The organism is Allohoeflea poritis (assembly GCF_027889715.1).
In the GTDB taxonomy this organism is placed as follows: domain Bacteria; phylum Pseudomonadota; class Alphaproteobacteria; order Rhizobiales; family Rhizobiaceae; genus Hoeflea_A; species Hoeflea_A poritis.
This window is the reverse complement of sequence record NZ_JAPJZH010000005.1, coordinates 170,533-335,476: the sequence shown is the minus strand read 5'-3', so window position 1 is coordinate 335,476 and position 164,944 is coordinate 170,533. Positions and strand designations below refer to the sequence as shown.

Annotated in this window: 153 protein-coding genes and 2 tRNA genes (1 of these 155 cut by a window edge); 61 read left to right on the top strand and 94 right to left on the bottom strand. The window is 60.7% G+C overall.

The annotated features are described in order from the left end of the window. The coding region (locus OOZ53_RS10875) for a hypothetical protein (RefSeq protein ID WP_271089537.1) at positions 1 to 217 on the top strand (217 nt) is incomplete at its 5' end. A 218-nt stretch (positions 218 to 435) separates the two neighbouring features. Then, the gene (locus OOZ53_RS10870; protein ID WP_271089536.1) at positions 436 to 2,376 is read left to right on the top strand and encodes a M23 family metallopeptidase; all 1,941 of its coding nucleotides are present in this window, start codon (positions 436 to 438) and stop codon (positions 2,374 to 2,376) included. A 34-nt stretch (positions 2,377 to 2,410) separates the two neighbouring features. Here OOZ53_RS10870 and clpB read toward each other — a convergent pair whose 3' ends face one another. The 6 genes from clpB to OOZ53_RS10840 all read right to left on the bottom strand — a co-directional run bounded on the left by clpB (position 2,411) and on the right by OOZ53_RS10840 (position 11,908). Next, positions 2,411 to 5,026, bottom strand: a complete 2,616-nt coding sequence (gene clpB / locus OOZ53_RS10865) for an ATP-dependent chaperone ClpB (RefSeq protein ID WP_271089535.1) — start codon at positions 5,024 to 5,026, stop codon at positions 2,411 to 2,413. A gap of 237 nt (positions 5,027 to 5,263) precedes the next feature. Beyond that, positions 5,264 to 5,929, bottom strand: coding sequence for a DUF4167 domain-containing protein (locus OOZ53_RS10860; RefSeq protein WP_271089534.1), 666 nt, complete (start codon positions 5,927 to 5,929; stop codon positions 5,264 to 5,266). Between the two features lie 405 nt (positions 5,930 to 6,334). Next, positions 6,335 to 7,228: a peptide chain release factor N(5)-glutamine methyltransferase gene (gene prmC / locus OOZ53_RS10855; protein ID WP_271089533.1), complete on the bottom strand. Its 894-nt coding sequence runs from the start codon at positions 7,226 to 7,228 to the stop codon at positions 6,335 to 6,337. Continuing rightward, positions 7,221 to 8,306, bottom strand: a complete 1,086-nt coding sequence (prfA, locus tag OOZ53_RS10850; protein WP_271089532.1) for a peptide chain release factor 1 — start codon at positions 8,304 to 8,306, stop codon at positions 7,221 to 7,223. The genes prmC and prfA overlap by 8 nt, the downstream gene beginning before the upstream one ends. Positions 8,307 to 8,324: 18 nt before the next feature. Next, positions 8,325 to 10,592 (bottom strand): phosphoenolpyruvate--protein phosphotransferase, encoded by a 2,268-nt coding sequence (gene ptsP / locus OOZ53_RS10845; protein ID WP_271089531.1) that lies wholly within the window; start codon positions 10,590 to 10,592, stop codon positions 8,325 to 8,327. 62 nt (positions 10,593 to 10,654) lie between these two features. After that, complete coding sequence (locus OOZ53_RS10840) at positions 10,655 to 11,908, bottom strand: aspartate kinase (RefSeq protein ID WP_271089530.1); 1,254 nt, start codon at positions 11,906 to 11,908, stop codon at positions 10,655 to 10,657. Positions 11,909 to 12,115: 207 nt separating this feature from the next. Here OOZ53_RS10840 and ubiG point away from each other — a divergent pair, with 207 nt between their 5' ends. Beyond that, positions 12,116 to 12,868 (top strand): bifunctional 2-polyprenyl-6-hydroxyphenol methylase/3-demethylubiquinol 3-O-methyltransferase UbiG, encoded by a 753-nt coding sequence (gene ubiG / locus OOZ53_RS10835; protein ID WP_271089529.1) that lies wholly within the window; start codon positions 12,116 to 12,118, stop codon positions 12,866 to 12,868. A 9-nt stretch (positions 12,869 to 12,877) separates the two neighbouring features. Here the strand turns inward: ubiG and OOZ53_RS10830 are convergent, their stop codons facing one another. The 4 genes from OOZ53_RS10830 to OOZ53_RS10815 are packed head-to-tail and all read right to left on the bottom strand — an operon-like array spanning position 12,878 to position 15,270. Beyond that, positions 12,878 to 13,306 (bottom strand): DUF1178 family protein, encoded by a 429-nt coding sequence (locus OOZ53_RS10830; protein WP_271089528.1) that lies wholly within the window; start codon positions 13,304 to 13,306, stop codon positions 12,878 to 12,880. Next, on the bottom strand, positions 13,303 to 14,169 hold the full coding sequence (locus tag OOZ53_RS10825; RefSeq protein ID WP_271089527.1) for a carbon-nitrogen hydrolase family protein: 867 nt from the start codon (positions 14,167 to 14,169) through the stop codon (positions 13,303 to 13,305). Before OOZ53_RS10825 ends, OOZ53_RS10830 begins: the two co-directional genes overlap by 4 nt. Positions 14,170 to 14,180: 11 nt before the next feature. Further along, positions 14,181 to 14,444 (bottom strand): glutaredoxin 3, encoded by a 264-nt coding sequence (gene grxC / locus OOZ53_RS10820; RefSeq protein ID WP_271089526.1) that lies wholly within the window; start codon positions 14,442 to 14,444, stop codon positions 14,181 to 14,183. Positions 14,445 to 14,493: 49 nt separating this feature from the next. Next, a complete protein-coding gene (locus OOZ53_RS10815) occupies positions 14,494 to 15,270 on the bottom strand; it encodes a ComF family protein (RefSeq protein ID WP_425499129.1) in 777 nt (258 codons plus the stop codon). Positions 15,271 to 15,304: 34 nt separating this feature from the next. Here OOZ53_RS10815 and OOZ53_RS10810 point away from each other — a divergent pair, with 34 nt between their 5' ends. After that, positions 15,305 to 16,192, top strand: coding sequence for a methyltransferase domain-containing protein (locus tag OOZ53_RS10810; protein WP_271089524.1), 888 nt, complete (start codon positions 15,305 to 15,307; stop codon positions 16,190 to 16,192). 9 nt (positions 16,193 to 16,201) lie between these two features. Here the strand turns inward: OOZ53_RS10810 and OOZ53_RS10805 are convergent, their stop codons facing one another. The 6 genes from OOZ53_RS10805 to OOZ53_RS10780 all read right to left on the bottom strand — a co-directional run bounded on the left by OOZ53_RS10805 (position 16,202) and on the right by OOZ53_RS10780 (position 20,335). Next, on the bottom strand, positions 16,202 to 16,369 hold the full coding sequence (locus OOZ53_RS10805; RefSeq protein WP_271089523.1) for a Flp family type IVb pilin: 168 nt from the start codon (positions 16,367 to 16,369) through the stop codon (positions 16,202 to 16,204). 193 nt (positions 16,370 to 16,562) lie between these two features. Next, on the bottom strand, positions 16,563 to 16,877 hold the full coding sequence (locus OOZ53_RS10800; protein WP_271089522.1) for a hypothetical protein: 315 nt from the start codon (positions 16,875 to 16,877) through the stop codon (positions 16,563 to 16,565). Positions 16,878 to 17,001: 124 nt separating this feature from the next. Next, complete coding sequence (locus OOZ53_RS10795) at positions 17,002 to 17,409, bottom strand: (deoxy)nucleoside triphosphate pyrophosphohydrolase (RefSeq protein ID WP_271089521.1); 408 nt, start codon at positions 17,407 to 17,409, stop codon at positions 17,002 to 17,004. Beyond that, a complete protein-coding gene (locus tag OOZ53_RS10790; protein ID WP_271089520.1) occupies positions 17,402 to 18,172 on the bottom strand; it encodes a GNAT family N-acetyltransferase in 771 nt (256 codons plus the stop codon). Before OOZ53_RS10790 ends, OOZ53_RS10795 begins: the two co-directional genes overlap by 8 nt. A 41-nt stretch (positions 18,173 to 18,213) precedes the next feature. After that, positions 18,214 to 19,455, bottom strand: coding sequence for a bifunctional glutamate N-acetyltransferase/amino-acid acetyltransferase ArgJ (gene argJ / locus OOZ53_RS10785; protein ID WP_271089519.1), 1,242 nt, complete (start codon positions 19,453 to 19,455; stop codon positions 18,214 to 18,216). 22 nt (positions 19,456 to 19,477) lie between these two features. After that, positions 19,478 to 20,335 (bottom strand): peptidylprolyl isomerase, encoded by an 858-nt coding sequence (locus OOZ53_RS10780; protein WP_271089518.1) that lies wholly within the window; start codon positions 20,333 to 20,335, stop codon positions 19,478 to 19,480. Between the two features lie 283 nt (positions 20,336 to 20,618). Between OOZ53_RS10780 and secA the strand changes: the two genes are divergently transcribed. From secA to OOZ53_RS10765, 3 genes are all read left to right on the top strand, one after another. Further along, positions 20,619 to 23,363: a preprotein translocase subunit SecA gene (gene secA, locus OOZ53_RS10775; RefSeq protein ID WP_271089517.1), complete on the top strand. Its 2,745-nt coding sequence runs from the start codon at positions 20,619 to 20,621 to the stop codon at positions 23,361 to 23,363. A gap of 211 nt (positions 23,364 to 23,574) precedes the next feature. After that, positions 23,575 to 25,023 (top strand): lipopolysaccharide biosynthesis protein, encoded by a 1,449-nt coding sequence (locus OOZ53_RS10770; protein WP_271089516.1) that lies wholly within the window; start codon positions 23,575 to 23,577, stop codon positions 25,021 to 25,023. Next, positions 25,013 to 26,290, top strand: coding sequence for a GNAT family N-acetyltransferase (locus OOZ53_RS10765; protein WP_271089515.1), 1,278 nt, complete (start codon positions 25,013 to 25,015; stop codon positions 26,288 to 26,290). The genes OOZ53_RS10770 and OOZ53_RS10765 overlap by 11 nt, the downstream gene beginning before the upstream one ends. Before the next feature lie 3 nt (positions 26,291 to 26,293). Here OOZ53_RS10765 and OOZ53_RS10760 read toward each other — a convergent pair whose 3' ends face one another. From OOZ53_RS10760 to OOZ53_RS10750, 3 genes are all read right to left on the bottom strand, one after another. Further along, positions 26,294 to 27,931: an AMP-binding protein gene (locus OOZ53_RS10760; protein WP_271089514.1), complete on the bottom strand. Its 1,638-nt coding sequence runs from the start codon at positions 27,929 to 27,931 to the stop codon at positions 26,294 to 26,296. Positions 27,932 to 28,748: 817 nt separating this feature from the next. Further along, complete coding sequence (locus tag OOZ53_RS10755) at positions 28,749 to 29,072, bottom strand: hypothetical protein (protein WP_271089513.1); 324 nt, start codon at positions 29,070 to 29,072, stop codon at positions 28,749 to 28,751. A 14-nt stretch (positions 29,073 to 29,086) separates the two neighbouring features. After that, positions 29,087 to 29,644, bottom strand: coding sequence for a hypothetical protein (locus OOZ53_RS10750; RefSeq protein ID WP_271089512.1), 558 nt, complete (start codon positions 29,642 to 29,644; stop codon positions 29,087 to 29,089). 347 nt (positions 29,645 to 29,991) lie between these two features. Here OOZ53_RS10750 and OOZ53_RS10745 point away from each other — a divergent pair, with 347 nt between their 5' ends. Beyond that, complete coding sequence (locus OOZ53_RS10745) at positions 29,992 to 30,438, top strand: DUF5675 family protein (RefSeq protein ID WP_271089511.1); 447 nt, start codon at positions 29,992 to 29,994, stop codon at positions 30,436 to 30,438. Positions 30,439 to 30,456: 18 nt separating this feature from the next. On the opposite strand, the gene OOZ53_RS10740 is transcribed toward OOZ53_RS10745, so the two are convergent. Further along, positions 30,457 to 30,543: transfer RNA gene (locus tag OOZ53_RS10740), tRNA-Leu, on the bottom strand. Between the two features lie 221 nt (positions 30,544 to 30,764). Between OOZ53_RS10740 and OOZ53_RS10735 the strand changes: the two genes are divergently transcribed. Then, entirely contained in the window at positions 30,765 to 31,346 is a 582-nt protein-coding gene (locus tag OOZ53_RS10735) for a YqaA family protein (RefSeq protein ID WP_271089510.1), read from the top strand. A 10-nt stretch (positions 31,347 to 31,356) separates the two neighbouring features. Next, complete coding sequence (locus OOZ53_RS10730; RefSeq protein WP_271089509.1) at positions 31,357 to 31,875, top strand: disulfide bond formation protein B; 519 nt, start codon at positions 31,357 to 31,359, stop codon at positions 31,873 to 31,875. Between the two features lie 10 nt (positions 31,876 to 31,885). Here the strand turns inward: OOZ53_RS10730 and OOZ53_RS10725 are convergent, their stop codons facing one another. After that, entirely contained in the window at positions 31,886 to 32,443 is a 558-nt protein-coding gene (locus OOZ53_RS10725) for an HNH endonuclease (RefSeq protein WP_271089508.1), read from the bottom strand. Positions 32,444 to 32,569: 126 nt separating this feature from the next. Next, positions 32,570 to 33,226, bottom strand: a complete 657-nt coding sequence (locus OOZ53_RS10720; RefSeq protein ID WP_271089507.1) for a DNA-3-methyladenine glycosylase family protein — start codon at positions 33,224 to 33,226, stop codon at positions 32,570 to 32,572. Positions 33,227 to 33,362: 136 nt separating this feature from the next. Here OOZ53_RS10720 and gluQRS point away from each other — a divergent pair, with 136 nt between their 5' ends. After that, positions 33,363 to 34,256, top strand: coding sequence for a tRNA glutamyl-Q(34) synthetase GluQRS (gluQRS, locus tag OOZ53_RS10715; protein WP_271089506.1), 894 nt, complete (start codon positions 33,363 to 33,365; stop codon positions 34,254 to 34,256). A 36-nt stretch (positions 34,257 to 34,292) separates the two neighbouring features. On the opposite strand, the gene OOZ53_RS10710 is transcribed toward gluQRS, so the two are convergent. Continuing rightward, the gene (locus OOZ53_RS10710) at positions 34,293 to 34,580 is read right to left on the bottom strand and encodes a hypothetical protein (protein WP_271089505.1); all 288 of its coding nucleotides are present in this window, start codon (positions 34,578 to 34,580) and stop codon (positions 34,293 to 34,295) included. A gap of 212 nt (positions 34,581 to 34,792) precedes the next feature. Then, the gene (locus tag OOZ53_RS10705) at positions 34,793 to 35,650 is read right to left on the bottom strand and encodes a YihY/virulence factor BrkB family protein (RefSeq protein WP_271089504.1); all 858 of its coding nucleotides are present in this window, start codon (positions 35,648 to 35,650) and stop codon (positions 34,793 to 34,795) included. A 173-nt stretch (positions 35,651 to 35,823) separates the two neighbouring features. Between OOZ53_RS10705 and OOZ53_RS10700 the strand changes: the two genes are divergently transcribed. The 8 genes from OOZ53_RS10700 (at position 35,824) to OOZ53_RS10665 (ending at position 42,010) form a co-directional block, all read left to right on the top strand. After that, complete coding sequence (locus OOZ53_RS10700) at positions 35,824 to 36,654, top strand: SDR family oxidoreductase (protein ID WP_271089503.1); 831 nt, start codon at positions 35,824 to 35,826, stop codon at positions 36,652 to 36,654. Between the two features lie 82 nt (positions 36,655 to 36,736). After that, the gene (locus tag OOZ53_RS10695; RefSeq protein WP_271089502.1) at positions 36,737 to 36,934 is read left to right on the top strand and encodes a twin transmembrane helix small protein; all 198 of its coding nucleotides are present in this window, start codon (positions 36,737 to 36,739) and stop codon (positions 36,932 to 36,934) included. 13 nt (positions 36,935 to 36,947) lie between these two features. After that, positions 36,948 to 37,523 carry a cob(I)yrinic acid a,c-diamide adenosyltransferase gene (locus OOZ53_RS10690; RefSeq protein WP_271089501.1) on the top strand — a complete coding sequence of 192 codons (576 nt, stop codon included), beginning with the start codon at positions 36,948 to 36,950 and terminating at the stop codon, positions 37,521 to 37,523. A 39-nt stretch (positions 37,524 to 37,562) separates the two neighbouring features. Then, positions 37,563 to 38,321, top strand: coding sequence for a rhomboid family intramembrane serine protease (locus OOZ53_RS10685; RefSeq protein ID WP_271089500.1), 759 nt, complete (start codon positions 37,563 to 37,565; stop codon positions 38,319 to 38,321). 224 nt (positions 38,322 to 38,545) lie between these two features. Continuing rightward, positions 38,546 to 39,295 carry an electron transfer flavoprotein subunit beta/FixA family protein gene (locus tag OOZ53_RS10680; RefSeq protein WP_271089499.1) on the top strand — a complete coding sequence of 250 codons (750 nt, stop codon included), beginning with the start codon at positions 38,546 to 38,548 and terminating at the stop codon, positions 39,293 to 39,295. Between the two features lie 17 nt (positions 39,296 to 39,312). Next, positions 39,313 to 40,242, top strand: a complete 930-nt coding sequence (locus OOZ53_RS10675; RefSeq protein WP_271089498.1) for an electron transfer flavoprotein subunit alpha/FixB family protein — start codon at positions 39,313 to 39,315, stop codon at positions 40,240 to 40,242. 170 nt (positions 40,243 to 40,412) lie between these two features. After that, on the top strand, positions 40,413 to 41,294 hold the full coding sequence (locus tag OOZ53_RS10670) for a 3-hydroxybutyryl-CoA dehydrogenase (protein ID WP_271089497.1): 882 nt from the start codon (positions 40,413 to 40,415) through the stop codon (positions 41,292 to 41,294). Positions 41,295 to 41,305: 11 nt separating this feature from the next. Continuing rightward, positions 41,306 to 42,010 carry an SDR family oxidoreductase gene (locus OOZ53_RS10665; RefSeq protein WP_271089496.1) on the top strand — a complete coding sequence of 235 codons (705 nt, stop codon included), beginning with the start codon at positions 41,306 to 41,308 and terminating at the stop codon, positions 42,008 to 42,010. Between the two features lie 19 nt (positions 42,011 to 42,029). Here OOZ53_RS10665 and OOZ53_RS10660 read toward each other — a convergent pair whose 3' ends face one another. Then, positions 42,030 to 42,383 carry a cupin domain-containing protein gene (locus OOZ53_RS10660; RefSeq protein WP_271089495.1) on the bottom strand — a complete coding sequence of 118 codons (354 nt, stop codon included), beginning with the start codon at positions 42,381 to 42,383 and terminating at the stop codon, positions 42,030 to 42,032. 47 nt (positions 42,384 to 42,430) lie between these two features. After that, positions 42,431 to 43,126 carry a thiol:disulfide interchange protein TlpA gene (gene tlpA / locus OOZ53_RS10655; RefSeq protein ID WP_271089494.1) on the bottom strand — a complete coding sequence of 232 codons (696 nt, stop codon included), beginning with the start codon at positions 43,124 to 43,126 and terminating at the stop codon, positions 42,431 to 42,433. A gap of 28 nt (positions 43,127 to 43,154) precedes the next feature. On the opposite strand from tlpA, the gene argH reads away from it, so the two are divergent. The 4 genes from argH (at position 43,155) to OOZ53_RS10635 (ending at position 48,798) form a co-directional block, all read left to right on the top strand. Further along, the gene (gene argH / locus OOZ53_RS10650; protein ID WP_271089493.1) at positions 43,155 to 44,543 is read left to right on the top strand and encodes an argininosuccinate lyase; all 1,389 of its coding nucleotides are present in this window, start codon (positions 43,155 to 43,157) and stop codon (positions 44,541 to 44,543) included. 95 nt (positions 44,544 to 44,638) lie between these two features. Continuing rightward, entirely contained in the window at positions 44,639 to 44,824 is a 186-nt protein-coding gene (locus tag OOZ53_RS10645; protein WP_271089492.1) for a hypothetical protein, read from the top strand. 10 nt (positions 44,825 to 44,834) lie between these two features. Continuing rightward, a complete protein-coding gene (gene lysA / locus OOZ53_RS10640; RefSeq protein ID WP_271089491.1) occupies positions 44,835 to 46,103 on the top strand; it encodes a diaminopimelate decarboxylase in 1,269 nt (422 codons plus the stop codon). Positions 46,104 to 46,224: 121 nt separating this feature from the next. Continuing rightward, on the top strand, positions 46,225 to 48,798 hold the full coding sequence (locus tag OOZ53_RS10635; protein WP_271089490.1) for a TIGR02302 family protein: 2,574 nt from the start codon (positions 46,225 to 46,227) through the stop codon (positions 48,796 to 48,798). A 21-nt stretch (positions 48,799 to 48,819) separates the two neighbouring features. On the opposite strand, the gene OOZ53_RS10630 is transcribed toward OOZ53_RS10635, so the two are convergent. From OOZ53_RS10630 to OOZ53_RS10620, 3 genes are all read right to left on the bottom strand, one after another. After that, a complete protein-coding gene (locus OOZ53_RS10630) occupies positions 48,820 to 49,182 on the bottom strand; it encodes a response regulator (protein ID WP_271089489.1) in 363 nt (120 codons plus the stop codon). Between the two features lie 223 nt (positions 49,183 to 49,405). After that, positions 49,406 to 49,951 carry a hypoxanthine phosphoribosyltransferase gene (hpt, locus tag OOZ53_RS10625; RefSeq protein ID WP_271089488.1) on the bottom strand — a complete coding sequence of 182 codons (546 nt, stop codon included), beginning with the start codon at positions 49,949 to 49,951 and terminating at the stop codon, positions 49,406 to 49,408. 129 nt (positions 49,952 to 50,080) lie between these two features. Beyond that, positions 50,081 to 50,662 carry a hypothetical protein gene (locus OOZ53_RS10620; RefSeq protein ID WP_271089487.1) on the bottom strand — a complete coding sequence of 194 codons (582 nt, stop codon included), beginning with the start codon at positions 50,660 to 50,662 and terminating at the stop codon, positions 50,081 to 50,083. A gap of 299 nt (positions 50,663 to 50,961) precedes the next feature. Here OOZ53_RS10620 and ftsE point away from each other — a divergent pair, with 299 nt between their 5' ends. The 4 genes from ftsE to OOZ53_RS10600 all read left to right on the top strand — a co-directional run bounded on the left by ftsE (position 50,962) and on the right by OOZ53_RS10600 (position 54,286). After that, positions 50,962 to 51,621 carry a cell division ATP-binding protein FtsE gene (gene ftsE / locus OOZ53_RS10615; protein WP_136658396.1) on the top strand — a complete coding sequence of 220 codons (660 nt, stop codon included), beginning with the start codon at positions 50,962 to 50,964 and terminating at the stop codon, positions 51,619 to 51,621. Continuing rightward, positions 51,614 to 52,600, top strand: coding sequence for a cell division protein FtsX (locus OOZ53_RS10610; RefSeq protein WP_271089546.1), 987 nt, complete (start codon positions 51,614 to 51,616; stop codon positions 52,598 to 52,600). The genes ftsE and OOZ53_RS10610 overlap by 8 nt, the downstream gene beginning before the upstream one ends. Positions 52,601 to 52,676: 76 nt before the next feature. Beyond that, complete coding sequence (locus tag OOZ53_RS10605) at positions 52,677 to 53,417, top strand: YdcF family protein (RefSeq protein WP_271089486.1); 741 nt, start codon at positions 52,677 to 52,679, stop codon at positions 53,415 to 53,417. Between the two features lie 59 nt (positions 53,418 to 53,476). Then, entirely contained in the window at positions 53,477 to 54,286 is an 810-nt protein-coding gene (locus OOZ53_RS10600; protein ID WP_271089485.1) for a lysophospholipid acyltransferase family protein, read from the top strand. On the opposite strand, the gene OOZ53_RS10595 is transcribed toward OOZ53_RS10600, so the two are convergent. Continuing rightward, a complete protein-coding gene (locus tag OOZ53_RS10595; RefSeq protein ID WP_271089484.1) occupies positions 54,264 to 54,791 on the bottom strand; it encodes a gamma-glutamylcyclotransferase in 528 nt (175 codons plus the stop codon). The two genes, OOZ53_RS10600 and OOZ53_RS10595, sit on opposite strands and share 23 nt — an antisense overlap. 75 nt (positions 54,792 to 54,866) lie before the next feature. Here OOZ53_RS10595 and OOZ53_RS10590 point away from each other — a divergent pair, with 75 nt between their 5' ends. Beyond that, positions 54,867 to 55,883 (top strand): DUF2125 domain-containing protein, encoded by a 1,017-nt coding sequence (locus OOZ53_RS10590; RefSeq protein WP_271089483.1) that lies wholly within the window; start codon positions 54,867 to 54,869, stop codon positions 55,881 to 55,883. Positions 55,884 to 55,899: 16 nt separating this feature from the next. Here OOZ53_RS10590 and OOZ53_RS10585 read toward each other — a convergent pair whose 3' ends face one another. Together OOZ53_RS10585 and hisC are read right to left on the bottom strand one after the other, a co-directional pair. Continuing rightward, complete coding sequence (locus OOZ53_RS10585; RefSeq protein WP_271089482.1) at positions 55,900 to 56,841, bottom strand: prephenate/arogenate dehydrogenase family protein; 942 nt, start codon at positions 56,839 to 56,841, stop codon at positions 55,900 to 55,902. Beyond that, positions 56,838 to 57,941 (bottom strand): histidinol-phosphate transaminase, encoded by a 1,104-nt coding sequence (gene hisC / locus OOZ53_RS10580; protein ID WP_271089481.1) that lies wholly within the window; start codon positions 57,939 to 57,941, stop codon positions 56,838 to 56,840. The genes OOZ53_RS10585 and hisC overlap by 4 nt, the downstream gene beginning before the upstream one ends. 224 nt (positions 57,942 to 58,165) lie before the next feature. Between hisC and OOZ53_RS10575 the strand changes: the two genes are divergently transcribed. Further along, complete coding sequence (locus OOZ53_RS10575) at positions 58,166 to 59,461, top strand: amidohydrolase family protein (protein WP_271089480.1); 1,296 nt, start codon at positions 58,166 to 58,168, stop codon at positions 59,459 to 59,461. A gap of 13 nt (positions 59,462 to 59,474) precedes the next feature. Here the strand turns inward: OOZ53_RS10575 and OOZ53_RS10570 are convergent, their stop codons facing one another. Then, the gene (locus tag OOZ53_RS10570) at positions 59,475 to 60,335 is read right to left on the bottom strand and encodes a bile acid:sodium symporter family protein (protein ID WP_271089479.1); all 861 of its coding nucleotides are present in this window, start codon (positions 60,333 to 60,335) and stop codon (positions 59,475 to 59,477) included. 292 nt (positions 60,336 to 60,627) lie between these two features. On the opposite strand from OOZ53_RS10570, the gene OOZ53_RS10565 reads away from it, so the two are divergent. The 5 genes from OOZ53_RS10565 to OOZ53_RS10545 all read left to right on the top strand — a co-directional run bounded on the left by OOZ53_RS10565 (position 60,628) and on the right by OOZ53_RS10545 (position 66,008). Beyond that, on the top strand, positions 60,628 to 61,407 hold the full coding sequence (locus OOZ53_RS10565; protein ID WP_271089478.1) for a P-loop NTPase family protein: 780 nt from the start codon (positions 60,628 to 60,630) through the stop codon (positions 61,405 to 61,407). Positions 61,408 to 61,564: 157 nt separating this feature from the next. After that, positions 61,565 to 62,185, top strand: coding sequence for a hypothetical protein (locus OOZ53_RS10560; protein WP_271089477.1), 621 nt, complete (start codon positions 61,565 to 61,567; stop codon positions 62,183 to 62,185). A gap of 591 nt (positions 62,186 to 62,776) precedes the next feature. Further along, complete coding sequence (locus OOZ53_RS10555; RefSeq protein WP_271089476.1) at positions 62,777 to 64,414, top strand: hypothetical protein; 1,638 nt, start codon at positions 62,777 to 62,779, stop codon at positions 64,412 to 64,414. 279 nt (positions 64,415 to 64,693) lie between these two features. Then, positions 64,694 to 65,620 (top strand): glycosyltransferase family 2 protein, encoded by a 927-nt coding sequence (locus OOZ53_RS10550; RefSeq protein ID WP_271089475.1) that lies wholly within the window; start codon positions 64,694 to 64,696, stop codon positions 65,618 to 65,620. Positions 65,621 to 65,630: 10 nt separating this feature from the next. Next, positions 65,631 to 66,008 carry a GtrA family protein gene (locus tag OOZ53_RS10545; RefSeq protein WP_271089474.1) on the top strand — a complete coding sequence of 126 codons (378 nt, stop codon included), beginning with the start codon at positions 65,631 to 65,633 and terminating at the stop codon, positions 66,006 to 66,008. A gap of 261 nt (positions 66,009 to 66,269) precedes the next feature. Here the strand turns inward: OOZ53_RS10545 and OOZ53_RS10540 are convergent, their stop codons facing one another. Then, entirely contained in the window at positions 66,270 to 67,373 is a 1,104-nt protein-coding gene (locus tag OOZ53_RS10540) for a glycine cleavage T C-terminal barrel domain-containing protein (protein WP_271089473.1), read from the bottom strand. Positions 67,374 to 67,573: 200 nt separating this feature from the next. Here OOZ53_RS10540 and OOZ53_RS10535 point away from each other — a divergent pair. Together OOZ53_RS10535 and OOZ53_RS10530 are read left to right on the top strand one after the other, a co-directional pair. Beyond that, positions 67,574 to 67,650: transfer RNA gene (locus OOZ53_RS10535), tRNA-Arg, on the top strand. Positions 67,651 to 67,725: 75 nt separating this feature from the next. Next, positions 67,726 to 68,127 carry an MliC family protein gene (locus tag OOZ53_RS10530; protein WP_271089472.1) on the top strand — a complete coding sequence of 134 codons (402 nt, stop codon included), beginning with the start codon at positions 67,726 to 67,728 and terminating at the stop codon, positions 68,125 to 68,127. A 236-nt stretch (positions 68,128 to 68,363) separates the two neighbouring features. Here the strand turns inward: OOZ53_RS10530 and OOZ53_RS10525 are convergent, their stop codons facing one another. The 26 genes from OOZ53_RS10525 to kynU all read right to left on the bottom strand — a co-directional run bounded on the left by OOZ53_RS10525 (position 68,364) and on the right by kynU (position 97,305). Beyond that, positions 68,364 to 69,914, bottom strand: coding sequence for an FMN-binding glutamate synthase family protein (locus OOZ53_RS10525; RefSeq protein WP_271089471.1), 1,551 nt, complete (start codon positions 69,912 to 69,914; stop codon positions 68,364 to 68,366). 163 nt (positions 69,915 to 70,077) lie between these two features. Further along, positions 70,078 to 71,526, bottom strand: a complete 1,449-nt coding sequence (locus OOZ53_RS10520) for an MmgE/PrpD family protein (RefSeq protein WP_271089470.1) — start codon at positions 71,524 to 71,526, stop codon at positions 70,078 to 70,080. 59 nt (positions 71,527 to 71,585) lie between these two features. Further along, complete coding sequence (locus OOZ53_RS10515) at positions 71,586 to 73,097, bottom strand: tripartite tricarboxylate transporter permease (RefSeq protein WP_271089469.1); 1,512 nt, start codon at positions 73,095 to 73,097, stop codon at positions 71,586 to 71,588. A 12-nt stretch (positions 73,098 to 73,109) separates the two neighbouring features. Then, positions 73,110 to 73,568: a tripartite tricarboxylate transporter TctB family protein gene (locus tag OOZ53_RS10510; RefSeq protein WP_271089467.1), complete on the bottom strand. Its 459-nt coding sequence runs from the start codon at positions 73,566 to 73,568 to the stop codon at positions 73,110 to 73,112. A gap of 60 nt (positions 73,569 to 73,628) precedes the next feature. Then, a complete protein-coding gene (locus tag OOZ53_RS10505) occupies positions 73,629 to 74,585 on the bottom strand; it encodes a Bug family tripartite tricarboxylate transporter substrate binding protein (RefSeq protein ID WP_271089466.1) in 957 nt (318 codons plus the stop codon). Between the two features lie 153 nt (positions 74,586 to 74,738). Then, positions 74,739 to 75,422 (bottom strand): FCD domain-containing protein, encoded by a 684-nt coding sequence (locus OOZ53_RS10500; RefSeq protein WP_271089465.1) that lies wholly within the window; start codon positions 75,420 to 75,422, stop codon positions 74,739 to 74,741. Positions 75,423 to 75,517: 95 nt separating this feature from the next. After that, positions 75,518 to 76,621 (bottom strand): nucleoside hydrolase, encoded by a 1,104-nt coding sequence (locus OOZ53_RS10495; protein WP_271089464.1) that lies wholly within the window; start codon positions 76,619 to 76,621, stop codon positions 75,518 to 75,520. Between the two features lie 46 nt (positions 76,622 to 76,667). After that, complete coding sequence (locus OOZ53_RS10490; RefSeq protein ID WP_271089463.1) at positions 76,668 to 77,525, bottom strand: ABC transporter permease; 858 nt, start codon at positions 77,523 to 77,525, stop codon at positions 76,668 to 76,670. Between the two features lies 1 nt (position 77,526). Then, positions 77,527 to 78,456 carry an ABC transporter permease gene (locus OOZ53_RS10485; protein ID WP_271089462.1) on the bottom strand — a complete coding sequence of 310 codons (930 nt, stop codon included), beginning with the start codon at positions 78,454 to 78,456 and terminating at the stop codon, positions 77,527 to 77,529. Positions 78,457 to 78,548: 92 nt separating this feature from the next. Next, entirely contained in the window at positions 78,549 to 79,916 is a 1,368-nt protein-coding gene (locus tag OOZ53_RS10480; protein WP_271089461.1) for an ABC transporter substrate-binding protein, read from the bottom strand. 43 nt (positions 79,917 to 79,959) lie between these two features. Further along, a complete protein-coding gene (locus OOZ53_RS10475) occupies positions 79,960 to 81,066 on the bottom strand; it encodes an ABC transporter ATP-binding protein (protein WP_271089460.1) in 1,107 nt (368 codons plus the stop codon). 217 nt (positions 81,067 to 81,283) lie between these two features. Beyond that, positions 81,284 to 82,711 (bottom strand): L-fucose/L-arabinose isomerase family protein, encoded by a 1,428-nt coding sequence (locus tag OOZ53_RS10470; protein WP_271089459.1) that lies wholly within the window; start codon positions 82,709 to 82,711, stop codon positions 81,284 to 81,286. Between the two features lie 13 nt (positions 82,712 to 82,724). Beyond that, complete coding sequence (locus tag OOZ53_RS10465) at positions 82,725 to 83,462, bottom strand: GntR family transcriptional regulator (protein WP_271089458.1); 738 nt, start codon at positions 83,460 to 83,462, stop codon at positions 82,725 to 82,727. A gap of 55 nt (positions 83,463 to 83,517) precedes the next feature. Further along, positions 83,518 to 84,990: an aldehyde dehydrogenase family protein gene (locus OOZ53_RS10460; protein WP_271089457.1), complete on the bottom strand. Its 1,473-nt coding sequence runs from the start codon at positions 84,988 to 84,990 to the stop codon at positions 83,518 to 83,520. Beyond that, positions 84,987 to 85,904 (bottom strand): tagatose 1,6-diphosphate aldolase, encoded by a 918-nt coding sequence (locus OOZ53_RS10455; RefSeq protein WP_271089456.1) that lies wholly within the window; start codon positions 85,902 to 85,904, stop codon positions 84,987 to 84,989. Before OOZ53_RS10455 ends, OOZ53_RS10460 begins: the two co-directional genes overlap by 4 nt. A gap of 13 nt (positions 85,905 to 85,917) precedes the next feature. Next, positions 85,918 to 86,928, bottom strand: coding sequence for a dihydroxyacetone kinase subunit DhaK (locus tag OOZ53_RS10450; RefSeq protein WP_271089455.1), 1,011 nt, complete (start codon positions 86,926 to 86,928; stop codon positions 85,918 to 85,920). Beyond that, positions 86,925 to 87,476, bottom strand: coding sequence for a DAK2 domain-containing protein (locus OOZ53_RS10445; RefSeq protein ID WP_271089454.1), 552 nt, complete (start codon positions 87,474 to 87,476; stop codon positions 86,925 to 86,927). The genes OOZ53_RS10450 and OOZ53_RS10445 overlap by 4 nt, the downstream gene beginning before the upstream one ends. Further along, the gene (locus OOZ53_RS10440; RefSeq protein ID WP_271089453.1) at positions 87,473 to 88,309 is read right to left on the bottom strand and encodes a sugar phosphate isomerase/epimerase family protein; all 837 of its coding nucleotides are present in this window, start codon (positions 88,307 to 88,309) and stop codon (positions 87,473 to 87,475) included. The genes OOZ53_RS10445 and OOZ53_RS10440 overlap by 4 nt, the downstream gene beginning before the upstream one ends. A 49-nt stretch (positions 88,310 to 88,358) precedes the next feature. Next, a complete protein-coding gene (locus OOZ53_RS10435; RefSeq protein WP_271089452.1) occupies positions 88,359 to 90,020 on the bottom strand; it encodes an acetate--CoA ligase in 1,662 nt (553 codons plus the stop codon). Further along, positions 90,004 to 90,402 carry a PhlB family protein gene (locus OOZ53_RS10430; protein WP_271089451.1) on the bottom strand — a complete coding sequence of 133 codons (399 nt, stop codon included), beginning with the start codon at positions 90,400 to 90,402 and terminating at the stop codon, positions 90,004 to 90,006. Before OOZ53_RS10430 ends, OOZ53_RS10435 begins: the two co-directional genes overlap by 17 nt. Further along, entirely contained in the window at positions 90,399 to 91,568 is a 1,170-nt protein-coding gene (locus OOZ53_RS10425) for a thiolase family protein (RefSeq protein WP_271089450.1), read from the bottom strand. Before OOZ53_RS10425 ends, OOZ53_RS10430 begins: the two co-directional genes overlap by 4 nt. Before the next feature lie 98 nt (positions 91,569 to 91,666). Continuing rightward, complete coding sequence (pobA, locus tag OOZ53_RS10420) at positions 91,667 to 92,839, bottom strand: 4-hydroxybenzoate 3-monooxygenase (RefSeq protein WP_271089449.1); 1,173 nt, start codon at positions 92,837 to 92,839, stop codon at positions 91,667 to 91,669. A gap of 2 nt (positions 92,840 to 92,841) precedes the next feature. Next, complete coding sequence (locus OOZ53_RS10415; protein WP_271089448.1) at positions 92,842 to 94,029, bottom strand: multidrug effflux MFS transporter; 1,188 nt, start codon at positions 94,027 to 94,029, stop codon at positions 92,842 to 92,844. Beyond that, positions 94,026 to 95,105, bottom strand: coding sequence for a 3-carboxy-cis,cis-muconate cycloisomerase (locus OOZ53_RS10410; protein ID WP_271089447.1), 1,080 nt, complete (start codon positions 95,103 to 95,105; stop codon positions 94,026 to 94,028). Before OOZ53_RS10410 ends, OOZ53_RS10415 begins: the two co-directional genes overlap by 4 nt. Before the next feature lie 37 nt (positions 95,106 to 95,142). Next, positions 95,143 to 95,955 carry a 3-oxoadipate enol-lactonase gene (pcaD, locus tag OOZ53_RS10405; protein ID WP_271089446.1) on the bottom strand — a complete coding sequence of 271 codons (813 nt, stop codon included), beginning with the start codon at positions 95,953 to 95,955 and terminating at the stop codon, positions 95,143 to 95,145. Positions 95,956 to 96,066: 111 nt separating this feature from the next. After that, entirely contained in the window at positions 96,067 to 97,305 is a 1,239-nt protein-coding gene (kynU, locus tag OOZ53_RS10400) for a kynureninase (RefSeq protein WP_271089445.1), read from the bottom strand. Between the two features lie 165 nt (positions 97,306 to 97,470). Here kynU and dxr point away from each other — a divergent pair, with 165 nt between their 5' ends. After that, complete coding sequence (dxr, locus tag OOZ53_RS10395; RefSeq protein ID WP_271089444.1) at positions 97,471 to 98,676, top strand: 1-deoxy-D-xylulose-5-phosphate reductoisomerase; 1,206 nt, start codon at positions 97,471 to 97,473, stop codon at positions 98,674 to 98,676. An 87-nt stretch (positions 98,677 to 98,763) separates the two neighbouring features. Here dxr and OOZ53_RS10390 read toward each other — a convergent pair whose 3' ends face one another. Beyond that, on the bottom strand, positions 98,764 to 101,793 hold the full coding sequence (locus OOZ53_RS10390) for an SEL1-like repeat protein (protein WP_271089443.1): 3,030 nt from the start codon (positions 101,791 to 101,793) through the stop codon (positions 98,764 to 98,766). A 331-nt stretch (positions 101,794 to 102,124) separates the two neighbouring features. Between OOZ53_RS10390 and OOZ53_RS10385 the strand changes: the two genes are divergently transcribed. Further along, entirely contained in the window at positions 102,125 to 103,510 is a 1,386-nt protein-coding gene (locus OOZ53_RS10385; protein ID WP_271089442.1) for a DUF3179 domain-containing (seleno)protein, read from the top strand. Here OOZ53_RS10385 and OOZ53_RS10380 read toward each other — a convergent pair. Continuing rightward, the gene (locus OOZ53_RS10380; protein WP_271089441.1) at positions 103,410 to 104,456 is read right to left on the bottom strand and encodes a hypothetical protein; all 1,047 of its coding nucleotides are present in this window, start codon (positions 104,454 to 104,456) and stop codon (positions 103,410 to 103,412) included. The two genes, OOZ53_RS10385 and OOZ53_RS10380, sit on opposite strands and share 101 nt — an antisense overlap. Positions 104,457 to 104,593: 137 nt before the next feature. On the opposite strand from OOZ53_RS10380, the gene OOZ53_RS10375 reads away from it, so the two are divergent. After that, complete coding sequence (locus OOZ53_RS10375) at positions 104,594 to 105,514, top strand: LysR substrate-binding domain-containing protein (protein ID WP_333780593.1); 921 nt, start codon at positions 104,594 to 104,596, stop codon at positions 105,512 to 105,514. A 73-nt stretch (positions 105,515 to 105,587) separates the two neighbouring features. Here OOZ53_RS10375 and OOZ53_RS10370 read toward each other — a convergent pair whose 3' ends face one another. Next, complete coding sequence (locus OOZ53_RS10370) at positions 105,588 to 106,118, bottom strand: winged helix-turn-helix transcriptional regulator (protein ID WP_271089440.1); 531 nt, start codon at positions 106,116 to 106,118, stop codon at positions 105,588 to 105,590. A gap of 39 nt (positions 106,119 to 106,157) precedes the next feature. On the opposite strand from OOZ53_RS10370, the gene OOZ53_RS10365 reads away from it, so the two are divergent. Further along, positions 106,158 to 106,529: a VOC family protein gene (locus OOZ53_RS10365; protein WP_271089439.1), complete on the top strand. Its 372-nt coding sequence runs from the start codon at positions 106,158 to 106,160 to the stop codon at positions 106,527 to 106,529. Positions 106,530 to 106,555: 26 nt separating this feature from the next. Here the strand turns inward: OOZ53_RS10365 and OOZ53_RS10360 are convergent, their stop codons facing one another. Then, on the bottom strand, positions 106,556 to 107,323 hold the full coding sequence (locus tag OOZ53_RS10360) for a Stf0 family sulfotransferase (RefSeq protein WP_271089438.1): 768 nt from the start codon (positions 107,321 to 107,323) through the stop codon (positions 106,556 to 106,558). Positions 107,324 to 107,644: 321 nt separating this feature from the next. Here OOZ53_RS10360 and OOZ53_RS10355 point away from each other — a divergent pair, with 321 nt between their 5' ends. Further along, entirely contained in the window at positions 107,645 to 107,908 is a 264-nt protein-coding gene (locus tag OOZ53_RS10355) for a YMGG-like glycine zipper-containing protein (protein ID WP_271089437.1), read from the top strand. A 58-nt stretch (positions 107,909 to 107,966) separates the two neighbouring features. On the opposite strand, the gene OOZ53_RS10350 is transcribed toward OOZ53_RS10355, so the two are convergent. After that, positions 107,967 to 108,425 carry a MarR family winged helix-turn-helix transcriptional regulator gene (locus tag OOZ53_RS10350; RefSeq protein ID WP_271089436.1) on the bottom strand — a complete coding sequence of 153 codons (459 nt, stop codon included), beginning with the start codon at positions 108,423 to 108,425 and terminating at the stop codon, positions 107,967 to 107,969. A 77-nt stretch (positions 108,426 to 108,502) separates the two neighbouring features. Between OOZ53_RS10350 and hmgA the strand changes: the two genes are divergently transcribed. The 7 genes from hmgA (at position 108,503) to maiA (ending at position 114,969) form a co-directional block, all read left to right on the top strand. Beyond that, the gene (gene hmgA, locus OOZ53_RS10345) at positions 108,503 to 109,816 is read left to right on the top strand and encodes a homogentisate 1,2-dioxygenase (RefSeq protein ID WP_271089435.1); all 1,314 of its coding nucleotides are present in this window, start codon (positions 108,503 to 108,505) and stop codon (positions 109,814 to 109,816) included. Between the two features lies 1 nt (position 109,817). Continuing rightward, entirely contained in the window at positions 109,818 to 110,840 is a 1,023-nt protein-coding gene (locus OOZ53_RS10340; protein ID WP_271089434.1) for a fumarylacetoacetate hydrolase family protein, read from the top strand. Between the two features lie 2 nt (positions 110,841 to 110,842). Next, positions 110,843 to 111,793 carry an MBL fold metallo-hydrolase gene (locus OOZ53_RS10335; RefSeq protein ID WP_271089433.1) on the top strand — a complete coding sequence of 317 codons (951 nt, stop codon included), beginning with the start codon at positions 110,843 to 110,845 and terminating at the stop codon, positions 111,791 to 111,793. A 29-nt stretch (positions 111,794 to 111,822) separates the two neighbouring features. Continuing rightward, on the top strand, positions 111,823 to 113,433 hold the full coding sequence (locus OOZ53_RS10330) for an FAD-dependent oxidoreductase (protein WP_271089432.1): 1,611 nt from the start codon (positions 111,823 to 111,825) through the stop codon (positions 113,431 to 113,433). Positions 113,434 to 113,443: 10 nt separating this feature from the next. Further along, entirely contained in the window at positions 113,444 to 113,650 is a 207-nt protein-coding gene (locus OOZ53_RS10325) for a DUF2783 domain-containing protein (protein ID WP_271089431.1), read from the top strand. An 86-nt stretch (positions 113,651 to 113,736) separates the two neighbouring features. Then, positions 113,737 to 114,276, top strand: a complete 540-nt coding sequence (locus tag OOZ53_RS10320; RefSeq protein WP_271089430.1) for a VOC family protein — start codon at positions 113,737 to 113,739, stop codon at positions 114,274 to 114,276. 54 nt (positions 114,277 to 114,330) lie between these two features. Next, the gene (gene maiA, locus OOZ53_RS10315) at positions 114,331 to 114,969 is read left to right on the top strand and encodes a maleylacetoacetate isomerase (protein ID WP_271089429.1); all 639 of its coding nucleotides are present in this window, start codon (positions 114,331 to 114,333) and stop codon (positions 114,967 to 114,969) included. Between the two features lie 32 nt (positions 114,970 to 115,001). Here the strand turns inward: maiA and OOZ53_RS10310 are convergent, their stop codons facing one another. Both OOZ53_RS10310 and OOZ53_RS10305 read right to left on the bottom strand, forming a co-directional pair. After that, positions 115,002 to 115,637: a DUF1826 domain-containing protein gene (locus OOZ53_RS10310; RefSeq protein WP_271089428.1), complete on the bottom strand. Its 636-nt coding sequence runs from the start codon at positions 115,635 to 115,637 to the stop codon at positions 115,002 to 115,004. Further along, positions 115,634 to 116,842, bottom strand: coding sequence for a GTP-binding protein (locus OOZ53_RS10305; RefSeq protein ID WP_271089427.1), 1,209 nt, complete (start codon positions 116,840 to 116,842; stop codon positions 115,634 to 115,636). The genes OOZ53_RS10310 and OOZ53_RS10305 overlap by 4 nt, the downstream gene beginning before the upstream one ends. A 1,032-nt stretch (positions 116,843 to 117,874) precedes the next feature. Between OOZ53_RS10305 and OOZ53_RS10300 the strand changes: the two genes are divergently transcribed. Continuing rightward, on the top strand, positions 117,875 to 121,720 hold the full coding sequence (locus OOZ53_RS10300; protein ID WP_271089425.1) for a hypothetical protein: 3,846 nt from the start codon (positions 117,875 to 117,877) through the stop codon (positions 121,718 to 121,720). A gap of 218 nt (positions 121,721 to 121,938) precedes the next feature. On the opposite strand, the gene OOZ53_RS10295 is transcribed toward OOZ53_RS10300, so the two are convergent. Both OOZ53_RS10295 and OOZ53_RS10290 read right to left on the bottom strand, forming a co-directional pair. Then, positions 121,939 to 122,937 carry an aldo/keto reductase gene (locus tag OOZ53_RS10295; protein ID WP_271089424.1) on the bottom strand — a complete coding sequence of 333 codons (999 nt, stop codon included), beginning with the start codon at positions 122,935 to 122,937 and terminating at the stop codon, positions 121,939 to 121,941. A gap of 99 nt (positions 122,938 to 123,036) precedes the next feature. Further along, positions 123,037 to 124,290, bottom strand: a complete 1,254-nt coding sequence (locus OOZ53_RS10290) for an MFS transporter (RefSeq protein WP_271089423.1) — start codon at positions 124,288 to 124,290, stop codon at positions 123,037 to 123,039. Positions 124,291 to 124,572: 282 nt separating this feature from the next. Between OOZ53_RS10290 and OOZ53_RS10285 the strand changes: the two genes are divergently transcribed. Next, positions 124,573 to 126,951, top strand: coding sequence for a mechanosensitive ion channel family protein (locus OOZ53_RS10285; protein ID WP_271089422.1), 2,379 nt, complete (start codon positions 124,573 to 124,575; stop codon positions 126,949 to 126,951). A gap of 156 nt (positions 126,952 to 127,107) precedes the next feature. Here OOZ53_RS10285 and OOZ53_RS10280 read toward each other — a convergent pair whose 3' ends face one another. Continuing rightward, positions 127,108 to 128,850 (bottom strand): DNA/RNA non-specific endonuclease, encoded by a 1,743-nt coding sequence (locus OOZ53_RS10280; RefSeq protein ID WP_271089421.1) that lies wholly within the window; start codon positions 128,848 to 128,850, stop codon positions 127,108 to 127,110. A 349-nt stretch (positions 128,851 to 129,199) separates the two neighbouring features. Next, the gene (gene hppD / locus OOZ53_RS10275) at positions 129,200 to 130,312 is read right to left on the bottom strand and encodes a 4-hydroxyphenylpyruvate dioxygenase (RefSeq protein ID WP_271089420.1); all 1,113 of its coding nucleotides are present in this window, start codon (positions 130,310 to 130,312) and stop codon (positions 129,200 to 129,202) included. A gap of 141 nt (positions 130,313 to 130,453) precedes the next feature. Here hppD and OOZ53_RS10270 point away from each other — a divergent pair, with 141 nt between their 5' ends. Continuing rightward, positions 130,454 to 130,912: an Lrp/AsnC family transcriptional regulator gene (locus OOZ53_RS10270; protein ID WP_271089419.1), complete on the top strand. Its 459-nt coding sequence runs from the start codon at positions 130,454 to 130,456 to the stop codon at positions 130,910 to 130,912. Positions 130,913 to 131,156: 244 nt separating this feature from the next. Here OOZ53_RS10270 and OOZ53_RS10265 read toward each other — a convergent pair whose 3' ends face one another. Next, entirely contained in the window at positions 131,157 to 131,291 is a 135-nt protein-coding gene (locus tag OOZ53_RS10265) for a hypothetical protein (RefSeq protein WP_271089418.1), read from the bottom strand. Positions 131,292 to 131,383: 92 nt separating this feature from the next. Here OOZ53_RS10265 and OOZ53_RS10260 point away from each other — a divergent pair, with 92 nt between their 5' ends. The 3 genes from OOZ53_RS10260 to OOZ53_RS10250 all read left to right on the top strand — a co-directional run bounded on the left by OOZ53_RS10260 (position 131,384) and on the right by OOZ53_RS10250 (position 134,481). Then, positions 131,384 to 132,433 carry a TRAP transporter substrate-binding protein gene (locus OOZ53_RS10260; protein WP_271089417.1) on the top strand — a complete coding sequence of 350 codons (1,050 nt, stop codon included), beginning with the start codon at positions 131,384 to 131,386 and terminating at the stop codon, positions 132,431 to 132,433. Positions 132,434 to 132,631: 198 nt separating this feature from the next. Next, a complete protein-coding gene (locus OOZ53_RS10255) occupies positions 132,632 to 133,162 on the top strand; it encodes a TRAP transporter small permease (RefSeq protein ID WP_271089416.1) in 531 nt (176 codons plus the stop codon). Continuing rightward, positions 133,159 to 134,481 carry a TRAP transporter large permease gene (locus OOZ53_RS10250; protein WP_271089415.1) on the top strand — a complete coding sequence of 441 codons (1,323 nt, stop codon included), beginning with the start codon at positions 133,159 to 133,161 and terminating at the stop codon, positions 134,479 to 134,481. Before OOZ53_RS10255 ends, OOZ53_RS10250 begins: the two co-directional genes overlap by 4 nt. Here the strand turns inward: OOZ53_RS10250 and OOZ53_RS10245 are convergent, their stop codons facing one another. Then, the gene (locus tag OOZ53_RS10245; protein WP_271089414.1) at positions 134,482 to 135,672 is read right to left on the bottom strand and encodes a winged helix-turn-helix domain-containing protein; all 1,191 of its coding nucleotides are present in this window, start codon (positions 135,670 to 135,672) and stop codon (positions 134,482 to 134,484) included. A gap of 185 nt (positions 135,673 to 135,857) precedes the next feature. Between OOZ53_RS10245 and OOZ53_RS10240 the strand changes: the two genes are divergently transcribed. Beyond that, positions 135,858 to 137,126, top strand: a complete 1,269-nt coding sequence (locus OOZ53_RS10240; protein WP_271089413.1) for an MFS transporter — start codon at positions 135,858 to 135,860, stop codon at positions 137,124 to 137,126. 116 nt (positions 137,127 to 137,242) lie between these two features. Further along, positions 137,243 to 137,632: a nuclear transport factor 2 family protein gene (locus OOZ53_RS10235; protein ID WP_271089412.1), complete on the top strand. Its 390-nt coding sequence runs from the start codon at positions 137,243 to 137,245 to the stop codon at positions 137,630 to 137,632. Between the two features lie 10 nt (positions 137,633 to 137,642). On the opposite strand, the gene OOZ53_RS10230 is transcribed toward OOZ53_RS10235, so the two are convergent. The 6 genes from OOZ53_RS10230 to OOZ53_RS10205 form a co-directional block, all read right to left on the bottom strand. Next, positions 137,643 to 139,469, bottom strand: a complete 1,827-nt coding sequence (locus OOZ53_RS10230; RefSeq protein ID WP_271089411.1) for a hypothetical protein — start codon at positions 139,467 to 139,469, stop codon at positions 137,643 to 137,645. 187 nt (positions 139,470 to 139,656) lie between these two features. Beyond that, positions 139,657 to 140,460 (bottom strand): hypothetical protein, encoded by an 804-nt coding sequence (locus OOZ53_RS10225; protein WP_271089410.1) that lies wholly within the window; start codon positions 140,458 to 140,460, stop codon positions 139,657 to 139,659. A 79-nt stretch (positions 140,461 to 140,539) separates the two neighbouring features. After that, the gene (locus OOZ53_RS10220) at positions 140,540 to 141,595 is read right to left on the bottom strand and encodes an adenylate/guanylate cyclase domain-containing protein (protein ID WP_271089409.1); all 1,056 of its coding nucleotides are present in this window, start codon (positions 141,593 to 141,595) and stop codon (positions 140,540 to 140,542) included. Positions 141,596 to 141,602: 7 nt separating this feature from the next. Next, on the bottom strand, positions 141,603 to 141,962 hold the full coding sequence (locus OOZ53_RS10215) for a group I truncated hemoglobin (RefSeq protein ID WP_271089408.1): 360 nt from the start codon (positions 141,960 to 141,962) through the stop codon (positions 141,603 to 141,605). Positions 141,963 to 142,101: 139 nt separating this feature from the next. Next, positions 142,102 to 142,932: a class I SAM-dependent methyltransferase gene (locus OOZ53_RS10210; RefSeq protein ID WP_271089407.1), complete on the bottom strand. Its 831-nt coding sequence runs from the start codon at positions 142,930 to 142,932 to the stop codon at positions 142,102 to 142,104. 27 nt (positions 142,933 to 142,959) lie between these two features. Beyond that, positions 142,960 to 143,799, bottom strand: a complete 840-nt coding sequence (locus tag OOZ53_RS10205) for an alpha/beta fold hydrolase (protein WP_271089406.1) — start codon at positions 143,797 to 143,799, stop codon at positions 142,960 to 142,962. A 249-nt stretch (positions 143,800 to 144,048) separates the two neighbouring features. Between OOZ53_RS10205 and OOZ53_RS10200 the strand changes: the two genes are divergently transcribed. Together OOZ53_RS10200 and OOZ53_RS10195 are read left to right on the top strand one after the other, a co-directional pair. Then, entirely contained in the window at positions 144,049 to 146,982 is a 2,934-nt protein-coding gene (locus OOZ53_RS10200; protein ID WP_271089405.1) for a hybrid sensor histidine kinase/response regulator, read from the top strand. Beyond that, positions 146,979 to 147,692, top strand: a complete 714-nt coding sequence (locus OOZ53_RS10195) for a response regulator (protein WP_333780592.1) — start codon at positions 146,979 to 146,981, stop codon at positions 147,690 to 147,692. Before OOZ53_RS10200 ends, OOZ53_RS10195 begins: the two co-directional genes overlap by 4 nt. Positions 147,693 to 147,704: 12 nt before the next feature. On the opposite strand, the gene OOZ53_RS10190 is transcribed toward OOZ53_RS10195, so the two are convergent. The 5 genes from OOZ53_RS10190 to OOZ53_RS10170 form a co-directional block, all read right to left on the bottom strand. Continuing rightward, entirely contained in the window at positions 147,705 to 148,625 is a 921-nt protein-coding gene (locus OOZ53_RS10190) for a PHP domain-containing protein (RefSeq protein ID WP_271089404.1), read from the bottom strand. A gap of 110 nt (positions 148,626 to 148,735) precedes the next feature. Further along, positions 148,736 to 149,743, bottom strand: coding sequence for an Ldh family oxidoreductase (locus OOZ53_RS10185; protein WP_271089403.1), 1,008 nt, complete (start codon positions 149,741 to 149,743; stop codon positions 148,736 to 148,738). Continuing rightward, a complete protein-coding gene (locus OOZ53_RS10180) occupies positions 149,740 to 150,678 on the bottom strand; it encodes a hydroxyacid dehydrogenase (RefSeq protein ID WP_271089402.1) in 939 nt (312 codons plus the stop codon). The genes OOZ53_RS10185 and OOZ53_RS10180 overlap by 4 nt, the downstream gene beginning before the upstream one ends. A 53-nt stretch (positions 150,679 to 150,731) precedes the next feature. After that, the gene (locus OOZ53_RS10175) at positions 150,732 to 151,898 is read right to left on the bottom strand and encodes a UxaA family hydrolase (RefSeq protein ID WP_271089401.1); all 1,167 of its coding nucleotides are present in this window, start codon (positions 151,896 to 151,898) and stop codon (positions 150,732 to 150,734) included. 10 nt (positions 151,899 to 151,908) lie between these two features. Beyond that, on the bottom strand, positions 151,909 to 152,196 hold the full coding sequence (locus OOZ53_RS10170) for a UxaA family hydrolase (RefSeq protein WP_271089400.1): 288 nt from the start codon (positions 152,194 to 152,196) through the stop codon (positions 151,909 to 151,911). Positions 152,197 to 152,324: 128 nt separating this feature from the next. Here OOZ53_RS10170 and OOZ53_RS10165 point away from each other — a divergent pair, with 128 nt between their 5' ends. Continuing rightward, positions 152,325 to 153,059, top strand: coding sequence for a GntR family transcriptional regulator (locus tag OOZ53_RS10165; protein WP_271089399.1), 735 nt, complete (start codon positions 152,325 to 152,327; stop codon positions 153,057 to 153,059). Positions 153,060 to 153,066: 7 nt separating this feature from the next. On the opposite strand, the gene OOZ53_RS10160 is transcribed toward OOZ53_RS10165, so the two are convergent. Further along, positions 153,067 to 154,152: a Gfo/Idh/MocA family protein gene (locus OOZ53_RS10160; protein ID WP_271089398.1), complete on the bottom strand. Its 1,086-nt coding sequence runs from the start codon at positions 154,150 to 154,152 to the stop codon at positions 153,067 to 153,069. Between the two features lie 13 nt (positions 154,153 to 154,165). After that, positions 154,166 to 155,563 (bottom strand): L-fucose/L-arabinose isomerase family protein, encoded by a 1,398-nt coding sequence (locus OOZ53_RS10155; protein WP_271089397.1) that lies wholly within the window; start codon positions 155,561 to 155,563, stop codon positions 154,166 to 154,168. Between the two features lie 44 nt (positions 155,564 to 155,607). Between OOZ53_RS10155 and OOZ53_RS10150 the strand changes: the two genes are divergently transcribed. Next, complete coding sequence (locus tag OOZ53_RS10150) at positions 155,608 to 156,198, top strand: histidine phosphatase family protein (RefSeq protein WP_271089396.1); 591 nt, start codon at positions 155,608 to 155,610, stop codon at positions 156,196 to 156,198. A gap of 26 nt (positions 156,199 to 156,224) precedes the next feature. On the opposite strand, the gene OOZ53_RS10145 is transcribed toward OOZ53_RS10150, so the two are convergent. The 3 genes from OOZ53_RS10145 to OOZ53_RS10135 all read right to left on the bottom strand — a co-directional run bounded on the left by OOZ53_RS10145 (position 156,225) and on the right by OOZ53_RS10135 (position 159,641). Then, positions 156,225 to 157,268: a tagatose 1,6-diphosphate aldolase gene (locus tag OOZ53_RS10145; protein ID WP_271089395.1), complete on the bottom strand. Its 1,044-nt coding sequence runs from the start codon at positions 157,266 to 157,268 to the stop codon at positions 156,225 to 156,227. After that, entirely contained in the window at positions 157,268 to 158,164 is an 897-nt protein-coding gene (locus OOZ53_RS10140; RefSeq protein WP_271089394.1) for a PfkB family carbohydrate kinase, read from the bottom strand. The genes OOZ53_RS10145 and OOZ53_RS10140 overlap by 1 nt, the downstream gene beginning before the upstream one ends. A gap of 109 nt (positions 158,165 to 158,273) precedes the next feature. Next, a complete protein-coding gene (locus OOZ53_RS10135) occupies positions 158,274 to 159,641 on the bottom strand; it encodes a cytochrome-c peroxidase (protein ID WP_271089393.1) in 1,368 nt (455 codons plus the stop codon). Between the two features lie 41 nt (positions 159,642 to 159,682). Here OOZ53_RS10135 and OOZ53_RS10130 point away from each other — a divergent pair, with 41 nt between their 5' ends. Next, a complete protein-coding gene (locus tag OOZ53_RS10130; RefSeq protein ID WP_271089391.1) occupies positions 159,683 to 160,174 on the top strand; it encodes a tetratricopeptide repeat protein in 492 nt (163 codons plus the stop codon). A 97-nt stretch (positions 160,175 to 160,271) separates the two neighbouring features. Here the strand turns inward: OOZ53_RS10130 and dctP are convergent, their stop codons facing one another. From dctP to OOZ53_RS10105, 5 genes are all read right to left on the bottom strand, one after another. After that, complete coding sequence (gene dctP, locus OOZ53_RS10125) at positions 160,272 to 161,312, bottom strand: TRAP transporter substrate-binding protein DctP (RefSeq protein ID WP_425499133.1); 1,041 nt, start codon at positions 161,310 to 161,312, stop codon at positions 160,272 to 160,274. A gap of 185 nt (positions 161,313 to 161,497) precedes the next feature. Continuing rightward, a complete protein-coding gene (locus tag OOZ53_RS10120; protein WP_271089390.1) occupies positions 161,498 to 162,787 on the bottom strand; it encodes a TRAP transporter large permease in 1,290 nt (429 codons plus the stop codon). A gap of 5 nt (positions 162,788 to 162,792) precedes the next feature. Continuing rightward, entirely contained in the window at positions 162,793 to 163,380 is a 588-nt protein-coding gene (locus OOZ53_RS10115; RefSeq protein ID WP_271089389.1) for a TRAP transporter small permease, read from the bottom strand. A gap of 201 nt (positions 163,381 to 163,581) precedes the next feature. After that, entirely contained in the window at positions 163,582 to 164,598 is a 1,017-nt protein-coding gene (locus OOZ53_RS10110) for an aldose epimerase family protein (RefSeq protein ID WP_271089388.1), read from the bottom strand. After that, positions 164,595 to 164,944: the 3' portion of a vWA domain-containing protein gene (locus OOZ53_RS10105; RefSeq protein ID WP_271089386.1), read on the bottom strand. It continues 835 nt past the right edge of the window; the window shows 350 of its 1,185 coding nt (coding positions 836-1,185); its start codon lies off the right edge, out of view; the stop codon is at positions 164,595 to 164,597. Before OOZ53_RS10105 ends, OOZ53_RS10110 begins: the two co-directional genes overlap by 4 nt.

Sequence of the window (164,944 nt, the reverse complement as noted above, 5' to 3'; positions counted from 1 at the left end):
AAACAAACCCGCCGCCAGCGGACAACCGCCCTCGTCACACGCAGCTTATAAGGCCAATAAACAAAAACAGTCAACAGACAAATTTCAAAATATGTCATTTTTTTTACAGTCCCGCACCGACCCCGAGCGCGGCCGTGCAACGCAGCCGTTTTCGTCATTCGTCAAGAGATCCGCCGGCGCTTGTTCACCGGGCGTAAAAATGACGAAATATTTCTGAAATTACGGCACTTTGCCCTATTTCCGGCACAGTTGGGATGTCAACAATGAAGACCATGTCGTGCAAGGGGACAGCGGCATACTGCCTGACAGTAACGATATTGCGCGAAATGGGCCCGATTCCGGTACGGTTCGATTGACTCGGACTGCGGGGCAAGGCAGATGAATAGCCGGGAAACTGGCATGACGGAAAACAACGGTGGGGCAATAAGATAATCAATGCCGTCGCATACTGATCTCAGCAGGCAGATGGGTGAGGAAGAACCCCTTTTGGCCGATGGTCGGAAGGCGCCCGACCGCCGCGAGGTCTCCATTCGATGGCTGTCCGGTACGTTCCTCACCGGCATAACCTCCAGCGCCCTCATGGGCATCGCTCTCTTCGCTGCACTCGACGGGCGCGAGCAGCTCGCCATTCCCGGCGAAGCCTACGCCGCCACCGATATCGAAACGCAACCGCTGGAAGGCGCCGAAAAGGGCAGCCGTCTTGTCAGCACAACAATTGCGGCAAAGCCTTCCGACAAGACGATCGTCGAGATTTCCACGATGACCAATGAAGGCGAGCGCAGCGTCATCCGCAGCCGCCCCTTCGCGCATGTCAAGATGGCGCTCGCGGCCAACCATGCCGCCAAGGGCGAATATCCGAAATTCGATCCGCTGAAGATCTTTTCGTCCGGGAAAGCTGAAACCGAATCCACCACCGGGATCATCTATGGCGCGGAAGTCGAATCGGAAATCCGGCTGAAGACAGTCGATTTCCCCGTCAACCGCGCACCCTATGACTATGCCGCGGCGATGGATGCGGAAGAGGCCGAAGAGGATGTCAGGACCAACGGCTCGATCCTGACGGACGAGACCTTCCAGGTCGCGATGTTGCACTATGTCAATCCGCAACGTTTCTCCGGTGCCGACTCCCCGTTCGATTTCAGCACCAACCTCAACGCCCGTGTCGTCGCCGAGAATGTTTCGGTCGCCACCACGCTGACACCCGAGGATGGCGCCGTCGAATTCATCGACGATGTCATCGCCATCCGCGAAGACAAGTCGATGGTCGATGCGCTCACCGAAGCGGGCTACGCCAAGGGCGAAGCGAAATATGTCGCCGAGGTCCTTGCAAGCGAGGCCGGCTCGCCCGATCTCACGGAAGGCGATGTGTTCCGCATCGGCCTCGAGCAGCGCGGCCGCGATACCCGTATCGTGCGCGCCAGCGTCTATGACGGCGCCAATCATGTTGCTTCCGTTGCCGTCAATGACTTCGAGATTCTTGTCGCGGCGAACGAGCCGCCGCAGTCGCCGGCGGTGCGTTCGGCCTTTGACGAAACCCCTGTCACCGTCCTTGCCGGCCGCGATCTGCCGCGCGTCTATGACGGCATTTACAAGGCAGCGCTGTCCTATGGGATGAGCGGCGAGATGACCGAGAAGGTCATTCGGCTGCTGGCAAGCAATGTCGATTACCAGGCACGCCTGAAACCCACCGACACGATGGAAGCGGTTTTTTCCGTCAACGAGGAAACCAACGAAGCCTCGGACGAATCCGAACTGCTTTATCTGGCGGCCAGCTTCGGCAACAACGCGGTATCGCTTTACCGTTTCCGCAATCCGGAAGACGGGTCCATCGACTACTATGATTCCGAAGGTCGCAGCGCACGGCAGTTCCTGATCCGCAACCCGCTGCCCAATGGCCGATTCCGCTCCGGTTTCGGCATGCGCCGTCATCCGATCCTCGGCTACAAGCGCATGCACTGGGGCGTCGACTGGAGCGCGCCACGCGGAACACCGATCATCGCGGCCGGAAACGGCGTCGTCGAAAAGGCCGGCTGGAACAAGGGCGGCTATGGCAAGCAGACCCTGATCCGCCATCCGAACGGTTATGTCAGTTCTTATTCCCACCAGACCAAGATCGCCAAGGGCATTGTTCCGGGCGCCCGCGTCAAGCAGGGGCAAGTCATCGGCTATGTCGGCTCGACGGGACTGTCCACCGGTCCGCACCTGCACTACGAACTGATCGTCAACGGCCGCAAGGTCGATCCGATGCGCGTACGCCTGCCGGACGGCAAATCTTTGAACGGCGAAACACTGACCGCGTTTCAGATCGAGCGCGAGCGGATCGACCGGCTGGTCAACCGCGACGCGGACCCCAAACGTCTTGCTGCCTTGAACTGATGTAAAAAAGCCCGGCTGAGCCGGGCTTTATTCGTTATGCGGCCTCTGCCTTCTTACCACCCTTGCTCTTGTCGGACCCGGTTATCAGCAACCGGTCGGACGCAGCCGAAATCGCGACGTGCTGCCCGTCCGTGATATCGCCGGCCAGGATTTTTTCCGCCAACGGATCCTGGACGTATTTCTGGATCACGCGTTTGAGCGGCCGCGCGCCATAGGCTGGATCGTAGCCCTTGTCGGCCAGCCAGTCGCGGGCATCGTCACCAAGATCGATGGTGATCTTGCGCTCCGAGACCAGCTTGGAAAGCCGGACCATCTGGATATCGACGATCGCGCCCATATCCTCGCGCCGCAGCCTGTGGAACAGGATCGTCTCGTCGACACGGTTGAGGAATTCGGGCCTGAACGAGGCCTTGACCACATCCATCACCTGATCACGGACCGAATCGACATCCTCGCCATCGGCCAGGTTGGTCAGATATTCGGCGCCCAGGTTAGACGTCATGATCACCAGCGTGTTGCGGAAGTCGACCGTGCGGCCCTGCCCATCGGTCAACCGGCCATCGTCAAGCACCTGAAGGAGCACGTTGAAGACGTCCGGATGGGCCTTCTCGATCTCGTCGAAAAGAATGACCTGGTAGGGACGCCGGCGCACGGCTTCCGTCAGCGCTCCGCCCTCGTCATAGCCGACATAGCCGGGAGGCGCACCGATCAGTCGGGCGACCGAATGCTTCTCCATGAACTCCGACATGTCCATGCGGACCATGGCCGTCTCGTCGTCGAAGAGGAAGTTCGCCAGCGCCTTGGTCAGCTCCGTCTTGCCGACACCCGTTGGCCCAAGGAAGATGAACGAGCCGATCGGGCGGTTCGGATCCTGCAGCCCGGCGCGTGCCCGGCGCACTGCCTTCGAGACAGCCTGCACCGCTTCGCCCTGCCCGACAACACGTTTGGAGAGTTCATCTTCCATGCGCAGCAGCTTCTCGCGCTCGCCTTCCAGCATCTTGTCGACAGGAATACCCGTCCAGCGCGACACGACATGGGCGATATGGTCCGGCGTGACCGTTTCCTCGACCATGGCTGACCCTTCGCCGCTGCTGCTTTCGGCTTCCTCCAGCTTGCGCTCAAGATCCGGAATCTCGCCATAGGCAAGCTCACCGGCCTTCTGGAACTCGCCGTTACGCTGCGCGATCGCAAGGGCGTTGCGCGCATCGTCGAGCTGTTTCTTCAGTTCGGCGGCAAGGCCGAGCTTCTGCTTTTCGGACTGCCACATCGCCGTCAGGGAATCGGCCTTCTCCTCAAGCGCCGTAAGATCGACCTCGAGCTTTTCCAGCCGGTCCTTGGAAGCCGTGTCGGTTTCCTTCAGCAGCGCCTCGCGCTCGATCTTCATCTGGATGATCCGCCGGTCGAGCTCATCGAGTTCCTCCGGCTTGGAATCCACCTGCATGCGCAGCCGCGATGCCGACTCGTCAACAAGATCGATTGCCTTGTCGGGCAGGAAGCGGTCGGTGATGTAGCGGTTCGACAGGGTCGATGCCGAGACAAGCGCCGAATCGGAAATGCGGACCTTGTGATGCTGCTCGTATTTTTCCTTGATGCCGCGCAGGATCGAGATCGTATCCTCGACCGTCGGCTCTTCGACGAACACCGGCTGGAACCGGCGTGCCAGCGCCGCGTCCTTCTCGACGTGCTTTCGGTATTCGTCAAGCGTGGTTGCTCCGACACAGTGCAGTTCGCCGCGCGCCAGCGCAGGCTTCAAAAGGTTGGATGCGTCCATAGCACCGTCGGCCTTGCCGGCGCCCACAAGGGTGTGCATCTCGTCGATGAACAGGATGATATTGCCGGCTGCCGCCTGCACTTCGGAAAGCACCGACTTCAAGCGCTCCTCGAACTCGCCGCGATATTTCGCACCGGCAATCAGCGCGCCCATGTCGAGGGCAAGCAACTGCTTGTCTTTCAGGGATTCCGGGACATCGCCATTGACGATGCGCAGCGCAAGGCCTTCCGCGATGGCAGTCTTGCCGACGCCCGGTTCGCCGATCAGCACCGGATTGTTCTTGGTGCGTCGGGACAGCACCTGGATGGTGCGGCGGATTTCGTCGTCACGGCCAATGACCGGATCGAGCTTGCCCTCGCGCGCCTCTTCGGTCAGATCGCGCGCATATTTCTTCAGCGCATCGTAGCCCTCCTCGGCACTCGCCGAGTCGGCCGTCCGACCCTTGCGGATTTCGTTGATTGCCTGGTTGAGGCCCTGCGCGGTCACGCCGGCCTTTTCAAGGATCTTGGAGGATTCCGTAGATTTCTCGATGGTCAGCGCCAGAAGCAGCCGCTCAACGGTGACGAAGCTGTCGCCTGCCTTCTTGGCCGCCTCTTCCGCGGTCGAAAACACCTTGGCAAGCGGCTGGGCGAGATAGATCTGTCCATTGCCGCCGCTGACTTTCGGCAGCTTTGCCAGCGCCGCGTCAACGCCCATGCGCGCATCATCCGGCCGTCCGCCGGCCCGTTCGATCAGCGACGCGGCCATGCCTTCGGGATCGTCCAGAAGCACCTTCAGTACATGTTCGGGTGTGAATTGCTGATGCCCTTCGCTCAGAGCATAGGTCTGCGCCGACTGAAGAAAGCCGCGCACCCTCTCGCTGTATTTTTCCATATTCATATGGCGTATCTCCTTGTCATGCTCCGCCCGCATTCGGCACGAAACAATGGATCCGGATTGACCCCCGAATTCGGCAGGTCCTGGTTGATACTAATATGGGAATTGCATCGGGGGTCGTTCAACCCCGGATTTCATATTTGATTCAGGCAAAAAGCCGCCATCTTGTCGCAGTCAGGACCTTCAAGACAAACGCCCGGCAAGGCCGGGCGTCAAGAATCTGGAGGTTGATCGGTACGATCAGGCGTCGCGGGCCACTACGGCCACTTCCGGCTGACTGTCCTGCGCCTCGGACGGCCCCGGCGCCGGCTCCGAAGCCTGCGGCGCCTCGTTTTCAGCGCCACCGCCATTGAGCGCTGTTTCCTCGCCGCTTCGCGGCGCCTCGTCATTGGCACTGCGGCTGCGGCGCGGCCGCGAAGGCGCGCGCCGGCGCAATGGTGAACGCCGTGCCGGCTGCTGCTGCTGCGCGTCTTCGCCAATGGCAACCTCGGCGGGCGTTCCGGAAATGACCGGCTGGGGACCCGTGCCGTCAATAGCCACCTCGACCGTTTCCTTCTCGGCCGTATCGGAAGTGGCCTCCGGGCTTTCGCCCTGCGGCTGCTCGCGTTCGGCGCCACTGTCGCGTTCGTCACGCTGGTAGCGCTCCTGCATCTGCGCCTGCGCGGCGGCAATGATGCGGCTGTAATGCTCCGCATGCTGCAGGTAGTTTTCGGCCATCACGGTATCGCCGGCACCAAGCGCATCGCGCGCCATGGCCGCATACTTGTCCGCAATGTGCTGTGCGGTACCGCGAATTTTCACGTCAGGACCGGTGCTGTCATAGGTACGCGAGAGCGGGTTGCCGTTTTTTCTTCCGTTGTTGTTATTGCGACCGCGACCGCGTTTGTTCTGCTGTCCTGACCTCATACGTCACTCACCTGAAATTTTCCCATTATGGATTGCTCGTTCTGAACCGGCTTTTGAAATCACTATTCGGCTGTCATGCTGCAGGCCGCATAAAGATGTGCGCTTGCGCTCTTTCCGCTTCACATTCATACAAGGGCAGATTCAGTTGCCGATGGTCAATCGATGATCACAGAAGCGAAACATGAAACGATCCTGAGTGATCGAATCTTTGGTGATGACCATATGTTCAGCAATGACCGGAAATTAGCGTGCTTTGCTTTCAATTCCAAGCCTTTTCTTTATCTAACGCAATTTGGTCGTTCCGCAAGAGCGCTCGACCCATGGCGTAATCCTGTTTGATGACAATTCGACGACGAAAACAGGGATCGCAGCCGGCCATGAGAACCGGAATCACGCCTTCGCCAATCATTGTCCGCTGGCCGATTTCGAGAAGACAAGAACCCTGTCATTGCCCCCGAAATCCCTGACTCGCTCAAGCAGCAAAAATGACGCCTCTTCGAAAAGGGCCGCGACCGCACAGTGCTGGTCGAAGCCGGTCTCCACCGCGATGCGCCCCCCGGGCGCAAGGTGTGCATTGGCCCGTGCGGCAATCGCCCTGTAGGCATCAAGCCCATCCGGACCGCCGTCGAGTGCGGCAACAGGGTCGAAATCGCGCACCTCCGGTTCAAGGCCCGCAATCTCGCCTGTCGGAATGTAAGGGGGATTGGAGACGATCAGGTCGAAAACACCTTCGATATTGGTGAACCAGGCGCTTTTGACCGTTTCGAACCGGTTCCTGACACCCGCCCGCCGGGCATTGTCACGCGCCGTCCGCAATGCATCTTCCGAAATATCCGAGCCAACGCCCCGCGCCGTTGCGACTTCCGACAGGACGGCAAGACAGATGGCGCCGCTTCCCGTGCCGAGATCCAGCAGCCGGCAGCCCCCGTTTTGCGCTGCATGATTTTTTGCAAAAGGCAGGACAGCCCGGACCAGTGTCTCGGTATCAGGTCGCGGTTCCAGCGTTTCGGCGCTCAGCGCAAGATCGAGCCCGAAGAACGGCCGATGCCCCAGAATCCGGTGAACCGGTTCGCGCCCGCACCGACGCGCGGCGGCGGCCCGCACTTGCTCCAGTTCATTAGCGCTTACGGGAGCCTCGCGATCGAGCACGAGTTCGGTAAGGCCGATATCCAGGAGCCCGCATACCAGAGCGCGCGCATCGGAATCCGGTTCCGGCAATCCTTCCGTTTCGAACCGCCGCTTCAGCTCGGCGACGAGAGCATCTCTCGTACTTCCTGCCGGCAGCCCTTCATCAGGCATCCGGCGTCTCACCCAGTGCTGCCAGGAGATCGGCCTGATGATCGGCGATCAACGCATCCACCACCTCGTCGATTTCTCCCATCATCATGCGGTCGAGCTTGTAGAGCGTCAGGTTGATACGATGGTCCGTCACCCGCCCCTGCGGGAAATTGTAGGTACGGATGCGTTCCGACCGATCGCCGGAGCCGACCTGGCTCTTGCGCTCGGCCGACCGTTCGCTCTCGGCCTTCTGCCGCTCGAGGTCGAACAGCCGCGCGCGCAGGATCTGCATGGCGCGGGCGCGGTTCTGGTGCTGCGACTTCTCCGCCTGCGTGACCACGATACCGGAAGGGATATGGGTGATGCGCACGGCCGAATCCGTGGTGTTCACATGCTGGCCGCCGGCACCGGAAGCACGCATCGTATCGATGCGGATATCCTCGTTGCGGATTTCGATATCGATGTCCTCGGCTTCGGGAAGCACGGCGACCGTCGCCGCCGATGTGTGGATCCGCCCGCCGGATTCCGTTTCCGGCACCCGTTGGACCCGGTGCACGCCCGATTCGAATTTCAGCCGCGCGAACACACCGCGGCCGGTGATCGCCGCAACGATCTCCTTGTAGCCGCCAACCTCGCCCTCGCTGGCGCTCATCACGTCCACTTTCCAGCCTCGGCCCGCAGCATAGCGCTCATACATCCTGAAAAGGTCGCCCGCGAACAAGGCGGCCTCCGATCCGCCGGTGCCCGCCCGAATCTCCAGGATCGCGCTCTTGTCGTCGGCAGCGTCCTTCGGCAGGAGCATGACCTGCATGTCCTGTTCGAGTTTTTCGAGCCGCTCCTCGAGCTCGGGAAGCTCAAGCTCGGCCAGCGCGCGCATCTCGGCATCGGTCTCCTCGTCGTCGAGAAGTGAGTTCAGGTCGGCAATCTCGCTGACGGTCTTTCCGTGGTTGCGGATTGTCGCCACAACGGGCTCCAGCTCGGCATATTCCGATGCCAGTTTCACATAGACATCGGCCTCCGGGCCCTGTGCCATGCGGGCCTCGATCTCGCCGAACCGGTTCTCCAGTTCGCGCATCTTTTCAAGCGGTAGTTTTGCCATGAACAGTCCTCGGCCCAATCAAAGCGGAACGCCGTTGGCATCGGCGAAATCCGACAACAGTTCCCGCACCGTGTATTTCGGGTCGACCTCGTCAAGGGCAGGCAGCAGGACTTGCTCCAGCTTGCCGACATCCAGCGGCAGCAGCATGGATTTGACCGGACCGATCGCCGCCGGCGCCATCGATATGGACCGGAAACCGAGGCCGATCAAAGCCATCGCCGGCAATGTACGCCCGGCCATCTCGCCGCACAGTGTCAGCGGCGTGCCGCGCGCATCGGCGGCAATAACGATCTGCCGCAACATGCGCAGGAAGGTGCGCCCCAGCGGATCGAACCGGTTGCTGACGCGTCCGTTGCCGCGATCCGAGGCCATGGTGAACTGGAAGAGATCGTTCGAGCCGACCGAAACGAAGTCGGCCTCGCGCATCAGCTCGTCGAGCTGCCACATCAGGCTGGGCACCTCAAGCATGGCTCCGAGCTCGACTTTTCGCGGAAGGTCGTATCCGAAGCGGGACAGATGGCCAACTTCCTTGTTCACCAGTTCCCTTGCTGCACGGAACTCCGCGATTTCCGTCACCATCGGGAACATCAGCTTGAGTTCGCGACCGCCCGTCGCCCGCAAAAGCGCCCGAAGCTGTGTCCGCAGAATACCTGGGCGGTCCAGCGCCAGGCGCATGGCCCGCCAACCCAACGCCGGATTCTCCTCCGGCGCGGCGCGGAAATAGGGAATGACCTTGTCACCGCCGATATCAAGCGCCCGAAATGTGATCGGCCTGCCTTCGGCCTGCTTCAGGGCGTTGCGGTAAAATTGTTCCTGTTCATCGACCCTCGGCATGGTCGAAGCGATCATGAACTGCAGCTCCGTGCGGAACAGGCCGACGCCGCTGGCGCCGGATTCTTCGAGTTGCGGAAGATCCACAAGCAGACCGGCATTCATCTGCAGCGTCACGGCGGTGCCGTCGCTGGTGACCGGCTCGACCGCGCGCAATGCCCGGAACTGCTCCTGTCGGCGGGCGCTGAAGCGGACCTTTTCGGCATAGGCGCTTTCCAGGTCCGTCACGGGACGAAGATGCACGTTGCCGTCATCGCCGTCGATGATGATCGGATCGCCGTTCTCCGTCATCGAGACGATGCCGGATGCCTGCCCGACGACGGGAATGCCCATGGCCTTGGCGACAATCACCACGTGGCTGGTGACCGAGCCCTCCTCAAGCACAAGTCCCCTGACCTTGGACTGCGTGTAGTCGAGCAGTTCGGCGGCGCCCATGGCGCGGGCGACGATGATGGCTGAATCCGGAAATTCGGCCTGGTGGGCCTTGACGTTGAAGCCGGTCAGCTGGCGCAGCAGCCTGTTGGCGAGATCATCGAAATCGTGCAGCCGCTCCCTCAGGTAAGGATCGGTCATGTGGATCATGCGGGCCCGCATGTCGCTTTGCACCTTCTCGACCGCCGCCTCGGCCGTCAGGCCGTTGCGGATCGCCTCCTCCAGCTTGCGGACCCAGCCGCGGTCATGGGCGAACATGCGGTAGGCTTCCAGCACGGCGCGGTGCTCGCCTTCCATCGACACATCCCGGCGCGACAGCATGTCGTCGATGGAGATGCGCAGCGATCCAAGCGCCTCCTCCAGCCGCGAAAGCTCACTGTCGATGTCCTCGTTGAGCAGCTCGGTAACGACGATGCGCGGTTCGTGCAGCACGGCGTGCCCGAGGCCGATGCCATCCGAATAGGCGTCCCCGTCGATGGTCACCGGGCGGCTCAGATCAAGCTCCAGACCCGGACGGGTGACTTTTTTCAGATCGCCCGTCGCGATCATTTCGGCGAGCACCATCGCGGTGGTTTCAAGCGCTTCCAGCTCGTCCTCGCTGTAGTTGCGCATCGCCTTGTTCTGGATGACGAGGACACCAAGCGTACGCCCGGCGCGCAGGATCGGCGCGCCCAGGAACGAGTGATAGATTTCCTCGCCGGTCTCGGGCAGATAGGTAAAGGCCGGATGGGACTGGGCGTCGGAGAGGTTCAGCGGACGGGCGCCCGCGGCGATGGTGCCGACAAGGCCCTGCCCCATCTTCAGCTGCGCAAGGTGCACGGCACCGGGATTGAGGCCTTCCGTGGCATAAAGCTCGAGAACGCCGTCGGCACGCAGCACATAGAACGAGCAGACTTCGGCAACCATGTTCTGCGCGATCTGGCGCACGATCCGGTCGAGCCGGTCCTGCGGCTCCAGCGGTTCCGCCATCAGTTCGCGCAAACGCTTCAGCATGACGCGTGGACCTGCCGAAGGGTCTCTCATCAAGCTTCGCTCCCAGTTGTCTGCGCTCCGGACCATGCCGCCGAAGCCGCGGATCGTAGAATTTACGTTTTATCGAGGCCGTAGACCGAATGCAAAGTCCGCACGGCCAGTTCCCCGTAGGGTCCGTCAATCAGGATTGAAATCTTGATTTCCGATGTCGTTATCGCTCTGATGTTTATGCCTTTTTCAGCAAGAGCCTGGAAAGCTGTGGCGGCCACGCCGGCATGGCTGCGCATGCCGATCCCGATGACCGAGACCTTCACCAGCCCGGGCTCGCTCTGCACCGCGTCGAAACCGATGGTTTCGCGCGATTTTTCCAGCACCGTCAGGGATTTTTCCATGTCTCCGGATGGAATCGTGAACGTCATATCGGTCGAACTTCCGTCTTCCGAAATATTCTGAACGATCATGTCGACATTGATATGGGCTTCGGCCAGCGGACCGAAAATTGCCGCTGAAACACCGGGTCGGTCGGCGACGCGGCGGAGCGAAATCTGAGCCTCGTCCTTGGTATAGGCGATGCCGGTTACGACTTCCTGTTCCACGATTTCTTCCTCATCACAAATCAACGTACCCGGCGGATTGTCAAAATCGCCCATACCCGGCGCATCCGGCTCGCTGAAACTCGATCGCACGAATGTGCGCACCTTGTGGACCATGGCGAGTTCGACGGAACGCACCTGCAGCACCTTCGCCCCCAAGGAGGCCATTTCCAGCATTTCCTCAAAGGCGATCTTTTTCAAGCGGCGCGCCGCCGGCTCGATCCTCGGATCGGTCGTGTAGACGCCGTCAACATCGGTATAGATGTCGCAACGATCGGCGCTCACCGCCGCCGCGATCGCCACCGCGCTCGTGTCCGAGCCGCCGCGGCCGAGCGTCGCGATCCGGTTGTCCGGCCCGATACCCTGGAAACCCGACACGACCGCCACCTGTCCTTCGCCGAAACGGCGCACGAGATCGCTTCCGTCAATATCCAGTATGCGCGCCGCTCCGTGGGCATTGTTGGTTCGGATCGGTATCTGCCAGCCCTGCCAGGAGCGGGCATTCACCCCCATCGACTGAAGCGTGATCGCCAGCAATCCCGACGTCACCTGCTCGCCGGAAGCGACGACGGCATCATATTCGCGCGCGTCGTGCAGCGCCGAAGCTTCCCGCGTCCATTCGACGAGCTCATTGGTCTTGCCGGCCATCGCCGAAACCACGACCGCGACCTCGTGACCGGCATCGACTTCGCGTTTGACATGGCGCGCGACATTGCGGATGCGGTCAAGGTCGGCCACCGATGTGCCGCCGAATTTCATGACAATGCGGGCCATCGGTCGGACCGGAACTCCCTCGAAATCAAGTAGTGCGAGATGCGCATAAATCAAACCGCCCGGCGAAGCGAGCGGCAGCGACGCTCTCATACCCAAAAAGCCATGCCGCCGCAAGAAGCCCGCATTCCGCTGCCCGGGCGGCAACCGCCCTTGACTTTCCGACCCGATCGTCCGACTTGATGCGGTATCAATTCCGGAGACCACGTGATGAGTGATGCCGCCCAATCGACGATAGACCAGGCAGAAGTCGACCGTTTTTCGGCCATGGCCTCCGAGTGGTGGGATCCGACCGGCAAGTTCCGCCCGCTGCACAAATTCAATCCCGTTCGCCTGACCTATATTCGGGACCGGGTCTGCGCCCACCATGGCCGCGATCCCAAATCCGCCACCCCTCTTGAGGGACTGCGGGTACTCGATATCGGTTGCGGCGGCGGCCTGCTTTCTGAACCGCTCACCCGTATGGGTGCGACGGTCGTCGGCGCCGATGCATCTCAGACCAACATCGAAATCGCTCGCATCCACGCGGCGCAAAGCGGCCTCGAAATCGACTATCGTGCCGTGACGGCCGAAGATCTTGCCGCCGACGGCGAGACATTCGACGTCATCCTCAACATGGAGGTCGTCGAGCATGTGGCCGATGTCGATTTCTTCCTGTCGTCCTGTGCCGGGATGGTCAGACCCGGCGGACTGATGTTCGTTGCCACCATCAACCGGACAATGAAGGCGCTGGCGCTGGCGATTGTCGGCGCCGAATATGTGCTTCGCTGGCTGCCGCGCGGAACGCATCAATATGAAAAGCTCGTGCGGCCGCAAGAAATCGAGACGCCCCTGGCCGCGTCCGGCATGCGGGTCATCGACCGGACAGGCGTTTTCTACAGCCCCCTGTCGGACAGCTGGAACCTGTCGCGCGACATGGATGTCAATTACATGATGCTGGCGGCACGGCCGTCTTCGGACTGACGTCTGGAATCAGTTCTTGTCCTCTGGAAGATCCGGCAGCGGCGCGACGTTTACACCCTCGTCGACAAGTGACTTGACCTCATCGGGGCTGGCCTGTCCTATAATGCCGCGTTCCTCGCTTTCGCCATAGTGGATTTTCCGCGCTTCCTCCGGAAACCGCTCGCCGACATCCTCGGAATTGTCCCGAATGGCTTTGACCGCCTTTCGCAACTGATCCATGGCCGTTTTCTGATTGCTGTTCATGGCGAGCTGCATCGCAGCTTCCTTTTTCCGGGCCGTGGAGACCGACGGCGCCATCAGCGCCTTTTCGACGGCATTCGAGCCGCAATGCGGGCAGGCGACCAGTCCACGTTCCTTCTGCGCGTCATAATCCGCATTGCTCGCGAACCACGCTTCGAATGCGTGCTGCTTGTCGCATATGAGGTCGAACTTGATCATGCACGCGCTCGAGCGGACTCCGGGACTTCAACTGCCTCAAGATCGAATGCCCTGTCGTTCTTGAGATTGGGTATCTTCGCCCGCGCCGCTGCACTGGCGGCCGGGTCGATATCGGCGACGATGACGGCCGGTTCATTGTGGTCCGCCTCGGCAATGATGCGCCCCCACGGGTCAACAATCAGTGAATGGCCGTAGGTTTCCCGCCCGTCCTCATGTTTGCCGCCTTGTGCGGCGGAGACGACAAAAGCGCCGTTTTCGATGGCGCGCGCGCGCTGCAGCACATGCCAGTGCGCTTCGCCGGTCTGGCGCGTGAACGCCGCCGGCGCCGTCAGCATCTGCGCGCCTGCGCGGGCCTGCTTCTGGAACAGGTCCGGAAATCGCACATCGTAGCAAATGCCCAGACCCATGCGCACGAAGGGAAACGCGACAATGGCCGCATGCCTTCCGGGCTCATAGGTGGCGCTTTCGCGCCAGCTCTCGCCATTGTCGAGATCCACATCGAACATGTGGATCTTGTCATACCGGGCAACGATTTCTCCCCGGGCGTCAAAAACGAATGCCCGGTTGGCGATCTTGCCCCCGCCAGCCGCGACCGCGATGGAGCCGATATGCAGACAAATACCGTGCTTGCGGGCAAGTTCCGATGCCGCCTGGACCACCGGATCGTCATTCTCGCCGCGCAGTATTTCCATCAGCGATGCGCGGTCGCCGATCAGCGCGCCGGTCATTTCCGGTGTCTGGATATACTCCGCGCCCAGCGAAACCGCTTCAGCAACGCGCTCGGTAAGATCGGCTATGTTGCTCTGCGGATCGACGCCCGATCGCATCTGTATCGCCGCCGCCCGGAATGTCTGCGTCGCCATCGCCTTTGTCCTCAGGCCGCCGATTGCAGCAGAGCGTCAAGCTTTCCGCCCCGTTCCATGGCATGCAGTTCATCGCATCCGCCGACATGGACGGAACCGATGAAGATCTGCGGAAAGGTCGCCCTGCCGCCGGCGCGCTGGACCATCTCGGCTCTCAGTGCATTGGAGAACGTCGCATCATGTTCCTTGTAGGCAACGCCCTTTTTGTCGAGAAGCCGTTTGGCTGCGGTACAAAAGCCGCAAAACTGCCGCGTATAGATAGTCACATCGGCCATTGAGGTCTCCGGATGTTCATTCTTGCTGTCTGGTGCCACCATATAGGGTTTACGAAGCCCCCGGGGCAACCCTGGCAAAGGTCAGCACATAAACGTGATCCGCACCGGCTTTCAGCAGCGCGCGCGATGCCGACTTGACCGTCGCGCCGGTCGTATACACATCATCCACCAGCAGAACCGATCTTCCCGTAATCTGCGAGCGCCCATGCGCTGATACGCTGAAAGCACCACGCACATTGTCGGCGCGTGCCTGTGTTCCCAGGCCCACCTGTTGCCGGGTGGCGCGCGTGCGATAGAGGGCCGCCGGAAGATAGGTGAGCCCGGCAAGCGGCGCCAGCGCCCGCGCAAGCTCCGCTGCCTGGTTGTAACGTCGGGTCAAAAGACGCCGGCGATGGAGCGGCACCGGCACGATGGCGTCGCAGGCGCCGATCACGTCGCCGCCGGCCCGCATCATCCACCGCGCCATGACCTTGGCGAGATCGGTGCGGTCCTTGTATTTGAGCCGGTGAACCATGGCTCGCGCCATATCGTCATAGACAACCGCCGATCGGGCTTTCGCGAAGGGCGGCGGATTGGCGATTGCATCGGCTGAAAGCACACCCTTGCCGGCATCATAGGCAAGGGGCGTTCCCAGAACATCACAGACAGGCGCCTCGATGGCCCTTAGCCTGCTCCAGCAGGACCCGCAAAGCCCGCCATGCGAGCCGGCCAGCTCGCCGCATCCCAGACAAACGGGCGGGAAGACGATATCGCCAATGCGCCCGATCGCCCGTCGCAACTGCGTGCCGATTGACATCCGGTTGGATTTCAAGGAACTGGTGGCCATATGAGGCACAATACAGTGAATACGGACATGCACAATGGACGCTCAAGGGCTGTTTGATACCGCGCTGGTCCGGCGAAACCGCCTCCGGGCCCTTGTCCATGCGCCGGAAGGTTCCGATTTCCTGTTGAAACTGGTCAATGCCGAGCTGTCGGAGCGCCTCGCCGCGGTCGAACGCCGCTTCGAGACGGCAATCGCCCTGCATGCGCTTGATGACCAGCTGGCCGTTTTGCTTGCCGCCAGCGGCAAGGTCGAGCGGCTCATCCGCGTTGAGCAGGATCAGCGCATGCTTGACGGCCAATCCGAAACGGCGCTCGCCACGGATCTGGAACTGTTTCCGATCGCCGCCGAAGCCGCGGGGCTTGTTGTCTCTCCCCTGTCGCTGCATCTGGTGAACGACCTACCCGGTCTGCTCGTGCAGATCCGCCAGGCGCTTCGCCCGGACGGCCTGCTGCTGGCTGCCATGCCGGGCAGCGGAACATTGTCGGAGCTGCGCGATGCGCTGATCACGGCAGAGACGGAGCTTTCGGGTGGTGTCAGCCCGCGTGTCATTCCGTTCACCGATGTACGCGACTGCGGCGCGCTTCTGCAAAGGGCCGGCTTCGCGCTGCCGGTGGTTGACGCCGAAACCTACACGGTCCGCTATGACACGATGTTCGCGCTGATGCGCGACCTGCGGCACATGGGAATGGCCAACCCGCTTTGCGCCCGCAGCCGGAAGCCGGCGACGCGCGCGCTGTTTGTTCGCGCCGCACAAATCTATGCGGACCGCTACAGCGACCCGGACGGGCGTATCAGGGCAAGTTTTTGTGTGCTTTATCTATCGGGCTGGAAGCCGCATGAAAGTCAGCAGAAGCCGCTTTCACCGGGGTCCGCCAAAGCCAGTCTCGCTGCCGCGCTCGGAACGCGCGAACACAAGTTCTGAAACCGTCGCCTACTGGTCAAAGCCGTCGGCAAGGTTGTTGAACGAGTTTCCGACACCGTTCCCGATCTCGGTCGCACCGAAGATAATCGAAAGCGATATCAGCACGATGATAAAGGCGTATTCAATGGCAGTGGCACCGCTTTCGCAGCGCAGAAACCGCCTTGCAAGCTCAACCATATCGTGGCTCCCACAGAACTCGAATTTCTTTCCGAAATACTAATCGGGCATCCCTTGCAATTAACCTAACAAACGCGGTTAGCGCCCGCTGAACGGGTTACATGGCATTTTATCCGGTTCGGTTAAGATGGCGGTATCTGCCGCTCCGCGCGGTTGAAACCGTTAACGATATCCGGAATTAGTGTCGCCGTTTTCAGCAATCACCGGACCTGCGGCCATTGGCATCGATGATGCATACGGCGCCCGGCTGGGACTGCAGAACACTGCGATGGATCGTGTATTCGCGCTTCCTGCGAATCGTCGCGGTCGTCGTGTAATCAATGCCTTGGCTGCCGCTGATCAGCCGCCAGTCATCCGTGGAGCCGCCTATCATGGGCGGAACGATCAGAGCCAGGGCCATGGCGGCCGAGCCGAACAGCAATGCAAGGCGCAGGACGCTGAAACGTCCTGAACGTTTTGTCTCCGCTGCCCCTGAATAGACGGAAGACCAGAATTCGTCACTGCTCATCATAGAGCCCCCGCACACACGCACTGTCCCTGCAAGTGTCTGGTATTATGTTGAATAATTGATTAACGGGCATGCCGATCCGTCTCGTTTTCGGGCGGCAGGCGCCACTTGCGGCAATTCCGGGTCAGATCAGATCGATCAAAAACGGCACCAGGGGCTCATCCGCGGCCGGCATCGGATAATCGCGCAGCTTGTTGGGGCGGACCCATTTGAGGGCCTGGCCTTCCTGCCCCTGCGGAATGCCCCAGTAGCGGCGGCAGATGAACAGCGGCATCAGCAGATGGAAGTCGTCATAGCTGTGGCTGGCGAAGGTCAGCGGCGCCAGGCAGGCACGCTTGGTGGTGATGCCGAGCTCCTCGTGCAGCTCCCTGATCACGGTCTCCTCCGGCGTTTCTCCGTCCTCGACCTTGCCGCCCGGGAATTCCCACAAGCCCGCCATGGATTTTCCTTCCGGCCGCTGCGCGATCAGCACCCGGCCATCGGCGTCGACAAGCGCGCAGGCCGCCACCAGAACGGTGCCGCCGCTACCCATGCGCCGAAAGCTCCGGTGCCTGCCGGTAGTCGTAGCGATAGATGTCGCTGAAGCCGAAGCCCTCATAAAGGCCCACTGCGGCGAGGTTGCCGGCCTCGACCTGCAGCCAGGCTTTCTCCGCGCCGCGCATGCGTGCCCAGCGCAGCGCCGTCGCCACGACCTCCCGTGCATGGCCCATGCGTTGCCGATCGGCGCGCGTCGCCAGTTCGAATATTCCGGCCATGTCGTTGTCGTGAACGCAAAGCGCCGTCGCGACAGGTCCGGTGTCGGCTTCCTCGAGAACGAAGAAACCGGCTTCCGGCCGGATTGAGCTGAGCACCTCGGTCAGGCCTGGCTTCAAAGCCGGGTCCCGTCCGTGGACCTGGATGGACGCATCGACATATCGGCCGATTTCGCGGATCGGCAGATGATCAAGCACATCCTCAAGATCCAGCTGGTCGATCTCGGCCATCATCACCCGCGTTTCATCGAAGCGGCGCCAGCCATGGGCATCGAAATAGGCATCGAGCTGCGGCGGCGCCAGCGGCGATTGCCGGAACACCAGCGGCCGCCCATAGGCGCGAAACCGCTGCGCGGCCCGCTCCACGCGCTTCTCGACATCCCGGTGATCGGACGGGTCGAGCGGATTGACGGAATTCAGCCGCTTCGATGGATGGCCCGCCGTCAGCCTTATCTGCCAGCTGCCGTCATACTGGATCGACGCGGCCGGCCAGGCCCGGAAACCGACGGCTTCCAATCGTCGAACACTGGCAAGATGCTGCATAACGGGGTTCGCTCTCTTCTTCCTGTCCGGCATCGCGCCCGTCAGCTGCGGTAATCGCCGTTGATCGCGACATAGTCCTTGGTCAGATCGCAGGTCCACACCGTCGCCTCGCCGTCGCCCACGCCAACATCGACGCAGATATCAATCTTGTCGCGCTTCATGACCGCCGCCGCCGCGTCCTCGCTGTAGTCGGGATCGCGCTCACCGTCGACGGCAACCCGGATATCGCCGAACCAGATCTGGAGCCGGTCGCGATGGGCCTCCTGCCCCGCCTTGCCGACAGCCATGACCACACGCCCCCAATTGGCGTCTTCGCCGGCGACCGCTGTCTTGACCAGCGGCGAGTTTGCGATCGAAAAGGCAATTGTCTTCGCTGCTCCGGCACTGGCAGCGCCCCTGACGGTGATCTCGACCATTTTGCGGGCGCCTTCGCCGTCGCGCACGATCTGATGGGCAAGGTCCTTTAAAAGATCGAACAGCGCCGATCTGAAATCCGCAAGAGCCGGATCAGTCGCATCCGTCACGCGCGGTGCGCCGTTTGCCGCCGCCGCGCCTGTCGCAAAGAGCATCACCGTATCGGAGGTCGATGTATCGCTGTCGACGGTAATGGCGTTGAACGTGCCTTCAACACCCTCGGAGAGGAGAGCCTGCAGCGCCGCGCTGCCGATATCCGCGTCTGTGACGACGAAGGACAGCATCGTCGCCATGTCGGGCGCGATCATTCCGGCACCCTTGGCGATACCGTTGATCCGCACCTGTGCGCCGCCGATTGTCGCCATGCGTGTCGCGACCTTCGGATAAGTATCGGTCGTCATGATGGCACGCGCTGCGTCCGTCCAGCGGTCGGCATCGGCCTGATCGGCAAGAGCGGCAAGTTTGTCCGAGAAGGCCGCGGCATCCATCGGCTCACCGATGACGCCGGTCGATGCAAGGAACACCTGACCGGCCTCGCAGCCGACCGCCCTTGATGCCGTTTCGGCCGTTATCCGGGCAGCCTCGCTGCCCTTCTTGCCTGTGAAGGCATTGGCATTTCCCGAATTGACCACGAGAGCCCGCGCCACGCCACCCGGAAGGTTCGAGCGGCAAAAATCCACCGGTGCGGACGCGCACAGTGACCGGGTAAACACGCCGGCCACGGCTGTCGGCGCCTCGAACACCATAAGCATCAGATCCGTTCGATCCGCATATTTGATACCGGCGGCGGCCGTCGCGATCCGGACACCGTCAACAGGCGGCAACTCCGCGATGTGGTCCGGAGCCAGTGGAGATACCTTTTCGCTCATCTCGTGTCGGGTCCGGCCGGGCTCAGTTGTTTCCCTGCGGATTGACCGCTTCGAGAAGACCCTGCAGTTCCTCGTCAGTAACCTCTACCTCGACAGCGTCGCGGGCTTCCTGCAGCAGTGCCAGGTACTCTTCCTGCAGAAGGACGCGCCGGATCTGGTCAGCGACCTGATCGAAGCTCGGCGGCGGCGTGTCGCGCTTGTCCTCGACCTTGATGATGTGCCAGCCGAACTGGGTCTTGACCGGTTCTTTCGTATAGGTTCCGGTTTCGAGTGCGAAAGCCGCCTCTTCGAATTCCGGCACCATACGGCCGCGGGTGAAATATCCGAGGTCGCCGCCCTGCGGCCCGCTCGGACCGGTTGATTTTTCCTTGGCAAGCTCGATGAAATCCTTGCCCGCATCCAGCTCCGTCACGACCGCCTTGGCCTGTTCCTCGCTGTCAACGAGAATATGGCGGGCCCGCACTTCCTGCTCCGGCGGCGTCGCCGCGACTTCCTTGTCGTAACGTTCCCTGACAGCCTCTTCCGTCAGGCTGTCCACGACCCTGGTTTTGAAGAACTCGTTGTGCAGAGCCCGGTCCCTGAGGAATTCGACGCGCCTTTGAAACGCCTCATCCTTGCCGAGCCCCGAGTTTTCGGCCTGTTGCGCCATCAGCTTGATGTCGAGCAGCGCCGATAGCGCCGCGGCAGTCCGCTGTTCGGCGGGAAGGCGGGAGAATTGCGGATCGAGATCGGTTTCGGCAAAGGTGAGTTCGGACTGATACACGGGCTTGCCGCCGACCGTCGCGATCACCTTGTCTTCACTGTCCTGGGCCGCCGCGCCGAAGCTCAGGCTGACGGCAAGCGCCACCAGCCCGGCACACAATGGCTTTGTTCTGTGCATGATCAACTGACCTTTTCTGGTTATGCGGCCGACGACCACAATGTTCCTTCAATAGCCGATTTCCGAGATGTCACAAGCGGGAATCGGGTCGCCCACCATAATCTGCCAAATCCGGTGCCCCTACAGCGGCGTTGACATCGATCACACCCCCTCTTATCTGTCACGCAATCTCGCGTCCAGATCAGTTTCGGGCGGATCAGCTTCAAAACCGCGTCATCGCGCCGCTCCTTGCCGGTTCATGACGATTTGATATCCGCCCAACCAGCAAGAAAGGACCATGTAAATGGTCAACTTCGGCGGCATCGCCAAAAAATTGTTCGGTTCATCGAATGATCGCCTAATCCGCTCTTACCGGCCGCGCGTCGAGGCGATCAACGCTCTGGAAGAAGAGATGCAGGCACTCAGCGACGAGGACCTGGCCGCACGCACGGAGCACTTCCGCGAAGAGCTTGCAAATGGCAAGACCGTCGACGACATTCTCGTTCCCGCTTTCGCGACCGTCCGGGAGGCTGCCCGCCGGGTAATCGGCCTGCGCCCGTTCGATGTCCAGCTCATCGGCGGCATGATCCTTCACGAGAACTCCATCGCGGAAATGAAGACCGGCGAGGGCAAGACGCTGGTCGCCACGCTGCCGGTCTATCTGAATGCCCTGACCGGCAAGGGCGTCCATGTCGTCACGGTCAATGATTACCTGGCCACGCGCGACGCCGAATGGATGGGCAAGGTCTACAGTTTCCTGGGCATGACGACGGCAACCATCATCCACGGCATGGATGATGAGCAGCGCCGCGCCGCCTATACCTGCGACGTCACCTACGCGACCAACAACGAACTGGGCTTCGATTACCTGCGCGACAACATGAAATATGAGCGCGGCCAGATGGTCCAGCGCGGCCACAACTATGCCATCGTCGACGAGGTCGATTCCATTCTGATCGACGAGGCCCGCACGCCGCTGATCATCTCCGGGCCGCTCGACGATCGCTCCGAGCTCTACAACACCATGGACGCCTTCATTCCGCTGCTCGAGGAACGCGACTTCGAGATCGATGAAAAGCAGCGCTCCGCGACCTTCACGGAAGAAGGCACGGAAAAGCTTGAAGGCATGCTCAAGGAAGCGGACCTGCTCAAGGGCGAGTCCCTTTACGACGTGGAGAACGTGGCCATCGTCCACCACGTCAACAATGCGCTCAAGGCACACAAGCTCTTTACCCGCGACAAGGACTATATCGTGCGCAACGGCGAAATCGTCATCATCGACGAGTTCACCGGCCGCATGATGCCGGGAAGACGTTACTCGGAAGGCCAGCACCAGGCGCTGGAAGCCAAGGAAAAGGTCGCCATTCAGCCGGAAAACCAGACGCTGGCGTCGATCACGTTCCAGAACTATTTCCGCATGTACGACAAGCTCGCCGGCATGACCGGCACGGCGTCGACGGAAGCCGAGGAATTCGGCAATATCTACGGCCTCAAAGTGGTCGAGGTGCCGACAAACCTGCCGATCAAGCGCGCCGACGAGGACGACGAGGTCTACCGCACGGCCGAGGAGAAATTCACGGCGATCGTCGCCGAGATCCGGGAGGCGAGCGAGCGCGGCCAGCCGGTTCTTGTCGGCACGACGTCGATCGAAAAGTCCGAGTTTCTTGCCGACCTTTTGCGCAAGGCCGACATCAAGGACTTCCAGGTTCTCAATGCGCGCTATCATGAGCAGGAAGCCTTGATCATCGCACAGGCCGGCGTGCCCGGCGCCATCACCATTGCCACCAACATGGCCGGGCGCGGAACCGACATCCAGCTCGGTGGCAATATCGACATGCGGATCTCCCACGAACTGGCCGAAATCGAGGATGAGGCGCAGCGCGGTCAGAAAGAGGAAAAGATCCGCCAGGAAGTCCAGGCGCTGAAGGAAAAGGCGCTGGCCGCGGGCGGGCTTTATGTCCTTGCCACCGAACGGCACGAAAGCCGCCGCATCGACAACCAGTTGCGCGGCCGTTCCGGTCGTCAGGGCGATCCCGGCCGCTCGAAATTCTACCTGTCCCTGCAGGACGACCTGATGCGCATATTCGGCTCCGACCGCATGGACGGCATGCTGAAGAAACTGGGGCTCCAGGAAGGTGAGGCGATTGTTCACCCGTGGATCAACAAGGCCCTGGAACGGGCTCAGAAGAAGGTTGAGGCGCGCAACTTCGACATCCGCAAGAACCTGCTGAAATTCGACGATGTCATGAATGATCAGCGCAAGGTCATCTTCGAACAGCGCCTTGAGCTGATGGATGCCGAGGACATCGGCGAGACAACCGCGGACATGCGCCAGGAAGTGGTCGAAAGCCTGGTCGCGCGCAACATTCCGGAAAGAGCCTATGCGGAACAGTGGAATCTGCAGGGCCTGAAGGAAGAGACCGAGAAATTCCTCAACCTGGAGGTTCCGATCGACGAATGGGCCGCCGAGGAGGGCATTGCCGAGGATGATATCCGCGAGCGCCTGACCACCGAGGTCGAAAAGGCCGCGGCCGACCGGGCCGAGCGTTTCGGACCCGAAGTCATGACCTATGTCGAGAAGTCCGTCGTGCTCCAGACGCTGGATCATCTGTGGCGTGAGCATCTGGTCAATCTGGACCATCTGCGCTCGGTCATCGGCTTCCGCGGCCTTGCCCAGCGCGATCCGTTGCAGGAATACAAGGCCGAGGCATTCGAACTGTTCCAGAGCCTGCTGGGCAATCTGCGCGAAACGGTGACGGCGCAGCTGATGCGGGTCGAACTGGTACGTGAAGCGGCCGATGCGCCCGAGCCGGAGCCGCCGCAGGAGATGGAAGGCCATCACATCGACCCGACCACCGGCCATGACGAATTCGACGAAATGGAAGGTGAACCGGGGGGCCTGGCCCTGGCGCCGGCCCAGAACCGCACGGTGCCGGCCGAGCAGCGCGATCCCAACGATCCGTCGACCTGGGGCAAGGTGGGACGCAACGAGCTGTGTCCCTGCGGATCGGGCAAGAAATACAAACACTGCCACGGGGCCTTCAAGTAAACGCTGAACGCCCGATTGTGGCATTGCGAAAACCCGCAATTTCCGCCTGAAAACTGTTCTCGCAAGCCCGATTTGGCGGGCTTGGGCCAGCTGTGCCGCAGTATGACCGGACGGCTATAAGTGCTGCACAGGTAAAAATCTGACTTTTTCGCCGATTCCAACCGTTTCTTAACGGCCCGTGGGCATAGTGGGAACGAGTTTTGGGTTTGAAATGGTCAATACCGTGCGTATTACGGTTGAAAATGCGGCTGAAAAGCCGCTTGCGCCGGAATCGGGTGTGCCCCACAAGGCCACAGGATTTCTGGACCGGTTTTTCGGTCTGATGAAAGGGCAGGACGAACACGGTGAAACCCGCCGTATGTCGCTGATCGCCTTCTTCATCCGCATTGTCAGTGCCGGAATAGCCTTTCTGGCGCAGATTTTTCTTGCGCGCCTGATGGGTCAGTTCGAATACGGAATCTTCGTGTTCGTCTGGGTAATGGCGATCATCGTCGGCAACCTTGCCTGTTTCGGGTTCCACACGGCACTCATACGGTTCGTGCCGCAATACCGTGCACAAGGCGAAATTGCCAAGATCCGCGGGATTACCGTGACGGCACGGCTGTTCTCCCTCGCAAGCGCCACCATCGTGGCAGCGCTCGGAGTGGCCTTTGTCTACGGTTTTGCCGATGCGATGCCGTCCTACTATCTCGTCCCGCTGGTGATCGGCGCGTTCATCCTTCCGATGATCGCGTTGGGCGACATCATGGATGGCACCGCCCGCGCCAACAGCTGGATCGTCCAAGCGCTCACACCGACCTACCTCGCCCGCCCGTTTCTGATACCGGTCGTTATGTTCGTCGCGGTTTATCTCGGCTACGCGGCCGACGCCCGTACGGCACTGATTGCCGCGCTCATCGCCACCTACCTCACGACCCTTACCCAGTTGACCATTCTTGGATGGCGCCTGCGCAGGCGTTTCGAGGCCGGGCCGAAGGAAATCGAACTCGGTTACTGGATCCGCATTGCCCTGCCGATATTCCTGATCGAAGGTTTCTACTATCTCCTTACCAACGCCGATGTGGTGATGGTGGGGATGTTCCTGCCGCCCGATCAGGTCGCAACCTACTACGCGGCCGCGAAGATAATGGCCCTGGTCCACTTCGTCTTCTTCGCGGTGAAGGCAGGTATGGCCCCGCGCTTTTCAGCACTGGTTGCCGACGACAACACCGGCGAGCTGGCACGGATTGCAGCAACCGCGGCCTACTGGACATTCTGGCCGACAATCGCTATCGGCGGCATCGTCCTGGTGCTTGGACCGTTCCTGCTTTCCCTGTTCGGACCGGACTTCCAGGCCGGATATCCTGTCATGTTCATCCTGTTCGCGGGTGTTGCGGCCAAGGCGCTGATCGGCCCCGGCGAGACGCTGTTGACGATGGCGGGGCAGCAGAAGGTTTGCGCGCTCATCTATCTCGCGGTTCTCGTCGTCAACCTTGCCGGCAATATCCTGTTGATCCCGATTTTCGGCATTAACGGCGCGGCAACCGCGACGATGATGGCCATGTTCGCCGAGGCGGCGCTTTTATACGCCATCATACGCACACGCCTCGACATCAATATGTCCGTGTTGAGCAGGCCCGGCGCCGCGACCGGCAGGAAGGCGGGCCCGAATGTCCTCTAATCCGTTCTTGCAGGACGAACCCGGCGGCGCGGGCGGGACGGCAGTCACCAGGATCGCCGGCATCGACATCGAGCGCCCGGCTGCCGAAACCGCGGTGGAAACCGGCCGCCCATCGCGGCACCTGTGCGTCTATCCCGCGCGCGCCGGCTATGATCTTCGCCGCGAGCTGGATTATCTGACCCACCGTGCCATCGAACCGAACGTCTTCTTTTCGGCGCGCTTCATGGCGCCCGCCATGCCGCGGCTGGAGGACCGGCAGATCCGGCTGATGATCATGCGCGACGAGGACGAGCGCCGCAGCCGCCTGCGTTTCCTCATGCCGTTTTCCGTTGAACGGCCCGGTTTTTCCATCGGCGCCCCGATCATCCGGTCCTGGGCCAATGACTACGGCCCGCTGGGAACGCCCCTGCTGGATCAGGAGGGCGCAGCGGAAACGCTCGACGACCTGCTTGAGACCCTGGCCGGTGGCGCACTTGGCCTGCCCTCGGTTCTGGTGATCCCCAGCGCGCGGCTGGACGGCCCCTTCGTTCAGTTGCTGAGGGCCGTCGCCGTCAGCCGAGGCCTGCCGATCGCCGAAACGGATGTTTCCGAGCGGCCCATGCTGCACAGCGATCTTGACGGCCCCGCCTATCTCAACCGGTCGCTCTCGGCCAAGCATCTGCGCGAACGGCGCCGCCAGCGGCGGCTACTGAGCGAACGCGGTGCGCTCGCTTACGATGTCGCGCGCCAGCCGCGCGACGTACGCGAAAGAATGGAGGAGTTCCTCGCGCTCGAGGCCGACGGATGGAAGGGACGCCGCAAGACGGCGATGGTGGTCGACCGCTACCGGGCCGCCTTTGCGCGCGAAGCCATCACCGATCTTGCCGAAACGGACAATGTGCGCATCCACACGCTCAATCTCGACGGAGAGGCGATCGCCTCAATGGTCGTCTTCGTGATGAGCGGTACCGCCTATACGTGGAAGACCGCCTATAATGAGGGATTCAGCGCCTTTTCGCCCGGTCAGTTGCTGATGGACAATCTGACGGCGATTCACCTGGAAGATCCCAATATTGCGATCACCGACTCCTGCGCAGCACCGGACCATCCGGTTATGAGCCGGTTGTGGCGCGAACGCTGCAGGATGGGCACCCTCATTGTCGGCACCGATCCGACGCGCGACCGGGACGTGCGCCAGGTGGAGACGCAGTTGCATCTCTACAATGAGACCAGGAACATGGCCCGCAAGGTCCGTAACCGCCTGCGCGGTCTGACCAGGGGGCGATAGCAATCAGCCGTAGCCGCGCGCTTCGCGCACCGCCCGATCGCGCAACTCCCGGCGGATAACCTTGCCTGTCGTCGTCAACGGCATGGTATCGACGAATTCGACTTCCCGCGGATATTCATGCGCCGACAGCCGCACCTTGACCCAGTCCTGTATTTCACCGGCCAGGGCGTGGCTTGACCGGTAGTGCTTCTTCAGGACGATGTAGGCCTTGACGATCTCCGTCCGCAAAGGGTCGGGCTTGCCGACGGCCGCGGCCAGCGCGACAGCCGGATGGGCGGTCAGGCAGTCCTCGATTTCACCCGGCCCGATGCGGTAGCCGGCCGAGGTGATGACGTCGTCATCGCGCCCAAAAAACTCGATATAGCCGTCCGGATGGCGGATGCCCTGATCGCCGGTCACCATCCACTCGCCGATGAATTTCGCCCGCGTCGCGGCATCGTTGTTCCAGTACCGCAGGAACATCACGGGATCGGGACTGCGCACCGCGATCTGCCCCGGCGTGCCGGGCGCGACTTCCCGGCCTTCGGCATCGATGACGGCCACCGTGTGGCCGGGCACGGCAAGTCCGATGGCACCCGCCCTTGTGACACCGATTTGACCGCACGATGAGAGCACCAGATTGCATTCCGTCTGCCCGTAAAACTCGTTGATGGTGATCCCCAGCTCCCGCTTCGCCCACGCATAGGTCTCCTTGCCGAGCGACTCGCCGCCGGAGCCGATGGTGCGCAGCTTGAGCGAATAGCGTTCCGACGGCCGATCGACCGTGCGCAGCATCTTCAACGCCGTCGGCGGGATGAAGGCATTGCGCACCCCGGTCTTTTCCATGATGCGGAAGGCGGTGTCCGGATCGAACTTCTGCGCCGCCGAAGACACCACGGGCACGCCGAAATAAAGGGCCGGCAGCAGGACGTTGAGCAAGCCGCCGGCCCAGGCCCAGTCCGCCGGCGTCCAGAACAGGTCGCCCTGCTGCGGCAGGAACTCATGCGGAAACTGGATGCCCGGCAGGTGTCCGAGCAAGACCCGGTGCGCATGCAACGCGCCCTTGGGCGGGCCGGTCGTACCCGAGGTGAAGATCATCAGCGCCGGATCGTCAGCGCCGGTATCGACGGTTTCGAACCGGCCGGCATGATCGTCGACAAGCTGGTTGAAAGCGATGCTTCCCGGCACCTCGTCCACACTGATCACATGGGACAATTGCTCAAGCTCTCCCGCGATCTGCGCGATCTTGGCGACGCCGGAGGCATTACTGATGACACATTTCGCGCCCGAAGCGCTCAGGCGGTAAGCAAGCGCATCGACACCGAAGAGCAACGCCTGCGGCACGGCGATGGCGCCGAGCTTGTAGATGGCGACATGGGCGATCGCCGCCTCGAAACCCTGCGGCAGCAAGAGCGCGACCCGGTCACCGCGGGCGACACCGAGCGATCGCAGACCGTTGGCAAGCGCATCCGCCTTCTCGCGCAGGGCGCCATAGGTCAGTTCATCGGGATCGCGATCGGGTTGATAGTGCAACAGGCAGACACGGCCCGGTTCGCGCTCCGCCCAATCGTCGCAGACCGCCTTCGCGATATTGAAGCGATCCGGAATCTCCCAGGCGAAATCCCTGACCAGTTCCTCGTAGGTGTCACGCAAGGGAAGCATGCCCGTCTCCTCAAAGCGGCCCGCATGCGCCTGGCGCCTTGTGAACCGGATCGTGTTCGCCGTGGGTTATAGGCGTTCGCGGAATCGATGAAAAGACCGGGTGGCGCTGAGGTCGGGACGAGGGCGGGCGCTTGATTTTGGTTGCTCCGCCCGAAAGTCATCCGATACGCGGTGCTTTGATGTTCCGGGCAGGATACGTCAATTCATCCGAAGATGCTCATGGCCGAAAAGCCGGTCCTCTAACCTGCCGAGTGGCGGAGCAACGATGAAATTATAGGCCGCATGCGGCCGCGAATCAATCGTTGCAATTGTGCCACAGAAGCCCTCATTCCGATCGATATAAACGGTTTCGCAATTCCGGCATCGATGCTGAGACTGTTCTCGCGCCTTGAAGATGAACGGACCGATTTTTCAGTTTCACTTGTCGCAACACTTCGGCACAACTTGGTGAAATCTCCGATTCTCAAAGTAGAGAAAACAGCCGCCGCAAAGCCCCGGAACATACGGGCAATTTGTGAGTTGACAGCCATCCCCCGCGTCGGATGTATAATAAACGCAAATAAATCATATGCGGATAATCGTCAGAACATGAGTATTTTTCATATAGCCACTTGCCCGCATGTGACTGCGCTCCGGAGCCGGTCACCGATTTAGAGACCACGAGGAGGTCCTCCCCGGGACACGGGCCAATCTCCGCGTCCTGATCCGCCCCGGGCGCTTCGGTGTCCGGGGCGTTTTGCATTTGGTTTCGAATGGCGTGCGACAGCCGACGCTTGGACCCATTTCAATCAATCGTCATGAATCGCGAGAAGCCGCTTCAAACCAATTTGAAGCCAATCGCGGCATTTACCGCATCCGCGATCACCTTCAATGCAGCGTTGACGATCTTGGCCGCCGCCGCTTCAACGAGAGCGGTCAGCATGGCTAAAATAGCAATGACATGATATCGGGCCGCCTTGAAATGACGCCTGGCACCCGCCTTGGAAATCTCACCCTGCGCGTAGAGCCGAGCGATCATCACGATTCTTTGGGACAAACCACGAAATTCGGTTACCGCCGTACTTTTAATCGCGTTCCAACTGTTGATCGCAACCTGCGATGCTTCAGAAATCATTTGGCTGGCAAGTTGGTTGGGATTCATTTTGCACACTCCCGCTATTTGTTTGCGCGCACCGTTGTAAGCGCGACTCTCACCGACTGATCGATGCTTAATCCGTTCAGTTGAGCCACGCCCGCACTCAATCGACCGTATTCTCGATGATCTGCCTCGAGATTCTTGTGTGTTTCCTGAAGAGACCAGATCGCGACGGTGGAGCAGTTCATTCCCGCAAAAGTACCTTCATTGTTGGAGGAACTGATCCCCAAACCCGCTTCCGCCCTGTCCAGCCGTTCGACGGATGGTGTGAGAGCGGGCGTCGCGATTTTTGCCACCCTCTGCGAAGGGCATTCCCTGTCCGACAGCAGGCTGGCCCTCAACATCATGTTGGAGAGAGAAGCCGACGATGACGCGTAGTATTTCTTCGACTCGTCGGATCCGTAGCTGGACTTAGCATTGCCGGAATTCTGCTGCATCGACTTGAGAAATTCCGCAGTACTTTTCTGGAAGGAATTTAATTCGTCGTCGATGACCTTGTCATATGGCTCTCCGAATTGAACGGTCAGACAACCGGACAATGTCGCGACGACCAGAAAAACGGTCAAACTGCGCAGCATGTCTCCCCTCCCTGTTTACTGCAAATTTGAATCTCGCTAGCAATTTACACTTTAAACGCGAAAAACAGTTCTTATAAATAAGTTATGATATAAATAATCCGTAATAAAAAATAATTAAACATAAATATAATAATATTTATTATTTCTAGCAAAAATAGTAATGTATGTGGCAAAAGCCACCGAAATTATATTAAGCGTTTCCTATAAGGCTCTCTACCAATGCTAGGGGGAGTCCAATGGTTATTCCAACAACTGGATTTGTAATTCATATAATTCGAGAGCGAAATGAACGGCGGGCTAACAACAGCGGCTTTCGTTACCGCACGGTTGGCAGATACGAATGCTATTTGGATGGCACACTGGTCAATGCGCCCGACATGCGCGGTGCGACCGTCGAGCCGAGGGGGCCCGGAAACAACGGAAAGACGGGTGTGAATCGCGGCCTGCGCATTGAGGAAGGTATGTACCCGCTCGGAACGCACGGCTTCCCCGGTTCGAAGTACCACACCTTCAATTACTTCAAGAACAAGAGGCCTCGACCAGGTGTTTACGTCCACGAGACCAACAAGCGTACGGCAATCCTGATCCACCAAGGATCCGGGTTCAAGGCAAGCGTCGGCTGTATAAACCTGACCGGTTCTATTGTTGGGCCACACGATAATATCGGGCCGAACACCAGCCATCAGCGCATGCGCGCATTTATCGATTTTATGGAAGGGTCGCTGAAAGATTTTCCCGGTGGTCCGGGCGAGCGGATCAAGGATGCCTGGCTGGTCATCGACGGAGAGCCGTAGCCAAAAGGAAAAATTCTTTGGTACGGGTGGTCGGGCTCGAACCGACACATCGATTAAGATACGGGATTTTGAATCCCGCGCGTCTACCAATTCCGCCACACCCGCACGAAGCCTTGCGCCCTAGCGCAAGATCGCAGCCGGAATATACGGTGCGACGGCACCGGGTCAACCGGGATTTTCCAACCTTTCTTGCCAGCGGCGCCCAAGACGCGCCGGTAACCCATGATCAACCCGCTTTTGCTAGCTTTCACGCGCAATTGTCGGAATTCCGGTTTACGCCGTTTCCGATTCTTCCTAAAAGCGACCGCGCCAACGGGGACCATTCCATGCTCAGACGCCTTTACGACTGGACCATGTCGCTTGCCGCGACGCGCCACGCCAGGGCTGGTCTCGCCGGTGTCTCCTTCGTCGAGAGTTCCTTCTTTCCGATACCGCCCGATGTGCTGCTGATTCCGATGGTCATTGCGGACCGGCGGAACTGGTGGATGACCGCCCTGATCTGCACCGTCGCTTCCGTCGCCGGCGCCCTGCTCGGATATGCGATCGGCGCCTTCCTGTTCGAGGCCGTGGGCCAGCCGATTCTCGCCTTCTACGGCAAGGAGGACTCGTTCGAGCGCATCAGTGAATGGTACAACACCTATGGCGGCTGGGGCGTTCTCTTCGCCGCGATCACGCCGTTTCCCTACAAGGTGCTGACGATCTTCTCCGGCGCCACCGGCCTCAACCTGGTCACCTTCATCGTTGTCAGCATAATCGGCAGAAGCTTCCGGTTCTTCCTCGTCGCCTACCTGCTCTATCTCTTCGGCGAGCCGATCCGGGTCTTCATCGAAAAATATCTCGGCATACTTTTCGCCATATTCATGGTGCTACTGATCGGCGGATTTTATGCGCTGAGATTTGTTTTCTGATGGGATCGCGATGACGGAACAGACAGCACACCAGGGTGCCGGCATGGCGCTGCAGGCATTTGTCCTGGCATTGGCGATGGCCGCCGTCGTCGGCACAGCATTGGGCTTCGAGCACATCGGCGGCTATATCCCCTGCGCCCTGTGCCTGGAGCAGCGCACGCCTTACTATGTCGGCATTCCGGTGATGTTGGCCGCCGCCATCTCGGCAATGTTGAAGGCACCGCCCTTGATCACCCGCACGCTGCTGGTCGCCGGCGGCGGCCTGATGCTCTATGGCGCAGGGCTTGGCGTCTACCACGCCGGCGTCGAATGGAGCTGGTGGGAGGGTCCCGCCGACTGCGCCGGCGCCGCCGGCCTGACGACGGACGCCGGCAATCTGCTGGCCGATCTCAACGCCATCAAACCGCCGGCCTGCAACGAGGCCGCGCTTCGCGTGCTCGGCCTGTCCTTCGCCGGCTGGAACGTGATTGCCAGCGTGACCCTGGCCGCCGGCTGCCTGCGCGTCGCGTTTGCCGGCCGGGCACGGTAATCAAACGGCCTTACGGCTCCAGTTCGACATCCCAGTAAAGATAGTCCATCCAGCTTTCGTGCAGATAGTTGGGCGGAAACATGCGGCCATTATTGTGCAGATCGTGCACCGTCGGATGATAGGGCTTCTGGGCCGGGTACATGCGCGCTTCCTTCGGCATCTTGCCGCCCTTTTTCAGGTTGCATGACGAGCAGGCCGCGACGATGTTTTCCCAGGTTGTCTCTCCGCCATAGCGGCGCGGAATGACATGATCGAACGTCAGATCCCTGTCGGTTCCGCAATACTGGCACTTGAACCGGTCACGCAGGAACACGTTGAACCGCGTGAAGGCCGGATACCGGCTTGGCTTGACGTAGCTCTTGAGGCACACGACGCTCGGCAGCGCCATGGACATGCTGGGTGACGATACCCGGTGTTCATATTCCGCCAGGATGTTCACACGGTCGAGGAAGACCGCCTTTATCGCATCCTGCCAGGACCAGAGCGACAAAGGATAGTAGCTCAGCGGCCGGTAATCGGCATTCAGCACCAGCGCCGGAAGCGCGTCGGGTGAAACAGCTATCGTCAACTCACTCTCCTGAGTGATTCGCCAGATACAATCGATATATTAGGCCGGTTGTTACAGGATTGTGAAGTAATCTCAGGAAATTGACAGGATCCCGGATCAGGCCGGTGGCCGATGCGCAACACCCGGTCAGCCGGTCGGCACGGCGTCCCCGCGCCGCATCTCCGTTGCGTAGTAAGCCCAAAGAAGGCGCGCCGCCACACCGCGCCACGGCTGCCATTGAAGGGCGATTTGCCGCAACGTTTTCGGGTCCGGCCGCACCTCGAAACCAAGCGCGTGACCGGCCGCGGCCTGCAACGCCACATCGCCGACGGGAAAGATATCGCCGTGTCCCGCGCAAAACAGGAGATAGACCTCCGCCGTCCACGGGCCGATACCCTTCAGTGCCGTCATGGCGGCGATCGATTCGTCCGCTGGCATGACGCAAAGGGCCTTCGGGTCGAGCCGTCCGCCGGAAACCGCATCAGCAGCCCCCTTCAGCGTCTGTTCCTTTGCCCGAGACAGACCGATACCGCGGCACTGTGCATCGCTGAGCGCGGCAACCGCACGGGGTGTGCATTCGCCGGCCTCTTCAAGCAGGCGGCGCCAGATGGCCTCGGCGGAAGCTTTGGAAACCATCTGCCCGACAATGATCTGAGCGAGCCCCTGGAAACCCGGCGCCTGGCGGCGCAGTGGCACAGCGCCGGCCTTTTGCACGACCGGCCCGAGCCGCCCGTCAAGCCGGACCAGGGCCTCGAGGCCCTCGGCAATATCGTCCAGCGTATCGATCGTCCTGACGTGCATCATCGTTCGTTTCCAGGGCCTGACCCAATTGACGCTGCGGGCTACTTTTATTCGCACCCGGATCGATCTATTACCACCCTGTGTGCGGTTTCGGGAGGCACGAAGCCGGAATTTTCCGGAACAGGGCCGGGCGCGGATCATGACAGAAAAACAGAGGACCTTGCGCTTTGCTCCAAGCCCGAACGGATATTTGCACCTTGGCCATGTTTATTCCGCGCTGCGCAACAGGGAACTGGCGGAAAGGCTCGGCGGCAGGCTTTTGCTGCGCATGGAAGACATCGACACCGCGCGCTGCACCCCGCGATTCGAAGAGCAGATCCTGAAGGATCTGAACTGGCTGGGCATATCCTGGCAGGGCGCCGTCCGGCGCCAGAGCGCGCATTTTTCCGGATATCGAAAGGCGCTTGACCGGCTGCGGGACATGGGGCTCGTCTATCCGGCGTTCGTGACCCGCGCGCAGATCCGCAGCCATGTCGCCGAATATGAGCGCCAGGGCACAAGCTGGCCGCGTGATCCCGATGGCAGCCCACTCTATCCGGGCAACGAGCGATCATTGCCCGATGGGGACCTTGCGGCGTCGCTTGAAGCAGGCCAGCCTTTTGCCTGGCGTCTCGACATGGAAAAGGCCTGCTCGCTGGCCGCGCAGGACATCACCTGGAGCGAGGAGGGTCGCGGACCGTCCGGCGAGACCGGCGCAATCACCGCCAATCCGCGCGCCTGGGGTGACGTGATCCTGGCGCGCAAGGACACGCCGACCAGCTATCATCTGTCCGTGGTTGTCGATGACGCCCTACAGGACATAACCGACATCGTCCGCGGCCATGACCTGTTTCACGCAACATCAGTTCACCGGCTGCTGCAGGTGCTCCTTGAATTGCCGGAACCCCGCTACCGCCACCATGCCCTGCTGGTGGATGGAAGCGGGCGCAAACTCTCCAAAAGCGATGGCGATACCGCAGTTTCCGCCCTGCGGCGCAACGGCCTTTCGGCCGATGAAGTCATCCGGATATGCGAAACCGGCGCCAGGATCTGACGCCGGTTTCACCTGCATTCACGTAAGTGGCCCGCTTCAGGTTCTCAAGAACAGGTGCTTGAGCAATGCGAGGACCAACAATGACCCGAACGCCCCGACCATTGTAGAACCGACGATGATTTCCATCCGGTTCAGCGGCATGCCAACCAGTTCGGCAGTGAACAATCCGAGAGCCATGCCGGTTCCCAGAATGATCATGTTTCCAAACACGCCGAATCCGACAGGACCCATAACGCCGTCCATGGCATGGCCGACGAAGAAACAGATCACCAGGCAGGTGATCAGCAGGCCGTATGTCATTTCCGGCGACAGGTATACAAACATGTCCTTGCTCCGTCATTTGCAGACGCAGAGTCCCCGAGCCGCCCTTCTCTGAAGGTTATGCTCCGCGTGACAACTCATTTGTCGGCTCAGATGGTACCCCAAAATCCATTGGTTTTGGCCGAATCCGACAATTGCAGTTAATGCCCGATGGAACATCTATAGTGCATTTTAACCAAATTTCTGGTTAACGCGCCCGTTGCTGCAGAAACCGGTCATTCGCGCTCGGCAAGGATGGACGCGTTCAGCTCGGCCCCCAGGATGAAGATCGCTGCGACAATATACAGGAAAATCAATGCGATCATGATCGAGGCGAGCCCCGCATAGGTCGCCACATAGGTGGAAAATCTCTGCAGATAGGCGGAAAACAACAGCGCCCCGGCCATCCAGAATATCATGGTAACCATAACGCCAGGTACGATGGAACGGAACGTGCGGTAACCGGCCGGCAGCCACCGATGGCAGACAATCAGCCCGACAAACAGCACGATAACCGCCACGATCACGCGCCAGTTGTCGAGATGCGCGATCAGCTCGTCCGACCAGGGAAGCCACTTTCTCGTGAAGTCGGTCAGCAGGGGCGCAAGCACCAGAAGAAAGCTGATCGCCAGCAGGATAAGGGCCGCGATGATCACGAAACCCAGGCTCTGCGCCCGGTTGTACAGGATCGATCGCCTTTCGCTGACACGATAGGCGCGGTTCAGCGAAACCCGCAACGCCTCCACGCCATTCGAAGCAAAGAATGCCGCGGCGATAACCGAAACCGTGAGCACCCCGCCCCGATTGACCGTCAGCACTTCCAGAACCTGTTGCGAGATCGGCTCCGCGATGGGTTTGGGCCAGGTGTCGAATATGATGTGGACGGCGGTATCGGCAAAGGCATCGGCGCCAACATAACTTGCCAGCGCCGTGGCGAAGATCAGGAACGGAAACACGGCAAGCAGCGTCGACAGCGCGACATGGCTCGCCATCGCCCAGCCATCATCATCGTTGAAGTGAACGATGGCGCCCCAGATCACTTTCCAAAGCTGCCGTCCCGTCATCATCTGCCTCCGCTCATGACCACCGCTCATCGCTGGTGATCCGCACACTCCGCACCAATATCAAACGCCATCGCCATTAAGAACCGGTTTTCGGCGCCATGACCTTATCCATGCTTGTCAAACCTGTCCGGATGACGATAGAGCGTTACCGCGCAACAGCAGCCTTCCGGTCCCGGAAAGGGCGACCGGTGCCGGAGTCGTTCATGAACCAGCAAAAGACGATCATCGTAACCGGTTGTTCCTCGGGCATCGGCGCCCATTGCGCACGCGCACTCCGGAAAGACGGATGGCGCGTCTTCGCCACCGCGCGCCGGCCCGCCGACCTTGAAGCGCTCGAAAAAGATGGTCTGGAAGCCTTTTATCTGGACTACCAGGAACCGCAGAGCATCGCGGCTCTTACCGCCGCGGTCCTGGAGCGGACCGGCGGGACGCTCGATGCGCTGTTCAACAATGGCGCCTACAGTCAGGCCGGAGCCGTTGAGGACTTGTCGACCGAGGCACTTCGCGCCCAGTTCGAAGCCAATTTTTTCGGCTGGCACGAACTGACGCGAAGCATCATTCCGGTCATGCGCGCGAAGGGCCGGGGGCGCATCGTCCAGTGTTCCTCGATCCTCGGCCTAGTCCCGATGCGCTGGCGCGGCGCCTACAACGCCTCGAAATTCGCGCTTGAGGGATTGTCCGTCACCATGCGGATGGAGCTGGCCGGCAGCGGCATTCATGTCAGCCTGATCGAGCCAGGCCCGATCGAATCGAAAATCGCCGTCAACGCGCTGCATTACATTGAAAAGAACGTCGATATCGAAGGCTCGGTGCATCGCCGTGATTACGAACGGGAATTGCAGCGCATGCGCCAGGGCGGCGTGAAGTCGAAGCACAAGCTCGGCCCTGAAGCGGTTTATGAGGCGCTGACGCATGCGCTGGAAAATCCGAAGCCCAGGCCGCACTACGTTCTCACGCGTCCTGCAAAGATCGGCACGACGCTCAAGCGGCTGCTTCCGGCCGGCCTTCTTTACCGGATACTGGAAAAACGATAGGCCACTATGTCACGGGCCGGACGCTGGCAGCGACGGCGAAATCGATCTATGCGCCACACATGTCAATCGGCAGGGAACCCTCATGGCCACATTCCTCTACTATCTGATCCTGGTGGTCATGGCGGCCGTCGTCTTTGTCCTGATACGCGGCCTGTTCAACATGATGCGCGGCGGCTCGGGCAATCTGTCCAACAAGCTCATGCAATTGCGCGTCGCCCTGCAGTTCATTGCGGTCGTGCTGATTGTGGTTGTATTGTGGATCACCGGTGGCGGACGCTGATGCGAGGCAGGCTTTGGTCAGACTGAACAAAATCTACACACGAACGGGTGACGACGGGACAACGGCACTGGGCAGCGGCGAGCGCCGCGCCAAGCACGACCTGCGGATCGAGGCTTACGGCACCGTTGACGAGGCCAATGCGGCGATCGGCATGGCCCGGCTGCATACAGCCGAACTCGGTGCTCTCGATTCGATCCTTGCCCGCATCCAGAACGACTTCTTCGATCTTGGCGCCGATCTCGCAACGCCGGAGACCGACGAACCACCGGAATATACGCCACTGCGCGTGACGGAAAGCCAGGTTCAGCGGATCGAAGGCGAGATCGACGGCCTGAATTCCGGTCTTGAGCCGCTGCGTTCCTTTGTGTTGCCGGGTGGTTCGGCTGCTGCGGCGAACCTGCATCTGGCGCGGACCATCGCCAGGCGGGCCGAACGATACATGGTTGCGCTCGCCGATACCGGTGAAAAGGTCAACCCGACGGCCCTGCATTATATCAACCGTGTGTCCGATTTGCTGTTCGTGGCCGCCCGCTGCGCCAACGAAAACGGCCGCAAGGACATTCTCTGGAAGCCCGGCGAACACCGTTAGAGTGCGTCCGGATCAGATTGGGACGGCGGAGGCCAAACCATGTTCATTCCGCTGCACGACCGCAACGATCTCGATCATATTGACCGCCAATATGTCACGCTCGCCCTGATCGCCATCAATGTCCTTGTCTGGCTGGCTACGGCGCTGAGCGGCGCGAGCGGCGCCTTGACGGAAGCAGCGGTGTTGGGCCTCGGCTTCATTCCCGCCGTCGCCTATGGCGGCGCCGAGCTGGCTCCGGACCTTGCGCTCGTGCCCGAGCCGCTGACCTATGTCACCTACGCTTTTTTGCACGCCAATTTCATGCACCTGGCCACCAATATGCTTTTCCTCTGGGTTTTCGGCGACAATGTCGAGGATGCGCTCGGCCATCTGCGGTTTCTGGTGTTTTATCTTGTCTGCGCGGCGGCCGGCGCCCTGCTCCATGGCCTGCTCGATCCGGGCTCCCAGGCTCCGCTCATCGGCGCATCCGGCGCGGTGGCCGGCGTGGTGGCCGCCTATCTTGTCCTGCATCCGCGCGTTCGGGTCTGGGTGCTGGCGCTTGGCCGTATACCGCTGCCGCTGCCGGCCTGGATTCCGCTGGCGCTCTGGGTGATCTATCAGTTTGTCATGATCGTCATCGACCGCGGCGGCGGCATTTCCTGGGCCGCCCATGTCGGCGGCATCATCGCCGGCGCGATCCTCGTTGTGCTGATGAAACGGCGCGAGGTCCCGCTCTTTGATCGGCGCATCGTCTCGCCGCGCGCGGTCGCGCGCAAGGGAGCCTCCGTTCCAAACGTACCGCGCCGCTGGGGGCGCTAAGCGCCGCGCGCCACGGACACCGGTGCGTCGAATCGGCGCAATGCGATCACATACGCGATTGACGTAGGCAGTGCCTTGCAGATATGTGACTGCCCCGAGGCTCGAAATATCAAATGGTCCGGACGACTGTTGGCCAGAATTGAACATGCAGATGTCGCCTTCCAGCTATCATTCAGCATTCCGGATATGCACATTCGTGCGCACGATTTGAGAAAGGTAAGCGAATGAAAATCCTGGTCCCCGTAAAAAGGGTCGTCGATTACAACGTCAAGATACGCGTCCGGCCGGACGGTTCGGGTGTCGAACTGGCGAATGTCAAGATGTCCATGAATCCGTTTGACGAGATCTCGGTGGAAGAGGCCATCCGCCTGAAAGAAGCCGGCAAGGCCGAGGAAATCGTCGCCGTGTCCATCGGACCGGCAAAGGCCGAGGAAACCATCCGCACGGCTCTTGCCATGGGCGCCGACCGCGGCATCCTGGTACAGACGGACGACCTGGTCGAGCCGCTCGCCGTCGCCAAGATCCTGAAAGCGATCGTCGAGGAAGAAAACCCCGGCCTCGTTATCGTCGGAAAGCAGGCGATCGACGACGACGCCAACCAGACCGGCCAGATGCTCTCGGCGCTGCTCGGCTGGTCGCAGGGCACCTTCGCTTCCGACGTCGAGATCGGCGATGGCGCCGCCACCGTGACCCGCGAGGTCGATGGCGGCCTGCAGACGATCGAGATCAAGCTGCCGGCTGTCGTGACCACGGACCTGCGCCTCAACGAGCCGCGCTACGCTTCACTGCCCAACATCATGAAGGCCAAGAAGAAGCCGCTCGACAAGAAAACCACCGCCGATTACGGCGTCGACACCAGCCCGCGTCTCAAGGTCCTGACGACCGAGGAGCCGGAAGGCCGCAAGGCGGGCGTCAAGGTCGAAAGCGTCGCGGAGCTTGTCGACAAGCTCAAGAACGAAGCCGGCGTGCTTTAAGGAAAGGAGACACGATCATGAGCATTCTTCTTCTCGCTGAACATGACAACGCGTCCCTTTCGGACCAGACAGCCAAGGCGCTTTCAGCCGCTTCGCAGATCGGCGGCGACGTGCATGTGCTTGTCGCAGGCAAAGACGCCCAGGCCGCTGCCGATGCGGCATCCGGGCTCGACGGCGTCTCCAAGGTGCTGCTGGCCGAATCCGACGAGCTGGCCGAAAACCTCGCCGAGCCGACCGCCGCGCTGATCGTTTCGCTGGCCGAAGGCTATGACACGATCATCGCAGCGGCGACAACCAACGGCAAGAACATCATGCCGCGCGTTGCCGCACTGCTCGATGTCATGCAGGTTTCCGACATCACCGACGTCGTCAGCGCCGATACCTTCAAGCGCCCGATCTATGCCGGCAACGCCATCCAGACGGTGCAGGCAACCGACGCCAAGAAGGTCATCACCGTGCGTACCGCGGGCTTCGGCGCTGCCGGCGAAGGCGGCTCTGCATCCGTCGAGACGGTCTCGGCCGCCGGTGATCCCGGCCTTTCCAGCTTCGTCGAAAACAAGCTTTCGGAAAGCGACCGTCCCGAACTCACCTCCGCCAAGATCATCATCTCGGGCGGCCGCGCGCTCGGCTCGGAGGAAAAGTTCAACGAGGTCATCCTTCCGGTCGCCGACAAGCTCGGCGCTGCCGTCGGCGCGTCGCGCGCGGCCGTCGATGCCGGCTACGCACCGAATGACTGGCAGGTCGGCCAGACCGGCAAGGTCGTCGCCCCGGAACTCTACATCGCCTGCGGCATTTCCGGTGCCATCCAGCACCTCGCCGGCATGAAGGACTCCAAGGTTATCGTCGCCATCAACAAGGACGACGAAGCGCCGATCTTCCAGGTTGCCGATTACGGCCTCGTCGCAGACCTTTTCGACGTTCTTCCGGAACTGGAAAAGGCGCTTTAGGCGGTCAATCGACCGATACGGCATAGCGCCCCTGCGGCGCGATGTCTCATCGCCGGAAAATTCGTGGCGCTAATTTTATGGCCGGGCTGGACGTTGTCAGCCCGGCCATTTAGTTTGTGCGCGAAACGCCCGCTAAAGCGTGGCTCTACCCCGAAAAGAACGGAATAATCATGGCCAGCGCGATCAAGTCAGTTGGGATCATCGGAGCAGGACAGATGGGAAACGGCATTGCGCATGTATGCGCCGTCGCCGGCTATGATGTACGCCTGCACGACGTTTCCGAGGAGCGCATCAAGGAAGCCCTGGCGACCATCAACGGAAACATGGCAAGGCAGGTTTCCGCCGGATCGCTCGGTGACGACGACAAGAACAACGCCATATCGCGCATTTCGGCAGCCCCGAAGATCGAGGACCTGGCCTCGCTGGACCTGGTGATCGAGGCGGCGACGGAGGACGAGACCGTCAAGCGCAAGATCTACGCAAATCTGTGCCCGGTCCTGAATCCCGAGGCGATCCTCGCCACCAACACCTCGTCGCTGTCGATCACGCGCCTGGCTTCGGCCACAGACCGGCCGGAGCGCTTCATCGGCATCCATTTCATGAACCCGGTGCCGGTCATGGGCCTTGTTGAACTGGTGCGCGGCATCGCCACCGAGGACCTGACCTTCGAGGCTTCAAAAGCTTTCGTCGCCTCGCTGGACAAAACGGTAACCGTCGCGGAAGACTTCCCCGCTTTCATCGTCAACCGCATCCTCCTGCCGATGATCAATGAGGCGATCTACACGCTTTACGAAGGCGTCGGCACCGTCGAGGCAATCGACACCTCCATGCGGCTCGGCGCCAACCATCCGATCGGCCCGCTGCAGCTCGCCGACTTCATCGGCCTCGACACCTGTCTGGCGATCATGCAGGTGCTCTATGACGGCCTCGCCGATTCGAAATACCGCCCCTGCCCGCTGCTGGTGAAATATGTCGAGGCCGGCTGGCTGGGCCAGAAGACGGGGCGCGGTTTTTATGATTATCGCGGCGACGAGCCCGTTCCGACGCGATAGGGAGGACGTCAATGTCTGATCAGCCTGTTGCGATCATTGTCGGCGGCGGTAGCGGCATGGGCGCCGGCGCCGCGCGCAAGCTGAGCGCGGAGGGATTTGACGTCGCCATCCTGTCCTCGTCCGGAAAGGGCGTCGAACTCGCTGAGGAACTCGGCGGCCTCGGCCGTTCCGGCTCCAACCGCAACAGCGACGACCTTCAGGCCATCGTCGATGCGGCGATGGAGCGCTGGGGAAGGATCGACGCGGTCGTCAACAGCGCCGGTCATGGTCCGAAGGGTCCGATCCTGGAACTGACCGACGAGGACTGGCAGGACGGCATGGAGTTCTACCTGCTCAATGCCGTGCGCATGGCCCGTATCGTCACGCCGATCATGCAGGCGCAGAAATCCGGATCGATCGTCAACATCTCCACCTATGCGGCCTTCGAGCCGGAGGAGCTGTTTCCGACATCCGGTGTCTTCCGCTCCGGTCTTGCCGCCTTCACCAAGCTGTTCACCGACAAATACGCCGCCGACAATGTGCGCATGAACAACGTGCTGCCCGGCTTCATCGACAGCCTGCCCGAGAAGGAAGACCGCCGGACCCGCATTCCCATGGGCCGTTACGGAACGGTGGAGGAAGTATCCGAACTGATTGCCTTCCTGGCTTCACCGAAATCCAGCTACATAACCGGCCAGAACATCCGCATCGACGGCGGCATCACGCGATCGGTGTGAGCAGGCCGCGGGGTCAAGATCAAACGCACTGACGCTTGGCCGCGGTTTCGGGGTCGCCGGTATTGGGCGTGCCCGTTGGCTCGATCAGAAGTAAATGCGCTTCCTGCCTTGCGACGGGCCTGTGCTCTGCGCCCTTTGGCACGATGAACATTTCGCCGGGATTCAGGGTGACGGTTCGGTCGCGAAGCTCGATATCGATCTGACCTTCCAGAACGAGGAAGAAATCGTCGGTATCGGCATGGGAGTGCCAGTTGAATTCGCCTTTCACCTTGACCACCATAACGTCGTGACCGTTGAACTCGGCCACGGTTCGCGGCGACCAGTGCTCATCGAATAGGGCAAGTTTCTCGGCAAGGTTAACGGAGTCATGCATCGTGACGTTTCCCGGTCGTTGTCTGAAGCTATCGGGGCATTGGCAAATCAGCCGCTTGGTGTCTCCGAAACACCCTCCAACGCCTTGCCGATATAGGTCTTCGCATCGTCGCTCGACCAGTGAGCCGGCCCGTTCATATTGGCGAGAAGACACCCTTCCTCATCGACAAGCAGCGTCACGGGCAGGCCGAAGGCAAGGCCCTGCTTCTTCAGATCGTTGAACACGCCCATCGTATTGTCGCGGTAGAAGCCGAGATGCTCCACGCCGATCTCGTTCAGGAAATTCTTCGGTTTCGTATCGTCGCCGGTGTCGATATTGATCGCGACGACCTCGAAATCCTCACTGCCCATCGCCGCCTGCAATTCGTCGAGCGCCGGCATTTCCTCGCGGCAGGGCGCACACCAGGTGGCCCACAGATTGATCAGCACGGTCTTTCCGGAAAGAGCGGCGAGTGACATTTTCTCGCCGTCCGGATTGTTGAAGGCCAGCGATGTCAGGGCCTTCGGCTCGCTTGCCGAGGCCATTGCCGCGACCTGTCCGCTCGCAAAGGGCTGGATCGCCTCGGCAAGCGCGACGGTCGCCGAGCAGGCCGGACCGGAATCGGCACCTGCCACGGCATCGGACGTGTTGCCAGAACCCGCCCCGTTCACGTATACCGCAGCAACGACGCCAACCACGACCAGCACGATTGCGGCGCCCGCAATTTTGACCGTTCCGCGGTTCGATTTATTTTGTTCTGACATTCACGTCATCTCCGGAGTTGACTGAGACATGACCGGCAAATCCTCCAACAAGATGTGGGGCGGACGCTTCGCCTCCGGCCCCGATGCGATCATGGAAGAAATCAACGCCTCGATCGATTTCGACCGCAAACTCTATGCCCAGGACATCGCCGGTTCGCTTGCCCATGCCGACATGCTCGCCGATACCGGCATAATTAGCGCGGACGACCGTGACAAGATAGTGGACGGGCTGAACACGATTTTGTCAGAAATCGAAGCCGGCACCTTCGAATTCTCGCGGCGCCTTGAAGACATACACATGAATATCGAGGCGCGGCTCGCCGAGCTGATCGGCGCGGCCGCCGGCCGGCTCCACACCGCGCGCTCGCGCAACGACCAGGTGGCGCTCGACTTCCGCCTGTGGGTGTCGGCCCAGTTGGAAAACACCGAGACGGCGCTGACCAGGCTGATCGGCGTCCTGCTCGAACGCGCCGAGGAACACGCCGACACGGTCATGCCGGGTTTCACCCACCTGCAGACCGCCCAGCCGGTCACCTTCGGACACCACTGCATGGCCTATGTGGAAATGTTCGGCCGTGACCGCTCGCGGGTGCGCGATGCCTTGACCCGCCTCGACGAATGCCCGCTGGGCGCCGCAGCCCTTGCAGGGACCGGCTTTGCGATCAACCGCCAGCAGACGGCGGAAGCGCTGGGCTTCTCGGCACCCACGCGCAACTCCATCGACACGGTTTCCGACCGCGATTTCGCGCTGGAGTTCCTCGGTCTCGCAGCCATCTGCGGAACCCATCTGTCGCGCCTCGCCGAGGAAATCGTCATCTGGTCGACGCCGCAATTCGGCTTTGTGCGCCTGTCGGATGCCTTTTCGACCGGCTCTTCCATCATGCCGCAAAAGAAGAATCCGGACGCCGCCGAGCTCGTCCGGGCCAAGACCGGGCGCATCAACGGCGCGCTGATCGCCTTGCTGACGGTCATGAAGGGCCTGCCGCTCGCCTATTCCAAGGACATGCAGGAAGACAAGGAGCAAGTCTTCGATGCCGCCGAAACGCTCGAACTGGCGCTCGCCGCGATGACCGGCATGGTCGGAGACATGCAGATATCGGCACAGGCCATGAAAGCGGCCGCCGGCGCCGGCTATTCGACCGCCACGGATCTGGCCGACTGGCTGGTGCGAGAGGCCGGACTGCCCTTCCGGGACGCCCATCATGTGACGGGAAAGGCGGTGGCCCTGGCCGAGGAAAAAGGCTGCGGGCTTGCCGACCTGCCGCTTGAGGATATTCAGAAGATCAACGGCGCCATTACCGAGAGCGTCTTTGACGTCCTGAGCGTCGACGCGTCGGTCGCCAGCCGCACAAGCTTCGGCGGCACCGCGCCCGCCAATGTCCGCGAACAGATCAACTGGTGGCGCGGTCGGCTTTGATTTGTGAGGCGATAAACAGACAAACAGGGTGCACATTTCATCGGAAGTCCGTTAAAAGGTCTGCACCTGCAATTCCGGATGAATGCGAGCCAGCCATGACTGTTTCGAATGCCGCAAAACTCGCTGCCCTCTTGAGCCTGACCGCGCTGGTTGCCGCCGGCTGCGGCAAGAAGAGCGATCTGGACATTCCGCGCTCCGAGCCCGTCATCGAGAATACGGATGGCAATGAGGAGCCGGAGCGCAAGGACCGGCGCTTCATTCTCGATCCGCTGATCCAGTAGAGGCGCTGCCGTGAATCATTTCGAATACAGGGACGGCGTCCTCTTCGCCGAGGACGTCAGCATTGCCGATATCGCGCAATCGGTCGGCACGCCCTTCTATTGCTATTCGACCGCCACGCTGACGCGCCACTACAAGGTTTTTGCCGACGCTTTTTCCAGTGTCGATTCGCTGGTCTGCTACGCCATGAAGGCAAATTCGAACCAGGCCGTGCTGGCGACACTGGCGCGGCTGGGGGCTGGCGCCGATGTGGTGTCCGAGGGCGAGTTGAGACGCGCGCTCGCTGCCGGCATTCCACCCCGGAAGATCGTATTTTCCGGCGTCGGAAAAACAGTGCGCGAAATCGACTTCGCGCTCGACGCAGGGATTTTGTGCTTCAACATCGAATCGGAGCCGGAGCTTGAACGTGTCAACGCGCGGGCCGAACACAAGGGCAAGAAGGCGCCGGTCTCATTCCGCATCAATCCGGATGTCGATGCCAGGACCCACGCGAAGATTTCGACCGGCAAGAAGGAAGACAAGTTCGGCATAAGCTGGCGCCGCGCGGAAGACGTGTACGCACGGGCCGCCGAACTAAGCGGTATAGAGGTCACCGGTATCGATATGCATATCGGCAGCCAGATCACCGATTTGCAGCCCTATGACGATGCCTTCAAGCTGCTGCACACGCTCGTTGCCCGGCTGCGCGATGCCGGACACAATATCGACCATGTCGATGTCGGCGGCGGCCTCGGGATCCCCTATCGGGACGACAACGATCCGCCGCCGGACCCCGAAGCCTATGCGGATGTCGTGCTGGAGCATGTCAAATCACTGAACTGCAAGGTGATTTTCGAACCCGGCCGGATGATCGCGGGCAATGCCGGTATCCTCGTCACCGAAGTCATCCATGTGAAGGACACCGGGTCGAAATCCTTCGTCATCGTCGATGCCGCCATGAACGACCTGATCCGTCCGACACTCTACGAGGCCTGGCATGATATCAGGCCTGTCGTGGCACCGGATGCCGATGCGCCGCGTATCCGGGCGGACGTGGTCGGGCCGGTCTGCGAAAGCGGCGATTTCCTTGCACAGGACCGGGACATGCCGGCGTTGCGGGCGGGCGATCTGCTTGCCGTCAGCACGGCCGGGGCCTATGGCGCCGTCCAGTCCTCCACCTATAATTCGCGGCTTCTGGTGCCCGAGGTCATGGTGCATGACGACCGTTTCCACGTCGTGCGGCCCAGGGGCACCTATGAGGAATTGATCGCGCTCGATTCGGTGCCTGACTGGCTCGAATAAGCGAAAGGCCGCCAAAACCGGGTTCTCGAGGGCATATCGCCCGCTCACTTTTTGGTGCAACGTCTCGCCTTTGCCGCAAAGAATGCTATCCTTCTGATGGAAACAGAGGGAATCGTCGTCCATGGCGAATGCGAGGCAGCGGACCGGACCCGGCCTGAACACGCTCCTTCGTCGGATCAATATCCGCATAAGGGCAACGCAGCTCATCTTATTTGCAGAGCGCCTGTGGCCGCGGCTGCTGCCGCTGTTCTGCGTCGCCGCCCTGTTTGCCGCGTTTTCCTGGTTCGGCTATTTCCGCCTCGTACCCGAATGGCTGCGCCTCGCAACGGGCGGGCTTTTCGGCCTGGGCGCACTTGCCGCCCTGTTCCCGCTTACGCGCCCGCGCTGGCCAAGCCGCCAATCGGCTCTTGACCGTCTTGAAAGAGACAACCGCATCGTCCACCAGGCGATCGCGGTGCAGTCGGACCGGCTTGTATCGGAAGACGACGTCTTTGCGCATTCGCTCTGGCAGGCGCACAAAAAGCGCATGGCCGAGCAGATCGATGCGGTCCACCTGGCGGCGCCCCGGCCCGATACGCCGAAGGTCGACCCGTACGGGCTGCGCGCCGTCGTCGCGCTGCTCTTCGTTGTCGGGTTCGCCTATTCCTACTCCAGTCAGTCGGGCCTGCTCAGCGACGTGTTCCACAGCCACAAACAGGCCCAGGCCGTTGCCGGCATCAGGGTCGATGCCTGGGTCACGCCGCCGGATTACACCGGCAAGGCGCCGATCTTCCTGACCGGCAATACAAAGGGACTGCCCGAAACCATCGCGGTGCCGCAGGGCAGCGAGATGCTGGTCCGCATCGTCGGCGGCAACGGCTCCGAGGAAGTCGTCTACGAAAGCGGCGGGCAGACGGCGAGCGTTCCTGTTGAAGAAGATGCGGCATCCGAGGCAAGCAGCCTTACGGGCAACGCGACAACCGCCCGCAACTACAGGTTCGAAGCACCGGGCGACGGCACGCTCCTGATCCGGCGCGGGACGCAGCTCGCGGAAAGCTGGCGTTTCGAGCTCATCGCCGACACGCCGCCCGTCATAGCCTTCGACGGTAATCCCGGCCGCGCCACGAACGGGGCGCTTGAAATCGGCTTTACGCTCAATGACGATTACGGCGTTCAGCGCGCCTATGCCGAGATCGTACCGGCCGAACCGCAGGCGGCGGACGCGCGGCCCCTTTATGATCCGCCGGAATACCCCCTGACCCTGCCGCGCAAGACGGCGCGCGAACGCAAGGGTCGCGAGAGCCGCAACCTGACCGAACATCCCATGGCCGGCACGCCGGTAAGGATCACGCTCGTCGCCGAGGACTTCATCGGTCAGACGGGACGCAGCGAGGCGCATGAAATGATCCTGCCGGGGCGGTTCTTTCACAACCTGCTCGCCGGTTCGGTCGCCGAGCAACGCCAGGTGCTTGCGCTCGACACCAACAAGGTGGACCGCGTCTTCGACCTCAACGACGCCATTACCATGGCGCCGGAAGAGACCATCGACAACACCACCCATTATCTGCTGATCAAGTCGGCGCGCGCCCGCCTCAAGCAGGCCTGGGACGACGACATGCTGCGCGATACCGCCGACTATATGTGGGACATCGCCCTCGGCATCGAGGACGGCAACCTCTCTTTTGCCGAGCGCCGGTTGCGCGATGCTCAAAGAGCGCTTTCAGAAGCGCTTGAGAACGGCGCGTCCGACGAGGAGATCCAGGCTTTGATGGATGAGTTGCGCGAGGCCATGCAGGAGTTCCTGCAGGCTCTGGCGCAGCAGATGCAGCAGAACCAGAGCGCCATGCAGCAGATTCCGCCCGAGGCGTTGCAGAACATGTTGCGCCAGCAGGACCTCGATCGCATGCTGGACCAGATCGAGAATCTGGCCCAGTCGGGCGCCAGGGACCAGGCACAGCAATTGTTGTCCGAATTGCAGCGGATGATGAACAATCTCCAGATGGGCCAGCACCAGCAGGTTCAGGGCGACAACCCGATGCGCCAGCAGATGGACCAGCTCGGCGAACTCATGCAGCGCCAGCAACAGCTGATGGAACAGACCTTCGACCTGGAACAGGCGCTCAGGGACCGCCAGCAGCGGGAGTTCTTCCAGGACAATCAGCGCCAGCAGCAGGACGGCCAGCAGAGCCCGCAGAACGGCATGCAGGAGATGACCGAAGAAGAATTGCAGCAGGCGCTGCGTGACCTGCAGGAAATGCAGGAGCAGCTTCAGCAGCAGCTCGGCGAATTGCAGGAGAAGCTCGAACAGTTCGGCCTTGGCGAGAATGAAGGTTTCGACGAGGCCGGCGAGGCCATGGGCGAAGCCGGCGAAGCGCTCGGCGAGGCCGAGGGCGGAACGGCCGTGGACGAACAGGGGCGTGCCCTTCAGGCCCTGCGGCAGGGCGCCCAGCAGATGATGAACCAGATGCGTCAGTCGATGGGACAGAACCCCGGCAACCAGCCCGGAACGGCCCAGCGCGATCCGCTCGGAACCGATCCGCTCGGCAGGCCGCGCGCCAATAGCGGCCCGGATTTCGGCGAAGATGTCAAAGTGCCTGAAGAAGCCGACATTCAGCGTGCGCGCCGTATTCTCGAAGCCATCAGGGAAAGGCTTGGCGACGCATTCCGCCCGGAGATGGAGCGCTTTTATCTCGAACGGCTGCTGGACAGCCGTTAGAAAATCCGAAAGCGGAGCGTTCTAGATCGTCAGCGCCTCGGCAACGGCGCCGCGAATATCAGGCAGCGTAAATGGTTTGGCGACAACGTCGACGATCACGCTCGACAATGATTCAGCGCGCTCGCGCTGTTCGGCGTAGCCCGTCATTAACAGGATCTTCAGCTCGGGAAACTCGGCTGCCGCCGTATGCGCCAGTTCAATGCCATCCATCACCGGCATGCGGATATCGGACAACAGAAGGTCGTACGACATGTCCTGGCGAAGCTGGTCCAGTCCGGCGGCGCCGTCAGGAGCCTCGTCTACATCGTGCCCATCCATCTGAAGCGCGCGGCTGACAAAACGACGAAGCGAATCCTCGTCCTCGGCAATCAGTATTTTTGCCATCTATTCCCGTCCGAAATTGTCTGAACCCGGATGGCATGCAGGCCGTCCGAAGCTCTCCCTGTACTTCTGCGCGGAACGGATTCCGCGCCCCTTTGACAGCAAAACACGCAATCCTTTTCGGCGGGTAAACGGCCATGTCTCCGCGCGACAAATCGGGCCGCCGGCCCGCCTTTCGGCAAATCATGCTTAACAGAGTGTTGGCCTGGCGCGCGCAAACGCGGGACTACTCGGCATCTCCCGTGACGACGCCGACAAAGGGCAGCTCCCGGAACGCATAGGCCACATCCATGCCGTAGCCGACAACGAAATAGTCGGGACATTCGAAGCCGACGAAATCGGCGTTGAGCGTTCCTTCACGACGGCTGCGTTTGTCGAGCAGAACAGCGATCGACACATCATTGGCGCCGCGCTCGAACATGAGGTCTCGCGCAAAACGCAGCGTATTTCCCGATTCGAGGATGTCGTCGATCAGCAGGATATCGCGCCCGGTGACGTCGCTGTCGATGTCCTTGATGATCTTGACGCCCTGGCTCTTGGTACCCTTGCCATAGCTCGACAGCGTGATGAACTCGACCTCCGGGGCAAGACCCACCGCGTGCAGCGCGCGCAACAGGTCGGCGGCGAAGATGAAGGATCCCTTCAGGATCGAAATGACCAGCAGATCGTTCTTGGGCTTCTCCGCAATCTTGGCGGCAAGATCGAGGTTGCGCTCGGCAATCTGTTCCGGCGAAAACAGGATGTCGATGTTTTTTCCGCGGACTACGGGCATGGCGGTTCTTTCAGGTTCTGGGCTTTGGTGACCATTTAACTTATGCGCCGGTGTAGTCCATGGGCGCGCAAAGGAAAAGAACAACCGTCATGTATTCACGGATTCTGCCGGCCTGGCGCCGGATTCAGGTCAACGGGCGGTTCCGGCGCCGGCCAGCGAGATGGTTAACTGATCGTAATCGCGAACCGTTGACGGCACGCGCACCCTGAAGCGCGTGCTTTCGCCCGCCGCCAGCTTTTCCTTGCCCGTGCGGGCATAAAGCGGCATCTGGCCTTCCTGTCCCTCACCCGATTCGATCGCAAGCAGGGGAACCGCCCGCGCATCCGCAGATTCGTTGCTGATCACCCCGTGCAGAACGAAATAGGATTCATCCTGAACGCGAAGCGGATCGACCGAGATTGCCGACAGTGTCAGCCCGCCTTTGCCGGCGGAGCCGGTGAAAAGCGCATGGCCGCCTGACAGCCAGAAGCCGATAGCGCTCGCTACGATCACAACGGCCGCGAAGGCGGGGGCAGACCGCTGCCGCACCGGTTTCCTGCGCGTCTTGGCATTGGAGAAGAGATTCATGTGTGGAGATGCGCCGGGCGACGGACGGCCGAAATCTTCAGCGGGAATGTTCTTTTTCGGCGCTGGCCGTTGTTGCGGCCTTGTCCGCAGGGCCGGACCGTCTACATGCTCGAATTCGGCATCGATGATATCGGCATCGGCCATTCGGCCGCGCACGGGCGCACGACTTTGAAATGTTTTTTCGGTTCGGCTATGCGAAGACTGTTTCGAAAATTGATTTCGCGTACTATAGCCGAATCTGTGCTTGCCGCTGCCACTTTGCATAAGCTGTCGAAGGTGCCCCTGGTCCGGCCATTGCGGGAATTCTTTAACAGACGTAAACGCATTGGGTTAACAAACAGGAAACCGGGTCGGTCGGGCGTGCTGCACAGGGGCGAAATTATCAACTCGTTAACCGTGTCGGCGGCCGGCTCCGGTTTTCGATATGCACGAACGAGGCGCGCGTGATCGACTTTGACAACGTTGGACTGCGTTACGGCATGGGGCCGGAAGTGCTGCGCGATTTGACGTTCGAGGTTCCCAGGCGTTCCTTCCAGTTCCTCACCGGTCCATCCGGGGCCGGCAAGACCACCCTGCTGCGCCTGATGTTCATGTCGCTGCAGCCGACCCGCGGCTTCGTGCGCGTTTTCGGCCAGGACATCACCACGATCCCGCAGCAGGAACTGCCCAAGCTGCGCCGCCGCATCGGCATCGTCTTCCAGGATTTCCGGCTGCTCGATCACCTGACGACCTACGAGAACGTCGCCTTGCCCTTGCGGGTGCGCGGCAAGGAAGAGACGAGCTACCGCACGGACGTGATGGAGCTTCTCAAATGGGTCGGCCTAGGAGATCGCATGAATGTATTGCCGCCGATCCTTTCCGGCGGTGAAAAGCAGCGCGCGGCCATTGCCCGGGCCCTGATCGACCAGCCGGAGATATTGCTGGCGGACGAGCCGACGGGTAATGTCGATGCGCCGCTGGCGCGGCGTCTGCTGCGGCTTTTTCTCGAATTGAACAAGCTCGGAACGGCCGTCATCATCGCAACTCATGATCTGTCGCTGATGGATCAGATCGATGCACGGCGCATGATATTATCGGGCGGGCGGCTTGAAATTTATGAATGACATGACCGACGGCGAAAAAGGCTTGGGGGAAAATCCGCGCGAGATCGTTCTGCGGCCGATGGCGCCGATCGTGCCGGCCACCAACATTGCCGGCAATTCCCTCATGTTCGTTATCTCCATCATGTCGTTTCTGGCGTGCCTGACGCTCGGCGCCGTGATCATGGTCCAGGACACGGCCAATAGCTGGCAGAGCCAGATCTCGCGGGAAATAACCATACAGATCAAACCCGAATCCGGCATGGATGTTGACGCCGAGCTCGCCAAGGCGCGCGATATCGCTCTGTCCTTTTCCGGAACGACCGGCGCGACCATAGTCGACACGGCGGCCACGGCACGTCTTCTCGAGCCCTGGCTCGGCGAGGGTCTCGACATGGAGGAACTGCCGGTTCCACGGCTGGTCATCATTACCATCGACGAGACATCCCCGCCCGATTTTGCCGGCATGCGCGCCGCGCTCGACGATTCCGTCAAGAACGCGTTTCTCGACGATCACCGCACCTGGGTCGACCGGCTGGTGGCCATGGCCAACACGACGGTCATCATCGGCCTGTGCGTTCTGGCGCTGGTGTTCATCGCCACCGTCCTGACCGTCATATTCGCAACCCGCGGTGCGCTTTCCGGCAATCATCACATTGTCGAGGTGCTGCATTTCGTGGGCGCGGAGGCAAGTTTCGTCGCATCCAAATTCCAGAAGCACTTTTTCATGATCGCGCTGAAGGGCGCCCTTGCCGGCGGCCTGGGCGCAACGATCGCCTTCGCCGTCGCCGGCCTTTGGGCCAATGCGCGCATCGCAACGCCGGAGAGTGATCAGGCCATGGCTCTGTTTGGCGGATTCTCCATGAGCGCGGGCGGTTATATCGGAGCATTGTCGATCGTCGTCATCACGGCCGTGCTGACGGCGCTGACGACGCGCATAACCGTTATCCGCACAATCATGGAGATCGATCTGATCCGTTCCGATCCGACGCGCTCGATATGAAACCCGGCATTGCGAACCCCACAGCCTAAATCCCACCTGCTCTGGCGCTTGCCACAAAGGCGCTGTATGGAGGGGTATGAACACCGATCCGACCGGCGATTCGGACACCACCGAAACGCCGAAAAAGCACAGCGGGGGCGCGCGCTGGCTTGGGCGGCTGGCAGGGCTGTTCCTGCTCGTCCTTGCATTGGCGGTGGGACTGTTTGCTGGAAGTTTCCTGCGCTTCACGCGCAACATCATGGCACTTGAGCCGCCACGAAAGATCGCGGAGGCCGATGGCATCGTCGTCTTGACCGGCGGCCGACAGCGCATCGAACGCGCATTGGATCTGCTCGACGAGGGCACCGCAGGGCGGCTGCTGATTTCCGGTGTGAATCCGGCAACCACCAGCCGGCAGATACAGACGCTGACGCACTCCGAGCCGGCACTGTTCGAATGCTGCGTCGACATCGGCCACGACGCGATCGATACAATCGGAAATGCCAACGAAGCAGCGCTTTGGGTGAAAGAACACGGCTATCGCGACGTCATTGTCGTGACCAGCAACTACCACATGCCGCGCAGCCTTCTGGAACTGCGGCGCGTCGATGCGGAAACGAATTTCATTCCCTATCCCGTCGTCGCCACGGATCTGCGCAACCTGCAATGGCTGCAACACCCGGCGGCGCTGCGCATGGTCGCTGCCGAATATCTCAAATATCTCGCGGCCCGCTACCGGTTGGCTCCCGGCTCCAGCGCCCGCAACGGTCTGCGCTCAAGTGAGACAAAGCAGATGGCGGACAACCCGGTTGCCGCGGAAGCCGGTCGCAGCAATTGACAGCGGGCCGGGGATGCTCAGACTAGGTCCCGACCTGCAAACCCGGCCCGGTTCATTTGATGATCTACCTGCGTTCCGCCCTCTTCAACCTTGCTTTCTATCTCAGCCTGATCATTCAGATGATCATCTTCTCGATCCCCTATTTCCTCATGCCGCGGAAAGCGGCCTGGATCATCCCGAAATTCTGGGTGCGTACCAATCACTGGCTGCTCGCCGCGATCGTCGGAACCACGCACACGGTGGAAGGCCTGGAGAACATCCCCGAGGGCGGCTATATCATCGCACCGAAGCATCAGTCCTTCTGGGATGCCTACGGTCTTCTGCCCTATCTGGACGATCCGTTCTATATCCTCAAGCGCGAGCTCACCTGGATCCCGCTCTTCGGCTGGTATGTCAGCAAGATGCGCATGGTGCCGATCAACCGTGGCAGCCGGGAAAAGGTGATGCCGGCTGTGCTTGAGCAGACCAAGCGGCAGATGGACGACGGCCGCCAGCTCATCATCTATCCCGAGGGCACACGCCGCCCCGTGGGTGCCGAGCCTGCCTATCGATACGGTATCGCGCGCCTCTATGCGGATCTCAATGTTCCGGTCATGCCTGTCGCGGTCATTGCCGGCCTGTTCTGGCCGCGCCGCAAGTTCCTGCGCTATCCCGGCAACATCAGGGTCCGGTTCCTTGAGCCCATCGAGCCCGGGCTGCCGCCGGAGGAATTCATGGAACGACTGATTTCCGCCACCGAGACAGCCGTGGACGAACTGCTTATCGACGCGGTGCGGCAAAATCCCGGCCTGCCACTGCCGGAGCAGGCACGCAGGCGCTACGAGGGTCTGACTGCGAAGAAAGCCGTCACCGCCGAGGCCGGTCCATGAGCCGGGCGACATCCTCCAGCCAGTGATCGCGGATCTTCATCTCTTTCAGATGCTCGACGGTGCTCGCCACATAATCGGCATTGTGCCCCGAGCGGCCTTCGGAGACCGATACGCGTCTCGCCGCGTCATCGGCGCTCAGATGGCCGGCGAACTGTTCATGATACTGATCGGCAACATAGCAGACGGCGGTGATGCGCCGCCCGTCGGGCAGGTGCACGGGCGCGGTGCGTTCGAGATAGACATTGGTGACAAGCTCACGCTCGCGCAGATAGGCCAGAACCACATCGCGATTCGCCCCGTCGACCCGGAACACCATGCCCGTGCAGGAGCCGCCACGGTCGAGACCGAGCACGAGACCCGGCTTGTCCTGTGTTCCGCGATGCACCCATGAATAGATGCACAGCGCCCTGCGATAGCCGAAAAGGCGGCCTTTCGTCGCTTCAACGAAGTCGAATCCCGGACGCCACATCAGCGACCCATAGCCAAACACCCAAAAATCATCCATATCGTTGATCAGTATCCCGAATTCGAAGCGTGGCGGCCCGGGCGCCGCCGGCAAGCTGCACAATTGGAGAACCGAATGGCCAGGTCAAGTGGCAAGAAGCCGGCAAAATCGTCCCGCAGGTTCCTGTGGCTGGCGATCGGCATCGTCGTGGCGATCGGCGCCTATACGGGCGTGTGGTTTTACCTTGCCGACCAGTTGGAAAGCCGCAGCCAGTTCCTTCTCAGCGACCTGCGCGATCAGAACGTTACCGCCGATTGCCGCGATATGGATGTGCGCGGCTATCCGTTCCGCCTCGGCCTGTACTGCACATCCGTGCTCGCCAAGGACAATGTTGCCGATACCACCGTGACGGCCGGAAGCTTCCGATCGGCGGCGCAGGTCTACAAGCCCAACCACATCGTCTCTGAACTGGACGGCCCGGTATCCGTCGAGGCCGCTATCGGGCTTCTCGCCGATCTCGACTGGGAGGTCCTGCGTTCAAGCACGGTGTTCAATCTGAGCGGCCTCGATCGCGCATCGCTGGAAACACGCAACCTGCAGGCGGCGATCACGCTGCCCGGCGAAACGGATCCGGTCGAGGTCGCCGCGGCGTCCTCCGAGCTGCATGCGCGCCAGAACAGCGCCGATCTCGACGCGGTGCTTCGACTGAACACGGCAAGCCTCGTTTTCGGTGGCGTGCTGGATACATCGACGACCTTCGACATGCAGGCCGATTTGACGCTCGGCGACCGTGCCTGGCTTTTGTCGGGTGGTGGCCGAACGGAACAGCAGCCCTGGCGCAATCTCAGCGCGTCCCTCAACAGCCTCAATGCCGACCTGAACAATGGCGCCGGGCTCAGTATTGAAGGCCCGTTTTCGATCGACGCTGAGGGTTACCTCACCGGCAAGTTCAACCTGGAGATCCGCGACATGAAAGCCTGGCAGGAGTTCATCGGCACGGTATTTCCGGACATGTCCGACGATATCGCCAACGCCGCCGGCATCGCAGTCAGCATCAATGGCGGCGGGTCCAACCTGTCACTGCCGATCAATGTCGACAAAGGAACCGTTCGCATCGGCTTCATTCAGCTCGGCAAGATACCGCCACTTTAACCGTGGCCCGCCGGAATCAGTTTTCCGGCTGGTTCTCCGTCACCGCGACATGGCGGCCGAAGTCCGGGACATCCACATCCTGGCCGGCCTCGATGATCGATTTGCGGATATGCCGCGTCCGGCTGAAAAGGTCGAAGAGCTTGTCGCCGTCGCCCCAGCGGATGGCGCGCTGCAGCGACGCGAGATCCTCGGAGAACCGCGCCAGCATTTCGAGAATGGCATCGCGGTTGTTCAGGCACACGTCGCGCCACATGGTCGGATCGGATGCCGCCAGGCGCGTGAAATCGCGGAAACCCGATGCCGAATATTTGATGACCTGGGATTTCGTCACCGTCTCGAGATCGTCGGCGGTTCCGACAATATTGTAGGCGATGAGCTGCGGCAGGTGCGAAACGATCGCCAGCACCAGATCGTGATGATCCGGATCCATCCGGTCGACCATCGATCCGCAGGCCTGCCAGAAATCAGACAACGCTTCTATGGCCGCTTCGTCCGTGCCGGGCGGCGGTGTCAGAATGCACCATCGGCCCTGGAACAATTGCGCGAAACCCGCGTCAGGTCCGGAATGCTCGGTGCCGGCAATCGGGTGCCCGGGGATGAAATGGACATTGTCCGGCAGGGCCGGCGCCATCTGTTCGATGACCGATTTCTTGGTCGATCCGACATCGGTGACGATGACGCCCGGTTTCAGTTCGGCCGCCATATCGCGCGCCACCCTTCCCGACGCGCCGACCGGAACGCAGACAATCACGAGATCGGCGTCGCGCACCGCCTCGGCCGGCGACGTCGTGTAGCTGTCGCCAAGCTCCAGCGCATGCGCGCGCTCCAGCGTCTCGGACGTTCGGGTAGACACCGAAATGGTCTCGGCCAACTGCCTTTCGCGGATGACCCGCGCCAGCGAGGAACCGATGAGGCCGATACCTATGAGGGCGATCTTCTTGAATTGAACGTTGCTCATGCTTGACCCAAAAACTCCTTCAGCGCGGCGAGCACGCCCTCATTGGCTTCCTCGGTTCCCACCGACATGCGCAGCGCATTGTCGAAGCCATAGGCCTTGACCCGGCGCAGCACAAAGCCACGGCCTGTCAGGAAATCGTCGGCTTCCGCCGCCGTTTTCGCGGCGCCGTCGAAGTGGATCAGCAGGAAATTGCCCACCGGCGGCGTCACCCTCAGGCCGAGCGCCTCAAAACCTTCGACGAGGCGCGAAAGCCATAGCTGGTTATGGGCGATGGCCCGTTCCACATGGTCCCGGTCGCGTATCGCTGCGGCGCCGGCAATGATGGCGGCCGCATTGACGTTGAACGGACCGCGGATGCGATTGAGCGCATCGACGACCGCCGCTGGACCGTAAAGCCATCCGATGCGCAACGCGGCAAGCCCGTATATTTTCGAGAACGTGCGCGTCATGACGACATTCTCGTTTGCCGAGACCAATTCGATGCCCGATTCATAATCGTTGCGCCGGACATACTCGGCATAGGCCGCATCGAGCACCAAAAGCACATTACCGGGAAGGCCGGCATGCAGGCGGCGCACCTCCTCGACGGGAAGATATGTTCCGGTCGGATTGTTGGGATTGGCGATGAACACGATCTTCGTGCGCTCCGTGACGGCGGCAAGCATCGCGTCCACGTCGACGGTGCAATCGGCCTCCGGCACGGTGACCGGTGTCGCGCCGGCGCCGGTAATCTGGATCTTGTAGACCAGGAAACCGTGTTCCGAGACAATGCCTTCGTCGCCGGGCGACAGATAGGCCTGGCAAAGCAGCGCGAGCAGGTCGTCGGACCCGTTGCCGCCCAGGATATTGGCGGGATTGAGCCCGTGCACCTCGGCGACGGCGTCCCTGAGCACATGCGCCGCGCCGTCCGGGTAGATCTCGAGATGATCGGTGATGCCTGCGAGTGCCTCGACAGCCTTCGGGCTCGGCCCCAGCGGAGACTCGTTCGCGGACAGCTTGTAGACCCGCTCGACGCCGGGCGCGGTTTCCCGTCCCGGCACATAGGCGGCGATATCCATGACGCCGGCTTTCGGCGACGGTTTCACTCTGGCACTGCTCATCGGTCCGTTTTCCTGCTCATGCCGTCGGCGCATGGCGACCGGCGGCAGGTCATGACCTGCGGGGCATAGCGGTCCGGAGCGCGAATGTCGAGTGTTTAGGCGATGATGGGTCCGGCCGGATCGTCTCATCGGTATACGACCTCTTGCCCGACCCACCGGCGTCGTGCTGCTATACATCGCCAGCACCAAAAGGCGACCACAAGCAAAATAATCTGGAGTGATCCATGCTCGACCTACTGATCCGCAACGCCAATCTTCCCGATGGCCGCAGCGGCGTCGATATCGCCGTTTCCGATGGCCGGTTCGACGCCATTGAACCGGGTCTGGACGCACAGGCGAGAAAGACGATCGATGCGGACGGACGCCTGGTGACGCCGCCCTTCATCGACCCGCATTTCCACATGGACGCCACTTTGTCGCTCGGCCAGCCACGGCTCAACCGCTCCGGCACGCTGCTCGAGGGCATTGCGCTGTGGGGCGAATTGAAGCCGCTTTTGACCCATGAGGCCGTCGTGGAACGGGCGCTGCGCTATTGCGACCTCGCCGTCGCACGCGGCCTTTTGTCCATCCGCAGCCATGTCGATGTCTGCGACGACCGCCTGTTGGCCGTTGATGCCCTGCTGGAGGTCCGTGAAAAGGTCAAACCTTATATCGACCTGCAGCTTGTGGCTTTCCCCCAGGACGGCCTGTTCCGCTCGCCGGGCGCGGAGCGCAACCTGCTGCGGGCGCTCGACAAGGGTGTCGATATCGTCGGCGGCATTCCGCATTTCGAGCGCACCATGCAGGACGGCGCGGCATCCGTTCAAAGGCTCTGCGAGATCGCTGCGGAGCGCGGTCTTCGGGTGGACATGCATTGCGACGAGACCGACGATCCGGCCTCGCGCCATGTCGAGACGCTCGCGGCGGAGACGGTTCGGCTGGGTCTTGAGGGACGGGTCGCCGGCTCGCACCTGACCTCGATGCACTCCATGGACAATTATTACGTCTCAAAACTGATCCCGCTGATAGCAGAGGCGCGGATCCATGCGATCCCCAACCCGCTGATCAACATTACCCTGCAGGGCCGCCACGACACCTACCCGAAGCGGCGCGGCATGACGCGTGTGCCCGAACTTCTGTCGGCCGGAATCAACGTGGCGCTCGGCCAGGACTGCTGCATGGACCCCTGGTATTCGCTCGGCAGCGCCGACATGCTGGACGTCGCCCATATGGCGGTCCATGTCGCGCAGATGACCTCGATCGACGCCATGAAACAGGCTTTCGATGCCGTCACGGTGAACTCGGCGCTTGCGATGGGGCTCGACGATTACGGAATCGAAAAAGGCCGGCCGGCGAACTGTGTCCTTCTCGATGCGCGCGATCCCGTTGAAGCCATCCGTCTGAGGGCGACGCGCCTTGCCGTGATGCGAAACGGCGAAATTCTGGCGCAGACGGAGCCATGCGCGACCCGTATTAACCTGGACGGACGGCCTAGTACGCTCAACCCGGCGGATTATGCGCCCGTTGAGGCCTCAGGCTGATACGGGAACTCGATCAGGCGCGCCGCCGCATCAGATAGATAAACGGCACGGCGACGAAATACATGGTGATGCCGTAGACGCCCGAAGGCAGGCTGAAGGGCGGCAGGCCGCTGGCGGCCTCGACGATCAGGCTGCCCACCGTGATCCCCAGCGTGCTGTTCTGGACGCCGGTCTCGATGGCGATCGCAACACCGTCCGCATGGTCGAGACCCATGACCCGGGCGATGCCAAGCCCCAGCATCAGCAACACGATATTGAGCACGACAAGCAGCGGCCCGAGCAGCACGAGATTGGCGACGAACAGGCTCCAATTGGCGGCAAGCGCGCCGATCACGATCACGACGAACAGGACCAGCGCGATGCGCGACACCGGCATCTCGATCCGGTCGGCGAGCGATGCCGCGAAATGGCGCAGCGCGACCCCGATCGCCACCGGTACGGCGGTGATCGCGAACATGGCGAGCGCCAGCGCCGTCACATTGATATCGGGCGCGGCCTGGCCCATGAAATGATCGGCCGCCCAGGCAACGAGCAACGGAACGGTGATCACCGATACGAGGCTGACGACACCGGTCAGGGTCACCGAAAGCGCCACGGCCCCGCCCGCGAGCTTGGTGATAATGTTGGAGGTCACACCGCCCGGACAGAATGACAGGATCATCACGCCGACCGCCAGTTCGGGCGGCAGGCGGAACAATTGCAAAAGCAGGAACGCCACGACCGGCAGGACCACGATCTGCGAAGCGGCGCCGGCGAAAAACGCCTTCGGCCGCGCCACCACCCGGGCAAAATCCGCGACGGTCAGGCCAAGGCCCAGCGAGAACATGATGAAGGCCAGCGACAGCGGCAGGAAGACGCTCAATAAAATGCCCAAGATACCCCTCCGGTTTTTGCCGGATTATAGACCGGCATCGGCGTTTGAATAGACCTTTGAATGGTTTGGGACCGTGGCGCCCGACACGGGCAATTCGGCAACCGGTTGCGCCCCTCGGGCCGAGGCGGAAAGAGATTTGACCGGATCGCCGAACCGCCACGTTTTCGCCGGAAAGTTTGTCGACATCGGACGTGCGGCGGCTTCAGCGTAGCGTTCGAAATAATTGTTGAGTTCAAAAAGTCATTGAGTGCGGGAACAAAAGTTGAGCCTCGCAAAATCAGGGAAGAATCTTATGAAACCAACCGTAATCATGGTCGGCGCGGACAAGGGCGGCGTCGGAAAAACCACGACCTCTCGCGCATTGCTGGACCATCTGGCCCGAAAGAACATGCCGGCCCGCGCCTTCGATACCGAGAACCCGCGCGGCACGCTCAAGCGGTTCTATCCCGACATCACCGAGATCATCGACCTGAACTCGGTCGCCGACCAGATGAAGATACTCGATACGCTGGATTCGGCGGCGGTCAAGGTCACCATTGTCGATCTGAAGGCCGGAAACCTGTCATCCTCGTTGGACACGTTCGACCGGATCGGCGTTCTGGAAGCCGCCCGTCACGGCCAGTTCGACCTCGGCCTGATCCACGTGGTGGGTCCGTCCGTGGCATCGCTCGACGAGATCAACGAGATCTCCGAATACATCAAAGGCATCAACTACGTCATTGCCCGCAATTTCATCAACGAAACGAACTTCTTTGAATGGGACGAGAAGACCTTCAAGAAGTATTTCGCCGATCTGCCCGACGCACAGGAAATCGATATTCCGAAGCTCAATGAAATGGCCTATGAGCAGGTCGACCTCGCCGGCGTGACATTCTCCGATTTTGTCGACAACAAGGACGCACGCGGCGCCGACGCCACTTTCTCCTTCGTTCTGCGCGGCTATGTCCGCAAATGGGTTTCGGACCTCGATGCCGAGTTCAACCATCTCAGCCTGCTGCAGAATCTCGGCCGCGCCGGCAGCGAGACGGCGGCCAAGCCCAAGGCCGAGCCACAGCGGGCGGCAAAGAAGTAGACAAGCTGTTAGGATACGGGGTTAGAGTGACCTCGTATCCCGGACGCGAGGGACCGGGGCGAGCAGGAGTCCTGCCATCGGCGCCAATATTCACATCATCTGTTCCGACGAGGCCCGCAACGGAAAGACCATTTTCGCGCGGCTCTATGCCGAGCTTTTGCGCCTCGGGACCGACGACCTGCCGCGCATCGTCGACACCGATTATCCCCACGGCACGATCAAGCGCTATTTCGGCCACGAATGCACCACCATCGATCTGTCCCGTACGGACGGCCAGGTGCGGCTGTTCGACAGCATTCTGGAAAACCCGCAATTCGATTACGTGATCGACCTGGAAGCCCACCACCTCGAACGCTTCTTTTCGATTTTTGACGATATCGGCTATGAGAAGGCTGCTGCGGCAGCGGGTATGGGCGTGGCAGTGTTCTTTTTTCTCGACCGCACGCTGGCCTCGATCCAGGCGGCCGTTGCCCTGCGCCGGCAGCTCGGTTCAAGCCAGTTCGTTCTGGTCCGGAACGACGCGATCGGCGCCTTTCGCGCCCCGGTCTATGGCGAACACGATCTGATGAAGATCGGCATGGACCGGCAGATCCGCCTTCCCGCCCTCTCCGCCGACGCGCTCGACTTCGTCGAGGATCCGTCCTTCAATTTCACCGATTTCATCATGCAGCGGCGCCAGGGCCTGCCCGACTGGCTGAGCGATGAATTGTGGCGCTTTCTGGAGACGATCTACCAGCAGCAGCCAACCGGCACGGCCGAAAGCCTGTTCACCGCTTGAGCAAGCATGTGCTGAAAACAGCATTCATAAACAAATATCAATGCGCAATAAAGAAATCGTATATTTCAATATATTAGAGAAAATACACCGAACAAAGCACTCTGTTTTCGGATAAATAATTAAAAGAAAGAGTCCAATACGTATTTTTACATATGTATTGCCTGTTTTTGGCTAGGCAGGCGATCGACAAGCAAAAGTTCCGTGATCCAATGGCAGACGGCAAAACGCACCACAACCGAACAATGCGCTCGGCGACAAAGCTCTTGAAAACGGTTCGCAATACGGTCGACGTGCACAAAAAAAATTGTTACCAGATAAGCATTCACCACCAACAGCGGAATGCCGCAAATTCTACACACAACACACCAGGAACGTTCATAAGCGTTTAAATCTTCCGCGCGACTGAAGCAGGTGGAAAGATAAAAGTCCCCGCGTCTGTAATTCCAGAAATATCAGAAATAAAGTATATCGAAATTGAGAGAAATATCGAACAAATACGTCCCCGTTTTCATTATCGCGGTATCTGTATTTATACTGGCACATTCATCTTTTAACATGATAACATATAGAAATTTCGCGCCGTATTGGGATATGGTGAAAGTTCTGGATGTTATTCAAAATAATGTACCTTTTGTAGACTTCAATCCGATATACTTCCTGGACAATGAGCACAGGCCGGCTATTCCGCTGCTTGTATGGTATTTTGATCTTGTGGCATTTGGATCGTCGGGCTTGTTCCCGCTCCTTTTACTATACGCTACCATTCCATTTATCGCTTATATTGCAAGCGGATGGGCATACGGAAAAAACACGCAAATTCTGTATTCGTATGGAGTGACTGCGTCCGGCTTGGCGCTGCTTCTGTCGTTTCAGAACTATGAAAATCTGGTTTGGGAAAAACAAGTCCATGTATATTTTTCCATTCTCTTTTCATTGCTGGCATTTTTGAGCATATCCAAATGCCTGGAGAGCCGGGCAAATCACAATTTTTACGCTATAGCCTCTGGATTGTTCGCATTGGCAGCGTCTTTCAGCTTTGGATACGGGCTTGCATGTTGGCCGCCTATCTTATTGTTTTCGATGCTCTCTCGAAGTAAAACATCATCTTTTACGCCATTTTTCATCGTACTCGGCTTTTTTGTATTTACTTTTTTAATTTATATTTCGGGATTCACTTTCGAGAAACACCATACGGATCCTGAACAATCTCTGGTGAATATTGCTGGGCAGTTGCGTTATCTCGTCAGTTTCTTTGCGATGCCAATGAGTTCGGCGCATTTTGGCCCCGCTGCATTTATTATTTCAGCGGCTTTGATTATTGCTTGTACTTTGCGGTCCCTTTGGTTGTTGTTCACACCAAATGGCCGGAATCGGCTAACCGGCGATCCGCGTATCGCCACCAGCTTGATGATCTATGCATTTTCATTTGGAGCAGCCTATCTTACGGCGCTCGTCAGGCTTGATGTCAATGACGGGCAGGATTCAAGATATGCGGTCATTTCCATAATTTTTCTGATTTGCGCAGGAGGCCTGTTTCGTAACGCAGACCCGATGTCAGAAAAAATCTGGCCACACAACAACGCATCTGGTCTGATTGCAGCGTCATTCCTGACGCTAACGCTTGTTAGCAACTATTTTAACTCCGATATCATTCGGCATCGCCATCATGAGATAAAGCTTGCCGCGATAGCCGCTGATTTCGATGTGCCCATCGCGGAAGTCGGTCATCAGCAGCTCTACCCAACTCAAGATGCCTTGCGGCGAGTTTGGACATTCCAAAGAGAGGCTAACTCCAATATTGTGGACTGGACGCCGTTTCGCTGGCGCGGACAGCTCCTGGATGAAGCATTTTCGAACGCTGATAATTTCGCCTGCATTGGTTTTCTGGACCACACAAAAAGAGTGCCGTCATCTGAGGGTGCTGCACTGATCTTCGGCTGGGTACGTGGCGGGGAAAATCTGGAAACGCCCATAGACTGGGTCGTGGCTGTCAATGATGCCGATCAGATTGTCGGTCTTGCCGGCGGAGGTTTTCGCCGACAAGACGTTTTCGACCATCTAGAAAAAGAAGGTTACATGACTGGCAATTCTGACGCGCTACACTCCGGGTTCTCGGGAATTGTAAGAATGGCAGAGGATGGTCGGATCCGACTGTTTGCGGTTGGAAGCGATGGATCGCTCTGTCAGTTTGCGACAGCGCGTTCGCCGGAAATCATAACAGTTGACTAGGGCGTGTCTCGTGACTTCGCCCTTGAGCGCGAAGATGCAGGCTGGCGTGTGGGCTGGTTGCGGCAAATCTGCAGGGCCGCAAAGTTGGAGCAAATCAATAAGGATGCACAAGGAAGCCATATCCGTTCCCATCAAACGCTCCCCATCGGGGCAGAACCGCATAATACGAAAACAACCTCAGCGGTTGCTCAACCCAAAATCCATGGCTGTATTTGTTGCAGGACCTGATGAAGCAGCTGTTCGAATCTGGTCATCACTGACTCAAAAGGCGCCGTTAATATGAGCTATGTGGTTCTGACACCCATTTATGAAGATAAAAATGCTTGCGCTCGGCTATTCCGTGAACTCGCCTCGTTCATGGGCCGCGACATATACGTCATTGCTGTTGACGATGGATCGGTCCGGCAACCGATCAACCCTGATTTGATAGCTGAAGCGGGTTTGGAAGGGGTGGTGCTGCGGCTCAAACGGAATGTTGGCCATCAACGTGCCATCGCGACTGGCCTGTCATACATTGCTGAAAAACATCCCGATGCCACAACCATCGTGATGGATTCTGACGGTGAGGATGCACCAGATACAGTACATAAGCTGCTTTCCGCGCTTGAGTCGCCGACCGTTGACGCCGCTGTGGCTCGCCGCACCAGCCGCTTTGAGACACTCAAGTTCAAGGCGTTTTATCAGGTCTACCGGGCAATCTTCCGCCTGCTGACCGGCAGAGAGATCGGATTCGGAAATTTCATGGCCTTACGCCCATCGGCGGTCCGGCGATTGGCGGCCATGCACGAGACCTGGATCCACGTACCGGCCAGCGTATTGGCCTCCAAGCTAAGGGTTGAACCATGTCCGATTGCACGCGGCCCACGCTATTCAGGGCAAAGCAAGATGAATTTTCAATCTCTTGTGCTCCATGGTTTTCGTGCACTCATGGTTTTTGCTGAAGATGTATTGGTTCGAGTAGGCCTTATCTGCATCCTGGTCATGATGGTATCGGTGGCCGCGATGCTCGTTGCAGCGGTACTCAAGATCTTTGGCTTGGCAACTCCAGGCTGGTTCTCGACCGTTCTTGGCCTCCTAATTCTCATTCTCATTCAGACCGGCACATTAACACTGTCCTTTTTGATGCTCGCAGGCATCGCGCGCGGTGGGCCGGCAGTTCCTGTCCAATACGAAGCTCTGATTGATGAAGTCATTTCCACCAGCTAGGCTGCCTTGGGTGGAATTCGCTCTCTTTGTGTTGAACGGGCTATTTGCAACTGGCGTCCACTTTGCATCCCTATCATTTCTTGTAGAAATCGCTGATCTGCGTCCGGTCGGCATTGCCAACTTTTTCGCTGCATGCATTGGCATTGGTTGTTCATTCACAGGTAATCGCTACCTGGTCTTTCGGGACCGGCAAAAGGAATCGTTTCTTGAAGAATTGGGACGCTTTTTGGCACTCTATTTCGCTATTGCCGTTGTCAGTGCGACCGTACTGTTCGTTTGGACGGATCTCGGCAACCGCAGCTATCATCACGGTTTTCTGATCGCCTCCGCCATACAGTTTTTGCTCAGTTATCTGGGCAATCGCTATCTGGTCTTCAACAAAAGATAGCTTATGCAGCGATCCGAAATAAATTTGAATTTTCAATCATTTGAGGAGGGCTTGGTCAAGTTTGGTTTGCATGCCGCACGTTCAATAACCACCACATGCAGTGGAGTGCTTCAACTGCATCGATTTCATCATGCGGCATCGCCAGGGCCGGCCGGCTTGCTGAGCGATGAACTGCGGCGCTTCCTAGAGACAATCCAGGCAGCAGCCAACCGGCACGGCCGAAAGCCTGTTCACCGCTTGAGCGGTCGCTGGAAATCGCCGTCAGATAAACGGCAATTCGCGGAGCATTGCCTGGACCGCGCGCCCTTCCTTGTGGATCGTGACCTCGGTTCCGGGTTTGATTTGCGTCGAAACGAGCGCGAAGCCGATATTTTGTTTCAGCCGGTATGACCACACGCAGTTGGTCAGATCGCCGATCTTTTCGCCATCCGCGGCAATATCGAACCAGCGGAAAGGCAGGGCCGTCGGTTTTTCATCGTCAAGCACGGCACCGAGCTGGTGCCGACGCGGCCCCTCAGCCTTGATTGCCCTGAGCGCCTTGATTCCAACGACATCGTCGGGAACGTCGAGGTCCACAAACGCGCCGAGGCGCACCTCGTAGGGATTCGTCGCATCGTCCGTATCGCCGCCCCAGGACAAGAGCCCGCTTTCGATGCGCTCGCAGGCATTGGGATTGCCGGGGCCGATATCGAATGGCGCACCGGCCTCCTTGACGCGGTTCCACAGACCGGCGCCCTTCGTTCCGTCCATCAGGTAGATCTCGAAGCCGCCCTGTTTCGACCAGCCCGAGCGGGCGACGGCGACCGGGATGCCGTCGATCTCGGTCTCGGCGAACCAGAAATATTTGAGTGTCCGCACCCAGTCGCCGAAAAGCGAGGCGACCACGTCCTCTGCCTTCGGCCCTTGCACGGCGAGCGGCGAAACATCGGCCTCGGTAACCGCGACATCGAGCCCGCGCTCGGCGGCGATCGCCCGGGCCCAGAACAGGATGTTGGAATCGGCGATGGATAGCCAGTAGCGGTCCTCCGCAAGCTTCAGCAGGATCGGATCGTTGATCAGCGTGCCAGCGTGATTGCACAAGGCCACATATTTGCCCTGGCCCTCGACGCATTTCGTCAGGTCGCGCGGCGACAGGACCTGCGCAAGCCGGCCGGCATCGGGACCGCGCAGCTCGATCTGCCGTTCAACGGCGACATCCCACATGGATACGCCGTTGATCAACCGCCAGTATTCGCCCTCCGGATCGCCATATCCGGTCGGCATCAGCATGTTGTTGTAGGTTGTGAAGCTCGTTACCCCTTCGGCCACGGTTGCGTCGAAAAAGGGCGACGGGCGCAGCCGCGCCGAGGGCGTTATTCCATACATCGGGCGTTTCCAGTTCGTTGTTTTCTTTAAAGGCGATTAGACGCGCCATTGCACCGTCGGTCAAACAAACGATTTTCCGGCAAAGACAAAATTACGTCACCCTTGGCCTTTGTCGGCGATCCCCATTGACCTTGATGTTCCGTCTGTTTGTAGTATGGATATCGGCGATCCGCCCGCTTCACCGACGGGCCGGATCAAGCGGTCCCGTAGCTCAGCAGGATAGAGCATCAGATTCCTAATCTGAGGGTCACAGGTTCGAATCCTGTCGGGATCGCCAGTTTCCTCGAGCCCCACCACCTTTCAGCCGAATTCCGTACATAGATTCGTCAAAGCGATTCGTTTGGGGTGGAACATGAAATCGGTAGCATTGGATGTCCTGCGCCCGCTCGCGCTTCTCGGGGGCATTGCCGTATGCCAGTCGGCTTACGGCGCCGGTGCGGTTCCCCAGATGCCGGTGGCGACAGACAGTTATCGCTGCGATGGCGGCAAGACGCTCACCGCGGCTTTTTTCGACGGCGAGTCGAAACCGCCGGCCAGGCAGGGAATGCCACCAACGCCGGGCGGATCGGTCGAACTCACGCTCGGCGACGGGCGTACCCTGAATTTGCCGCAGACGCTGTCGGGAAGCGGGGTGCGCTATGCCAACCGGGACGAATCCACCGTCTTCTGGAGCGTCGGCAAGGGCGCGCTGCTCGTCGAATCGGGCACCGCGACCTATGATCATTGCATGGTTGAGAAAGAATTATCCGAGTGATCGCGGCGCGCCCCGCGACGCCGAATTCATTTACCCAAAAAAAGGCCCCTGCAGCGAGGGGCCATCAAAACGCGCCTGGTAAAAGGTTAGGGGTAAGGCGCACAACCAAAATCCACCATGTCAATGCAGTAAAGGTACATCAAGGAGGTCTTTACCGACCCCATTGGACCCTAACGCGGGATATAATGGGAATAGAATTGTTGTAGCGCTGCCATGCCGGTTTTTTATCGCTGGCTTCAAGCATCAGCCACTTCAGCCGCCTTCACCTCGGACGCCGTGCGGTACTCGGCCAAAATCTCCGGGCAAGGGTAAAGCTCATCCATTGAAACGGAACGGCCATTGTCCTGAACGATGCGCACATGCATGCGGCGCAGGTGGCGCGGCCGGCGCACGCCGCAGGAATGAGCAATCACCTCGACCTCGTGGATCATGTTGGTACAGTAGCCGGCGACGCGCACCGCCTTGCTCTCAGGATTGAGGCCACGCTGCAGCCGCTTGTTGTGGGTCGTGATGCCCGTCGGGCAGGTGTTCCGGTTGCATTTGAGCGCCTGTATGCAGCCGAGCGAGAACATGAAGCCGCGCGCCGAGGTCACGAAATCCGCGCCGGCGGCAAGCGCCCAGGCGACCTCCGAAGGCGTGATCAGCTTGCCCGAGGCAATGACGCGGATGCGCTCGCGCAGCCCATATTTCTGCAGGATGTCGACGACGAGCGGCAGCGATTCCTTGACCGGCAGGCCGACATTGTCCATCAGCGGCATCGGCGCTGCGCCGGTTCCGCCATCGCCGCTGTCGATGGTGATGAAATCCGGGGCGCTTTCGATGCCTCGCGCATGGATCTCCTTGCACATGGTCTCCAGCCAGCCGAAAGCACCGACAACCGCCTTGAAGCCAACGGGCTTGCCGGTGACGTCGCGGATGCGGCCGATCACATCCAGCATCTCGGCGGCATTGTCGATTTCCGGATGGCGGTTCGGCGAAATCGAATCCTTGCCCGCGGGAATGCCGCGGATCGCGGCGATCTCCTCGGTCACCTTGATCCCCGGCAGGATGCCGCCCTTGCCCGGCTTGGCGCCCTGGCTCATCTTGAGTTCGAACATCCTGACCTGCGGATGCGCCGCCACCTCCTTCAGTTTTTCGTCGCTCATTTCGCCATTCTCATCGCGCACGCCGTATTTCGCTGTGCCGATCTGGAAGACGATATCGCAGCCGCCCTCAAGGTGATGCGGCGACAAACCGCCCTCGCCGGTGTTCAACCAGCATCCGGCCATGCGCGCGCCGTTCGACAGGGCCCGCACCGCCGGTGTCGACAGGGCCCCGTAGCTCATGCCCGAGATGTTGAACAGCGACGGCGCCTGGAAAGGCTCGCGGCAAAAGGGGCCGATGTCCAGCGGCTGCAATTCGGCGGCATCCTCCGAGAGCGTCGGAAACGGACAATTGACGAAAATCGCCGTGCCCGGCGGCGTCAGGCTCTTGCTGGAGCCGAAGGCAACCGTGTTGTCCTTGTTCTTGGCGGCCCGGTCCACCCATTCGCGCTCGGCGCGGTTGAAAGGCATCTCCTCGCGGTCCATGGCGAAGAAATACTGGCGGAAGAACTCGCCCAGCATGGAAAACAGATATCGGAAGCGGCCAAGCACCGGATAGTTGCGGCGCACCGCATCGCCCGTCTGGCTGACGTCGAGAATGAACAGGACAGCAACGACAAGGACGACCAGTCCAATCGCGAATACAAAAAGGGTCGACAGGAAACTGAGCGTTCCCATGACGAACTGGCTCGACAGGCTGTCCATGGCGCGGCCCCTCTGGCTCGGATATCAATACATGCGCCGAAGCGGAAAGACACAGTGTCCCGCTCCGGCACAAGATTCTATCTAAATGCGCCGGCGGGCCAATCAATGGCAAAACATAATCCGGTGAAAAAGCCGTGATCGATTGCGCCCTTAAAGGTGGGGGCTACCCGGCCACCATTGCAGGCTGCTGCAAAAGCGTCGCCAGGACAGCGGCATCGGCAAGGCCTTCAACGTCCCTGGCCGCTTCGATGAGGCGGTCCTGACCTGCGCGGTCGAGCACGCCCGCGCAGCACGAGCGGACCTTGGCCTCGAGATCGGCGTCGGACAACGGATTGTCCGGGCCGCCGCGATAGCGCTCGTCCGCCCAGCCCGCAACCTCGCTGCCATCCGTCAGGCGGATGGTGATGCGCGAACGCATGACGTCGAAGCCCTGCGCCTCGATCTCCTGGTCGAGCTCTGTGCGGATGCGGCGCTGCATGGTCTGCATAACATCGCTGCGGACGAATTCGTCGGAGAATTCCCGTTTCCCGGCGCTGCGCGCCAGGGCGATCATGGACAGCGCGGCCGGCAGCGAGAACTTGGCCTGCAGATGATTGGCAGCGACGGGATAGCGGATGGGCTTCAGAATGTTGGTGCCGGCATGCACGGTAACGCTTTCAATCGCCTGCGGCGCGATATCCGCATCACTCACCAGCCGCAGCATCAAGTCGATGGTCGGATGGGTAAGCACGCCGCAGGGATAGGGTTTGATCGAGACGCCCGGCTCCAGGATCGACCAGGGCGAACCGAAGCCCTGCTGGCTGACCTTTTCATGACTGACGCCGCCGCCGTGAACGGCGAAAAAACCCCACGGGCCATCCAGCGCCGCAGGATCGGCGCCATAACCGCGGGCGGCAAGCAATGCCGCCGTGATCCCGTTTTCGCAAGCCCGCCCCACATGCAACGGCTTTGTCATGGTCCCGAAATTGCAGCGTATGCCCGCCGCAAGACTTGCCGCGATGCCAAAGCCGGCACGCAGTTTTTCGCCGCTCAGACCCAGCAGCTTGGCCGCCGCGACATAGGCCCCGAACGTTCCGACCGTGCCGCTCGAATGCATGCCGCGCATATAATGCTGCGGCAGCATCCATTCCGAAATCTTGCACTCCACCTCGAACCCGGTGAGGAAGGCGAGCATGAAGCGACTGCCGTCGACGCCGCCGAGTTTCTGCGCCATGACGATGGATGCCGTCAGCGGCGGAATGGTCGGATGGGTCAAAAGGCCGTAGATGTGGTCCGGATCGCTGCTGACCTGGGTATCGTCCCAGTCATGCGCATGGCCGGACGTGCCGAGGACGCGGGCCGCCATCGGCGCCGGAACCCTGTCTGACCGTCCCGGCAGAAGCGCATCCTCGCGCCCGCCTGTTTCACGGGCTTCCTCGATGAGGATTTCGACCATCTCGTGATCAGAGCCGGCAACATAGAGCCCCAGCCCATCGAGCACACAGCGCTTTGCGATCCGGGTGGCCTCTTCCGGCAGATCGGCATAGCCGGTGCGTTCGATGAAGTCGGCCGCGGCATCGGTAATGGCGGTCTGTTCGGGCATGTCGGCAAAGATATTCCTGGCGACGGACATCGGGTGTGATCCTTCTCGGTAGCCCACAGGGCAGGTTTCGTTTCGTGGATGATCGTTATTCATTCATTGCCATGGGCCAGCCTGTCCGCCTCCTCGCGGCGGCGCGTCCTGATGAACGTGCCGAGCGGCGTGGAAACAATGCTCAGCGCAGCAAGGATAAAGAAGAACACCGCGATGGGCCGCGTCAGGAAGCGCCAGGCATCCTGATCGAACAGGATCATCGACTGGGCGAGCGAGTTTTCCACCATGTGGCCAAGCACCAGGCCCATGATGATCGGTGCGGGCGAAAATCCGGCGCGGTTCAGGAAGTAGCCGACAAAGCCGGCGATCAGCATGATGTAGACATCGTTCAGCGATTGTCCGACACCGTAGGCGCCGACAACACAAAGGCAGAAGACGGCAGGCCAGAGGAACTGGCGCGGGATCAGCGAGATGCGCGAGAAATAGCGCGCGCCGACAAGACCCAGACCGAGGAATACGAGATTGGCCAGCAGCATGGCGAAGAAGATCGCATAAAGCAGGTTCGGCTGGTTCTCGAACAGATAAGGCCCGGGCCGCAGACCGTGGATCTGAAGTCCGCCCAGAATAACGGCGGCGGTTGCCGAACCCGGGATGCCCAGCGCCAGCGTCGGAACCATCGCACCGCCTGTGGCGGCATTGTTGGCCGCCTCGGGACCGGCCACGCCCTCGATTTCGCCCTTGCCGAAATTGTCCTTGTTCTTCGACCAGCGCTTTGCCTCGTTGTAACCGATCATGGCGGCCACGGTGCTGCCCTCGGCGGGCAGGATGCCGACAAACGTGCCGATGCCGGACGAACGCAGGATGGTCTTCCAGACTCGGCGAAAATCATCAAGGGTCGGCAGTTTGAGGGCCGACATGGAGAAACGCTCCAGCGGACGGTCCTTCTGGCCGGCCTGATCGAGAAGCTCGGCCATGGCGAACAGGCCGATCAGCACCGGAATGAAGCTGATGCCCTCATAGAGTTCCGGCACTCCGAACGTGAAGCGTTCCACGCCGGTCGTCAGGTCGACGCCGACGGTGGCCAGGAGCACGCCGAAAGCCCCGCCGATCAGGTTCTTGACGGCCGACTTGCCGCTGATCGATGCGAGCATGGACAGGCCGAAAATGGTCAAAGCGAAATATTCCGGCGGGCCGAAGCGGTAGGCGACGGTGGCCAGGAAGGGCGCGGCCAGGATCAGCACGAAAAGGCTGAAAATGCCGCCCACGACACTGGCCGCCGCCGCCATGCCAAGCGCGCGCCCCGCCTGACCGTTTTTCGCCAGGGGATAGCCGTCGAAAGCCGTGGCCGCGGCCGGCGGTGCGCCGGGCGCGTTGATCAGTATGGCCGTAATCGATCCGCCGAACGTACCGGCGCAGTAAAGCGCCGCCAGCATGGCAATGGCCGGGATCGGCTCAAGATAGATGGTAAATGGAAGCAAAAGCGCCACGGCCATCGAACTCGAAAGGCCGGGCAAAGCGCCGACCAGCACGCCGACAACGGTGCCGACACAGATCAACAGCAAAGTTTGCGGTTGCAGGATTTCGAGCAGTCCGCCCAGGACGATTTCCATGGTCGCCTCCCTCTAGAACAGCGATGCCAGCGGTCCGAGCGGCAGGCGCAGACCGAGCAGTATCTGGAACACGACATAAATGGCGACGGGTACCGCAACGGCGAAGGCGGCGACATGCCCCAAGTCGCGCGCGCCCCAAAGTACGGGCAGCGCAATGCAGACGAGGAAGATGGCAAGCGGCACGCCGATGACCGGGAACAGAACAGCCGTAAGCGCGAGCATTGCGGCTGTTGCCCACATTTTCCAGGGTGGCGTATCGCCTTCCCCGCTTCTGCGGGAACGTAGACCTTGCGCCATCATGACGAGGGTCAGAAAGGCAATCACGCCGAGTACAAGGCGCGGCATATGGGTTGCCGGCATTCCCTGGGCGGCCCCGAGAGGATCGCTGTCGAACGTTGTAGTCACATAGAAAAGCGCGGCGCACAGAACCAGGATTATTGTCCCGGGCAGCAGGTCCTTCGGCAATGTCATGACGTCACCTCCCAGCCACGGGGACGCGCGCAGGACGCGCATCCCGTCAGTTGTTTTCGACTATTTGCGCAGGCCCAGCTCTTCGAGCGTGTCGTAGATATTGGCGTACATGGAACGGATCTGGGCGTCCCATTCCTGCGCATCGCCGACCGACGAAGCGTCCAGGCCGATGCCGGACAGATATGCCTGATAGGTGCCGTGGCTCATCGCCTTCAGCAGTTTCTCCTCAAGCACGGCAACCCTTTCGTCAGGTGTATCGGCCATTACGATGATGCCGCGAACGGTGGAGAAATTGACACCGTCGATACCGAGCTCGGCGAGCGTCGGTGTGTCGGGAAGGGCAGCCAGACGCTTGTCGGCCATCACCGCGAGCGGCACGAAATCGCCAGATTCGATGCCGTCGACGGCCTCGCCGTAATTCAGCCCAGCAGCCTGAATATTGCCACCCATCAGGTTGGTGATCATCGCGCCACCGCCGTCGAAAGGCACATAGGCAAGCTTGATGCCGGACTTCTTGGAGAAGGTGATCGCGGCGATATGATCGATGCCGCCGGCCTGCGTGCCGCCCCATTTGATCGGAGCCTTCTCGCTTATCGACTTCAGATCGTCGAGAGAACCGATGCCCGACTTCTTGTTGACCACCACAATGATGGGATCGTCGGTCGAACGCACCACGCCCTTGATATCGTCGATGCTGATCGGCGCACGGCCGCGAGCCATGGTGATCAGATGGGTCGGCGTGATCGCCATCAGCGTATGCCCGTCGGCGGGCTTACCGGCTGCGTAGGACATCGCCACGGTTCCGCCGCCGCCCTTCTTGATCTGGACGAAGGCATCGACCTTCAATTCACGGCGTGCCCGGATCAACAAGGTGCGGGCCGTCGTGTCCGTGCCGCCACCGGCCGATGCGTGCGTGACAACCTCGATCGGCTGCGAGGGGTAGTCATTGGCGACAGCCAGGCCGGCCGTCAATACGAGTGTGGATGCGGCCAGCGCCGCCATGCGCAAGATAGTCATTCGATCCTCCCGGAAATCTCGGCCCGACGCTGGGCGCCGAGACCGTCCATGGGATCAGACGTTAATTCACAAACTGTAAACTGTCAACAGTTTTTAGTTTTCAATCATCGCGCCTGCATTCCGGCAACCGGAATCCGCATCGGTCGGTGTTGGTCAGGATGGTGCGGACATGCGCGCCCAGCCGCCGGCGACATGCGCCCGCATGGCGGTCTCGGCGGCTTCGAGGTCGCGGGCGAGCAGCGCCTTGATAATTGCCCGGTGCTCCTTGTTGGAGACGGCGAGATTGCCTTTCTGGACAAGCCCGCGACGGCGGAACAGGTGCAGCTGGTTGACGATCCGTCGGTAGCTCTGTTCAAGGGCCGGGTTCTGCGCCGCATCGACAAGGGAATCATGGAATTCAAGATTGAGCGAATAGTAGCTCGAAACGTTCTCCTCACGCGCCGCGACATCCATGTCATCTACCAGTTTCTGGAGCTTTTGCAGTACTGCATCGCTGGCCCGCTCGACAATGAGCCGTCCGGTGAGGCCGGCAAGGGCGCCACGGACTTCGTAAAGGTCGCGCGCCTCGTCGAGCGTCATTTCCCGCACATACATGCCGTGATTGGTGGCGCTGACGAGCAGACCCGCCTGTTCGAGGCTTCGGCAGGCTTCCCGGATCGGCCCGCGACTGACGCCGAGGCGGCCGGCAAGCGAGCTTTCATTGATGCGATCGCCGGCCTCCAGCTCTCCAGAGATGATCATCGCCTCGATCGCCTCGCAAACGATCGTGCTCAGCGTCTTCGACCGGCGCTGGCTGATCTGCTCCAGCGCGGCATTTGATGGTGTTTCCTTGGGCATGACCTAAAAATATGCGCTGTCTGATAACTGTCAACAGTCCAGATGCGGGATGACAACAGATTGTCTTGCCGCGTGTTCGGATTGGTTCGGCCGGTTCAGTCCGGCGCCGCCTCAAGTTTCCGGTAAAGGTCCATCATGATCGCATCGCGATTGACGTCATAAGCCTCCCGCATCAGGTGGCGGCCCTCCGGATGCTGCCAGTAGAGATCGTCGTCCAGCACGGGCGAGCGCACGAGCATGGTCGGCACCCATTCGGGATCGAACAGCCAGGCGATGTCGATCAGGTCCCACAACACCCAGCTGCGCTCTTCCGGATCGGTGATCGCGAACATCTCATGCAGCGGATTGTGTGTGTAGAGATGGTGCAGATAGGAGGCGATCGCACTCTTGCCGTGGACGAAACGCTCCATCTCAGGCAGCGACATCTTGAGCTGTGCCCCGACGAAATAGCCGGGCAGGTAGATATGCGGCACGCCGCAATCGAAGATCAGGCTCGAGGCCAGCGTGTCCTGCACCAGGTTGAGCGATGGCGCGTTGCAGTGCGGCGAGTGGCTTGGATAGGCCGATGTCCAGATCACCACGACATTGCGGATGATGTCCGGCGCCATCAGGAACGCCGAGGCAATATTCGTCACCGCGCCCATGGCGCAGATGTAGAGCAGCTCGCCCGGATTGGCCCGGGCCCGTTCGATGATGAAATCCGCGGACGGCGAAGCGATCGGCTCTTCCAGCGATGTCAGGTAACCGGGCGATCCGCGAAACACCTTGCCGTCCGGCGAGATCCGGCATTCTTCATAGACCCGCAAGATTTCCTCGTAGGAAAGCTCGGCGCCCTCGTCGGGAGCGACGAATTTGATGTCTTCGGCCTTGCGGCCGGCGGCGATTACCCGTTCCGCCCAGCCGCGCAGGCTGCCGACCTTGTCGTCGTCTGCCGAGCGCCCTTCCCGCAAATGGTTCACGCTCTCGATGATCGCATCGCGGTGGTGCTGGAATGAAAACGGCACCGCAGTCACGCCTTCCAGATGCAGCCGCTCGGGCGACAGCAGCGCCCAGGCAATGGCGAACTGATCGTCGATTTCGTTCGCGGCGTCGGTGTCGATTATGACACGGGCCGGCTTGCCGGGGTGTTCCAGCCGCGCTTTCATTTCGGCATCGCTGAGCTTGGGAAAACGCTCAAGAATATGATCGGGTGTTTTCATGGGTCCCGGCCTTTCTGCCGTCTGGTTCGCCGCATGGCGGATGGTGTTAGTTTCCGAAGCCCTTGCCGAACGCCTCTTCCTTGATGAACCGCTCCGAGATGATCAGCAGAATGATGCCCGGCAACGAGACGATCAGCGTGATGCCGGCCGCAGAGGCGTCCAGCGTTCCGCCGGAAATCTTGGAGAACAGCAAGGTCGGCAAGGTGATGATCTTGCCCTGGCCGAGAAAGAAGGTGAGCAGGAAGATGTTGCTCGAGACCAGGAAGGTGAACAGCGCGCCGGCCACCACGCCGGGCATCAGCATGGGCAGCGTCACCATGCGCAGGATCTGCCATCGGCTGGCGCCGAGGATCATCGCCTGTTCCTCGAATTCGCGCCCCAGCCCCTGATAGACCGCCGTCAGCATGCGCACCATGTAGGGGATGGTCGGGATCAAATGGGCGATGATGATACCGACATAGCTGCCGGCAAGGCCGAGATTGATGAAGATCATCAACAGCGCGATACCGATCGCCGCCTCCGGCACGATCAGCGGCAGCGACAGGAAGAACTCGAAGCTGTTCTTGCCCCTGAAACTCTCGCGCGCCAGGACCCGCGCCGCAGGCAGGCAAATCGCCAGGCAGATGACCGTCACCGCGATGCCGATCACCATCGTGTTGAACGTCGCCTCATAGACCCGCGAATACGGCGAAAGCACATAGTCCCAGGCAAGTGGTATGGGCGAACGCTCGCGCTGTTCCATCCACCAGACCGTCGGCAGGAGATTGGGCCAGGCCCAGCGGAAAGCGAGACTCTGGATAATCAGCGGCAGGAACGGCCCGACAATCAGCGCCGCGACCGCGACCAGATAAAAACGCTGGAAGGGCGACAGATGCGTGAAGGTGTTTGTTGCCTTGCGCGCCATCTCACGCCCTCCCGCGCATGCGCTCATAGCGCCGGTAGACGGCGAGATACGCAAACAGGATGACGCCCGCGACAATGCCGATGGAAACCACCGTCGCCATGCCCTGGAGCTGGAAGGCGTAGTTGGCGTCGTTGAAATAGCGCCAGGCGACCACGGGAAGCGTGTCCGGATAACCGCCGCCGAGAATGAACGGCGCCTCGAATGCGCCGACATTGAAGGCAAAACAGATCAGGGTTGATGAGACGATACCCGGCAGGATCTGCGGCAGCGTGACGGAGAAGAAGATCTGCCGACGGGTGGCGCCGAGGATCGCCGCCGCCTCTTCCGTCTCGCGGCCGATGCCCAGCAGCACCGCATAGATGGCCAGCGTCATGAACGGCACCTGCTTCCAGACATAGACCGCAATGATACCCCAGCCGTAGTGGGTCTTGAGGATTTGCGGGAAATCGCCGGGGTTGTCGATCATGCCGACCAGCGCCATCAGGCGCGACAGGATGCCGCCATTGCCAAGCATCAGAACGGCCAGCGCGATACCGACCGTATAGGGAATCATCAATGGCAGCTTGTAGAGATATTTGTAGAGCGTCTTGCCGCGGAACGGCTTGATCAGCGCGAGGCTGAGCACGATCGCCATGATCAGCGCAATGATTGTCGAAACCAGGCCGTAATAGAGCGTCAGGCCGAGCGAGACCCAGAAGGCGGACGATCCCCACAGCGCCCCGAAATAGGAGAAGTCGGGAAATGTATTGATGCCGAACCACGGCGCGAAGCCAAGGCTCTGCAGCAGCGCCAGGACCAGCGCGCCGCCGAACAGCACGAAGAGCACGATGACGATCGGCGCGAGCTCAGCGATACGCAGAAAAAGGGCGTTGCGCTGCGCGGTCGACCGCCGGCCCGAACGGGTATCGAGGGCTGTGTCCTGGGTTGCCATGGGTCCGTGCAAAAAACGAGTAAAACGGGCCGCCAATCCCGGCGGACGCGGAAATCAGGGCGCCGCCGGCGAACCGGCGGCGCTGTTGGCTGCTACTGCGCCATCTGCTTGACCATCGTATCGACGATCTCTTCGATCGACGAGGACGATCCGCGCTCGATATATTCAAGCCATGTGCCTTCGATCACGTCGACGAGGCTGGCATTGGTGTCAGGCGCGACATTGGCGTCGAGATCGGCCTGGGTCACGCCATAGAGCGGCGGCGCGGCCTTCTGGACCATGGAGGCATCGTCCGCCGACAGTTTCCAGACATCGATGCCGACCGGCATGCCGGCATTTTCGAGCTTGGAGGCCTGCGAATCGACGGAAGCCATGTAGTTCGCCAGAAGCAGCGCGCTTGCCGGATTGGGGCTGTTGGCCGGAATGGCGAGATAGTTCTTGTTGGCGATCATCAGGCCCTTCGGGAAGATGAAGGCCTCCGCCTTTTCCGGATAGGCACCGGTCTGCAGACCGGTATGCACCGCATAAAGGCCGAACTTGCAGTTGAAGTAGACCTCGCCATTGAGGAACAGGCCGTCAAGGGCCGCGATGTCCTCCGGATAACGCGCCTTGCCGCCATCGGCGCCGAGCAGCATCGGCTCGATGGACTTCAGATACTCCATGCCCGGCTTGATCAGTCGGGCAAGTTCGGCAGCGCCCAGATCGTCAATCGACTGCTGGAACGGGACGCCGCCATTGCCGTCCGGGTTGAACGCATACATGACCGACTGCACGAATGTGTTGCCGATATAGTGCGGCGGCTTCACATAGGTGAACTTGCCGGGGTTCTTTTCCAGATATGCCTTCATGTCCTCGAAGGTCGAGGGTGTGTCGGCGGCGTCGACATATTGCCGGTTGACGGCGCAGACATATTGCTGGCCGGACCACGGGATTTCCTTGCTGTCGGTGACGACGCCGAAATCGCGCAGGTTAAGCAGCGAGCGCGGATCGTCCGGATTCCAGTCGAAATTGGCGGCATTCGGAACCTTCTGTGCGAAAGAGCCGAACAGCGCGTCCTGCTGCTTCATCGTGTAGAAGTTCTCGCCATTGACCCAGATGGCGTCGACACTGCCCGCGCCGACGCCCTTGCCGGCGTTCTTCTCCGCCAGCACCAGGTCGATCGCGTCCTTGGTGTTGGTGATGCGGACCGGGTTGAGCGTAACGCCCAGTTCCTTCATGGCCGGAGCCGCAACGCTGTCGATCCACACATTGATGGTGTCGCTGCCGCCCCAGTAGTAGAAATTGACCTTGCCTTCATCGGCGGCCCGCTTGGAGACGTCTTCCCAGCTCAGCTTGCCGTCGAGAAAATCGGCGCGGAACTGTTCCGCCGCCTCATCGCCATGCGCCAGCGCCGTCGTCAACACCAGCGCGCCTGCCGTCATGAGACCCTTGCGCAACGCGGCCTTCGTTAATCCAGTCATGCCATTCCTCCCAGTTTTGGCGGCGTTCGCGCCACCGGTTCACTTAGTTGGCCCGTTTCGGAAACAGCCAGATCCGGTCGCCCGGAAGCTGCAGGAATACCCTGCTGCCCGTCTCCAGCTTTTCCGTCGAATGCTCGTCGACATTCAATTCATGCTCGCCCACCTGCACCGTGTAGGAAACAGTGGCGCCAAAAAAATCTGCCGTGCGGATTTCGCCTTCGACCTGGTTTGCCGCGCCATCCTGCGGCTCTTTGAGCAACCGGATCGCCTCGCTGCGGACCATGGCATCCGCTCGCTCGCCCTGGGCGAAAGCCTGTGTCCCTATCGCCGCGAGATCCGCGAAGCCGGCTTTGATCATCCCGTCGGCGACGGTACATTCGAAAATATTGGACGCGCCCATGAATTTCGCGACGCTGATCTTGTCCGGCCGGTGGTAGATCGCATCGGGCGTGTCGAACTGCTCCAGCCGTCCGTCGAACAGTACGGCCACCCGGTCGGACAGCTCCATCGCCTCCACCTGATCGTGGGTGACGAAAATGGTCGTTATATTGAAGCGCTGCTGCAGATCGCGAATAAAGCGCCGCATCTCGCCGCGCAGATTGGTATCCAGATTGGCCAGCGGCTCATCCATCATCAGCACAGAGGGCTTGGTGATCAGCGTGCGGGCTATGGCGACGCGCTGCATCTGCCCGCCGGAGAGCTGCGCCGGAAACCGGTGACGGAATTGCGTAAGCTGGACGATGTCGAGGATCTCTTCAAGACGTTCCGAGACCTCTTCCGGGGACACGTTGCGCACGCGCAGGCCGAATGTGATGTTCTTTTCCACATTCATATGCGGAAAAAGCGCGTAACGCTGGAAGACCATGCCGACATTGCGGTCGCGCACCGGCACTTCCGACACGTCCTTGCCGTCGAACAGGATCTCGCCATTGGTCGGATTGTCGAGGCCGGAAATCATGCGCAGGGTCGTCGTCTTGCCGCAGCCCGACGGGCCGAGCAGCGCAACTAGTTCGCCCGATGCGATATTCAGATCGATATGTTCGAGCGCGACGAAGGAACCAAACTCCTTCCTGACGGCCCGAAGCTGAACCTGTGTCACCGCTTCACCGCCGTCTCTGGCGGCGAAGATCGATGCGCCGTTTCGGCTCAAACTCTGACTGCACCAGGTCCTCCCAACCAAAATTTGATATAACAAAATGAGTAATATCAATTTGCATTGATGTCAACAAATTCGTTCCATCCAAACCGGCTGCCGGGACGCCCCGGACAGCCATTCTCCCGATCATCGCGGCGATGCCAATTCCGCCGCGAATCCAACCATTTGCCGCATTCAGTATCCGTCTCCCGAAGACCGCTCCGTCGGCCGTTCAGGACCCCGTAATCAAGTGCCGCCGCGCCGCGATCCGCTCAAGCGGCCGCAGGCCTGCCCAGCCGGCGAACTCCATCAGCACTTCGTGATGATGTCCGGGCACGAGGACAAAATGATGTTCGATCCCGTGTCCCATCACCGTGGTCACCACATCCTCGAGCGACGCCGCCTGACCGCCGACCGAAAAGTCCCGCAACCAGCCCCGGCAGCCGGTAAAGCCGCTCGGCTGACGCCCGGCCACGCGCGCTTCCATTTCGAACAGCGTCGTCACGTCGTCGGCCACTCGCATGGCGGTCACCGGACCGTCCTGGAAAACCAGGTCGCTGATCGTTCCGTAGCAGGCCCCGGCTTCCGTGCCGCGCCCGATCATCGGATGATTGATCCAGGCAGCGCCATTGTCGTCCGCCAGATAGAGCGGCCCGCCGCCGCCGTGCCACATCAGCAAATCGCCCTTTTCAAGATCCGGCTCGGTCATGTCGAGAAGATATCCCACCTTCCCGGTCATGGATTTCGCCGCAAGCTGCGTGACGGCGCCGAGGAGGTCCCCTTCGGAGGCAACCGGCACGCCATCGATCTCCTCCAGCCAGGAAAAGGCAGCGCCCGGATGGATGCCCGGATCGACCTGAAGCGCCGGCCAGTCGGAGACCGCAAGCGCCGTATAACCGCCATCGTCGCAGATGTCGCGCAGGGCAAGCGCCGCCTTTGCGTTCAGCGTCAGCTGCTCATCGCTGACATCCCGGACGGTCGCCGCCGCCGCCATTTTCTCGACTTCGGCCGCGGCCTGCGATGCATCGATTGCCGCCATGCGCCCGGTCAGCTCGGCAATCTCATGGGCGTCGACATCGATGCCGAACCGCCTTTTGAGCGTGCCCGCGCTGACCTCCATATTGTAGAAGGTCGGCGCCAGCCCGCCGATCAGCGCCAACCGCGTATGCGTAACGCCCTTGAGCATGGCAAGCGCCCGCAGCGTGGTTCGCAGACGTTGCTGCAATTCGGCGCTTTCCGGTGCGCCGAAATACCACTGAATGGGATTCTGCCTGAGATCGCGCACGCCCTTGGCAATCGACATCGTCATATTGAGCGAGACGAAATTGTTGAGCTGGATATCGCCCTCAAGGGTCGGCTCCGGCGTCGCCCAGGCGCCCATCGGCACCGGAATGGTGGCCAGCGTGTGCGCGACATCGCCCATGGTAAAGCCGCCATGGATGAGCAGTAGGAAATCGGCGCCCTCGGCCAGGCAGAATTCGGCGGCCCGGCGTGCTTCCGATCCGTTCATCGGCCGCTCCGGCGCCGTCACGACGCGCGCGCCTTCGCCGGCGCACAGCTCTTCGAGGACCCGCCCGCAATCTTCGAAGACACGGTGCCGGTCCGGGAAATAGCTCGGCAGCGAAGCATGAATGACGCCGACCGTTACCGCTTCCTGCATCGCCACACTCCTGCTAACGCACCTCTCGCGAGGCTCCCGTGAGATTGAAACTGACCTTGCCGATCCGGTAGACCTGTTCATAGAACACGACGCTGCCGTCCTCGTCGAAGGCGGTGCAGGCCTGCACCAGCAGCGGGCGGCCCGGTTCGATCTGCAGATATTGCGCCACATCCGCCGGCGCGCCGGCCGGGCTGATATCTTCGCAGGCGGCGTTCCATTCGAGGCCGAAGCGCTGCCGCAATATGCGCAGGATCGACTGCTCATGACCCGTACCGGGAAAATCATCGGCTGACGCGTTTGCCAGCAGCCGTGCCGGCACCCAGGTCCGCACCAGCATCTGCGGCTCGTTATCGACAAGGCGCAGGCGCTCGATGCAGGTCAGCCGCTCATCCCGCAGTTCGTCGATCAGTTCCTCGCCATGGGCACCGGCTTCCAGCGTCGAGATACGGATGAGCCGTGAAGACGGCTCGCGCCCGGCGCGCAGCATGGCGTCGGTAAAGGACGAAAGACACATGGACGAGGGCGGCGACAGGGAAATGACCGTGTAGCCGCTGCCCTGCCTGCGCTCCAGGAAACCCTCATTGACCAGCATGTCGAGCGAGCGGCGGATGGTGACCCGGCTGATGTCGAAGGTCCGGGCCAGTTCGTCCTCTGTCGGCAGCCGCCCGCCGATCGGGTAGCGCCCCGACACCAGGCGGCTGAGCAATGCGCCATAGGCGACTTTGTATTTCGGTTCCGCACGCGCTTCCACGGATCAGGCCTCCCTCATTCGTTGCATACCAATTTGTATGACCGAATGCGGCATGTCAAACCACCCAAACGCTTTTGGTCTGCGAGTAGAGGGCGATGGCGTCGGCTCCCATTTCGCGGCCGTAGCCGCTCTGTTTCATTCCGCCGAAGGGCGAGGCGGCGTCCGTCTCGCCCCAGCAATTGATCCAGATCGTCCCGGCCTTGAGCCGTTCGGCCAAGACACGGGCGCGGGTGACATCCTGCGTCCAAAGCCCTGCCGCCAGCCCATAATCCGTATCGTTGGCGCGGGCGATCACTTCGGCTTCGTCATCGAAGGGCAGGACGCACAGAACCGGCCCGAAAATCTCCTCGCGGGCAGCGCGCATCGTGTCGGTCACGCCGATCAGGATCGTCGGCGCGACGAAATAGCCTGCCGCACCCACCCGGCCACCGCCTGCAATGCACTCCGCGCCCTCGGAGAGACCGCTGTCGATATAACCCGTGACCGTCTGCATCTGCCGTTCGCTGATCACCGGCCCGAGATCATGGGCCGCCTCGGCCATGCCCGGTCCGACCGATACGCCGGCCGCCAGTTCGGCCAGCCCTTCAACCACCTTGTCGTAGACAGGCCGCTGCACATAAAGCCGCGCCCCGGCCGTGCAGGATTGCCCGTTATTGCCGAACAGCGCCCAGAAGGCACCCGCAACCGCCTTTTCGAGATCGGCATCAGCAAAGACGATGTTCGCCGCCTTGCCGCCGAGTTCCAGCGAAACCTTCTTCAGATTGCCCATCGAGGCTTCGACGATGCGCCGGCCTGTCGCCGTGCTTCCGGTAAAACCGATCTTGCCGACGCCGGGATGACCGGCAAGGGCTGCGCCGGCTTCCGTGCCGATCCCCGGTATGACGTTGAGAACCCCCTCTGGCAGCCCCGCCTCGAGCGCGAGGTCGGCGAGGTAAAGCGCACTAAGCGGCGTCTGTTCCGCCGGTTTCATGACGATCGCATTGCCGGCGGCGAGCGCCGGGGCGATCTTCCAGACCGCCATCAGCAACGGATAATTCCAGGGCGCGATCAGGCCGCACACGCCGACCGGCTCGATCCGCGTATAGTTGAACCTGTCCGGCACCGAAACCGGGATTGTCGCGCCCTCGATCTTGCTCGGCCAGCCGGCGAAGTACCGCAAATGCCGCGCCGAATAAGCGGCGTCCACGTCGCGTGCCACGGCAAAGGGCTTGCCATTGTCCAGCGCGTCGAGCTGGCCAAAGATTTCGGCCCGTTGATCGACCAGTTCGGCAAGGCGCCAGATGCGCTGCGAGCGCTCATCCGGCGTCATGGACGACCATGGCCCCTCATAGGCCTCGGCGGCAGCCGCCACGGCAAGATCGACTTCTGCCGCGCCAGCCTTCGCGACCGTACACAGGGGCGTTCCGAAAGACGGATCTGTGACTTCGATACTGCCCGCCGTATCGATTTTCCCGCCGCCGATCCGCAGCGACAGCGGGCCTTCCAGAAAGGCTTCGACATCCGGCAACAGGGGAATCAGGTCTGTCATAGCGCCGCCTTCAGCCGTTCAAGTCGCCGACGGCCTTCACCCGTCAGCCATTCGGTGAGCCGCGCATGGCCGCCATGGCCGAACTCGGCCACCGCATCCGACCAGATCGCCCGCCCGCACATGAAACCGGCCGCGTTGACACCGGCCTCGCGCGCCAGTCTCAAGGATTGCTCGAACCAGTCGAACGAAACGCCTGCGCTCAGATAGACGAGGGGTATGGGACCTGCCGCGGCCGCGGCTTGCCGGAAACAATCGAGCGCCCAGCCGCGATCGAATTCGCCGCTGCCGAAGCCTTCCACGAAGGCCAGATTGACAGGGATTTCCACTTTCAGAACGTCCACCGCGAAGTCTGGATCGGCGTAGATCGCGGTCGCTTCGCGCACCAGATCCGGCTTCAGCCGCGCAAATTCCAGCGATGTGGAATCCGTCACCGTCTCGTCATAGACGATCGGCTCGAAAAGGAACTCGATACCGTGATCGGCGCATTGCCGGCCGATATCGCGCACAAGACCGTGCTTCTTTTCATTGGTTTCCGCCGAGCCGCGCGGCGCGTAATAGAGAAAGAATTTCAGCCGGCGCACACCCAGCCCCGCATAATCGGCAACGCTCAGATTGTCGGGAAGCACGGTGATGCGCTCGCTGGTCGCGATACGGTAGACATCGGCCTCGTAGGCCAGCAGCTTTTCGCAGGCCGGATTGAAATGCGGCAGAAGCTCGCGGCCATACTCGGCATCGACCAGCAGAACTGAGGCATCGCGGCTCAGGCACTCCACCACGGCCTTCTTGAAGTCGAACAGGTCGGTTTCGCGCGCTTCGGAGCCGCGCGCCTCTGCAATCGCCGCGCCCAGACCGCTGCCCTGATCGACGGCAACGCCGTACATGGGCATTTGCGGTTCTGGTTTTTTCTGACCCATATCGCGACTCCGCTCAGTCCAGTTTGATTGCCGGAAAATGCGGCGTGTCGGACGGCGCGCACCACAAGCGCAACATTTCGTCGGTCGGCGTCAGCAGCGAGATCGAGAAACCGCCCATTTCCTGCGTCGTCACATAAGTGCCGACCATCGGCGCCACCGTCGAGATACCGCGCGATGCAAGCGCCCTTCCGGTTTCCCGATAGACGGTCAGCAGCTCCATCAGCGTGGTGCCGCCCATGCCGTTGACGATAACGGCGACCCGCTCGCCCTCCGGGACGGGTCTGTCCTCCAGCAATGCGGCGACCATGGTTTCGACCAGCCGCGACACCGGGCCGTATTTGGCCTTGCCGATGCCCGGCTCTCCATGAACGCCCATGCCCAGATAAATCTCGTCTTCGGGCAGCGAGAACATCGCCTGTCCGGTGAGCGGCGAAATCCCGGGGCTGACCGCCGCCGCCAGCGTCCGGGTGCCGTCGCGCACCGCCTCGCCCAGTTCCAGGAGCGGCCCCAGCGCCATGCCCTCCTCCGCTGCCGCCCCGAGGATCTTGTAGATGAACATGGTGCCGGGCGCGCCACGCCGCTCCGCTTCCTCGCCCTTGGGGGCCGAGGAAATATCGTCATACATGAATAGTGGCTTGACCGTGTGGCCGGCCTCTTCGGCCAGCATTGCGGCCGCGCCGCCATTGATCACATCGCCGGAATGCTGGGAGATCAGCAGGATGGATCCGGCCGCTCCGCAGACTTCCGTTATTCCGTCAAGGATCAGATCCGCCGAGGGCGCCGCAAAGACATCGCCGACCACATTGGCGTCAAGCAGCCCCTCGCCGACGAAGCCCATGGCGATCGGCTCGTGTCCGGAACCGTTGCCGATCAGCAGTGTCACCTTGCTGTCCTTGTTCTTCGGTTTCCGGCGCACGACAACGCGCTTGTCGTTCTTGCCGCGCGCAACCTGCGGATGGGCGGCGACAAAACCGTCGATCATGTCATCGACCATGGTTTCCTGGCTGTTGAAGAGTTTCTTCACCGCGCCTCCTCCTCGCCGGCCAGCACGCCGAGGATCAGGCACACCGACGCGGCGCCGGGATCCACATGTCCCTTGCCGGCATTCTCGACATAGCGGGCGCGGCCCCGGCGCGCTGCCATGTCGCGGGTTGAATCGCGCCCGCCTTCAGCGGCAGAAACCGCGTCGCTTGTGCCCCCGCCGGCATCGAGCGCCGCCACGGCCGGCTCCAGGGCGTCAACCATGCTCTTGTCTCCGGCAGCAACCTTGCCCAGTTCCTTGATGCGCTGCAGACTGCGCCCGAGGTGAGCGGCCAGGGACCTCTCGCTGCCCGAAAGATGCAGTTCGATCTCATGCAGGATCAGGCCGAACAGCGTTCCCGAGGCGCCGCCGGATGCCCGCATGAACGCCTTGGCCTGCGACCCGTCGCCGGCCTTCACGGCAGCCGACAGCCCGCGCAGCATGGTGCTGCCGTGATCGCCGTCGCCAATCGCCGCGTCGAGCTCGTTGAGGCGCGCCTGCTCATCGCCGTACAGCGCTTCCAGTTTCTCGAAGAACCGCCGCGCCTTCATTGGAACGTCGCCTTCATGAATGCGAGCGCCTGTCGGGCGGCTTCCGTCGGATCGGGCTCCAGCGCCCGCCAGATATTAAGGTCGGCGCTGGTCGGATGGCCGGGCACGACGAACATCTCGGCTGTTACCCAGCCGTCGTAACCGATGTCGCTCAGTGTCGTGGCGGTGCTGGCGAAATCGAAATGTCCGTTGCCGGGCGTTCCCCGGTCATTGTCGGACACGTGAAAATGCGCCAGCCGGTTGCCGGTCGCGCGGATCGACGCCGGCGGGTCCTTGTCCTCGATGTTGAGATGGAAGGTGTCCAGGAGCAGGCCGATATGCGGCGAGCCGACTGCATCGCAATAGGCGATGCCTTCCTGCGCGGTATTGATAAGGTCGGTCTCGAAACGGTTGATCACCTCGACGCCGAGCACGACGCCTTCCTGCGACAACAAGGGGTCGAGCCCGCCCAGCAGCGCCGCCGAACGCTCCGCACGGCCGGCCTTGTCACCCGGATCGAACACGCCCCACGGCGCGGCGATCACGCCGGCGAGCTGCCGTGCGCCGAGCGCCGCGGTGATGCGTATGGCGTTTTCCATGGCCGCCTGGGCGGCGCTGCGCATTTCGGGATCGGCGGATGTCGGATCTTCGTGGGCACCGAGGCCGGTCGAGCAAGTGATTTCAAGGCCGCGATCGCGCGCCGCGGCGTTCAGCGAAGCGGCCCGTTCGAGTGTGATGCCGAGCAGTGAAATCTCGATTCCGTCGAAGCCGAGATCCGCGACCACCGACATGATCGGATCGATCTCGTCGGTCCAGCGCGTCATCCAGAGCCCGGAATGAATGCCGAATTTCATGTGCTCCACCCAATTTGTAAATACAGATTAGTACAATCAAATATGGCCGTCAACCGCCTTCCGCTGCCCGCAGCGCCTTGCGGTTGATCTTTCCCGAAGAGGTCATTTCGAAGCTTTCGACAAAGGCGATCGCGCGCGGCGCCTTGTAAGGCGCGAGCCGGTCGCGCACGTGATCGGTCAGTTCCTTCTCGAGCTCGGGCGAGGCGCGGCCGGCATAGTCGGCAGCAAGCCGGATAAAGGCCTTGACGATCGCTCCGCGCTCCTTGTCGGGCTTGCCGACAACCGCCGCCTCGGCGACGGCCGGATGGGCGATCAGGCACTCCTCGATTTCGGCCGGGCCGATGCGGAATCCGGACGACTTGATCAGATCGTCGGAGCGGCCCTTGTACCAGAAATAGCCGTCATCATCGCGCACCGCGAGATCGTGGGTGCGCATATAGGGGCCGAGGCGCAGTTCCGCCTCCTTGTCGGGATTGTTGAGGTAACCGAGATAACGCGTCGGCGCATCATCCGTGGTGACGATTTCGCCAATCTCGCCCGGAGCAACCGCCGCGCCCTCCTGATCGACGAGCAGCACTTTGTGCCCGGGATAGGCGAGCCCCATCGATCCGGCCCGGCGCGGATAGATCCGGGCGCAATTGCCGATCAGGTGGTTGACTTCGGTCAGCCCGTAGAACTCGTTGCACACGACGCCGAGATTGTTTTCCGCCCATTCCAGGATCTCCGCCGCCAGCGCCTCGCCGCCGGTACAGATGACCCGCATGGAAAGGTCGTGATCCTTGTGCGGATCGGCGGTCTGCGCCAGGCGGCGGATCGCGCTCGGCGCCAGAAATGTGTGCGTCACCTTGTGACGCGCCATGAAGGCGAACGCCCAGTCGGCCTTGAAACGGGCCTCCGACGTGACCACCGGACGGCCGGCGAGCCAGGCGGGAAACAACATGTCGAGAAGGCCGCCGACCCAGGCCCAGTCCGACGGCGACCAGAAGACCGCATCCTCGTCGCCGAGCGAAAGATTGAAGAACAGATTGATCGATGGGCGGTAGGCGGCAAGCACCCGGTGGCCGTGCAAGATGCCCTTGGGCATGCCGGTCGAGCCGGAGGTGTACATCAGCAGCGCCGGGTCGTCGGCGCCGGTCAGTTCCGGCTCGAAATCCGCGGGCGGGGCCGAGCGCAGGATGGCAGCAAGGTCTTCCTCCGGTCCCGCGCTCGACGAGACCAGAACATGCTTGAGATGCGGAAACAGACGCGCCGCCTGATCACGCAGCGGCGCCCAGCCCGCCTCCGTCGTCAACAGGATTCCGGCCCGGCAATCGTTCAGCGCATGGGCGAGCGTATCCGGCCCGTAGAGCTGCGACAGCGTGACCGCGACGGCGCCGATCTTGCAGATCGCCATATGGGCGATCGCCGTTTCCGGGCGCATGCCGCAATGCAGACCGATATAGTCGCCGCGCCCATAGCCGAGGGCGCACAGCCGCGCGGCAAGCGCCGTGGCGGCGTCGTCCACCTCGGCGAAACTGTAGTGAATCATCGCGCCGTCCGGCTCTTCGATACTGATCGCCCGCCTGTCCCGGTCACCTGAACCGAGATACCGCCCGACGGTCATGGAGTAGATATTGCTGTCGGGCGCGATCGCGATCCGCAGCGCGCCATCCTGTTTCTCCAGTCCGATCTCCGCAAGTGCGTCGGCGGACCATTCATTCAACGGTTTCAAAAGGTTCTCCAGAAATTTCTACGGTAATGGCGGGCCGGTATTCACCCGTGGCAAGCAGGGTCGCGTAGGCGCCCTCTTCATCCGGATTGTCGATACGGCAAACCGCCAGATTGTCCGCCCCGTCGAACCTGGCCAGCGCATATCCGCCGCCGAGCCCGTCCGTGCGGTGAACGATCGTGGCAGTGCCGGCAAGGGTTTTCCAGCCGAATGAAGCGGGCAGATTGTCCTGCGACTGGCAGGTGCAATTGCGTTCCGGCGGAAAGGTAACCCGGTCGCAGCGCCTGCATTGCCGGGCAAGGGCAATGCCTTCGGAAAGACCCTCCAGATAGGGACCGAGCGCGCCCTCGCCGAGATGATAGTCGAGCACAAGCTGGTACTTCATTCGGCCTCCCCCGAAAAAACAGTGACCGCGCACACCGTCGCCACGCCGCCATGGGTATCGGCGATCGCGACGCGCGGCGGATCGCGCAGCTGCAGCCCGGAATGATAAGTCCCGTCGATCTGCCGCACGCAGCTCACCGCCTGCGCGACGCCCGTTGCGCCGACGGGCGCGCCCTGCCCCATGAGCCCTCCGGAAAGATTGACCGGCAGGCGGCCGGATTGGGCAAAGCAGCCGGAACGGAACTCCGCCAGGAAATCCTCGGACAGGCCAAGCGCCTCGATAGCCTGGAGCTGGGCGCCGGAATAGGCGTCATAGACTTCCGCCAGGCCGATCTGGCGATGCGGATGCTCGATCCCGGCCATCGCATAGGCGCGCCTGGCGGCAATCTCCTTGCCGGCGAAATAACCCGGATCGCTGCGGTCTCCGAGCCGCACCCGATCACTCCCGGCGCCGATCCCGGTAATGCGGGGGCACGCCCGGCGGCTCTCCGGCGCGGCATCCGGATGGGTCAGGATGAGCGCCGCCGCGCCATCGCTCAGCGGCGAGCAGTCGAGGCGCCGGTAGGGATCGGAGATCATGGTCGAATCGCGCACATCCTCCGCTGTGATCTCCAGCGGCAGATGCGCCAGAGGATTGTCGCAGGCATAGGTCCGGTTCTGCACGGCAATCGCCGCGAAATCGTCATGGGTCGCGCCGCAGCGCGCCATGAAAGCCTTCGCCGAAAGGGCGTAAAGCGCCGTCGACGATACGCCGGACATTCCATCCGTCCATGCATCGAAGGAATAGCCGTAAAGCTCGGAAACGGCGGCGCCGCTCAAATAAGACGCGGACGGCTCGAAGCCGACCACCGCGACCCTGCGGGCAAGACCCGAAAGAATGAGCGTGGCGCCTGCGTGCACCGCGACCTGCCCCGAAGCACCGCCGCCCTCGGCCCGCTGGCAGGATACGCCGCTCAGGCCGAAATCGTCGGACAGCACGGACGCCGGGTTGAGTTGCATGGAAAAGTAATCGCTCTCGCTGGCAACCACCAGCGCATCGATATCGCTACGGCCGATCTGCGCGGCAACCAGCGCTTCCTCGAATGCATCCGAGGCCCAGTCGCGGAATCCGCTGCCGTCCTTGCGGCGGTTGAATGCGGTCATGCCGGTTCCGGCGACCAAGACCATCGCTCACTCCCTGTCGGAACGAGCAAACGCGAGATCGGCTAATTTGTCAATACAAATTACTTAAGATGACCTGCAATTTCTGGCCGACCCGCCTGCGATCAATAGGGCAGGCCCACATAGTTCTCCGCCAGCGCCGTCGAAGCGGCCTTCGAATGGACAAGCTGGTAGAACTCCGCCTGCTGAATACGCCGGTCGAATGTGCTCATATCCGGGAACCGGTGCATGACGCTGGTCATCCACCAGGAGAACCGCTCGGCGTTCCAGATGCGGTGCAGCGCTTTCTGCGAATAGACATCAAGCCCCGCATCCGACCGGTCGAGATAGTGCTCGCGCAGGCCCTCGAAGAGATAATGCACGTCGCTTGCGGCAAGGTTCAGGCCCTTGGCGCCGGTCGGCGGAACGATGTGCGCCGCGTCGCCGGCGAGGAAGAGACGACCGAAACGCATCGGCTCCGACACGACGGAGCGCAGCGGCGCGATGGACATCTCGAGCGCCGGCCCGGTGATCACCTTCTGCGCGGTTTCGTCCGGCAGCCGCCGTCGCAACTCGTCCCAGAACATGTCGGCGGACCAGTCCTCGACATTCTCGCTGACGGCGCACTGCACATAATAGCGGCTTCGGGTTTCCGAGCGCTGCGAACACAGGGCAAAACCGCGGGCATGATTGACGTAGATCAGCTCATGATGAACGGGCGGAACATCCGCCAGGAGCCCGAGCCAGCCGAACGGGTAGACCTTCTCGAAGGTTTGCATGCCTCCGTCCGACAGCACCTTGCGGCAAACACCGTGAAACCCATCGCATCCGGCGATGAAGTCACAGTCGATCCGCTGGCTGACTCCGTCCTTCTCGTAAGTCACATAGGGTTTCTCGCCGTCAAAATCGTGCGGCTGCACATTCTGCGCCTCATGGATGGTCGTCAGGCCCTCCGCCTCCCGCGCATCCATAAGGTCGTGGGTCAGCTCCGTCTGGCCATAGACATGAACCCGCTTGCCGCCCGACAGGTTGAACAGGTCGATCCGGTGCACCTCGTCGTCGAAGACCATGTCGAACCCGTCATGCAGCAGGTTCTCGCGCTTCATCCGCGCGCCGACGCCCGCCTCTTCCATCATCTGCGCCATGCCTTCTTCGAGCACGCCGGCGCGGATGCGCCCCAGTATGTGCTCCTTGCTGACCCGGTCGAGGATTATGTTGTCGATGCCGGCCCTGTGCAGAAGCTGCCCGAGCAGAAGGCCCGACGGCCCCGATCCGATGATTGCCACCTGTGTGCGCATGGTCAAACCTCCCTGACCGGTTGTTTTCTCGTGTGCCAGCCCAGAAGCGTGACCAGTATGAGAACCGCGAGCGAAAACATCATCGACGACATGCCGAACGCGTTGTCGTTGCTGAAATAGACCAGCACCGAAGCGATCGCGGCGCCGCCCATCTGTGTCGTGAAACCGAATATGGATACCGCGAAGCCCGCCTTGTCGTGATGAGGATCGAGCACGAGGCTTGTCGCATTCGAGTAGAAGACCAGAAATCCGCCATTTGCCAGCGCCAGCAGGATCGGCAGGACAAAAACGGTCAGCAGGTCGCCTACGGTCAGGGCGAGAAAAATCCCGGTCATGACCGCCATGACCGAACTTGCAACGATGACGGACGGTACAACCCCGATTGAATGAATGAGACGACGGTTGAGGATCTGTCCACCGATGATTCCGAGGCCGTGGACGGCAAAAAGCAAGGCAAACTGAATGCCGGTGATGCCGAATTCCGTCTCATAGACCGGTGCGGCACCGGTCAGGAGCAAAATCAGGAAAGCCATCGCCAGCATCGATGTCAGCAGAAAAAAGCGCGACTGCGCATTGGAGAACAGGGCAATCAGATTGCTTTGGATGCGCGACGGCCTCAGCGCGTGAACGTCACGCTCATTCGACGTCTCCTTCATGAAGGACAGCATGAGGATCAAAAACGCCGTCAGGCAGGTCATTGCAAAAAAGATCATTCTCCAGCCGGAATACTGCGCGATAACCGCACCAATCAGGGGCGCCAGCATCGGTCCGATCGCAAACACCGCCGATGCCATGGCCATGTTGCGCGCAAGTTCCTTGCCGGAGAACAGGTCCCGCAATATCGCACGGTTGCCGACAATGGCCGCGGCGGCGGCAAGACCCTGCACCACCCGCGCCAGGAGCAGAAGTTCGATCGTCGGCGCAAAGACGGCCAGCAACTGGCCCGCCAGAAATATGCTCAGACCGATAAAAAGCGTCGGCTTGCGTCCGAACCGGTCGGAAACCGAACCCCAGATCAGCTGTCCGGCACCCGCCGAGAAGATATATACGGTCACCGTCCACTGCACGTAGGAGTAGGGTGTTTCAAATTCCCGCACCATGTCGGGAAATGCGGGCAAGGTAATGTCGGTCGAAAAGGCCGAAAGCGACATCAGCAGACCGCAGAAGACAACCACCCAGCGCTGGTTCATGGCCCGTCGCCGCCTTGTGTATCGGTGCCGATGTTGTCGATGCTGTCGATGAGCCGTTTCGCTGTGGCGAGCGCCGCACCGGCCGTGACAGCCATTTGCGGCAGCAGCATCCATTCGAGCGTCCAGGCGCTGCCCGAGCGTTCGTTCTCGTGAACAAGAGTCGAATGCATGCCCGGGATGAGCGTCGCATTGAACCCGGCCAGCGTCACCAATATCTCGGCGGCAACCGGATTGTTCTTGTGCGCCATCGCCGACGATCCGCCACCGCCCGAAAGCGCGATCGCGCCGACCTCGTTTTGCGCCATCAGCGTCACATCCTTGCCGATCTTGCCAAGCGCTCCGGTCAGTAGCGAAAACCAGCCGGCCAGTTCGACCAGCGCCTGCCTGTCCGTGTGCCAGCAACCATCGAAGGCCAGGCCGAGATCCGCCGCCATGCGGTCGCCGACGGCCTGCGCCTTGTCGCCCATCCCTTCAAGCGTACCAACCGGGCCACCCAATTGCAGGCGCAAGACACGATCGCCCAACGGTCCGGCCGTTTGAGCCAGCCCCGCAATCGGCCGGCGCCATGCCGTTATCTTGTCCGCCACGCGGATCGGCAGCGCCTGCTGCATGCGCGTATGCGCCATCAGCCGGTTCCCGCCGAAACGATCGCCGAGACCCTCAAGCCGCCTTTCCAGTTCGCCGAGACGGCCAGTCAGGATTTCGAGGACAGTCTTCAGCCGCAGCACCAGCGCCGTGTCGATCACGTCCTGACTGGTCGCCCCGAAATGGACATGGGCAGCGTGGCCCGGCGCCACGGCCATGCGTAGCTGCCGGATCAGTTCCGGCACGCACAGACCATCCCTCAGTGTCGCTTGTCCGAGTGCGTCGAAGTCGGGCTCAAGCGCCTCGCAGACCTTGCCGATAGCATCGCCAGCGGCTTTCGGGATCAGGCCTTCCGCCGCTTGCGCCGCCGCGAGGGCGGCCTCGAAGCGCAGCATGGCGCGGATCTCCGCCGACGCATCGAACTGCGCCGCGATCGCGTCTTCGCCCAGCAGCTGCGAAAGAAAGGGATGCTCAAAGACCGAGACGCTCATTGTTGCTCCCCTTCTTTCCGGCGAATGGGCGCATCATTCAGTGTGCCGTCGCATTGTCTTCGGAAAGCGTGTCGATGAACGCACGGATCACGTCGGTCAGCACGACCGGCTGCTCGATGCATGGCAGATGGCCGGCATTGGGAACGACCTGGTAGCGCGCGCCGGGGATGAGTTTTGCCATCTCCTCGACCAGCGCGGGCGGTGTCGCGCCGTCCTGATCGCCGACGATACCGATGCTGGGTACGGCGATGCGTTTCGCCCCTTCGGTAAAGTCGGTGTCGCGGATCGCACAGGCGGTTCCGGTATAGCCGGCAACCGGTGTGCGGCACAGCATGTTGCGGTAGCCGGCAAAGGCCTCCGTTTCCTCGTCGCGGTATTTCTGCGTGAACCAGCGCTCCAGTATGGCGTCGGATATCGCGGCAATGCCGTTCTCCTCGATCGCGGAAATCCGGCTGTTCCACAAGTCGTCCGTTCCGATCTTGTGGCCGGTATCGCACAGGATCAGCGCGCGCACGAGATCCGGGCGACTGGCGTAGAGACCCTGGGCGATCAGCCCGCCGACGGAAAGACCGCAGATGATCGCATCCTTGACATTGAGCAGATCGAGCAATCCCGCGAGATCGGCCACGTGATCATCCATGCGGTAAGGCGAAGAACCGATGTCGGAGAGGCCGTGACCGCGTTTGTCATAGGTTACGATCGCGAAATCACCGGCCAACCGAACGATTACGTCGCGCCAGATCCTGAAATCCGTTCCAAGTGAATTGGAAAAGACAATCACCGGCTTGCCCTCAGGCGCTCCGATCAGCTGATAGTGAAGCGTGATGCCATTGATGTTAGCAAATTGCACCGGCGGTTCCTCCGTAAAATCCATGAAAGCAGATTGAATTGGATAGGTAAAATCAAAAAACCCGGCCATTTCATACCGGGTTTGTTATGTTTTCAAGGTCGATTTTGTGGTTCAGGTCACCGCACCTTTGACCATGAAACGCTCCTGCCGCCATTCCTGCGTGTCGAGTATATCGCGCAAATGCTCGACCGCGTCATAGACATCGGCAAAGCGCACATAGAGCGGCGCAAACCCGAAGCGCAGGATGTCAGGCGCCCGGAAGTCACCGACCACACCGCGGGCAATCAGCGCCTGCATGATCGGAAATGCGTCGGCATGCGCAAAACAAACCTGGCTGCCGCGCCTTGCCGTATCGCGCGGGCTGGCAAGGCTCAGACCGTGGCCGCCGCAACGCGTCTCGACAAGCTCGATAAACAGCTCGCAAAGCTTCACGGATTTCTCGCGTATCTCCTCCATGGACACCCGGTCCCAGATATCGAGCGCGGCATCGAGCGCCACCAGCGACAGCACCGGCGGCGTGCCGGTGAGGAAACGATGGATGGTCGTCGCCGCCTCGAAGGACGGCTTCATCTCGAAGGGCGCCCTGTGACCGAACCAGCCGGATAGCGGTTGCGAGACGTCCGCCTGCAATCGCGGCGCGACATAGACGAAGGCCGGCGCGCCCGGGCCGCCATTGAGATATTTGTAGCCGCAGCCGATGGCGAAATCGGCATCGGCCCCGGCAAGATCCACCGGCAGCGCTCCGGCCGAGTGGGCCAAGTCCCACACCATGACCGCACCGGCTTCGTGCGCCCTGCGGGTCACATCCGGCATGTCATGCACTTCGCCCGTTCGATAGTTCACGTGAGTCAGCATCACCGCCGCGACATCCGCATCGATCGCGCCGGCCAGTTCGTCCGTCGAATCGATCAGGCGCAGTTCGTGCCCCTTGCCGGCAAATTCGGCAAGTCCCTCTGCAATATAGAGATCGGTCGGGAAGTTGCTGCGCTCCGAAACGATGACCCGACGGTCCGGACACATCGAGATGGCCGCCGCCAGCACCTTGAAGAGATTGACTGAGGTGGAATCGGTCACCGCCACGTCATCCGCGCCCGCGCCGACCAGCGAAGCGATCTTCGCGCCGACGGTCTGCGGCAGCCGGTACCATCCGGCCGTGTTCCAGGAGGCGATGAGATCCTGCGCCCATTCCTTTTCAAGACACTGCTGCACCCGCTGCGCCACGCAGGCCTGCATCGGCCCGAGCGAATTGCCGTCGAGATAGATAAGCCCCTCGCGCAGCCTGAATTCGTCGCGCAAGGGCGCGAGCTTGTCTTCGCGGTCGAGATTCAAGGCATCGTTGCGGTCCGTCACGGCAGGTCTCCCGCTTGAGTTGAACAATATATTTTAAGTTTAAAATAAATTGGGCGCCCTTGGCAATCGTCAATTTTGCCGACACGCATTAATTCCTTCCGTAAACATTGACGACGCACCGTGCATCTGGTTTCTCGGTGGGGAACAAAGGTCGAAATGCGCCCTATGACGGAACGATCACAGTCAGACCCGCGACGCATAAGCATATTCGGATCGACGGGATCGATCGGTTGCAATACGCTTGACGTGGTCGCACATCTCGGCGGCTCCGATTCCTTCAGCATATGCGCCCTGACCGGCAAGGGAAACACCGACCTTCTCGCGCGCCAGGCCATCGCCTGCGGGGCCGAAATCGCGGTGACGGCCGACGAAAACCGATACACGGCCCTCAAGGCGGCGCTATCCGGGAGTGGCGTAGAGGCCGCTGCCGGACCCGCGGCGCTGATCGAGGCCGCCGAGCGCGACACCGACTGGTGCATGGCCGGCATTATCGGCATGGCCGGATTGGCGCCGACCATCGCCGCGGCCCGCCGAGGTTCCGACATCGCGCTGGCAAACAAGGAATGCCTGGTTTCGGCCGGCGAACTCTTCCACCGTGAGATCGAAGGCGGCGGCGGCAGGCTGCTGCCCGTCGACAGCGAGCACAATGCCATTCACCAGGTGTTCGAGCGCGACCAGCGCCACAGCATCGAGCGTATCATCCTGACCGCATCGGGCGGGCCGTTCCGCACGCTGGACGCGGTACAGATGGCTTCGGTGACCCCGGATATGGCGGCAGCGCACCCGAACTGGTCAATGGGCACAAAGATCTCCATCGACAGCGCATCGATGTTCAACAAAGCGCTGGAGATGATCGAGGCGATGCATCTGTTCCATATGCGCCCCGACCAGATCGAGGTCGTCGTCCACCCGCAATCGGTGATCCACTCCATGGTCGGCTATAGCGACGGCTCGGTGCTCGCCCAGCTTGGCGCGCCCGATATGCGCACGGCCATCGGATACAGCCTCACCTATCCGCAACGGCCGGCCCTGCCCGTCGAGCGGCTGGATTTCGCAAGCCTTTCCCGTCTCGATTTCGAGGCGCCGGACGAGGAACGCTTCCCGTCCCTGCGCCTTGCCCGCCGGGCCATGGAATCCGGCGGTCTGTCGGGCGCGGTTCTCAACGGCGCCAAGGAAGTCGCACTCGAAGCCTTCATCGACGGTTCGGTCGGCTTCCTGGAAATGGCCGATATCGTCGAGACGGTCATGGAACGGCTCGGCAATGGCGGCAGCGCCACCTCGATCGAGGCCGTCTACGAGGCCGACCACGCAGCCCGCAACATGGCGCAGGAGCTTGCGGCAGGCCGGCTCTCCAAGTCCATGGTCAGTTGAAATCCGATTCTGTCGCTGCTTTTTCGGATCACCGGTCAAGGTCTGCCTCGAGAGCCCTCGGCGGATCAGCATTTTGCACTGAAAAATTCAGCGTTCAGATCCCATTGTGAAAGCGCTGTTGTTTCGGAACAGGTCCAATCGATGCAAGGAGCCTTCAATGACTCTTCCCTCTGAGGCCGCCAGATCGATCGACTTTTGCTGCGCTTCCACCGCCTTATCGAACTGACCGGTCTCGGCATAAGCTGCCGCAAGTGTACCCCAATGCTCTGCGATTTCCGGCTGGAATGAGATAGCCAGCAAGGCAAACCCCAACGCTTCATACCCGTTCCGCAATCGTTCTTCTGGCGCAGTCGCCCTGATCCAGGCGAGGTTGTTGAGCGCGCCGGCGTCCTTGAAGTCCAGGATCACGGCCGTCGTGTAATCATCAGCAGCGCCGCCGAAGTCTCCATTTATGAAGTACAAATGGCCACGTTGGTTATAGATCCACGAATAATCGGCACCGGTGTCAATCGCTCTGGTAAGGTCGGCTATGGCAGCTTCATGATCCCCCAAATCTATGTGAACCAGGCCGCGATGGCCGTAGGCCCAAGCATATGTCGGGTTGATTTCAATCGCTCTGTTCAAATCAGCGATGGCCAAATCGTGGTCTTTCAACCCGCTGTAACTTCTTCCCCGATGGGCGTACAACCAGTCGTTATCGGGATCGAGGTCGATCGCCCTGGTGAAATCTGCAACCGCTGAACTGAAGTTCTCTATTTTTTCGTGTGCGTGAGCACGTTGTCCGTGGGCCCATGCATAGTCAGGATCGATTCCAATGGCTGTTGTAAAGTCGGCAATTGCCTCATCGTAACGTTCAGCCTGTTTGTATGTTCTGCCGCGTATTACATAGGCCCGCTTTCGGTCCGGATCGAGTTCAATTGCTTGGGAAAGGTCCTCGAGCGCGAGGTCATGCATTCGGAGTTTTCTGTATGTGTCTCCACGGTTGGTGTAGGCCCAGGCATGGTCCGGTTTGAGCTCCAGCAATCTGGAGTAATCGGAAATTGCCAGGTCGAATTCGCCCTGCGCGTAATACGCTCTGCCGCGTTCAGCGATCGCCAGACTGTATTCAGGATCGATTGTGACAGCCTGGCTAAGGTCGCCGATTGCCAGGTCGTATTTTTTCTGTCTCCTGTACATTCGGCCGCGTTGCGCATAAGCCCACTTCAAATCCGGCGCCATGGCGATCGCACTATTGAAGTCCGCTAGGGCGAAATCGTATTTCTGGAGTTCGCTATGGTGTTCACCGCGGGCGACTTTGGCCCAGTAGACGCCATCATCGGGCATCCCGTCGATAATTGCCTTTGCATGTGACTCTTCTGCAGCGGCTTTCCGAAACCATTTGAACGCTTCGTCAAAGTCAAGCTTGACGACAATCCCTTGCTGGTAATACCGCCCGATATTGTATTGCGCGGTCGCATAGTCCTGTTCGGCGGCCATTCGATACCATTTCAGCGCGACATGGTAGGACTGGGGAACACCCCAGCCATTTTCGTACATAAAGCCCAGATTGTTCTGAGCGACCGGATGTTCCTGATCGGCGGCGGACCGATACCGCTTGATGGCAAGGTCGTAATTCTTGGCGACACCTTCACCGAAAAGGTACATATCGCCCAAACTTGCGTGGGCATCAGCATACCCTTGCTCGGCCGCTTTTCCGTACCATATGCGTGCCTTGTCGAGATCCTGGCTGCCTGCGGTTCCATATCGGTAAAGCTGGGCAATATTGTATTGCGCGGTTGAAAGCCCCTGATCGGCCGATTTCCGATACCATTTCAACGCTTCATCATAGGATTGCGAAACGCCGCGTCCGTTTTCATACATGAAGCCGAAATTGTTCTGGCCCCTAGCGTTCCCCAGTTCGGCGGCTTTTTGATACCATTTCACGGCCTCGGCATCGTCTTTGGCCGTTCCCTCGCCATCAAAATACATGTCCCCGAGGTTCACCTGAGCATGGGCATTCTCTTGTTCGGCGGCTTTGCGGTACCATTTGATCGCCAATTCCGGATCTTGCTCGATTGCAGTTCCGTTCCGGTAAAACTGGGCAATATTGAACTGTGCGATTGCATAGCCCTGCTCGGCCGATTTCCGATACCATTTCAGCGCTTCATCATAGGATTGCGCAACGCCAAGCCCGTATTCATACATGACTCCCAGATTGTTTTGACCTCTCGGAAACTCCTGCTCGGCGGCCTTCCGGTACCATTCAACGGCTTTGGCATCGTCTTCGACGACGCCCTCACCTGAATCATACATGTCACCAAGGACCGTTTGGGCTTCGGCATATCCTTGTTCAGCGGCTTTCAGATACCATTCAACCGCCACCGCATCGTTCTGCGCGATACCTTCGCCGTAGTGATACATCCACGCGAGATTGTACTGCGCTATCGCGTTTCCCTGCTCGGCCGCCTTCCGGTACCAACTCACGGCCGCCGCATTGTCTTCGCTGACGCCGAGACCTTCGTCATACATCAAGCCAAGGCTGTTTTGTGCCTTCGCAAGTCCCTGCCACGCTGCCCTTCGGTACCATTTAAAGGCCTTTTGATGGTCCTCATCCGCGCCTTCGCCATAGTGATAGGCCCATCCCAGATTGTACTGTGCGTTCGCGTGTCCTCGATCCGCAGATCTCCTGTACCACTTGACGGCCTCTTGCTTGTCTTGTGTTGTTCCCTCACCGTCGTCGTACATCAGGGCGAGATTGTGCTGCGCGAATTCATCGCCCTGCTCGGCCGCCTTGCGGTACCATTTGATTGCTTCAATATTGTTTTCGGCGACACCCTCGCCCATGTCGTACATCCAGCCGAGGGAGAATTGCGCGTCGACATGGCCTTGTTCCGCCGCTTTGCGAACCCATGTGAATGCTGTGGCTTTGTCCGCAAACACGCCCTCCCCGCTCCGGTAGATCAGGCCAAGGTTGAATTGCGCCTCCGCGCTTCCACGCGCTGCCTCCGCGCGCAAGGTGAGGATATTATCCGGTACACTTTTTCGATGTTGCGATCGCCAACCTTCTTCGCGGGGCGCGTCTTTGGCGGCGGCAACCAAAAGGAACGATGCGGCGGCGACGATGAAGCTGCGTTTCATGGCGGAACGAATACCACCATACCGGGTGGATAAAAAGATCGGTCGACAGCCAAATCGACATCCGATTTGCTCAGGCCCGATTGCCGGTTTGCAAGGCATCTCAATTTGACGATCTGTCCCTGATGACCGTTTCTTATCGCGGTGCCAGTGCTTGCCGCCGCCTGCACCGACACACGCATGCCCAGGCGCTGCTCAACGGCAGACAGCCCGCTTTCAGACGTGGCCGGGTTGCCCGACCGGCATTCATCACCGAATGCTGATGCAATCGTGATTGGCGGCGCGGCGGTTTCCCGGCACATAATCGGGTAACTGGCACATGAAAGGCCCCTCCATGACATCGGCAATCGGCGTTCAATCCCGCATCGTACTGCTCGTCGCGCTGGCGATGCTCTGTCTGTTCTGGTCCCATTCCATTCGCGCCCAGGAAGCCGCGCCGTTGCCCGATTACATGATCGAGCAATTCGGCGAACCGCCCGCCGTTCCGGACGGCCCGCTTTCCGAGGAACTGAAGTCGGCGATCCAGGTGGCCTTTGTCGACAGTATGGTTCAGTCGACCTGGGGCGGAGACCAGATGTTGGCGCTGATCGAGATCGCTCAGGCGAACGATCCGCGTGTTGTCTGGATCATCAGCGATCTGATGCGCTTCGTCTCAAACAACGAATTGCAGGCGGCTCTCGCCATCACCGCCTACAAACTGCTGGGCAAGGAGCCCAAGGATCAGAACCACTGGGGCGTCGTAACGGACCATCTCATGGCATGGGATATTCCAGCGCCTCCGGATTACCTGCGCGTGAAGCGGGCCATATTCACCTCGCTTGTGCCCGGCTGGGACAGGATCTTCGTCGAGGGCGATATTGACTGGCGCCATGTTTCATGGGGCGGCGTGCTGATCGACGACCGCGAATACGACACGACCGACGAGGTCTGCAATTGCATTCCCGCGGCCGACAATCCGCCGGTCACCAGCGCGCAGGACGCAACGTGGCTGAAAGATGAAGACGTTGTATTCGGCATCGAGGTCAACGGCGAATACCGCGCCTATCCGCGCCGCATCATGGAAGTGCGCGAAATGGTCAACGACACGCTGGGCGGACGGCATCTCGGCATTCCCTACTGCACACTGTGCGGCGCGGCGCAGGCCTATTTCACCGACGGGTTGCCGGAGGGGGTCGAGCGGCCGGTCCTGCGCACATCGGGACTGCTCATCCGTTCCAACAAGGTGATGTACGACATCAACACCTTCTCCGTCTTCGACACCTTCAAGGGCAACGCCGTGACCGGGCCGCTTGCGGAAAAGAATGTACAACTGAAGCAGGCAAGCGTGGTCACGACCGACTGGGGCACCTGGAAGAAGGCGCACCCGGAAACGACGGTTCTGGTCGAACGGCTGGCGCTCGGACGCGATCCGGATTTCCGCAACACGCGCGATGCCAACGGTCCGATTTTCCCGGTCGGTGATGTCGATCCGCGCCTGCCGGTTCATGAGGACATCATCGGCGTCATCACGGCATCGGGAAAGCCGGTGGCGTTTCAGCGCAGCAAGGCATTCGTCGCCCTTAAAAACGGCGAAGAGATCGCCTTTGAGAATGTGCGCCTGAAACTGGATGCCGGCGGCGTCAGGGCCGTCGATGCGGATGGTTCCGATCTCGGCAGCCATCAGGCGTTCTGGTTCGCCTGGTCGCAGTTCCATCCCGGTACCGAGCTCTGGCCTGGCTGAGGCGGCCGTGTCGCGTTGAACGCAAAGTCGCCGTTGCAATCGCTCCATAGACTGTAAGCAAGGCGCCGATCATGTAGATCACCAGGCCGGCAAGCGTGGAGGTGGAATAGTCAATCCGCCCGTCGAAGAGTTGCATGAAGAAGACCATGGCCGGACCGAGCGCGGTGACCGCCGCAATGGTGGGTGCCGGAATGAGCGGCACCGCTTTCTGGACGAGATAAAGCGGAAACGCAATCACCGCAAAGCCGATCAAAACGGTGACGGCCAGTTTTGACGGATCGGTTTGGACACCCTTGTCATCAAGGCCCGCAAGAAACGCGGCAAGCGCCAGAAATGTATAGGCGATAAACCGAAGCCCGAACTGTGCCAACGGTCCAACACCCTTCCGGTTCAACCGGACCGAGTAAAGGATCACGAATGCGGTACATGCACCCGACAGGGCGGACAGGCCAACCCCGGCAATCGCGACCGTCTCGCCGCCCCGAACGAAGCCGGAAAGCCCGAAGATCGTGATCGCGCCCAGATACAGAATGGCGGCGAGGATCAGTGTGTTGCCGAAATGAGCGAGACGCCGCTTCGACCCGCCGGCTTCCGGCAATCCAAGCCAGGAGCCGATAACCGTTCCAAGCGGAACCATTCCGGAAAAGATCGTGAAGACCACGGCGGGTTCGATAAGTTGAACGGCAAGGAAGTAAGCGCTCCATGCCAGGGCCGCGAACAGGTTGAGGACCAAAAGGACCTTCCATGCGCGCATGGCCGCCGCCAGTTCCTGCGGCCTCATCACGGCGGTCGCCAATGTGCATCCGACGACGGAGATGCCGAACACCAGACCGCCAACGGCGAACGAATCCACCTCCTGGAACACCGCACCAAGGTAGACGGCCTGGAAGGCTTCCAGGGTGACGAATGACAGGCAGAAGACAAGTCCGAGATGACTGCGCGACATCAAGCGCTGCTCCGATACGGGGATGTCCAGGCGCCGCCGCAAGGCGTCACGGCCACGCCATTCGAATTGATCGAGTGGTATGGATATTCATGTATCGGGCTTAAAAAAAGCGACTTTTTGGTATATTTGAGTAACCCATGGTTATGCAAAACAAGCCGCAGTCATTGCCGCCACTGTCACGCCTCAGACCATTTGAGGCCGCAGCCCGCCGCGAGAGCTTTTCACGCGCGGCCGATGAGCTCGGCATGACCCAGACGGCAGTCAGCAAGCAGGTCGCCCGGTTGGAGCAGGAACTGGGGACCAGGCTCTTTGAACGGCGCAACCGGGCGGTCTTCCTGACCGATGAGGGACGCCGGTTTGGAAGGGTTGTCAGCGCTGCACTGTCGGATATCGCAGAAGAGGTGGCTTCACTTCGTGGCGCCAGGCGAGCGTCGGAACTGGTTCTGCATTGCCAGCTGTGCGAGGCGTTTTATTGGCTGATGCCGAGACTCAACGGGTTTCATGAGCTTCATCCAGGCGTCGAGCTCCGGGTCCTCAGTTCCTTGAGGCCGATCACCGAGGCAACCGAGCATTTCGATGTCGCAATGCAGACTTCGGGACGTCCGTTCGGCTCCGCAAGATTGGCGTTGACAGCCTCGGACGATATTTTCCCCGTCTGCGCGCCCGGGCTTGTGTCACTGAAAGACAGACCTCTGCGGCCGGAGGATCTGGTGCGGTATCCGCTGCTGTCACACAATGCCGTCCCGCAAGACTGGATGGAGTGGCCGGACTGGTTTGAGGCTGTCGCTGCCAAGGCGACAAAGCCCGGCCGCGTCATGCATTTCGACAGCTACCCTCTCGCGCTTCAGGCCGCCGTCTCCGGCCAGGGCATTGCGCTTGGATGGAAGCGGACCACGCAAGACATGATCGAGGATGGAAAGCTGATCAGGCCGTGCAGGGAATATGTGTCGCGTCCCGCCGAGATTTCGGTTTTCCGCGGGCCGGCGCGCGAAACGCACCGCGATACCGAAAAGTTGGTCGCCTGGCTTTCCGATCAGCTCTCAGAGGGCCGGAACTGAAAACGATCGCTCCTGATCGCAACACCCCGGCGCTCCTTGGTGCACGTTCGTAACGCGCTTTTCCGCACGGTTTCTATGCACCAATCGTCCGACTGATCTCGGCGCCGGCATTCGTCGCTACATAAAGAGGCCGCAGGGGTCTGCCGGATGTTTCCATCTCCCGCTGAAGCCAGCTGTGTGTCTCCAGCAGCTTCAAAGACTGGGAGAGCGCCCTGTCGGTGATCGGCAGCAATCTGGCCTTGATTTCACAGAAATAGATCGGCTCCCGGCTGGCGCTCAGGATCGGCAGGCTCCAGGCGCGCCGCAGGAGATTACGCTCGGACGACCCTTTCGCCAGCGCTTCCACCCGGTGTGCGACGCGCGCGATCTCGGCGCCTTGATCTGTCAGGCGAAACTCCGGACGCAGCGGATGGCCGTGGCCCGGATTACGCTCCAGGAGACCCAGATCAATCAAGTGATCGAGACTTTGCCTGAACGATGTCCGCCCGGCGCCGGTCGCCGCAATGAGCGCGGCCTGCCGCCCGGGCACGCCGCGATCCATATGCGCCAGGATACTCAGGGACCAGGCTCTCGAGGTCAGCTTGACAAGCGTCTCAATGTCCATAAAGTATAGTATATATATTTTGTGTCAGGAGAAAAGTCAGTGCCAATCGTTTCACTGGAAAACACCATCACGATCGCGATTTCCGTGCGCGATCGCCATCTCAGCGCACAGTGGTATGCCGAAAAGCTCGGTTTCGAGCTTCTGTACCACGCCGACGATGCGGGCTGGAGCGAGGTCAGGACCATGACCGAGGGCGTCACCATCGGGCTGGGCGAGCAGGCTGAACCGACCCCTGGCAATTCGGTCCCGGTGTTCGGCGTGGCGGATATTGCGTCCGCGCGAAAGGCACTGGAAGCGGCCGATGTCCGGTTTGACGGTGAAACCGAAACCATTGAGGGGATGGTCAGCACGGCAACGTTCTACGATCCGGACGGCAACGCGCTGATGCTGGCACAGGATCTGACGGGCTAGGCCGTTTCACCGCTGTTCAACGGTTTTCAGGTCGGCCCGTTTTCAGCCTCGAACCGCTCGCGCCATTGGCGGCTTTCAGCATCGGCAAGCTTGGCCGTCGGCGTTTCAATTGTCCGGGCGATCAGCGGGTCAAGGCCGAGAGAGGACAGGATTTCGGCAAGCACCTTTTGAGGATCCTCCGACAAGGCATCGTAGCTGATACGCAAGGGCTGCAGCTTCTCCCGTTCGAACCACCGTTCCCAGGCCTCATCAAGTGAGGAAAGCGCGCTCATGTGGCGGGCAATCGCCTCGGCGTCATAGCACGCCTCGCGCGGCGGCGCGGTCCGCTCGAGCTCTGTCCCGTCGGCCCAGCGGTGCCACAAGCCTGTCTGCTCTGCCCGAAGGCGCGAGATCGCCTGATCCAGACGGTCGGGACGGGAAAGGTGAACAAAAAGCGTCGGGCCGAATTCGGCCTTTAACCGATCAACGTCACCCACGCGGCCCGGCCGCAGCACGTCCAGTTGCTGCATGAAATGATCGAAACTTCCGCGTTGCATGCGCAACCCGAAGAGATCGGTTTCGCCCATGCCGCGCGCCCGCGCAGCATCGAAAATCGCGCGAAGCAAATCCCGCCGCGATGGGAAGTCGGCTTCAACAAGATCATAGTCGGCCAGCCAACCGTCCAGCGACGGGACATGGAAATGCGATCCCGGCACACCGGCGACCTTTGTCGCGGCGAGCAGTTTGCACAGCAGTGTGCTGCCGCTGCGCGGCGCGGTGCAGATCATGTAGGATCGATAGCCCTGGCCAGACATAAGTGGATACTCCCAATTGTCCCGTAGTACTTGCTGAAATTCCGGCCAACAACCGGTTCTGACAAAGCTTTTGCCGGTTTGCCCCATGATCGTCGGCTTGCGCGCGGGGCAGCCGTTCCCACGGTCCCCCGCGATCGTTCATTTTGCATTCATCGCCGGTCCCCTATGCATGACCGTCCGGCTGCGGGCCGCCTGCGGAACCCATTTGCAACAGCGGATTCCATTTCGCCGGAAAATTGCCGCAAGATGATGCAAGCGGTGGCAAATTATGTAATGTGCAATCGACTTTCCTGCGGTGGGGAAGCAATCGGAGGCTTTAGGATGAAGAAAATAATCGCGCTTTCAATCGTCAGTCTGGGCATCGCCGCCTGCACGCCGACCCAGCAGGGAGCGACCATCGGCGCCGGCGCCGGCGCGGCAATCGGTGCCGTGGCGACAGGAACCGCCGAAGGCGCGCTTGTGGGCGCTGCGATCGGCGGCGTTGCCGGCGCTCTGATCGGCCGGGTCGCGCAGAATTCGGACGATTGTTACTATCGCGACCGTTACGGCCGGCGCTACACCGCCAAGTGCCCTGACGGCTATTGATCAAAAAAGGGCGCGCCGGCTGCGGCGCGCCCTTTTTGCGGCAATTCAGGCCGGCCGACTAGAACACATCCGTGCCAAGCTGCTTTTCGACAGCATCAAGACCGCGGCTGAGTTCCGCAAAACTTTTCTCCCCCAGCGTATCTTTCAACCCGGCCTCGAAGGCGCGGGCCAGTTCCGCCAGCTTGCGGTAATTGCGCTCGCCCTCGCGCGTCAGCTCCAGATGCTCGATCCGGCGGTCGTTTTCATCCGTTCTGCGCTTCAGCCACTTGCGCTCTTCCAGCGACTGGACAGCGCGGCTGACCTTCGTCTTGTGCATTGAGGAATGGGCGCCGATCAGGGTCGCCGTCAGGGTTCCATATTGCCCCAGCGTTGCCAGCGTGCGCCATTCCGGGCGCGTCAGCCCGGCATGATCCTTGTAGATCGTCGCGAAGCGGCGGCTGACCAGCTCGGCAGCGCGGCTGAGCGTATAGGGAAGGAACGCCTCCAGCGCCAGGGGCGTCTTTTCGGTCTGATCCACGAACGACTCCGTTTGATAGTTACAAATTCGATTGTTACATATGAAACCAAATTAGAAAAGTTGTAATGAGGGATATCATGTCTGAAGCCTATATGCCGGGCTTCGGCAATGATTTCGAGACGGAATCGCTGCCGAACGCACTGCCACAGGGGCAGAACAGCCCCCAGAAATGCAATTACGGATTATACGCCGAGCAGCTTTCGGGTTCGCCCTTCACCGCCCCGCGCGGCACCAATGAGCGCTCCTGGCTTTACCGCATCCGGCCGAGCGTGCGCCATACCGCCCGCTTCTCCGTCCATGAGCGTGAACAGTGGAAGACGGCACCGCATATCTGCGACGACATCATGCCCATCGGCCAGTTGCGCTGGGATCCGATCCCCATGCCGGCCGGCAGCATCAATTTCATCGACGGCGTGCGCACCATGTCCACCGCCGGCGACGTGCACACGCAGGTCGGCATGGCAAGCCACGCCTATATCTGCAACGCACCCATGGTCGATGACTATTTCTTCAACTCCGATGCCGAACTTCTGGTGGTCCCACAGGTCGGGACGCTGGAGATCTTCACCGAAATGGGAAAGATCACCGTGGCGCCGACCGAGATCTGCATCATCCCGCGCGGCATGATCTTCCAGGCAAGCCCCGTGGACGGCGAAGCCCGCGGCTATATCTGCGAGAATTACGGCGCCAAGTTCACCCTGCCGGACCGTGGCCCCATCGGCGCCAATTGCCTTGCCAATCCGCGCGATTTCAAGACCCCGGTCGCCGCCTGGGAGGACAAGGAGACGGATTGCCGCGTACACGTCAAATGGTGCGGCCGCTTTTACGTCACCGAGATCGGCCACTCGCCGCTCGACGTCGTCGCCTGGCACGGCAATTACGCGCCCTACAAATACGATCTGAAGACCTTTTCGCCCGTCGGCGCGATCCTGTTCGACCATCCCGATCCGTCGATCTTCACCGTGCTGACGGCGCCCAGCGGCGAGGAAGGCACCGCCAATATCGATTTCGTCATCTTTCCGCCCCGCTGGATGGTCGCCGAGCACACGTTCCGCCCGCCCTGGTACCACCGCAACATCATGTCGGAATTCATGGGACTCGTTCACGGCCAGTACGACGCCAAGGAAGAGGGCTTCGTGCCCGGCGGCATGAGCCTGCACAACATGATGCTGCCGCACGGCCCCGACACGATGGGCTTTGAAAAGGCATCCGAGGTCGATCTCGCGCCGGTCAAGCTCGACGAGACGCTGGCCTTCATGTTCGAGACGCGTTTTCCGCAGCATGTGACCCAATACGCCATGCAGCTCGAAACACTGCAGGACGACTATATCGATTGCTGGAAGGGCCTGAAGAAGCGCTTCGACGGCACCATTGAGGGAAACTGGGACTGATATGAAACTCGCAACACTGAAAGACGGCACGCGCGACGGAAAGCTTGCGGTCGTATCCAAGGACCTGGCGCAGTGCACGGTCGTCAACCACATCGCACCGACCCTGCAGGCGGCGCTCGATGACTGGGCCAATATCGCGCCGCGCCTCGAACGGGCGGCCGAGGCGCTGGAAACCGGTTCGCAGCCGGTGGAACGGTTCCACGAGCACGACGCCCATTCGCCCCTGCCGCGCGCCTATCAGTGGGCGGACGGCTCGGCCTATGTCAATCACGTCGAACTCGTTCGCAAGGCGCGCAACGCCGAAATGCCGCCGAGCTTCTGGACCGATCCGTTGATGTATCAGGGCGGCTCCGACACATTCCTCGCGCCACGCGATCCGATCCGCATGGCCGACGAGGCCTGGGGCATCGACATGGAGGGCGAAGTCGCCGTCATCGTTGACGACGTGCCGATGGGCGCGAGCATCGATGAAGCGCGTGACGCCATAAGGCTGGTCATGCTGGTCAATGACGTGTCGCTGCGCGGCCTCATTCCCGCCGAGCTCGGCAAGGGTTTCGGCTTCTTCCAGTCGAAACCCTCATCGGCCTTTTCGCCGGTGGCCGTCACGCCCGACGAACTGGGCGATGCCTGGGACGGCGGCAAGGTCCACCTGCCGCTCAATGTCGACTATAACGGCGCGCCCTTCGGCCGCGCCAATGCCGGCATCGACATGACCTTCGATTTTCCGCAGCTCGTTGCCCATGCGGCGAAGAGCCGGCCGCTCGGGGCCGGCGCCATCATCGGCTCGGGCACGGTTTCCAACAAGATGGAGGACGGAAGCCCCGGCAAGCCCGTCTCCGAGGGCGGCGTCGGCTATTCCTGCATCGCCGAGATCCGCATGATCGAGACCATCAATGACGGCAAGCCGGCAACCGAATTCATGAAATTCGGCGACACGGTGCGCATCGAAATGAAGGACGCCGAGGGGCGCTCCATCTTCGGTGCGATCGAACAGACCGTCGAACAATACAAGAAGGGCGCCTGACAATGGCCAAGGAATTCGCGTCCCGCGGGGACATGACCGAAAAAACCATCACCTTTTCCGAGATCGGCCGTGACCTTTGGGCTTTCACCGCCGAAGGCGATCCGAACACCGGCGTCATCATCGGCGACGACAGCGTCATGATCATCGACGCGCAGGCAACGCCGCGCCTTGCCAACAAGGTGGTTGAGAAAATCCGCAGCGTCACCGACAAGCCGATCAAATATGTGGTGCTGTCGCATTATCACGCCGTGCGCGTGCTCGGCGCCTCCGCCTATAATGCCGAGCAGATCATCGCCTCCGAGAAATGCCGTGCGATGGTCGCGGAGCGCGGCCAGGAGGACTGGGATTCGGAATTCGAGCGCTTCCCGCGCCTGTTCCAGGGCCATGAGAGCATTCCGGGCCTGACCTGGCCGACCATGACCTTCACGCAGAAGATGACGGTCTATCTTGGCAAGCGCCGCGTCGACCTCATGCATCTCGGCCGCGCCCACACCGCCGGCGACATCGTTGCCTGGGTGCCGGATGAGGGCGTCATGTTCACCGGCGACATCGTCGAATACCATTCCGCCTGCTATTGCGGCGACGGCCATTTCGGCGACTGGGGCGGAACGCTCGACGCCATCCGCGCATACGAGCCGCGCGCCATCGCGCCGGGCCGCGGCGACGCGCTGGTTGGCGACGAGATGGTCAATGCCGCGATCGAGAACACACGCGACTTCGTTGCCAGCACCTACCGGCCGGCCGCGGCTGTCGCCGCACGCGGCGGCTCGCTCAAGGAAGCCTGGGACGCGGTGCGCGCTGAGTGCGATCCGAAATTCTCGGACTACGCGATCTACGAGCACTGCCTGCCGTTCAACGTGGCGCGCGCCTATGACGAGGCGCTCGGCATGGACACGCCGCGCATCTGGACCGCCGAGCGGGACAAGGAAATGTGGGCGGGCCTGCAGGGCTGAAGGACGGGTACCGGTATCGGGAGGTCAATATGAGCAAGATATTCGAAACGCCGCTCTACCCCTATCACAGGTCGGCCGATCAGGATGCGGCGGCGCCGGTGCGCCATCCGGTGATCGTCATCGGCGCAGGACCCATCGGGCTCGCCGCCGGCATCGATCTGGCGCAGCACGACGTGCCTGTCGTCATCATCGACGAAAACGACAAGGTAAGCTGGGGATCGCGCGCCATCTGCTACGCCAAGCGGCCGTTGGAGATCCTCGACCGTCTGGGCTGCGGCGACGAGTTCGTCGACAAGAGCGTCGAATGGCAGCTCGGCAAGGTGTTTTTCGACGAGCGCAAGATCTACGAATTCGACCTGCTGCCTGAGGAGGGCCACAAGCGGCCCGCATTCATCAACCTGCAGCAATATCATTTCGAGGAATATCTGGTTCACCGCGTCCAGGCGCTTCAGGCCGAAGGCAAGCAGATCGAGATCCGCGGCAACAGCCGGGTCGCCAGTATCGATCCGCGCGACGATCATGTGCTTGTCACCGTCGATACGCCCGAAGGCTCCTACAAGCTCGAAGGCGACTGGCTGATCGCCTGTGACGGCGCCACCTCGCCGGCCCGCAAGATGCTCGGCCTCGATTTCATCGGCCGGGTGTTCGAGGACAACTTCCTCATCGCCGACGTCATCATGGAAGCCGATTTCCCGACCGAACGCTGGTTCTGGTTCGACCCGCCCTTCAACCGCGACCAGTCGGCGCTCTTGCACAAGCAGCCGGACAATGTCTGGCGTATCGACCTGCAGCTCGGCTGGAACATCGACAAGGACGAAGAGAAGAAGCCGGAGAACGTCATCCCGCGCCTCAAGGCAATGCTTGGCGAAGATGCCAAATTCGAGCTGGAATGGGTGTCGATCTATACGTTCCAGTGCCGGCGCATGGAAAAATTCCGCCATGGCCGTGTGCTGTTTGCCGGCGATTCGGCGCATCAGGTCTCGCCCTTCGGCGCGCGCGGCGCCAATTCCGGCCTGCAGGATACGGACAATCTCATCTGGAAGCTGAAGCTCGTCCTCGACGGCGTCGCGCCGGAAAGCCTGCTCGACAGCTACGACTATGAGCGCATTCTGGGCGCCGACGAAAACATCATGAACTCCTCCCGCTCGACCGATTTCATTACCCCGAAATCCGAGATCAGCCGCATCTTCCGCGATGCCGTGCTCGACCTGGCCGAAAGCCATGAATTCGCGCGGCCGCTGGTCAATTCCGGCCGCCTCTCCGTGCCCAGCGTCTATGACGGTTCACCCCTCAACGGCAATGACGATCCGGACCTGCCGCCACGCACGCGGCCAGGCGCGCCGGTCGTCGATGCACCGGTGGGCGACAACTGGCTGACCGATCTCATCGGCAACCGCTTTCAGCTTGTCGGCATCAACACCGAGGTGCCGGCCAGTCTCGACGTCGACGGCGTCAGGGTCGAGGGCATGCGCATCAGCTCGGCTGAGGATACGGACGGCCACCTGCAGAAGCGCTATCTCGGCGCCGAAGACCAGGCCGTTTATCTCTTCCGGCCCGACCAGCATGTCGCGGCGCGCTGGTTCGACTACAGCGAAAACGCGGTGCGCACCGCCGTCAACACGGCAACCGGCCGGGCATGAGGAGCAGATAATGACCAAGCTCAACACGACGACGAATATCAGCAGCCCGGACGATTTTTACGCCGACCTCATTGCCGCCCATGAAGGGCTGAGCAAGGCCGAGAGCGACGCCTACAACGCCCGGCTGATACTGCTTCTCGCCAACCATATCGGCGAGCGCAAGATCCTCACCGAAGCGCTTGAGGCAGCCAAGGCCCGGCCCTCCGGCACGGACTAGCCGCTCCACGCGAAACGCACTGTCAGGGCTAGATAGTTACAAACGCAACTATTATGGTTCTCGCAACGACCATTGGAGACGAAACCATGAAGATCGAACAGATTCACCACGTCGCCTATCGCTGCAAGGACGCCAAAGAGACCGTCGACTGGTACACCAGGATGCTGAATATGGACTTTGTCCTGGCGATCGCCGAGGACAAGGTCCCGTCGACCCATGAGCCGGACCCCTACATGCACCTGTTCCTGGATGCCGGCAACGGCAATATCCTCGCCTTCTTCGAACTGCCGACCAAGCCGGAGATGGGCCGCGACGAGAACACGCCGCCCTGGGTGCAGCACATCGCCTTCAAGGTGAAAGACCGCGACACGCTGCTGGAATACAAGAGGCATCTGGAAGAAAACGGTGTCGAGGTGCTGGGCGTGACCGACCACTCCATCTTCCATTCGATCTATTTCTTCGACCCCAGCGGCCACCGCGTCGAACTCGCATGCCCGGACCCGCAAGAGGATGCGATGCTGGAACGGCTGGATGCCGTCAAGTGGGACATGCTGGAAGAATGGTCGAGGACCAAGAAGGCGCCCAAACATGCGGACTGGCTGCACGCCAGGGAACTCGGTAAATAGGTCCGGATGATTTTCCGGCGCCGGTCGGCGGCGCCATCTATCCGGGAGGCAAGGATGAAGCCGGTCCTTTTCGACTACTGGCGCTCTTCGGCGAGCTATCGCGTGCGCATAGCGCTCAATTTGCTCGGCGTCGACTACGAGACCGCGACGGTCGATTTGCTCAAGAGGGAGCATCTGGACGAGGCGCACCTTTCCCGCAACCCGCAGGGCCTCGTTCCGGCGCTGGAGATCGACGGGCAGATGCTGACCCAGTCCCTTGCGATCATAGAGTATCTGAACGAAACGCGCTCAGGCACCCTGATGCCCGGCACAGCGCTTGAGCGCGCCCGCGTGCATTCGCTCTCCTACATCATCGCCATGGAAATCCACCCGGTCTGCAACCTGTCGATCGTTGCCGACGTGATGGAACGCACCGGCGGCGACGATGCGGTGCACAGCGGCTGGATGCAGAAATACATCCGCAAGGGCCTCGTCGCTTTTGAGGCGCGGCTCGACGACGGGATGAGCGGACAATTCTGCCACGGCGATGCGCCGTCCCTCGCCGATATCTGTCTGGTGCCGCAGCTTTACAATGCAACCCGCTGGGGCGCGGAGATCGCCGACCTTTCCCGCATCAACGCAATCGCCGAAAACTGCGCCGCGCTCGAACCCTTCGCCGCCGCCCATCCGGACAGGATCGGCGCACCGGGATAAGCCGGACACGCTCTAATCCGGTCGATGCGCGCTCACGCCTCGCCCTGCGGATCGCTGACGGGATCCAGGACAAGAAGCAGGCGGGTGCCGCCGGTGCCTTCAATCGGCGGGGAGCGATGCACCAGCCGGGATGCGTCATTGCCCGGCCAGCGGGTTCCGCGCAGGAGGATCGGCGAACAGGCCGGAACGCTGCAGATTTCGGCAGGCTCCTGACGGTCTTCCGACACGCCATATTGCGTGCCGGGGCCACGATAGGTGCATACGAGCCGGGCGGTCACGGCATCGATATGGAACTTCCGGCAGGCATTGTTCGACACGACATCGAGCCGCAGCCGCAGGTAATGCGCATCCATCGCATTGCCGAAGATTTCGGCAAGCGCGGCCACATCATCGATGAGCCGCGCGCGCTCCTGGCAATCCGGCGTCCCGGCGCTGTTGCAAGCCTGGGTTACCGCCTGGCGGGCCTTCTCGGGACGCAGGACAATCCGCGCCGCCGGCAGCTGCGCCGGATCGAGGGCATCGATCCAGTCCTGAAAACTCGGCAAGGGCTGACGCAGCCATATCACCGCATTGATACCGGGTTCGCGGATGGCACAGAGCGCCGCCGCGTCTTCCGCAAAACCGATGCCGAAATCGGTATCGCGCAGGACATTCATATGCGCGGTCATGCGGCTGCCTCGTTCCGCTCCCATTTCTGGAACGGATCCGGCAGGTCGCGCATCGCCTCAAGCGAAACCGTCTCGGGAACAAGCGCGGCATCCAGGCGCTGTTTCAGAGCCGGCCAATCGATGCCGGCGCCGATAAAGACGATCTCCTGCCGCCTGTCGCCCCACGGCTCGACCCACCGTTCGGCAAGGGACGCGCGCGCCCTTTCATCGTCAGGCCAGTGCTCCTGCGGCACCGCAGCCCACCAGGCGCCGAGCGGACTTACGCTCGACAAGGCACCGGCAAGTGAAAACTCGGCCACCCATCCCGGCCGGGTCGCTATCCAGAAATGGCCCTTTGCGCGGATCACACCGGGCAGCGGGCCGTTCAAAAGCGCGTAGATCGCCTCGGGCTGGAACGGCTGGCGGGCCCGGTAGACATAGGAGGTAACGCCGTATTCTTCCGTCTCCGGCACATGATCGGCAAAGCCGTAAAGCTCCTTGACCCACATCGGATGCAGGTGGGCCTTCTCGAAATCGAACAGCCCCGTATCGAGCACATCCGAGGCAGGCACATCGCAGTGATTGGTCTCAATGATGCGGGCATCGGCATTCAGACTGCGAATGACCTTGCGGGCGGCATCGACTTCATGCGGCCGGGCGTCCGCGACCTTGTTGAGGATCACCACATCCGCGAATTCGATTTGATCGGTCAAAAGGTGCACCAGCGTGCGATCGTCTTCCTCGCCCAGCGTTTCGCCGCGGTCGCTGAGAAAATCATGGCTGGAATAGTCCTTGAGCAGATTGACCGCGTCGACCACCGTGACCATCGTATCCAGCTTGGCAACGTCGGACAGGCTCACGCCCTCCTCGTCACGGAACTCGAAGGTCGCGGCGACCGGCAGCGGCTCGGAAATTCCGGTGGATTCGATGAGGAGATAATCGAACCGACCGTCACTGGCGAGCCGGCGGACTTCCGCAAGCAGGTCGTCGCGCAGCGTGCAGCAGATGCAGCCATTGGACATTTCGACCAGCGTCTCTTCCGTCCGCGACAATTCGGTATCGGCGCGCACCAGATCAGCGTCGATATTCACCTCCGACATGTCGTTGACGATGACGGCGACGCGGCGCCCTTCGCGGTTGTTCAACACCCGGTTCAGGAGCGTCGTCTTGCCCGCCCCGAGAAAACCGGAAAGGACGGTCACGGGGAGCTTGTTCGCATCGTTCATGGCTGTGCTTCTCCTTTGTCGCGGACTTGCCGCAGGATTGTTGGCTGATTTGTTGGACGGCCACGGCGGACCGGTAATTCCGGCTGTTCGTTCACCCGATCATGGCGAGGTCAATTCCGCGTCGCCGCGATGGCCTCCAGCGGTCATTTCATCTTGAGCGCTTCGGATCTCGTCCGGCGTGCACGCCTCGCAAACCGGCAACACCGGCGCCGGTTCTTCCGAGGCACACCCGCAGGCAAGCAATTCGCCGAGGGACTCATGCCGGTGCCCGTGCCCGCCGATCCGCAATGAACCGGCGGCCGGCATTCCGGCGATCGCGGTTCCTTGATGTCGGGAAACGGGACGATCGCTGCTCGCGCGCGAGTCTTCCGGCCGCTTCCGCCGATCCGAAACGTCAGGCGTGCTTTTCATCCCTGTTTTCCAATGTACCTCGAGAAAGCGTCCGAATTTGTTATGTTATAACATCGGACAGGTCAAGCGAGGATTGTTCCCGCTTGTGGACGGGGATTCGCAATTTCCAGAGCGATATTCGGCAAGCGTTATGGAGTGCAGCGACGGCGGAGAAAGCAGGTCTCACCAACACAGCGGCACGCCGGCGTTGACAGACATCAGCCTCGCGCCGCTGCGCCACAAAACCAATCCCCGAAACCCTTCGTCGACGCCCATCCGGACAGGGTCCGTGCACCGGCCCAGGTGAAGCACACGCTCGGCCGGCAGCTTTCGTGGGCAAATGTGTAAAGGGCAGCTTCGCGGGACCTTTGAGACGTTCGCCCTTGGTGCTCGAATTGGAAGGTGGGGTGGAGAGCGGACATTCGCTGTATACGCAAGTTAATCCGTAGTACGGACAGGAAGCCGACATTCGAGGATCGGTGACACAGAAAGCCCATATCAGGACATCGTGTGGGCTGTTGAGTTGTCAGAGTTTGTTGGCGTGATTTACTTAAACGCTGCTCCAGGCAGTCTTGTTCATAAAATGTTCGATTAGTATTCTGAGCAAAGTCCAAGTGACTTGTGAGCAGAGTTGGATTCGCATTGCCGATTTTTGAACCAAGAAAAGATGAATTGGCGCAGCTAGACGACGGTCAGCTTGAGGAACTGGTAGCGAGATTATGCGAAGCCGAACTATCCGCGCGAGGCGGCTACTTGCGTGATGTGAAATGGTCAGGATCGTTGACCGCTCCCGATGGTGGGGTCGATGTCAGGGTTACGGTAACCCGAGAGGGTTTCGAAGGCGATTTTGTGCCGAGAGCCGACAACGTTTTTCAGGCCAAAGCCAAACGAATGACTCGCGCCGAAATTCTTGATGAAATGCTCACGGAGGGGAGTCCCAAACCCGTCATTCGAGAACTCGTTGAAAAGGCCGGCTCATACATCATTGCATCGACAGAGGACTGTTCTCCACTAACGTACCAGCGTCGAATTGATGCGTTGAACGAGGCGCTGGAGAATCTTGAAAATTGCGATGTGCTCCATGTGGACTACTATGACTGTTCGCGCCTCCACCTTTGGCTGCGCCAACACCCTGGCGTCCAGATTTGGGTTCGGGAGGTTATTGGCAGGCCACTGTCTGGCTGGCGTCCGTTTGGGAGGTGGAGTGCCACTCCGGCTGACGCGAACGACGACCTAATATTAGATGATGGCGTTAGAGTGGTTGTTCCCTCAACCTCTCGAAAGCCTTTGCGGCTTGGCGAGGCGATAGACAGTGTCCGGAGGCTAATAGATACTTCTCAAAAATCAGTGCGGATCACCGGCCTTTCAGGCGTTGGGAAGTCTCGCTTCGTGCAGGCACTTTTCGAGGATGTTGTTGGCGACGCACCTTTGGATCGTACCTCGGTGATCTACGCAGATATCGGCGACGAGCCGGAACCATCCGCTCGTGTCATGATTGACAGAATGATCGCGCAAGGCGTTTCCGCTACCGTTGTTTTAGATAATTGTGCCTCCGACTTACACAATTCACTGGCATCGAGGCTTGCCAACCAAACGAATTCCTTAAGGCTGATTACCGTTGAGTATGATATCCGTGAAGATAAGCCACAGACTACAGAAGTGGTGCAATTGGACGCCTACGGGCCCCAGATCGCAGAGAAACTACTACTCCGAAGGTACCCGACGCTTGGACGAGTGAACGCTGCAAAGATTGCGGATTTTTCCGAAGGAAATGCACGGTTAGCACTCGCAATTGCCGATGCTGCGCCTTTAGACGACACGATTGGGCGACTGTCGGATGAAGAACTCTTCAATCGTCTCTTCCATCAAAGACATGACTTAGACGCTGGCCTTAAAGAACAGGCCGAGGTTCTTTCTTTGGTCTACTCGTTCTCAATCGAAAGCGACGAGGAGGGAGTAGATGAGTTAGCGCTTCTCGGCGAGTTGTGCGAGCAAACTAGGCTGCGTATGCATCGGGCGGCGCAGACACTCGTTGATCGGCAGGTTGCACAGAAGAGATCTCGCTGGCGAGCGGTTTTGCCTCATGCCGTGGCTAACAGGCTGGCATCTGAGGCTCTTAGCAATATTCCATTCGACCAACTCATACACACCTTTGAGCAGAAAGCTGGTGCGCGGCTTTTGAAGTCATTTGGTCGCCGCCTAGGGTTCCTACATGAGCACCCAGTGGCGGTTGCATTTGTTGACCGATGGGTGTCAAGCGGAGGCCTTCTCTCCGACTTGTCAGTTTTGAACGAACACGGTCGGCAACTCTTAATGCACATTGCTCCTGTTTCACCGAACCGCGCTCTTGAGTTGGTTGAGGCATCATTTGCAAGCCCTCAGGTATTGTCTGCTTTGGGGCCGAGAGATTCATTTAGGTCGATCGCGCTAAATATACTGGTGGGACTTGCGTATTACCCCGAATTCTTTGACCGCGCCGTCGCAGCATTATTGTTGGTGGCGGAGCAAGAAGATCCAGACAACAACTACGATAGCGTAAGAAACAAGCTCAAAGATCTGTTCCAGCTGTATCTATCTGGAACTCATGCCACGACTGCACAAAGAGCTGGAATCGTTCGAGATTTGCTGAACTCAGATGATGAGACGCGAGTGCAAATTGGCGCTGGTCTCTTGGACTCAGCTCTCGAGGCTTGCCGTTGGTCCAGCGCCAACTCGTTCGAGTTTGGGGCTCGACCGAGGGATTACGGCTACAGCCCAAATTTCGACGAGCGGCTTGAATGGTTTAGAACTTTCATTGGCGTCGCTTTTGAGGCCTCCCAGTCCAATTCTGAAACAGCTTTGAAATTGGGTAGAAGCGTCCTTGCTGGGAACCTTCGTGGCCTATGGCGCTACCCTGACCTTCGGGCTGAGATCATCGACATTTCGAATGCAATGAACGACAAGGTGCCTTGGGTGGAAGGTTGGCACGCGGTGCGATCTACATTGTACTTTGACTATCGACGGGTTGCAGAAGAGAATCGAGATGAAGAAGGGGCGGCGCTCCTTGCATCTCTAGAAGAGAAGCTCGCTCCGCAAGACTTGCTTTCAGAAATCGAAGCGCTCGTTGTCAACCCGGGTGCCGATATGTGGTCGCTTGACGAAGACTTCGACTCTGACGAGCCTTCAAAATTTGAAGCCTCGCTCACGCGTTTGAGCGAAAAAGCGCGGGTCCTTGGTTGCCGCTGTCGCCAATCTGCTGGGATGCTTGAGGAGCAGGCCCATCGCTTATTCAATCCGGGGTATGCTCCATATCTTTTGCCATTCGGCGAAGGCCTGATGCAGTGCTCTTCGGACTTTCGATCAACATGGGAAACACTTGTCGAGGGTCTCAAGTCGCTTGATACGAAGTCATTCAACTACAGCGTTCTATGCGGTGCTTTAAATGAGATTTCGAAAACAGATGAAGCCTTGACCGCTAAACTGTTAGACGAAGCAGCCTCTGATGAATTGCTCCGTCCAATCATCGTGCTGCTCCATCCGCAAAAGAGCTTCTCCGATCAAGATTTCGAAAGATGCCTAGCAGCGCTTCGCGATACGGACAATCCACGTGGGTTTGAAGTATTGCTTTGGCGGGACGAGTATCAAGACGCAGGATCGGCGAGAGCGGAGCAACTCGCAAGCGTGATGGTTTCCAAGGAAGGTGGCAAGCGTTCCCTTCTGGAAGGGCTGTCAATGAGACTTCACGACAAGGAAGACGCAGAAGAGCTGTTTGGCAAAAGTTTGCGTAGCCTCGCGCTTCGAGCCGCCGCTAAACATATGCTCGAACACGACAACGATCCGGGCGGAAATAGTGATTATAGATTGACCAAAGTCCTTGGGCACTGCCTCAAGTACGATTGTGAAGACACGGCACTTGGAGAGTTGCTTGACAGTTTGTTTGATCCCGAAGATGGGGCTGCAATGCACTACTACAGGTTCGACTCTGCCGTTTCTACTATTATTAAGTACTTGTACGGCCCGTACCTAGCACGTGCTCTTCTTCAAGGCGAGATCAAGGATTACAAGCGCTTTCGCGCTTTTGAAGGAAGCTCACACTTCGAGAACCCGCTTTCGGGAGTTGAGCCAGCCAATCTTGTTGATTGGTGTCACAACGCAGGCGATGCGTCGGCTTGGGGCTTGGTGGCCCAGGCAATCTCGCCATTTGGAAGTAGTCGCAATGGTGAAATTGATAGCTTAACGGAACAAGGCTTGGCACTGATCAGCGCTTCGCCAAACCCGGTCGAGGTGCTCTCGATATTTGTCGACCAAATCGCTCCCATGAGTTGGTCTGGCAGTCGCGCAAACATCATTAGCCAACGGATAACAGCTCTTGAAGCAATCTCGGAGTTGGGAATCTCGGGGACGGCTGAGTACTTGGCAGAGGTAGTGCCAAATCTGAGGAAGATGGAACACGAAGAGCGAAATCGCGAAGCACAAAGAGACAGAGATGATGAGCAAAGGTTCGAGTGATCTCTACAAGCCTAGGTTTCCCGGATGTCGCGAATGGCAGCAAGGTGGGTTGCAAGCGCAACATCTTGATTGCCAGGCCAACGGCAGCAAAGGGCCGTGAGTACCAATCAAGTCTGGCGATTCGAGGTCTCAAGCGGACTCCAAGCAAACGTCAGGCTGCTTTTCCGGACGCCCGCCCGGTCACCCGCGATCCATCCGCAAAAGCAGCGGTGATGAACTCAGCAATACCGCTCCGGCCCGATCCATTGGGCGTCCGAATAACGGTCGCCATGCGCCCAGCCGACGGGAAGGACGGCCTCGATCCGTTCCAGGTCCGATTCTGTCAGCGTCAGCTCTGCACCCGAAACGCACTCGCGCAAATGATCGACCGAGCGTGTCCCGGGGATCGGGATGACATGGTCCCCCCGGGTCAAAAGCCAGGCATTGGCCAGCCCGGCGGCTGAAATTCCCATCTCCGCGGCAAGGCGCCGGTACCCCTCGGTGATCCGCAGGTTCTCCGTCAGGTTCGGTTCCATGAAACGCGGGTTCTGGCCAAGGAAAGGCACATCGGCAATCCGCTGCGGGGTGATCGGATTGTCCGTCAAAAGCGAACGGCCGACGGGCGAGAAGGCGACAAGCGCGACACCGAGCTCGCCGCAAGCCTGCACGAGCCCGAGATCGGGAAAGCGGGTCGATAGCGAATATTCCGATTGAACGGCGGCGATCGGGTGAACCGCCATCGCGCGCCGCAGGGTCGACGGCGCAACCTCCGAAAGCCCGATCGCCCGGGTCTTGCCCTTCTCCACAAGCCGGCCGAGATTGGCCGCTATTTCTTCGGGCGTGAAGCGCGGATCGCGGCGGTGGGCATAAAACAGATCGACACAATCAACACCCAGCCGCCGCAGCGACGCATCCAGCTCCGCCTCAAGATGTTCCGCGGAATTGTCGAATGCGCGGTTGCCGTCGGCATCGCGGGTTATCGTTGCCTTGGTGGCGATCACGAATTCGTCGCGCGCACCGGGGTCGGCTTTCAAATAGGTCCCGATCGCATTTTCCGACTTGCCCATGCCATAGACATTCGCCGTGTCCAGATGGGTGACGCCGAGGTCACGACAGGCGTCCAGGATGGCATGGCTCTCGGCTTCATTCGTCGGTCCGTACATGTCGGAAAAGGACATCGCGCCGTAGCCGATCGCCGCGATATCCGGTCCGTTGACACCCAATTTACGCTTTTTCATTCTCGCTCCGAGTTCAGTTGCCGTGCTTGGCTGCGGTCTCCGCAGTCATCGGTCCCGTCAAACGCCTATCGCTTTCGCCACGGCCGGTCAAAGATCTGCTCAGGTTCCGTCCCGTCCGTTCTCGTCGTCGAACTCCTTGCTCATCACATCCGCCTGGATCATGCCCGGCTGGGCCATGCCGATGACACCGGAGGGCACGACCTCGCCGGTTTCCTCCGGCGCCTCGCTGGTGATGCGCCGCGCCAGGGCGATCGAGGCGACGACGATGCCAAGCGCCGCCAGCGAGAGCTGCAGCCCGCGACCGTCGGCAAGGAAGATCATGTTCGGAACCACAAGGGTGCCGAAGAACTGCCCCAGTTGCAGCAGGAATGCCATGGTGCCGCTGGCGGGAACAACCTGTCCCGGCTTGAGATGATCATTCGCATGGGCCGCGAGGATGGAATAGACCGGCAGGGTTGCCGCGCCGATCACGGCGAAGCCGATGACGATGCGCGAGGGCGCGGTATCGATGGCCATCCAGATCGCCGCGGCCGTGCACACGACGGCAAGCCCGATGACGACGTAACGCCGGTCGATCCGGTCCGAGATCCAGCCGACCGGATATTGCACCAGCGCCGCGGCAACCATGGCGACGACCAGGGCGCCCGAGGCCTGGGCATCGTTGAAACCGAGGCTGATGGCGTAGAGCGGCAAGGCGATGAACCAGCCGGCAACGCCGGCCCCCATGCACAAAATGCCGAGCACGGCCAGTGGCGAGACGCGGTAGAGCTTGCGCACCGGCATGTTTTCCGGCGCGCTGTATTCCGGCGCCCGGTTGACCGACAGCAGCAGCGGCACGATGGCCGCCGACATCAGGATCGACGTCAGCCCGAAAAGCACGCTGCCCGAGGGATCGGGCACCGCCACCATGGCCGTGCCGAGCGCCGGGCCCGCCGTCTGGATAATGAAGTAGATCGACAGGACCTGCGCGCGGATATGGTTGCCGGTCTTGGCGTTGAGCCAGCTTTCGGTAATGACATAGAGCCCCGGAAAACATGCGCCCGCCAGAAACCGCATTGCCGCCCAGCTGACCGGATCGCTGGTCAGCAGGTGCACGATTGCCGCCACCGAGACCATCGAGGCCAGCGCCGAGAATACCCTGATATGGCCGACCCGCTCGATCAGCATCGGCGTCGCGATCGTGCCCAACAGGGCCCCCAGCGGATAGCATGCCTGCATGACCGAGATCGTGAAATCGGAAAAACCGATGGTCGCGCCGCGGATCGTCAGCAGCGTGACCAGCAGCCCGTTCGCCACCATCAGCATGAACATGCCCAGAAACAGGGCCCAGTTCTCTTTCAAGGCGCGCCACATGCGGCGTTCTCTCCAACGATCGGGTGCGGGTGCCGGATCGGCCGCAATTGCCGCCAGACACATTGAATCGCCATTATCACAAGGCGAACCGCATGGCGATGGGAGAATTCGGCCACTGCACTTTTTGGCGCGGTCGAAATGGGCGGCATCTGCCGCGCCCGTTGTTTACCGCCGAAGATCCCGCCTTGGCGCGCGGTATCCCGTGCGCAATCGTGCCGGTATCTTCACAAGCAGCCCATCGTGGCCTACCAATGTTGAATATCCGTCGTTTGGGGGCGCTTTATGCTTCGGAAATTCAGGCTTTTACTTCACTTTACCCTGTTGATCGTCCTTTGCGGGACCCTTGTTTCGCTGGCGTTACCTTCAGCGCAGGCACAACTTCTTCCGGGTTCCGGCGCCTCGAAATCCGAAGACGCAGCGCCCGACGGCATGGGGTCGCTGCTCGAGGAGGCGCGCAAGGACGGCTCGACGGTGATCATTGTCAGGCCGGGGGACGATCCGGCGCAGACGGATGCCGATCAGGCGGCGAGCCGGGCCGAGCTCTTCTACCAGGCCCGCACGCGCATTGAGGAAGTCGTCGCCAGCGTTCCGACGCTGTGGCCGAATATTCAGGAAACACTGAGGCTGGCCAGCCCGGACGGGTCCTATTTCTGGATCATCCGGGCCGTGGGAACCGCATTTCTCGGGCTGTTCTTCGGGCAACTCGCCATCCGGCCGATCCTGCGATGGGGCCGCGATCATTTTCGCTTCATGTACGACCCCGATCCGCAGACCACCGCCGACAAGGCCAAATATCTGATCTTCCGCGTCGTACTGGCGCTGGTCTATATCGCCATTTTCTTCGTCATGGCGATGGCCGTCGCCTTCATACTCGACACCGGACACGAACCGTCGCGGCGCATCATTTTCGAGATCGTGCTGGCCTATCTGTTCTATCGGACCATGATCCGCGCGGTCTCCTGGAACCTGTTCGCCTATGACGCACCGAACCACCGGATCGTCAACCTGACCGATGAGGAAGCGGTTCGCATCCATCGCGACTGGGGCGTGGCGGTCGCAGTCGTGGTGGTCTTCGCCGCCGTCGCGCGATCGCTCAGCTTCATCGGCACGGAACAGAATTATGCCGGACTGACGGTCGAGAACATCCTGTTCATCCAGATCTGCACCGCCTGTTTCGCCACACTGGTGCTGCTGGTTCTCGACATCAAGGACTGGAAGATCTGGCAGCATATCTTCGCGCCCCGCGCCCAGAGCGCCTGGCTCTACCGGTTCCGCACCAGCTTCGCGCGCCTGGTGCCCGTCATCTTCCTGGTCTACATGCTGGTCGCCCTCGGGGTTTTCGTCTACCGGCTCGCGCTGGGACTTTCCAACCCCGGCACGGTCATCGCCGCGCCTTTCGTCGTCTTCTGGGCGGCGCTGATTTCCTACGGCATCGTGATCATTGTCATCCAGGCCCTCTATGACAGGCGCATCCGGCTGTTCGAGGAACGGGCCGCTGCCGAGCAGGAACGCCTGGCCAAGGAAGCCGGAAATGTGGACACCGTTGCCGGCGAGGAGATGGTTGTCGGCCCGTCGAGCGCCAATTTCGAGTACCAGCCGATCTTCAAACCCTTCTTCGAGATGGCCGCGATGGCCATCATCGCCACCATCGCCGTTGCCGAGCTCGTCCGCAGCTGGGGCGTGGACCTGAACAGCGAGGGCAATTTCTGGGCTTCGCTGCTCGACATCGTCCTCGCAACCGTCCTTTGCTGGCTCGCCTATCGCGCCGTTTCCGTCTTCATCGACAAGCGGCTGGAAGAGGAAGGCGGGCCGCCCGAAACCGACGCCGAGGAGATCGGCGGCGAAGGCGGCGGCGCCGGCGCGACGCGCGTCGCGACCCTTTTGCCGATCATGCGCTACATGATGATCATCGTCCTGTTTTCCATCGCAGTGATGATCGTGCTGTCGCGCCTCGGCTTCGACATCGGCCCCATCTTCGCCGGCGCCGGCGTCGTCGGCATCGCCGTCGGCTTCGGCGCGCAGACCCTGATCCGGGACATCTTCTCCGGCGCGTTCTTCCTGCTCGACGATGCGTTCCGCAACGGCGAATATGTCGAGATCGACGGCATCAAGGGCACGGTGGAGAGGATCTCGATCCGCTCCTTCCAGCTTCGCCACCATCTGGGCGCGCTGCACACGATCCCCTTCGGCGAAATCAAGCGGCTGACCAACTTCTCTCGCGACTGGGTGCTGATGAAGCTGCCGCTGCGCGTCACCTATGACACCGACGTGGAGAAAGTCCGCAAGCTGGTGAAAAAGCTCGGCCAGGAGCTGATGAACCATCCGCAGATCGGCCACACCTTCATGCAGCCGCTGAAGTCTCAAGGCGTCTACAAGATGGAAGACTCCGCGATGATCATCCGCGTCAAGTTCATGACCAAGCCCGGCGAGCAGTTCGTCACCCGCAAGGTCGTCTATGAATCCATCCAGGACCTCTTCGCCCGCGAGGGCATCCACTTCGCCCACAAACAGGTGACGGTCCGCCTCGAGGATGGCAAGAGGGCCGATGACCTGACCGAGGACGAAAAGAAGGCGGTTTCGGCAGCGGCACGAACGATCATCGACGAGGAACAGGCCGCGGCGCTGGCGTCAAAGGGTGGAGCGGGCGCTGGCGATCGGTGATGGAATCGTTGGTATTCTGAAAACGAAATTACACTTCGAACTTGTCGAAACGATCAAGCAAAGGCAGAGAACCCTAAATCGACTATCGGACCAATGACACTTTAATCTTGCTGCATAAGACGGCTGACGTCTATGGCTTTGGGTTGCCTCAGCACTCTATTCGTCGACTTGAAGCGCATGCGGTATGTTCTCGAATAGCTCAGTCTCCTCAAAATGTTCAAGATCGAGTTGGCGAACTTCATCCTGACGAGAAAACACCACACTAGCAGCGTCATTCAGCAGTTCGTCAAGCGGTGTCCTAACTAGGAGGCGTTCACTCACCTGATGACCAAGTACTCCCATCAGGTCAATAGTGACGGGAAGAACGTATTCTCCTTGGTCCTGATAGCCCGTCATAAGTTCCTTATCAAACCTGTACTCGTCCCAATGTGCGAGGGCTGTTCCGGAGCCGCCGTCCAACTCGACCTCCATTTCTTCGAGTGTGGCTAACTGACTTACCGCTTTGCGCTTGAACTTGCCCGTCTTTCGGCTAAATAGCCCATCCCACTCGTCCCAACCAATTCCGAGTGAATGTCCGATCTCGTGGATGATGGTACCTGCGATCTCATTTTCAGTAAATTGCGCAAGATACTTGGTGTTGAACTCCACTCGCCCATATCGAACACCATCTTTCGCATAGGGTTTATAGGCGCGCGCGATCGTATTGCTACTTTGTGTGAAGATGCCCAGACGAATAACGATGGAGTAATTTGGTACTACAAAGCGATTCCAAAAATTGCACGCTATTCGCGCCCCAGTTTTGAGTCGCTGCCCCATGTCAGCAGTGATTTTGTAGGTAATCAGATTCGCCGGGCCAACAGGTTTCTTCTTTGGATTCGAAATATCACGGGCCCGTAACAGCCAAGAAATCGTGTGCTGGATAGTCTGCAGCCTCGCCAGCTCTTCTTCCGTGAGCGTACGGCTTATGATTTGGAGCTGAGCTGCTTCGGATTTCAACACCTCGATCAATCCATTAATGGTCTTCGCCTCGCCAACGGCCGACAGAGGCTTCGCATTCGAAGTGTCTTCCTCTGTTCTTTGTTCCTCAAGCACCCGCATTATGCGACTCTCAGTTGGCCTCTCTTCACTTGCCACAAAACCGATCGGCAGGTCTCGGCCCCAAGAATTGAAGAAACTAAGGTTCGTTGCTGCTTCCACTTCTTCCAAAGTGGCAGGGTAGTCGTCTGGAGACGAACCTTTCGGAGCACCCTGCGGGATGAGAAAGCAATCGATATGAACTTTTGATGGGGTATCGTAGGGATAGGAGTGCGGATCAACGATGATGCAGAAGTATTTCTCCGGAACAGGAAGGTACTTGCCTTGTCCACGATAAATCGATGGGGGATCCTCACCGAAAACCGGCCCGACGATCACCCATACATGATCCTTTCCATCCTCATCTTTGACTTTGCGGATCGCGGTCTCGAGCTTTAGCCAAACGCCACCATTGAGCGATCCGTATTGCGGACTCATATTCGACATCATAAATGTCTCCATTTGCGCGAGACGTCCAAACTGCCGATTGGTTACCTCATTGGGTGTCATGTGCCCGACGTTAAGCTGAATTCCACCAAGTCTCCCAAATGTTCTTTTGCCAATGCGATGTTCTTCATCGAGTCGCATGTCATCGTAGTAGTGGAGCGGTCGTGCATAGTCGACGTCTCGGTCAGCATCGGCCACCCGGTACGCTGACCAAGCTGGCTGAAGCCTTTCCGAGCAAAAACCCACCACATAACCTTGGTTAACAAGTATCTGAATGGGACGGGAATCGTCTAGATTCTGGGGCGCACCACGCCATAGATGTATATCGATGAGATGTGCCTGGCTATCGCACAAGGGGTGAATTGATGTATTGTCCATCTGAGGTTCCATTCACGACCGTTTTCGTATGATCGAATCTCGATAACTCAATGACGGCTAGCAACTAATGCAGCCTCATTAGAACTTCACTATAGATTGCATAATTGATCGCAGCAACAATTTATTATTGTGTAGTAGTCTCCAAAAAAACACTCCAAAGATGTAGAGACAAATCTGTGGTTCACTTGAAATAATGATATGTTGTTGTGTGCAGCAGAGACAGATCCAAGACCTGATGCGGTCGCCGGAACTGAAAAGGGAACCTGCAAAACAAGCTATTCAGGCCACCATAAAGAAAACCCCGCCGCGTTGAACACGGCGGGGCCACGTTACCCGCTATGCGCACCCGCTATTCGGCCGCATCGACCTTGAGCACACCGCGGCGGATCTGGTCTTCCTCGATCGATTCGAACAGGGCGCGGAAATTGCCTTCGCCGAAACCCTCATCGCCCTTGCGCTGGATGAATTCGAAGAAGATCGGACCGATCACCGTCTTGGAGAAGATCTGCAACAGGATCTTGGTCATGCCGCCATCGATCACGCCCTCTCCGTCGATCAGGATGCCGTGCCGCGCCATGCGGTCGAGCGGCTCGTCATGGCCGTTCACCCGCTCATGGGATTTCTCGTAATAAGCTTGCGGCGGGCCGGGCATGAATTTCAGGCCGTTTGCCGCCAGCGCGTCGGTCGCGTCGTAAATGTCTTCCGTGCCGACGGCGATGTGCTGGATGCCCTCGCCCTTGTATTTCCGCAGATATTCCTCGATCTGGCTCTTGTCGTCGGTCGATTCGTTGAGCGGGATGCGGATCTTGCCGCAGGGGCTGGTGATCGCCCGCGACACCAGGCCTGTCAGCTTGCCCTCGATGTCGAAGAAATGGATCTGCTTGAAGCCGAACATCTCGCGGTAGAAATCCCACCACTTGTCCATATTGCCGCGGAAGACATTGTGGGTCAGGTGGTCGAGATAGTAAAAGCCGACGCCGGTGGGTTTGGGATCGCGCCCGCCGAGCCAGTCGAATTCGGCGTCATAGGGCGAACCCTTCTCGCCATAGGTGTCGATGAAATAGAGCAGCGATCCGCCGATGCCGACGATGGCCGGTGCGTCGAGCGCCTTGTCGTCGCCCTCATAGGGCGTCGCGCCCTTCGAGACAGCATGGTCGAAAGCATGCTTGGCATCAACGACACGCCAGGCCATGGACGGCGCGCACGGACCGTGCAGGTCGATGAAACGGTCGGCGAAGGAGCCCTTCTCGGCATTCAGGATGTAGTTGACGTCGCCCTGGCGCCACACGGTGATGTTTTTCGTCTTGTGGCGCGCGACCGGCGCGTAGCCCATCCGTGTGAACAGCGCTTCCAGCTTCTCGGGCTCCGGGTGGGCGAATTCGACGAATTCGAACCCGTCGGTGCCAGCCGGATTCTCGTCGCTGATTGTTGCCGGCGGCGCATTGTGCGGAAACGGACCCATGGGAGCACTCCTCGTTTGGTTTTACTTGTTTGATTGGATGTCATTATCGCGCAAAATCTCCGCACAATGCTTGCAATATGCGCTTCCATATGAGATATTTTGCATACTTCACGCAATTTTTTACCATAAGACGCACAATATATGCTCGATCAATTCGACCGGAGAATCCTCGAGGAACTGCAGAAGGACGCGCGGCTGACCAATGGCGACCTTTCCGAGCGGGTCAATCTCTCGCCGTCGCAATGTTCGCGCCGGCGTATCCGGCTGGAGGAGGAGGGCTATATCAGGGGATATTTCGCCGGCCTCGACCGCAACCGGCTCGGCCTCGGCATCGTCAATATCATCACCGTCACGCTAGACACCCACAACCGCGACAATGCGCAGCGCTTCGCCGAGCTGGTGAACCGGCTGCCGGAGGTGCTGGAAGCGCACACGCTGACCGGCGAGATGGACTATATGCTCAAGGTGGTCACCGCCGACCTGAAGGCGCTGTCCGGCTTCGTCAACGACATTCTGCTGCCGCATGAATCGGTGCGGCACGTCAAATCCGCCATCGTTCTGGAGACGCTCAAGGATACCCACGTCCTGCCGCTGGAATGATCCTGGAACGGCGGTGAAATACGGGATTTGCAGGTTACATTGTGTTGGCTCTGGACAGTTACAAAATAAAGCCGTTGCATGCGCCCGCCTCGAATGACGCAACAATGAAAGAAGGAAGACAACAGGGATACGATAAAGGCGCGAAGACGCCGCCGCCGAATGTGGGCCACGCGATTGCGGCCAGCCATCAATCATAACGATATGGATATGCAATTGGCGGTATTTTTCATTTTACCTTCCCGATTCAAGCTGCTTTCATGGCGACAATGCGATGGACGATGCGGCAGGCAAGGGTGACCTGGTAAGTGGATATGTCTTCGCCGAACAGACGGCCGAAAGCCGGCAGGGCCTCGAAGCCGCCGCGCAAAAGCCCGACCATCTCGAATTGCAATGTGAATCGTGCCGGCCAGGATGTGCTCCGCCGCCACATTCATGATGAATAACGTTTCTCGGATCTCAGGGAGGATACTGATGAAGAAACGCACACTACTGAAAACGCTCGCCGCTGCCGCGGTGGTTACCGCCGGACTTGGCGCAAGCGCCCTGCCGTCGCTTGCCCAGGAAGTCACGCTGAGGCTGCACCAGTTCCTGCCGCCGCAGGCCAACGTGCCGAAGAACGTGCTGATGCCATGGGCGGAAAATATCGAAAAGGCCTCCGACGGACGCATCAAGGTCGAAGTGTTCAGCGCCATGGCGCTTGGCGGCACGCCGCCGCAGCTTATCGATCAGGCCCGCGACGGTGTCGTCGACATCGTCTGGACGCTTCCCGGCTACACGCCCGGCCGCTTCCCGCGCGCCGAGGTTTTCGAACTGCCCTTCATGATGACAAATGCCGAGGCCGGCTCCCGCGCCTACTGGGAACTGTTCGAATCGGACATGAAGGACAACGATTTCAAGGATCTGAAGATCCTCGGCACCTGGATGCACGGCCCGGGCATGTTCCACGTTCAGGGCGATGGCATCAGCAAGCTTGAGGACATGCAGGGCAAGAAGCTGCGCGGACCGACCCGCGTGATCAACGGCCTGCTCTCCGAGATGGGCGCAACGCCCGTCGGCATGCCGGTCCCGGCCATTCCCGAGGCGCTCTCCAAGGGCGTCATCGACGGCACGGTGATCCCGTGGGAAGTCACGCCGGCGCTGAAGATTCCGGAGCTTGTCAACACGCATACCGAGTTCTCCGGCGACAAGGCGCTCTATACGGCTGTCTTCGTGCTGGCCATGAACAAGGCGAAATATGACAGCATGCCGGACGATCTGAAGAAGATCCTCGACGACAATTCAGGCCTCGAGTTCTCCGCCTTCGCCGGACGCACGATGCAGGAATTCGACGCGCCGGGCCGGGCCGCCGCCGAAAAGACGGACAACACGATCATCGTCCTTGACGAGGCAGAGGTTGCCCGCTGGAAGGAGGCCTCCAAGCCGGTCGTCGACAACTGGATCGCCGAGATGGATGCCAAGGGCATCGACGGCCGCGATCTTTACGAGCGCGCCCAGGCAGCGATCGCAAAGAACACGAAATAGGTTGACCGGCGACGGGGCGGGGCACGGCAATTGCCCCGCCCCGTCGCATCATTGTCGGGCAAAGTCCCGCATCCGGGTTTTCAACACTGCGGCTTTCCATGATGTAACCGGCGCAATATGCTGCTGCCGGGACGGCGGTCATGACCGTCAGGCAACCGCGGCATAGCCGGATGACAAGGGGCCGGAAGGGATACATCAATGTCTGAGCGTATCGAACGCTGGGTCGAGACACTGGCGCGCATGACCGCTCTGGCGGGCGGACTTGTGCTGACCGCGCTGGTCGTCGTCACCGTCGTTTCGGTCACGGGCCGCTCACTGGTTTTTGCCGGCCTCGCGCCGGTGCCCGGAGATTTCGAGCTCGTCGAGGCCGGCACCGCCTTTGCCGTCTTCGCCTTCCTTCCCTGGTGTCACCTGCGGCGCGGCAATGCCGTCGTCGAGGTCCTGACAATGCATTTCAGCGACACCGCCAACCGCTTCATCGAGGTCGTCGCCAATTTCATGATGATGCTGCTCGCCATCCTGATCTGCTGGCGTCACTGGCTCGGCACCATGGACAAATACAGCTACCAGGAAACCACCTTCATCCTGCAGTTCCCCATCTGGTGGGCCTATGCGGCCGGCCTGTTCGGGGCCGTCGTTTTCGTCATCGTTTCGCTCTGGTGCTTCTGGCGCAGCATCCGAGAATACCGGGCCGGCTCGAATGTTCCGATCAGCGGGGAACTGTCGTGAGCAATCTAGAAATCGGCATCTGGTCGTTTCCCGTCCTGCTGCTCCTGATCTTCCTGCGCATTCCGATCGGCCTTGCCATGCTGGCGGTCGGCGTGCTCGGCAGCTACATGATCAACGGCTCGTTCCTGATGATATTCGGGCAATTGAAGAACCAGACCTACGGCACCTTTTCCAGCTACTCGCTGTCGATCGTGCCGCTGTTCCTGCTGATGGGCCAGTTCGCACGGCTCGGCGGCATGTCGACCGCGCTGTTCAATGCCGCCGAAACCTGGCTCGGCCACCGGCGTGGCGGTGTTGCGATGGCCGCCGTCGGCGCCTGCGCCGGCTTCGGCGCCATCTGCGGCTCGTCCCTTGCCACCGCCGCCACCATGGGTCAGGTCGCCCTGCCGGAGCTCAAGCGCTACGGCTTCTCCGGCCCGCTCGCCACCGGAACGCTGGCCGCCGGCGGCACGCTCGGCATCCTGATCCCGCCATCGGTGGTGCTTGTCATCTACGCCATCCTGACCGAGCAGAACATCGCCAAGCTCTTCGTCGCCGCCGTCATTCCGGGCATCCTCGCCGCCGTCGGATACATGCTGGCGATTTCGCTTTATGTGCGCATATGGCCGAACTCCGCCGGAACGCGCGAGCGCGTGCCCTATAGCGAACGCTTCCGCGCCCTGCTCGGCGTCTGGCCGGTGCTTGCCGTCTTCCTGCTGGTGGTCGGCGGCATCTATATGGGTATCTTCACCCCGACCGAGGCCGCCGCCGTCGGCGCCGCCGGAACCGGTCTGATCGCGCTGTTCAATCGCGGCCTGACCTGGGTAACGCTCAAATCCTCGATCCTCGACACCGCCAATTCCACCGGCATGATCTTCCTGATCATCCTGGGCGCGGCCATCTATAACGGCTTCCTCGCACTGTCGCAGTTGCCACAGGAGGCAGCGCTTTACGTCACCGAACAGGGTTTTTCGCCCTGGCTGGTGCTGTCGATCATCCTGCTTTTATACCTGATCTTCGGCTGCGTGATGGATTCGCTGTCGATGATCCTGCTCACCGTACCGATCTTCTTCCCCATCGCCATCGGCCTCGATTTCGGCCTGTCGCCGGAGGAATTCGCACTCTGGTTCGGCATTCTGGTGCTGATCGTCGTCGAGGTGGGGCTGATAACGCCGCCGGTCGGAATGAACCTCTTCGTCATCAATTCGATGGCGCCCGACATTCCGCTTGCCCAGACCTATCGCGGCGTCTTCCCCTTCGTCGCCACCGATCTCATCCGGGTGATCATCCTGGCGCTGTTCCCGTTCATCACGTTGGGGCTGGTGCGCTGGTTGTACTGACTAATCCCTGATCCACCCGTCGGCGAAGGCGATGCGCTCGCATCCCGTAAAACGCCGGATACGCTCAAGCTCGGCCTCGAGCCGGTCGAAACGCCCGCGCCCAAGCCGCACTTTCGGCTCGAGCCACAGCGCCGCGATATCGAGCACGCCGGCATCGCGCCGGCATTTCATGTCGATACGCCCGATCAGCCGATCGCCCTCCAGAAGCGGAAAGACGTAATAGCCGTATTTCCGTTTATGCGCGGGAACGAAGACCTCGATCCGGTAGTTGAAGCCGAAGAGCCGTTCGGCGCGCTTGCGGTCGCGGATCATCGGATCGAACGGGCTGAGCACGCGAATTCGGCGCGGCGCCTCACCGGCCTCCCGAACCTGCTCGGCAAGTTCGGGCCGGGCAAAAACCTTGTGGGACCGCCCGTCCGCCGTCTCCAGGGCAACGGTGACAAGGTCCTTTCCCGACCGCTGTGCACACCAGGCCTTGGCTTCGGCCGGGCTAACGACGTCCCAGAAAGCGGCGATCTCGCCGGACGTCGCAAAGCCGAGGCGCTCGAGAGCGCTCGAACAGGCCCAGTCGATGGTTTCGGCCTCGTGCGGCGTGTGCTGTCGATGCTCCTCCCCGATCACCCGCTCGGCAAGGTCATAGACCTTCTGGAAACCCTCCCGCCGGCACACCGCCAGCCTCCCGGTGCGCCAGAGATATTCCAGCGCCGTTTTGGAAGGGTGCCAGTCCCACCAGCCGCCATTCGTCTTCTCCTCGTCCTCGCCCATCTCGCGCGACATGGCGGGGCCGTTCTGCCCGATATGCGCAAGCACATCGTCGAATTTCTCTTCAAAGCCGTCGCGGCGCCATTTTCGCCACTGCTCCTTCAGACGTTCCTCGTGGCGCTCGAAGCGCATCCGCCAGTGCGGATAGAACCGTGTCGGAATGATCGCCGCGTCATGAGTCCAGTGTTCGAACAGCGATCGCTCCTTCTCCAGAAGCGATTTAAGCTGCTTCGGCCGGTAGCACTGCCGGCGCGAAAACAGGATCAGGTCATGCGCCCGCGCGACCGTGTTGATGCTGTCGACCTGCACGAAACCGATCCGCTCGATCAGCGCCTGCAGTTCCGGCAACGCGACACGTCTGGACGGATCATCCGCGAGCCCGTGCCGGTCCAGGAACAGGCGCCGTGCATCGGCATTTGTGAGACGCATTGGAGTATCGGTTTCAGACGCTGGCATCCTGGCGGGTCTCTGGCTGGAAACAAAACAGGAACAAACGATAATACGAGTCGCGCGCCTGGAAAAGGGCTTACACGCCCGTTGCAATAATTTTTTGTCCGGCTAGGCTCCTGCCGAGCAATGGGCCGGGCCGTTTGACCGGTCGGGAAAGGCACGCCGTGCACAATCTTCTGCTGCGCCAGAATCGCAACTATCGGCTTTTGTTTACAGGAAGCGCCCTGTCCAATCTCGCCGACGGCATCGCCGCGCTCGCCTTTCCATGGCTGGCGACAATGATCAGCAGCAATCCGATGCATATCGCGATCGTTGCCTTCGCAACGCGGCTGCCCTGGTTCCTGCTTGCCCTGCCGGCCGGCGTCATTACGGATCGGGCCGACCGGCAAAGACTCATGGTCGGCGCCGACATCATCCGCCTGCTCCTGAGCCTCGGCGTTGTCGGCATCATCCTCGGTTCCCCGGCATTGCCCCTGGCCGAAGACAGCACACTTCGGCTGCCGATGATCCTGGCGCTCGCCTCGGTCGCATTCCTTATCGGCACGGCGGAAGTGTTTCGCGACAACACCGCCCAAACGGTTCTTCCCATGCTCGTCGAGCCGAAGGATCTGGAAAGCGCCAATGGCCAGATCTGGAGCATCGAGCAGGTCATGGGCTCGTTTGTCGGCCCGCCGGTGGCCGGTCTTTTGATCGCGCTGGCCGTTCCAGCCCCCTTCGGGTTCGACGCCCTGATGTTTGCCCTGTCGGCCTGGTGCCTGTGGCTGATCGCCTTCCCGCTCAGAAAGGAAATCCGGGTACCCGCCGGCTTCCTCTCCGAGTTCAGGGACGGCCTGCGCTGGATTGTCGGCAATACGCTTATCTTGAGGCTTGCCGTCATGCTCGGCATCCTCAACGCGCTGCACACCATGACCCTGACCATACTCGTGCTGTTCGCGCAGGAAGTGCTCCTTGCCTCCGCCTTCGGCTATGGTCTGCTGCTGACAGCGGGCGCCGCCGGCGGTGTTCTGGGCGGGCTGGTGTGCCCCGCGATCGCGCGGCGGATCGGCAACGGCCCGAGCCTTCTGATCGCCCTGGGCATTTTTCCGCTTCCCTATCTGGTGATTGCCGGAACCTCTTCTTCCTATCTCGTCGCCACGGCACTGTTCGTGGAAATGCTGGCCGCGCTGTTGTGGAACGTCGTGACGGTCTCCTACCGCCAGCGCGTGATCCCGAACACGCTTCTCGGCCGGGTCAACGGCATCTACCGTTTCCTGGGCTGGGGTATGATGCCGCTCGGTGCGCTCGCCGGCGGCTGGATTGTTTCGGTCGCGGAGATCGACCTCGGCCGGGAAACCGCCCTGCGGCTGCCTTTCCTGTGCGCCGCCTTCGGTTGCGGCCTATTGCTCATATACGGCGCTCTCAAGCTCAGGTTTCCCCGGCAAGGCTCTGACTGACACGCTCTAACATCACGGCAAATCACAATAATCGCGTTTCTGTGAGTTTTCGCACATACAGACAAAATTTCGCCATGCAGCATCTGTGATCGCAGATGTCCTCAAGGGTGAAATTGATGAAGTACCGGGCGGAAGAAGAAATCAACGTCGAAATATTGCGTAACGCCTACACAGCCTGGCACGAGACCGGGGGCGACACGGCGGTCTGGGCCGAGGTTTTCGCGGACCGGATCGATTGGGGGTCCTCCGCGGAAGCCATGCCTGAACTTGTCTTCACGCGCCAGCGCGCGCCGAAGCAGGAAGTCATCGACTACTACGAAGAGCTGGCGAACGACTGGTCCATGGAGTTCTATCGCGTCAATGAATTCATCGCCCAGGGCCAGCGTGTCATCGCCTTCGGAGAGTGCTCCTTCACCCACCGTCGCACCGGCCGCAATGTCACCGGCCCGAAGATCGACCTTTGGCTGTTCGAGGACGGCAAGGCGACGGAATTCATGGAGTACTGACGGACCCGCTCTAAAGGGAACAGCTCAACCGGCTCTGCGCCCTGCCCACGACCGCGTCAAAGTGCTTGCGCGTGTGGTTTCTGTGGCCGGTCTCGACGTGAGACCAGATCTCCTCGGGGTCCGCTCCCATGGAAACAAGCGTGTTGATCGTGAAGCTCCAATAGGGCCCGAACTGCGCGATCATTCCGCGCCCGAGATAATCGTACAGAACCGGCAATGCACCCTCGGCCGACCTGCCGAGGCGGCACAGCCCACCCATGCCGGCGAGATAGGGCACCCGCCATTCGGGACGCGCACCGCCGCGATCCGGTTTCAGCCGGTGCGCATCCTCAATCAGGTAAAGAAATGTCGGCACGGCGTCCTGACCGAAATGCGTGAGCGAAACCAAAGCGCTGGCAGCGCGGACCCGTCGTTCACGATCCCTGGCCAGAGCCTCCAGCTCTTTCCGATAGGGAGCGACTGCATGATCCGGCAGCAGGGAGATCGCGCCCGCGACGAAACTGAGACGAAATCCAGAGAGGTTGGGGATCGACGTCCGCGCATCGACATCCGTCTCAAAAAGCCGCCGAAACAGGAGGGCCGCAAACAAGCGGATTTGTTCCGAGGTGACGACCTCGGCGTTGACAATCGCTGCAATGTCATTCGGCGCCGGAAAACGGTCGTCCTGCAGCAGACGCAGTGCAAGCGCCACGTCCTGCTGCTCTGGTTTCCTGCTCCCGTTTAAGCCGTCGAAATAATGATCGATCAGGTCAATCTCCGACGGCGTTGGCGCGGACGACTTTGTCAGGGCGGCGCTTATCAGACGCCGCGTTTCGGTATCTCGGCCACCCGTTTCCAGGCTCAGTTTCAAATCGAGGACATCGTACAGCACGGGTTCAAGCGGTGGAGCTTCCGCATATTGGCGCACACCGCCCAGAAATTTCGGCTGCCGCAGGAAGCCGGGCACCAACTCCAGCCCGTAGCCGCCGGCATAGGTCGGGGCCAGGATCGGCGCCAGAAGATCGACACGGACGCCGGTCTTTCTGTACATCTCCGTAAATCCATTACTGTCCTTGACCCAAAGCGACAAGCGATGGGCTCCGATCGTCTCGGCTTGAAAACGAAGACCGACCTCCCGGTCCGCCGGCATTCTACGGAGATGATTCCGGACGAGGATGGCATCCGCGCGCGCAACCGGGACGGGCTCTCCCACAAGGCAGAAGCCTTCGGCCATTTTCTGCCGTATCAGGTCTGAAGGCTTGGTTCGCGATTTGCCCTTGCCTTCGCCTGGAACCGTGAAACCACCATTGCCTTCCAGCAAGGCGGTATGTGCGCACGAACCAAGGTCTTCGAACGAATATTCCATCCCCGAAAGCTGATGGGGCAGCGCCTGCGACCCGAGATCGGAGTTGGCTATGACAACACGCTCGGCCTGACCGTTTAACAGCATCCGCTGGCACAGATCGCCACATGCCACACCGCGGTTGTGTCCGTACCGGACTATGGCGAAAGTATCGAAGGGCCCGGAAATTTTTTCCGAATGATGATCGTCGGCAACAAGCCTTTCGGCGATGCCGTTCAGTCTCTTGTTTTCCAGGTAGGGTGGGATCGCCAGAAGCCCGACCGCGACCGCCAAACAGATCAGCCAATGCAGTTTCCCGCCAAAAAGGCGCGAGAGCAGGCGCACAAGCCAGGCCAGCAGAAGAACCAGAAAAAGCGTGGGAATGACGGCCATGGCAAGGAACAGGGGCAACCCGACAAAACTGATCCCCGCAAGGATAGCGACAGCCGCCCCGAACGATGTCAGGCTGAACGCGGCAATAGCGCCCAATATGATGAGGAAAACGACAAATCTCATCTGCCAGCAACCAGCACACCTTTTGGTTGAACAGATGATTGCATAGTCACCGAGGCGTTAATGAAATGAGTGTGGGCCGGTCCGAAACAGAAGTCCTTTTGGAGCGTGCTTACCGCAACCTCAATGTTCGCCCGGTTCATGGAGTACGCACTTCCATCTGTACGTCCGCGGCCGCGCGGACAGCCAATCATGATTGGCCCCGCCGACCGAATGGGCGTGCCGTCCGACCCGGAGCTCTCGCATCGCTTTGAGGGGCCGGCTGTTCCGGCCGCCAACCACTGCCCCTATTTTGGCGTATGACGACGACACACAGGGCCGCGGCAAATATCGCGAGATCGGCCCACAGAACAATCGAGCCCGGCAGTCCGATGGATGCCAGATGCGCCAATTGACCCGAGATCAGCCTGACTTGTGACAGGCCCGCAAGCCCGGCCGAACCGATAATGCCGGCCAGAAACGGGATGACGGTAATGCCGGCCACGATGGTCGTGGAAAGCAGCACCGTGGCGTGCACCGCGGCAATCTTGGCCACCAGCCAGGCAGCCCGACGCATGCCGTCCCAGCCGCTCAGCACCGGAAACTCGACGACGCACAGAAAAATGATGAAGATCAGCAGGAAAGCCAGAAGGCCCGGCGGCTGCACGTAGAGCAAACCCAGACCGAAATTAGCGCCCCAGAAATTGCGCATGCCGATTAGAAAAGGAGCACTGCCGACAAACCACAATATGGCTGCGACGGACCATCCGGGACTGATCTCCAGCCAACGGACACGAAGATGAACGGCTCGCAGGATGAGGATGCCGATCAGGAAAATCACCGGCGGTTTTGCGATCATGCCGATGACAGCGGCAAGCGCGCCGCACGCCCCGCCGGTTGTCTGACAGGAGGACACACTGACGATAGCGATCAGAATAAGCGGAAACGTGTAAAGGAAGATAATAAGCAGGGCGACCCAGATAAGGATCGCGCGCCGGAATTGACTTCTGTCCATTGCACCGCCCGTACAACAATATTTAGTTGTATATGGGAATAAATGCAATTTATTGACGAACCCTTACCGGGGCCGTCGGTCAAGTTCCCGTACGGTTCACGAATTTCGAGGAATCGAGAAGGCGCCAGACCTCCTGCTCACCAAAGCCGCGAATCTGCCGTGTGCCAAGACTGTCCATCTCGAACTGCTCGCGCAGCACCACCGCCATGTCGTCCTGCACGCTGATCTGCATCGGTTCGGAAAATTCCTGCAGCCTCGAGGCAAGATTCACCGCCGGGCCGAAGATGTCGTAGACATATTTCTGGATACCGACAACCGAGCCGACCACGGCTCCGGTCGCCAGCCCGATGCGGCAGCGCCACTGGTTCGGATGGCTGCTGTTGCGCCGCTCCAGATAGCGGATAAAGCGGATGGCCGCATTGGCGGCCGCCTTTGCATGATCGGGCGTCGGATCGGGAAGACCCGCGACCGTGATATAGGCGTCGCCGATGGTCTTGATCCGTTCGCAGCCGAACTGTTCGCCGATGCGGTCGAAGGCGCTGTAGATATCGTTGAGCTCAGTCACGGTGACGCTCGGATCGGCGGATGCGACCATGTCGGTAAAGCCGACGAAATCAAGCATCAGGACCGAGACCGGGTCATAGAGCTGCGGCGTGACAACGCCGAAGGTCTTGAATTCCTCATAGACGGCACGCGGCATGATATTGAGCAGCAGTTTTTCGACCTGCTCCTTCTCGCGCTTGATTTCCCGGTTGTTGCGCTCGACCATCATCGAATAGGAATCGATCATCGATTCCAGTTCCCTGATACGGGTAATGTTCTGGCAGACCAGGACGGCAATCTCCTGGTCGCCCTCGCGGGTCGGCGTAAAGTCGACGGCGATGACCATCGTGCGCCGCTTCTTCTTGAACCTTGTTTCGGCGGTGTAACGCCCCTTTTCCCGCAAACCCGCTCTCAGGGAATCGAGATCCAGTTCCGTCAACACCTCGTTGAGAGTTGCGCCTTCCTGCGGTGTTCCGAACCACTCCTCGAACGTATCGTTGGTGAAGTGGAACGAGAAGCTCTTGACGTCGAGAAGGGCGACGCCCACGCCGATGGCGCGCAACAGCTGTTCATTGATGGCCTCGATGGACATGATGGGTCTAATCCACGATCAGAGTTCGTCTGTTTTCAAATTCCTGCAGGACCGCGCTGACATCCTCGTCGGCGAATCCGTGTTCTTCCAGCGTCTCGCCCAGAACGACCTTCAACTCGTCGAAATGGTTGTCCTCGATGGCCAGGTGGGAGTGCAACTGCCGCAACTGGTTGTCCGTGTAGGATGCCGGTCCGCCAAGCAGCGAGGCCACGAACTTGGTCTGGTGATCGACCATGCGCGACATGTCGACTTCATCGAAGAAGGGCCCGATATCGTCACTGTCCAGCAACGTATCGTAGAAGGACAGCACAACCCGGCTGATCTTGGAAAAGCCACCATATTTCTCAAAGAGTGTCTGTTCGCTCATCGGTCCATGCCCCCTGTGGCATAGTTGATCTGCTTATTGTGTTGAATTCAACAGCCGTTTCTGATCTTGGCCGATTATTTCAACCGCATAAACAGAGTATAGGTTGCGCCCCGGCATCGATATCGCCGGGGCGCGGCATTCAGGCCTTCTCGACGATGATCTCCGCATAGTCGGACGGCACCAGCATCGATCCGTCCGTGGCCGCGTTATAGCCATCGATCAGCGCCAGCAGATCGTCCATCAGCGCCTTTTCGCCTTCCGCGCCGACAGCGGCAAACGCCTTGTGCATCGGACCGTAGAAGGTACGGAAATAGTCGATGAACTGTTGCGGCGACGCATATCTGAAGTTGAAATGCTTGATCGTCGTCGAAATCGACCCGGCGGCATGCTCGAAGGTTTCGCCGATCCAGCGGCGATCGCCCCAAAGCGCCGGCGATTTCATGCCGGGCGGCGGCGGCACGTGTTTGCCCATCGTCCGGAACAGTGCGCCGATGAAACCGTCGGGCGTCCAGTTGGCCATGGCGATCTTGCCGCCGGACCGGCATACGCGGACCATCTCGGAGGCCGAACGCTCCTGGTTGGGCGTGAACATGACCCCGAAGGTCGAAACGACCCCGTCGAATGCGCCGTCGGCAAAGGGCAGATCCTCGGCATCGGCGACCTCGAATGTCACATCCAGGTTTTCGGCATCGGCACGCCTTTGCCCGCCTTCAAGCAATGAAGCGACATAATCCGTCGAGGTCACCGCGCACCAGCGGCGCGCGAAGGCCAGGGTCGCATTGCCGTTTCCCGCGGCCACATCGAGGATCCTGGAGCCGGCGGCAAAGCCCGCGGTCTCGGCGAGTTCCTCGCCGGTAATCTGCAGCGTGACGCCGATCCTCTTGTAGTCACCGGATGACCACGCTGCATTCTGTTTGCTCTTGATCGCCGTGTAGTCCGGCGCCTGCTCGGCTGTTGTCATTACGTTCATGTCCATTCTCCTTTCGGGTTATCAGATTCAAGCAGCCGAACGCTGCGGCCAGTAGCAGTTGGCAACCGGCCGTTCAACGCCGGCAATGTGTTCGAAGATCCGCGGATTGACCCAGTCGGGCTCAAAGACCGGCGCCATGTGTCCCAGGCCCGGCAGCATCGCCAGGCGCGCATGATCCACCGCCTCCGCGATGCGTACGGCCACATGCTGCGCGACCGCCGGCGAATCCATGCCCATGAGCACAAGCATCGGACAGGCGATCCGCTTCAGGTCGCCCAGTGTCCAGCTTTCGGCCAGACCATGGGCGAAATCGCCGAGGATGACCGGTGCCATGGCGGCAAACTTTGCCTGTGTGCCGGCGCCGAAACGGTCAAAGGAGCCCGCTCCGTTCCAGAAATCGATGAAGGTCCGCATTCCGGTATCCGGCGCGCACTGCGCTACGCCCTGGGCAACCGCCGCGCGGACGCTGGCGATATCGCGAAATCTGGCCCGGTCCTCCTGATCGCCTTCCTTCAGGAAGTGAAAGGTCGCCGGCTCGTAGACGGTCAGGCTCTTGACCAGTTCCGGCCGCATCATGGCGATCTTCAGGGCAACGCCGGCACCGTGCGAATGGCCGACAAGATGAACCGGCCGGCCGAAACCGGCGATGTGGTCGATGATCGGTTCGGCGACCGCCGCCACACCGAATGACGATGCGCAGGAAAGGCGCGGCGTACCGCCATAACCCGGCAGATCCGGCGCGCTGACATCGAAGCGGCCCGCCAGATGATCGGCAAGGCCATTCCACTGCTGACCGCTCGATGCCGAGGAGTGGACGGCAACGACCGGTGCGTTTTCATGATGGCTCGTAAAGGCATGTGCGGTCATCGGTTTTTCCTGTCGCGATTTCGTTTGACCGCTATTTGAGCCGCGAAGGTTTCGTTTGATTTTCAGATCAGACGGGTTTGTGTTTCATTTGTTGTTCTGTCGGCCATTCCCCCGCACAATTCACCTGTCATAGAATTCAATGGTTTACGGCACCGGCGACGGCGGACTTTGCCAAACGCTGAAACAATTGAAACATTAGGTCGTTGATCTGAAAATCGACTGAAACACTGGCGCGATAGGAATTTTGCCATGTCCAGGCACGCGACAACCGAAACCGATAGCGCTCTCGAGCAGAGTGCCGCCTTCGTGCGCTTTGATTCCGCCGGCCGTCTGATGGAGGCAAATGGCGAGTTTCTGACGCTGCCGAGCGTCGTGTCCGGCCAATCCGGGCAGCAAGACGTGTTGTGCGAATATCTTGAGCGTTTCGCGGCCATCAATCAGGACGAAATCGGCGGGAGCGCCAGGGATCGCCTCAGGATTGTCGAAATGTGGAAGAGACACGGCGGCGTGCCGATCGAGGCGCGCACCCGCGACGGCCAGTGGCGGCTGCTGTCCGTTTCGCCCGCTGGTGATGGCGGCGCGCTTTTTCTCAGCATAAACCACGGCGCGCGGCGACGACGGCTGAACCTCGCGCAACTTCTGGCCGAGAACATCCCGCTTCCGATGTGGGTCAACCGCATCGACACGGGCGAAGTGCTTTATTCCAATCCCGCATCCAACCGCCTGTATGATGTGCGGCCCGACGCCCAGGAAAACCGCTCGATCGCGGAATTCTTCCCCGATCGCGACGACAGTATCGAGATGCTGCGGCGGCTGGAACTCAAGGGCAGTATCGAGAACTATCCGGTCAAGACCAAATCCGATACCGGCAAGGAGATCCTGGTCCGCGGCTGCGCCAGCGTTCTCGATCACGACGGGCTGAAGCTCGTCGTCAATGCGGTTCAGGACCTGACGGACCGGACGGAACTCGAGGAGGACACGCACAAGGCACGCGATATGCTGCGCGATGCCATCGAATCCCTTTCCGAAGGCTTTGCGCTTTATGACGAGGACGGCCGTCTTGTCATGTTCAACACCCGCTACCGGGAGATGAACCATGCCGTCGAAGATCTCCTCGAACCGGGGCTGGACTGGGAAATCCTGATGCGCGAGACGGCCCGGCGCGGCGTTTACGCCGATGCGATCGGTCGCGAGGACGAATGGATTTCCGCCCGTATCGAGAACGGTATCGAATACATCCAGGACTACGAGCTCAAGCACACGGACGGCACCTATTATGCCGTTTCGGTGCACCCGACCAAGCTCGGCGGTTTCGTGGTGACACGTACGGACATCACGGCGCGCAAGCAGGCCGAAATCGCCGAACGGGACGGCGATCTCCTGATCCGCCAGGTTCTGGAGGCAAGCCCGGCGCCCGTCGTCATGGCCCGGGTCGGCGACGGCGAGATACTCTACCGCAACCCGGCCGCCATTGAATTGTTCGGAAAACGCGAGAACGCCACCGAATATTATTGCAGCATCGACGACCGCGCCGACTACATCACCACGCTCCTCGCCGACGGGCGGGTCGACGACTACAAGCTCACGCTGATCAACCGGGACGGAGAGGAATTCCCCGCCGCGACCTATGGCCGGATCGCAGACTACAAGGGCGAGGAAGTGGTCGTTACGACGACCATCGACCTGACCGGCCAGAACGAGGCCGAGGCGCTGATCCGCAAGGTTCTCGAGGCCTGCCCCGTGCCGGTTCAGATGACCAATGCCGAAACCGGCAGGCTGTTGTTCAGGAGTCCGGAGACCACCGCGCTCTTCGGGCCCGTCGAGATGGCCGGGGAGTATTATGTCAACCCGCAAGACAGGGATGAATATCTCGACATCTTGCGCAAAACCGGCTCGATCTATGAACACAAGATCCAGTTGACCAACGCGAAAAAGGAACCGTTCTGGGGATCGATCTCCGCCCGGCTGATCGAGTTCCGGGGCGAGCAGGTGGTTGTCTCCAATACCAGGGATCTCACCGATGAGCTGGCGCTCCAGGAGGAACTGACGAGCCAGCGCGAATTGCTGTTCCAGAACGAGAAGATGTCGGCGCTCGGCGAGCTGTTGGCCGGCGTTGCGCACGAGTTGAACAATCCTCTTTCCATCGTGGTCGGACACTCGCTGATGCTGCGCGAGGAGGCGCATGAGCCGGAGACGATCAAGCGCATCGAAAAGATCAGCGGTGCCGCCGAACGTTGTGCCAAGATCGTCAAGACCTTCCTGGCAATGGCAAGGCAGCAGCCGGCAAAGATGGAAAACACCGATGTCAACGCCGTCATCACGACCGCCGTTGATGTCGCCGGCTATGGCAAGAAGGACGAGGGCCTGGAGATCGTCTGCGACCTGTCCCAAAACATGCCGGAGATCGTTGCCGATGCCGATCAGATCACCCAGGTGATCATCAATCTCATCATCAATGCCGAGCAGGCGATCCTGGCGGCCGGAGAGGGCAATCGGATTTCCGTCGCCACCGGCAGCGGAAAAACCGGCGACACGGTCGAAATCACGGTTACCGACAATGGCCCGGGCATTCCCAAGAACATCATCGCCCGGATCTTCGAGCCCTTCTTCACCACCAAGGATGTCGGCGACGGCACCGGGATCGGACTGGCCTTCTGCCACCGCATCATCCATTCCCATGGCGGCCATATCTGGGCGGATCCGGATTTCCGCGGCGGCAGCCGCTTCGTGATCTCGCTGCCGGCGGGCGCGCCGGGCACCGACGAGGATACGGCCGCCGGAGACAGCGCCCGCAGCCGCGCAGGCGTAAGGGCGCTTGTCGTCGATGACGAGGTCGAGGTCGCCGAGCTGATCGCCGAGATTCTCAAGAAGGAAGGCTTCCGGGTCACGCTCGCGCATTCTGGCGACGAGGCGGTCGAACGCCTTGGCGAAGAGCGCTATGACCTGCTGCTGAGCGATCTGAACATGCCGTCGCTGGACGGGCGCGGCCTGTATGAAACGATCCGCGATCGCCACCCCTATCTCATTGACAAAACAGCTTTTATTACCGGCGACACGATGGGTGCGGCTTCCCAGAGCCTGTTGCGGGAATCGCAGCGCCCGCATCTCGAAAAACCGGTCTCGCCGGCAGAACTGCGCGAACTCGTTTATGGTATTTTGAACAGCGAAAAAGTTGACGGATGATGGAAAACAGCCAGTACCACCTGCTGATCTGCGACGACGAACTGGAAGTTCGCGAGATGGTGCACGAATATCTGTGCAAGCGCGGCTTCAACGTCTCCAAGGCATCGAGCAGCGACGAATTGCGGGCGATCATGGCCAGCAATCGGATCGACCTCATCATTCTCGACATCAACATGCCGCGCGAGGACGGGCTGACGACCCTGCGGTCGCTGCGCATCGAGGACCAGACGCCCGTCGTCATGCTGACGGCGGCCGGCGAGGTGGTGGACCGGATCATCGGGCTCGAGATGGGCGCCGACGACTATCTTGGAAAACCGGTGGATCTGCGCGAGCTCGAAGCCCGCGTCAAGGCGGTGCTGCGCCGCAAATCGACCGACGCGCCCGTCAAGCAGGAAAAGCCGGGAACGGCGCGTTTCGGCGACTACGAACTCGACATCGAGGCGGCAAAGATGCGCGACGCAGACGGCGGCGAGGTGCCGCTGACGGCGATGGAATTCAATCTCCTGAAGGCATTCGCCGAAAACAAGGGCCGGGTTCTCAACCGCGACCAGATTCTCGAACAGGCACATGACCGAAGCTGGGACCCGTTCGACCGGTCCATCGATATCCGCATCTCGCGCCTGCGCCGCAAGATCGAGCGCAACCCCGAAAAACCCTCGGTCATCAAGACGGTCCGCGGCATCGGCTACGTCTATGACCCGGAGGGCTGAACCGGACACGCTCTATCGCCAGACCGGATTGCACCAGGCACGCTTGCCGGCGCGGTCGACGATCGTTACCCGCAGCCAGGGTGAATCGGTGAAACGGATCAGCGGCACCTGCGTTTTGGTCATCGCCTCGCCATGCACGGCGACCGCCGCCGAGCCCTGTCCCTGGACAATCACCGAGGAAACGGCGCTGCTTTCGATATCCACCGACTTCTCGCCCCATGAGATATTGACGAAATCGGGACCCTGGCTCGAATAGTAGTGGCCCGCCTTGAGCGCCTCCAAAAGACTTTCCGGGCGGTTTTCCTGCGCCTTGACCATGACCCAGCCGCCGAAATAGTCGGGTTCGGTGAAATGGGCGTCGTCCGTTGCGCAAAGATCGAGCCTGCGGCCTTCCGACAAGAGCAGGTCAAGCGTATGGAAGCCGTCCGCGCGGTCGGCGCCGACGGCGCAGCCGTGATTATAGGCCTCGACCGCATGCGCCGCGTCGATCGTGCGCGCATCCTCCATGGTCAGTGCCGACCATTGCGGGTGGGCAATCGCCACATAGGCACCGGCCTCGCGCGCCCGGCGGGCAATCTCGGCGCCGCTTTCCTGTTCTTCGACCGGCTTGAAATGCGGCGCGTTCGGCGCTTCGAAATCCTCCGGCAACCCGACGGCGAGAATATGCCACAGCTCGCCATTGGCCATGGCGCCCGAATGCAGCTCGGCGCCGAGAATTGTCGTGAACTGATTGTCCCGAAAGGGCGCCGTGTCGGTGATCGGATAGTCGTACAACCCGACAAAATGATCGGTCAGCGCCAGAAAGTCGTAACCTTCCGCCTTGTAACGCCGGCACACTTCCTCCGCCTCAAGGGCACCGTCGGAGCGGTTGCTGTGGGTATGCAGATTTCCCCGGAAGAATCGGCCGGGCGCCGAAAACATGCTGTCTGTCATGAAGGCCTCGCATCGATCCGGACCTCCATGCCTTTAAACTATGAAAAACGCATGACAAGGGAAGGAACACCGACCCGCCATCAAATGCTTGAAGCTAAGCCAGACACGCTCTAAAGACCGATCGCCTCGATATCCGCGATCAGCTTCATATCGACGGGAATGCCGTTGGCGCTGAGGTCATGTCGCAGCGATTGCCGGCGCCGTCCCGGCAGCCTGGCGCCCTCCGTCTCCTCGATCATCCGCGCCATGGCCGCGAAGCGCGCCCGCCCGTCGCTGCCGAAAAGACCGGGGTCAAAGGCGATCAGTGTCTGTCCGGCGCCCGGCGGCCCGCCTTCCGCGTTGAGGAACGAGGTCTGCTCATAGCTGTAGTTGGCACCCGTGAGACCGGCGCACATCAACTCGACCATCAGTGCCAGCACCGTGCCCTTGGCATCGCCGAGCGGCGCCATGGTGCCCGCGAGCGCCGCCGCGGGATCGGTGGTCGGCTGGCCGTCCGCATCGAAGGCCCAACCTTCGGGAATGGCATCGCCGCTCTGGTTCGCGGCCATGATCTTGCCGCGCGCGACCCGTGAAAGCGATATGTCGACCGTCACGGGATCGCCATCGGCAAGCGGCGCGGAGAAGGCGATCGGGTTCGTGCCGTAAAGCGCGCGCTTGCCGCCCCACGGCGCCATCGCCGCCGGCGTGTTGGCAAAGAGCATGGCAGCAAGACCCTGCTCGGCGAGCTGCTCGACGATGACACCGGCAACGCCGCAATGATGCGAGCGGGTGATGCCCGCAATGGCGATCCCCTGTTCCGGGCAGGTCCTGGCCAGCCAGTCATGCGCGAGCACAATGGCGGGATAGGCAAAGCCGTTTGCGGCATCGACCAGCGCCGCCGCCGGCCGGTGCTGTTCGAGGCCGGGCACGGCATGACCGTCGACCTTGCCGACGGCAGCCTGCGCCGCATAGGTCGGGACCCGGCGCAGGCCGTGGCCCCTCTGGCCGGCAAGTTCGGCAGCAAGCAGCGCATCGGCGACGCTGGCCGCATTTTGCGGCGATGTGTTGCTGCGTTCCAGCGCGCCGCATATCAGCGCATGCACCGCATCGGCGCTCATCCGTTCGCCCGCCTGTGTCATCGGCCGTCCGTCCCCGCCAGATGGTTGAGAACATTCTGTACGGTCAGCGCGCTGACGCGAATGTTCGATTCCACGGTCACGCCGGCGATATGCGGCGTCAGAACCAGATTGTTCAGGCCGCTGAATTTCATCGCGGCCTCGGCGGTCAATGGCTCGGTCTCGAAGACATCCAGAGCAGCGCCCCCCAGCCGTCCCTGTGCCAGAGCCGCCGCAAGCGCCTCCTCGTCGATGACACCGCCGCGCGCGGCATTGATGATCACCGCATCCTCTTTCATTTTCGCAAGGGCATCCGCATCGATCATGTGCCGCGTCCTGTCGTTGAGCGGCGTGTGCAGGCTGACGACATCGGCCAGTTCCAGAACGCCGTCCAGCGACACATTGCGGGCAAGCTGCCAGCCCGGATCGTCCGCCATCAGATGCGGATCGTAAGCGACGATATCCATGCCGAGCACGCCGGCGCGCACCGCGACCTCGCGTGCGATCGCGCCGAAGCCGACCAGGCCCAGCGTGTGGCCCGCCAGCTCGCGACCCATCAGCGCCTGGCGTGGCCAGTCCCCCTGCAGCATCGCGCCGGTCGACTGATAGGCACCCCGCAGTAGCAGCATGGCATTGGCAATCACATATTCGGCGACACTGGCATTGTTCGCACCCGTCGCCGGATAGACCGCGACACCGCGCGCCTTGCAGGCATCCATGTCGATATTGTCGAGACCGACACCCAGGCGTCCGACGCATTTGAGACCGGGTGCGGCGTCCAGCAGTGCTTGGTTCACCTGCGTGCGATTGCGCACGATAAGCGCAGCGGCATCGGCAATCAGTGGGCCAATTTCTTCCTGGCGGTCCGCCAGCCCCTGATCGTAATGGGTCTCATGCCCCTGCGACAACGCGGCCACGGCCGCGTCGTCCATGAATTCTGTGATGACAATCTTGGACATCAGTTCTACCGGTTTTCAGCGCCAATTTGGATGAAGGACGACCCTTCCATAAATCAGGCGCTGCGGTAAAGCTTGGTCATGACGAATTCGCGGTGCCCCAGCGCCTCGGCCGCCGTGCTGCGGCCATTCGCCGTGCGCGCGATCATGTCGATCAGCGCATCGCCCGCCTGATCGATGGTCATGTCGCGCCGCAAGACGCCCGTCACATCGACATCGATATGCTCGCTCATCGTGCGCAGCGTGCGCGGATTGCCCGAGATCTTGATGACCGGAACGATGGGATTGCCGATGACATTGCCCTGCCCCGTCGGGAAAGTGTGGATGACATAACCGGCAGCAGCCATCAGCGTCACGCACTCGGCCGCGGCAGACGAAGTGTCCATGAAATAGAGCCCGTTGCCCATCTGCGGCTTTTCAGCGGGACCGAGCGCATCGACATAGCGGGACGTGCGGCCGATCTTTTCAAGGTTTCCAAGCGCCTTTTCCTCGATCGTGGTCAGACCACCCAGGATGTTGCCTTTGGTCGGCTGGCTGTCGGAGAGGTCGGATGTCTTGTGCGCCTCGATCACGTCATCCTGATAGGCCTGCCAGATGCGCATGAATTTCTCGCCGGCTTCCGGCGTGGCCGCACGCTCGGCGCAAAGATGCTCCGCGCCGGTGATTTCCGACGTCTCGCCGAAACAGCCATAAATGCCGCCTGGCAAAAGCTTGTCATACATGTTGCCGACGGTCGGGCAGGAAGAAAGGCCCGTGGTCGTGTCGCTCTCGCCGCACTTGGTCGAGATCCACAATTCGGAGATGTCGCATTCTTCGCGCTGCAGTTCCGTCGCCCAATGCACATATTCCTTCGCGACACGCGATGCCGACGCGATGGTGGCGATATCGCCGTTCTGCTCGATGGAAAGGCCGGTGACCGGCTTGCCGGTCTCGGCAATGCCGTCGACGACGACTTTCGTCCATTCCGGCTCGATGCCGATGACGACGACGGCCGCGACATTGGGGTTGGCGCCGGTGCCGATCATCGTACGGAAATGCAGCTCCAGATCCTCGCCGAACTGCAGCCGGCCATAGGAGTGCGGAAGCGCCATCGTGCCCTTGATATTGTTGGCCACGGCCTCGCAGGCCGCGTTCGAAATATCGTCCAGCGGCAGGATGGCAACGTGATTGCGGACGCCGACCCGGCCGTTCTCGCGCCGGTACGCCATAATCTTTCGTGACATGATCAGCCTCCTACCAGCGCTTGGTTTTCAGATTGTGGACGTGGACATGCGCGCCCTTTTTGATCGGCGCGACCACCTTGCCGATGTCCTCGCCATATTTGATCACCGTGTCGCCAACCGCAAAATCCTGCAGCGCCACCTTGTGGCCGATGGGAACATCGTCGTTGGATGTCAGCTCGAAATCGGAATCGTCTTCGGTCACGACACAGGTCATGTTCGTGCCGGCAGTCAGGTCTTCGACGACAACGACACCGACATTGTCCTTGTGGTCGTGCACCAGCAGTTGCGGGATACTCACGCTTGCCTCCAATATGGGTTGGAAAGTCGGCGCATGCGCGCCAAGTCTTATATATTATATAAGATACAATATGCTGGCTTTGTCAACCGGATCGCGGTAAACAGGAGGGAAGAATCAAGGGACCGCCTTTGCAAGAGACAGATACGAATATCGGTTTCAAACCGCTTTACGCTCAGGTCAAGGATCAGCTTATCCGCCGCCTTGTCGACGGCACGTGGCAACCGGGCACCAATATTCCAAGCGAACAGGATCTCGCCCGCGAGCTGAAGGTCAGCCAGGGCACCGTCCGCAAGGCGCTCGACGCCATGACGGCCGAAAGTCTGCTTGTGCGGCAGCAGGGCCGTGGCACCTTTGTCGCCGAGCCTGAGGATTCGCGTATCCTGTTCCAGTTTTTCCGCCTGGCGTCGGATGAAAAGACCGATGAAAGCAGCTTCCCGAATTCGCGCCTTGTGAACTGGTCGCTGGAACCGGCAACCGGGGCGGAAGCCCGGGCGCTGGCCATCGATCCGAAAGACCAGGTCTGGCGCATAGAGCGCGTGCGCATGCTCGCGGGCCGTTCGGTCCTGGCCGAGACGATCACCATTCCGAGCGCCATCTATCCCGGGTTCGACGAGCTTTCGGAAATACCCAACAACATCTACCGGCTTTATTCGACGCGCTGGGGCATCACCATCGCCAAGGCCGACGAGAAGCTCAAGGCCATCCTGTGCGACGCGCGCGATTCGGCCGAGCTTGGCTGCGGTGTCGGCGAGCCGCTGCTTCTGATCACCCGCATCGCCCGCGATCTTGAGGGCAATGCGGTGGAACTGCGATCCTCGCGCTGCCTGACGGATGCCATGCACTACACGGTCAGCCTGCCTTAGGAACCAATTAGAGACGAACCGGCATTCCGGTCTTCACCGATTCCTCTGCCGCGGCGCCGATTTCGACCGCCCGCGTACCGTCATCCATCGTCACCTCCGGCGCGCCGCCCTCGCGGATCAGCTGTGCGAATTTCTGGTGCTGATAGAAGGTCGAGCCGTGATGATCACCGGCGGACAGGATCGCCTCGTCGGTCTTGATGTCCTCGCTGACCGGCATTTTGGTCTCGCGCGGTGAGATTACCAGCTTCGCATGCCGCTCCTGCCCATCCGGCGAGAAGCGCGCCGGGCCGGGGACATAGGCATCGATGCGCGCCTTGTCGCCCGTCACGCTGACCGTTTCCTGCCAGTAGGCGCCTTCGGCAAACATGCACAGATCAAGCATGGCCCGCATGCCGTTCTCGAAATCGACGATGACAAAGGCATTGTCGAGAATGTCGGCCTTGCGGCCGCCGAAGGTTTCGTCGCGGAAATTCACATCCATGCCGCCGGAAGCAAAAACCCGCACGGCCTCCGAACCGGAGACAAGCCGCATCAGGTCGAAGAAATGGCAGCATTTCTCGATCATCGTGCCGCCGGTCTGGTCCTGGAAACGGTTCCAGTCGCCCACCTTGCTCAAGAATGGAAACCGGTGCTCGCGTATGGCGATCATCCTGGGCGTGCCCGTTGCCCCGGCATGCACTTCCTTGAGCAGGCGGGCGATCGGCGGCATGTACCGATATTCCATCGCCACCCAGACTGGCGCGCGCCGGCCATTCGCCGTCGCCATGATCTCGCGGCATTGCAGCCCGTCGATGCCGAGCGGTTTTTCGACAAGCAGCGGCACGTCGACCTTCAGCACATCGCCGAGGATCGGCCGGTGCAGGTGGTTTGGCGCGGCAATGACCAACGCATCGAAGCCGCCGGATTTAATCAGCGCGTCATGGTCGTCGAACATGCGGCAATCGGGCCCGGCCAGTTCCGCCGCCTGCCGGCGCATATCGCCGTTCGGGTCGGCGACGGCGCTGACTTTCGCGCCGTCGATCAGCGCCAGGTTCCTGATGTGCTCCTGCCCCATCATGCCCGAACCGATAATGCCGTAGCGTAGTGTGCTCATCTGTGCGTTACTCTCAAAGTCTTATGACGGGCAGGTCGAGCGCCGATGCCACATCCAGCAGTTTTTCGCCGTGATCGCCATAGGCCAGCGCCATGTGGTGTTCGAGCCCGCAATTCATGATGTCCGGCAGAACGTCCGCGACCGGACGCTCGAAACGCACGACGCCCGACGTTCCGGTAAAGGCCATGGGCCGATCGATCATCTCGCCGGTGGCAATGATCATCGCATGGCGGCCCCGCGCCTGGCTGAGGCGAAGGAATGTCACCGGTCCGGGCTTCAGCTTGAACTCGTAAAGCAGCGGCATCTTGCGGTTGGTGTGGATCGTGGCGGTCGGTTTCGTTGCGGGATCGGCCATCGAGACCGGCGCCTGGCCGCAATGCCAGACGACACCGGTATTGTCGTCCGCATCCATGTCGACCAGATCGACAAGAAACACCGGCGCATCGGCCGCCGCCTGCAAAAGCAGTTGCGTGGCCGCGCCATAGACATCCGCCTCGCAGGCGCACGGCACACGCGCCTCGCCCATCATCGACACCGGGCCGCATACGGCGCCGCCATATTCGGTGAATGTCTCGGGCCAGCAGCGAATGGCGAAGGCGTCGTAGCCGCCGTCCTGCCTGATCGCGTCGATGGCCGCCTTGAGGCGCAAGGACCGGTCGAGCTGGTCCTGATCGACGTCGCCCAGCCCCGAAAGCTCGGCTTCCGCCGTCTGGCGAATGCCCGAAAGCGCCGCATCCGGGACCTCTCCCGCCCTGTCGAAAAGTCCCTGGAGCGCCAGTTCCTCGACCTCGATGCCGGCGAGCCCGCTCAGTTTTTTTGCGTCATAACGGCAGGTATCGAAACCGTCCGGATGCGCGCCCAGCCGGCCGATGCGCTTGCCGTCAAGACCCTCGGCGATACGCTGCCCGGCCTGGCTATCGCCGGATGGCGGCGTTCCCGTCAACGGCGAGACCTGCCGCGCGCCGTCAAACAACGCTGCAAGCTCGGAACCGATGCGTGCCTCTGCGGGATCCGCATAGATCCACGAAAACGCACGCTCCGCGCGTCCGAGCGCGTGGGACGCCAGGTTAAGGCCGCAAAACGCATTGAGCCGCAGGCGTCCGCCGAGCCGCGGTTCGGGCACCGCCCAGATGGCGATCGGCTTGTCGAAGGCACTGGCGATGCGCATTGTCGCGACCGCGTCGGTGAATGTGACCTGCAGGATCAGCACCGCATCCGGGCCGGCTGCCGCGACGTCTCTTATGGCTGCTTCCGTCTCCTCGCCGTCCATCAGCAATCTGCCCGGGCCAATCAGCGTCTTGCCCGTGGCGGAAAGAGCGTTCAACATGGCCGCGAGTTTTTCTTCGGCAAAGGCGACATCGAATGTCGGTCGACCGAGCGGCAGCACACCTAATGTCTGTACCTCTTTCATTTGCCGATTAAACTCCTAAACTTAACGGGTATTGGAGCCGCTGCATGAAACGACGTCCCTCTGCCTTTGCCGCCATTCTTGTGCTGGTGTTTTCATTTGTTGCGTCCAAGGCGGGTTCAACGGAGGCGGCATGGGCACGGCTGGCGACCGGCGGCTATACGATCCTGCTGACGCACGCCCTCGCGCCGGGTGTGGGCGATCCACCTTTTTTCGAGCTCGACGACTGCACGACCCAGCGCAATCTTTCCGATCGCGGACGCCAGCAGGCGCGCCGGCGCGGCGTTCGTTTTGCGGCGCGCGCGGTATCGATTTCCCGGATCTATTCCAGCCAGTGGTGCCGCACGCTTGAAACGGCGCAGAACGCCTTCCGCGATGTCGAGGCCGAACCGCTGGAGGCGCTCGACCTCGTCGAGGACGATCCGGACCTGCTTGCCAAGAGGAATGAAGAGGTTATCGAGATCATCCGCCAGTTTCGCGGGCCGGGCAATCAGGTCATGGTCACCCACCCGGAGAATGTCGAGGCACTGACCGGCATCCTTCCGCGGCAGGGAGAGGCGGTTATCGTCGCACCGGCGCGCAACAGCGGTTCGGAAGGGCCGGCGCTGGAGGTAGCCGCCCGCCTCCTGCTGGACTAGTTCCGGCTGTGCAAGCCAAGCCGTCATTAGGCAAAATCTCCATAGCCGTGCCGGAAGCTGGCGTCGTTGGGAGCGAAACGCGCACCGCCTTCGCCATAGGCAGGATGCGACTGCCAGGGCGCGGCCTCGGCGTCGGTCAGAGCGTTCAAATCGTTCATATAGTCAACTGACTCACCGCCGAGACCGGCGCGGACAAGATCCCAGTCCGGGAACTGCGCGAAAGCGTCGAGCCAGATCGCCCGTCCGGCAAGATAGCCCGACGCGCCGGCGCGGTAGGCGTGGGTCAGGATGTTGCGGAACTGCGGCTTGCCGGCGCCCGCCGACAGCATCACCCAGGGACGGCCGGCCAGACGGCCCATCTCGTCATAGACCTTCTGGACCGCCTCCCAGCCGTCATTGCCGACGCCGGGCACATCGTCCGCATTGACCGGGCTTTCCAGCTTGAAGACATCGACGCCGTAATCCGCGCCGGCAAATTCCTCGACGGAGGCCAGCACGTCGTCGGCCTTCTTGCCCTGCAATTCGATATAGTCGGTCGTCTGGTGCGCGTCGCTCGACAGCGGATAGACCAGCAACTCGAACAGGAACGGAATGTCGTAGCGCGCGCAGGCCTCGCCGATGCGCTTGACAAAATCCTTCTGATGCCCATTGACCGAAGCCGATGCATCCGGCCGGTACCAGGCCAGCACCTTGACCGCATCGCCGCCCATGCGCTTGATCTTGGCCACCGACCAGTCATCGATCTCCGATGACAGGCGGCCGCCGGACGTCTCTTCAAAAAGCGAATCCTCGAGCGTGACGATCAGTCCCTTTGTCGGAGACAGGAATTCAATACCGCGCGGGACGGCGTAGTGCGGATCGAGCAACATCGCCGAGGATTGTTCCTGCAGCATTTCGATCAGCAGTGCCTTGAAGCGCGCCACATCGTCATAAGGCGCCTCATCCGCCCCGTAATGGGCGGCGATCGGGTTCTTGATCGGCGGACGCTGGTCGACAGCGGTCATCTTGAAGCGTCCGGCATCGTCGGCCATGCGCCGCAGGCCCCACAATTTACCCGGTGAAAGCTGCATCAGGAATTCTCCTTGAGGAATTGTTCAACGTCCCTTTCGGACGGCGTACCCATACGGCCGCCGAAACGGGTGCATTTGATCGCCGAGGCGGCGCTGGCGAAAACGATCGCCTGCTCTTCGCTCTTGCCCTGCGCCAATCCAAGCGCGAAGGCACCGTGCCAGATATCGCCGGCGCCCAGCGTGTCAACCACCGCGACCTCGAAAGCCGGCATATGCTTCATGGCGCCGCCCTCCAGCCAGTGGACACCTTCGGCGCCCTGCGTCACGCAGACCCAGGCGCCGGTTTCTTCGGCGGCGCGCTTCAGCGCTGTCCCGATGTCGTCGCCGCCGTCGAAATCCTGCAGGCCGGCGCGCGAAAAGGCGATATGCGTGGCGCTGCTCAGCGCTTCCTGGGCCTCGCGCACAGGCGCTTCGCCATCGATGACACCAGGCACGCCGCGCTGCCGGGCTGCCGCCATCGTCACCCGCGCACCGTCCGGCCAGCGCGTATCGGCAAGCGCCACGTCAAAGGAGGGCAATTCGAGCTTGTCCAGCCAGCTGCCGCCGGCATCGATATCGCGGTCGCGGAAATTGACAATGCTGCGTTCGCCCTGCGGGTCGACAAGCACCGACGAGTAGGACGATCGCCGGCCTTCGATCCGCTTGACCAGCGAACAGTCGACATCTTCCTTTTCCAGATCCGTAATGATCATGTCGCCGATAACGTCGTTGCCTAGCCGGGCGGCCAGCACCGCCTTTCCGCCAAGCCGCGCCACCGCGACCGCCGCATTGGCAGCGCAGCCGCCACCGACGATCGCCGCATCGCGCGCCCGGTGTTTTTCCGAGCGGGAAGGGGCTTCATCAAGCTGAAAAACGAAGTCGACGACGGCGGCGCCGGCAGCAAGAACAGTGGGCATGACGGAGTGGTTAGGTCTCCAGTTTTCGTGCAATCTATCAAGTCTTATATAATATACAAGACAACAGGAGCGCAAAATGCGCCGGGCGGAAAAAACCGCTCCTGAACAGTCAGTCGACCGGCAATCCGCTGGGCACGCTGTCCGGCCTGCCAAGCCGGCCCTTGACACTTTTGTCGCCCGTCAGCGCGTTCAGAAATGCGATAAGCTGCTGCACCTCCCGGTCCTCCAGGGCAACCGGCTCGATGTCAACCGCATTGCGCACACGCGCCCGTTCGCGCCTGTCCTGCAGCGGCGCGAAATCGGCTTCCGAAAGATGCTCGGCCGCCGGCAGCGATACCTGCTCGCGGCTCCAGCGATCGAACGCCGCCTGGGGATCGAGGTGATGCCGGACAATGCCCTCCAGCGTCTCATAGGCGCCGTTGTGGCCGTAGGGTCCCGTCAGGGCGCTGTTGCGCAGCGAAGGCGTGCGGAAACGATAGGCATCCTCAAGCCGGTCCGTCTCCACCATGCGCCCGACATCGCGCTGCATGAGGTCGAACATGCGGGTGCGGCCCGGCCCGAATTGCGGCAGGGCCAGCGCGTGGAACTCCTGGTCGGTGAACAGAGCGCCGCTGTGGCAGGATGAGCAGCCGCCCTGCCCGTAGAACAGATCCATCCCGGCTCGCGCTTCCTCGCTCAGCGCGCCCGGCTCGCCACTCAGATAGCGGTCGAACGGGCTGTCGTGGGAACGCCACTCGGAGTTGACAAAATCCCCGATCGCATTGCCGATATGCACGATCGTGATGTCCGCCGGGCCGCCCACGTCCGGGTAGGCGTCCGCGAACAAGGGTCCGTAGGCGGGAACGACGCTGACGCGTTTCGCAATCAGCCGCCACGCATGATCGATCCGGTCGTTGCGTGCGCCGGCGACGGCGTTTTCCTCGGAATGACCGGCCATTTCCGTTTCCGATGTGATCGGGAAAAGCGACTGCGCCGCCGCCAGGCTGTTCAGCCCCTGCGGCAGATATTCCTCCGCCGGCGAATTGAACCCATTGCCGTAAAGATCGTCGATGCTCAGCCGTCCGTCATGGAACAGATGGCGTATGTCCTTGTGACCGATATTGAACAGCGCCGGCGCATTGCGCGGCACCCTGCGGTCGATCCTGTCGCGGCCGGCGCCCGTTGTGCGCTCATCACCGATGCCCTCGCCGCCTTCGCCGACACCGAGCGCCAGCCCGTCCGCGCTGGCCAGGTCGTGATGGTGGCACGTGCCGCAGGAGATATTGCGGTTGCCGGACAGGACGGGGTCGTAAAACAGGAGCCGGCCGAGTGCCGCCTTCTTTTCGTCGAACGGAAGAAAATCTGCTTCCGACAGCGCCTGCGGCAGCGTTATCGCGTCGGCGAGCGCCAGCGCCGGACACCACCCCGCAACAAAGGCGCCGACAATCACGCAGACCTTGCCCATGCGCCGGCGGTTGCTATGCTTCGTTTTCAACATGGTATCCCTCCGGGACCGACACGAAGAGAGGACAAGAATATATGGGTTATTCGGCCAGGTTTGTTGCGGCGCTGATTTTTGCCGGTCTTGTTTGCGGCTCGCCGGCGCTTGCCGAGATAGAGACCGCCCGCGACCTGATGGAGGAAAGCCGTTTCGAGGAGGCGATGCAGGAACTGCTTCCGGCGGCCCGCTCGGGCAATGCCGACGCGGAAGAGCTGATCGGCATCATGTACGCCATGGGCCTTGGCGTGCCGCGCGACGATGTGCGTGCCTTCGAATGGTATCTGCGCTCGGCGATGAAGGGCCACCCGGGCGCCCAGTCGGGTGTCGGCTGGTACTACGAGATCGGCCGCGGCATGCCGGAGCCCGATCTGGTACGCGCCTATATGTGGTACGTGCTTTCGGCGATCGGCGGCGACCCCGATGCGGCGATCAGCCTTGAGGAGGTGGTCAAGAAAATGACGCCTGATCAGATTGAGCACGCGCAGATCCTCATCAACGACTACAAACCCTGGATGTATCCTTTTCGCTGACGGATCACATCCCGCTCAATGCGAGAGGCCGCACAACCGTGCGGCCTCTTCTTTCGTCGGTCCGATTCAGCCGGTGGCCGAAATCGGAAGAGTCCGCCTATTTGACATCCATTGCGGCATTGCCGTCAATTTTTGCTTCGGCACCGGCAGCCGCGTCGGTCAGGGCCGTGAATGCAGCATCGCCATTGTCGATATTGGCCTTGAACCACTCATAGACGGGGGCCGCAGCCTCCTTGAAAGCGGCTTTTTCCTCGGGCGTCGGCACGTAGAGGTCGCCGCCCTCGGCGACAAAGTCCGAATAGGCCTGAATGGATTTGCGCTTGGGCGAGGCGAATGTCGCCTGCTGCAGGGCGGCAAAGCCGTCGACAACGACACGGCGCATGTCTTCAGGCATCGACATAAAGGTGTCATTGCTCATCCACCACAGGGCGCCCATATAGGCGTGTCCGTCGAGGGTGACATATTTCAGGCCGGCATCCGGGAACTTCATGCCCATGATATCGGTGATGCCGTTCTTCGAGCCTTCGACCACGCCGGTCTGGAAAGAGGTGAAGAGCTCCGGCCACGGAATCGGGGTCGGAGACGCGCCGAGCGCCTTCACCAGTTCCTGCGGCAGGTCGGCGACCACGGTACGGATCTTCAGGCCTTCCATGTCGCCGGGTGCCTGAACGCGGCGCTTGGTGTTGGCGAAGTTGCGCCAGCCGCCGGTGTTGCCGATGGTCATCAGGCGGATGGTTCCGCCGGAATCATTGAGCGCCAGGTCGCGAATGGCGCGTGTGAACGTGCCTTCGCTCAACACTTCCTCGGCAATGCGGTCGTCGCGCAGCAGATAGGGAAGGTCGAGGACCTGCACGTAAGGGAAGATGCCCGAAGCGCCGCCGGAGGTCGAAATGTAGATGTCGATGGTACCGTCGGAAATGCCCTGCAGGCATTCCGCGCCGTTGGAGCAGAGCTGCGTTCCGATGAACAGCTCGACTTCGATGGCCCCGTTGGATGCCTTTTCGACATAGTCCTTGAAAACGATCAGACCGTCATAGTCCTCGTCGTTTTCGTTCGAATTGGCCGTCGCGCGCAGCTTGTAGTCCGCCGCTTCAGCAGCCGTCATGGCGCCATCCGTCAACGTGGACACGGCGGTCATCGACAGCCCGAGCGCAAAAGCGCCCAGAATATTTGCAGTCCTTTTCGCGATCATTTGGATCCTCCCGAAGTCAATCGCACGGCAAGTCTTATATAAGATAAAAGATTAAAGACTGGCATTCGCTTGTCAAGCGCGCAGACCCTGCCGCGCGCCTGGTGGTTCAATTTTCGCGGTTTCCGCCCCGCTTATTTGATGAAGCCGAAAAACTCCGGCACCGCCATGGAGATCCCCGGAATATAGGTTATGAGGAAGATCACCAGGATCTCCACCGCAAGGAACGGCAGGATCGTGCGGGCGATCGTTTCCACCTTCACGCCGGAGACGCTGGAGGCCACGAACAGCACCAGCCCCATGGGCGGCGTCGCCAGGCCGACGGTCAGGTTGACGCTCATGATGATGGCGAAATGCACGGGATGGACGCCAAGATCGGTGAAAATCGGCGCCAGGATCGGCCCCAGGATGATAATCGCCGGACCGGCATCCAGGAACATGCCCACAATGAACAGAAGCACATTGATGAGAAACAGCAGCAGATAGGGATTTTCCGTCAGATTCAGGATGAAAGCGGCCAGGATCTCCGGCGCGTGGCTGAGGCTGACCACGGTCTTGAAGGCCATCGCCGCGCCGACCAGCAGCAGCACGACGGATGTCGTCAGCGACGCCTTGATCAGCACCCGCGGCAGATCGGCCCAGACCATGGTCCGCAGGATGAACATCGACACGATGAACGCATAGACCGCCGCCACGGCCGCGGCTTCGGTCGGCGTGAAGACACCGGCAAGGATACCGCCGAGGATGATCACCGGGGTCATCAGCGGGAAGAATGCCCGCACAAACGACTGCCCTCGCTGACGGTAGGTGGCGCGCTCGGCCGCCGCGGGAAAATCGTTGGATTTCGCCAGATAGGCGGTCATCAGCATCAGCCCGACGCCGACCAGAACGCCGGGCACAATGCCGGCCAGGAAAAGCGCCGCCACCGACTCGCCCATGACATAGGCGTAGATGATCATGATGCCGGACGGCGGGATGATCGGCCCGATCACCGATGAGGCCGCCGTGATCGCCGCCGCGAATTTGCGCGTATAGCCGTTCTTCTCCATGGCCGGGATCAGCATCGATCCCAGGGCCGATGTGTCGGCCACCGCCGACCCGGAAAGGCCGGCAAACAGCATGGACGACAGAATGTTCACATGTGCCAGACCGCCGCGCAGATGCCCCATGAGCGACTGGCTGAACTCGACAATCCGCAGCGTGATGCCGCCCCGGTTCATCAGTTCGCCCGCCAGCATGAAGAACGGGATGGCCATCAGCGGAAAGGAATTCATGCCGTTGTAGACATTCTTGTAGAGCAACGCGAAGTCGCGCGGCTGATCGGCCAGCCACAGCAGGATCCCTGGCGCCGCGAGCAGAGCGAAGAACACCGGCAGGCCGATCATCAGGAAGATCAGGAACAGCGGAAGAAAGAAAAAAAGCATCTGGTCTACTCCGCTGTGATAACCAGGTGATCCTGGTCCGCAGGCACTTCAATGGACGGGTCGACAATACCGACGATCGTTTTCAGGGTGAGCTCGATATTGACCAGCAGCAGCAGGAATACGCCGACCAGCAGCGACATATACATCCACGCCTGCTTGGCACGGACGATGCCGTATCCCATGAAATCGAGTGACACTTTCAGCGTCTGCGAATCGAACCGCCATCCGGAATTGACGTGCTTGTAGCCGAGCTGCAGCGCAACAACGAGGACGGCGAGGCTGATCAGCAGCAGGATCAGGACGAGGATGTTGCCGAGACGCTTCGGCAGCATGTCATGGACCAGATCGATCGACACGAAGCCGCCCCAGCGATAGGCGCTCGGGGCGATGAGGCCGGTCATCCACAACATCAGGAAGCGCGCCGCTTCCTCCGACCAGGAAAGCGCGTCATTCAGCACGTAACGGAACACGACCTGGAGCACGATGATCAGCACCATCAGCCCCATGGCCACCCAGGCGATGTTGCGCCCGATGCGCAGGAGCATGGTGTTAACCCATGCCAGCGGTCTTATGATGGCAACGATGGCAGCCATGATCCTCCCCCGCATAATGCGTCCGCAGGCCGCTCGGATGTCATGTCCTCCCAAACGGGACATCGCCGCCGCAGAGTCTTATATAATATATATTAATGGGCCTTACTCTGAGCGCGCTGTCAAGCTGCCTGCACGCGCATCATTGCGCCCCGTTGCACCCGACCGGGTCATAATCATCTGAATTCGTTGCGAATTATTGCGTCAGCCGCGCGAGAAAATATAGTCGGTTTCCTGCCGCAAACGCTCACCGGGCCGCAGAATAGCGCTCGGAAATTGTGGATGATTGGGGGAATCGGGCCAAACCTGGCTCTCCATGCAAAAGCCGCCGAATGCGCCGTAGCGCCGCCCGTCAAGGCCAGCTACCGGAACATCGAGCTTGAAGCCCGTATAGAACTGAAGACCCGGCTCTCCCGTCCACACTTCCATGGCAACGCCCGAACTCAGACTGCGCACAAGCGCTACCGCGCGCTTCGGTCCGCGCCGGTCCGAAAGGCAGAAATTGTGGTCGTAGGCGAAGGGTGCACCGTTGTCGTCGAAACGAATTGGCCGCATCTCGGTGAAGTCGAACGCCGTGCCGTCGACGGACCGGACCTCTCCGGTCGGGATCAGCGTATCATCGACCGGCAGGTAGTGATCGGCGGCGATCATCGCCTCATGATCGAGAATATCGGCGCTGCCGTCGAGGTTGAAATAGCTGTGATGAGCAAGGTTGCACAGGGTCGGGCGGTCGGTCTCGGCCTCCAGTTCCACCGAGAGCACGCCTCCGGGTTTCAGGCGGTAGGTACAGCAAATGGAGCAGGTTCCGGGATAGCCCATATGGCCGTCCGGATCGCTGATTTCAAAGCGGCAATAATCCGCCCCGTAATCCGAGATGGACCATACGCGCTTGCCGATGCCGCGCGATCCGCCATGCAGATGGCTCACACCGTTCTCGTTGCGGTCGAGTTGATAATCGGCACCGTCGAGCCGGAACCGGCCATGGGCGATGCGGTTGGCATAGCGCCCTGCGGTGGCGCCGAAATAGGGCGAATGGGCCGGATAGTGCGCAAAGTCCTCGAAACCGAGAACCAGCGGCACTTCATGCCCCTCCAGGCGCAGATCCCGGATACCGGCGCTCCAGCTCATCAGGTCGGCCGTCAAACCGCCGCCGCTGATGGTCAGGCTGTGAACGTCCTGCCCGTCATCCGTCGTCCCGAACAGCCTTGGTTCAACCGTCATCGCGAAAGCTCGCGGGTTGCCGATTCCAGCCCGGCCAGGGTCAAGGGATACATGCGTTCGGAAAAGATTTCCCGGATCAATCCGATGGAATGGGTATAGCCCCAATGCTTCTCAAGCGTCGGATTGATCCACACGACCTTGCCGAAATGATCGAGGACGCGGCGCAGCCAGACCTCGCCGGCTTCCTCGTTCCAGTGCTCGACCGCACCGCCCGGATAGACGATCTCGTATGGGCTCATCGACGCATCGCCGACAAAGATGACCCGGTAATCGGAACCGTAGGTGCGTAAAACCTCGTAGGTCGGCAAAACCTCGCTGTGGCGGCGCCGGTTGTCCTTCCACACGC

Excerpts from the sequence above, each read along its gene's own strand:
- hpt (WP_271089488.1), bottom strand. The coding sequence starts at position 49,951 with ATGCCCGTAGTCCGCGGAAAAAACATCGACATCCTGTTTTCGCCGGAA.
- secA (WP_271089517.1), top strand. The coding sequence starts at position 20,619 with ATGGTCAACTTCGGCGGCATCGCCAAAAAATTGTTCGGTTCATCGAAT.
- OOZ53_RS10295 (WP_271089424.1), bottom strand. The coding sequence starts at position 122,937 with ATGAAAAAGCGTAAATTGGGTGTCAACGGACCGGATATCGCGGCGATC.
- OOZ53_RS10805 (WP_271089523.1), bottom strand. The coding sequence starts at position 16,369 with ATGGTTGAGCTTGCAAGGCGGTTTCTGCGCTGCGAAAGCGGTGCCACT.
- OOZ53_RS10460 (WP_271089457.1), bottom strand. The coding sequence starts at position 84,990 with ATGACAGACCTGATTCCCCTGTTGCCGGATGTCGAAGCCTTTCTGGAA.
- OOZ53_RS10380 (WP_271089441.1), bottom strand. The coding sequence starts at position 104,456 with ATGTCGCGCAGTCATCTCGGACTTGTCTTCTGCCTGTCATTCGTCACC.
- OOZ53_RS10495 (WP_271089464.1), bottom strand. The coding sequence starts at position 76,621 with ATGAAAACACCCGATCATATTCTTGAGCGTTTTCCCAAGCTCAGCGAT.
- OOZ53_RS10710 (WP_271089505.1), bottom strand. The coding sequence starts at position 34,580 with ATGTTTGTATACCTGTCGCCGGAAATGACATACGGCCTGCTGATCACC.
- OOZ53_RS10225 (WP_271089410.1), bottom strand. The coding sequence starts at position 140,460 with ATGGACAGAAGTCAATTCCGGCGCGCGATCCTTATCTGGGTCGCCCTG.
- OOZ53_RS10485 (WP_271089462.1), bottom strand. The coding sequence starts at position 78,456 with ATGGCAACCCAGGACACAGCCCTCGATACCCGTTCGGGCCGGCGGTCG.
- OOZ53_RS10815 (WP_425499129.1), bottom strand. The coding sequence starts at position 15,270 with ATGGCCACCAGTTCCTTGAAATCCAACCGGATGTCAATCGGCACGCAG.
- maiA (WP_271089429.1), top strand. The coding sequence starts at position 114,331 with ATGAAGCCGGTCCTTTTCGACTACTGGCGCTCTTCGGCGAGCTATCGC.
- OOZ53_RS10840 (WP_271089530.1), bottom strand. The coding sequence starts at position 11,908 with ATGGCCCGCATTGTCATGAAATTCGGCGGCACATCGGTGGCCGACCTT.
- OOZ53_RS10630 (WP_271089489.1), bottom strand. The coding sequence starts at position 49,182 with ATGGCAAAAATACTGATTGCCGAGGACGAGGATTCGCTTCGTCGTTTT.
- OOZ53_RS10415 (WP_271089448.1), bottom strand. The coding sequence starts at position 94,029 with ATGAACCAGCGCTGGGTGGTTGTCTTCTGCGGTCTGCTGATGTCGCTT.
- OOZ53_RS10510 (WP_271089467.1), bottom strand. The coding sequence starts at position 73,568 with ATGACATTGCCGAAGGACCTGCTGCCCGGGACAATAATCCTGGTTCTG.
- OOZ53_RS10520 (WP_271089470.1), bottom strand. The coding sequence starts at position 71,526 with ATGTCCGTCGCCAGGAATATCTTTGCCGACATGCCCGAACAGACCGCC.
- OOZ53_RS10205 (WP_271089406.1), bottom strand. The coding sequence starts at position 143,799 with ATGACCGCACATGCCTTTACGAGCCATCATGAAAACGCACCGGTCGTT.
- OOZ53_RS10705 (WP_271089504.1), bottom strand. The coding sequence starts at position 35,650 with ATGAGCGGTGGTCATGAGCGGAGGCAGATGATGACGGGACGGCAGCTT.
- OOZ53_RS10670 (WP_271089497.1), top strand. The coding sequence starts at position 40,413 with ATGGCCAGCGCGATCAAGTCAGTTGGGATCATCGGAGCAGGACAGATG.
- OOZ53_RS10800 (WP_271089522.1), bottom strand. The coding sequence starts at position 16,877 with ATGAGCAGTGACGAATTCTGGTCTTCCGTCTATTCAGGGGCAGCGGAG.
- OOZ53_RS10160 (WP_271089398.1), bottom strand. The coding sequence starts at position 154,152 with ATGAGCACACTACGCTACGGCATTATCGGTTCGGGCATGATGGGGCAG.
- prfA (WP_271089532.1), bottom strand. The coding sequence starts at position 8,306 with ATGGCAAAACTACCGCTTGAAAAGATGCGCGAACTGGAGAACCGGTTC.
- OOZ53_RS10735 (WP_271089510.1), top strand. The coding sequence starts at position 30,765 with ATGCTCAGACGCCTTTACGACTGGACCATGTCGCTTGCCGCGACGCGC.
- OOZ53_RS10600 (WP_271089485.1), top strand. The coding sequence starts at position 53,477 with ATGATCTACCTGCGTTCCGCCCTCTTCAACCTTGCTTTCTATCTCAGC.
- OOZ53_RS10470 (WP_271089459.1), bottom strand. The coding sequence starts at position 82,711 with ATGCAGGAAGCGGTAACGGTCGGCGTCATTCATGCTTCGCTGCCGAGC.
- OOZ53_RS10755 (WP_271089513.1), bottom strand. The coding sequence starts at position 29,072 with ATGAATCCCAACCAACTTGCCAGCCAAATGATTTCTGAAGCATCGCAG.
- OOZ53_RS10150 (WP_271089396.1), top strand. The coding sequence starts at position 155,608 with ATGAAACGACGTCCCTCTGCCTTTGCCGCCATTCTTGTGCTGGTGTTT.
- OOZ53_RS10280 (WP_271089421.1), bottom strand. The coding sequence starts at position 128,850 with ATGGACAATACATCAATTCACCCCTTGTGCGATAGCCAGGCACATCTC.
- OOZ53_RS10605 (WP_271089486.1), top strand. The coding sequence starts at position 52,677 with ATGAACACCGATCCGACCGGCGATTCGGACACCACCGAAACGCCGAAA.
- OOZ53_RS10155 (WP_271089397.1), bottom strand. The coding sequence starts at position 155,563 with ATGAAAGAGGTACAGACATTAGGTGTGCTGCCGCTCGGTCGACCGACA.
- OOZ53_RS10245 (WP_271089414.1), bottom strand. The coding sequence starts at position 135,672 with ATGCGTCTCACAAATGCCGATGCACGGCGCCTGTTCCTGGACCGGCAC.
- OOZ53_RS10325 (WP_271089431.1), top strand. The coding sequence starts at position 113,444 with ATGACCAAGCTCAACACGACGACGAATATCAGCAGCCCGGACGATTTT.
- OOZ53_RS10195 (WP_333780592.1), top strand. The coding sequence starts at position 146,979 with ATGATGGAAAACAGCCAGTACCACCTGCTGATCTGCGACGACGAACTG.
- OOZ53_RS10200 (WP_271089405.1), top strand. The coding sequence starts at position 144,049 with ATGTCCAGGCACGCGACAACCGAAACCGATAGCGCTCTCGAGCAGAGT.
- OOZ53_RS10305 (WP_271089427.1), bottom strand. The coding sequence starts at position 116,842 with ATGAACGATGCGAACAAGCTCCCCGTGACCGTCCTTTCCGGTTTTCTC.
- OOZ53_RS10360 (WP_271089438.1), bottom strand. The coding sequence starts at position 107,323 with ATGTCTGGCCAGGGCTATCGATCCTACATGATCTGCACCGCGCCGCGC.
- OOZ53_RS10210 (WP_271089407.1), bottom strand. The coding sequence starts at position 142,932 with ATGAACGTAATGACAACAGCCGAGCAGGCGCCGGACTACACGGCGATC.
- OOZ53_RS10525 (WP_271089471.1), bottom strand. The coding sequence starts at position 69,914 with ATGGACAGCCTGTCGAGCCAGTTCGTCATGGGAACGCTCAGTTTCCTG.
- OOZ53_RS10115 (WP_271089389.1), bottom strand. The coding sequence starts at position 163,380 with ATGGCTGCCATCGTTGCCATCATAAGACCGCTGGCATGGGTTAACACC.
- OOZ53_RS10795 (WP_271089521.1), bottom strand. The coding sequence starts at position 17,409 with ATGGGTAGCGGCGGCACCGTTCTGGTGGCGGCCTGCGCGCTTGTCGAC.
- grxC (WP_271089526.1), bottom strand. The coding sequence starts at position 14,444 with ATGGCCGATGTGACTATCTATACGCGGCAGTTTTGCGGCTTTTGTACC.
- OOZ53_RS10780 (WP_271089518.1), bottom strand. The coding sequence starts at position 20,335 with ATGCACAGAACAAAGCCATTGTGTGCCGGGCTGGTGGCGCTTGCCGTC.
- OOZ53_RS10445 (WP_271089454.1), bottom strand. The coding sequence starts at position 87,476 with ATGAAGGCGCGGCGGTTCTTCGAGAAACTGGAAGCGCTGTACGGCGAT.
- OOZ53_RS10335 (WP_271089433.1), top strand. The coding sequence starts at position 110,843 with ATGGCCAAGGAATTCGCGTCCCGCGGGGACATGACCGAAAAAACCATC.
- OOZ53_RS10310 (WP_271089428.1), bottom strand. The coding sequence starts at position 115,637 with ATGACCGCGCATATGAATGTCCTGCGCGATACCGATTTCGGCATCGGT.
- OOZ53_RS10810 (WP_271089524.1), top strand. The coding sequence starts at position 15,305 with ATGGACGCTCAAGGGCTGTTTGATACCGCGCTGGTCCGGCGAAACCGC.
- OOZ53_RS10680 (WP_271089499.1), top strand. The coding sequence starts at position 38,546 with ATGAAAATCCTGGTCCCCGTAAAAAGGGTCGTCGATTACAACGTCAAG.
- dxr (WP_271089444.1), top strand. The coding sequence starts at position 97,471 with ATGACGGAACGATCACAGTCAGACCCGCGACGCATAAGCATATTCGGA.
- OOZ53_RS10375 (WP_333780593.1), top strand. The coding sequence starts at position 104,594 with ATGGTTATGCAAAACAAGCCGCAGTCATTGCCGCCACTGTCACGCCTC.
- tlpA (WP_271089494.1), bottom strand. The coding sequence starts at position 43,126 with ATGTCAGAACAAAATAAATCGAACCGCGGAACGGTCAAAATTGCGGGC.
- prmC (WP_271089533.1), bottom strand. The coding sequence starts at position 7,228 with ATGCCTGATGAAGGGCTGCCGGCAGGAAGTACGAGAGATGCTCTCGTC.
- OOZ53_RS10385 (WP_271089442.1), top strand. The coding sequence starts at position 102,125 with ATGACATCGGCAATCGGCGTTCAATCCCGCATCGTACTGCTCGTCGCG.
- OOZ53_RS10540 (WP_271089473.1), bottom strand. The coding sequence starts at position 67,373 with ATGTATGGAATAACGCCCTCGGCGCGGCTGCGCCCGTCGCCCTTTTTC.
- OOZ53_RS10765 (WP_271089515.1), top strand. The coding sequence starts at position 25,013 with ATGTCCTCTAATCCGTTCTTGCAGGACGAACCCGGCGGCGCGGGCGGG.
- pobA (WP_271089449.1), bottom strand. The coding sequence starts at position 92,839 with ATGCGCACACAGGTGGCAATCATCGGATCGGGGCCGTCGGGCCTTCTG.
- OOZ53_RS10220 (WP_271089409.1), bottom strand. The coding sequence starts at position 141,595 with ATGTCCATCGAGGCCATCAATGAACAGCTGTTGCGCGCCATCGGCGTG.
- dctP (WP_425499133.1), bottom strand. The coding sequence starts at position 161,312 with ATGACCGCCGTGTCCACGTTGACGGATGGCGCCATGACGGCTGCTGAA.
- OOZ53_RS10530 (WP_271089472.1), top strand. The coding sequence starts at position 67,726 with ATGAAATCGGTAGCATTGGATGTCCTGCGCCCGCTCGCGCTTCTCGGG.
- OOZ53_RS10730 (WP_271089509.1), top strand. The coding sequence starts at position 31,357 with ATGACGGAACAGACAGCACACCAGGGTGCCGGCATGGCGCTGCAGGCA.
- OOZ53_RS10610 (WP_271089546.1), top strand. The coding sequence starts at position 51,614 with ATGAATGACATGACCGACGGCGAAAAAGGCTTGGGGGAAAATCCGCGC.
- clpB (WP_271089535.1), bottom strand. The coding sequence starts at position 5,026 with ATGAATATGGAAAAATACAGCGAGAGGGTGCGCGGCTTTCTTCAGTCG.
- OOZ53_RS10700 (WP_271089503.1), top strand. The coding sequence starts at position 35,824 with ATGAACCAGCAAAAGACGATCATCGTAACCGGTTGTTCCTCGGGCATC.
- hmgA (WP_271089435.1), top strand. The coding sequence starts at position 108,503 with ATGTCTGAAGCCTATATGCCGGGCTTCGGCAATGATTTCGAGACGGAA.
- OOZ53_RS10550 (WP_271089475.1), top strand. The coding sequence starts at position 64,694 with ATGAGCTATGTGGTTCTGACACCCATTTATGAAGATAAAAATGCTTGC.
- OOZ53_RS10565 (WP_271089478.1), top strand. The coding sequence starts at position 60,628 with ATGAAACCAACCGTAATCATGGTCGGCGCGGACAAGGGCGGCGTCGGA.
- OOZ53_RS10110 (WP_271089388.1), bottom strand. The coding sequence starts at position 164,598 with ATGACGGTTGAACCAAGGCTGTTCGGGACGACGGATGACGGGCAGGAC.
- OOZ53_RS10235 (WP_271089412.1), top strand. The coding sequence starts at position 137,243 with ATGAAGTACCGGGCGGAAGAAGAAATCAACGTCGAAATATTGCGTAAC.
- OOZ53_RS10290 (WP_271089423.1), bottom strand. The coding sequence starts at position 124,290 with ATGTGGCGCGCCTTGAAAGAGAACTGGGCCCTGTTTCTGGGCATGTTC.
- OOZ53_RS10645 (WP_271089492.1), top strand. The coding sequence starts at position 44,639 with ATGACTGTTTCGAATGCCGCAAAACTCGCTGCCCTCTTGAGCCTGACC.
- OOZ53_RS10410 (WP_271089447.1), bottom strand. The coding sequence starts at position 95,105 with ATGAGCGTCTCGGTCTTTGAGCATCCCTTTCTTTCGCAGCTGCTGGGC.
- OOZ53_RS10230 (WP_271089411.1), bottom strand. The coding sequence starts at position 139,469 with ATGAGATTTGTCGTTTTCCTCATCATATTGGGCGCTATTGCCGCGTTC.
- OOZ53_RS10455 (WP_271089456.1), bottom strand. The coding sequence starts at position 85,904 with ATGGGTCAGAAAAAACCAGAACCGCAAATGCCCATGTACGGCGTTGCC.
- argH (WP_271089493.1), top strand. The coding sequence starts at position 43,155 with ATGACCGGCAAATCCTCCAACAAGATGTGGGGCGGACGCTTCGCCTCC.
- hppD (WP_271089420.1), bottom strand. The coding sequence starts at position 130,312 with ATGGGTCCGTTTCCGCACAATGCGCCGCCGGCAACAATCAGCGACGAG.
- OOZ53_RS10340 (WP_271089434.1), top strand. The coding sequence starts at position 109,818 with ATGAAACTCGCAACACTGAAAGACGGCACGCGCGACGGAAAGCTTGCG.
- OOZ53_RS10255 (WP_271089416.1), top strand. The coding sequence starts at position 132,632 with ATGTCTGAGCGTATCGAACGCTGGGTCGAGACACTGGCGCGCATGACC.
- hisC (WP_271089481.1), bottom strand. The coding sequence starts at position 57,941 with ATGAGCAGTGCCAGAGTGAAACCGTCGCCGAAAGCCGGCGTCATGGAT.
- OOZ53_RS10790 (WP_271089520.1), bottom strand. The coding sequence starts at position 18,172 with ATGCAGCATCTTGCCAGTGTTCGACGATTGGAAGCCGTCGGTTTCCGG.
- OOZ53_RS10215 (WP_271089408.1), bottom strand. The coding sequence starts at position 141,962 with ATGAGCGAACAGACACTCTTTGAGAAATATGGTGGCTTTTCCAAGATC.
- OOZ53_RS10120 (WP_271089390.1), bottom strand. The coding sequence starts at position 162,787 with ATGCTTTTTTTCTTTCTTCCGCTGTTCCTGATCTTCCTGATGATCGGC.
- OOZ53_RS10870 (WP_271089536.1), top strand. The coding sequence starts at position 436 with ATGCCGTCGCATACTGATCTCAGCAGGCAGATGGGTGAGGAAGAACCC.
- OOZ53_RS10860 (WP_271089534.1), bottom strand. The coding sequence starts at position 5,929 with ATGAGGTCAGGACAGCAGAACAAACGCGGTCGCGGTCGCAATAACAAC.
- OOZ53_RS10675 (WP_271089498.1), top strand. The coding sequence starts at position 39,313 with ATGAGCATTCTTCTTCTCGCTGAACATGACAACGCGTCCCTTTCGGAC.
- OOZ53_RS10760 (WP_271089514.1), bottom strand. The coding sequence starts at position 27,931 with ATGCTTCCCTTGCGTGACACCTACGAGGAACTGGTCAGGGATTTCGCC.
- OOZ53_RS10505 (WP_271089466.1), bottom strand. The coding sequence starts at position 74,585 with ATGACTATCTTGCGCATGGCGGCGCTGGCCGCATCCACACTCGTATTG.
- OOZ53_RS10440 (WP_271089453.1), bottom strand. The coding sequence starts at position 88,309 with ATGAAATTCGGCATTCATTCCGGGCTCTGGATGACGCGCTGGACCGAC.
- OOZ53_RS10145 (WP_271089395.1), bottom strand. The coding sequence starts at position 157,268 with ATGCAGCTTTCACCGGGTAAATTGTGGGGCCTGCGGCGCATGGCCGAC.
- OOZ53_RS10425 (WP_271089450.1), bottom strand. The coding sequence starts at position 91,568 with ATGGTCTTGGTCGCCGGAACCGGCATGACCGCATTCAACCGCCGCAAG.
- OOZ53_RS10575 (WP_271089480.1), top strand. The coding sequence starts at position 58,166 with ATGCTCGACCTACTGATCCGCAACGCCAATCTTCCCGATGGCCGCAGC.
- OOZ53_RS10130 (WP_271089391.1), top strand. The coding sequence starts at position 159,683 with ATGGGTTATTCGGCCAGGTTTGTTGCGGCGCTGATTTTTGCCGGTCTT.
- OOZ53_RS10825 (WP_271089527.1), bottom strand. The coding sequence starts at position 14,169 with ATGGCGACGCAGACATTCCGGGCGGCGGCGATACAGATGCGATCGGGC.
- OOZ53_RS10635 (WP_271089490.1), top strand. The coding sequence starts at position 46,225 with ATGGCGAATGCGAGGCAGCGGACCGGACCCGGCCTGAACACGCTCCTT.
- OOZ53_RS10590 (WP_271089483.1), top strand. The coding sequence starts at position 54,867 with ATGGCCAGGTCAAGTGGCAAGAAGCCGGCAAAATCGTCCCGCAGGTTC.
- OOZ53_RS10660 (WP_271089495.1), bottom strand. The coding sequence starts at position 42,383 with ATGCATGACTCCGTTAACCTTGCCGAGAAACTTGCCCTATTCGATGAG.
- OOZ53_RS10620 (WP_271089487.1), bottom strand. The coding sequence starts at position 50,662 with ATGGCCGATGCCGATATCATCGATGCCGAATTCGAGCATGTAGACGGT.
- ubiG (WP_271089529.1), top strand. The coding sequence starts at position 12,116 with ATGAGTGATGCCGCCCAATCGACGATAGACCAGGCAGAAGTCGACCGT.
- OOZ53_RS10555 (WP_271089476.1), top strand. The coding sequence starts at position 62,777 with ATGGTGAAAGTTCTGGATGTTATTCAAAATAATGTACCTTTTGTAGAC.
- OOZ53_RS10685 (WP_271089500.1), top strand. The coding sequence starts at position 37,563 with ATGTTCATTCCGCTGCACGACCGCAACGATCTCGATCATATTGACCGC.
- OOZ53_RS10390 (WP_271089443.1), bottom strand. The coding sequence starts at position 101,793 with ATGAAACGCAGCTTCATCGTCGCCGCCGCATCGTTCCTTTTGGTTGCC.
- OOZ53_RS10330 (WP_271089432.1), top strand. The coding sequence starts at position 111,823 with ATGAGCAAGATATTCGAAACGCCGCTCTACCCCTATCACAGGTCGGCC.
- OOZ53_RS10270 (WP_271089419.1), top strand. The coding sequence starts at position 130,454 with ATGCTCGATCAATTCGACCGGAGAATCCTCGAGGAACTGCAGAAGGAC.
- OOZ53_RS10135 (WP_271089393.1), bottom strand. The coding sequence starts at position 159,641 with ATGTTGAAAACGAAGCATAGCAACCGCCGGCGCATGGGCAAGGTCTGC.
- OOZ53_RS10595 (WP_271089484.1), bottom strand. The coding sequence starts at position 54,791 with ATGGATGATTTTTGGGTGTTTGGCTATGGGTCGCTGATGTGGCGTCCG.
- gluQRS (WP_271089506.1), top strand. The coding sequence starts at position 33,363 with ATGACAGAAAAACAGAGGACCTTGCGCTTTGCTCCAAGCCCGAACGGA.
- OOZ53_RS10285 (WP_271089422.1), top strand. The coding sequence starts at position 124,573 with ATGCTTCGGAAATTCAGGCTTTTACTTCACTTTACCCTGTTGATCGTC.
- OOZ53_RS10830 (WP_271089528.1), bottom strand. The coding sequence starts at position 13,306 with ATGATCAAGTTCGACCTCATATGCGACAAGCAGCACGCATTCGAAGCG.
- OOZ53_RS10695 (WP_271089502.1), top strand. The coding sequence starts at position 36,737 with ATGGCCACATTCCTCTACTATCTGATCCTGGTGGTCATGGCGGCCGTC.
- OOZ53_RS10750 (WP_271089512.1), bottom strand. The coding sequence starts at position 29,644 with ATGCTGCGCAGTTTGACCGTTTTTCTGGTCGTCGCGACATTGTCCGGT.
- OOZ53_RS10185 (WP_271089403.1), bottom strand. The coding sequence starts at position 149,743 with ATGACACAGGCGGGCGAACGGATGAGCGCCGATGCGGTGCATGCGCTG.
- OOZ53_RS10355 (WP_271089437.1), top strand. The coding sequence starts at position 107,645 with ATGAAGAAAATAATCGCGCTTTCAATCGTCAGTCTGGGCATCGCCGCC.
- OOZ53_RS10265 (WP_271089418.1), bottom strand. The coding sequence starts at position 131,291 with ATGGTCGGGCTTTTGCGCGGCGGCTTCGAGGCCCTGCCGGCTTTCGGC.
- OOZ53_RS10490 (WP_271089463.1), bottom strand. The coding sequence starts at position 77,525 with ATGGCGCGCAAGGCAACAAACACCTTCACGCATCTGTCGCCCTTCCAG.
- OOZ53_RS10430 (WP_271089451.1), bottom strand. The coding sequence starts at position 90,402 with ATGAAGTACCAGCTTGTGCTCGACTATCATCTCGGCGAGGGCGCGCTC.
- OOZ53_RS10175 (WP_271089401.1), bottom strand. The coding sequence starts at position 151,898 with ATGTCACGAAAGATTATGGCGTACCGGCGCGAGAACGGCCGGGTCGGC.
- OOZ53_RS10665 (WP_271089496.1), top strand. The coding sequence starts at position 41,306 with ATGTCTGATCAGCCTGTTGCGATCATTGTCGGCGGCGGTAGCGGCATG.
- OOZ53_RS10515 (WP_271089469.1), bottom strand. The coding sequence starts at position 73,097 with ATGGAAATCGTCCTGGGCGGACTGCTCGAAATCCTGCAACCGCAAACT.
- OOZ53_RS10320 (WP_271089430.1), top strand. The coding sequence starts at position 113,737 with ATGAAGATCGAACAGATTCACCACGTCGCCTATCGCTGCAAGGACGCC.
- OOZ53_RS10260 (WP_271089417.1), top strand. The coding sequence starts at position 131,384 with ATGAAGAAACGCACACTACTGAAAACGCTCGCCGCTGCCGCGGTGGTT.
- OOZ53_RS10180 (WP_271089402.1), bottom strand. The coding sequence starts at position 150,678 with ATGTCCAAGATTGTCATCACAGAATTCATGGACGACGCGGCCGTGGCC.
- ptsP (WP_271089531.1), bottom strand. The coding sequence starts at position 10,592 with ATGAGAGACCCTTCGGCAGGTCCACGCGTCATGCTGAAGCGTTTGCGC.
- OOZ53_RS10190 (WP_271089404.1), bottom strand. The coding sequence starts at position 148,625 with ATGACAGACAGCATGTTTTCGGCGCCCGGCCGATTCTTCCGGGGAAAT.
- OOZ53_RS10585 (WP_271089482.1), bottom strand. The coding sequence starts at position 56,841 with ATGAGCAACGTTCAATTCAAGAAGATCGCCCTCATAGGTATCGGCCTC.
- argJ (WP_271089519.1), bottom strand. The coding sequence starts at position 19,455 with ATGAGCGAAAAGGTATCTCCACTGGCTCCGGACCACATCGCGGAGTTG.
- OOZ53_RS10480 (WP_271089461.1), bottom strand. The coding sequence starts at position 79,916 with ATGACTGGATTAACGAAGGCCGCGTTGCGCAAGGGTCTCATGACGGCA.
- OOZ53_RS10500 (WP_271089465.1), bottom strand. The coding sequence starts at position 75,422 with ATGCCCAAGGAAACACCATCAAATGCCGCGCTGGAGCAGATCAGCCAG.
- OOZ53_RS10720 (WP_271089507.1), bottom strand. The coding sequence starts at position 33,226 with ATGATGCACGTCAGGACGATCGATACGCTGGACGATATTGCCGAGGGC.
- OOZ53_RS10140 (WP_271089394.1), bottom strand. The coding sequence starts at position 158,164 with ATGCCCACTGTTCTTGCTGCCGGCGCCGCCGTCGTCGACTTCGTTTTT.
- OOZ53_RS10370 (WP_271089440.1), bottom strand. The coding sequence starts at position 106,118 with ATGGACATTGAGACGCTTGTCAAGCTGACCTCGAGAGCCTGGTCCCTG.
- OOZ53_RS10770 (WP_271089516.1), top strand. The coding sequence starts at position 23,575 with ATGGTCAATACCGTGCGTATTACGGTTGAAAATGCGGCTGAAAAGCCG.